This is a genomic window from Streptomyces sp. NPDC097129 (genome assembly GCF_055668065.1).
The window spans coordinates 1-229888 of sequence record NZ_JBVOQE010000005.1 but is presented as its reverse complement, the minus strand read 5'-3'; the positions used below and the strand labels follow the sequence as shown (position 1 = coordinate 229888).

The following is a 229888-nucleotide window of genomic DNA, read 5'->3' as shown; positions in this document are numbered from 1 at the left end:
CCTCGTTCAACGCTCGGCGCATCCACAGAGTCGGCGTGAGGTGCGGCTGCGGCTCACAGGTCAGGGCAGTCGCGTCCTGGACGACGTGGCCGCCCGCCGCGCGCAGGCCCTCGCGGCCGTGCTCGCTTCCATGGCGCCCGAGGAACGCGCGGCGTTGCGGCGCGGCATGCGGGCGTTCCTGGCGGCGCAGGAGGAAGCCGACGCCCGGTGAGGCCCGCGCGCACCCTCCGGGAAGCCGCGCTCATGGTGCTCACCCGGTCGAACGGGCGCCCGTGGACGCAAGGGCCCGTCCGGTCCAGTCGACGCACACCACCGCGGCGTCCGCCATGAGCTGGCTGCCGCCGTAGTGCTCCATCAATCCGGAGACGACGGCGCGGGCAGCCTCGTGAGCGGGTGTCGGCCGGGTCGCGCTGAGGACCTGGCGCAGTGCGTGCTCGCCGAAGAGATCACCGACCGCGGAGCGGGTGCTGTGCACCCCGGTGCTGACGACGACGAGCCGGTCGCCGCGCTCGATCCGGAAGGTCTGTTCGTGGTATTCGGTCTCCTCGAACATGCCGAGCGGCAGCTGCGCCTCCAGTTCGATCTGCTCGGTCGTCCCACCGCGCAGCAGGTAGAGGCTGGGGGACCCGGCGTCGACGGCGCGGACGAGCCCGGTGGCCAGGTCGAAGTCGAGCAGGAGCGTGGAGGCGTACCCCTTGCCGCCGTACTGTCCGTAGACGGCCTGGTCCGCCAGGCATGCCTGGTCGGCCAGGCCGACACCGGCGCGGCGGGCGTTGCGCAGGGCTCCCACGGTGAGGCTGGTGAGCAGGGCCGCCTCGATGCCGTGGCCCATGCCGTCGGTGACGGTCACGGTGAGGTTGTCGGCACCGGTGGACCAGTCGAAGTTGTCACCGCCGATGGAGTAGGCGGGCTCCAGGTGGGCGCCGATGACGTACTCCTCGCGGGCGCATCCGCGGCCCGGCAGCAGCTGCCACTGCATTTCCGCGGCCAGGGTCAGACGGCGGGTTCGCCGGGCCAGGAGATAGAGGTCGGTGTCCCGGCCCGCCGTCGTCACCTCGTGCCCCAGCGCGGTGGCGAAGTCGGCGAGGCGGAGCACGGTGACGGGGTCCACGGTCTGCGCGGGCAGCCGTACGGAGAGGACTCCCAGCCGGTCACCACGCACGGTGATCGGCAGGTGCACCATGTGTGTCGCAGGGTCGCTGATCACTTCCACGACCGGGCTCTGGGCCACGAAGGCGCTGCCGGCCGGTCCGTCGTAGGCGGAGACGGGCTCTCCCGTCTGCGGCAGGTTCGTGACCGGCTGCAGGGAGCGCAGGCTGTAGTCCGCGAGGAGGAGGGTGGTCTCCAGGGCCCCGACCTGCTCCTCGAGGAGCCGCTGCGCGGTGGCGACGAGGGCGTGGGGCGGTACGGAACGCAGCCGGCTCTCCACCGACTTCGCTGGTCCAGCAGCATGCACGCCGTCCACCTTCTCCCCTTGCCTCGCGCGCATCGTCGTGCGAGCGGTTCCCTTTGCGACTGCCTGTCCGACAAGGATCGCGTCGTCCTGCCGGTGATGCAGTACGGCGGCCGGGGCACTTCCGGCGCGGCCCGCGCCGTACGGCAGCGGCGGTGCGGCCCGGGACGACGCTGCCGCATCCACCTCGTGCCCCCGTTCGGCCGCACTAAGCCGTACTGAACAGACCGGGACGTTCCGCAGACGGGCCCGAGAGAGGGCTGCGTGCGTCGCACCTCCTAGCGCGAAGCTGGAGGGAAGCGCCGGTCACTGCCCCCGCCAGTCGAGGCAGAGCACGAGTGCGTCGTCCTCCGGGACGGACCGGCCACGATGGCCCGTCAGCTCGCGCAGGATGGCCCGGGGGACCTCGGCGGCGGGCAGCAGGCGGGTGGCCTGGATCGCGCGGACGAGCGCCGCGTCGCCGTAGGCCTCCCCCTTGGGTGAGGCGGCCGCGTAGACGCCGTCGCTGACGAAGATCAGGCGATCGCCGGGCTCGACCTGGAACGGCTGGGCGACGTAGTCGGTCTCTTCGAACATGCCGAGCGGCAGCTGGTCCTCGAAGTGGACGCGTTCCACGACGCCGCCGCGCAGCCGCAGCATCTGCGGAGAGCCGGCGTCCACCACCCAGGCGCGCCCCGTGGCCAGCTCGAAGTCGAACATCAGGACCGACAGGAAGCAGCTGCCCCGGTAGTGGGCGTAGACGGCCTGGTCGGCCAGGGCGGCCTGGTCGGCGATGGGGATGCCGGCCCGCCGGGCGTTGCGCAACGCGTTGATGGCCAGATTCGTCAGCAGCGAGGCCTCTATGCCCTCCCCCATGCCGTTGGTGACGTAGAGCATGAGCCGGTCCGCGGTCGTGGACCAGTCGAAGTTGTCACCGAAGATGGCGTAGGCGGGCTCCAGCTGGGCGCCCAGCTCGTACTCGGGACCTGCGCACGAACGGCCGGGAAGCAGCTGCCACTGCATCTCGGCGGCCAGGGTGAGCCGGTCCTTGCGGCGCGCCTGGAGGTACAGGTCCGTGTCCCGCTCGGCCACGATCACCTCGTGTCCGAGCACCTCGGCGATCTCGGCCAGTTCGGCGAGGCACTCCGCGGCGTGCCCGCCTCCCGGCAGCGTCACCGACAGCACGCCGAGCCGGTCGCCGCGCACGGTCACGGGCAGGTGCGCGACCTGCGACGAGCCGTCGCGGAGGGTTTCCACGAACGGCTGCTGCGCACCGAAGGCCCGGCCGGCAGGGCTGTTGTGCACCGACACCGGCTCCAGGGTGTGCGGCAGGACCGACACCGGCTGCAGCACGGTCAGACCGTAGTCGGCCATGAAGAGCTCGACGGACCGCGCCGCGTACTGCTCCACCAGTACCCGCCGGACGGCGTCGAGCAGCTCATGGGGAGCCGCCGTGCGTACAGCACGTTCAGCGACCGAAAATCTGTTCACGACGAGAAAAACACCCATCCTTCACCGGCCCAGTTGCCGGACGTCATTCGGAGAAGTCGTTCGATGCGCACGGCCGGTTGTCCCGGTCGTCTGTGAGGGGCCCGCGCCCCCTAGTACGCTGACAACCGTCCCAGTGCCTGCGAGAGTGTGACCGTGACTGCCTTCCGTGCCCGCCCACCGTCCGACGAGGCCGCGCGTGTGACCTCCACGGCCGCGGAGCTGCTGGAGGTGATCTGGGGCCGGGCGTCGACCGCACCGGTCTCCGCGTCACAACTGCGCGTTCTGCTCATCCTCGAACACCACGAGGGCATCAACCTGCGCACCCTCGCGGGCTCCCTGGCCTCCACGCCCCCCTCGACGAGCCGGCTCTGCGACCGCCTCCAGGCCGCCGGGTTCGTCGACCGTGAGATCAGCCCCGTCAACCGGCGCGAAGTGCGTCTCCATCTCAGCCGCCGCGGCCGCGCCTTTCTCGCCGGCCTGCGCGAGCGGAGGCAGGAGGAGCTGCAGGCGGTGCTGGACCTGATGCCCGCAGCGAAGCGCGCGGCGCTTCTGGAAGGCCTGGAGGCCTTCTGCAAGGCCGCCTCAGCGCAGATACACAACCCCTCCCACACGGCTGGCGCGGACGCCGACAGCCGGTCCGCCTGAGACGGGCAGCGCGACAGCGGGTTCGCCGGCGCCCCGCGATGCCGGCGATCGGCGCGCGACGAGGCGCCCGCCCAGCGGAACATCCCAGATCCTTCCCCACACACGTGCCACACGGTTACTTTGTTGCCTCACAACTACAATTGTCAAACGGCAACAGTCACGGAGACCCTCCCCGACGACTGCTTGCGGTGCGGATACCCGGTTCGTGACCGAACAGCGCAAGCGTGGTGCACATCTCTGCACATGCCGAGCCTTCGACGGCGATCCTTCGACGGCGATCACGGAAGCCGGTGCGGGTGTCGTGGTACGCACCCCTGGGATGTCCCATGAACGCGCTGACAGCGGGTAAGCGGATCTGGCACAGGACGACGAAAAGTAGTCACCAGCGATCACACCGCACAGGAAAACATCATGGTCATCCCGCTTAGGAAGCAGGCGACGGATGAACACCACCCCGCGCCCCACCTGCGCTACGGCGTCATGTGGGGGCCGGAGGGGATGTCCATCGCCGACGCACGCCACGCCGTGCGCACCCTGCTCGCCCGGACCGGACACCCGCCGCATCAGCAACCGAGCCAGGACGCGCAGGTCGTGGTCAGCGAACTCGTCACCAATGCCCTGCGCCACGCGCCCGGGCCAGGCAGTCTGCTGGTCGAAGTCATCGGCGATCCCGCCCGGCTGCGCATCACCGTGCGCGACACCTCAGCCCGAAGTCCTCAACCGTGCGCCCCGGACGCACACCGGGTCGGCGGACACGGCCTGCACCTCGTCAGCCTGCTGTGCGACCGGCTGGACACTGTTGCCCTGGACCGCGGCAAGCAGGTCGTCGCACACCTCACCCTGCGCCGGACGGCCCCCTCGGGAGGGTGACTGCGCAGGTCAGGGGGGCGTCTGTTTCGGCGAACCCGTCGCCCTTCGCGAGGGCGGGACGTCTCCCCGCGGTCCGGCGGCACGGTGAGACGGTCGTGCGGCGGAATCGTCATGCGTGTCCGGGTCGGGGGCAGGGCGGCCGGGACGCTCACGCGGCACGGGCGGGGCGCTCACGCAGCACAGCGGTGCCCTGCCGGATCAGCTGGAGCGTACGGGGGAAGTCGCGCAGCCGGCCGGCCAGGGCGTCCAGGCCGCTCACCAGGGAGCGGGAGGGCACCGCGCGCACCTCGAGCATGTCCGCCGTCCAGGTGAGGAACCCGGTGAAGGCCTCGGGATCGTCGAGGAAGAGGGCGGTAGCCAGGAAGTCGACGATCTGGGCGACGTCCTCGGCGGTGCGTTCGCGCTGGGCGCCGCTGTAGTCGCGCATCGCGGGGAAACGGTCCTCCAGGTCGGCCAGCGACTGCTTGACGAGCCGGGCGCGGGACTGCACGACCAACGTGTACTCCTGGTCGTCCAGGTGCGGCAGGTCTTCCACCGCCTGCCGGATCACCGCCGCCCGGGGACGGCCGAAGCCGGCTTCGAGCACGGCCGCCGCGCCACGGGCGTCCGCCGCCCACCCATCGGCCCCCAGCGCCTGCGCGTAGCGGCCGTCCACGCCGAACGCGCGGCCGCCGGCCAGCACGGGAACGCCGACGGCCTGACAGGCGGTGATCGCGGCGTGCGCGTCCGGCAGGCGGGTGGAGATCGCCCCGGACAGCAGGACCGCTTCGCAGTGGGTCTGGTGCAGGTGGGCCAGCAGGTGCTGGGTCGGCGTGGGGGCGCCCAGGTAGTCGACCCGCCAGCCCCGGAGCCGGAGCACCTCGGCGACGAGGCGGGCGGGGAAGGAGTGCCACTCCCCGTCGACGCAGCTCACCGTCACCCGTCCCCGATGGGGTGCGCCGTGTTCCCCGGGCGTGCCGGAGTGCGCCAGCCAGGTGACGATCCGCTCGTCGATGGCGGTGGCGGAGTGCTCCTGCGCCACGGTCATCCGGTCGGCGGCCCACTCGACGCCGACTTTCTCCTGTAGGGGGGCGATCACGTCCAGCAGCAGCGTCTCCACGCCCGTCCCGCCGGTCAGCGCCCCTTGCACAAGGGCGATCGCCCCGTGCTCGTCGCCGTCGGTCACGGCCCGCCACAGCAGCTGCGTCAGCCCGGCGGTCGTGGTGGCGCGTCTCACGTGTTCCTTCCGTATTCCGAGCCGCCGTTGGGCGCGGGGACGACCGTCGGCGGGCCGTTCCTGGGGGCGCTGATGGCGACGGCGGCCATGTCGTCGTGGCGGCCGTGGCCCAGCCACTGGTCGGCCAGCATCCGCACGCGCTCCACGACCGCCTCCGCCGGCATGCCCGCGCATTCGGCGAGTGCGCTCTTGAGGCGGTGTTCACCGAAGAAGGCGTCGCCCAGCGGGCCGCCGCGGGCCTCGATGATGCCGTCGGTGTAGAGCAGGCAGGTCTCGCCCGGTGCGAGCACCGTCCGAGCGGTGTGTGCGCGCACGGTCGGCAGGGCGCCGACCAGGGTGCCGTGGGTGGGTACCTCCTCGACCGTGCCGTTCGCGCGGACGATGAGCGGCGTCGGATGACCCGCGCTGGTCAGCCGCAGCTCGGCCCGGCCGCCGCGGCACCGCACGGAGGCCAGCACGAGTGTGGCGAAGCGGGCGTGATGGGAGCTCAGCAGGGCGCCGTTGAGGAGTTGCAGGATGCGTTCGTGGTCGCCGGCCAGGGGCAGCAGGGCGTGGAGCGTGTTGCGGATCTTGCCGGTCAGGACCGCAGCCTCCAGTCCCTTGCCCGCGACGTCGCCGAGGACGACGAGGGTTTCCTCGGCGGGTCCGGCGCCGGGGTGTACGTCGTAGAAGTCGCCGCCGACGCGTTCGTGGTCCTTGGCCGCGCGGTAGCCGCCCGCGTAGTCGACTCCGTGCACGTGTTGCAGCACCGGCGGCAGCAGTTCCCGCATCAGGGTCGCCGTGACCGCGGCCTGCTCGGCGTAGAGGCGGGCGGCGGACAGAGCGGCACCCGCCCGAGCGGCGAACAGACGGGCGAACGCCTCCTCGTCCTCGGTGAATGCCTGCACCGTGCTGGAGCGCAACAGCACGAGGGCCCCGGCGGACACGCCGTGCCCGGGAAGCGGGGCGACCATCACGGAGCCGACCGGGCCGGCGAACCCGTCCGGGATCACCCAGTCGGGAAGGGCGGCGGGGTCTATCCAGCGGGCGGGCACCGGCGGAAACCCCTGCAGCGCCTCGCGCAGTCCCGGGACGGCCTCGATGTCGAGCCAGCTGGTGGTCTGGGTGACGGGGCCGCCCTGACGCGCGTGTGTCAACGGGTAACGCCGCCCCTGGGGCGGGCCGACGAGGACGGCGGCTTCCGCGAGGTGTTCCGCGGCCATGGCTGCGGCCACCTCCATGCAGCGCGGCAGGTTCAGCGTGGACAGCAGCTCGCTGGAGGCCCCGGAGAGGATCTCCGAACGCGACCGCGCGTCGTGCAGCGCCGTCTCGGCCAGGCGCCGGTCCGTGCCGTCGACGAGCCACCACACCACATCGGCGTCGACGCCGGGAGTGGGATGCGCCTCGAAGAACCGGTCACCGATGCTTCCCGTGACGGGACCGCACGCGTCGCTGCGCAGTCCGTCGACGACGCTCCGGTGGGCGTCCGACAGCCAGGCGGGCACTCTCTCGTACAGACAGTCGCCGCTGTCGGCATCGGGCATGAGCGCACGGGCAGCGGCGTTGAGCTGCACCATGCCGCCGTGCCGGTCGACGACCAGCACCGGATGGGGGGCGTCAGTCCACGTCGCGCCGACCGTACGGGCGGCGTCGGGCAGACGTGCGGGGGAACCGCTGGAAGCAGACACAATCGGAGGCACGCATCGTGCGCACCTCACCACCTTCCTGCTGTCGGAAAAAGATGTCGCACGGCAACAGTCCCGCATGGACGTCCACGGTGGCAAGCCGTCCCGGAAAAGGCCACACGATTCGCCCCCGCCGCGCGCCGGCCCATCTCCCCGCCATCCGGCGAAAACCGCGTGGCCCGGCCCGGACGTCAGTAACCTGGTCCCCCGACCCAGCGAGTTCTCGCTGAGACGTTCGCCCACACCGGGCCCGCCGGCCGGTGCCACGGAGGTACGGGAGTGCTGCACGTCACCGAACGTTCCGGGGACCGGGTCACCGCGGTCCTGCCCGAGGCGGTGGATCTGTTCTCCGCGCCGGGACTGCGGGCGGTGGCAGGGCGCATCATCGACGAAGGCTGCCGCCATCTCACCCTGGACGCCTCCCGGACGAGGTCCATGGACTCGACCGGCGTCACGGCGCTCATCACGTGGTACAGGCGGCTCGACTCCGTAGGTGGCTCGCTGGCACTGACGCACCTCACCGATCACCTCCACGCACTGCTGACGCGCCTCGGCCTCCACACCGTCATCTCGATCGCCCCCGCCCGCGCCACCGACCCCCTCTGAGCACGGCGGTTCCCGCGGTGTCGACTTGGCCGAAACGGAAGGCGGTCCACCCGCGGGGTGCGGCGTGTCGGCGGTCCTCGGTCCGCGTGAGGGGCGCGTTCCCGGAAGGGGAGGGGCTCACGGAACGTTCGGGCCGGCCGGTGCGCCTCATGAGCGCCGCGACCGCGACGGCGGCCAGCACCGCTGCCACAGCGGCGCCGAGCAGGGCGAGGTGCATGCCGTCGATGAATGCGCCGCGGGCCCGCTCGGCGACGGGCCCCCCGATGGCGTGGGCGGCGGCCAGCGAGGAGCGGGCGGCCTCGGCCACGGGTTCCAGGGTGCCGGTGAGGTGGAGGTGGCTGCGGTAGGAGGCACTCAGCAGGCTGCCGAGGACGGCGATGCCCAGGGCGCCGCCGAGTTCGCGGGAGAGATCGTTCATCGCCGATCCCACGCTCTGCAAGGACCGCGGCAGCGCGTCGGTGATGGCGGTCGTCGCCGGGGTCATGGCCAGGCCCATTCCGGCGCCGAGGGACACCAGAGCGGCGGCGATCAGCCAGTAGGAGCTGTCCGCGCCGACCTCGCACAGCAGGCCCATGCCCACGGCGACGGCCAGCAGACCCACGGTCCAGGGTGCGCGGAAGCCGAACCGGGTCACCAGACGCGGCGTGAGGCGCGAGACCGGCACCATGGCCAGCGCCATCGGGATCATCGACGTCGCCGCCACGAGGGCGCTGTCGCCCCGCACCAGTTGCAGGTACTGCATCATCACGAAGATGAAGCCGAAGAACACGAAGAACTGGAGCGTGATCGACAGCGAGCCCGCGGCGAAGTGCCGGTTGCGGAACAGACGCGGGTCGAGCAAGGGGTGCTTGCGGCGCAGTTCGTAGAGCACGAAGCCGCTCAGTATCAGCAGGCCCAGACCGATGCCGCCGACGGTCGCCGGGTCGCCCCAGCCCCGTGTGGGGGCCTCGATGACCGAATAGACGAGCGCGACCAGGGCGACGACCGTCAGCACGGCGCCGACGACATCCAGCTTGGGCCGGTCGGCCTCGGCCGACTCCGGGACGAACAGCAGCGTGCCCACGAGTGCCGTGACGGCCAGGGACACGTTCAGCCAGAACACCGAGCGCCACGACCACTGTTCGAGCAGTGCCCCGGTGGCGAAGACGCCGAGCAGCGCGGACGCGCCGGCGACGGCGGCCCACACGCTCACCGCGCGTGCCCGCTGGGCGCGCGGGAAGGTGCTGGTGATGGTGGACAGGGTGGCCGGCATGACCAGCGCGGCGCCCAGACCGAGTACGCCGCGCAGCCCGATCAGTGCCGTGGGGCTGGTGGTCAGGACGGCCGCCGCTGATCCCGCGCCGAAGACGGCGAGCCCGGCCAGCAGCGCGTTGCGCCTGCCGAACCGGTCACCGAGCGCACCGGCGGGCAACAGCAGTGAGGCGAAGACGAGACTGTAGGCGTCGATGATCCAGGACAGCTGTGTCTGCGAGGCGTGGGTCTGCCGTGCGAGGTCGGGCAACGCCACGTTCAGGGACGCCATGGCCGCGACCACGGTCCCCAGAGCCAGGCAGGTGACGACGAGCACCGGGCGGTGACGAACCGGTGGGGGAGCAGCGGAGGCGGTGGGCGAGGACATGCCGTTCCTTCTTTCATCGGGGGCCGGGCCCTTCGGTCCGGGGCGCCACCACCAGGTTCACCGCGAGGCACCGGAACCGGCCACGCTGATGAAATCGCCTCTCCCGCTGTCGGCCTCCCGGACGTGTGCCGCACCGGCGGCGAGAACGCCTGTGACCTGCCGGAAACCGAAGATGATCCGGTTCCGCTCGCTCCTCTCCCCCGCCGCCCAGCCGTGAAGTGACCCCAGCGCCTCCTTGCTGATGAATTCCTGCCGCCCCCGGGTGTCCCACGATTCCCCCGTCAGTCCCGGATTAGCATCTCGGCCATGACCGACGAGGGGCCCAGGCGCGGGCGGAGGCCAGGACGACCGGAGACTCGCCAGAAGATCGTGGCCGTCGCCCGTCGGCGCTTCCTCGAGCACGGATACCGCTCGGTGACCATGCGGTCGATCGCCGCCGAGGCGGACGTCGATCTGGCCCTGCTCAGCTATTACTTCGGGTCCAAGAAGGGCCTGTTCGGAGCCTCCCTCGCGCTGTCGGCCAACCCGGCGGAGCTGGTGGCCCGCCTGGTGCGGGAGGGCGACCGGGACTCCTTCCCCGAACGGGTTCTGCGGCAGGTCACCGCGGTGTGGGAAGCGCCGCAGTCCGGGCCGGCCCTGATCACCATGTTCCGCAGCGCCGTCCAGGACGACGCCGTCGCGGCGCTGGTCAAAGAAGCGCTGGAGGGCGAGGTCGTGGAGCGGCTCGCCGAGCTGGCGGGCGGACCGCACGCGCGCAGGCGGGCGGCCGCGTTCTCCAGCGTGCTGGCGGGCCTGATCACCACCCGCTATCTGCTGCGGCTCGAACCGGTCGGTTCGATGAGCCGCGACGAGGTGGTCCGCCTGTTCGAGCCGCAGCTGCGTCTGGCCCTGGAGATGCCGCTGCGCCGCCCGCCGCGCCGGCGCTGACCGCGTCAGGCGGGCAGGACACCGGCCGACGAGCCGAAGGGCGCTTCCAGGGCAGTGTGGGACCGGTCCGGCAGGGGCACCGGAATGCTGCGGGCGTCCGCCGAGGCGGCGGATTCGCCCCTGAGGTTGTGGGAGCGCACATGGACGTGCTGACCCGGCTGGACCGATATCAGCGACGGCACCGGCGGGCGGGCATACCGCTCGCGGTGGCGTACAAGTTCTTCGATGACCAGGCCACGTATCTCGCCGCCCTGCTGGCGTACTACGGGTTCGTCTCCCTGTTCCCGCTGCTGCTTTTCCTGGTGGCCGTCCTCAGTGCCGCCCTGCACGGCAATCCGCAGGTGCAGCAGTCGGTGCTGCATTCGGCACTCGGCGAGTTCCCGGTGATCGGCGACCAGCTCGGCCAGAACATCCACTCCTTCCACGGCAGTGGCGCCGCCGTCGCGGTGGGCGTCGCGGGCAGCATCTACGGCGCTCTCGGGGTGGCCCAGGCGGTCCAGCACGCCCTGGACAAGATCTTCGCCGTACCGCGCCATGCCCGGCCCGACCCGTTGCGCTCACGGATGAAGAGTCTGTCCTTCCTGCTCCTGCTCGCCGTCGGCCTCGTGCTGACGACGGCACTGTCCACCGCGGAGTCCGCCACCGGCATCTTCGGAACCCGCCTGGCGCTGGGCCTGCGGTTCGCCGTCGGTGCGGTCGGCGTGGTCATCAACGCCGCGCTGCTCCTGGTCAGTTACCGCCTCATGACCCATCGCCACCTGCCCCGGCGGACGATGTACGGGCCGGCTCTGGGGGCCGCGTGCGCCTGGCAGGCGTTGCAGTGGGGCGGCTCGTACTACGTCGGGCACGTGCTGCGGGGCACCACGGCGACGTACGGCATGTTCGGCATCGTGCTCGGGCTGCTCGCCTGGATCTACCTCGCCGCCGTCGTGTACCTCACCGCGGCCGAGGTCATCGCCGTGCGCTGTCTGCGGCTGTGGCCGCGCAGCCTGCTCACACCGTTCACCGACCGCGTCCACCTCGCCGCCGGGGATCTGCGTGCCTACCGCTCCTACGCGACGACGGAGTCCTTCAAGGGGTTCGAGAAGATCTCCGTCCGGTTCGGCACTCCCCCGCCGCCGACCATGGGTGACGAGGGACCTCCGTGACGTCGTGGCCGGCGGCGGGCGGCCGGGGCGGGTGATGCCGGCGGGGCGGTGCAGTGGGTGTGCATCGCGCGGCCGGCAGTGTGCATACCGTGATGCGGCGGGGGCACACGAGTCACCGGATCAAGCGTGTTCTCCCCGGTGCCGTACTCCCGGCGGGGTGCGCTCACATGTCGCGAGGCCCGGTAACGGCCCGCCTGCGCAGAGAGGTTGTCGCTGTGTTGCTGCCTGCGGAGAAGGAACTGCGTGCGGTGCTGGCCCGTTTCGCCGATGCCCGCTTCCGTCATGACCTGCAGCCCACCGGCCGCTCCAGCCGGGAACTCGAGGACGCCGGCTACACGCTGTGCGTCATGACCGGCACCCGGTCGGTGGACCAGGCTCTCGCCGCCGCCGACGCCCTGCTGCAGCGGCTGCGGGCGAGCCGTGCCGGGGCCACCGGCACCACTCAGGTCCTGGCCGCCTGACCTCACCGCGACCCCCGCGAACGTCGCGGACCCCGCGAGCCCCGCAAACCCTGTCCGGCCCGTCGCCCTCTCGTCGGCGACGGGCCGGACGCTGGTTGTGCGGCCCGGCGATCAGCCGTGCTCGTGGCCGCGGAGGACCACCATGGAGCGGGCCTCGACCTCGACGTCGCTGCCGCCCTTGATGAGCGGCCGGTACTCGACGTAGGGAATGGCGGTGTCCACCTCCACCGCCCACCAGGGACCGAGGTCTTCCGGCAGGGTGAAGGTGAGGACCTGGCTGTGCGCGTTGAACAGCAGGAGGAAGCAGTCGTCCTCCACCCGCAGGCCGCGCAGATCCGGTTCGGTGATGGCCTTGCCGTTGAGGTGGACCATCAAGGACCTGGCGAAACCGGTGTCCCAGTCGCCGTCGGTCATCTCCTGCCCGCCGGGGGTGAACCAGGCGATGTCCTTGTCCTCCGTGCGCGTTCCCTGCGGGACCCGTCCCTTGAAGAACCGCCGCCGGCGGAAGACGGGGTGTTCCCGGCGCAGGGTGATCAGTTTGCGGGTGAAGTCGAGGAGTTCGCCTCCCTCGGTGGCCTTCTCCCAGTCGACCCAGGTCAGTTCGTTGTCCTGGCAGTAGGCGTTGTTGTTGCCCTGCTGGGTGCGGCCGAGTTCGTCGCCGTGCAGCAGCATGGGCACGCCCTGGGACAGCAGCAGGGTGGCGAGGAGGTTGCGCTGCTGGCGGGCGCGCAGCGCGAGGACGTCGCGGTCGCGGGTGGGGCCCTCGGCGCCGCAGTTCCAGGAGCGGTTGTGGCTCTCCCCGTCGCGGTTGCCCTCACCGTTGGCCTCGTTGTGTTTGCCGTTGTACGAGACCAGGTCGCGCAGGGTGAAGCCGTCGTGGGCGGTGACGAAGTTGACCGACGCGTAGGGGCGGCGGCCGTCGCTCTGGTACAGGTCGGAGGAGCCCGTCAGACGGGAGGCGAACTCCCCCAGGGTGCCGCCCTCGCCGCGCCAGAAGTCACGCACCGTGTCGCGGTACTTGCCGTTCCATTCGGTCCACAGCGGGGGGAAGTTGCCGACCTGGTAGCCGCCGTCTCCCACGTCCCACGGCTCGGCGATGAGTTTCACCTGGGAGATGACCGGGTCCTGCTGGACGAGGTCGAAGAACGACGACAGCCGGTCGACCTCGTGGAACTGGCGGGCGAGGGTGGCCGCGAGATCGAAGCGGAAGCCGTCGACATGCATCTCGGTGACCCAGTACCGCAGCGAGTCCATGATCAGCTGCAGGGTGTGCGGGTGGTTCATCCGCAGGCTGTTGCCGGTGCCCGTGGTGTCCCAGTAGAAGCGCGGGTCCTGTTCGGAGAGGCGGTAGTACGCCGCGTTGTCCAGGCCCCGCAGCGACAGCACCGGTCCGAGGTGGTTTCCCTCGGCGGTGTGGTTGTAGACGACGTCGAGGATGACTTCGATGCCGGCCTCGTGCAGCGTCTTGACCATCGCGCGGAACTCCTGCACCTGCTCGCCCCGCTGTCCGGACGAACAGTAGGCGTTGTGGGGGGCGAAGAAGCCGAGGGTGTTGTACCCCCAGTAGTTCGACAGGCCCTTCTCGACCAGTGCGTGGTCCTGCACGTACTGGTGGACCGGCATCAGTTCCACCGCGGTGACGCCCAGCTTGACGAAGTAGTCGATCATGGCCGGGTGCGCCAGCGCGGCGTACGTGCCGCGCATCGCGTCCGGTATCGCCGGGTGGGTCCGGGTCATGCCCTTGACGTGGGCTTCGTAGACGACCGTCTCGTGGTACGGCGTCCGCGGCGGGTGGTCGCTGCCCCAGTCGAAGTAGGGATTCACCACCACCGACTTCGGGACGTACGGCGCGGAGTCCAGGTCGTTGCGCCGGTCCGGGTCGCCGAAGTGGTACGGGAACAGTGCCTCGTGCCACTCGACCTCGCCCTCGATCGCCTTGGCGTACGGGTCGAGCAGCAGCTTGGCCGGGTTGCAGCGCTCACCGCGCTCCGGCCGGTACGGCCCGTGCGCCCGGAACCCGTAGCGCCGGCCCGGGGCGATGTCCGGCAGGTAGATGTGGTGGACGAAGCCGTCCACCTCCTTCAGCGCGACACGCTCCTCGGTGCCGTCCTCGTCGAAGAGGCACAGCTCCACCCGCTCGGCCACTTCCGAGAACACGGCGAAGTTCGTGCCCGCCCCGTCGAAGGTCGCGCCCAGCGGTGACATGTGACCCGGTCGCGGGCCCACCTCGGTGCTCTCCTGCCATATACGCACGACTCGCCCCTCCCCGACGCGGCCGGTCGGCAGCCGCGCACCCGTTCGTTCCCGTTTGCCCCTGACGTCGGTGAACATTCGCGTCGAGGTGCATCGGAGCAGGCTGGGGGTCCGCAGACGTTACGGGCCCTGCGGCAAGGGCCTCATACCGCGGACAGGCCTCCGGCTCCCTCGGCGTCGCCGAACGGTTCCGGGGCGAGACCGAGGGCGTCGGCGGCGGCGGTGAGGGCTGTGAGCGCCGGGACGAGGAGGGCGCGTTCTCGTCCCGGGAGTCGCTCGACCAGCGCCCGGATCGCGGTGCGCCGGTGGTGCAGGACCCGGTCGGTCAGCTCCTGCGCCTTCGGTGTCAGCCGGAGCAGGGTCTCGCGGCGGTTGCCCGGATTGGCTCGCCGGTCGATGAGGTCCTGGGCCTCGAGACGCTCGACCATCCGCAGGGCCGTGGAGGGATTCACTCCCAGGTCGGCGGCCATCGTCGTCAGCTTGACCGGGCCACGCGTGCGCAGCGTCACCAGGGAGCGCAGCTGGGGCAGGGTGAGCGGCACGTCCACCGAGGCGAGGGCTCGGGCCGACAGCGCGACGATGAGCCGCGACGCGGCCATCAGCGCCTGCGTGACGTCCTCCGCCTCCCGGTCCGGGCCGCCTCCGCCTGCCTCGGACGTCGAGCAGACCTCCGCGTCCGCCGGAGGCCGGTCCTCGGGCATCGCCTCTCACACCTCCTTCGGCACGGGCCGGCACAGCCGTGGTGCTCCGCCGGCCCCGTCCCCCGTGACCGCGCCGGTCGTCACCGGCCGCGGCGGCTCAGCACGGCCTTCGCGGTGACCGCGGCACCGACGGCGAGCGCGGAGGCGAGCGCGGCGGGGTGGCGGGCCAGCGCGGATTCGAAGGAGCGGCCGTGCGACTCGTCGTCGAACATGCCGTGCGCACCGTGGTCGGTACCGGCGGCGTCGTCGGCCGGTTCGAAGAGATTGCTGACGCCGGTCGGCGGGCGCGCGTCCGTCTGCTGGGAGTCGAAGCCGGTACGGGCCAGGTAGCGGTCCAGCAGGGCCGGGACGAAGCGGTTGGCCCAGATGGTGGCCACGGTGGTGGCGCCGACGTAGTACTGCTTGCGGCGCGGATGGTCGGCGGCGTACGCGACACCGCGCGCGGCGACCTCGGGCTGGTAGATCGGCGGGACGGGCTGGGGGTGCTTGGAGAGCCGGCTGGTCACCCAGGAGAACTGCGGGGTGTTGACGGCCGGCATCTGCGCGATGGTGACGTGCACATGGCTACCACGGTGCAGCAGTTCGGTGCGCAGCGAGGACGTGAAGCCGTTGATGGCGTGCTTGGCCCCGCAGTACACCGACTGCAGGGGAACCGACCGCTCCCCCAGCGCGGAGCCGACCTGCACGATCGTGCCGCGGTCCCGGGGCAGCATCCGCTTCAGCGCGGACCGGGTGCCGTTGACGAAGCCGAAGTAGGTCACCTCGGTGGCCCGTCGGTACTCCTCGGCGGTGATCTCGTCGAAGGGCGCGAAGACGGTGCTGAAGGCGCAGTTGATCCACACGTCGATGGGGCCGAACCGTTCTTCCGCGGCCGTGGCGGCGGACTCCACCTGGTCCGGGTCGGCCACGTCGGTCTCCTGCACCAGTGCGCGGCCGCCCAGGTCCTCGACTTCCTTGGCGGCCGCGTCCAGTCCGGCGCGGCCGCGGGCCACGAGGACGACGTCGGCGCCACGGCCGGCGTAGAGGCGTGCGGTGGCCCGGCCGATGCCGGCGCTGGCGCCGGTGATGACGACGGTCTGTGTCATGGGTCAGTTCCCTCCTCGCAGGGATGCGGGGTCGTGGGCGAGACGGGCGGCGGTCTCCAGCAGCAGGGCGTGGACGAACGCCTGTGGGATGTTGCCGCGCAACTGGCGCTGGGCGATGTCGAACTCCTCCGCGTAGAGCCCGGACGCTCCGCAGGCGCCACGGTTGCGTTCGAACCAGCGGTGCGCCTCGACGTCGTTGCCCTGCTCGTGCTCGGCCAGCGCCATGAGGAAGCCGCACAGCACGAAGGCGCCCTCGGCTTCCTGCAGCGGTCTGTCGTCGTGACGGAACCGGTAGATGAAATGGTCCTGGGTGAGCTGTTCGCGGCAGGCGGCCAGGGTGGCGCGGGTGCGCGGGTCGTCGGCGGGGAGGGCGCCGCGCAGGGCGGGCAGCAGCAGGGCCGCGTCGACGGCGGGGTCGTCGGGGGTGCGCTGCCAGTGCCCGTCGGGGTGCACGCTGCTCGCCGCGGTGCCGGCGAACAGCGTGTCGGCGAGGTCGGTGCAGGTGCGGGCGAGGGACTGGTGGGGCGCCGCTTCGGCCAGGGCGCGCAGCCCGGCGACGCAGGTGAGGCGGGAGTGCGTCCACGGCCGGTCGTCCAGTTCCCAGATGCCCGCGTCGGGTTCGCGCCATCTCTCGGCGATGGCCCGTACCGCGGTCTCGGCGGCCTTCCAGCCGTCGCCGTCGAGCCGGTCGTGCCGTTCGGCGGCGGCGAACAGCAGGAGCGCCTCACCGAAGCAGTCGAGCTGGAACTGCTTCTCGACGCGGTTGCCGATCCGGCTGGAGCCGCCCGGATAGCCCGGCAGGTCGAGTTCGCACTGATCGGGTACGGGCCCGCCGTGCACGGTGTAGGCGGGCGTCAGGCGCGGGCCGTCGGCGAGCAGGCGGGCGCCCACGAACCGGACGGCGGGGTCGAGGAGGTCGGTGGCGCCGACGGCCGCCGCCGCCTGCCCGGCGTAGCTCTGGTCGCGGATCCACACGTACCGGTAGTCGTAGTTGCGGCCGGCCTCGGCGCGTTCGGGCAGGCTGGTGGTGGCGGCGGCGACCATGCCGCCGCCGCGTGCGGTCAGGCCGCGCAGGACGGCGTAGGAGCGGCGTGCGTCGCCGGGAGCGGCGGTGTCTTCGAGCGCGGGCACGCTCCGCCGCCAGGCCCGTTCCGTGTCGGCCCAGGCCTGGCCGGCCACGGGCGGGTCGTGCGGCAGCGGCGCGTCGGAACACTCCAGGACCAGGTCGTGGGTCTGGCCGGGCTCCAGCACCAGGTCGGCGGTCAGGCCATCGGGGCCGACGACCGCCGAGCCGGCGCCCTGCCAGCGCAGCCGGTGACGGCCGGTGGACAGATGCCACAGCCCGTCGGCGGAGCGGTGCCTCGAGGTCACCGGGGCGCGGCCGTAGTCGGCGCGTGGATCCAGTACGACGCCGACGCGGGCGGTGCCGTGCACGGCACGCAGTTGTCGCAGCAGGACCAGCCGGTGGGGGTCCCCGGGGAAGACGAGGGCCTCGCGGCACTCGACGACCCCGTCGGTGGTGACCCAGCGGCTGCGCCAGATCAGCGTGCCTTCCTCGTAGTAGCCGCCGGGCACCCAGCGGCTGCGCGGGGTCACGGCGTAGACTCCCGCGCCGCCGATGAGGGAGGCGAAGACCGCGTCGTCGTGCCAGGTCGGCGCGCACAGCCAGTTCACGGCGCCGTCGGGTCCGATCAGCGCGCCGCGCTCCCCGTCGGCCAGCAGCGCGTAGTCGTGCAGCGCGTGTGGCGGGAAGGGTGTGATGCTCATCGCTTGCCGTCTCCTGCTGTCACGCGGTCCGGTGCGCGGGTGACGCCGAGGCTGTGTGCGCCGCCGGACACGACGGTGCCAAGGCGCGACACGGCATCGGCGTCGCTCACTTGTTTCCTTCCGTGCCGGGCCGGTCCTCGCGGTGCCGGCCGCCGGGCAGGAACTCCTGGACCTTGGCCTTGAAGCCCTGGCGGACCATGCCCGCACGGTCGCTGTCGCCCTTGAGGATCGACGTCGCGGCCGCCTCGATCTGGTCGAGGGTGGCGTGCGGCGGGATCGGCGGGACGGCCGGGTCGGTGACGAAGTCCAGGACGCACGGCTTGTCGGCGGCCAGCGCGGTCTCCCAGGCGCCCCGGACGTCCTCGGGCTTGTCGACGCGGATGCCGTGCAGGCCGATCATGCGGGCGAAGTCGGCGTAGGGGATGTCGGGGATCGACTGGGAGGGCAGGAACTGGGGGGCGCCGGCCATGGCGCGCATCTCCCAGGTGACCTGGTTGAGGTCCTGGTTGTTGAGGACGGCCACGATCAGGCGCGGGTCGTCCCATTCGCGCCAGTACTTGGCGACGGTGATCAGTTCGGCCATGCCGTTCATCTGCATCGCGCCGTCCCCCACCAGCGCGATCGCCGGGCGGTCGCCGTGCGCGAACTTGGCGCCGATGACGTACGGCACGCCCGGTCCCATGGTGGCGAGGGTGCCGGACAGCGAGCCGCGCATGGCGCCGCGCAGCCTGAGGTGGCGGGCGTACCAGTTGGCGGCGGAGCCGGAGTCGGAGGCGAGGATGACGTTGTCGGGCAGCAGGTCGTTGAGGGCGTGCGCCACGTACTCGGGGTTGACCGGGTCGGCGTCGACCTCGGCCCGTCGCTGCATGACCTCCCACCAGCGGGCGGTGTCCTTCTCGATCTTCTTGCGCCAGCTCTTGTTCTTGCCGGCCTTGAGCAGGGGCAGCAGCCGGGTCAGGGCGGCCTGGGCGTCGCCGACGAGGTTCACCTCGAAGGGGTAGCGCATGCCGACCATGTGCGGGTCGATGTCGATCTGCACGGCCCGCGCCTGCCCGAACTCCGGCAGGAACTGCGTGTAGGGGAAGGAGGAGCCGATGACGAGCAGCGTGTCGCACTCCGTCATCAGCTCATACGACGGCCGGGTGCCGAGCAGTCCGATGGAGCCGGTGACATAGGGCAGGTCGTCGTCCAGGGCGTCCTTGCCGAGCAGCGCCTTGGCGACACCGGCGCCCAGACGCTCGGCGACCGCCATCACCTCCTGACGGGCGCCGCGGGCGCCCTGGCCCACCAGGATGGCGACCTTCTCGCCGGCGTTGAGCACCTCGGCCGCACGCGTGACGTCCTCGTCGCTGGGGACCGGCGCGTAGTGGGGCATGCCGAGGCTGGACGGGACCATCTTGAAGGCGTGCTCGGGCGGCGAGTAGTCCAGTTCCTGCACGTCGGCGGGGATGATGACGGCTGTGACGGACCGCCGTGCCATGGCGGTGCGCATCGCGCGGTCGAGCACGTTGGGCAGCTGCTCGGGGACGGTGACCATCTCGCAGAAGTCGGAGGCGACGTCCTTGTACAGGCTCACCAGGTCGATCTCCTGCTGGTAGGAGCCGCCCATGGCGCTGCGGTTGGTCTGGCCGACGATCGCGACGACCGGGACGTGGTCGAGCTTGGCGTCGTACAGGCCGTTGAGCAGGTGGACCGCGCCGGGCCCGGACGTGGCCGCGCAGACGCCGACCTTGCCGGAGAACTTGGCGTAGCCGACGGCCTCGAAGGCAGCCATCTCCTCATGGCGGGCCTGGATGAAACGGGGGTTGTCGTCGGCGCGGCCCCAGGCCGCCAGCAGGCCGTTGATGCCGTCGCCGGGGTAGGCGAAGACGTGCTCCACTCCCCAGTCGCGCAGACGCTCGAGGACGTGGTCGGAGACCTTCATCGACATGTTCGAGGACCTTTCCGAAGATGGTTGGCGCAGCGTGCGGGCCGTACGGGCCCTTGCCGGGGCGGCCCGGTCAGCGGCTGCGCAGATGCTTGTAGGCGGTGCGGGCGGCCACCGTGGCGGCCGACGCGACGAGGGCCGAGGCGCCCGCGGTGGCCGCCCAGCGGGCGGCGCGTGAGGGCGGCGCGGGCCGCGCCGCCAGCCGTTCGGGCTGCCGGCTCGGCAGGTTCCCGTCGAGGCCGAGGGCGAGCGCCTCGGCCAGGTGCAGGGCCCGGCGGCCGGTGCCGCCCTCCTCGATCTGGGTACGGCAGCTGAACCCGTCGGCGAGCACCAGGCTGCCGGGGGCCGCGGCCCGCACACCCGGCAGGACACCCTGCTCGGCGATGGCCATGGAGACCTCGTGGTGGCCGCGTTCGAAGCCGAAGTTGCCGGCCAGTCCGCAGCAGCCCTCGTCCAGGACGTCGGCGTCGAGACCCGCGCGGCGCATCAGTTCCCGGTCGGCGTCGAACTTCATGACGGCGTGCTGGTGGCAGTGCGTCTGCACGGTCGCCTGCCGGGTCAGCCGGGGCGGCCGCCATCCGTCCGGTGCGTGGTGCACCAGCTGCTCGGCGAAGGTGCGGACCTGCCCGGCGAGCCGTTTGACGTCCTGGTCGGCCGGCATCAGCTCGACCGCGTCGGCCCGGAACACAGCCGTGCAGGAGGGTTCGAGGCCGATGACCGGGGTGCCGGCCTCGAGGTAGGGCCGCAGCACGGCCAGGGTGCGGCGCAGCGTCTTCTGGGCGACGTCGAGCTGCCCGGTGGAGATCCAGGTCAGGCCGCAGCAGACGGGCTCGGTGGGCACGGCGACCCGGAAACCGGCGTCCTCCAGGACCCGCACGGCCGAGATGGCGATGGAGGGGTGGAAGTAGGTGCTGAAGGTGTCGGGCCACAGCACCACCGTGCGCGGGTCGGCCGGGTCTGGCTCGTCCGTCCCGCGCTCCTGCCACCACTGCAGGAAGGACTGGCGCGCGAACATCGGCGGGGTGCGCTCCTCGGCCACGCCGGCGAGCCGCTTGCCCAGCGTGGACAGCACGGGCGCCTGCAGCAGGGTGTTGAGCAGGCGGGGGGCCAGCCGCGACAGCCGGGCCCACACGGGCAGCCAGCCCAGGGAGTAGTGCGCGGCGGGCCGCAGGCGCCCCTCGTAGTGGTGGGAGAGGAACTCGGCCTTGTAGGTGGCCATGTCGACGTTCACCGGGCAGTCCGACTTGCAGCCCTTGCAGGCCAGGCACAGGTCGAGGGCGTCCTTCACCTCGGTGGAGCGCCAGCCCTCGGTGATCAGCGAGTCGTCGTGACCGCCGAGCATCTCGAACAGCAGCCGGGCACGCCCCCGGGTGGAGTGTTCCTCCTCCCGCGTGGCCCGGTAGGACGGGCACATCACGCCACCGGACTGGCTGCGGCAGTTGCCGATGCCGACGCAGCGCATCACCGCGCGGGTGAAGGAGTGCTCGTCCTCGGGATACTGGAAGTGCGTCTCGGGGTTGGCCGGCCGCCAGGTGGGGCCGAGGCGCAGCTGCCCGTCGACCGGGTTGGGGTCGACGACCTTGCCGGGGTTCATCCGGTTGCCCGGGTCGAACACCCTCTTGACCTCGCCGAAGGCGGTCACCAGCCGTTCGCCGAACATACGGGTCAGCAGTTCGCCGCGGGACTGGCCGTCGCCGTGCTCGCCCGACAGGGACCCCCCGTAGGAGGCGACGAGGTCGGCGGCCCGCTCGACGAAACGGCGGTAGCGGGCGACGCCGTCGGCGGTCTTCAGCCCGAAGGGGATACGGGTGTGCACGCACCCCTGCCCGAAGTGGCCGTACAGGGACGGGTGGTCGTAGTCGAACTCGTCGAACAGCGCCTTCAGGTCCCGCAGATAGTCCCCCAGCCGCTCCGGCGGTACGGCGGAGTCCTCCCAGCCCTCCCACGTCTCCCGTCCGTCCGGCGGCCGTGCGGTGACACCGAGCCCGGCCTCGCGGGCTTTGAGCATCTTCTCCTCGCGCCCCGGGTCGTCGGAGAGCGCCACCCGCGGGTCCTTCTCGTCGCGGCCGACGGCGCCCAGCAGCGCGTGCGCCTGCCCGTCGACGTCCTCCTGGCTGTCCCCGCTGAACTGCACCATCAGCCAGCTGTCGCCGTCGGGAAGGATGTTGAGGGAGTCGAGGTAGGCGCCCTCCTCCCGCATCAGCTGCGCCATCCGGCCGTCCAGCGCCTCCAGTTGGCTGGGCGAGCAGTGTTCCAGCAGATGGGACACGTCATCGGCGGCCGCGCAGATGTCGTCGTAGCCGAGGACCAGCAGCGACTTGTACGGCGGCACGGGCACGAGGTCGAGTTCCGCGCGCAGGACGGTGACCAGGGTGCCCTCGCTGCCGACGAGCGCCTTGGCGAGGTCGAAGCCGTTCTCGGGCAGCAGGGAGTCGAGGTTGTAGCCGGACACGCGGCGCGGGATCTTCGGGAAGCCGCGCCGGATGTCGGCCAGGTACTCGGTGGCGACACGGTCCAGGCCGGCGTAGATCTCGGCCTTGCGACCGCCCTCGGCGGCGATCCTCGCCCGCTCGGCCTCGGATGTGGGCCCCACCCACATGCGCAGTCCGTCGTAGGTGAGGATCTCCAGCCGGCGGACGTTGTCCACCGTCTTGCCGTAGGCCTGCGCGGACGCGCCGCACGAGTTGTTGCCGATCATGCCGCCCAGCGCGCAGTGGCTGTGCGTGGAGGGCTTGGGACCGAACTGGAGGCGGTGATCCGCGAGCAGCCGGTTGAGTTCGTCCAGGACGATGCCCGGTTCGACGACACAGGTGCGGGCGTCTGGGTCCACGGAGATCAGGCCGTGGCAGTACTTCGTCCAGTCGATGACCACCGCCGTGTTGGTGGACTGCCCGGCCAGGCTGGTGCCGCCGCCCCGGGAGAGCACCGGCGCGCCGAAACGCGCGCACACCTCGACCGCCTGCGCGCCCGCCTCCACGGTGCGGGGGACGACGACGCCGATCGGCACCTGGCGGTAGTTGGAACCGTCGGTGACATAGGCGCCTCTGCTCCCGGCGTCGAACCGCACCTCGGCGTCCACGGCCTCCCGCAGCGCCGCCTCGAGTCCGGTCACGTCCAGGGCGGAGGCATCGAGGGGAGTGGTGTCGGTCATCGGGAGTGTCCGCCTTCCTGCAACGTCTGACACGGGACAGAGGGCCTCGCGGACCGCCGTCCGCTGCCGCTGCCTGCGCGGGTACCCGCTCTTGCAGTCTGCAAAGGTCCCGGCCGAAGCGCGCGCCGGGGCGGGCCGCCCGTGTGCGCGCCGGGAACGGCTCTCGGGGCCCGGGCCGCGGCTCACCGTCAGTCGGCGAGGTGGCGCTGCAGCCAGTCGGCGGCGGCGCGGCGGAACAGGCGGCGGCTGTCGGCGCGCAGGAAGTCGTGGCCCTCGTTGCGCAAGGTGAGCAGCTCGGCCGTCCGGCCGCGTTCCCGTGCCGCCCTCACGAACTGCTCCGATTCACGCGGCGGGACGTTGGTGTCGTGCTCCCCGTGGACGGCGAGCACGGGCACGCGCAGTGCGTCGATCCGGGTCATGGGAGACAGGGCCCGCAGCAGCTCCCTGTCGCGTTCCGGATGCCCGTACTTGTGCGCCGCGGACTGCGCGATCCACGGTTCGGTGCCCTCGAAGAACGTCGCGAAGTCGGACATGCCGCAGACCGCGACCCCGGTGCGGAACAGGTCGGGGTGCCAAACGAGGGAGGCGAACGTGAGGTAGCCGCCGTACGAGCGGCCCATCACCGCGAGCCGTGCCGGGTCGGCGGGGCCCGCCAGTACGGCGTGGGCGGCGCAGTCGGCCACGTCGTCCAGGGCGGCGAACCGGCCCCGGCCGAGGTCGGCGTCCACGAACGACCGGCCGTGCCCGGAGGAGCCGCGCACGTCGGGTGCGAAGACGTCGAGCCCCCGCCCGAGGATCTCGTGGTAGAGCGGGTTGAAGACGGGGCGTTCCTGTTCCTCGGGGCCGCCGTGCAGGTGGATCACGCAGGGAGCGGGCTCGCCGGGGCCGCGCCCCGGTGCGCGGTAGTACCAGCCGTGCAGGGCCAGCCCGTCCCGCGCGGTCACCGCCACCGGCACCGGCCGCACGGGCGGGCGGCCCGGAGGCACCGCGTCCTCGTCCTTGGACGACCAGGGCGTGCGCACCAGCTCCACGCCGGCGGACAGCCACCACACGCCGGGGCGGCGCTGTGAGCCGGACAGCGCCAGCACCAGCCGTCCCCGGCCCGCGCCCACGATGCGGGTGACCACTTCGTGCGGCAGCGGCAGCGGCACGGGCCGGGGCACGCCGGTGGCGCCCGGGGCCGTACCGGTGGCGGGCAGGTCGACGATCTCGGTCTCGCTCGCGCCCCGGACGTTCCAGGCCAGTGCCGCGGTGTGACCGTCGGCGGCGAAGGCCAGCAGCTCCAGTTCGCTGCCCGCGCGCTCCGCCGCGACGGACCAGTGGCGGGGGCGGCCCTCCGCGTCGAGTCGGGCGGCGATCAGGGCCGCGAACTCACGCTCGGCGTCGCTGCGCAGCCAGAGGGTGTCCGCCTGGGGCGAGAAGCGGCCGATCCACGGATCGCCGTCGGCCACGGGTACGACACACGTCGTGGCGAGATCGCTGGTGCGGACCACGACCGCCTCGCGCCGTCCGCGCGGGCCGCGCCGCAGCAGCGCGAGGGCACCGTCGGGGCTGAGGTCGCACACGCGCAGCGTCGCCGCGTCCTGCTCGGTGGCCAGCAGGACGGGGGCGGCCACGCCGTCGGGGTCGATCAGGTAGGCCGACAGCCCGTCGCCGAATCCGGCCGTCGCAGGGAACCGGCCGTGCCGTGGATCGTCGTGGGCCGGCGTCACCCGGCCGTGCGGCGCGGAGGTGAACAGGGCGGCGAAGCGACTGGCCCGCGGCCCAGGGGGCGCCGGGGCCCCGCCCTGCGCCGTCGGCCTCGGCTCGGTCGCCGTGAGCGGCGCGGGTCCGAGGAGTACGGCGTCGCCGCCGCGGCCGGACCAGCCGGCGGGCCGGCCGCTGCCGCCGTGTTCGGCCTGAGGGGCCGTGTCCGGCGGCAGGCCGGTGGGGACGGCCACGGTGACCGCGACGGCCGATCCGTCGTGCGCCCAGCAGCCCAGGTAGGCCGTGGTACCGGGTTCCGCTCCGGCCAGGATGCGGCGGTCGGTGCCGTCGGGGCGTACGCACAGCACCCGCAGGTGCTCCCCGCCGCCGGGGGCGGTGGTGTAGGCGATCCAGCGGCCGTCGGGTGACCAGGACACCTCGCGGACGGGGTGGGGTCCGGCGTCCAGGAGCCGCACCTCACCGCCGTCGACGGGGCCCGCCCACAACTGGGGTACGCCTCCGCGGTCGCAGATGAAGGCCACCTGCGCTCCGGCGGGGTCGGCCGACGGGTACCAGCAGCCGTGTGCCGTGAGCCGGGTGGCGCCTTCGCGGGGGCCCGAGGCGTCGGTGAGGGGGATGTGCGCCGGGGCGGCGTGGGTGAGGCCGTGCCCGTCCGGGTCCGGGGCGGCCTGCGGGAGGATGCGCCCGTCGGGGCCGGGGGCGGCGCGCGGGAGAACCAGCCCGTGCGGGTCGTGGGCGGCCTGCGGGAAGCCGTGCACGTCCGCGTCCGGGGCGGCCTGCCCGAAGCCGCGCGCGTCCGGGCCTTGGGCGGCCTGCCCGAAGCCGCGCCCGTCCGGGTCCGCCGCAGCTCCCCTCGCACCGCGCGCCGGATGGAGGTCCGCGGACCGCCCGGCCGCCGCACTCGTGGGCCGCCTGGCCGCCGCGTTCATGGGCGACCCGGCCGCCGCGTCGGGGCCGTCCGCGCCGGAGGTGATGCGTTCGCCGGTCATATTCCGTGCGTCTGAAGCCATGTCTCCAGCAGAGCCACCTGCCACAGGGCGTTCGCCCCGCGCTTGGTCCGGTGTTCTTCGGGCGCCGCCAGCAGTTCGGCGACGTAGGCGTCCTGGAAGAGCCCGCGCTGCCGTGCCTGCGGAGCGCTCAGTGTCTCGCGGACCCGCTCCAGGACGGGCCCGGCCATGTGGGTGATCGCCGGGACGGGGAAGTAGCCCTTGGGCCGGTCGATGACCTCGTGGGGCAGCAGTTTGCGGCCCGCTTCCTTCAGCACGCCCTTGCCGCCGTCGGCCAGCTTCAGCTCCGGCGGGCAGGCGGCCGCCAGTTCCACGAGTTCATGGTCCAGGAACGGCACGCGGGCCTCCAGGCCCCAGTCCATGGTCATGTTGTCGACCCGTTTCACCGGGTCGTCGACGAGCATGACGTGCGTGTCCAGCCGCAGGGAGGCGTCGAGCGCCGTCTCGGCCCCCGGCGCCGCCATGTGCTCCCTGACGAAACGGCCGGAGACGTCGTCCGGCGGGAGCATGTCCGGCTGCAGGATCCGGGAGAGGTCGGCGTGGGGCCGGTCGAAGTAGGTGTCCGCGTACCTGTCGGCCGCCCCGGCCCGGTCGGCCGCGGCCAGCTGCGGATACCAGTGGTAGCCGGCGAAGACCTCGTCCGCTCCCTGCCCGCTCTGGACGACCTTCACCTCCTTGGCCACCTGCTCGGACAGCAGATGGAACGCGACCACGTCGTGGCTGATCATCGGCTCGCTCATCGCCGCGATCGCTGCGTCGAGGGCCGTCGACACACGCTCGGAGGGCACGCGCAGCCGGTGGTGGTCGGTGGCGAACTCCCGGGCGATGAGATCCGAGTAGGGGAACTCGTCCCCGTCGGTGCCGCCCTCCGACTCGAAGCCCACGCTGAACGTCGCCAGGTCCCGCTGTCCCTCGTCGGCGAGCAGCGCGACGATCAGGCTGGAGTCCAAGCCGCCGGAGAGCAGGACGCCGACCGGCACGTCGGCGACCATCCGCCGGCGCACCGCGGTGCGCAGTGCGTCGAGCACCGCGTCCCGCCACTCGTCCGGGCCCATGTCCGCGTGCTCGGGCCGGCGGGTGTACGACGGCTGCCAGTAGCGGTGGTCCCGGTGGGTGCCGTCCGGCTCGACCACCCGCACGGTGGCCGGCGGCAGCTTGCGCACGCCGTTCAGCACGGTGTGGGGTGCCGCCACGGTCGCGTGCCAGCTGAGGTACTGGTGCACGGCCACGGGGTCCAGGGAGGTGTCGACGTCGCCGGCCGCCAGGAGGGCCGGGAGCGACGAGGCGAACCGCAGCCGCCCGGGCGTCTGGGCCAGATAGAGCGGCTTGATGCCCAGCCGGTCCCGTCCGAGGATCAGCCGGCCCGTCCGGTGCTCGGCGAGCACGAAGGCGAACATGCCGTGGAAGTGGTCGACGCAGTCGGTCCCCCACTGCCGGTACGCCTTCAGGATGACCTCGGTGTCGGAGGTCGACTCGAATCGGTGCCCGAGGCCGAGCAGCTCTTCGCGCAGCGCACGGTAGTTGTAGATGCATCCGTTGAAGACGGCGGTGACCTGCTGCTCCGTGTCGGTCATCGGCTGCGCGCCGAGGTCCGACAGGTCGATGATCTTCAGTCGCCGATGGGCGAGCGCCACGGGGCCCCTGGACCACACCCCCTCGCCGTCGGGGCCGCGGGCGGCGAGCCGGTCACTCATGCGCCGGACGGCCGCGACATCCGGCCGTCCGCCGTCGAAGCGTATTTCGCCGCTCAGGCCGCACATCACGCACCACCTCCCCGGCGCGCGATACGTACCTGGGCCTGGGTGGTCGACATGTACTGCTTCACCTCACGAAACGCAACGCTACGAACCACCCAACCCAGGGTTCCCAGGTGACCGGCGAATACGCATCCGCCGCTCTCGCGCCATCGACGACCCGGCAGTGAGCGGGCGGACCGGGGGCGTCTCCTCTGGGCCGCCGCCGGCGCGGTGACCCACGCTGCGGAGTCGGCGAACGCCCGTCGCGGCATGTCCGCTCCGTCACCCCCGGTCACCGCTGACCACCCGATGTGCAGGCCGGCCGTAGGCCGACCACTCGGGCTGGACCTCCACGAGGGGGGTCCAGCCGGTCGTGCGGGCGCTTCACGCGTCCGCGGGCGGCTCCTGACCGAACGACGCATGCATCCGCCGGGTGTGGTCCACGTGCCGTTCCGGGCCGGTCAAGCGCACCGTCGCCGTCAACCGGGTGTCGGCGCTGGAGGCCGCCAGCCGGAGCTCCAGCTCACCGGGTTCCACGACGCGCCGTCCGTCGCGGCCGGTGAAGGAGGCGAGGTCGGCCGGGACGGTGACGCGCAGGCGGCGGGACTCGGCCGGGGGGAGCGGGACGCGGGCGTAGCCGATGAGCCGCTGCACCGGCTGGACGACGGAGGCGACCGGGTCGTGCAGATACACCTGGACGACCTCGGTGCCGTGCCGCTGCCCGGTGTTGCGCACGGTGAAGGCGAGGGAGAACTCCCCTCCGGTGTCCGCCTCGGTCTGATCCACCGTCAGATCGCCCCAAGCGAAGGACGTGTACGACAGGCCGTGCCCGAAGGCGAAGGCCGCGGTGGGGTCGACGTCGGACACGTCGCTGGCGTGGGCGAGCCGGGCGCCGAGATAGGTGGCGGGCTGAGTGCCGGTGCCGCGCGGCACGCTCACGGGCAGCCGCCCGGAGGGATCGGTCCGGCCGCTCAGCACCCCGGCGAGGGCGGTGGTTCCCTCCGCGCCGGGGAAGAACGACTGCACGATCGCGGCGGCCTCACCGGCCGCGCGGCCCAGGGCGTAGGGCCGGCCGGCGAGCAGGACCGCCACCACCGGGGTGCCGGTGTCGAGCAGCGCGTCGAGCAGGCGCTGCTGCGCTCCGGGCAGGGCCAGCGACTCGGCGTCGCAGCCTTCGCCGCTGGTACCGCGGCCGAAGAGTCCGGCACGGTCGCCGAGCGCCGCGATCACGACGTCGGCCTCCCCCGCGGCGCGCACGGCCTCGGCGATGCCGCAGACGTCGCCGTCGTCGACGCCGGTGCCGCGTACGAGGGTGATGCCGGCCTCGGGGAACTCACGGCGCACGGCGTCGTGCAGGGTGGGCAGGTCGATGCCGGGCGGCGTGTCCGGGTGGTGGACGCCGACGTGCTGGGGGAAGGAGTAGCAGCCCAGCACGGCCGAGGGTGCGTCGGCGTTGGGGCCGATGAGGGCGATGCGGCGCGGTGTCGCCAGGGGCAGAGTGCCGTCGTTGGTGAGCAGGACGACCGCTTCCTCGGCCACCGTGCGGGCCAGTGCGCGGTTCGCGGGTGAGTCCAGGTCGACGGTGCCGCGCAGTGCGTCGGGGTCGTCGAGGTCCACTCCGTCGAGGGCGGCCGGGACCGGGCTCCAGCCGGCGTCGAGCAGTCCGAGCCGTGCCTTCTGCAGCAGCACCCGGCGCAGCGCGCGGTCGATGAGCGGCTCCGGTACCCGGCCCGCCGTGACGGCCTCAATGAGCGGTGCGCCGAAGGTCTTCACGGTGGGCAGTTCGACGTCGACGCCGGCGCACAGGGCCGCGCCGGCCGCCTCGGACCAGTCGTCCGCGACGCCGTGCAGGGTCTTGAGGAAGGCGATGCCGAAGTAGTCGGCGACGACCGTGCCGTCGAAGCCCCAGGCCTCGCGCAGCAGCCCGGTCAGGAGGTCCTCGTCGGCGGCCGACGGCAGCCCGTCGGTGTCGGTGTAGGCGTGCATGACGGAGCCTGCCGCGCCCTCGACCAGGGCCATCTCGAAGGGGGGCAGGACGACGTCGGCGCGTTCGCGCGGGCCCATGCCCACCGGTGCGAGGTTGCGTCCGGCGCGCGAGGCCGAGTATCCGGCGAAGTGCTTGAGGGTGGCGACGATCCCGGCGGACTGCAGGCCCTGGACGTAGGCCGTGCCGATGCTGCCGACCAGGTAGGGGTCCTCGCCGATGGTCTCCTCGACGCGGCCCCAGCGGGCGTCGCGCACCACGTCCAGCACGGGTGCGAGGCCCTGGTGGACGCCGACGGACCGCATGTCCCGGCCGATCGCGGCGGCCATGCGGCGGATCAGGGCGGGGTCGAAGGTGGCGCCCCAGGACAGCGGGACGGGATAGGCGGTGGCGCCCCAGGTGGCGAAGCCGGCCAGGCACTCCTCGTGGGCCAGGGCGGGGATCTTGAAGCGGTTGCCCGCCGTGATCCGGGCCTGGGTGCGCAGCAGGGACAGCGCGCCGAGGGCGGGGTCGACGGGGGCGGTGCCGAAGGGGCGGGTGAGCTGTCCCAGGCCGGCCGGCAGGAGGGCGTCGAGGTCGACGGCTTCCTCCATGTCGTGCTGGTGGGGCGCCACTTCGCCGCCCTCGTCGGAGGCGCCGACCCAGACGCCGTACAGCTGGGCGATCTTCTCCTTCAGGGTCATGGCCTCGATCAGGGCGGACACGCGGGTGCCGAGGTCCTGGGCCGGGTCGTTCCAGAGGGGGACTTCGGGGGTGGTCTCTACGGCCACGTTGGCGGTCACTTTCCTCCCACGCCCATCAGGCCCTGCACGAGGGCCCGGCGGGCGAACAGGTAGACGAGCAGGACGGGCACCATGGACAGCGTCACCGCGCCGAGCAGGCCGGGGATGTCGACGCCGTGTTCGGTCTGGAAGTTGTACAGACCCAGGGTGATCACCTTGGTGGAGTCGGACTGGGTCAGGACGAGCGGGAACAGGAAGCCGTTCCACGCCTGGAGCGCGGAGAACACGACGATGGTGGACAGGCCGCCCCGGCAGAGCGGGACGACGAGCTGGAAGAACATCCGGCGCGGGCTCGCACCGTCCACCGTCATGGCCTCGAACAGCTCCGGGGAGATGTCGCGCATGGCTCCGCTGAGGATGAGCGCCGACATCGGCAGGCAGAACGCAGCGGTGGGCAGGATGACCCCGAGCAGGTTGTCGTACAGGCCGGCCTCGCTGATCAGGTAGAACATCGGGACGATGACGGCCTGGGCGGGGATGGCGAGGCCCAGCAGGAAGAGCCGGAAGATGTGCGAGGTGACGCGGCTGCGGCTGCGCACGATCGCGTAGGCCAGCGGCGGGACGAGCAGCAGGACGACGGCGACCACGCAGACGGTCACGACGAGGGTGTTGAGGAAGTAGCGGCCGAAGCCCGAGTCGAACGCCCCGGTGTAGTTGTCCAGGGTGAAGTCGCCGGGGAAGGAGACCGGTCCGTTCGTCGCGTAGTCCTGCCGGGTGCGCAGCGTGGCCGACAGCATCACGTACAGCGGCAGGCCGACCAGGACCAGCCAGAGGACCGAGCCCGCGCCGGCGAGGTAGTGGGGGCGCCGCCTCATGACACCCCCTCCATGGTGCTGCGCATCTTGTCGTAGCCGGAGACGCGGACGACGATCAGCGAGACGATCGTGGCCGCGACGACCAGGCACAGGGCGACGGCCGAGCCGGCGCCGAAGTCGAAGCCCTTGAAGGCCTTTTGGTACATGTAGTAGGCGCTGATCGTGGTGTCGGTGCCCGGTCCGCCCTGGGTGAGGATGAGGACCGTCTCGAAGGTGGTGAGACCTCCGACGATCATCAGGATCATCGAGGTGATGACCGAGGTGCGCAGTTGCGGCAGGGTGATGTGGAAGAACTGGCGGTAGCGTCCCGCACCGTCGATCGCCGCCGCCTGGTACAGCACCTGCGGGACGGCACGGGCGGCGCCCTGGTAGATCAGGGTGTGGAACGGGGTGAACTGCCAGGTGGAGACGAACGCCAGCACCCCGATGGCCGAGGCCTGCTCGCCGAACAGGTTGCCGTCGCCGAAGAGCCAGGTCATGTGTGCGGGGATGCCGAAGTTGGGGTCGAGCAGCGCCCGCCAGAGCACGGAGACGGCGGTCGAGGACAGCAGCAGCGGGACGAAGTAGATCGCCGACAGCACGGCGCGGTTGCGCTGGTGTCCGGCGGCCCACACGCCGAGCACGATGCTCAGCGGTGTCTGGAGGGCCACGCCCAGGGCGGTGAGCAGCAGGGTGAGCCAGATGCTCTTCATCATCACCGGGTCGTCGAGGATGCGGGACCAGTTGTCCGTGCCGACGAACCGCGGTGAGCCGAGGCCGTTCCAGCTCATGAAGGACAGCACCGCGACCATGATCAGCGGCGCGATGGCGAACAGGGCGAAGAACACGGTGGCGGGCAGGGCCCACAGGAAGCCCGGGCGTGTGCCGTGGGCGGCGTACGAGGCCTGCGGCCTCCGCCGGGCCCTGGCCGGTGCGTCGGCGACGGAGGGAGCGCTCGTGGTCTGTGTGGTCATGAGCGCGGTCACTCGGTGGGGAGGGCCTGCATGGCCTTGATGAATCCGTCGGTGCCGAGCTGCCCGTCGAAGAACTGCTGGACCGCCTGGTGGATGGGCGTCATCGCGGACGGCGGGTAGGCCTGGTCCCAGGACAGCTGGAAGGACGTGGCCTTGGCGACGAGGCCGTACTGGAAGCGGGAGTACGCGGGGCTGGCCGAAGTGCCGAGGAACTGCGGGGTGTTGGTGGTGGTGGGCAGGTTGCCGATGGCGAGCTGTGCCTTGACGAACTCGTCGGAGTACATGAGTTTCAGGAAGGCGGCGACGGCCTCGGGGTGCTTGGTCTTCTTCAGCACCGAGTAGAAGTTGTTGGTGTTGCCGACGACGTTGCCCGCATCGCCCTTGCCGCCGGGGACGGCCGGGAACGCGGTGTAGCTCAGGCCCTTGGCGGCGAAGTCCTTGGCGTCCTGCTGCTGTTGGGCGTAGTACCAGGAGCCCATCAGCTCGAAGCCGGCCTTCCCGGACGCCACGAGCGCCGGGGAGGCGCCGTTGGTGTACTTCACCGAGTCGTAGTTGGTGCCGAAGGCGCCGGCGTCCACGAGCTGGCGGAGCATGCCGAGCGCCTTCTTGCTGTCCGGGCTCGCCCAGGCTTCCTTGTCTCCGTCGAGGGCCTTGCGGAACAGCCCCGGGCCGGCGACACGGTCGTAGACGTACTCGAACCACATCAGGGTCGGCCACTGGTCCCCGCCGCCGAGCGCGATCGGCGTGACGCCCTCGCTCTTGAGCTTGCCTACGGCGTCGAGGAGTTCGTCCCAGGTCTTGGGCGGCTGCACGCCCGCCTTGTCGAGCACCTCCTTGTTGTTGAACAGCAGCACCGGCTGGGTGCCGCGCATCGGTATGCCGTAGGCCTTGCCGTCGACGACGGCGCTGTTGAACACCGAGGGCAGGAACTTGCTCTTCAGGCCGGGGTCCTGCTTGATGAAGTCGTCCAGCGGCATCAGCAGGCCGGCCTTGACGAACGGCTGGATGGAACCGCCGCCCCAGTTGAAGAAGACGTCCGGCGCCTGCGGGGTGTTGATGATCGTCTGGAGCTTCTGCTGGTAGTCGGCGCCGGGGATGGTGTCGAGGACGGCTTTGACGTCCGACGTCTTGTTGAAGGTGTCGACGATCTGCCTCTCGACCTTGTTGCTGGCGTCCCCGTAGACCAGCACGTGGATCCTGCCGTCGTTCGCCGAGCCCCCGCCGCTGCCGTTTCCGCAGGCCGCGACGGTCCCCACCAGGGCGAGCGACGCGGCGCAGGCGAGCGTCCGGGCCATCCGTGTACGCATGATCCTCTGCCTTCCGAATGTTTCGACCACAGTGCCGAAAGTCATGCGGCTGGACAGTAGAGGCAGAAGGAAGACGCGGTCAACGGTCGTGCACGCGCGCGGCCGAACCGTTACCGCCGACGATGACTTACGCTGCCGGACGTGGGCGAAGACGGCGAGGTGAGGGATAGGGTCACCCTGGCGACCGTGGCGAGCGAGGCGGGCGTCCCCGTTCCGACAGTTTCGAAAGTGCTCGACGGTCGTTCGGATGCTGTCGCGGCCGCCGGACCCCCGCGAGGGCGCCCTGCGCCTCGCACTCGCCACGCATCTGGTGCAACGACAGAGCACCGCCCCCCGCGAGGAACTGAGGGACGAAGGCGTGCCGCCTGCTCGGCCCCCTCACCCAGCCGGGGCCCGGTCACGCCGGGCGTAGAGACGGGCGATCGGCTCGGCGCTCAGCCCGTGGAGGACGATGCTGCCGAGGACGGTCATCACCATCCCCCGGGCGATGAAGTCCGCCTGCCGCGCGGGGAGTTCGACGACCGCGAGCGCCCCGAACACGATCGAGGTCACCCCTCGCGGCCCCATCCACCCCAGGAACAGCCTGTCGGCAGGCCTGATCTCCGTCCTCGTGAGGCAGAGCAGCACAGGGACCAGGCGCACCAGCACCACGGCCACGAGTCCGTAGAGCACCACGGCGATGGGAACGTCGCCGCCGAACACCTCGTTGACGATCTGTCCGAAGATGAACCACAGCGCGAGAGCCAGCAGGGTGACCAGGTCGTCGGTCATCTCGACCGCGGTCTCGGGCAGGTGCCGTATCGCCGGGGCGAAGCAGACGCCGGCCACGAACGAGGCCACGAACCCGTTGCCGCCCAGAGCACCGGACAGGGTGTACGCGGCGACGGGCACGGCGAACACGCCCAGCCGTACCGCCGTCGGCCGGGTCCATCCGTGCGCCCACGACCTGCCCAGCAGCCATCCGCTCGTCCAGCCCACCACAACACCGGTGGCGACCGCCCACGCGGACGCGACGACCGCCGTCAGCAGCGCGTCGACGTAATCGGAGTGCGCCCCGTGCGACTCGACGCCGAGGGTGACGCACAGCAGGAAGATCGGGGAGACGATGCCGTCGTTGAGCCCTCCCTCCACGTTCAGCAGCTCCCGCAGCCGGCCGGGAATCCGGCGATCACGGACGACGGACGCGGTGGGCGCGAGGTCCAGGGGGACGACGACGGTCGCGAGGACGGCGAGCAGCCACAGGGGCTGACCGGGGAAGAAGAGGTAGCCGACCGAGAAGGCCGCGCCGAGGGTGAGCGGGAGGGCGATGCCCAGCAGCCGCACGAACAGGGCTTTCTCCCGTGTGATGACCGACAGGGGAACCTCGACGGCGTCGACGAAGAGCAGCAGCGCGAGAACGACCTCGACGGCGTGTTCGAAGGCCTTCGTGTCGAAGTCGAAGTGCAGTGGCGGATCCGACCCCGCGGTCAGCGCCACACCGGTCCCGATCATGGCGATGGGCGCGGTGATGCTCCACCGGGACAGTCGGTGCGCCAGCAGCGACCAGACGAACAGGATTCCCGCGATGACCGCTACGGCGAGCACGGCGCCCCGCCTTCCCAGACTGCACGCTCTTCCCAGACTGCACGCTCCGACACCGCGCAGAGCCTAGGTCACCTGATCCACGCCATGGCTCCGCCACTTCCCGGCGCGCAGCGAAATCCGCCCGGGCAGTCGCTCAGCGGCGCCGTGAACGGCACAAGCGGCTCATGTGGTCGTGCCAGGGCCCGGGTGGGCGACCGAGTCGAGCCGCTGGACCAGGTCGCGCAGAACCGGCCCGTACTCGGGGTGGGCCAGGGCGTGGGCCATTTGCGCGACGAGGTAGTCGGCGGGATTGCCGGTGTCGTACCAGGTGCCCTGGATGACCTGCCCGTAGACCGCGCGGCCGGCGGCGTACGCGTTGACCGCGTCCGTCAGGTAGACCTCGCCGACCGGCCGGCCGTTGTCGCGGTCCTCGTACCAGCGTCTGGTCTGCTCGCGCAGCTCGCTCACGATGCCCTGGGTGATGACATAGCCGCCGATGGCCGCGAACGCCGAGGGGGCGTCGGCCGGCTGGGGCTTCTCCACCAGGCCGGTGATGCGCAGCCGGCCCTCGCCCAGGTCCTCCTTGACGATGGGCACGCCGTAGCGCTGGGAGTCGGCGGGCTGCATGGGCATGAGCGCCAGAACGGGGCAGCCGGTCTGCTCGTAGGCGCGGATCAGCTGCTGGGCGCGCGGCACCTCCGCGACGAACACGTCGTCCGGCCACAGGACGAGCACCGGCTCGTCACCGAAGGCACGGGCGGCGTTCAGGACAGGGGTCCCGTTGCCGTACGGCCCGTGCTGGTCGAGGTAGGTGATGTGGCCCGTGCGGGCCAGCTCGGCGACCTCTTCGACCGCGTCCGCGTACGCCGTCTTGCCGTCGGCGCGCAGCTGTCGCACCAGGGCGGGGTTGGGCCGGAAGTGGTCCTGGATCAGGGACTTCCCGCCGGAGACGACGATGGTGATGTCGGTGATACCGGAGTCCACCAGCTCCCGCACCGTGTGCTCGATGACCGGTTTGTCGCCGACCGGGAGCATCTCCTTGGGGATGGCCTTGGTCAGCGGCAGAAGGCGGGAGCCGAGTCCGGCGGCGGGGATCACGGCCCTGCGGATCGTCGGGGACATCAGGTCTCTCTCGGTCGACCGGCGCGCCGTGCCGGCCGGCACGGTACGCCCCGACGCTACGCCGGTACCGCCCCCGTTTCACGGACTCGGCCCCGTGGCTCCACGCTCACGTCGCCTTCTCCGTCAGTGACCACTCCCCTGCAACGGGAATGCCACAAGATCCCGCGATCCCTTGTTCCCGCCCCGGGAGGAAGGGCGACAGTGTCTTCGCGGACCATGTGTGCGGGCGGTGCGCGCTCACCGACCGGCAGGACGGACAGGGGGAGTTCGGGTGACGGCGACCTGCGTCATTCTCGACATCGGCGGCGTACTGGAGATCACGCCGGACACGGGGTGGGTGCAGCGGTGGGAAGAGCGGCTGGCACTGCCGCGCGGCACCGTGGGTGAGCGGATGCACGACGTGTGGCGGGCCCGCAGTGCGGGGAGCGTTCCGCGCGGCAGAGCACGGCAGAGGGCGTCGACGAGGGCGGCCGCGTCGGGGCGGTGGGGCCGGATGCGGCCGGCGCGCACGAGTGTGCTCGGGGTGGTGCCGCCCAGGTGGACCGACCCCAAGTCGTTCATGTCCAGGGAGAGCGGGGCCTCGGTCCGTCGGGACGCAATCGGCCTTGCCGTCCGGATGGTCAGCAGACTCTCGACGCGGCGCCGATCCTCATCCCCGGCCGGTCCCCGCTCAGTGCGCCCACTCGCGCAGCAGCCGCTCGCGTTCCGCGCGTCCGGGCGAGCCGCCTTCCCATGCGCGTCCCCACTGCGACATCGCCGCCAGCGTCGTGGCCATCGTGGCGGCGCCCTGCGTGAGGCGGGACAGCAGGGCACGGGAGAGGTCGGCCTCTGCCGGGGTGTAGCCGACGGCTGCGGCCGTGTAGGCCGCCAGCTCGTGGTCGCCGTCGTGCGATCCCACGTGCAGGGTCATCATCGGCGGCGTCTCGTCCATCAGCGTCGGGCCGATGGGCAGGGCCAGGTTCGCCACCGTGTCCACGGCGAACTTCCGGACCGCGCCGATCTGCCGCTTCAAGGTCTTCACCGGTACGTCCGCCACCGTCAGGGTCCGCACGTCCTCCCACAGGAAGACGCCGGACTGCCTCTCGCCGAGGGCGACCACACCTTCCGGCGTCAGGCGGACCCCGGGGGCCAGGCCGGACGGCTTGGCGCCCACGTACACGTCGCCCTCGGCGATCCAGAACAGGCCCACCATGGCCATGGATTGCTCACTTCCCCCCGCCGACGCCGTCGTCCTCGTCGTATCGCGCATCAAATGATCAGGTCGTCCACCGCAACGCCCGAAGGAGCCGGGAAGTTCCCCCGTTCACAAGCCGCGCGGGAAGTGGAGCCCCGGAGGGCGCCGGTCGGCTCACACCGGTTCGGGTTGCGGTTCCCTTTGCTGCGGCGCGGGCAAAAGCGCCGGTTCCCAGAGCCGGGTGGTGCGGACGTAGCCGTAGACGACCGAGGCCATCGCCAGGAGGAGAAGCGGCCCGAACAGCCCCGGATGCCCGGCCATCTCCAGCGGCAGAAAGCGGTACGCCAGCAGCAGCGCCGTGAATACCGCGGTGCCGTGCACCACCAGCCCGATCGCTGACCGGTCCCAGCCGCGGTCGAAAGCGCGCAGCCCTGCCTCGATGGTGAGCGCGAACACCACACCGGCGACGAGGTCCACGCCGTAGTGATAGCCGAAGCCGAGCGTGGCGCTGAGCGTGGCGATCAGCCAGAACGCGCCCGCGTAGCGCAGGAGCCGCGGGCCTTTGCGGGAATGGATGAAGATGGCGGTCGCCCACGCCGTGTGCAGACTGGGCATGCAGTTGCGGGGGGTGAGGTCGTCGTACGTCACCGGGTGCAATGCGGTGACGGGTGGCGGTGTGTTCGGCCAGAGGTTGGCCACCGCCCAGTGCACGCCGCCGGTGCCGGAGGCGCCCGGGCCGTAGGCGAAGACCGGTCCGACCACCGGGAAGACCATGTAGATGGCGGGGCCGAGCAGGCCGATCACCAGGAAAGTGCGCACCAGGTGGTGGCGCGGGAAGCGCCGCTCGGCCGCCACGTTCCGCAGCTGGTAGAGCGCTACGACGATCGCGGCCACCGCCAGCTGCGCGTAGACCACGGCGAGAAGATGGGTGCCGATCGGGTCGGTGGCCTGCAGGATCCGGCCTGCCAGCCACGACGGGTTGCCCAGCGCGTGATCGGCGGCCGCCACGTACGGGTCGAGCACCGTCGGGTGGGCCTTGGCGGTGATCACCAGCCAGGTGTCGCCCGTCTTGCGGCCGGCCACCAGGAGCAGGCCCAGTCCGACGCCCTTCAGCAGCAGCACGCGTTCCGGGCCCGTGCGGCGCGTGACGGCGATGACCGCGCAGCCCAGCATCACCCACAGTGCACCGTTGCCGAAGGTGTGCCCGTCCGTCATCTTGACGCCGGCCGCCCACCGTACGAGGACGAAGACGACGTCTATGCCGATAGCGACGCCGGCCGCCACGAAACGCTGCCGCCAGGTGAGCACCACCATCATCAGCGCCAGACCGCCGTACAGCGGCCCCGGTTTCGGGGCGAATATCACGCCGTTCAGCTGGTCGGTGATCGGCCCGGGTTCGCCGTAGTGGCGCGCGGCGATCTCCAGCGCGACAAGGAGCGCGAGAGCCGCCGCACCCGCCGCGCCCCACAGCATCACTCGTCGTTGACGCCACGCGATCGACGGACTGCTGTCCTTTATGCCTGGAGATTTCCGCAACGCTCTGGATATCAATCTATTCGGCCAATTTGTTCGTTATGGGTTCACTGAATGGAAGCGATGAGATCATTCACCGCAAGTCCGAACATGCTAGGGGAGCGGTGCGGGCGGCTTTTCGCCGGGCGATGAGAAAGGCGGGAAATTGTCCGGTTCCGGCTGCGGAATTCGGCCTCGGGGAGATCATCGGCGACATGTCGGCCGCCGCTCCCGGGTCGCTCCCCCGGGCCGGACGTCATGGCACAGTGGCCGTATGTGCGGCCGATTCGTCTCCACCCGCAGTCCGCAGGACCTCAGCCATCTCTTCGACGTCGCCGAATGGCGCCCCGACGAGACCCTGGCGCCCAGCTGGAACGTCGCCCCCACCGACGACGTCTACGGCGTCCTGGAGCGCGCCCCGCGCACGGAAGGCTCCGGCGCACCCCCGCGCAGGGAGCTGCGGCCGCTGCGCTGGGGGCTGGTGCCGTCCTGGGCCAAGGACCCGTCCGTCGGCTCCCGCATGATCAACGCGCGCGTGGAGACGGTGCACGAGAAGCCCGCCTACCGCCGCGCCTTCGCCCGGCACCGCTGTCTGCTCCCGGCCGACGGCTTCTACGAGTGGACCGAGGTCGAGGACGCCGCCGGCGGCAAGAAGCGCAAGCAGCCGTACTTCATCCAACCCGCCGACGGACAGATCATGGCGCTCGCCGGCCTGTACGCGTACTGGCGCAACCCCGGGGTCGACAACGACGACGACCCCGCCGCCTGGCTGACGACCTGCACCATCATCACCACCGAGGCCACCGACGCGGCCGGCCGGGTGCACCCCCGCATGCCGCTCGCCCTCACCCCGGACCACTACGCCGCCTGGCTCGACCCCCGTCACGACGACGCCGACGAGCTGCGCGCCCTGCTCGAACAGCCCGCCGGCGGCCGCCTCGACGCCCGCCCGGTCTCCCCTGCCGTGAACAACACCCGCAACAACGGTCCGCAACTCCTGGACGAGGCCACGCCGTAGCCCGCGAGGACCGACAACCCGGCGTGCACCGGGCCGCGGGGACCGCCCGTCCCGGGTGCTGCATCGAATCTGCGCCGCGGTCGTGCACGCTCCGGGACTGGACGCGGCGGCCTTCTGGCGACTCGACGTGCCGCCCGTTGACCGTCACCGAGCTCAGCGGCCGGTCGGGGCGCCGGCATCTACGGCCCGGGATTCGGAAGGCGCTCGGCCAACACACCGAAAAGCACGCCGAATCCGGCCCACTGAGCAGGAACTGGTGGGCCGGACGATCACGACGGCGAACGCGGTCATCGCGACCACGGTCGCCCACCAGGTAGGTGCCCATCGGGACAGCGGCAGCGCGGCGATGCCGCCGAAAGCGACCGCTTGGACCAGGACGCCGGCGGCGAGACCGGCGAGCCTGCCCCGCACGAGGAGGTTTCCCACCGTTGCGGAGCTCATGGGTGCGCGGCGTCAGTGGCAGGGGAAGCCGAGCAGGTGGCGGGCGTCGTGCACGTGCTCGTGGACGCCCGTGCCGTTGCACACCTGGGCGGCATGTTGCGCCATGGCAGGTGCTCCTCGGGGAGGGAGGGGACGGTGCGGGCTAGGGTGGGGATGACGGCTAGCGAAGCGGGTGGGTGGATGGACTGGCGGGAGTACGCCGAGCGGATGGCTCAGCTGGCCAGGGACCTGCTGGCCCAGGATTCGGTGCAGGCGACGCTGGACCTGATCGCGACATCGGCGGTACGACTCGTGGAGGGCTGCGACGCGGCCGGCGTCCTGGCGATGCGCAAGGGCCGGGCGGTGACACTGGCCGCGTGCGGCGACATGGTCGAGCAGTCCGACCGGTTGCAGGCCGACCTGGGTGAGGGGCCCTGCTTCGACCTCGCCCGCCAGGGCGAACGTGACCGGGTTTTCCGGATCGCGGACATGCACAGTCCGTCGCCGTCGTGGCCGCGTTTCTCCGAGGCGGCCCAGAAGCTCGGCATCGGCAGCATGACCGGCGTCCTCCTGTACGCCGACCGCGAGGACTTCGGCGCGCTGAACTTGTACTCCCGCACCCCCGGCACCTTCACCGAGGAGTTCGAGACGGCCGGCTGGCTGCTGGCCTCCCACGCGGCCGTGGCCCTGTCCAGCACCCGCACCATCGACCAGCTGGAGCGGGCGGTGGAGACCCGGCACGCCATCGGCGAGGCCATGGGCATCCTCATGGAACGCCACGGCCTCAGCGAGGAGGACGCCTTCGGCGTGCTGCGCCGCCTGTCGCAGCACCACAACGTCAAGCTGCGCGACATCGCCCAGCAGGTCCGCTCCGCCGCCCCCCGATCGGACTGAGCCCGTCGCCCCGATCGGACCGAGCCCACCGCCCCGGGCCGGGCGGCGGGGCGTCAGCCGGGCAGTTCGGTGTGGAGGCGGATCGTGGTGCCCGCGTCCGGGGTGGAGCGGATCTCGACCAGGTCGCACAGTTGGTGCACGAGCCACAGGCCCCGGCCGCCGGCCTGCAGATGGTCGGGGCGGGAGCGTCCCACCAGCGGGTCCGCGATGTAGCCGGCGTCGCGGAACTCGCACACCAGCCGGTGGTCCTCGCTCCAGGTGCGCAGCCGGCCCTGGCCTCCGCCGTGCCGGATGCTGTTCGCGGCCACCTCGGTGGCGGCCAGATGCAGCTCGCGCAGCTTCCGGCCGCCGAGCCCGTGCTGTTCGGCGCAGGCCGCGATCTTCTCGCGCAGCGCCGGCAGGTCACCGCGGGCGTAGACGAACTCGTCGTACGGGTCGCAGGGACCGGTCAGCGCGGCGAAGTCGAACGGGGCGTCGGGGTCGTAGTCCGTGGACGGTGTGCTGCTGCCCTCCGCGCGGATCTCGGGGTGGCAGCGGGCCATCTGCGCCAGCGCCGCGCGCTCGCCCGCGGTGTCGTAGGGGCACAGCAGCCACCAGGCCGGGCTGTCGGCGAAGGCCTTGTTGAGCAGCCACTCGTGATAGCGCAGCTCCTCGGCCTCGGCCCGGCTGCCGACCTCCCCCCACGGGGATTCGCCGATCCCGCGCACGGGACGGCCCTCGGAGACGTACTCCCGGATCCACTCCTGCCAGGCTGCGATGAGCCGGCCGGGACGGTGTGCCACGGCGGTGGTGTCGACGTAGCGCACCGACGGATCGTCGGGGAGTGCGGACCGCAGCAGCACCACCTTGTCGTGCGGGACGGCCACCACGACGGCCTCGTCGCCGTCGAGGGCCTCCCGGATGAAGCCGAGGGCGCCCGCGACGAACTCCTCCCGGCCGCGATAGGGGTACAGCTCGTGCCGGTACCCGGGCGCGGCGGGGGTGACGAGGCGGGAAGGGGAATCGCTCACGGCTCGATCACCACCGCAATCGCCGGGGCGCCGAAGCCGGACAGCTCCCAGGCCAGCCGTACCGTCTCGTTCGTCCCCTCCAGCACGACCTTGCGGTCCGGCAGCCGCCGGGAAGCGTCGGCCAGCGCGCTCATCCCGGCGGCGTCGACGAAGTCCAGGTCGTGGCAGATCAGGCGCACTGTCGCCGTCTGCGCCAGCAGGCCCCGCAGGATGGCGCCGAAAGCGGGGGCGCCCTCCGCGTCGATGACCCCGTTCACCGTCCAGCCGTCCTTTCCCGCCCGGTACACCTGGAAAGCGGGTGATGCCGGGCGGCTGCCCAGGTGGTGAGGGTGTACGCACCTGACGTGTTCCAGTGTAGAAGCGTCCCAGTCGCCGCTGCTGTACGCGCAGACCACCAGGGCGCCGCTGTCGGCGGCGAACTCCTCCAGGTCCAGTTCGCTGCGCAGCAGCTCCTCCGGGCCCTGGGGGCGGTCGGCGGGCGTCACGTGGTGGAGGACGCGCAGTGAGCGGAACCCCTCACGCCCGGCGCTCACCGCCTCACGGCGCACCGCGGCGAGGAGGGAGCCGTCCAGCCGGGACGGGTCGAGCACCAGCGGGTCGAACTCGCCGGCCGACCGCGGGGCCGGGCCGACGATCACGACCTTGTCGCCGTAGAGGGCACCGTCGGCGACGAAGGCGCGGCTGCGGTCCATGACGTCGTCCGACGGCCCCAGCAGCTGGCAGACGTGGTCACCGGTGGTGACCTCGTCAAGTGTCACCAGTGTGCGCGCCGCTCTCACCGGTCCTCCCCTCCATCGGGTGCCACCCTACTGAACGCCGGCGGCCGCGGGCCAAGCACACCCGAGGGGATCCGTCCGCCGAACTGCCCGGCGGGACAGGGCTACGACGTCTGCGCAGTGCCCTGACTCCGCGGCCGGCGGCGTTCGGGACCGGTCAGGCGGCCTTCTGGGAGGCTGCCGCGTCGGGGCGCAGGTCGTCGAGGGTGAGCAGGTGGGCGGGAGGGTCCGGCAGGGCGACGGTGTGGGTGGTGTGCAGGTCGGGACCGACGTGCAGCAGTTCGCCGGGTTCCATGAGGCGCCAGTGGGGGTTGTCGTCCATGCGCTCGCTGGCGACGACGACGGCGGGGTGGTCGGCGAGGGGCGCCGACTGGACGCGCATGCGGCCGTCGCTGCCGCTGTGGTCGAGGTGCCTGCTGCCGTGCTGGCCGCCCGCGGGGCGCTGCAGAACGTACAGGTCGTGGGTGTCGGGGTAGCGCAGCGCCCACAGTTCCCGCGGGGTGATCAGGACCAGGTTGATGGCGTAGACGGGCAGATGCGCGGCGACCCAGCGGGCGGCCTGCCGGATGCCCGTGGTGACGTCGCCGTCGTGTCGCCGGGTCTCCCGGGTGATCAGGGCGAAGAACCGCTCGGAGTCGGTGTCGCCGCGGACCAGTGAGCGGTCCTGGCCCAGGTGCTCGTCGAGGGTGTCGAGGCCTTCGATGACCCCGTTGTGAGCGAACAGCCGCCCCTCCTGCTCGAAGGGGTGGGTGTTACGGAAGTCCAGGCTGCCGGTGGAGGCGAAGCGCACATGGGCGACGAAGGTCGCCGACTCCTCCTGCCGGGCCTCTCGTGCGAAGGCGCGGTCGCGGTAGGCCGCGATGGGCGCTTTGTCGACGCGGGGGGTGCCGTCGGCGGCGAAGTGGCCGAGGCCGGTGCCGTCGGGGTCGTGGTGACTCTGCCGGCTGAGGCTGTCGGGGGCGTCCAGGAGCCAGAAGGTGGCGTGCGTACGCCGGGGGGCGCTGCTGAGGCCGAACAGGCGGCACACGGGGAACCTCCTCCATCGGGGCCTTCGCGGCTGGTGCGGACGGGTGGGGGCCCTGCGCCGAGTGCCCCCACCCGTCCTCGGTACGCGTCAGGCCCAGGGAGTGGTCACGGCCCAGCTGGTGTCGTCGGCCCAGAGTGCGGCGTCGTCCCAGGCGTGGGACCCTCCGTGACCGGCGATGTAGACGGCGTGGTCGTAGTGGCGCACGAAGTCGCCGGGATAGTTGGCGGACCGGAGCGAGACGCCCTGACCGTTGTGGCCGGCCTGCGGGCAGAACGTGGCGTCCAGCCGGGACAGCGCGCCGCTGTCGATGGTGTCGAGGCGCAGCCGGAAGTCGTAGTGGCGCAGGTACTGGCCGGGTTTGTCGGCGGACTCGAAGGAGACGCAGGAGGCGTCGCCGAGGCCCGCGCGCACGATCCAGGTGGCGGCGGCCTTGTCGGCGGAGGAACTGGAGGAGGACACCGCCGAGATGGCCGCGTCGCTGTCCGCGCTGTCGTGCCGCAGGTACTCGCCGGTGCAGCAGGACGTGGTGGCCCGCAGCGAGACCCTGGAGCCCGCGGTGAGGCCGCCGGCCGGGGCGGGCGCCGTGTAGCCGACGGAGTTGATGTTGGCCTGTACGGCGTTCTCGGTCGCGTCCGACGGGTAGCCGGAGGTCATCACCCCCTCGTAGAAGGTGCCGGCGGAGCCGTTGCTGTTGTCACCGCCGATGCCGAGGATGATGGCGCCCTCCTTCTTCATCGGGTTGTAGCCCGAGGCGTTGGGGCGCGGTCCGCTGTAGTAGGTGGACAGGCCGCCGGACTGGGCGTTGCCGGCGCGGATGGCCCACTTGTTCGCGCCGCCCTTGACGATCGCGGTCAGGAACCGGTGGCTGACGCTGGGGTCGTTCGCGTTGTAGCCCGGGTTGACGCCGGAGAACAGGCCGTTCTCCAGGTCGGCCATCACCCAGGGGCCGTTGCCCGTTCCGTAGCCCCACACCTTGATGTTGCCGAAGTAGATGGCCTCCATCGTGCCGTTGCCGTTGTCCCGGCTGTTGGTCTCGGCGTTGCCGTAGTCGAAGCAGCAACCGCCGTTGTAGTGGCTGCCGTCGAGGATCGCGTACATGCCTTCCGGCTGGTCTCCGGTCGCGATGCCGTTGGTGTGGTTGTTGCGGTATCCGGTGCCGGGGGCGATGAAGACGCCGTAGGCCTTGTGGCCGCCGACGGTGACCGGTACCGCGGACGCCTCGGCGAGGTTGTCGTATCCGCCGGCCGCGGGGCCGGAGAACCCTCCGGGCGGTGCCTGGGTGAGGTGGTTGCCGCGGCCGGACTGGTCGTAGATGACGGTGATGAGGCAGCTCGTCCCCGCGCAGAAGGAGTCCTGTGCGGCGGCGTCGGCGTAGCCGCCCGCGCCGAGCGCGCCGATGTCCCGGGTGGCGCCGTCCGAGGCGCGCCGGACCTGGTAGAGGCGGCCGTTGTACGCGGAGTACAGCGCGCGGGTCGTGCTGTGCGCGGCCGCGCAGGGGGTGCCGCCCGCGGCGTACAGGTCGCAGGGGAGCGAGCCTGCGGCCGCGGCCCGGGGATCGGCGGAGGCCGCCCGGCCGCCGAGCAGGGCGGTGACCATGGCCAGGGCGATGGCGAGCAGAGCGAGCGGGGCGTGCCTCGAGCGGGTGGGGGAGAAAGACATGCACGGTCTCCTGGGGTGAGTGGGGGGCGGGGTCGACCGCCGGGGCGTGCGAAAGCCAGTCATGCACCTGTCAGAGAAATGGCCGAGATTTCGAACACTGGTCGTGTTTGCGGACAAGGTGATGATAGGAAGCCACCGAGGGCTGTCAACATGCTGCGCACAGGACGTCGGTGCCGGGTCGGGCCGGCCTGGCGTCCTGCGGGAGGCGAGCGACCCCGATCGGCGCTCTTGCGGCGCTCGGTGGCGCCTCGTCAGCGCTTCGTCGGGCAAGGGATCGATCGCCGGTTCGCCCGCGCCTTGCCGCATCGGCGGTCTACTGTACGGACACGGCGCGGTTGCCCCCGAGGTCACACGAGGAGGAGGTCCTGTGGCGTCACCCTGTGACCCCATGCACGCTCCCGCAGGCGATGTGAGTGCGGCGCTCATGATGGTCGACTCCCGGCTCAAGGCCGTCCACGACCGCAGGACCAGGACGGACCCCGAACAGCAGGCACTCGTCGACCAGTTCGCCGCCTCCCTGGGACCCGACGGCGTCGACGACCTGCTGGACGGGGCGTGCACCCTCATCTACATGTTCGTTCAGTGGCTGCGGATGGCGTACGAGGACCACGACAAGGACGTCATCGAGTGCGTGGTGCCCAACCTCGTCGCCTCGATGCGCATGATGCCCAAGAGCGTCCACCCCGAGGCCATCCCCACCATGGCCGGCCTGGTCGTCGCCGCGGGCACCGGTCTGAGCCCCAGCCTGTGGCGCAAGCAGTACGGCTACTGGACCGAGACGGAACTGACGCCTCTGGAGGCCACCGCCTTCCTGCTCGCGGAGCACATCAACCGCATCACCGACGACCCGGACTTCGCCACCCGCATGATCACGGAAGCGCTGTCCCAGGCGGACGAGGACTGAGACACCGGCCGCCGGCGGCAGGGGCAGGCGACACGGAGGGCGAGGCGGCTCGGCGCGCCGGGCGCCGAGCCGGCCGGCGTCACCCGGCGGTGTGCGCGAGGACGGCGGTGGCCAGTTCCTCGTGCGTCTCCGGCGGCAGCGTGTGTCCCATGCCCGCCACGATCAGCAGCCGCGCCCCGGGGATCTGCTCGGCGATGAGCGCGCCGTGGCCCGGCTTGGCCGGCTCGTGGCTGCCCTCGACCACCAGGGTGGGCGCCTTCACCTGGTCCAGGACGCCCACCGGTTCGAAGTCCGGCTTCGCCATCGCGGCCAGCCGGTGATGGGCCGCCGCCGCCAGGTCACGGGCCCGGTCGTACACCCGTTCCTGCAGCCGGCGCGCCGCGTCCTCGTCGAACGGCAGCCCGGCGCCGTGCAGCACGCGCTGCTCGGCGATCATGCCGTCGATGCGGGCGCGGCGGCCCTGTGCCGGTGGCGCGGCGATCAGCGCGCGGTAGAAGTCCACGAACTCCGGCGTCGGTTCGGGCAGGCTCCCCTCCGGCTGCGGCTGCCCCGTCAGAGCCCGCATGATCACCTGGCCCTCGCCGCCGCCGAGCGGCGAGGAGCCGATGACGGTCAGCGAGCGCACCCGCTCCGGCCGCTCCACGGCCACGAACTGACCGAGCAGCCCACCCGCCGAGTGGCAGACCAGGTGCGCGCTGTCCAGACCGTGGGCGTCCAGGACGCGGTACACGTCGTTCTTGATGTCGTCCCATGTGTACGGCTGTGCCGCGAAGTCGACCGTGTCCGACCTGCCGGTGTCCCGGTGGTCGTAGCGGATCACCCGTCGGCCTCCGGCGACGAGGCGGCCGACGAACTCGTCGGGCCACAGGACGCCCTGTGACATCGACCCCATGATCAACAGGATCGGCGCGTCGGTGGCGGCGCCGAACTCTTCACTCCAGATGGTCACTTCATGCATGCCTCAGATCATGTCGGCTTCCGCCACGGGCGCCTTCAGTAGAACTACCAGTCGCGCCAGTTCCGTACGGGAGCCGATGCCGAGTTTCGGGTAGATCTTGTACAGGTGGTACTCGACGGTGCGCGGGCTCAGGAAGAGCCGCGCGGCGATCTGCTTGCTCGACAGGCCGTCGCCGACCAGGCCCGCGATGCGCAGTTCCTGCGGGGTCAGCGCGTCGAGCGCGGACGGGGGCGCGGCCTGCCCGCTCTCCCCCGCCGCCCGCAGCTCACCCCGGGCTCGTCCGGCCCAGGGCCGCGCGCCCGCCCGTTCGAACGTCTCCCAGGCCCGGCGCAGATGCGCCCGCGCCTCGCCCGGGCGCTGCGCCCGGCGCAGCCGCTCACCCAGCAGCAGCGCCGTGCGGGCCGCCTCGAACGGATTGGTGTGCAGGCGCAGCGCCTCCGTGAAACCGTCCTCGGACGACTCGGCCAGGCCCCGGCAGCGGGCCAGCAGGGCGCGCGACTCGGGCGTCGCGGCGTGCGCCGACCACCGTTCGTACGCCGCCAGCACCGCCCGTGCGCCCGCCTCGTCGCCCGCGCCCACGGCAGCCTCCACGCGGTCCGGCGCCGTCCGCCACGCCACGACGGGGTGCCCGGCGCCCGGGCCCGCCGCGGCGAGGGCCGTGAACCGGTCGTGCGCCGCCGAGTGACGCCCGAGGCCGAGGTCGAGCAGTGCGGTCGCGTACGCGGCGACGCCTGCCCGCAGACCCACCCGGTGGGGTACGGCGATGGCCAGGGCGTCACGGGCCAGCCGAGCACAGGTCTCCTCCTCGCCGCGCAGCGCCGCCACCACCGCCAGGTTGGCCAGGTGCGCGGCCACGGTGTTGGTGTAGCCGGCCTCGCGGGCCAGTTCCAGGCCCTCCTCGGACACGGCCCGGCTGCGGTCGAGCCGCCCGGCGATACGCTCGGCCGTCGCCACGAACTCCAGTACGACCGGCAGCTGTCCGGCCATCCCCGACACCCTGGCCACCCGTCCGGCCCGCTCGACCATCTCGTTCGCCAGGTCCGACTCGCCCAGTTGGCCGGCCGCTGCCGCCGCCCACAGGTGCTCCGCCGCGTCCCGCAGCCCGCCGGCCCGCTCCAGCGCCCTCCGCAGCAGTCCCGGCCCGGCGGCGTCGCCGTCCAGGGTCAGGGCGATCCCGGCGACCGTGTCCCGCAGGAACCCCTCGGGGTGCGCCGCCGCTCTGCGTCCCAGCTCGACCACGGCCGCGGTGTCACCGACGTACGAGGCGGCCTCCACGGCGTCGGCCAGCATCTCCAGGCTGTCGCCCGCCGCCAGGATCCGTACGGCTTCGGCCGCGTTGCCCGCGTTCAGCTCGAACCGGCCCCGCAGCCGGGCGATCTCCAGGGCGAGGCCCGTGTCCGCACCGGCCCGCTCGCGCGCCTCGGCCAGCAGCGACTCCGCCTGTCCCGGGCGGCCGCCGAGCCAGGCCGCGACGGCGGCGTCCTTCAGGCGCACGGCACGGGCGTGCGGCTCGGGGGTCAGTTCGGCGGCCCGGGCCAGGGCGTCGGCGGCGCCGGCATACCCTCCCCGGTCACGCGCCCGCTCCGCGGCGGCCGCCAGCTCGGCGGCGATCCGCTCGTCCGGGCCCACGGCGGCTGCGGCGAGGTGCCAGGCGCGGCGCTCGCCCTCGGTCAGTTCGGCCAGGACCGCGTGCACCCGGCGGACGTCGGCGGGGGCGGCCGCCTCGTGCACCGCCGACCGGACGAGCGGATGACGGAAGTGCACCCGCGGGCCCGCCAGTTCGGCCAGCCCGGACTCCTCCAGCTCCGCCAGCGCTCTCCGCCCGTACTCACCGGGCAGTGCCATCTGCTCGGTGCACAGGTGGTCGGTGGCGCGCAGGACCACGTCGAGGCCGGCTTCCACGGCGGCGACCAGCGCGAGCTGCCGGGCAGCGGGCGACAATGCCGCCACCCGGTCGCCGAAGAGCCGGGCGCCCCCGGGAAGCGGGTCGGGCAGCGGGTCGCGTCCGGCGAGCTGCGCGGGGGTGAGGCGGGCGGCGATCTCGCTCAGGGCGAGCGGGTTCGCGCGGGTCAGCGTCACGAGGCCCCGTGCCACGGCGGGGGCCACGTGATGGCGGGACCGGAGCAGCTCGGCCGCCGCGTCGGCGGGCAGACCGGGTACGTCCACCGTCGTCGGCACGCCCCGGACCGGGGCGTCCCCGCGCACCGCGAACACCATCGCGATCCGCTCGGTCCCGAGCCGCCTGGCGGCGAACAGCAGCGCGTCGGCGGAGGCCCGGTCCAGCCACTGGACATCGTCGACGACGCAGAGCAGCCCGTGCGGCGCGGCGGTTTCGGCGAGCAGCGAGAGGACGCCCGCGCCGAGCAGATACCGGTCGCCGGCGCTGCCCGCGGCGAGCCCCAGGGCCGCGCGCACGGCGTCGCGCTGCGGCTCGGGCAGCGCGTCGAGCGAGCCGGTCACGGGCCACAGCATCTGGTGCAGCGCGGCGAACGCGAGGTCGGCCTCGGCCTCTACCCCGGTGGCCCGCAGCACGCGCATCGCACCGCCCCGCGCGGCCGCCGCGTCGAGCAGGGCGGTCTTGCCCGCGCCCGCCTCGCCGCGCAGCACCACGGCGCGGCCGGCGCCGTCGCGGGCCTGCGCGATCACTTCGTCGAGTGCGCCGAGTTGCGCGGATCTGCCGTAGAGCACGAGCACCCACTGTAGGAGACGGCCCTGTCGCACCGTCAGGTGCGCTCGCCGTGCCAGGCACTGGACGCGCGGCTGACGCCCGTACCCGCCGGTCAACCGCACAAGCACCCCGAAACCGGATTGTCATGCTCAGGGGGACCCCGCGTCCGTGGCCGCGGGGTCATGGTGCAGGATCACCGACGTGAAGAACACCAGCAGACGCACCGTCCTCGCTTCCGTCGCCGCCGTCGCCGCCGCCGTGCCCACGCTCAACGCCGTGGTGGGCAACGGCGCCACGCCGGCCGCGGCCGCCGATCAGTACGCCTCCAACACGGAGCTGTACACCCTCACCGCGGACAAGGAGGGCACCGACTGGATGCGCCGGTTCCGCATCGGCGCACCGGCTCAGATCAGCGACAACGCCCGCACCACGAGCAACCCCGTCAACAGCACCGCGGTGATCGCGCCGCACGGCGGCGGGATCGAGTCGGGCACCAGCGAACTGTGCATGGCCATCGCGGGGTACACGCCCTTCGACTACAACACCGACCCGGCGACCGCGGCGGTGCCGGGTGAGACGCAGCGCGACTTCTGGATGTTCGAGGCCCTGGCCAACTCCTCCTCGCAGCACGTGACGTCCACCCACTGCGACGACCCGGCCGCTCTCGCCGTCACCACCGGCAACCTGTACGCCGTGTCCCTGCACGGCTTCGACGACACCACCGTGAAGAAGATCAACATCGGTGGCCGGGACGAGCGGCTCAAGCGGAACCTCAAGGCGGCCTTCACGAAGTACGGCCTGACCACCAACACGGGCAACGCCGACTGGGACGTGACCGTCGTCTTCGCCGGCTCCACCGACCCGATCAACGGCGACGACCCGACCAACATCGTCAACCGCACCCGCACCGGCGCCGGCGCCCAGATGGAGATGTCCACCGCCCTGCGCAAGGCGATGTTCGGCGACTTCTCCGGCGCGGCCAAGCGCAGAACGACGGCCGGCGTGCCGAGCACGGACAGCCCCTACGCCGACCGCTTCTGGAACGGTTTCGTGGGCGCCGTCCGTGAGGCGATCAAGAACCACGAGCTCGGTCTCGACTCGCCCCAGGCGTGACCACCCGCTCCGGCGCCTTGAACGAGGCGCCGGGCGAGCGCGGCCCCGGGCCGGATCAGATGCCGAACGGGGCCGCGTGGTGGACGGTTCCGCCGGGCAGCGGATGCCCGGCGTCCAGGGCGAGCGCCATGAAGGCCTCGTCCGGGACCTCGATCCAGGACGAGCCGGCGCGCAGGGCGTCGACGAGATCGGCCTCCAGCCCGGTCTCTAAGGCGGCCAAGTCGATGTCCCGGATGGCGGAGACGTCGGCGCTCGTCTCGGCGCGCGTGGTCCAGTTGCCGGGCATGGTGAAGGAAATCCCGTTCCCTGTGGTGTTCGAATGGGCGCCTCGCGGGCTCACGCTCCCGGCGAGGGCGGACAGAGCGAGGGCGGACAGAGCGAGGGCGGACAGGGCGAGGTCAGGCCCCGTCGGCGGCGCTGTCACGCAGCGCGATGCGGGCGGCGACCCGTTTGCCGGCCGGGTACCGTTGCACTTCGAACGCCTGGGCGACGGCCATCACGATCTCCAGGCCGTGCTGCCCCACCCTGTCCGCGTCCGAGGTGCGGGCCTCGGGCAGCGCCGGGTCGGAGTCGCGGACGGCGACCTCGACCAGGTCGTCGACGATCCTCAGGTCCATCGTGACGGGGCCCGGCGCGTACTTGTGCGCGTTGGTGACCAGCTCGCTCACCACCAACTGGGTCACGTCCAGCGCCCGCTGCGAGACCGGCACGCCGTGGTCCGTCCGCATGCGCGCGAGAAAGGCCGCAGCCCGGTGCCGGGCCTCGGCGATACGCCCGCTGCTCCCGCCGAGAGCCACCGTGGTCCGCATGGTCTGCCCACCCACTATCACGCCGCCGTCACCCCACGCGACCGAATCCACCCTGACCGCCTTCGCTCCGTGCTTCACATCCCCCGCGTACCCACGCACGCCCGAACGGCGCCTCACACCCCTCTCTCGGCCCATACGCCCGTGCACCACGGCCCCGGCGCCGGACCAGGCGTTTCCGCCGGGGGGCAGGTATGCCAGTATCGCCCGCATGGCAGAGGAAAGACGTGCGTACCCCGGAGACGACGGCGAACTCAGCGCGCCCGCCGCACAGCGTCGCAGCGGCCTGTCGATCGAGTCGTCGACCGCTGCGGACATCCATGTGCTGACCGTGGCGGGCGAGATCGACCACGACACGGGAAGGCAGCTGAGGGACGCGCTGGACGCGGCTCGCGCCGTTCAGTCCAGGGTCGTCGTGGATCTGGCGCAGGTGACCTTCATGGACTCCACGGGCATCAACATCCTTCTCACCGCCCACAACGCGCTCACGGACGCCGGAGGCTGGCTGCGCCTGGCAGCGCCGACGGGGCCCGTCCTGCGCACCCTGCAACTCGTCGCCATCGACACGGTCATCGACTGCCGCCCCACGGTGAGCGAGGCACTCGGCTGACAGGACGGAGCGGAGGGGCGCAACCGGGGGCTCGTCGCTCCCGGGACGACGCCCGCAGATCCTCGCAGTGCCGGTACCGGTGCCTGCGGCGGGGCCCGGCGGCGTACGGACGCCGGGCCCCGGCCGCGTCAGATGCGGCCGCCCGTCAGGCGGGTGAGCGGGCCCTGCGGGCGTCGTGACGAGCGGCGGCCCAGGGCGTAGGACGCCGCGCTCAGCGCCGTGGCTCCGGCGCCGACACCCATCGCGACGAGCTTGCGGCGGGCGACGACCGTCCACGCGGTCCGGGCCGCCGCGCCGACGTGCCCGGAGGCGCTGATCACCGCCTGCCGGCCCGCGTCGAGGCCCTTCGTCGCCGCGGTCACGGCACCGGTTGCCTCGTCCGCGGCCCGTCCCGCTCCGGTCCTGACGGTCGACACCCCGTCACCGGCCTTCTCCTGCGCCTTCCTGACGCTGCGGGAGGCCGCCGGCACGGCCCCCTCGCCGGTGGTGCCGCGCGCCCGCGCGCCGGTCGCCGGCTCCGTGGTGCCGGACTTCTGATCCGTTCCCTTGTTCGGTTGACTCATGCAATCCCGGCTTGCCCGGGACCACGCCCACAAACCCGCTCAGCGCTACGGACCCGGGCCCGGCCTTCCCCCGGCGCCGTCCCGGCCTCCACGGGCGGCCCTTGGGCGCCCCACCGAGCGGGTGCCCCTCACGGCGTTGCAGTCCGCTCCCCGCCCCGATCGTGCATACGGTGCTGTGCAGGTGACGGTCTCGCGGTGGACGAAAGAGGCGTGCGGGGTGGTGGCGGAATCGGGCCGCGGGGCGGCCAGAGAGGGGCGCGGGAGCCGCGTGGGCGGCCGTGCGGGCGGCCGCGCGACGCTGGGCAGCCGTCCGGCGCACTCCGTACGGCTCCCTGTGCGCCGCCCGGGCGGTGCGACGGCGCCGGCCGATCACACCGGTCCCTGGCTGCGTGCCGCCGCCGCGCACGCCTGGCGGCTGATCCTCGTCGGCATCGTCGTCTACGGCGTCTTCACGCTTCTGGGCCAGTTCCAGGTGATCGCCGTGGCGCTGTTCCTGGCCCTGGTCATCACGTCGGTCCTGCGCCCGGCCACGGACCTGCTCGCCCGCTTGCTGCCGCGCCCACTCGCCGTCGCCCTCGCGCTCGTCGGCAGCATTGTGCTGCTGCTCGGACTGTTCGCCCTGGTGGGCAACGCGGTCGCGAACGAGACGTCGACACTGGCCGACGAGTTCCGCAACGGCGTGCACCGCATCGAAGTGTGGCTGCACCGCCCCCCGTTCCGGCTGAGCCAGAGCAATCTGTCCGACCTGCAGGACCAGGTCGTCCACTATCTCTCCGCGCACCGGGCGGGGCTCCTCAGCAGCGCGCTCAGCGGCATCAGCCGCGCCGTGGAAGTCGTCACCGGGGGCGCGCTCGCGCTCTTCGCCTCGGTGTTCTTCCTCCATTCCGGTGAACGGATGTGGACCTGGTCGCGCGACGAGGTGGTGCCCGGGCGCGCACGGTCGGCGTGGGACCGGGCGGGCCGGGCTGCGTGGAGTGCGTTCGCCGGGTACACGCGGGGCATCATCATCGTGGCCGCCACCAACGCCGTACTCGTCGGGATCGCCCTGCTGGCCCTGGAAGTGCCCTTGGCGTTGCCGCTCGCGCTGCTGGAGTTCTTCGCCGCCTTCGTGCCGCTGGTCGGTTCGCCGTTCGCGCTCGGTGTGGCCACGGTGGTGGCGCTGGCCGGGCGGGGCCCGGTCATCGCGCTCGTCGTACTGGCGCTCATCGTGATCGTCGGCCAGTTGGAGGGCCACGTCCTGCATCCCCTGGTGATGAGCTGGGCGGTCCGCCTCCACCCGCTCGTGGTGGCCGTGTCCGTCCTCGCGGGCGGCACCGTGGCGGGCGTGATCGGCGCCGTCGTGGCCGTCCCGTTCATCTCGGTCGCCTGGGCGGTGTTCCGGGCGCTGCGGCCGCGGCCTCCGGCACGCTGACAGGGGCCCGGCCGCTCCCTCGCCCGTGCTGCTCGCCGGCCTCGCTGAGGGCGTCCGCCCTCGCCCCGGTGGCGACGGCCTGATCGGCCGGAAGGACCGAAGGCGGCCGGTTTCCGTACCCTGGCGGCATGCGCATGCGCCCGACACTGAGCTGGACCCCGCCCCAGGACCTCCCCCCAGGCACCACCGACCTCCAGCCGGTCGCCGACGCGCTGGGCGCCGGCGGCGTGCTGGTGCTCAGCGGGGCGGGCATCTCCACCGAGTCGGGCATCCCCGACTACCGGGGCGAAGGCGGGAGCCTGAGCCGGCACACGCCGATGACCTACCAGGACTTCACCGCCAGTGCCCAGGCCCGGCGCCGCTACTGGGCGCGCAGCCATCTCGGCCGGCGCACCTTCCGCCGGGCCCGCCCGAACGCCGGGCACCGGGCCGTCGCCGCGTTCGGACGGCACGGCCTGCTCTCCGGCGTGATCACCCAGAACGTCGACGGGCTGCACCAGGCCGCGGGCAGCGAGGACGCCGTGGAACTCCACGGCAGCCTCGACCGGGTCGTCTGCCTGTCCTGCGGCGCCTTCAGCCCCCGCCGTGAACTGGCCCGGCGCCTGGAGGAGGCCAATCCCGGCTTCGATCCGGTGGCCGCCGCCATCAACCCCGACGGCGACGCCGACCTCACCGACGCACAGGTCGGCGACTTCCAGGTGGTGCCCTGCACGGTCTGCGGCGGCATCCTCAAGCCCGACGTGGTCTTCTTCGGCGAGAACGTCCCGCCCCGGCGGGTCGAGCACTGCCGCACGCTGGTGCACGAGGCGGCGTCGCTGCTGGTGCTGGGCTCGTCGCTCACCGTGATGTCCGGACTGCGCTTCGTCCGCCAGGCCGCCCAGGCGGGGAAGCCGGTGCTGATCATCAACCGGGACGCCACCCGCGGCGACCCGCACGCCCTCACCCGCGTCGCACTCCCCCTGGGAGCAGCCCTGACCGCGGTCGCGGACCGCCTGGGCGTCCCTGTCGCCCCCGAAGCCGAAGCCGGGGTGGCGTCACCTCTCCCGTGACGCGCCGGGCCGCTCGGGACGCGGCACGACGTTTGGGACGGGGAGGGCAAGGCACTCTTCAGCCACGGCCCCACGCAGTCGGTACGCACCAGGCACGATCAGCCGGGGCCCGGGACATCGCACCGCTGCGAGGCGGTGCCTGGCGGTTGGGGTACGACTGATGACAACCGTCGGTGTGGAAGAGGAGTACTTCCTGGTCGACGCGGCCACGGGACGGCTGAGCGCGTACGGCGAGAAAGTGCGGGCCGCGGCCGGTCTCGGGCAGTTCGTGGCCGCCGGGGAGATCCAGCTCGAACTTCTGCAGGCGCAGGTGGAGGTCGCCACCCCCGTCTGCACCACCCTGGAGGAGGTCGGCGGACACCTGCTGCGACTGCGGCACGCCGTGGTGGAGGCGGCCGAGCGGTTCGGCTGCCGGATCATCGCCAGCGGCACCGCTCCGATGGTGCCCGACGCTCCCGTGCAGGTGACGGACCAGGCCCGCTACAAGGCCATGCTGCGGCAGGCGCCGCAACTGGTGGCCGAGCAGATGGTCAACGGCATGCACGTGCATGTGGCCGTGCCGAGCCGGCGCATGGGCGTGGAGGTGCTGAACCGTATGCGGCCGTGGCTGCCGACACTGACCGCCATGGGCGCGAACTCGCCGTTGTGGGACGGTGACGACACCGGGTTCGCCAGTTGGCGCACCATCGTCTTCGACCGGTGGCCGGTGAGCGGCATCCCACCGCACTTCGCCGACGACGAGGACTACGACCAGCGGATAGAGCGCCTGCTCGCCACCGGCGTGATCGCGGACCGCGGCCAGCTGTACTGGCAGGTCCGGCTGTGCGAGCGCTACCCCACGGTCGAGATCCGCTGCGTGGACGTCCAGCCCCGCACGGACGACGCCGTGCTCTTCGCCGGTCTGGTGCGCGGACTCGCCCGGACGGCCATGCGCGAGGCCGCGGACGGCCGTACGACGCCGGACGCCGAGCTGCTGAAGGCGGCCATGTGGCAGGCCGCGCGGCACGGTCTGAGCCAGGAGCTGATCGATCCCCAGGGCAGGCGCTGTCGGGCCGGCGACGTGGTGTACCAGCTCCTGGAGCACGTCGAGCCGGCCCTGGCGGAAGCCGGTGACGCCCGCCAGGTCACCGCACTGGTCCACCGTCTGCTGCAGCAGGGGACGGGAGCGGACCGGCAGCGCATGGCCTGGGGGCGCGGCGGACTGCCCGCGGTGATGGACATGCTCGCCGAGGCGACCGTACTGCCGTGACGTCGCCGCGGACGGGCGCCGGTGATCGGACACAGGATCGGAGCGGATCATGGACCAGGTCGGCGACAAGCCCGAGGACATGCGCAAGCACCTCGAACAGGAGCAGGAGCAGGAACAGGCCGAAGCCGGGGCCGAGAAGAAGCAACCCGTCGAGGACGCCGAGCGCAAGAAGACGGACGCGAAGGACTCGACGGACGAGCGCGGGCAGTGAGCCGCCGGTGAAGGGACTGTCCGGCGCCGCGCCCTGTACGGTTCAACGGTCGTCGTTTCAACCGTACGGTGCGACACAGGAGGTCCGTCGCGGTGGTCGAACTGTCTCTGGGACCGGTGCTGCGGTATGCCGACAGCTCGTGCGCGACGGTGTGGGTGGAGACGAGCCGCCCGTGCGTCGCGGAGGTGCGCTGCTCGAACGGCGCGGGCGGCACGGCGCCGACCTTCCAGGTATGCGGGCATCACTACGCGCTCGTCACGGTGACCGGTCTCCAGCCGGGCACCGCACCGTCGTACGAGGTGTTCCTGGACGGCACCGCGGTGTGGCCCCTGCCCGACTCCCGTTTCCCGCCCTCCGTCATCTCCGTACGTGCCCCGGATGACGCCGTCCGGATCACCTTCGGGTCCTGCCGCTGGGCCGCTCCCCCGGCGGACGGCAAGGACCCCGTGGGCGCCGACGCCCTGGACTCCCTGGCCGAGCGGCTGTTGGCCGACCCCGACGCCCAACGCCCCGACGTCCTGCTGCTGCTCGGGGACCAGGTGTACGCCGACGAGACCAGCGAGGCGACGCGGAACTGGCTGGCCACCCGCCGGGATCTCCAGCAAGCGCCGGGCAGTCAGGTCACGGACTACGAGGAGTACTGCCGCCTCTACCACGAATCCTGGCTCGACCCCGAGGTGCGCTGGCTGCTGTCCACCGTACCCAGCTTCATGATCTTCGACGACCACGACGTCGTCGACGACTGGAACACCTCCGCCGCCTGGCTCGCCGACATGCGCACGACGCACTGGTGGCAGAAGCGGCTGCTGAGCGGCCTGATGTCCTACTGGGTGCACCAGCACCTGGGCAACCTCTCCCCCGCCGAACTGGCCGAGGACCCCACCTATGCCGCCGTGCGCGCCACGCCGGACGGCACGGACGCGGTGCGCGCCCTCGCCGAACAGGCCGACACCGAACCGGCCTCGGTGCGCTTCAGCTACCGGCGCGACGTCGGCCGGGTCCGGGTGGCGATGGTGGACTCCCGGGCGGCGCGGGTGCTCCAGGAGGACCGCCGCGCCATGCTCGACCCCGGTACGGCCGACTGGCTGCGCGAGCAGGTGCTGGCCGACGTGGGAGCGTACGACCACCTTCTGATCGGCACCTCACTGCCCTGGCTGCTGCCGCATCTCGTGCACGACATCGAGGCCTGGGACGCGGCGCTGTGCGCCGGGGAGCGGGGGCGGCGCTGGGCCCGGTTCGGTGAATGGCTGCGCAGGGCCGCCGACTTGGAGCACTGGGCCGCCTTTCCGCGTTCGTTCGCCGACCTCGCCGGCCTGATCGCCGAGGTCGGCTCACAGCCCGGCGCGCCCGCCACGGTCTGCGTGCTGTCGGGGGACGTGCACCACGGTTACCTCGCGCAGGCCTCCTGGCCCGGCGGCGGGCCCGGCCTTCCCGTCGTCCAGCTCACCTGCTCCCCGGTGCACAACTCCGTACCCCTGTCGATGCGGGTCGGCTTCCGCTTCGGCTGGAGCGCGCCGGCGCGTCTGCTGGGCCGCGTCCTCGCGCGCCACGGCCGGTGCGCCCGGCCGCCGGTGAGGTGGCGCAAGAAGGGCGGGCCGTGGTTCGGCAACCAGCTCATGACCCTGACGATGCGCGGGCGTTCGGCCCGGCTGCGGCTGGAGCGCACCGGGGCCGACACGTCGCTGCACACGGTGCACGAGCGCTCCCTCGCCTCCGGCTGAGGCCCCGGCGGCCTTCGGCAAGCAGGCTGCTTACCCTGCGCGGCATCGGGATACCCGCTGTTCATGAACGCGCTACGAACCGTGCAGCGAGTCGATGGGGAGTTGACGCGGCGGGCGGCCCGGCGCGTTCCGCCACCGCTGGGCAAGGTGCTGTCCGGGGTGGAGGAGATCGCGGAGAGCTCCAAGTTGTGGTGCGGTGCCGGCGTGGTGATGGCCTCGGTCGGCGGGTGGCGTGGCCGGAAGGCGGCCATTGCCGGGCTCGGGGCTGTCGCGGTGGCGCAACTCGTGTCGAACGGACTGTGCAAGCAACTGGCCGATCGCCGTCGGCCGCCGCGGGACTGGTTTCCTCATGACGAGGTCGACGACCGCCCCGACTCCTCGTCCTTCCCTTCCGGGCACACCGCGGCCGCGGTCGCCTTCTGCGCCGCCGTGGCTCCCGTCTGGCCCCTCGCGGGCCTGGTGTGCGCGGTACCGGCCGCAGCGGTGTCGCTCGAACGCGTGCAGTCCGGTGCGCACTATCCCGGCGACGTCGCGGCCGGCTCGCTGATCGGCGTGGCCGGCGCGTGGCTCGCCCGGCGCGCTCCCCGTCTGCTCGCGCAACGGCTGCTGTGAGGACGACGGCCCCGCGGTGACCGGCGGGAGGGCCGGCTGCACGTGCAGCCGGCCCTTCGGCGCGTGAGTCAGCCCGGTGTGCGGGCGTTCACAGGCGCGACGACCGCTCTCATCCCTTGCGGCGGCACAGCAGCCAGATCCCGGTCGCCGCGGCGGCCGCGAGCAGCAGGCCGCGGTTGTCCCGCACGAGCTGCCCGCCCCGGGCCGTCCCGGTGCGCACCGGCTCGGGCGCCCTGTCCTGCCACAGCCGACCGGCCCGGGCCGCGGTGCCGCGAGCCTGGCCGGCGGCCTGGGCCGCCTTGTCCTTGAGCGGGTCGGGCAGCTTGTCCTGCATGCGGGCGGCTGCGTCAGCGGCCTTGGCCTTCACCTCGCCGGCCTTGAGCGCCGCCTGCTGCTTCAGCTCGCCGGCCTTCGCCGTCGTCTGCTCCATCACCTCGGCGGCCTTCGCCGCGGTCTGCTCCCTGACCTCGGCGGCCTTCTCCTGGGCGCGGGCCTTGACGTCCGTCTTCGCCGCCAGCGCCTGCACGGTCTCCCCCAGCTCGTGGCGGGTCTGCTCGACCTGTTCGCGCAGCTCCTCGGGGCTGGCGGCGGTCGGCTCGTCGTGAGGGGGCTGAGTCATCGGTGGGCACTCTCCTTGATCTCGGCCACGTCGGCCTTGACGTTCTCGATGGTCTGCTGCGGCGCCGGGGGTGCGGCCCGGTCGACCTGCTTCTTCCCGGTGAGCGCCATCACCGCGGCGATCACCCCGAGGCACGCGGTGACGATGAGGGCGGCGGCCCACACCGGGAGCGGCACCGCGAGGGCGGCGATCGCGGTGGCCACCAGGGCCTGGAGCATCAGGAAGCCGACGAGCCCCGCGCCGCCGAACAGGCCCCCGCCCTTGCCGTACCGCTTTCCCTTCTCCTTCATCTCCGCCTGCGCCAGGCGCAGCTCGCCGCGTACCAGCTCGGTCAGCTGCTGCGAGGCCCGCTGCACCAGCTCGGCCACGGGCTCACCACCTGATGTGTGCTGCCCCGGTCCGGTGGGGGATTGCGTACTCGCCACGACCATCACCTCCCGTCTCTCGCTTCGTATGCCACCGGACGGTGCCGTGGCACTGTCCGGTGCGCGCGCGAGTACCCGCAACGGGCCGGTTCAGGGCAGGCCGGTGGAGCCTTCGGGAAAACGCCCACCCATCCGGGTGATCACCGGTCCGGTCCATGCGCCGACGCCGAGGCGGGCGGCGGCCTCGAAAACCGTGTCGGGGGCCGCCAACCGGCTCATTCGCCGAGGACGGCCATCGCGGCGTTGTGGCCGGGGATGCCGCTCACGCCGCCGCCGCGCACGGCTCCGGCGCCGCACAGCAGCACGTTGGCGTGAGGGGTCTCCACGCCCCACCGTCCCGTCTCCTCGGTCGCGTACGGGAAGGCCAGCGAGCGGTGGAAGATGTTGCCGCCGGGCAGCCGCAGCTCACGCTCCAGGTCGAGCGGGGTCTTGGCCTCGACGCAGGGGCGGCCGTCCGCGTCGAGTGCGAGGCAGTCGGCGATGGGCTCGTCGAGCACCGAGTCCAGCTCGGCCAGGGCCGCCTTGGTCAGAGCCTCGCGGGCGCCCTCGTTGTCCTCGGCGAACAGCCGGGCCGGGGCGTGCAGTCCGAACAGGGTCAGGGTGTGGTGCCCCTGCGCGGCCGGCTCGGGTCCGAGGATGGTCGGGTCGGTCAGCGAGTGGCAGTAGATCTCCGACGGCGGGGCGGAGGGGAGCCGGCCGGCGTCGGCCTCGCGGTAGGCGCGCGCCAGTTGGTCGTAGCTCTCGGAGATGTGGAAGGTGCCGGCGAACGCCTCCTTCGGGTCCACGGCGGTGTCCCGCAGCCTCGGCAGGCGGCGCAGCAGCATGTTGACCTTGAGCTGGGCGCCCTCGGCGGGCTCGGCGACGGTCTCGCCGAGCATCCCGGCAAGCGCCTCGGGCGAGGCGTTGACCAGGACTTTGCGGGCGCCGACGGTGGCCTCGCCGGACCCGTCGTCGTACGTGACCGAGGCCAGGCGCTCGTCGGGCTCGATACGGACGACCTCGTGGCCGGTGACGAGTTCGGCGCCGGCTTCCCGGGCCACGCGGGCCAGCTCGCCGGTGAAGGCGCCCATGCCGCCGACCGGCACGTCCCAGTCGCCCGTCCCGCCGCCGATGACGTGGTAGAGGAAGCAGACGTTCTGGGCCAGCCCGGGGTCGTGCGCGTCGGCGAAGGTGCCGATGAGCCCGTCGGTGAGGACGACACCGCGCACCACGTCGTCCCGGAAGCGGTCCTCGATGGCCGCACCGAGAGGCTCCTCGAACAGCGCCCGCCAGGCCGCGTCGTCGCCGATACGGACCCGCAGTTCCTCCCGGGTGGGCAGCGGCTCGGTGAGCGTGGGGAACACACGCTGTGCCACCCGCGCGGTCATGCCGTAGAAGTCCCGCCAGGCGGTGTACTCGGCATCGGAGCCGGTGAAGTCCCGGAAGGCCGCCCGGGTCCGCTCCTCGCCGCCGCCGACCAGCAGGCCCGTGGCCCGCCCGTCCCGGACGGCCGGGGTGTACGACGAGATGGAGCGCTTGCGCAGCTGGAAGCGCAGCCCGAGGTCGCTGACGATCTTCGCGGGGAGCAGGGACACCAGGTAGGAGTAGCGCGACAGCCGCGCGTCCACCCCGGCGAAGGCCCGGGTCGACACCGCCGCGCCGCCCGTGGTGCCGAGCCGCTCCAGCAGGAGCACGGAGCGCCCGGCCCGGGCCAGATAGGAGGCGGCGACCAGGCCGTTGTGGCCACCGCCGACGATGACGACGTCGTAGACGTCCTGGGAGATCCGGGGGTTGCGAGGCATGTCTCTTGCTAACACGCGGGGGGTGTGGCCACAAGGGTGGGGGCGAGATCGATCGGCTTATGTTGATTGGCCAGTCAAGAGTTTGCGGACGGCCTATCGACCGCGAGAGACCACAACTCCGCAGTTCAGAGCGCAATGAGTGGTGAACGGCGCATCCCGTCGACTTGCCCACCGGCAGCATCTTTCCGCCTTCTGGCTGACTGGTCCGTCAATCAGCGGCAGGCGGCGCATCCCGCAGCCGGGGTGAGCGATAGGGTGACCGGCGTGGTGCGGAAGAACGTGGTGCTCAGGCGCGAGGAGATCCTCGACGCGACGGTGGAGCAGATCAAGCAGCGCGGCATCGCGGCGACCCGGGTCACCGACGTCGCCGCCGCCCTCGGCGTGAGCAGCGGCTTGGTCTACTACCACTTCGAGACCAAGGAGCAGCTGATCGAGGCGACGTTCGCGCATGCCGCGCGCAACGAGCTCGACGCCGCCCGGGCCGTGCTCGGCCGCCCCGCGCCGGTCGTCACGCGTCTCAAGGCGCTGCTGCGGCTGTACAGTCCGACGGCCAAGGCGGTGCCGTCCTGGCGGCTGTGGATCGACGGCTACTCCGCGGGCCTGCGCGACGGGGGGCTGAGCGATGTCATGCGGGAGATGGACCAGGAGTGGAAGAAGGTCTTCACCTCGCTGATCGAGGAGGGCATGGCGACCAGCGACTTCCACTGCTCCGACGCTCGGGCCGCGGCGTGGCGCATCACGCTGTTCCTGGACGGGCTGGCCGTCCAGCTGGTCGCCCGGCGCGGTGCGCTGAAGCGGGACGAGGCCATGGCGTGGATGCGTGAGCGCACCGCCATGGAACTCGGCATCGACCCGGGCCTGCTCGGCTCGGGCCGCTGACGCGACCCGCGCAGTGTGCTCACCATGGCCGCGCGGAAGGGTGCGTAGTCCTCGGCGTGCAGCGTGATCCGCATGAGGGTCGCCTTCACGATCCGGCGGTCGGCGAACGCGGCGTCGAGGTCCTCGGGCACGAACTCCCGCAGGCGGTTCCACAGCGCCAGGTACGGCGACGCCGGTGCCTGCGCCTGCAGCGCGCAGATGCGGCGGACCGCCTCGACGACGTCGAGGTGGCGGCGTTCGAGCAGGAACTGGCGGTCCAGGGTCGCCAGGACGAGTTGCCGCGAGGTGAGTCTCACCCTCGGATTGTGCCCCGTCGGCCGGGTGACCGCTGCCCTGACCGCCGTGGCGGCGTGGGCTTCGGACCGGGCGTTGTCAGTGGCGGCGTATAGCGTGCGCGACCAACTGGTGTCGGGTGATGGGGAGTACGGCAGATGCGGTTCCGGATCGAACGCGACGCTCTCATGGAGGCCGTGACCTGGGCGGCCAAGTCGCTGCCGGCCCGGTCGCCGGTGCCGGTGCTGGGCGGGTTGATGCTGGAGGCGGGGCAGGGGCGGCTGTGCCTCTCGGGGTTCGACTTCGAGGCGTCCGCGAAGATCGAGGTGGCGGCGCAGACGGCGTCCGCCGGTCAGGTGCTGGTGCTGGGGCGCAGACTGTTGGACATCTGCCGGGTGCTGCCGGACGCGGTGGTGGCGTGCGCGCTGGAGGGCACGCGTTTCACCGTCGAGGCCGGCGGTACGCGCTTCGGTCTGTCGACCCTGCCCGGGGAGGAGTATCCGGCTCTTCCCGGGCTTCCCCCGTCGCGCGGAACGGTGGATGCGGCGCGGTTCGCCGCGGCGGTCGCGCAGGTGGGGATCGCCGCGGGGCGTGACGAGTCGCTCCCGGTGCTCACCGGCGTCCAGCTGCGGCTGGACGGCGAGTCCATGACGCTGGCCGCGACGGACCGCTACCGGTACGCGGTGCGTACGCTGCCGTGGAAGCCGGAGGCGGCGGACCCGGCCGTGGTGGAGATGGTGGTGCCCGGGCGCAGGCTGGCCGAGATCTCCCGCTCGCTGGCCAAGGCGGGGCTGATCCGTATCGGGCTGAACGGCCCCGGCGGCTCGGGGACCGCTCTGATCGCCTTCGAGGGCGACGGCATGCACACGACGGTGCGGCTGCTCGACGGACGGCTGCCGCGCTACGACAAGCTGTTCGCCCTGGACGCTCCGGCGGTCGCCGTCACCGAGCGCGCCGCGCTCGCCGAAGCCGTCCGCCGGGTGTCGGTCGTGGCGGAGCCGAACAGCCCCGTCCGGCTGGACTTCTCCGCCCAGGGGAGCGTCCTGCTGCAGGCCGGCTACGCGGACGATGTGGCCTCACAGCGGGTCACCGCCACGCTCAGCGGTGCCGATGACCTGAGTGTGGCCTTCAACCCCGCGTACCTGCTGGAGGCTCTGCAGTCCTTCGACGCCCCCCACGTGCGGTTCGAACTCCTCGGGCCCGGCCAGCGAGCGCTGCTCAGTGCCGTACCGCAGCAGGGCGGGTCCGCCGGCGAGGACCACCGTCACCTGCTGATGTCGGTGCGGCAGCTGAGCTGAGCGACGCGCACAGCCGCTCCTCGGCGGTGGTCACCGCGCACCGCCTGCGGCCGTGGGCGCGGTGGCGTGGGCCAGGGCGAGCAGGACGAAGACGTCCGCCAGCACGGGGACGTCGAACAGCAGGGGCCGGGGGCCCGCCTGGTCGGGGCGGCTGCGGTAGCCGCCGTCGGGCTGTTGCCGGGCGACGAGGTGGGCGAGCGCCCGGTCCCGTGCGCTGCGGTGACCGGGCAGGCTGCTGAGGGCGATGACGGCGTACGCGGTGGTGATCGGGTCGCTGCTGTCGGCGCGGGTGTGGCCCCAGCCGCCGTCGGGATGCTGTGTGGCGGCCAGGTGGCGCAGGGCCCGCTCGGCCGCCTCCGTGTAGGCCGGCGCCCCGGGGTCGTCGGGGTCCGTGCAGCGCAGGGCGAGCACCGCGCGGAAGATGGCGTTCGTGGCGCTGCGGCTCCAGCTGCGTTCGAACGTGCCGTCGGGCTGCTGGTGCCGTGCGACGTGCCGGACGGCCGCGCGGACGGCGTTCCGGTGGCGGGGGTCGGGGGCCAGCGCGGTCGCCGCGGCCGCCGTCATGGCGATCTCGGAACTCGTGCCGCGGGCGAAGGTGGGGAAGCCGCCGTCGGGGTTGCGGACGCCGAGCAGGTAGGTCTCCGCCCCGCCGATGGTCTCCCGGTGCCGCTCGGGCGCGGCCCGGCGCAGGAACTCCAGTGCGTAGCAGGTGTCGTCGACGTCGCTCTGCCGTACGCCGGGGTGGAAGCCGAACCCGCCGTCCTCGTTGCGGCGCACGGCCAGGGCGTCGGCCATCGCCGGCACTTCGGCGGCGGCCGGATCGAGGAGGCACAGGGCGAGGCCGGCGATCGCGGTGGCGAAGAGGTCCAGTCCGTCGACGAAGGGCACACCGCCGTCGGGACGCAGCCGGCCGGCGACGTGCTTGAGTGCGTCGGCGAGGGCGGGACGGTGACGCGGGAAGTGACGCAGCGCCAGCAGGGCGAGCAGTTGTGCGAAGTTGTTCCGTTCCCAGGCGGGACCGGGTTCGAGGGCCGGCAGGAGTGCGTGCCGGTCCGCGTCGTCCAGCATGGCGGTGCGGTGGGTGCCGTGGGCGGTGAGCACCTTCAGCGCCGCCATCTCCATGCGCAGCCAGCTCTGCTGGCCCGTGGCGTCGTACGCCTCCCAGGGGGCGGCGGGGTACTCGGTGGCGCCGAGCGCGGCCAGGAGCGTCTGGAACATCAGCCGTTTGCGGCCGGCGGTGAAGTGGTCGAAGGCGCCGAGTCCGTCGCGCAGCGCTGCGTGCGCGTCGCAGTCCAGGCCGAGGGCCGCGTGTGCGACAGCGCGCTGCAGGACGTCCGGCGGGTCACGGTGCAGGGCCGTACGCAGGAAGGCGGTGAGGCGGCGGGCCGCTTCCGGTTCGGCCTGTTCGGCGTTCAGCAGGGCGAGCGCGAGCGCGGATTCCAGGACCCTGCTCGCACAGGGCGCGGCCAGCAGGCCGTCCGGGCCTACGGCGGCGACGACCCGCTGGGCCAGCCGGTTGCGGCAGCGGGCGACGGCGGCGTGGAGGTGCGGGGGCGTCGCGCCCATGGGCGTCGGAGATGCAGTCACGATGTCTTTCTCGCGTCGGGCGGGTGGGGGGCCGGGCAGGGGTGGGGGCCGGTGCGTGCGCCGTCGCTCGGGGTCAGGCGAACAGGCGGGTCAGGACGCGGTGCCCTTCGGGGACGAAGGGGCTCGGCATCCGTGCCAGCAGCCGGTGCGGCGGGACGAAGAAGTGCTCGGCGATCTCCCGCGGGTCCACGCGCAGCCGGGTCGGGATCTCGGCCAGGTGCACGGCGAGCCAGCAGTCGCCGACCGGAGAGGCGCACCGGGTGTGCAGCACCTGGCGCGGTGCGGCTCGGACGCCCAACTCCTCGTGCAGTTCCCGCACGGCCGCCTCCCGGTAGCTCTCACCGGCGTGAAGGCAGCCGCCGACCAGGATGTCGTGGTGGGCCGGGTAGACCGCGGCTCTGGCGGATCTGCGGTAGACCAGGACGCGTCCCGCGCGGTCCACGCACACGGTCGCGGCGACGCGGTAGGCGAGGCCGTGCGCTGCGGCGCCACCACGGGGGCCGCACGCCACGGGGTGGTCGTCCGCGTCGACGTAGTCCACGGTTTCCAGTGCGGTCACCCTGTCGTCCTCAGCTGCTGTCGGCGGTCCTGCCTGCGGATACTACTGCAGGTGATCATCCGTATCCGCAGGGTAGGATCCCGGCCTGTCGCCGCGGTGCCGTGTTCGGGCGCCGCCGGGCCGTCCCGCTTCAGGAGCACCATGCCCCTCCACGAACCCGAGAGCACGCCCGTCCAGCCGCCGGACGGCATCATCGATCTGCTGCGCAAGGCCGCCGAGGACGGCCCGCTCACCGGTGTCCGCGTCGGTGACCAGCCCTGCCTGCTGGTCACGGGCCCCGACCAGACGCAGGAGGTCCTGGCCAGGCGTCCGGACGTCTACGTCAAGCGCGGGCACCGCGCCCGGCGGCTGCTCGGCGACGGTCTGATCTCCGCCTCGGGTGAAGCGTGGAAGCGGCAACGCAGGCTGCTGCAGGCACAGTTCACCGTCGCCGGGACGAAGCGCTGGGAGCAGCACATCGCCGCGGCCGCCGAGCGCGTCGCCGACCGCTGGGAGGCCGCCGTCTGCGCCGACGCACCCGTCGACGTCGGGCGGGACATGCGGCTCTTCGCCCTCGACACCATCTGGCGCTCCCTGACCGGCGCCGCCCTGGACGAGGTGACACGGCGTGAACTCGCCGCCGTCGACACGGTGGTCGCCTCACTGCCCACCACCGCGGGCGGCGCTCCCGGCCTCCCGCCGGCCGTCGAGGCCGCGCTCCGGCAGATCGACGCCACCGCGCACCGGGTCGTGGCCGAGGCCCGGGCCCGCCGCACGCGGGCGGTGCCGGGCCCCTCCCCCACGCTGCTCGGCCTGCTCCTCGACGCGTCCGAGACCGACCCGCGCTACACGGACCGGCTCATCCGCGACGAACTCGTGACGCTGCTCGTCGCCGGGCACGAGACGACGGCCCAGACGCTGTGCTGGCTCTTCGTCCTGCTCGACCGGCACCCCGACGTCCATGAGCAGTTCCTCGCCGCCTGCGCCACCGCCGCCGGCACCGCACGGCGCGATGCCCTGCTGACCGCCCTGGTGCAGGAGACGCTCCGGCTGTATCCGGCGGTCTGGCTCATTCCGCGGCACGCCGCGCGGGAGGACGTACTGGACGGGCATCGGGTCCGCGCGGGGACGTCCGTCCTGGTGTGCCCGTATCTCACCCACCGTGTCCCGGGCCTGTGGGCGGACCCCGAGCGTTTCGACCCGTCCCGTTTCCTGCCGGGGGGCGAGCGGCCGAGCCATCCGGCGGCCTTCCAGCCGTTCGGCGTCGGGGCCCGCGCCTGCCTCGGACAGCACTTCGCGCTCCAGGAGATGGTCACGCTGCTGCGGCTGCTGCTCCCCGCGTACCGGCCGAGCCTCGCGGCCGCGCCCCGCACGGCCGTCTTCGGTGCGAACCTGCGCCCGCGGGGCTCTCTGCGGGCGACCCTCACCAGGGTGTCCTGCTGACGAGGGCCCCCCGCGCCCGGCTGGGGCCTAGGAGAGCGCGTGGAACTGGGGGCCGTAGGTGCCCCGGGTGCCGGGGATCTCGGTCTCCATCAGCCTGACGGCGGACTCCTCCAGGCCGCGCATGGCGTGGATGGCCGCTCCCAGGGCGCGGGGCCCGCCGTCGGACCATGCCGCGTCGAGGGCGTCCAGCACGGTGGTGTAGAGGGCGTCGAACCTGTGCAGGAGCTGCTGTACGGGCGCCGACGGCCGGGGCCAGCCGCCGGCCGGGACCCGGGCCATGGGACGCGCGTCGGGGAAGGGGACGGGCGGGCCGGTGAACGTCCAGCCCTTGTCGGTCTCCCGCAGCTGACGGCCGTGGTAGATCTCGCTGAAGGCGTAGTAGTGGGCCGGGTGGTCGTCGGCGAAGGAGTCGGCCGGGGACCGGCTCGTGCCCTCGCCCTGCTCCCTGATGATGTCGAGGGAGCGCTCGACGTCGAGGAGGGTTTCGACCGGCCTCAGTTCGTCGGAGCCGATGCGCGCGTTCAGCTGCCCACGCGCCGACAGCTGCGGGGCCACGGTCCAAAAGCCCTTCAGCATGTCGCCGTAGAAGGTGCCGACGGTGGGCGAGGTGCTGCCGCTGCGGGCGAGGGATTCCTCGGGGGCCTCGATGGCCATCATCACGTCGTGCACGAAGGACCTGGTCAGGCCCGACAGGTACAGGGTCACGCCGGTGCGTACGCCGCCGGGCAGCGGGCCGGGATAGGTGGGCGCCGCCGCCTTGATCCGGGGCTGTCCGCCCACGGCCACGAGCAGGTTGCACACCACGCCCAGGTGGTACATCTCGTCGTCGATGATGCGCCGGATCAGGCGCGCGGCCTGCGAGCCGCGGTCCCTGACGGACCACCAGCCGCAGAGGTACGGCGGGATCGCGGACAGCTCCAGCTCCACGGCGACCTGGAGGGCCGATCTGAGCCAGTCGATGCCGCGTCCGGCTTCGGGCACCGCCAGCAGGCGCGCCACGGAACCGAGGGACGGCTCGGGTGGTTCGGTGTGGGGTCCTGCGGCGGCCGACGCCGGATCGGCTGCCGCGGTGGCCGACGCACCGGCCGCCACGGCGGCGGTGGCCAGGAAACTCCTGCGCTTGAACGGAGCCGCAGCGGGCCTCTCCGCGTCTTGACTCACACCAGTCACCCTCGCCTCGCAGTGGTGGCCCCGCCTCGGCTGGAGGCATCCGGGGCCCTCGGAACAGCTCGCGAAGCTAGCAGGCATCACCGCAGATGAGAGGCTTGACGGGCCTGAGCGGCGCCTCCACCACCCTGTCGGTCCAACCGGGAGGTGGCCCGCTCCCCCGTCAGTCGCCCTGGCGGGACGACGGCGAGAAGCAGGCGACGACGCTCTTGCCGTGCGGGCAGGGCTTGGCCGCCCAGTGGTCCGCGAGCGCGTCCATGAGGAGCATGCCCCGGCCGCCGGGCTGGAGCGTGTCGGGCCGGCGGGGGGTCGGCAGGACGGGTGAGGAGTCGTGCACGGCGACGTGCAGGCACTGGCCGTCCCAGGACATCACCAGCTGGGCGGAGCTGTGCCCGTGCACGTGCGCGTTGGTCACGAGTTCCGACACGACCAGCAGGACGTCGTCCGCCGTGTCGGGGGCGTTGCTGGTCCAGCCGAGTTCGTCCAGATGGGCCCGGGCCCAGTCGCGTGCCGTCTTGACCTGACTGCTGAGTGGCAATGAGCGTGCCCAGCCCACCGCTCGAAGCGAACGTCCGTCCACGTCATCCCTGCCTGTGCCGATTTCACGGGGTCGACAGTGCGGCTACCCGCACGAGGCGCGGGTAGCCATTCCACTTCGAGCGGTCAGGGGATCGCTTGTTCGGGCGAGGGTTCCGCGCGGCGGGCCACCACCACGCCGATGACGCCGACGACGAGCAGGACGACGACGGTGCCGAGGGTGAACGTCTCGAAGGCAGTGCGGGAGACGCCCCAGGCGTCGCGGAAGACGTAGTCGATGCCGAAGAGCTGTTCCAGGACGCCGGGGAAGAGCGCCGACCACGACCCGATCAGGATCCACGCGTAGACGAGCGCCGCGCAGAACAGGAAGCCGCGGGTGCCGAAGGGGACGCGGTAGGGCCGTGGGACGTCCGGCCGGCGGAGGCGGAGCAGCACCAGCGCGGGGATGACGACGAGGTAGGACAGCAGCAGGGTGGTGACCGCGACGGTGAGGACCACGGCGAACATGTCGGCGGCGTCGCCGTTCGCGAACCGCATCGCGGCGAGCATGAACAGCGTGGCCACGGCCCCGGACAGCAGGTTGGTGCGCACCGGCGTGCCGAGCCGCGGGTGGAAGGCGCCGAGGGCGCGGGTGAAGAAGCCCCCGTCGGCCGCGGCCATGGCCTGCATACGGTCGCTGACGATCATCCAGGCGCTGCCCTGGGTGAGCAGCGCGAAGACGAACATCACGGCGGTGGTCTTCAGCAGGGGGCCGGCCGCGCCGCCGTACACGGTGAAGACGAGGCGGGCGCCTTCCATGAAGCCGCCGATGCCGGTGACCTGGTGGGCGGGTACGACGGCCAGCAGGGCGAGGACGGGCAGCAGGTAGCAGCAGGCGGCGACGGCGGCGGAGCGGCCGAGTGCGGCGGGCACGTCGTGCTGGGGGTCGTGCATCTCCTCACCGGCGGCGTTCGGCGCCTCGAAGCCGACGTAGGCGAACAGCAGGATCGGCACGAGGGCGAGGAAGCCGGCGGTGCTCGGCGCGAAGCTGGTGCCGGTCAGGCCGTGGAAGCCGTGCCGCACGCCGTAGAGCAGGGCGGTGAGGGTGAACAGGGCGAGGGCGAGGACCTTGATCGCCGCGCCGGCCGTGGTGATCCATTTGCCGCGGCGCAGGGAGACGACGGCCGTGAGGATGGCGGCCCACACGAACAGCAGCTTGAAGGTGTAGTCGGCCACCGTGCCCGAGCCCAGGTGGAAGACGAAGCCGTTCCAGGTCTGGGCGGCGAGGAACACCAGGGAGCCGCCCAGCCAGATGGGGTTGGTGACCCAGTACATCAGGGTGGTGAGCGCGGCCGCCGGTCGGCCGAGGGCGAGCTTGACCCAGACGTAGGGGCCGCCTTCCTGGGGGAACGCGGCGCCGGTCTCGGCGAACAGCAGGGCGTAGGGGACGAGGAAGAGCAGGGCGATCGCCGCGGTCCAGGTGGCGGCCTCGCCGCCGCCGGTGGCGATCTGTCCGACGGTGTCGAAGGAGATGACCGCGGCGACGGCCATCGCGGTGATGTCGAAGCGCTTGAGGCTGCGTTGCAGGGTGCCGTCCGCGGGCCGGGACGCGCTGGGCACGGACGGGGAGAGCTTGGAGGACACGGGCAGTTCCTAGGAGGGGAGGGAAGAGACTGCGGGGGGCGCGTGCGGAGCGCCGCTACGGTGTGGGGTCCGTGTCGGGTGGTGCGGGGAGGGGCGGCCCGGCCGTCGCGGCCGGGCCGTCGGGCGCGGCGGGTGTCAGGCGGCGCGGATCTCGCCGGTCGGGTCGGTGCGCTCCAGGACGCTGCGCAGCGCCGCGGCCGCTTCCTTCGCCTCGGCCTCGGTCATGATCAGCGGCGGGGACAGCACCAGGCTGTGCGCGGAGTCGCGGACGATCACGCCGGTCTCGCGGCGGATGACGTCGTGCGGCATCCGGTCGGGGCGCAGGGGCAGGGGTGCGCGGGTGGCGCGGTCGGCGACCAGTTCGACGGCGAGCATCATGCCGACCGAGCGGATCTCACCGACGATCGGCAACTCGCCCAGCTGAGCCTGGAGTTCGCCGTGCAGGACGGCGCCGAGGCTTCTCGCGCGGGCGAGGAGGCCCTCCTTCTCGATGAGGTCCAGGTTGGCGGTGGCCACCGCGGTGGCGACGGGGTGGCCGTTGTAGGTGTAGCCCATGGGGAAGCCGTGGTCGCGCAGCAGGACCTCGGCGACGTGGTCGCCGACCAGCAGCGCGCCGAGCGGGACGTAACCGGAGGTGATGCCCTTGGCGGTGACGATGATGTCCGGGGTGACGCCGAAGTGCTGGGCGGCGAACCACTCGCCGACGCGGCCGTACGCGGTGACGACCTCGTCGAAGATCAGCAGGATGCCGTGCCGGTCGAGGACCTCGCGCACCCGGGGCCAGTAGTCGGCCGGCGGGACCAGCATGCCGCCGACGCCCATGATGGGCTCGCCGATCATCGCGGCGATGTTGTGCGGGCCGATCTCCGCGATGCGCTCCTCCAGTTCACGGACGAGGAAGTCGGTGACCTGCTCGGGGCTCAGCGGCCGGCCGCCGTACAGCTCCGAGCGGTACGGCCACGGGGGCGTGAGGTGGGAGACGTGCGGCATCATCGGGGCGAAGCCCTCGTGGTAGAGCGGGAAGCCGGTGGCCGAGCCGCCGCCGTAGCCGATGCCGTGGTAGGCCTTGCTGCGCGCGAGGATCCACGTCCGGCTGCTCTCGCCGCGCCGGTGGTGGTAGTAGCGGGCCATCTTGATGGCCGCCTCGTTGCCCTCGGAGCCGCCGGAGGTGAAGTACACGTGGTTCAGCGGGTCGGGGGCGATGGCGGCGAGGCGCGTGGCGAGTTCGATCGCCCGCTCGTTGGAGAACTCCCAGAAGCTGGTGAAGTACTCCAGCCTCTTCATCTGCTGGTGGGCCACGTCGGCGAGTTCGGTGCGGCCGTGGCCGACCTGGGCGAGCCAGAGGCCTCCGGTGGCGTCGAGGTAGCTGCGGCCCTCGGTGTCGGTGAGGCGGCAGCCGGAGCCGGAGGTCATGACGACGCGTTCGGTGGCACTGCCCGGCAGGTAGGGGTGGATGATGTGCGCGCGGTCCAGCCGGACGAGGTCTGCGGCGTCGAGCGTCATGGGTGGGTACGTCCTTTGCTGCGGTGGTGGGTGGTGGACGGCCGGTGGGGGGAAGGCCGTGGGATCGGCGGGGTCAGCTGTACGCGATCCAGGTCGTCTTGCGGCCCGTGTACTTGTCGAAGGAGTGCAGGGAGAGGTCGCGGCCGTGGCCGGACTGCTTGAAGCCGCCGAAGGGAGTGGACGGGCTGAGCGCGTCGACGGTGTTGACGGACACGGTGCCCGCCTGGAGGGCGTCGGCGACGCGGTGGGCGCGGCCGAGGTCCCCCGTCCACACGGACGCGGCCAGTCCGTAGGCGGAGTCGTTGGCGAGGCGGACCGCCTCGGCCTCGTCGTGGAAGGGCAGCACGGTCAGCACCGGGGCGAACAGTTCGTCCCGCCAGAGCGGGGCGGCCGGACCCAGGCCGGTGACGACGGTGGGGTCGAGGTAGGCGCCGTCGCGGTCGGGGCGGGTGCCGCCGCACACGAGCGTGCCGTCCGATGACGCGAGGGCGGCCAGGACGCGTTCCACCTGGGCCTCGTCGACGAGCGGTCCGAGTCGGGTGGCCGGGTCGAGCGGGTCGCCCGGCTGCCACGAGCGGGCGTGTGCGGCGACCCGTGCGGTGAACTCCTCGGCCACGGACGCCTCGACGAGCAGGCGGGTGTTGGCGGAGCACACCTGACCGGCGTTGTAGACGAAGCCCCAGGCGGCGCGTTCCGCGGCGGTTTCGAGGTCGGCGTCGGCGAAGACCAGGTTGGGGCTCTTGCCGCCGGCCTCGGGCCAGACCTGCTTCATGTTCGACTCGGCGGCGTAGGCGAGGAAGCGCTTGGCCACGGCGGTGGAGCCGGTGAAGACCAGGGTGTCGACGTCCGGGTGGAGGCCGAGCGCCCGCCCGGTCGTCTCCCCCGGGCCGGGCACGACGTTGAGCACGCCGTCCGGCAGGCCGGCCCGTGCGGCGAGTTCGGCCAGCAGCAGCGCCGACAGCGGGGACTGCTCGGCCGGCTTCAGTACGACGCTGTTGCCGGCGGCCAGGGCGGGCGCCAGCTTCCAGCTCGCGATGTCCAGCGGGAAGTTCCACGGCACCACCGCGCCGACGACGCCCAGCGGGGCACGGCGTACGAGGGCCAGGTTGCCGGGCGGGGCCGGGGCGATCTCGTCGTACAGCTTGTCGACGGCCTCCGCGTACCAGGCGAAGACGCCGGCCGCGCCGGGCACGTCGGTGCCGTGGGACTCCGTGATGGGCTTGCCCATGTCGAGGGTGTCGCACAGGGCGAGTTCCTCGCTGTGCTCCTCGATGAGGCGGGCGAGGGCGAGCAGGACCCGCTTGCGCTCCGCCGGTGCGGTGCGTGACCAGCGGCCGTCCTCGAAGGAGGTGCGGGCGGCGGCCACGGCCCGGTCGACGTCGGCGGCGGAGCCGGCCGCCACCTGGGCGGTGACCTTGCCGGTAGCCGGGTTGACGGTCGGGATCCAGTGGTCGTCGGCGGGGTCGGCCCACGCTCCGTCGATGAACAGGCGCGTGCGGGGCGCGAGGTCGGCGGCGCGCTGCCGCCAGTGGGCGTACGTCTGCATGCTGTGGCCTTCGATTGCGTCGTCGGGCGTGGCGTCTCGGGGGCCGCCTCGAAACGGCGGGCGCGGTAAAGACGGGGGCCGTGATCGGCACTCACACCGTTCTTTGAGTTGAGATTCAAACAATAGGGGAACCACTCGTCAATGGCGTGTGCAGAAACTTCTCGCCGGACTTGATACGCGCGACAAAGAACCGGCCCACCCTGCGGAAGGCAGGGCGGGCCGGCTGGCCGGACGGCGGTGATCTCCGGCGATCAGGCCTCGGTGGGCCGGGCGGCGGCGATCCCTCGCGCTCAGGCCTCGGTGGGCCGGGCGGCGGCGATCCCTCGCAGCAGGTCCATCACCGCTCGGGCGCGGGCGGTCTGGGTCATGCCGTCCACCGAGGCGATCTTGACCTCGAGCGGCGGGCCTCCGTCGCGCAGCGGTAGCTCGGCGACCTTGCCGCCGCCGTAGGTCTCACTGGTCGCGGGCCGCTGGTTGAGCACGCTGTAGCCGAGTCCCTGGGCCACCAGGGAGCGCACCGTTTCGTAGCTGCGGGTGCGGTAGCGGACGTCCGGTGCGGTGCCGGTGGCGGCCACCAGCGAGCGGAAGTAGTCACGGCTGTGGGCGAGGTCCAGCAGGACGAGCGGTTCCGCGGACAGTTCGGCCAGCTCCACGCTGCCCCGACCGGCCAGCGGGTGATCGGCCGCGACGATGACGTACGCCGGGGCGCGGGCGATGGTCTCGCTGCGCAGGTCGGGGTGGGCGGACAGGCCGAGGTCGTAGGCGAGGGCGAAGTCGATGCGTCCCGCCGCCAGGGCGTCGACGAGCTGGTCCGTCTCCCCCTCCACCACGTCGATCTCGATGCCCGGGTAGCGCCGGGTGCACGCGCTGAACAGGGGTGGCAGATAGTAGGGGGCCAGGGTCACGAAGCATCCGACGGTCACCGGCCCGGAGATGGTCTCGCCGTCTCCCCGTGCCTCCCGTGAGACCTCGCGGGCGCGGGCCAGCAGGTCCCGCGCCTGCTGCCGGAGCCGCTCGCCGGCGGGGGTGAGGGTCAGGCCCCGGCCCCGCCGGCGGATGAACAGCTGCACCCGCAGGTCCCGCTCCAGGTTGTAGATGGCCGCGGACACGGCGGACTGCGCGATGTGCAGCTCCGCGGAAGCCTCCGTCATCGAACCCCGCTCGGCCGCGACGAGGAAGTAGCGCAGCTGAACGAGCGTGAAACCCACTGGTGACGTCATACGTGACCCTCGTACCCGGTGACCGTGTCCGGGACGACCTTATGCGGCGCCCGCACCGGCCGGCGGGGCTCCGGGGGCGGCCGGTGTCCCGGAGACGCCTTCGGAAGCCTGCGCCGGGGGCGCCTTGCCGTCGGGGGCCGCCGCGGCGCCCACGTCCTCGGGGCGCAGCAGGGCCGTGCCCGCGGTCTCCCGCAGGGACAGCGCCGCGACGAGCCCGCCGACGGCGAACACCATCAGGTACGGGCCGGGCACCAGGGTGCTGCCGGTCGCGTCGATGAGCACGGTCATCAGGTACGGCACGGTGCCGGCGAACAGGGCGGCGGTGAGGTTGTACGCGACGGACAGACCGCTCTGCCGGGTACGGGTGGGGAAGGTCTCCGCCGACCACACCGCGTACGTGCCGAGGATCGCCGCCAGGATCACCCCGAGCAGCAGCCCGGCGGCCCAGGTCCCGGCGAGTCCGGTGCGCATCAGGAGGAAGGCAGGCGTGGAGAGGACCAGCAGGGCCGCCGTCGCGCCGACGAACACCGGCTTGCGCCCCACCCGGTCGGACAGCAGACCGAACACCGGCACCAGGACCAGCCCGAGCAGCGAGATCACCGTGGACAGCAGGGCGGCGCTGTCGGCGGAGTGGCCGAGGTGGTCCGTCTCGTAGGTGACGAGGTAGGTGAGCACCGCGTAGAACGGCACGTGCATGGCCGCCATCAGGCCCGCCGCCTGGAGCAGTTGCCGCTTGTGCGAGCGCAGCAGCTCACGCGCGGGGCTGCGCGGGATCGAGCCGCCGGCTTCGAGCATCCGGTACTCGGGCGTGTCCTCGATCTTGTTGCGGATGATGTAGCCGATGACGCCGAGGGGCGCGGAGACGAGGAACGGGATGCGCCAGCCCCAGGACGTCAGCTGGTCGTCGTCGAGCCCGGTGGACAGCAGCAGGAAGACGAACGAGCCGGCGAGGAAGCCCAGCAGGGAGCCGACCTCCAGCCAGCTGACGCCGAACCCGCGACGGCGCCGGGGCGCGCTCTCGGCGAGGAAGCTCGCCGCACTGCCGAACTCACCGCCCGCTGCGAAGCCCTGGATCAGGCGCAGGACCACCAGGAGCACCGGCGCGGCGGTCCCGATCGTGGCGTAGCCGGGCAGCAGTCCGATCGTCAGGGTGGCGCCGGACATCATGAAGATGACCAGCGACAGAGTGCGCTTGCGGCCGATCCGGTCGCCGAGCGGGCCGAACACCAGGGCGCCGATCGGCCGGATGCCGAACGACACGGCGAACACGCCGAACACGGCGAGCAGACCGGTGGTGCCGTTCTCGGCCGGGAAGAACACGGTGGCGACCGTGCCGGCGAGATAGGCGTAGGCGGCCCAGTCGAACCAGTGCACGAACACGCCGACGGCTCCCGCGGCGACGTTCCTGCGCAGGGCGACCGCGTCGGTGGCCGTGGTGGCCTCGGTCGGCGTGGCGCCGGTGTTGCTGGTGCGCATGCGCACCTCCTTGAGGATGGGGTGGGGAAGCCCGGGCTGAGCGGGGGTCGCCGGCGCGGTGCCCTCAGTGCGCGGGCAGGCCGGTCAGGGAGGCGGGGCTGGTGAGGTCGCGCAGTTGCGCCTCGGTGAGCAGCGCGCGTTCGCGGACGAGGTCGAGCGCGGGCCGGCCGGTGTGGTGCGCCTCCAGCGCGAGCGCGCAGGCCGTCTCGTAGCCGAGGGCGGGGCTGAGCGCGGTGACCACGCCGGTGGAGGCGGCGACGGTCCGGGCGAGCCGGTCCCGGTTGGCGGTGATACCGCGGACGCACCTCTCGGTGAGGACGCCGATCCCCGCGGTGAGGTGGTCGAGGCCGGCGCTCAACGACCGGTAGATGACCGGCTCGAAGGCGTTGAGCTGGAGCTGGCCGCCCTCGGCGGCGAGGGTGACCGTCACGTCGTTGCCGATGACCTCGAACGCGATCTGGTTGACTGCCTCGGGGATCACCGGGTTGACCTTGCCCGGCATGATGGACGATCCGGCCTGGCGTGCGGGCAGGTTGATCTCGCCGAGACCGGCCTGCGGCCCCGAGGACAGCAGGCGCAGGTCGTTGCAGATCTTGGACAGCTTCACGGCGATCCGCTTGAGCACGCCGGAGAGCTGGACGAAGACGCCGACGTCCTGCGTGGCCTCGATGAGGTCGGGCGAGGACACGAGGGTCGGTATGCCCGTCAGCCGGCGCAGGTGCTCCAGCGCGCGTTCGCGGTATCCGGGGCGGGCGTTGAGTCCGGTGCCGATCGCCGTGCCGCCGAGGTTCAGCTCGTGCAGCAGCAGCCGGGCCTCCGACAGCCGCTGCTCGTCCTCGGCGAGGGTCGCGGCGAACGCCCCGAACTCCTGGCCCAGCGTCATGGGCACGGCGTCCTGCAGCTGGGTGCGGCCCATCTTCAGCACGTCCGCGAACTCGGCGCCCTTGGCGGCGAACGCCTCGCGCAGGCCGGCCAGGGCGACCAGCAGTTCGGCGATGTGCGCGTCCAGCGCCAGTTTCACCGCGGTCGGATAGACGTCGTTGGTGCTCTGGCCGAGGTTGACGTGGTCGAGGGGATGCAGGACCGCGTACTCCCCGCGGCGGCGCCCCAGCAGCTCCAGGGCACGGTTGGCGACGACCTCGTTGGCGTTCATGTTGGTCGACGTGCCCGCGCCGCCCTGGATCAGGTCGACGACGAACTGCTCCCGCAGCGCGCCCCCGCGGATCTCGGCGCAGGCGTCCTCGATCGCCGTGGCCAGTGTGCCGTCCAGTGCGCCGACGTCCGCGTTGGCGCGGGCCGCGGCGTCCTTCACTGCCGCCAGGGCGCCGATCAGGTGCGGCCGGGCGGCGAGCGTCTCCCCGGTGAGGGGGAAGTTGGCCACCGCCCGGGCGGTGTGCGCGCCGTAGTAGGCGTCCGCCGGCACGTCCACGTCGCCGAGCATGTCGTGCTCGGTACGGCGGTCGTGGCCGGCCGCACAGATGTGCTGCGGGCCGGTGTGCTGGGGGCCGGACGTCAGGGACATCGGTGTCCTCCCGGTCGTGGCGGGTCGGCAGTCACGGCAGCGGTTACGAGACGGCCGGTCGACGCGGCGGCCACGGAGGCTGCTGTGCCCGTCACGCCGCCCCTCCCCCGCCCACCGTGCCGCGGTCCACGCCGGTCCAGGCCAGCGCGATCGCCCCGTCGAGCAGCGCGCGCTGGGCCGTGCCGCCGACGCAGTACGCGGCGAACTCGTGCTGGTGGTTGGTGGCGGGCAGGGAACCGATGCCGATGTAGGGATGGATGGCCGGCACCACCTGGGAGACGTTGCCCATGTCGGTGGAGGCGCGGTTCATCCGGGCGGCCTGGCCGGGCGGCGCGAACTGGCGACCCAGCGCGAGGGCGTTGGCGCGGTAGTGCCCGAGGGCGCCTTCGTCCGTGCGGAACTCCGCGTACGGCTTGCTCTCCGGTTCGATCTCCAGCGCGCAGCCGGTGGCGAGGGCGCCGGCCTCGAAGGCCCGCATGACCCGGGGCTCCAGCTCGGCGAGTTCGGCGAGCGTCCGGGCTCGCACGTACCAGCGGCCCGTGGACCGCTCGGGGATGGCGTTCGGGGCGTCCCCGGCGTGGGTCACCACACCGTGCACCCGGGCCGAGCCCGGCAGTTGCTGGCGCAGCAGGCCGATCGCGACCTGGGCCACGGTGAAGGCGTCCGCGGCGTTGACCCCGGCCTCCGGATAGGCCGCGGCGTGCGCGGACTTGCCGGTGTAGGAGATTCTGGAGTGGCTGACCGCGAACGGGCGGGCCTCGGCGACGTCGACCGGTGCCGGATGCACCATCATCGCGAGGTCCGCTCCGGTGAACGCGCCCCGGTCCAGCATCTCGATCTTGCCGCCGCCACCCTCCTCGGCGGGGGTGCCGTAGACCTCGACGGTGAGACCGGCGTCGTCGGCGACGGCGGCCAGGCCGAGGGCGGCCCCGACCGAGGACGCCGCGATGAGGTTGTGCCCGCACGCGTGGCCGAGGCCCGGCAGCGCGTCGTACTCCGCGCACAGCGCGATCCGCACGGGCCCGCTGCCGAACCGGGCGTGGAACGCGGTGTCCAGGCCCAGGTAGGAGGAGGTGACGTCGAAGCCGGCGCGGTCGAGCAGCTCCGGTACGGCGGCGGCGGCCCGGTGTTCCTCCCAGGCGGTCTCCGGGTCGGCGTGCAGCCTCTCGGACAGGCCGATCAGCTCCTCGGCGTGACGGTCGACCGCCTGCCGGGCCGCCCGCTTCAGCGCGGCGCCCCTCACAGGTCGCCCGGGACGCCGTACGAGGGAGCGGTGGCCGGGTCGAGGCCGCGCCGCACGTAGTCGTCGCGCTGCGGGAGCCAGACGTCGACGAGTTCGCCGAGCCGGGCCACGGGGTCGTCGGCCCAGTCCACCCGCAGATCGGTGACCCGCCAGTCCACGTCCGCGACGACCGCCAGGCCGGCCGAATGCAGCGGGCCCTCCTCGCCTCCGGCCGCCACGGCGGCCCTCAGCGCGGTGAGCAGCCGCTCCTCCAGCTCACCGGTGGCCGCGGTGTAGGCGTCGAGGAGTACGCCGGGGATGTGCGCGCCGGACAGCATGTTGCCGGCCGCCACCGCGCCGTCCGCGGTGACCGAGGCGTGCGTGCCGAGTGTCCGGGCGCCGCTGTGGGCGAACCCGGGGCCGGTGCGGCCCAGCACGGTGAGCTGCCGGTACTCGATGGTCTTCGCGGTGTCCGCCGCGCCGGTGACGTCGGCCAGGGCGCGCGCGGGGTCGCCGTGGTCGGCCAGCCCGTCGAGCAGGCGCGTGCCGAGCGTGGGGTCGGTGACGTTCTGCGAGGCGGCCGCCCCGACCCCGGGCCGCAGATGGGCGACCCGGGCGGCGACCGCCGGGCTGGACGAGCTGACCACGATGCCGAACCGGGCACCGTCGCGTACCACCAGGGAGAGGGTCATGCCCGGTCCTCCTTGGGGATCACGGCGACGGCGTCGATCTCGCACAGCCACTCCGGGCGGGCGAGGGCGGAGACGACCAGGCCGGTGGAGATGGGGTGCACGCCCTTGGTCCAGCGGCCCACGGTGCGGTACACCGCCTCGCGGTAGCGCGGGTCGATCAGGTAGATCGTCAGCTTGACCAGGTGTTCCATCCGGCTGCCCGCTTCTTCGAGCAGCATCTGGATGTTGGCCATGGCCCGCTCGGCCTGCGCCTCGGCGTCGCCGATGCCCACGGACTCGCTGGTGTCGAGGTCCTGGCCGATCTGCCCGCGGACGTACACCGTGTCGCCGGCCACGACGGCCTGGCAGAGGTCGTTGTCGAGGTGCTGCTCGGGATAGGTGTCGCGGGTGTTGAACGGACGGATACGTGTGTGCCCGCCGGTGACGATCGGGGCCTTCACCTGGTGGCCCTCGCTCGTGGACGTCATCGTCTGCTCCTCAGCTGTTCGCGGTCGCCGGCGTGGCGCCGGACCGTTCGGTGGTGCCGTACGCGAGGTAGCCCCGCTGGATGGTGATGTGGTCGGCGATGTAGCGGGCGTCGTGCCACACGCCCCAGAGGAAGCTCGAACCGCGGCGGGACAGCCAGGGCAGGCCCAGGAAGTAGACGCCCGGCTCGCGGGACACGCCCCGGCGGTGGTCCGGCCGGCCCCGGTCGTCGAACGCGTCGACCTGCAGCCAGCCGTAGTCGGTGGCGAAACCCGTCGCCCAGACGATCGAGGTGACGCCGGCCTCGGCCAGGTCGAGCTCCAGCCGGGGACCGGTCACGCAGTCCGGGTCGGGGCCGAGCACGTGGGCCTCGGGCTCCTCGGGGAAGTCGAGCCCGTTGCGCTCGATGTACGCGTCGGCCGCCTTCAGGAACGCGAGGTACTTGGCGTCGCCGTCCGCGATGTTCGTGGCGAGATCCGGCGCGAAACGCAGGACGCCGTCGTCGTACGACGCGGTCAGGCCGACGAGTTCGACACCGGCGGCGGCCAGGGCGCGGAAGTCCACGGTGTGGCCGCCGCGGGCGCCGCTGACCGCGATGGTGACGTGCTCGGCCCCCTGGGGAGGCGTCTGCGCGTCCCAGATCCCGAGCACGCCGAGCCACCAGCAGAAGTCCCGTCCGCGGTAGCGGCGCGGAGGACGGTCGTGGGGTCCCACGGAGAGCAGGACCCGGCGCCCGGAGCGGCGCAGTTCGTCGGCGATCTGCACCCCCGACGATCCGGCGCCGACGACGAGGACCGTGCCGTCGGGCAGCTGCCCGGGGTTGCGGTACCCGCTGGAGTGCAGCTGCACGGGGACGGCGCCGTCGGGGACGATGGGCGGGATGACGGGGCGCTGGAACGGTCCGGTCGCTGCCACGACGAACCGCGCGTCGATGGAGCCCTCGGAGGTCTCGACGCGGAAGCCGGGCCGGCCGGTGTGCCGGCGCACCGAGGTCACCTCGACGCCGCAGCGGACCGGGGCGCCGACCTTCTCGGCGTAGGCGGCGAGGTAGTCCGCGACCTGCTCCTTGGAGGCGAACCCGTCGGGGCCGACGTCGGAGAACTCCAGGCCCGGGAAGCGGTCGTGCCACGCCGGCCCGTTGGCGACCAGGGAGTCCCACCGCTCCGAACGCCACCGCTCGGCGATGCGGTGCCGTTCCAGGACCAGGTGCGGTATGCCCTGGGCTCCCAGGTGCTCGCTCATCGCCACGCCGGCCTGGCCCGCTCCGACGACGACTACTTCGGTTGCTTCACTCGGCATTCCAGCCTCCACTCAGGCGGTAGTCCATCCCGGCGTCGCGTCGACCGTGCTACCGCACCGAACATCCTGTGGGGAGCCGGGAAAGCTGTCCAACAGATGTTTCCGAGGAAGGTGATCTGATTTGGCGATGCGGAATCCGGTGAGGAAATCACTGGGAAAAATCCCGGCGGGGATGTCGAGAACCCGCGTCCGGCCCCGTCCCCGGGGTGAACGCGACCACAATGGGCCGCACCTGGACGAGGAGACAGACCATGGCCAAGTACCTGCTGCTCAAGCACTACCGCGGCGCCCCGGAGCCGGTGAACTGCGCACCGATGGACCAGTGGGCCCCGGAGGAGGTCACGGCGCACATCCAGTACATGCACGACTTCGCGGCCCGGCTGGAGAAGACGGGCGAGTTCGTCGACGCTCAGGCGCTCGCACCCGAGGGGATGTGGGTCCGCTACGACGGTGAGGGGCGCCCGCCGGTCACCGACGGCCCGTTCGCCGAGACCAAGGACCTGATCGCCGGCTGGATGGTGATCGACGTCGACAGCGAAGAGCGCGCCCTCGAACTGGCCGGGGAGCTGTCCGCCGCGCCCGGCGCCGGGGGCAAGCCCATCCACGAGTGGCTCGAGGTGCGCCCTTTCCTGGCCGCGCCGCCCACCATCACGGAGTGACCGCACCCATGGACGAGGCACTGCTGCGCAGCCTCACCCCGAGCGTGCTCGCCGTCCTCGTCCGCCGCGGAGCCGATTTCGCGGCGGCCGAGGACGCCGTCCAGGACGCGCTCGTCGAGGCGGTCCGCGTCTGGCCGGCCGGCCCTCCGCGGGACGCGAAGGGGTGGCTGGTCACCGTGGCCTGGCGCAAGTTCCTGGACGCGGCCCGCTCGGACGCCGCCCGCCGCCGGCGTGAGGACGTCGTCGACGGCGAGCCGGCGCCCGGGGCCGCGCCGGCGGTGGACGACACGCTCCAGCTCTACTTCCTGTGCGCCCACCCGTCGCTGACTCCCGCGTCCGCCGTCGCGCTGACGCTGCGCGCCGTGGGCGGGCTGACCACCCGTCAGATCGCGCAGGCCTATCTGGTTCCGGAGGCGACCATGGCGCAGCGGATCAGCCGCGCCAAGCGGACCGTGTCCGGGGTGCGGTTCGACCAGCCCGGCGACGTGGCCACCGTGCTGCGCGTCCTCTATCTGGTGTTCAACGAGGGCTACTCCGGTGATGTCGACCTGGCCGCCGAGGCGATCCGGCTCACCCGGCAGCTCGCGGCGCACGTCGGCCATCCCGAGGTGGCGGGCCTGCTCGCCCTCATGCTGCTGCACCACGCCCGGCGCGCCGCGCGGATCGCGCCCGACGGCAGCCTGGTGCCGCTCGCCGAGCAGGACCGGGCCCGCTGGGACACCGCGTCGATCGCCGAGGGCGTGGCGATCCTGCAGGCGGCGCTCGCGCGCGACCGGCTGGGCGAGTTCCAGGCCCAGGCCGCCATCGCCGCCCTGCACGCCGACGCCCCCACCGCCGAGGAGACCGACTGGGTGCAGATCGTCGAGTGGTACGACGAACTCGCGCGGCTGGCGGACAGCCCACTGGTCCGCCTCAACCGCGCCGTCGCCGTCGGCGAGGCCGACGGACCGCGCGCCGGCCTGGCGGCGCTCGCGGAACTCGACCCCGCGCTGCCCCGCCATGCCGCGGTGGCGGCCCACCTGCACGAACGTGACGGCGACCTCGCGACAGCGGCGCGCCTGTACGCCGAGGCGGCCCGCAAGGCACCCAACCTCGCCGAACGCGACCACCTCACCCGCCAGGCCGCCCGGCTCAACTCCGGCCTGCGCGGCTGACGGCGGTCACTTCCCCTTCGCCGGCTTCAGCGCAGGGACGCTCCGCCCTGCCTCCGATCACGCATCACATCATGCATCACACGAGCTCCTTGTGCGAGGTGACGACGACCCCGTAGAGGTCGGCGATCGTGGCGAGGGCGGCGCGGTGCACCTGGTCGGCGTCCAGGTCGGCGCCGGCGACCGGCAGTGAGCGGGTCGCGGTGGCGTCGGCGACGACCGTCGGGCGATTGCCGCGCAGGAACGCTCCCTGGGCGGTGAACGCCACGCACATGTGGGTCATCCAGCCCGCCAGCACGACGTCCTGCCCGTCCGGGACGTGCGCGCCGAGATCGGTGCCGTGGAACGCGTCCGGGACCTGCTTGACGACGACGCTCTCACCCTCGACGGGCGCCACGCGGGGGTGGATCTCCCCGACCCGGGCCCGGATGTCGTACGGCGTGCCCTCGCCGCCGTCGTTGATGACGTGCACGACCTTCGTGCCGGCGGCGCGGGCGCGGGCCAGGAGCTGCCCGGCGGCGTCGAGGGACGCCTCCCAGCCGTCCAGCTCCATCACGCCCTCGGTGTAGGTGTTCTGGAAGTCGATCAGGATGAGCGTGGAGTCGGCGAGCTTCGCGGGCGTCTCGTCGAAGCCGTTGAGCTGACGCAGCGTCGTCCTGGACATGGTGTGCCCCCTGTGGTGTCGGTGGGATGCGCGGCCCGAGCGGTGCGCCGGGCTGCGTCCACCACGCTAGGCAGCCGTATCCATGTCGGCAATGACGTCTAACATGCAGATACGGACATGCCGTTCACGTGGGGGATCAGTGCCGGGAAGCATCGGACGCCTTGTCGTCATCGTCGTCTTCGAAGGCGTCGACCTGCTCGACGTCACCGGCCCGCCGGAGGTGTTCTCGCTGGCCCGGCGCGAGACGCAGGAGGCGGCCGGCTACGAAGTGGTCCTGGCGGCCGAGACGCTGGACCCCGTCGTCACGGGCGCGGGCGTGCGGGTGCTCCCGGACGCCACGTTCGAACAGGTCGCGGCGCGCCGCATCGACACCCTCGTCGTGCCCGGGTCGGTCGAGGTGGACGACGAGCGCCACGTGCACCCGCTGGTCGACGCGGGCCTGGTCCGCTGGGTGAGGCGGCTCGCCGCCTCCACCCGGCGGGTGACGTCGGTGTGCGTGGGCGCGCACATCCTCGCCGCCGCGGGCCTGCTGGACGGCAGGCGAGCCACCACGCACTGGTCCACCGCGCGGCGCCTCGCCGCCGACCATCCGCAGGTGCAGGTCGACGCCGACCCCATCTTCATCCGGGACGGCGACGTCTGGACCGGGGCGGGGATCAGCGCCTGCCTCGACCTGTCGCTCGCCCTCATCGCCGAGGACCTCGGCGAGGCCGTCGCGTTGCGGGTGGCCCGGCAACTGGTGATGTACCTCAAACGGCCGGGCGGGCAGAGCCAGTTCAGCGTTCCGCTGGAGCAGGTCTCCACCACTCGCCGCATCGAGGACCTGCGGCACCACATCCTGAGCAACATCGGCCGTCCGCTGACCATCGCGGACATCGCCGCCTACGCGCATGTCAGCGAGCGGCATCTGACCAGGCTCTTCAAGACCGAGCTGGGCATGACGCCGCACGCCTACGTCGAGTCCGTCCGCGTCGAGAAGGCGCGCGGCGAACTGGAGTCCACCGACGCCACATTGGACCGTATCGCGTCGCTCACCGGGTTCGGCACGACGGACACCCTGGTCCGGGCGTTCCGCCGCCGTCTGAACACCACGCCGACGGAGTACCGGCGCAGGTTCAGGACGCCGCGGACGGTGTGAGGCCCCCCGGGGGGCGGCCGGGGGCACGACCGGGGTGGGGCCGCCGAGGGGTGCCCAGGGGCCCCGTCGCGCGGATCAGGCGACCGTCAGGACGATCTTGCCGGTGGTGCGGCCCTGCTCGCCGATCTCGTGTGCCTTCGCGGCCAGCTCGAGCGGCAGGACCGTCTCGACCACCGGCTTCAGCGCGCCCCGCTCGACGAGGGCGGCGATCTCGCGCAGCCCCAGGTGGTCGGGCTCGACCAGCATCCAGGCCGCACGCACCCCGTCGTGGGCGGCCGGGACGTCGTCCGGGCCGGGCAGGGTGATCAGCCGGCCGCCGTCCCGGAGCACCGCCAGGGAGCGCTCGGCCGTCTCCCCGCCCAGCCCGTCCAGGACGACGTCGACGTCGCTGACGACGTCCTCGAAGCGCACCGCGCGGTAGTCGACCATCTCGTCCGCGCCCAGCCGCCGCACCAGGTCGTGCTTGGCGGCGCCGGCGGTGCCGATGACGTGGGCGCCGCGCGCCTTGGCGATCTGCACCGCGAAGTGGCCCACCCCGCCGCCGGCCGCGTGCACCAGCACCCGCTCGCCGGGACGCACGTCGGCCGTGTCCACCAGGGCCTGCCAGGCGGTCAGCGCGGCCAGCGGCAGCGCCGCCGCCTCGACATGGGTCAGGTTCGCGGGCTTCGGGGCGAGGTGCCGGGCCGGCGCCACCACGTACTCGGCGTAGGCGCCGGCCTGGCGGGGGAACAGCGGCATGCCGAAGACCTCGTCGCCGGGGCGGAAGATCCCCACGCCGGGCCCGGCCGCCTCGACGGTGCCGGACACGTCCCAGCCGACCGCCGGCACGGCGCCCCACTCGATGAGGCCGCCACTGGCCCGGGTCTTCCAGTCCACCGGGTTCACTCCGGCCGCGTGCACCCGCACCAGGACCTCGCCCAGTCCCGGCTCCGGGCGCTCCACCTCACGCTCGACGAGGGCCTCGGGACCGCCCCACTGCTCCACGACCACTGCACGCATGCTGTCCGTCTCTCTTTCCGTACTCGTTCCCGGCTCCGGGAGGTCCCCGGTGCGACGAGGACAACGATGCGGCACGGGGACCGGCCACGGGATTGGCCGTCCGGCCACTATGTGACAGGATCTGGCCATGAGCGCATCGCAGGGGACGACGACCGAGACCGAGCCGGGCCGGTCGCGGAGGGCGTCACGGCCGCACCGGATCGCCGTGCTGGCCCTGCCCGGGGTACCGCCCTTCGAGCTCGGCATCCCCTCCCGGGTCTTCGGCAGCGCGGCGGACGCCGGCGGCCGCCCGCTCTACGACGTCACCGTCTGCACCGCCGACGGCGCCCCCGTGCCCAGCGACGCCGGTTTCACCGTGCAGCCCGCGGCCGGACCGGAGGCCCTGGCCGCCGCGGACACCGTGATCGTCCCGCCCACTCACGCCATGCCGGAACTGGGCCGCGGCGGCCCGCTGCCCGCGGAGGTCACCGCGGCCATCGCCGGCATCCGGCCCGGCACCCGGCTCGTGTCCATCTGCACCGGCTCCTACGTCCTCGCGGCGGCCGGTCTGCTCGACGGCCGCCCGGCCACCACTCACTGGAACCTGGCGCCGGAGTTCCGCCGGGCCTACCCCAAGGTCAAGGTGGACGAGGACGTCCTGTTCGTCGACGACGGCGACGTGCTGACCTCCGCGGGCGTGGCGGCGGGCGTCGACCTGTGCCTGCACCTGATCCGCCGGGACCACGGCGCGGCCGCCGCCAACCGGGCCGCGCGCCTCTGCGTCGTACCGCCGTGGCGCGACGGCGGGCAGGCCCAGTACATCGACCGCCCGGTCCCCGAACCCACTCTCGCCAGCACCACGGCGACGCGCGCCTGGGCGCTGGAGCACCTCGGCGAGCCGCTCTCCCTCGCCCAGCTCGCCGAGCACGCCCGTATGAGCCTGCGGTCCTTCACCCGGCGCTTTCGCGACGAGGTCGGCATGACCCCGGTGCAGTGGCTGACCGCCCAGCGCCTGGAACTGGCCAAGCAACTGCTGGAGACGACGGACCTGACGATCGGCCTCGTCGCACACCGGGCCGGTTTCGGCTCGGCGAACTCCCTGCGCGCGCACATGCGGGCGGCCTTCGGCATCTCACCCGCCTCCTACCGGCGGGCGTTCAGCCCCCACGACGGGAGCGCGCCGCGCGACTGACCGGCGGCGGGGAGCCGAGGACGAAAAGGTGGGGTGGGCCGGCCCCCCTCGGGCCGGCCCACCCCACCGGCGCCGCCACCAGGGTGGCGCCGTCTGCGTACCGCTCGGTCAGCGCTACCGGTCACCACCGGTACCAGCGGCCCCGGCGGCCGCCACCGGCCGCCGGACGGACCACGAAACCGAGCAGCCACACCGCGAGCACGATCACCGCGACCCACCACAGGGCCTTGAGCGCGAAGCCCGCACCGAACAGGACCAGAGCCAGCAGAAGAACCAGAAGCAGGGGAACCATCGTCATCAACCTCCTGGCCGTCGTGTGCTCTCATCGCGCCCCGGCAAACACCCGATCGCCGCGTTACTTTCACGCGAGCCAGGGAAGACGGGGCCCCATCCGTGTGGCATCAACTGCCTTGTGCGATCCATCGGTTCACCTCACCGAGCGCCCCCCGGACGGGCGGATGGCCGGGTGGAGCGCCGCGTGCAGCGAGGGGGCGAGGGCCTGGCGGATCTCGGCGGGCGTGAGCGCGGCGGTCGTGGGGAGGGGGTTGAGGTAGCGGGTGTAGATCAGTCCGCCCAGGACGGTGACGGCGGCCGTGGCCCGTGCGGTGGCGGCCCGGCCCCCGAGAAATTCAACGAGCCGGGCCAGGAGTTCGGTTTCCAGATAGTCACGGACCGCTGCGGCGACCTCCTCCCCCTGACTGGTGAGCCGGCGGAAGCCGGGGTCCTCCCACAGCCCGGTCACCGCGTCGATGAGGCGGTCCGGCAGGGTGGCCGGGTCACCGGCCAGGACGCGGTCGACGGTGAGCGCGTTGGCGCAGTGGACCTGCATGACGTCGGCGAACAGGGCTTTCTTCGAACCGAAGTGGTACGCGATCGCGGCGGGGTCCACTCCGGCCGCCAGGGCCACCGCGCGCAGTGTGGTGGCCCGGTAGCCGTGCTCGACGAAGAGGGGACGGGCGGCGGAGACGATCGACGCGCGGGTGGGCGGGTTGCCGCGGGGGCGCCCTCGCCCGCGGGCGGGGGCAGGCGCGGCAGCTGACGGAATATTCATCGGCGTTGAGCCTGCGCGGCGGGAGCGGCAGGGTCAAGGGCGTTGTGCCGCCTCCATACCTCGGGAAGGACCCGCCCTCATGCGTATCACCGTCTTCGGAGCCAGTGGACCCACCGGTCGCCGACTGCTCGACCAGGCGCTCGCCGGGGGTCACGAGGTCGTCGCCGTGACGCGGCGGCCCGGGTCGATCGCCGAGCGTCCGGGGCTTGCGACGGCGATCGCCGACGCCACCGATCCGGCAGGCGCCGACGCCGCGATCGGCGGTACGGACGCCGTGCTGTCGGTGCTGGGCACGCCGTTCAGCAAGGAGGAGATCACCACGTACTCCAAGAGCGCCCGGGCGATCACCGACGCGATGGGCCGGCACGGGGTCAAGCGTCTGCTCGTGGTCAGTTCGAGCATCGTGGACCCGCGGTGGCGCCCCACCGGCGCGCACTTCTTCAACCATGTGTTCGACCCGCTGGTGAACCGGCGTTTCGGCCGCACCCTGCACGAGGACATGCGCCGCATGGAGGCCGTGATCCACCGGACGGACCTCGACTGGACTCTCGTACGGCCCTCGGGCCTCTTCGACCACCCCGTGGTGACGGACTATCACACGGCCGAGTCCAGCGCGGACGGGGTGTTCACCTCCCGCACCGATCTGGCCGCCGCCATGCTCCGCGAGGTCGACGAACGCCGGTTCGTACGGTCGGCGATGGGAGTGATCACCACGGCTGTGAAGCCGAGCATCGCCAAGCTGATCTGGAAGGGCGTGAAGAAGGAGTGAGTCCGCCGGCCCAGGTTCGGGAAAGAGCTCAACAAGCCAAAGTCGTGGTCAGCGGGCCCGGTTGGAGGGGAAGATGGTCGCCATGACGCATGAAGGCTCCTCCATCGACTCCACCAAGCCCAGCATCGCCCGTGTGTACGACTACCTGCTCGGCGGCAAGGACAACTACGCCGTGGACCGGGAGATCGGTGACGTCTTCAAACGTGACCTTCCCGGTTCCGTGGCGATCGCGTTCGCCAACCGCTCCGCCCTGACCCGGGCAGTGCGGGAGATCGCGACGACCACCGACGTACGGCAGTTCATCGACCTGGGCAGTGGTCTGCCGACCGCCGACAACGTGCACCAGGTGGCGCAGCGGCACGCGCCCGAGTCGCGGGTCGTGTATGTCGACATCGACCCGCAGGTGCTGGTCCACGGGCGGGCGCTGCTGGAGGAGAACGAGCACACCCGGGTCGTCCCGGCCGATGTGCGCGACCCCGAGGCGATCCGCAACCACCCGGACACCGTGGAGCTGATCGACTTCACCCGCCCGGTCGCCGTCATATTCAGTGCCATCCTCCACCACGTCAACGACGAGGAGGACCCCGCCGCGATCGTCCGCTACTGGCGTGAACAGGTGCCCGCCGGGAGCTACTTCTTCGTCAGCCACTTCCGTTCGGGCAACAACGCCGAGACGGAGGAGGCGGAGAAGGTCCTCCAGCAGACGTTCGGGCGCGGCCGGTGGCGCAGCGACGAGGAGATCGAGGCGCTGCTGGGCGACCTGGACATCCTCGAGCCCGGGATCGTCCCCGCCGGACTGTGGCGTCCCGACGTGGTCGACAGCCGCTGGAACCAGGGCGGCGGGCGGGAACTCACCGTCTGGGAGCACCTCATCTCCGCCGGGCTGGCCAGGAAGTCCTAGCCGGCCGGCCGTTCCCGCGGGGTGAAGGCAGGACCGAGGTGTCGGCGCCGGGTCGGACAGGCCCGCGCCGAGCTTCGGCGGTGACGCGTCGGTTCAGGGGTCGGGCCGGTCGCCGCCCGGCTCGCTCGCCGCGGTGAGCAGATCGTCCCGGCCGGCCAGCGCTTCGAGGGAGAGCGTGCGGTAGCCGACTTCTTCGAAGAGGACGGTGATGCGGTCCCCGTCCTCGCTCAGCACGGTGCCCGGGCCCCACTGTCCGTGCCGCACGGCCGTACCGACCGGATAGGCCCCGGCGTCCGGGTGCGCCGCCCGCGGATCGCCGGGCGGGCCGTCGCCGCCCTCGGCGTCCACGGCGTCGCACACGTCGCAGTTCCCGCACGGCGCCTCGTACTCCTCGCCGAAGTACCCCAGCAGGAAGCGCCGCCGGCAACCGGTCGTCTCGGCGTAGGCCCGGGCCATGTCGACCCGGGAGCGGTCCATGCGCCGGTGGGCCTCGGCGCTCTCCTCCGCCCGCCGCACGGCCCGGGACGGGGCCGTGTCCGGGTCCGGCCGGACGGCGCCCGAGGCGTCCGTGGCCACGGCCCCGGCCTCCTCCAGCAGGTTCACCGCGGTGGTGACCCGGCTGCGGGACAGACCGGTGTCGTGGCGCAGTTCGTCGAGCGCCACCGGCTCGTCCGCGTGGTCGTGGACGGCCCGCACGACCGCGCCCACGGTGTCCGCGCCGGGTGCGCGGCCGCTGAAGTAGACCTGCATCCCGGTGTCCTCGGGACGGAAGTGCAGTACGGCGAGGGCGGGCCGGCCGTCCCGGCCGCAGCGGCCGATCTCCTGGTAGTAGGCGTCCAGGGAGCCCGGCAGCGCGGCGTGCAGCACGAACCGCACGTCCTCCTTGTCGATGCCCATCCCGAAAGCCGTGGTCGCCACCACCACGTCCGCCTCGCCCGCCAGGAACGCCTCGTGGATCCGCCGTCGTTCGGCGGCGCGCAGGCCCGCGTGATAGGCCTCGGCGGCAAGGCCGAGGGAGGCCAGCTCCGCCGCGTAGTACTCGGTGTCCTTGCGGGTCGCGGCGTAGACGATGCCGGGCTTGGCCTCGGCCGCCGCCCGCTCGACGACCAGGCGCCGCCGTTCGTCGTCGTCCAGGTGCCGGTGGACCTCGAGCCGGATCTCGGGGCGGTCGAACCCGGTGACCAGGTGGCGGGGCCGGTCCATGCCGAGCCGCTCGACGATGTCCTGGCGGACCGGCGGCGCGGCGGTCGCGGTGAGCGCGAGGACGGGGGGCCGGCCCAGGCGCCGTACGGCCTGGGCGAGGCGGAGGTAGTCGGGCCGGAAGTCATGGCCCCAGGAGGACACGCACTGGGCCTCGTCGACGACGAACAGCGCCGGTCGCGCCTCGGCCAGCCGCTGGACCACCTCGTCCTTGGCCAGTTGCTCCGGGGACAGATAGACGTAGCTGACCCCGCCGTCGCGCACCGCCTCCCAGGCCGCCTCCGCCTCGGCCGCGGAGAGGTCGGAGTTCACGGCGACGGCTCCCGGTCCGCTCTCGCCGCCGGGCAGCCCGGCGATCTGGTCCCGCTGCAGGGCCAGCAGCGGCGAGACGACCACCACAGGACCCGGCAGCAGCAGGGCCGGGACCTGGTACACGGCGGACTTGCCCGCTCCGGTCGGCATGACGACGAGGGTGTCCCGTCCCTGCAGCACCCACTCCATCGCGGTGAGCTGCTCGGGCCGCAGCTCGTCCCAGCCGAACACCTCGGCGGCGGTCTCCCGCAGACGCCGGGCCCGCCCCGCGCCGCCACGGGGTGTGTCGCCGGTCATGACCACTCCTTCGCTCCGGCCGCCGGGAGCGGCGTGGTTCCCGGTCCCGCACGGCTGTGCTGGGTACCCCGGGGTGACGCCGCCACGCACCGGGCCGGTGACCTGCCCGGGCGCTGCCGGCCGTTTCCGTGCGGCGCGCCGGGGAACCCGCGGCGGATCGCAAGAGAGACGAGCTGACGCGGTGGCGGCGTGCGGGAGGGCGCTTCCGCGGTCCCGGCGAAGGGCGGGCGAGCATGCCCCGGATCACGGACGACGCCCCCGACGACGCGCTCGACGTCCACTTCATCGGCAACGCCACGGTCCTGCTGCGGTACGGGCCGCTCACGCTCCTGACCGACCCGAACTTCCTGCACCGCGGGGAGTACGCCTACCTCGGCTACGGGCTGCTGAGCCGGCGCCTGACCGAGCCGGCCCTCGACGTGCACGAACTGCCCCGCCTCGACGGGATCGTGCTCTCCCATCTGCACGGGGACCACTGGGACCGGCGGGCGCGCCGCGGCCTGGACCGCTCCGTTCCGGTGCTGACCACCCCGCACGCGGCACGCCGCCTGAGGGTCGTGCACGGCTTTCCCCGTACGGCGGGGCTGCGCGCCTGGCGGCACTTCACCCTGCGGCGCGGTGACGCGCAGGTCAGGGTGACGGCGCTGCCGGGCCGGCACGCCGGTCACCCGGTGCTGCGCGGGCTGCTGCCGCCGGTGATGGGGAGCATGCTGGAGTTCGGCCCGCCGGGGCGGCCCGCGCGACTGCGCCTGTACGTCTCGGGCGACACCCTGCCGTTCGAGGGCCTGGCCGAGATCGCCACTCGTTTCCCGGCCGCCGATCTGGCCGTCCTGCACCTGGGCGGCACGCGCCTTCCGGGCGGGTTCGTGGTGACGATGGACGGTGCGCAGGGCGCCGAGCTCGCCGGGCAGCTCGCTCCGCGGCGCATCCTGCCGGTCCATTACGGCGACTACACGGTGATGCGCTCACCGCTGTCCGCGTTCCTCGCCGAGGCCGGCCGGGCGGGGCTCGGCGACCGCGTCGTCGCCTGCGGGCACGGCGGACGGGTGCGGATCGCTCCCGGGACGGCTCCGGCCCTGCTGTGAGCGGCCCCCCTGGCGGCCTCTCCGCTGTCGAGGGGCCCAGCCGGACAGCAGCCGGCCCCGCACACGGGTCCCCGAGAGGCCCCGGACCACGCCCGGCGAGTGTGACACTGGGAGACAGAAGCCGCCTGTTCAGGACGCGCGGGAGGAGTTCGAAATGAGCCAGGTCGGAAGCCGTCCGTCGGGTCTTCTCCAGCCGCTGGGGGCCGTCGCCTCGGGGCTCCGGCGCCTGCCGGGGGCCGAGCAGGTGGGCCGGTTCGCCGACGGTGCGCTGGACCGGATCGGAGCGATCTCCCCGCGCGGCCGCCGGCTGGCCGTCTACACCGGAGCCGGAGTGCTGGGCGTCGCCGGAATCGTGGAGTGGCCGGTGGCGGCCGCGGGCGCCGCCGTCGCCTGGCTGACCCAGCCGCGTCCCGTACGCGGTACGCAGGAAGGCGCGGGTCACGCAGTAGCGGGCGCCGAGGGTGACGGGACACAGGCCGCCGGGGCCGAGGGTCCGGGGCCGGTGCGCGTGGACAGCGGTGACACCTTCACCGAGGAGCGGGGGGCGGGTGACCGGCTGGCCCCGTCCCACTTCCGCCACGACGAGCCCGAAGAGCATGTGCACGAGCAACCCGCCAAGGTCGGCGACCCGCTCACGGCGTCGGCGCTCAAGAAGGTCGCGGAGGCCTCGTCGCACCACCACACCCCGGACCACAGGCCCCACTGACGGCCGCACCGGTCCGCAGCCGCCGGTCGGGCACGGCGTTTTGCCCGTCTGTGGAAGGGAACGCAGGGTTGGTGGTCGCGTATGGAGCGGAGCAGCGGGTGCGGCTCCCCGCGCTGCGGACGGGCTGGCTGCGGCAGACGTTCGTCCACTGGCCGTTTCCCCGGCGGGCGGTGCAGGCGCTGCTGCCCCCGGAACTCGTCGTCGACGTGTACGAGGACACGGCGTGGGTGAGTCTGACCCCGTTCGTCATGGCCCGCGTCCGCCCGCCCGGCGTGCCCTCCGCGCTGCCGGGGCTGCCGACGTTCGCGGAGACCAATCTGCGGACCTACGTCCGGCACCGGGGCTCGCGGCGGGACGGGCTGTGGTTCCTGGCCATCGAGGTGGCGTTCCCGCTGATGCTCGCGGCGCGGGCCGTGGGCGTGCCGTACCACCAGGGCACCCTGCGCGTCTCCACGGACGGGGACCTCGTGTCGTACACAGGGTCCCGGTGGGGCGGTGACGTCGCCTACCGGATCGTCGTCCGCCCGGGCGATCCGATCAGGCCGGCGGAACGGGACGTGTGGCTGACCTCGCGGTGGCGGGCGTATTCACGCCGGTACGGGATGCTGTGGCAGACGCCGGTCGAGCACGAGCCGTGGCCGCTGCGGGCCGCCGTGGTCGAGACGGCCGAGGAGACCCTGACCCGCGCGGCCGGTCTCCCGGCGCCCGCCGGTGAGCCCGTGGTGCACTTCTCGGAAGGGGTCAGGCATGTGCGGCTCGGGCCGTCCCGTCCGTGTCGCTGAGGGGGCCCCGTCCCCTCACGGCGGCCATGGGGCGGGCGGATGAGCCGTGGGGACGGCTGCTGTGCGGACCGGCGGGCGCGGTTGCGTTTCGACGGCTGGATCGCGGGCGTGGGGACGGCTTCGGGGACCCGGGTGGTCGTGGGCCACTGGCACCGCTCGCCGTTCGGCCCGTTCAGCGACGTGATGATCGAGCGGGAACGGGGCGAACGGCTGCTGCTGGCGCCGACGCGGCGCGTCGCCGATTTCCTCAGCGGCACGTACCTCTTCGACACGGTGCGCGTCGTACCCGTCGACGTGACGGCGTCGGGCGGCAGTTGTGCGGTGCGCGCGGGGCCGCTGGAGCTGCGCTTCACGGTCGGCCGGCCGGGACCGCTGGGGCTCCTGCTCGCGGCGGTGCCCCGCCCGCTCGCCCGCAGTGCGTCGTGGACGGTGGTGACGGACCCCGTCGCCCGGCTGCTGCTGCGCGGCGTGCGGACCCGCGGCAGCGCGGTGCCCGGACGCCGAGAGTGGTACGGCGCCGGCGGGCTGTGGCCCGTCACCGGTCTGTCGGCTGTCTTCGCGGGTGAGGATCTCGGCGTACTGGCGCCCATCGAGCCACCGGTGCGCTTCGGGTTCGCTTCCGTGCCGCGCCGGCCGGCCCTGACGCGCGTCACCACGACCGTCGCGCCGTAGCGGTGATCCGGTGCTCTGCCGGGCCGGAGGTCAGACGAGGGGGCGCGTGGCGGCGCGGGCGGCGCGGCGCGCGGTGCCGACGGCTCCCTCCCGGGTGGCTCCGCGCAGTCCTAGCACCACCCGGGTGCTGAGTCCGTCGAGGAGGGCGAGGAGTGCGTCGGCGGCCGCCGGGACCTCGTCCTGCGGCAGGCCGAAGCGTCCCTGGCGCACTCCCCGCAGCAGCAGCCGTTCCAGGTCCTCCTGCCAGGCCTGGTCGAACTCCTCCTGGGCGGTGGTCAGTTCGCGGTTGCCGGCGGCGCGCGCCCACAGTTCGATCCACAGCATCCAGCGGGAGTCGCGCGGCCCCTCGGGCAGATAGAGCTCGACGAAGGCGTCCAGGCGGCGGGCGATGGTGGTGCGCCGCGACAGCAGGGCCCGCCGCTCCTCGGTGAGCCGGTCCTCGCTCCAGCGCAGCGCTTCCAGGAGCAGCCGGTCCTTGCTGCCGAAGTAGTACAGGATGTGGCCGCCGGACGTGCCGAGGCGTTCGGCGAGTCCGGACATGGTGAGTTCGGCCAGACCGTGCTCCGCGATGGCCCGCATCGCCTCTTCGAGCATGCGCTCGCGCGCGATCACCCCGCCTCGTCTGCGTCGTGCCACTGGTGCCGTCACGGCGGACAGTCTAGCGGCGCCCCCATCGGAGCTTGAACGCCGTTCAATCTTTGGGACGCCCAGCCGGACCTATTGACAGAGCGGAGCCTTCTTCAACATCTTGTATGACGTTCAAACTTCCTTGAACCGCATTCAAGGAAGTTCCGCTCTCCGCGCTCGCCCTTCGCTCCTCCGCCCCTCCGCCCCTTCGCCCCTCCGCCCGCGGCCAGCCGCCCGAACCCGGGGACACCTCCATGACGCACACGCCCGCCGACACACCGCCCGGCGACTCGCCGCCGACGCGGACGCCGTCGCCGATGTCCACGCCCGAGCCCACCCCGGCCGCCGCCGGCGGCGCGGCGCCCGTCGCCCTCGCGCGGGTCCTCGGTCCCGTGGGCGCCGTCCTGCTCACGCTGTCCTGCATCACGCCCGCCTCGTCGCTGTTCATCCTGGTCCCCGAGCTGTTCGCCGGTCAGGGCACGGGCGCTCCGCTGACCATCGCGGTGGGCATCGTCATCTCGATCGCGGTGGGCGCCTGTTACGCCGAACTGGGCACGCTGACCCCGAGTTCCGGCGGCGAGTACGCCATGGTCGACGCGCTGCTCGGGCGGTTCCTGGGCTGGGTGACCTTCGCGATGACCATCGCGATGCTCGTGGTCATCCCGCCGGTGATCGCTCTGGGCACGGCCGACTACCTCGCCGACCTGGTGCGGGTGGACCCGCAGGTCGCCGGCTGCGCCGTCATGCTGGTGGCGATCGCGACGGCCGTCCTCGACGTCAAGTCGAACGCCCTGGTGACCGGCGCCTTCCTGGTCCTGGAGGTGGTGGCCGCCGGAGTGGTGGCCGTCCTGGGCCTCGCCCACACCCAGCGCTCCCCGTCGGTGCTCGTCCACCCGGAGGTGTCCCAGGCGGCCGCCGGACAACCGGCGTTCACCCTGGGGCTCCTCGTCTCCGGGCTGGCCGCCGCGATGTTCGTGGTCAACGGGTTCGGCACCGCCTCCTATCTCGCGGAGGAGATCCACCGGCCCCGCCGCAACGTGGCGCGTGCCGTCTTCTGGTCGCTGTTCATCGGCGCCGCCGTCATCCTCGTACCCGCCGTCGCGGCGGTGCTCGGCACCGCGTCCACCGACACGCTGTCCACGGCCACCTTCTCCGACCTGGTGCGCGGCTGGGCGGGCGACACCACGGCCACGGTCATCGACCTGTGCGTCGCGCTGGCCATCCTCAACGCGGTCCTGGTGATGGTGCTGCAGAACGCCCGGGTCGTCTACGCCTCGGGACGCGACCGGGCCTGGCCCGAACCCGTCAACCGCGCGCTGACCCGGCTGCACCCCCGTTTCGGCTCGCCGTGGGTCGCCACCCTCGTCATCAGTCTGCCCGGGGCGGCGCTGGCCTGCTTCGCCGACCTGACGACGCTGTACGAGGCGACCGGCGCCATCCTCGCCGTCGTCTACGTCCTGCTCGCCCTGGCCGCGCTCGCCGCGCGCCGCGCACCGCTGCGCGGCCGTCCCGCCTGGCGGATGCCGCTGTGGCCGCTGGCACCGGTCGTCGTGCTCGCCTCGGTCGGCTACGTGCTGTACCAGCAGGCCGGACGGGACCTCGCCATCACCGGCGGCGTCGTCGCGGCGGCCGCTCTCTACTACGTCCTGTACCTGCGCCGGCATCCGCACGACCGCTGGCAGGTCGCCGCTCCCGACGCCGACGACTGACACCGGCCCCACGGCCGTCGCCCCACCACCGCACGCACACTGGAGAACAGATCGTGACCCTCCCCTCCCCCGCCCACCTGGTCCTGCGCAACGCCCGCATCCACACCGTCGACCCGGGCCTGCCCTCGGCCGAGGCGCTCGCGGTGCGCGACGGCCGCATCGTGTGGCTGGGCTCCGACGCGGACGCCTCGGCGTGGACGGGCCCGGCCACCGAAGTCGTCGACGCGGGCGGGCGGCGGGTCCTGCCGGGCTTCGTGGACGCGCACAACCACGTCCGGCTGGGCTCGGACGAGGAGTGCGTGCAACTGGCCGGGGCCCGCTCGCCGAGCGAGGTCGCCGCGCGGATCGCCGACTGGCGCGAGCGGCATCCGGACGCCGGGTGGATCGAGGCGGAGGGCTTTGACTACTCGGTCCTGCCCGGCGGCCGGATGCCCCGCGCCCGGGATCTCGACGAGCTGACCGGAGACACCCCCGCCTTCGTGCTCAGCTACGACGTCCACACCATGTGGCTCAACAGCGCCGCGATGGCCCGGCTCGGTGTGACACGCGGCTGCGGCGAACTGCCGTTCGGTGTACCCGAGACGGACGCCGTCACCGGTGAACCCACCGGGTTCGTGAAGGACTTCGCCGTGCGCGGTCTGTCCCGCGAGGGACATCGGGCGCTGCGCGAGCTCGGCGTGCCGTGGGCCTCCCCCGAGCGCCAGTACGGGCGGCTGCTGCGCAGCCTGGACGACGCCGTCCGCTTCGGCATCACGACCATCGTGGAGCCGCAGAACTCGCTGGACGATCTGGAGCTGTTCGTCCGCGCCCGCAAGGAAGGGCGCCTGCGTTCCCGGCTGGTGGCCGCGCTGTTCCACCCGCGCGGCACCACCGAGTCCGATCTGGACGAATTCGCCGGGGCCGCGCGGCGGTTCGACGACGAGTGGATGCGGGTGGGACCGCTCAAGCTCTACATCGACGACGTCGTCGAGCCGCGCACGGCTGCCCTGCTGGAGCCGTACACGGGCTGCCGGCACCGCGGTGACACCTTCTACCCGCCGGAGGAGTTCACCGAGTTGCTGACCCGGCTGGACGCGCGCGGCTTCCAGTGTTTCGTGCACGCGACCGGGGACCGGGGTATCCGCACCGTGCTGGACGCGGTCGCCCGTGCCCGTTCGCAGAACGGTCCCCGGGACGCCCGCCACCAGGTCGTCCACGTCGAGTGCTGCGACCCGGCGGACGTGCCGCGCTTCGCGGACCTGGGGGTCGTGGCCTGTATGCAGCCGCGTCACTGCGCCCCCGAGATCGCGGGGCCTGGTCAGGACTGGGCGCGCAATGTCGGCCCGGAGCGCTGGCACAAGGCGTGGCCCATGCGCAGTCTGCACCGGGCCGGGGCGACGCTGGCGTTCTCCAGTGACTGGAACGTCGCCGAGATGGACCCCATGGTGGGCCTGTACACGGCGGTGACGCGCCGGCCGCTGGGCGGGGGTGAGGCGTGGATGCCACAGGAGACGGTGGACATCGAGACCGCGGTGCACGGCTACACGATGGGGTCGGCGTACGCCAACTTCCTGGAGGACGAGCGTGGTTCGCTGTCCGTCGGCAAGGTCGCCGACCTGGTCGTCCTCTCCCGCGACGTCCTCGCCATCGAGCCCGAGGCCATCCCGGGGACCGTGTGCGACCTGGTCATGGTCGGCGGGGAGGTCGTTCACCGCGGGTGAGGGAGCGGGCGTCTCCTATGCTTGCGCCGTCCGCGTACCTCGGTGAAAGGGCCCCGCATCGTGACCACCGTGCAGGATCTCTCATGAGCGTGAGTGCGTCCGCGTCAGGGCGGCGCGTGCTGGTCAGTGGTGCGTCACGGGGGCTCGGGCGTGCCGTGGCGCAGGCGTTCGCCGAGGGCGGGGACCGGGTCGCCGTGCACTTCGGGTCGCGTGAGGACGAAGCCCGGGTGACGCTCGACTCGTTGGCCGGTTCCGGGCACACCCTGGTCGGGGGCGACCTGTCCGACCCGGCGGGCGCGACGGCCGTCGTGGACGCGGCCGCCGAAGCGCTCGGCGGGGTCGACGTGCTGGTGAACAACGCGGCGGTGAACATCCGCCATCCCCTGCCGGAGACGCCGTACGAGGAGTGGGTGGCGGTGTGGCAGCGGCATGTCGCCGTGAACCTGCTCGCCACCGCGAACCTCAGCCATCTCGTGGCCCGGCGCATGATCGACCAGGGTACGGGGGGACGCATCGTCAACGTCGGTTCCCGCGGCGCTTTCCGCGGCGAACCGGACCACCCGGCGTACGGGGCCACGAAGGCCGCGGTGCACGCCCTGGGCCAGTCGCTCGCGGTGTCGCTGGCCCCGTACGGCATCGCCGTGGCCTCGGTGGCCCCCGGTTTCTTCGACACGGAGCGAGTCGCGGCACGGCTGGAGGGCGCGGAGGGCGCCGCCATCCGCGCGCAGAGTCCTTTCGGCCGGGTGGCCTGCGCGCAGGAGATCGCGGCGGCGGTCCTCTGGCTCGCCTCCCCGGCCGCCGAATGGGCCTCGGGCACGATCCTCGACCTCAACGGGGCCTCGCATCTGCGGACCTGACCGTCGCGGCCGCGGGTTCCTCGGTCTCGTGGGGGTGGGCGTCACGGCGAACGTGGCGCCCCCTCACACGTGAGCGGCGCCCCGGGGCTCACCCCTGGCGCCGCTCAGGCAGTGTGCCTCAGACCAGCTCCGGCTGGGGCCGGGGCTGGTGCACCGGCGCGACCTTCGTCTCCCGCAACCCCGTGGTCCGCGCATAGCCGTAGACGACGGAGGCCATCGCCAGAAGGAGCAGCGGACCGCTCACCCAGGGGTGCCGGGCCATCTCCATCGGCAGATAGCGGTACGACACCAGCAGCGCCGCGAAGACCGTCGTCCCGTAGGCGACCAGATGGATTCCCGCCCGGTCCCAGCCCCGGTCGAACGAACGCAGCGCCGCCTCGATGGTGAATGCGAACACCACACCGGCCACGAGGTCCACGCCGTAGTGGTAGCCGAATCCCAGCGTCGCGGTGAGGGTGGCGATCAGCCAGAACGCGCCCGCGTACCGGAGCATTCTCGGGCCCGTGCGGGAATGGAGGAATATCGCCGTGGCCCACGCCGTGTGCAGGCTGGGCATGCAGTTGCGCGGGGTGATCTCGTCGTAGGGCATCCAGTGCGGGACACTGAGCGCCGGCACCGTGTGCGGCCACAGGTCGGCCACCGCCCAGTGCGGTCCGCCGGTGCCGAACGCGCCGGTGCCGTAGGCGAAGACGGGCCCTACCGTCGGGAAGATCATGTAGATGCCCGGCCCGACCAGACCGATCACCAGGAAGGTGCGCACGAGGTGGTGCGCCGGGAAGCGGCGGTCGCGGGCCACGTGGCGCAGCTGGTACAGCGCGACGAAGACCGCCGCCACCGCGAGCTGGACGTAGACGTAGTCGAGGACGTGCGCGCCGATCGGGCCGGTGGCCCGGACCATGCGGCCCACCAGCCACGACGGGCTGCCCAGCGCGCGGTCGGCCACGGCCACGTACTGGTCGAGCACCGTGGGGCGGGTCTTGGACGTGATCAGCAGCCAGGCGTCGCCCGTCTTGCGGCCGGCCACCAGCAGCAGGCCCAGCCCGACGCCTTTCAGCAGCAGCACCCGCTCCGGGCCGGTGCGACGCGTGAGGGCGATGACGCCGCAGCCCAGCACCACCCACAGCGCGCCGTTGCCGAAGGGGTGGCCGTCGGTCAGCTCGGCCCCGGACGCCCAACGCGCCAGGAAGAAGAGGATGTCGAGACCGATCGCCACGCAGGCCGCGACGAACCGTTGCCGCCAGGTCAGCACCACCATCGTCAGCGCCATACCGGCGTACAGCAACGGCCCCGATTTGGGCGCGCATATCAGTTCGCGCGCCTGGTCGGTGATCGGCCCTGTTTCCCCGTAGTGACGTGCGGCGATCTCCAGGGTGACGAGGAATGCGAGGGTCACCACGGCCATCGCGGTCCACAGCGTCGCCCGTGACGGACGCCACGCGCCGGACATCATTCCGTTGGGTATTCGCGAAGGCATCCGCGATGGTCTGGTTGTCAATTTTTCAGCCGATTTGTCGAATATAAAAGCGATCGTTTTTTAGTTCGATCATGTTAGCCGAATGGGCGCCTTTCGCGGCACGCCACAGGGACCTCGGACGCCGACCGCGGCCAAGCGGCATTGGCCTCATCTATAGGTCGCATCGAAGCTGCGTCTTGGCTCCTATAGACCGACGTCACGCATGGTGGAAACACGTCGGCCCGACGGGTCGGCGTTACCCCTGAAGGGAGTGATCCCATGCGTGACCTCACGGCGGCCGTCCGGCGTTTCCAGCGTGACGTCCACCCCGGCAAGGCGGAGCTCTTCGCCCGGCTGGCGGTGAACCACACGCCGCACACGCTGTTCATCGGCTGCTCCGACGCCCGTGTCGTCCCCGAACTCATCACCGGCAGCGAGCCCGGCGAGCTGTTCGTGATCCGTACCGCGGGCAACCTCGTGCCGGCCCACGGCCCGGGGGCCGACGGCGTGGGCGCGAGCATCGAGTACGCGGTCGCGGTCCTGGGCGTGTCGGACATCGTGGTGTGCGGTCATTCGGCCTGCGGCGCGATGACGGCGCTGGCCGAACAGCACGACCTGAGCGCGGTTCCCGCGGTCGGCGCATGGCTGCGCCACGCCGACGCGTCCCGTGCCCGTGTCACCGGGAGCGAGGACGTCCCCGGCCTGGTGCGCGCGAACGTGCTGGCTCAGCTGACGAATCTGACGACGCACCCCTCGGTCGCCCGTGCCCTGGCCGGGAAGACCGTCGCCGTGCACGGCTGGGTCTTCGACATCGCCACCGGATGCGTCGACGTGCTCGACGCGACGAACCTCCCGGGCGCGTACGCGGCCTGACCGCCCTGCCCTCCCCGAACGTCGCCCACCCTCCTCCCCTCCCCTCCCCTCCCCTCCCCTCCCCTCCCCTCCCCTCCTCCGCCGTCCCGTCCCGTCGCGGTGGCGGGGGCCCCTTCCCTCCCCGATCCTGAAGGAGAACTCTCATGACGCACGCCCAGTTCGACCCCGCCGCCCGCCAGGCCGTCGCCGCCGCCGCGGTGGACGCCAAGACGCGCAAGAACCTCAGCTGGCAGCAGATCGCCGACGCCTCCGGCCTGTCCGCGGCGTTCACCACCGCGGCCGTCCTCGGTCAGCACGCCCTGCCGCAGGCGGCCGCTCGAGCGGTCGGTGACCTGCTGGGACTGGACGACGACGCGGTCCTGCTGCTGCAGACGATCCCGACGCGCGGCTCCCTCCCCGGTGGCGTCCCGACCGACCCGACCATCTACCGCTTCCACGAGATGCTCCAGGTCTACGGCACCACGCTGAAGGCCCTGGTGCACGAGCAGTTCGGCGACGGCATCATCTCCGCGATCAACTTCAAGCTCGACGTGCGCAAGGTCGCCGACCCCGAGGGCGGGGAACGGGCCGTCATCACGCTCGACGGCAAGTACCTGCCCACCAAGCCCTTCTGACCGGCCTCACACTCCGAGGAGAGCCCCATGGACTTCGTCCAACGCACCATCGACCTCGCGCACCGCAATGTCACCGAGGGCGGTCGCCCCTTCGCGACCGTCATCGTCAAGGACGGCGAGATCCTCGCCGAGAGCGCGAACAAGGTGGCGCAGACCAACGACCCGACCGCGCACGCCGAGATCCTCGCCATCCGCGAGGCCTGCACGAAGCTCGGAACCGAGCACCTGGTCGGCGCCACGGTGTACGTCCTGGCCCAGCCCTGCCCCATGTGCCTGGGTTCCCTGTACTACTGCTCGCCCGACGAGGTGGTCTTCCTCACCACACGCGAGGCCTACGAGCCGCACTACGTGGACGACCGTAAGTACTTCGAGCTCGACACGTTCTACGCCGAGTTCGCCAAGAACTGGGACGAACGGCGGCTGCCGATGCGCCACGAGCCCCGGGACTCGGCCGTCGAGGTCTACCGGCTCTGGCAGGAACGCAACGGCGGTGAGCGTCGCGTCGCGGGTGCCCCGACCACCGGGTGAGCCACAGGCACCGATGACGCCGGGAAGGGCGGCGCGAACCCTGCTCCGTATGAGGCCCCTGGGAGGCCTCCCGGAGGGGCCCGCGCCCGCCCGCCGCCGTGCCGCCCGGCGCCGGCGGGCCGGACCTATAGTGTCGAGGTGTCCGTGGAACTGCGTCATCTGCGCTATCTCCTCGCCGTCGCCGACCAGGGCAGCTTCACTCGGGCCGCGGAGGAGTTGTACATCTCTCAGCCGACCCTGTCGCAGCAGGTCAGACAGTTGGAGCGGGCCCTGGGGGTGCAGTTGCTGGACCGTACGGGGCGCAGCGTGCGGCTCACCGACGCCGGAGAGGCCTACGCCCGGCACGCCCGGCGGGCGCTGCGCGACCTGGCCGCCGCAGAACGCGCGCTGCAGGACGTCCAGGACCTCTCGCGCGGCCACCTGCGGCTGGCGGTCACCCCCTCCTTCACCGCCTACCTCGTCGGACCTCTCGCGGCCGAGCTCCACCAACGGCATCCGGGGATCACCCTCACTATCCGGGAGACCACCCAGGACGGCATCGAGGCCGCGCTGCTCGCCGACGACGTCGACCTCGGGATCGCCTTCGCCGCCACGCACCAGCAGGGCGTCGAAGCCACCGACCTGTACACGGAGACGCTGAGCCTCGTCGTGCGCGGCGACGGGCATGCGTCCGTGCGCGACGAGTCCGTGTCGCTCGAGGAGCTGACGGGCACCGAACTGGTCCTGCTGAGCGGTGACTTCGCGACGCGGGCGCACATCGACGGGTATTTCGCCGAGCACCGGGTCACCCCGCGCATCACGATGGAGGCCAATTCCATCCAGGCTCTGATCGAGATCGTCCAGCGCACGCCGCTCGCCACGGTCCTCCCCGACGCCGTCACCCACGACCACCCGCGTCTGCGTCCGGTGTCGCTGCGCCCCGCTCTGCCCTCCCGGCGAGTCGCCCTCCTCAGACGTTCCCAGGCCTACCGGAGCGCGGCCGTACGCGCGTTCACCGGGCTCGTCGACGACGTGGTGGGTGCCCGCGGGTATCGCACGCCGCTCGGCGACGCGACGTGAGAGAGGCGGCCGGGCGACCCCGGCGGGCCGCCTGAAAGGTCACAGCGCGGCTGCCCGGTAGCGCACGAAGAGGATGCCGTGCACGTCCCCGTGCGGGGCGCTGTACACGTGCGGCATGTCGGCCGGCCAGGACACCGACATGCCCGGTCCTGCCGTGCTCGGCGCGTCCAGGGCTCCGACGACGGCCGTGCCGCTGAGGATCATCAGGGTCTCGCTCGTGCCCGCGACATGCGCGGCCGACTCCTGCGTGGCGCCGGCGGCGATGGTGACGCGGAAGATGTCGGTGACCGCGTCGGCGTCCTCGTGCCGCTCGATCAGGGCCGCGGTGACCGCGCTGCCGGAGACGGCGCCCTCGTGCTCCTCGGCTCGCACGGGCGGGGCGTCGCTGAGGACCGCGCTGAGCGGCCGGTTCAATGCCGTGGTCAGGGCGTAGAGGGTCTCCAGGGTGGGGTTGCGGGTGCCGCCCTCCAGCTCCGAGAGGGTGCCCTTGCCCACGCCGGAACGCCGCGCCAGCTCCGAGAGCGACAGGCCGCGCTGTGCGCGCAGTTCCCGGAGCCTGCGCCCCACCTCGTCGTTCAGCCCCATCTCCGGATCGTGCTCCCGCTCTCGTTCGCCGTGGTTGACGGCCGTCGGCCCTCCTCCCTAGTGTTCCACATACAGAACGTTCCGTTTACAGAACGCACCTTACGGGACGTTCGGCTTACCCCAACGCTCCCTCCTCCTCGAGAAGTCGCCCATGTCCTCCTTCACCACCCGCCTCCGCGCGGCCGCGCCGCCGTCGGCCGTGGCCGCGGGGCTGATCGCCGTCACCGTGGGCGTCACCAGTTCCGCCGCGCTCGTGTTCACCGCGGCCCGGGCAGCGAGCGCGGGCCCCCGGGAGATCGGCTCCTGGATGCTCGCGCTCGGCGTCGGGCTCGCCGTCACCTGCGTCGGTCTCTCCCTGCGGTACCGCGCCCCCGTCGTCACCGCCTGGTCGACACCCGGCGCGGCCCTGCTCTCGACCAGTCTCGCCGGGGTGCCGATGGGGCAGGCCGTCGGCGCGTTCGTGTTCTCGGCCCTGCTCGTCCTCGTCACCGGCGTGACCGGCTGGTTCGCCCGTGCCATGGAGCGCATCCCGGTGCCGCTCGCCGCGGCCCTCCTCGCGGGAGTGCTGCTGCGGTTCGGCACCGGCCTGTTCAGCACCATGCACCGCCATGTCGCGGTCGCCCTCCCGGTGTTCGTCCTCTACCTCCTGGCGCGCCGCTTCGCAGCCCGCTACGCCGTACTCCTCGCCCTCGCCGGCGGCGTTCTCGCCTCGGTCGTCGCCGGCGGCTGGCACGTGGACAAGCTACGGGTCTCGCTCGCCGCGCCGGTCCTGGTCGCACCCGACTTCGACTGGAAGGTCCTGGTCAGCGTCGGGGTACCGCTGTTCGTCGTCACGATGGCCTCGCAGAACCTGCCCGGAGTCGCCGTGCTGCGCGGCTCGGGTTACGACGTTCCGGTGTCGCCCCTGATGAGCTGGACCGGAGCGGTCAACGTCCTGCTGGCCCCGTTCGGCGCGTTCGGGCTGAACCTCGCCGCCATCACCGCCGCGATCTGCACCGGACCGCAGGCGCACCCGGACCGCGCCAAGCGGTACGTCGCGGGCGTGTGGGCCGGGATCTTCTACCTCTGTGTCGGCGTCTTCGGCGCCACGGTCGCCTCGCTGCTCACCGCGATGCCGCAGGAGCTCGTGCTCGCCACGGCGGGCGTCGGCCTGCTGGCCACGATCGAGAACTCGCTGGCCACGGCCCTGTCCGACAAGGCGTCACGGGAGGCCGCGGTCGTCACCTTCCTCGCCACCGCGTCCGGCGTCAGCCTCCTCGGCATCGGCTCCGCCTTCTGGGGCCTGCTCGCCGGCGCCCTCACCACCGTCATCGCCCGCGCCGGGCGACGCGGCAGCCCCAGGCAGGAGGGAACCGCGCACGACCGCACGGCGGACGCCGCGGGGCCGCGGCGGTGCGAGGATGTCGAAGCTTGATCACTTCGACCACTCCACGGAAGGAAACCCCGGCATGGCCGTCATCCACCGCACCGTCGTGAAGCCGACCAAACTGGAACTGCTCACCTCCTGGCTGCCCTCCCGTCCCTGGTACCGCGGCGGCGCGGCCGAGCCGGAGCCGGTCAAGGCCGGCGGCTTCCGGCTGGACGACCCGGACGGCGCGGTCGGGATCGAGTTCATGGTGGTCACCGACGTCTCCGGCTCCGCACCGGCCACCTATCTGGTGCCGCTCACCTACCGCGGCGCGCCGCTCGACGGGGCCGAGCACGCCCTCGTCGGCACCATGGAGCACGGTGTGCTCGGCCGGCGCTGGGCCTACGACGGCTGTCACGACCCGGTGCTCGTCGCGCAGTTGCTGGCCCTGGTCCAGGGCACGGCGCAGGCCCAGGACCAGAACGCCAGCGACACTCCCGACCCGGAGGTCACCTCCTCCTACAGCGGCGGGGGCCCGCTCACCACGGACCTCACCCAGGCGCCCGCGGACGGCCAGGACGGCACCGAAATCCCCCTGGCGCGGGCTGCGACGCTCCGCCTGCACCGCGTCCTGGAGCCCGCTCCGGACGGTGCGCCCCAGCCCCCGCACGGAGCGATCGGCCACGTCGCCGCGCCCTGGAACCTGCCGGACGGCACCCGCACCCGGGGGCTGTTCGCCGTCCTTCACACCGGTCTTCGGGCCCAGGGGTGACACCTCACGGGTCGTACGCGCTGTAACTCATGGGGGACGCCGGTCCCTTGAGGGGTCTGAGCGGTGACGCGACGAACGAGATGGTTTTTGGCAATCGTTACGTTTGTCAGTCTTTAAAGTCGCTGTAAACCTCTGTGATCGGTACCTGGCACGGGAGTACGGTTCCGGCGCTCGGCAGTAAGAGATTTCGCGGCCGTAGGGGCGGCCGCCCCTTGCTCCGAAGAAGCCGGAGACAAATCCATGGGTGTGTTTTCCGCACGGCGCAGACCGCGCCGCGCCGCGGAGGGCGGCGGCAGAGCGGCGATCGCCGTCGCCGCCGCCGCACTTCTGATGGCGGGCGCGATACCCGTCACCGCATACGGGGCGGACGCGGACGCGGGATCCGGCCGCCACGACGTGGCGGGCGAGGAGTCCCACGAACTGATGGAGTCCCTCGACGCGTTCAACGAGCCGAGGCTCTCCCCGGACGGACGCATCGCACCGGGCGCGTATGCCGACGCGTGGGCGCACATCAGGAACATGCCGGTCCGGGCGGGCAGCTGGAGCGAGGTCACCACCTCGCCGTACAACGAGGACGCGCTGCACTACCGCGACCGGTCCGCCTCCAACTCCGGTGGTGGCGCGGGGCATTCGGCGGGCCGGATCGCCGCCCTGGCCACCGACCCGACGCACCGGGGCGTGGTCTACGCGGGCGCCGCGGGCGGCGGTGTGTTCCGCTCCACCGACGACGGGCGGACCTGGACGCCGATCGCCGACCGGCTGCCCGCCCTGTCCGTGGGCGCCCTCGCCGTCGCGCCCGACGGCTCGCTGTGGCTGGCCACGGGCGAGGCCACCACCGCCTCCGACAACTACCTGGGCAGCGGCGTCTACCGGCTCGCGGACCCGGTCACCGGCGTCTTCGGCGAGAGCGACAAGGTGGGCGGCACCGAGCTGGACAGCAGCTCCCTGCACACCCTCGCCTTCGACAAGGCCGCCGGCTACGTCTTCGCCGCCTCCTCGCACGGCGTCTTCCGGCGCCCGTTGTCGGCGGGACAGTCCACCGCGTGGACGAAGGTCCTGGCCCCGTGCGCGGGCGTCGGCGCCGGCGGCGTGAGCTGCGGGGTGGACAGCCACTACGCGGACATCGCCAACGACATCGCCGTGCGGCCCGGAAGTGACGGCACCAGGCTGCTGGCCAACGTGGCGTGGCGCGGCGGCGCCGGCTACAACGGCTTCTACTACTCCGACGACGCCGGCACCACCTGGAAGCGTGCCAACCCGACCGGCGCGATCAACCCCGCCGAGATCGGCAACGCCGCCTTCGCGTACTCGGCCGACGGCAGCAGGCTGTATGTGTCAATGGAGTCCCCGAAGCTCCTGAACAAGGCCAGTGGATCCGGCGTGTACTCGGTGCTGGCCGGTGTGTACGTCAGCGCGAGCGGTGACGCGGGCGGCCCGTTCAAGCAGCTCGCGACCTCCTCGTCGTTGTCGGCGACCGGTTCCGCGATGAAGGTCCACGAGATCGGCAGCGGCTACCAGCCCGGCTCCCAGGCCTGGTACGACCAGGTCATCGCCGTCGATCCGAGCGATCCGAACCACGTCTACCTGGGCCTCGAGGAGATGTTCGAGTCCCGGGACGGCGGCGCGACGTGGAAGGCGGTCGGCCGCTACTGGGACTTCGGCATGCCGTGCTTCTCGTACGACCCGGCCGAGAACTCCTGCGACGGCGACGTGATGCACTCCGACCAGCACGCCCTCGCCTTCTCGCAGTGGCAGGGCGGCACACCGGAGGTGTTCGTCGGCAACGACGGCGGCGCCTACGCCCGTCCGGCCACGCAGACGACGGCCGGCTGGCGCAACCTCAACGAGTCCGGCACCCTGCGCACCCTCCAGTACTACTCGGTGCGCGCGGGCCGGATGACCGACGGCAGCGGAGACGCCGTCTGGGGTGGCCTGCAGGACAACGGCGTCTCCCTGCTCGCCCCCAGGGGCGCCACCTACCAGGGGCAGCCGCTGAACCCGGACGGCGAGATGGTCTCGCCGTACGGCGGTGACGGCGGCGACCAGCTGGTCAACCCCGCCAACGGCTGCCAGACGGTCGGGGAGTACGTCGACCTCGCGCTGCAGATCACGGACAACTGCGGCTACACCGCGAGCGACGACGGCTCCGAGGACGTCATCACCGACATCGCGCCCGGCGACCCGGGGGCCCGCTTCACGGCCCCGTTCGGCGCGGACGAGACCGACCCGAACGGCCTGTGGGTCGCGGGCGGCCAGTACGTCTGGGGCAACACCAAGACCTGGCAGAGCACCTCGGGCGCCGACTGGACCCGGCTGTTCGACCTGGGCGCCGGGCACTCCGCCTCGGCGGTCACGAGCCGGGGCCACGTCACGTGGGCGGCCTGGTGCGGCGCCTGCTCCGCGGTCGACGGCACCTTCGGACGGGGCGTCGCGACCAACTACGGCGGCACCTGGCACCAGGTGAACCTGCCCGCCGCCTTCCCCAACCGCTACATCTCCAACCTGACCGTCGACCCCTCCGACGCCTCCGGCAAGACGGTCTACGCGGTCGTCAACGGCTTCTCACGGCACTGGAACGAGGGCCCCGGCGCCGGCTACGGCCACGTCTGGAAGACCTCCGACGGCGGCACGACCTGGACGGACGTCAGCGGCGACCCGGCGGCCACCGACTCCTTCCCGGACGCCCCGGCCAACGCGGCGCTCGTCACCCGGGACGGCACCCTCGTGGTGGCCACCGACCTGGGCGTGTTCACCAGCACCTCGGCGGGCCACTGGACGCGCCTGGGCACGAACCTGCCCACCGCCCCGGCGGTGTACCTCTCCCCGAGCCCCGACGGCAGCCAGGTGTACGTGGCCACGCACGGCCGTGGCATCTGGAAGACGCCGACACCGTGACGGCCCGGCCGGGTGGGCGGGACCGCGATCCGGCGTGATCGTGGCCGTCCGTTCACCCGGCCCCCTTCACCCGGCCCCCGGTCGCCCCGTGACGCCGCGCCCAGCGCGTCGCGGGCGTCGGGGGCCGCCCTCGTCGACATGGTGGCCCGCCTACGCCCTCCCCGCCGCCCCCACCGGCACACACCGCCACGCGAGCACCGCGGCGGTCAGGTAGGCGAGCGCTCCGAGGGCCATGCTGTGCCGAATCCCGCTCGCGTAGCCGGCGGTGGCGAGCAGGCTGCCGCCGAGCGCGACGCCGGTGGCGCTGCCGACCTGCCGGGTGGTGTTGAACAGGGCGGAGGCGGCGCCCGCGTAGTCCGGGGGTGCGGCGGCCATCACGGTGGTGGTCGAGCCGGTGAGGGCGAAGGACGTACCGAATCCGGCGGCCATCATGGGAACGACCAGCAGCGCGTAGGCGGGATCGTCACCCGCCGACGCCCAGCCCGCCAGTCCCAGGGCGGCCAGCAGCATGCCGCTGACCACCAGCGGACGGTCGCCGGTACGGCGGGTCAGCCGCCCGGACAGGACGGAGGCGAACATGGTCATCGCCACCGCCGGGAACAGCGCCAGCCCGGTGCCGAGGGCGCTGTAGCCGCGGCGGTGCTGGAAGTCCAGGCTGGCGGTGAACACCATGCCGTAGAAGCCGAAGTTGAAGAGCAGGCCGATGACGGCGGCGCCGCTCATCGGACGGGAGCGCAGCAGGCTCAGCGGCAGGGCGGGCGAGCGGGCCAGCCGCTCACGCACCACGAACGCCACGGCTGCCGCCACGGCCAGGACGAGCCCGGCGAGAACGGCCGGGTCGGACCAGCCCCGCCGGCCGGCCTCGTTGAGGGCCGCGGTCAGCAGGGCCACCGTCGACACGACCGCGCACTGCGCGGGCCAGTCCAGGGAGCGGGTGGCGCGCCGGGGCGAGGGCGCGACGTACCGCAGCGTCAGCAGGAGGCAGACCGCTCCCACGGGCAGGTTGATGAGGAAGACCCAGCGCCAGCCGGCCGTGGAGACGAGCAGCCCGCCCAGCAGGGGCCCGGCGGAGGCGGCGACGCCCGCCATCGAGCCCCACAGGCCGAAGGCGCGCGAGCGGGCGGCCGGCGAGGGGTAGGCCTGCTGCAGCAGGGCCAGGGAGCCCGGCACGATCAGCGCCGACCCGAGTCCCTCCACCAGCCGGGCGGTCACCAGGGCCGGGGTGCCGGGCGCGAGCGCGCACGCGGCCGAGGACGCGGTGAACACCGCCACGCCCGCGCAGAAGACGCGGCGGTTGCCGAGCCGGTCGCCGAGCGCGCCGGCGGTGAGCAGGAACCCGGCGAAGACCAGGGTGTATCCGTCGGTGACCCACTGGATGCCGGTGAGGGAGGCCGACAGGTCCCGGCCGATCACCGGCACGGCGACGTTGATGATCGTCACGTCGAGGATGACCATGAAGTACCCGGCGCACACCGCGAGCAGCGGTGCCCAGGACCGGCGCCCGGGCTCGCGGGACGGCTTGCTGCCACCGCCGTCGGCCTCCGCGAACGCCACCGCCTTCACCTCTTCCGTTCACGGACGTACGGCATCGAAGGTCACGGTAAGGGACGTAGGTGCAGGTACTGGGCATCGGCGCCGCAGCGGTGCGCTCATCCCTGCCGCGGCTCACCGGACCCTCGCTCACCGAGGGTGTCCCGCAGCAGTCGCAGACGGTCGGCGGGCCGTCCCAGGCCGTTGAGCTCCAGCCGGGCGGCCTCGGTGCGGGCGTCGGGGTGGATGGTGAACGCCACGTTGAGGGCTTGGTGCACCATCCACTGGTGGTAGGCCAGCAGCCGGCCGGCGTCGTCCCGCGCGTCCACCAGGTCGGGCTCGCTGATCGGCAGTTCCTCCAGGCGCGCGCGCAGCCGGTGGAAGCCGCGGGCGGCCCTGCCGCAGCCCTGGGCGGCCTGCCACGTCGCACCGTCCGGCGCCCCGCACGCGGCGACCGCGAGATCGGCGGACGCCAGCGCGGCGACGGCGTCGTCCAGCACGGCGGTCAGCATGCGGATCTGGGACGCGCGGGGCACCCGGCGGGGTGGCACCGGCCGACGGCCCCGCAGGCGGCGGAGGGCGCGACGCCAGGGGCGGGCGGACTCGGGCGGGGTGGGCGAGCCGGGGTCGGGCATGGCACCTCCGCGGTCGGTCCGGGCCACCGCCTCCCGCACGGGACCGGCACACCTCTGCGAAACGTACGGGCGGATGTACTCCAGTGTGCGCGCCGGGCACACGGTCCGGCCGCGTCCGCCACAGACCCTAGGAAGCCGCGGGCTGCTTCCACACGGTCAGCAGACCCGTGTACCCGGGCGGGTCGAAGGAGGTCTGGCCCGTGAGGGCGACGCCGGTGAGCCGCAGCATCGCGAGGTTCCCCTCGGAGGTGACGGTGCACAGCACGTCGCCCTTCTTGAGGGCCCGGCCCTGGTTCAGGGCGTCGTTGGACAGCTCGGAGGGCAGCGGCGCGCTGTCGACGGACTGCCGGCAGGTCTCGGGCGTGGTTCCGGGGCTCTTGGCCGTGGCGGTGCGGAAGGTCAGGTACTGGTAGATGTACTGAAGTTCCGCGGCGTGGTCGCCGATCTCACCGCTGGGATTCACCTTGGGTGTGTCGAAGTCGGCGGTGATCAGCACACCGGTGCCGGGCGGGCTGATCGTCAACGGGCGGTCCTTGAAGAGCAGTTCGTACGTCTTGCCGGGGTGCTTCTTCGAGGCCGACGGCGAGGGCTTCTGGCTTTTGGACGGGTGGTGCGCGTCGGGGCCTGCGGTCGGTGTGGTCCGGTCGCCGGCCGCGCCGTCCTCGCCGTAGCCGGTGTCGCCGTACAGCGACCAGGCCGTGCCGACCGCGACGGCGAGGGCGGCGGCGGCGAGGGCCAGGTACAGGCGGCGGGGGCTGCGGGGGCCACCGGCCCGGACATGGCCGGTCCGCGACGGGGCGGCCGGCCGGGGCGGTGCGGTCCGGGTGGGCGCCTGGTGCAGCGAGTCGCCGGTCTGCGTGGGCACGTATGTGGCGGCGGGGCGCTGCGGGGCGGAGGCGGGGGCGGTGCGGTCGAGGAGGCGGCGTACGGCGCGGCGCCGCTCGTCGACGGCGGCCGCCGTCGGCGCGGGCAGCCAGCCGTTCCAGTCGCGGGAGGAGCGGCCGGAGGCTCGTTCGCACAGGCCGGCGAGTTCCGCGGGCGTGGGACGGGCGTCGGGCGCCGCCGCGAGACAGCGCTCCAGGAGGGGGCGCAGGAGGTCGGGGTAGCCGGAGAGGTCCGGGGGGCGGTGGGCCGTGTTGGCGATCCGGGTGGCGACGGTGAGCGCGGCTCCGGAGCCGTAGGGATGACGGCCGGTGGCGGCGACCGCGGCGATGAGTCCGAGGGAGAACACGTCGCTCGCCGGCGTCACTTCGCCGCCCGTGCCCTGCTCGGGAGACATGAACTGCGGGGTGCCGACGAAGCCGCCGCTGCGAGTGAGGCGGGTGGACTCGGCGGCCCGCGCGATACCGAAGTCGATGACCCACGGGCCGTCGGCCCCGAGGAGGATGTTGCCCGGTTTGAGGTCGCGGTGCACCACGCCCGCCGCGTGCACCGCGTCGAGACCGCGGGCGACACAGGCCACGAGCTGGAGGGCGGCGGCCAGGGGCAGCGGGCCGTGCGCGTCGATGGCGTCGTCCAGGGGCAGCCCGGGCACGTAGGCGCAGGCCAGCCACGGCTGGTCGCCGTCCGTGTCGTGGTCGAGCACCGGCACCAGGTGGTAGCCGCGGACCTGCTGTGCGGCCCGGACCTCCTGCTGGAACCGGCGCCGGAACTCGGCGTCGCCCGCGTACTCACGGCGGATCACCTTCAGCGCGACCGGCTGGTTGCCCCGGGTGCGGGACAGGTAGACGGACCCCATGCCGCCCTCGCCGATCCGGGCGAGGAGCTGGTATCCGGCCAGCTCCCGTGGTTCCTGTGCGGTCAGTGGACGGAAGACACCTTCGGTTCCCTGGATGGGACCCACCCCCGTATGCAGCGCGCGTCGTGCCGCACCTTTCTCTTGATGCGGCCATGCTCAAGATCGACATGGTAGCGGCGATCACCGGGCGAGCGTTCGGAGTCCGAGGCGCACCTCCTCGCTAGAGGTGTCCGGCCAGCCCCTCCGCCAGCAGGGTGAAGGCTTGCTCGGCGTCGGCCACCGCCTGCGGGTAGCGCTCGTCGGCGGACTGGCCGCCGTCAAGGGCGCGGAAGTTGTCCATCGACAGCAGCCACTGGGTGCTCACCACGTGCGTGGCGGTCAGCCGCGCGGTCAGGGCCGGAACGCCGGCGGTGTCCTGGAGCGCCTCCGTCAGCGCTCGTTCGGACCCCTCCTGGAAGCCGATGGCTCGCGTCCGCAGCGCCGGCGTCTCGCGCACCATGCGGGTGAACGCGAGGATCTGCGGGATGTCGTTGAGGCCGGTGACCGGGTCGCGGTCGCGCAGCGCCGTCAGGAAGTGGTCGCGCAGGGCTGCCAGCGGACCGACGCCGGCCGGGCGGGCGCGCACCACCCGGCCGGCCTCGTCCTCGTGGTCGGCGAAGCGGTGGACGACGAGGTCCTCCTTGGCCGGGAAGTAGGCGAACACGGTCCGCTTCGACACCTCGGCTGCCTCCGCCACCTGCGCCACCGACACCTGGTCGAACCCGTGCTCCAGGAAAAGCGCGATGGCCGCCTCCGAGATTGCGGCGTGAGTCCGTGCTCTCTTGCGTTCCCGAAGCCCAGTCATGGCGCCCATCGTAGCCGAAAGCTGCACTTGGATGCTTTCTGCACTCGGTATACTTTTGCTCCCAGTGAAGCGACTGGAGGAGCAATGACCGATGTGATCGTGGTGGGCGCCGGGCCCACCGGACTGATGCTGGCCTGCGAGCTGGCCCTCGCCGGAGCGGACACCGTGCTGGTGGAACGCCTGCCGCACCGGGTCCGGCAGACGAAGGGCGGTGTGATCCAGCCGCGCACGCAGGAGTTGCTGGAACTGCGCGGCCTGCATGAGCCGATGAGGGCCAGGGCGATGTCACGGGAGCCGGTGGGCGGGCACTTCGCGATGCTGCCGGTGCCCCTGGACTGCACGGTGTGGGACACTGCCCATCCCTACGTGCTCCCGGTCCCGCAGTGGGAGATCGAGGAGGTGCTGGAGGAACACGCCAGGACGCTGGGGGTGAAAGTGCTGCGCGACACCCCGGTCACGGCGGTGGAGCAGTCCGACGACGGCGTGACGGTGACGGCCGGCGGCCGACGCATCGCGGCCCGCTGCCTCGTGGCCTGCGACGGCGCGCACAGCACCGTCCGCAAGCTGCTCGGCGTGCCGTTCCCCGGCCGGCCGGGCACGTTCACGGCCGTCCTGGCCGATGTGCGGCTGGCGTCGGTGTCCGAACTCGTGCCCACGGCACAGGGGCACATCAGCACCCTCACCCGTGAGACCGAGGACGGCTGGGGGATGCTCGTCCCGCTGGGCGGCGACCGCTACCGGTTCACCGGCGGAGTGCTGGACGGGGACGAGCCGGCCAAGGACAGGCCGGTGACGCCGGCGGAGATCGCCGGGCTGCTGCGCCGCGTGTACGGCGAGCAGACGGTGCCGGCCGAGGTGGAGAACGCCTCGCGGTTCGGCGACGCCACCCGGCAGATCGACAGTTACCGCACGGGCCGTGTCTTCTTCGCCGGCGACGCCGCGCACATCCACCCGCCGTTCGGCGGGCAGGGTCTGAACCTGGGTATGCAGGACGCCTTCAACCTGGGCTGGAAGATGGCGGCCGTACTGCGCGGGAGCGCCTCGGCGGACCTCCTCGACAGCTATCACACCGAGCGCCACCCCGCCGGAGCCTGGGTCCTGCACATCACCCAGGCACAGCGCGTCTTCGCCGCCCCGAGGCCGAGCGCGGACGTCGTCGCGCTGCGCGAGGTCTTCACCGGCCTGATGCGCCTGCCCGAGACCAACCGTCACCTGGCGGGGCTCATGTCGGGCCTGGGCCACGCGTACGACGTGCCGGGCGGCCACCCGCTGACCGGTCACCGGGTCCCGGGCGTCGACCCGGCGCTGTTCCGGTCGGGCAGGCCCGTCCTGCTCGACCTCGCCGGGATCCTGCCGCCCGGCCTCGGGGCCGTCCGGGCGAAGCCGGTGCACGGGCTGCCCGGCGCCGTCCTGGTCCGCCCCGACGGCTACGCGGCCTGGGCGGCGGACTCGGACCCCGACCTGCACGCCCTCGCCGGCGACCCGTGCCGGCCCCTCCTGCGGACGGCGGACTGAAGGGGCCCGCGCCTTTCAGCCCGCCGTGCACGGTGCCCCTCGCCCCCGCCGGAGGCCCCGGCCTCAGGACGCCCATGCCCTCAAAGGACCGTGGTCAGCCCGGCGGTGGGTGGGAGTGTGGACGGATGCCCGAGGGCCGCGTGCAGGAGCCGGGCGGCGCCGCGGACGGCCGCGGTGTGCGGGGCCGGGACCACGCGCAGCGGTGCGTGCAGCCGGGCGGTGAGGTGGTAGGTGACGTCGGGACGCAGGGCGCCGCCGCCGGCGAGGAGGGTGCCGCGGCGCAGGGCGTCGAGGGTGAGGGAGGTGCGGTCCTGGCGCAGCATCGCGGTCACCGTCCGGGCGGCCGCCTCGGCGAGTTGCTCGGCCGATGTCTCCTCGTCCAGGTCGCCGGTGCCGAGGGCGGTGCGGCGGGCGTCGGTGACGGCGCCGTCGCACAGCAGTACCGCCTCGGTGAGATGGGCGCCGATGTCCAGCACCAGCAGCGGGCCGGGCAGATCCGTTCCCGCGGCCAGCGCGATGCCGCGCGCGGCCGGCACGGTCAGCACGGTGTGCGGGTGGAGTGCCTCGACCGCGGTACGGGCCTCGGCGCGGTAGGCGATGCCGTCCAGGACGGGAGTGGTGACGAGGACCGTCGGCCGGACGGAGCGGGGCAGGTGGTCGCCCAGCAGGCGCTGCAGCATCCGCGCGCAGCCCGGGGTGTCGATGATGGCGCCGCGCTGGATGGGGTGGACTGCTCCGGCTCCTGGATGGGTGACGGTCGGCACGTCGACGACGACACCGCGTCCGGCGAGCCACGCACGGGTGCGGGCGCTCCCCATGTCGAGCGCGATGCCGTGACGCCGCCGGCGCATCGGCCAGGGCAGCTGACGGGCCGCACCGGGCCGCGCGGCCGGGTGGTGGGCGCCGGTCATCGTGCCGCCTCCTTCACCTGCTGGCACCGGGCGCAGTAGCGGGCCTGCGGCACGATCGTCAGCCGTTCCCGGTCGATGGGCCGCCGGCACAGGTGGCAGGTGCCGTAGGTGCCCGCGTCCATGCGCTCCAGGGCGGCTTCGACGTCGGCGAGGACCATGTGGGCGGACGCGGCGAGCTGCACGCAGACCTCCAGCCGCGCGGCGGTCCCGTCCCGCAGCCGGTCCTCGGCACGGGAGCCGTCGGGGCCGGCGAGGCGGCGCAGCTGCTCCCTGCGGAACAGGCGCTGCTCGTGCAGGTTCTCGCGCAGCGCGGCGAGGTCCACGGCCGACAGGTGCGTCGCACTGTCGCCGAGGGTCTGGTGGTTCACCACGTCACCTCTTTCCGAGGGCAGGGCGCGTCTTCCGGTCGTTCCGAGGGCAGGGCGCGTCTTCCGGGCAGGGCGCATCTTTCGCGGGGCGGGGCGCAGGCGGTGGTCAGGCGGTGCGGCGCCGGCAGGCGACACAGTGGCGGGTGTAGGGGAGGATCTCCAGCCGCTCCGCGGGAATGGGCTTGGCGCACCCCAGACAGGTTCCGTAGGTGCCGTGCTGGAGGCGGGCGAAGGCCTCCTCGATCTCCTTCAGGACGCCCTCCATCGCCGTGCGCTGCGCGGACAGCAGGGGGTCGTCCCGGCTCTGCCCGGTCTCGTCGAGGGCGTGCAGCTGGGCCAGTCGGGAGGCACGGGCGCGTGCCAGGCGCTGACGGGCCTCGTGCAGGTGGGGTTCGGCCCGGGTGGCGTCGAGCGTCATGGTCCATCCCTTCCCATCCAACGGCGTACGACCTCGGCGGGCGTACGCCGTGCTTTGTGCGGAGCGTCGCCTCCCACCTTCGCCGGGCCGGCGGCCGGTGCCTATCGGGCCTGGACCCCATATGGGCCGGGGCACGGGGTGTAACCGGCGCCCCCGTGAGCAGTGCGTGCCCGGGAAATGGGGGTCGGGCCCCATCGACGGGTGCGTGGGCAGGCGGCAGGCTGACCGCGGGCTCGTGCGAGCACCCACCGGCCGTCGGCGTCCGCTACGCGGCGGCCGCGGCGCAACCCATCGCGCTCGAGCCGTGGATATCACCGGACGTCACAGAGGAGAGGCGCGGTCCCGTGTCCTTGTTCTGGCGGATCTTCGCCCTCAACGCCGTGGTGCTCGGTACGGCCACCGCCCTGCTGCTGTGGGCTCCGGTGACCGTGTCGGTGCCGGTCGTCCTCACCGAGGCGATCATCCTGGTCGGAGGCCTGGCCGTCATGCTGGTCGCGAACGCCGCACTGCTGCGGCTGGGCCTGGCGCCGCTGGAACGGCTCACGAAGCTGATGACCACCGTGGATCTGCTACGCCCCGGCCAGCGCCTGCCTGCCCGGGGCGGCGGCGAGGTCGCCGAGCTGATCCGCACGTTCAACGCCATGCTGGAGCGGCTGGAACAGGAACGGGCCGCCAGCAGCGCCCGGGTGCTGCTGGCGCAGGAGGCCGAACGCCGCCGTATCGCTCAGGAGTTGCACGACGAGGTCGGCCAGAGCATGACCGCGATCCTGCTGGGACTCAAGCGCGCCGCGGACGACGCGCCGCCACCGCTGCGGGCCGACCTGCACGAGGTGCAGGAGATCACCCGGGACAGCCTGGACGAGGTACGCCGTCTGGTGCGGCGGCTGCGGCCCGGAGTGCTGGACGACCTCGGTCTGGTCAGCGCGCTGACCTCGCTCACCGAGGAGATCGCCACCCACACCGGGCTGAGGATCACCCGCCGTTTCGACGCCGAGCTGCCCGCGCTGGGGCCGGAGACGGAACTGGTGCTCTACCGCGTCGTCCAGGAGTCACTGACCAACGCCGCCCGCCACGCGGACGCGGAACGGGTCACGGTCACCCTGCGGCACACCGGCGGCCGGATCGTGCTGGCGGTCACCGACGACGGCTGCGGCATCAGCGCTCCCTGCGAGGGCGCGGGCATCCGCGGCATGCGCGAGCGGGCCCTGCTCATCGGCGCCGGCCTCGTGATCTCCCCGGCGGGTGATACGGGCGTGGGCTCCGGTACCGGCGGCGTGGCCACCACCTCGTCCCGCACCGGCACCCAGGTCCAGCTCACCGCCCCCCTGAACGGAAAGCAGGCGTGAGCCATGACCGACACCAGCGCCTCCCCCATGATCCAGTCGCGCACGAGCGTCTCCCCCATGACGCAATCACGCACGAGCGTCTCCCCCTTGACGCAGTCGCACACGAGTGTCTCCTCCATGACACTGTCGCGCACGATCCGCATCCTGCTCGCCGACGACCACGCGCTGGTGCGCCGCGGTGTGCGCCTCATCCTCGACCAGGAGCCGGACCTGGAGGTGGTCGCCGAGGCCGGGGACGGCGCAGAGGCCATCGATCTGGCCCGCAGCCATGACATCGACCTGGCCGTCCTCGACATCGCCATGCCCCGCCTGACCGGGCTGCAGTCCGCCCGTGAACTGGCCGCCCTGCGGCCGGACCTGCGGATCCTGATGCTGACCATGCACGACAACGAGCAGTACTTCTTCCAGGCCCTCAAAGCCGGGGCCAGCGGGTACGTGCTGAAGTCCGTGGCCGACCAGGACCTCGTCGCCGCCTGCCGCGCCGCGATGCGCAACGAGCCGTTTCTGTACCCGGGCGCGATCACCGCGCTGATCCGCAACTATCTCGAGCGGGTCGGGCACGGCGAGGAGGCCCCGGAGCAGATCCTCACGCCGCGCGAGGAAGAGGTCCTCAAGCTGGTCGCGGAGGGACACTCGTCCAAGCAGATCGCCGTCCTGCTGTTCATCAGCGTCAAGACCGTGCAGCGGCACCGCGCCAACCTGCTGCACAAGCTGGGCCTGCGCGACCGTCTGGAACTCACCCGGTACGCCATCCGCGCCGGCCTGATCGAACCCTGAGCGAAGGGTCGGCCGCCATGGGCAGCACACCACCCTGATCGCGGCGGCCCTGCTGTTCCTCCTCGCCTCAGGGCCCGGGGGGTCCCCGCCTCACCGGCATCGCGACCACGGGCGCGCCGGCCGCGACCGCCTCGGGCGCGGCGGGACAGGGGTCACTGTTTCCGGGACCCGTAGACGCGGTAGTGCTCGGCGTCGGGCCACTTGACGTCCAGGCCGAGGCCGGGGCGGGAGAGGTCGGGGCGCAGGGCGCCGCCGTCGGGTGACAACGTGCCGTCGAACAGCAGGCGTTCGACGCGGACGTGGTCGTGGAAGTACTCCAGGTGCCGCAGCCGGCGTACGGCGCAGAACGCGTGCGCCGAGAGCGCCGGCGCGCAGTGCGCCGACAGGTCGAGGTGGTGGGCGGCCGCCAGTCCGGCCGTTTCGAGCACGCCGGTGATGCCACCGCAGCGGGTGACGTCGGCCTGGAGGCAGTCCACGGCGGGGCCCTCGACGAGGTTGGTGAAGTCCTGGGTGGTGTAGGCGTACTCGCCGGCCGCGATCTCCAGCCGTCCGGGGCCCTGCTCGCGCAGCATGCGCAGGCCGTCCAGGTCGGCGGAGGACACGGGCTCCTCGAACCACCGCACGTCCCACTCGTCGTGGAAGCGGCGGGCCCAGTACAGGGCGTCCTTGCGGCTCAGCGCCCCGTTGGCGTCGGTGAAGATCTCCGATGTGTCGCCGACCGCTCTGCGTACGGCCGTCAGCCGCTGCGGGTCGCGCTCCGGCTCCCGCGAGGTCTTGAGCTTGACCCGGGGGATGCCCTGGCCGGTCCACGCCCCGAGCTGTTCGGCGAGCCGGTCCAGGGGGTAGTTGGTGAAGCCGCCGCTGCCGTACACCGGGACGCGGTCGTGGAAGGCGGGGAGGACGTGGACGAGCGGCAGGCCCAGCAACCGTGCCTTGAGGTCCCACAGGGCGACGTCGACGGCGGAGACGGCCATGGCGCCGACGCCGGGGCGGCCGGCGTTGCGGATCTGCCGCTGCATGCGGTGCCACAGCGCCGGTGGCGAGGTGACCTGCTGTTCCTTCAGGAGGGGCACGAGCTTGGACTCGGCGAACGCGGCGACCGACACGTCTCCGTAGGTGTAGCCGAGGCCGCACGTGCCGCCGGCGTGCACCCGGACCAGCACCATCGTCGTGGAGTCCCACTCCAGGGTGCCGTCCTGCTCCTTGCCGTCGGGGCCGTCGGTGGGCACCTCGAAGGCGTGTACGTCTACGGCGTCGACGCGGCACTCGTCGAGCCCTGCCGGTTCCACCCCTGCGGCCGTGCTGCCCTCCACGACGGACTCCCTCCACACGTCTGTGTTCTGAAGGGGTGACCCGTCGCAGCGGCGGGTAAACGGCCGCGGCGGCGCATCACCCCGGCCGAACCGCCACCACCGCGGAAACCGCGGCCGGATCGTGGCCGCCCTCTGCACTGGCGTGCGGAGGGCGGGCAGCCGGTCATGCGGTGTGCCTCAGGCACTCCTCCGCGAACGCCAAGGCCCTGAGGTGGTACGTCCGCGCCGCCCAGCCGAGGCTGATGTTGTGCCCCGCGCCGGGCATCCGGTCCACGCTCACCCGGGGCGCGGCGGTCAGCCGGCCGACCATGTCGGCGACGTCCTCCTCGCCGTGCCGCCACCACGCCTCGTGCTCGGCGAAGGTCAGCCGGACGGGCACCCGGACCCGCGGCAGCACCTTCGCGGACAGCCGCTCCCAGTCGCCGGCCGACTCCGCCTCGCGCGGCGGCATCGGGGCGACGACCGTGGCGGCGGCCTGGAAGGTGGCGGGCGGATACAGGCTCAGCGGTCCCCAGTTGAGCCGTCGTACGTTCCGGTCCTGCCGCACCTGGTCGTAGGGGACGGCGAGTCGGGTGCCGCAGCCCGAGACGTCCACGCCCAGCAGCCCGTCCGGGGCGTGCTCCGCGGCGAGCAGGAAGGCGACCTTGCCGGCGAAGGAGTGCGCGAGCAGCAGCACACCGCCGCCGACGGTGTCGTCACAGGCCAGGTGTTGTACCGCGGCCGCGATGTCGGCCGCCTGCTCCACGAGCGTCCGCCCGTCGGGCAGGTCGGCCGCGGACGCGCCGTAGCCGGGGCGGTCGAGGGCGACCACCCGGTAGCCGAGGTGCGCGCCGAGGGTCAGCAGGGACAGGTCGGGGTGCGCCTGCCCGTCGAAGTACCCCGCGCTCATGCCGCCGCCGTGCAGGGCGACGACGAGGGCGCGGGGCGGCCGGTGCGACGGCTCGCTCCGCAGCCCGGAGAGGGCGACGGGCCCGGCCGGCACGGTGATGCGGTGCACGCCCCGGGAGACGGGAGCCGCCGGTGCCGCACCGAGGGTGGTGCCGGAGGGCACGGTGGCCTCCGAGAGGTCTGCCATGGGTCGGTCCTTTTGCTGTCGCGGATGCGGCGCCGGGGGCGGGCTTCTCCAGAATCGGCCGGGGTTCTCCAGAATCGGCGGGGAGGGGTGGCCGTTCAAGCACCGCGGGGGCCGCGTTCACGGGGAGAAGCCGATGGTCAGGTGAACGGCCGGGTCCCGCCGATCCGGGGTGTCCCGCGCTCGGCCGGAACGGCGATTGCTTCCGGCACCTGCCGCGCGGCCCGGCCGCGCCGCCGTCGTCGGCGACCGCCGTCGTCGGCGACCGCCGGGCCATGATCGCCATCACCCGGGCGGCCGGTGCTCCCGCAGTGCCTGGGTGTACACCCGTGCCGTCGCCGCCGCGGCCGTGTCCCAGCCGAAGGCGCGGGCGTGACGGGCCGCGGCCGTGCCCATGCGCGGGGAGAGGGACGGGTCGTCGGCGAAGCGGCTCAGGGCGCGGGCGTAGTCCGCGGGGTCGTGTCCCGGTATCAGGACGCCGCTCACGCCGTCGCGCACGGCCACCGGCAGGCCGCCGACGTGGGCGGCGATCACCGGGGTGCCGCAGGCCTGCGCTTCGAGGGCCACCAGGCCGAAGGACTCGCTGTGGGAGGGCATGACCAGGACGGACGCCGCCCGGTACCAGTCGGCGAGGCGGTCCTGGCCGACCGGTGGCCGGAACAGCACGATGTCACCAATGCCGAGCGAGGCCGCCAGTTTGTGCAGGCCCTCCGGCCGGGCCAGGCCGGTGCCGCTCGGCCCGCCCACGACCGGGACCACGATCCGCTCGCGCAGCCGCGGCCGCTCCCGCAGCAGCCGGGCCACCGCGCGCAGCAGGACGTCCGGTGCCTTCAACGGCTGGACGCGCCCCGCGAACAGCGGGATCAGCGCGTCCTGCGGCAGCCCCAGGCGCGCCCGGGCCTCGGCCCGGCCGGCGGTCGCACCCGACGCGCCGGGCCGGAAGCGGTCCAGGTCGACGCCGGGGTGGACGACGGCGACCCGGCCGGTGTCGGCGCCGTAGTGGCGCACCAGTTCGTCCGCCTCCTGCTCGGTGTTGGCCGTCAGCCGGTCGGCGGCCCGTACGATCTGGCTCTCGCCGTCCACGCGGATCGCGGGCTCGGGGGTGTCGCCGTCGGCGAGGCCGGCGTTCTTGACCTTGGCCATGGTGTGCATGGAGTGCACCAGCGGCACGCCCCAGCGCGCGGCGGCGAGGCGGCCGACGTGGCCGGAGAGCCAGTAGTGGGAGTGGAGCAGGTCGTAGTGGCCGGGGCGGTGGTCCGCCCACGCCCGGGTCACTCCGTGGGCGAAGGCGCACAGCTGGGCCGGCAGGTCCTCCTTGGCGAGGCCCTCGTACGGGCCGGCCGTCACGTGCCGTACCAGGACGCCCGGCGCGAGCGCGACGACGTCCGGGAGGCCTGCGGCGGTGGCCCGGGTGAAGATCTCCACCTCGACGCCCCGGCCGGCGAGGCGCTTGGCGAGCTCGACGATGTAGACGTTCATGCCGCCGGCGTCCCCGGTGCCCGGCTGGTGCAGCGGCGAGGTGTGCACGCTGAGCATCGCGACGCGGCGGGGGCGGTGGCGGCGGCGGCGGCGCCCGGGAGAACCTCTCACGCCTGTGCCTCGGTTCCTCAGCACTCGATGACGTTGACGGCGAGGCCGCCGCGGGCGGTCTCCTTGTACTTGACCTTCATGTCGGCGCCGGTCTCCTTCATCGTCTTGATGACCTTGTCGAGGGAGACGTGGTGGCGGCCGTCGCCGCGCAGGGCCATGCGGGCGGCGGTGACCGCCTTGACCGCGGCCATGCCGTTGCGTTCGATGCACGGGATCTGCACCAGGCCGCCGACCGGATCGCAGGTCAGTCCGAGGTTGTGCTCCATGCCGATCTCGGCGGCGTTCTCCACCTGCGCGGGCGTGCCGCCGAGCACTTCGGCGAGACCGCCGGCGGCCATGGAGCAGGCGGAGCCGACCTCGCCCTGGCAGCCGACCTCGGCGCCGGAGATGGAGGCGTTCTCCTTGAAGAGCAGGCCGATGGCGCCGGCCGCGAGCAGGAAGCGGACGATGCCGTCCTCGTCGGCGCCAGGCACGAAGGTCAGGTAGTAGTGCAGGACCGCCGGGATGATGCCGGCCGCGCCGTTGGTCGGGGCGGTGACGACCCGGCCGCCGGCGGCGTTCTCCTCGTTCACCGCCATCGCGTACAGGGTCACCCACTCCATGGCGCGGGCCGCCGGGTCGCCTTCGCTGCGCAGCGCCCGGGCCGCCGCCGCGGCCCGCCGGCGCACCTTCAGCCCGCCGGGCAGGATGCCCTCGCGGGACAGGCCGCGGGCGACACAGCCCTCCATCACCCGCCAGATCTCCAGCAGCCCGGCCCGGATCTCCGCCTCGGTGCGCCAGGCCCTCTCGTTGTCCAGCATCAGCGCGGAGATCGACAGCCCGGTCTCCTTCGTCAGGCTCAGCAGTTCGTCGCCGGTGTGGAAGGGGTGGGCGAGCCGTGTGCCGTCGGGTTTGATGCGGTCGGCGCCCACGGCGTCCTCGTCGACGACGAAGCCGCCGCCGACGGAGTAGTACGTCTTCTCCAGCAGCGGCACGCCGTCGGCGTCGTACGCGAAGAGCGTCATGCCGTTGGCGTGGTACGGCAGGGAGCGGCGGCGGTGCAGGACGAGCTGGGTCGCGGGGTCGAAGGCGATCTCGTGGGCGGGGCCGATCTCCGCGCCGAGGAGGCGGATGCGGCCGGTGGCGCGGATGCGCTCGACGTCCAGGTCGGCCCGGGCGACGTCGACGGTGTCCGGCCGGTTGCCCTCCAGGCCGAGCAGGACGGCCTTGGGGGTGCCGTGGCCGTGGCCGGTCGCGCCGAGGGAGCCGAACAACTCCGCGCGTACGGCGGCGGTCTGGGCGAGCAGACCGTCGGTCTTCAGCCGCTCGGCGAACGTCGCGGCGGCGCGCATCGGGCCGACGGTGTGCGAGCTGGACGGGCCGATGCCGATGGAGAACAGGTCGAAGACGCTGATTGCCACGCCATACTCCGGGGGACGGGCGGGGCGTGTCACGGGGCACGCCCCTGCGGGGAGGGTTGTCGCTCGCGGATCCGGTGGGGCCCACCCGGGAGGTTCGGGGCGGGCCCCGGTCTCGCACGGGGCGGGCCCGGGCCGGCCGTTGGCTCACACGGTGGCGGGTGCGGCGGCGGGGACGAGGGTGCGGCGCAGGCGGTTGAACAGCTTCGTCTGGTTCAGGGAGAGCACCGCGACCGGGGTGTCCTCGCGCCGGTAGACGGCGGTGAAGCAGCGGCTGTCGGTGTCGCCGTCGACGATCTCGGGTTCGGCACCGGGCGCGACGTGGCCCGCGAGTTGGATGCGCACCCGGTACTGGTCGGACCAGAAGTAGGGAGCGGGGCGCGGGGCAGGTGTCGGCACCCCGGTCAGGAGGGTGCGGGCGGCGGTCGTCGCCTGCTCGGTGGCGTTGCTCCAGTGCTCGATGCGGGCGTGCCGGCCGGTGAACGGGTGCGGGCAGCGGGCGACGTCACCGACGGCGACGACACCAGGGACGCCGGTCGCGCAGCCGGCGTCGCAGACCACGCCGTCGTCCACCAGGACGCCGGAGCCGGCGAGCCAGTCGGTGGCGGGCCGCACGCCCACGCCGACCACGACGATGTCCGCGGGCAGTTCACGCCCGTCCGTCAGGCGCACTCCGGTGACCCGGCCGTCGCCGGTGAGTCCGGCCACGCCGGTCCCGGCGAGCAGGCGGACCCCGTGGTCGGTGTGCAGCGAGGAGCACACCCGGCCCATGGCGCGGCCCAGCTGGCGTTCCAGCGGCACGTCGAGCGCCTCGACGACGGTCACTTGGAGGCCGAGCCCGCGGGCGGTGGAGGCCACCTCGGCGCCGACGAAACCGGCGCCGATCACCACCAGCCGTCCGCCGAGGGCCAGTTCGTCCCGCAGGGCGCGGGCGTCGTCCAGGGTGCGCAGCGTGTGCACGCCGGCCAGGCCGCCCGTGCCGGGCAGCGTGCGGGGGCTCGCGCCGGTCGCGACGACGACGCCGTCGGTGCGCAGCCTGCGCCCGGAGGCGAGGGTCACCGAACGGTCCGCGGGATCGAGGCGCACCGCGCGCTCGCCGAGCAGCCACCGCACGTCCAGGTCGTCGTACTCGGCGGGATCGGCGAGCGCGAGCGCGTCCGCGTCGAGGGCGCCCTTGAGGAAGTCCTTGGACAACGGCGGCCGGTCGTACGGGAGGTGGCGCTCCTCCCCCACGACGTCGATCCCTCCGTCGTACCCCTGCGCGCGCAGGGCGCGGACGGTGCTCAGCCCGGCCAGGGAAGCTCCGACGACGGTGATGCTCATGAGGACCTCCGGGGCGCCGGTCAGGCAGACGGTTTTGGACAGCTGTTTCGGATAGCACAACGACAATCGTGATGCGCAACATGCTTTCGGCGTGCGGCGGGGTTGTCAAGAGACGGAGCCAGATCAGTTCCGCATCACGCAGGGTGTTGCGCGTGACGCATCGCGCGCGGTCACAGTTCCGCGTCGTCCCACTGCTCCAGCAGGGCGTCGGCCAGGACACCGTCCGCTCCGGCCTCGGGGGCGTCCACGGCCTGTTCGCTCCAGATGACCTTGCCGCGGGCGGTGTAGCGCACACCCCAGCGCCGGGCGAGGTGGGCGACGAGGAACAGTCCGCGCCCGCCCTCGTCGGTCACGGCCGCACGCCGCAGGTGCGGAGAGGTGCTGCTGCCGTCGGCGACCTCGCAGATCAGGCTGTCGCGGTCGTACAGCAGACGCAGCCGCACGGGCGGAGCGCCGTAACGGATGGCGTTGGTGACCAGCTCGCTGAGGATCAGCTCGGTGGTGAAGGCGATCGCGTCCAGGCCCCAGGACTCCAGCCGGCGCATGCAGGCGGCGCGCAGCGGGCCGAGGGCGGCGGGGTCGTCCTGCACGTCCCAGTCGGCCACCCGGCCGGGGTCCAGCAGCCGTGTGCGGGCCACCAGAAGGGCGATGTCGTCGCGGGGACGGTCGGGCGGCAGGGCGTCGAGCACCGCACGGCATGCCTGCTCCGGATCCCGGCCCGGGTGCGCCAGGGCGCCCGCGAGGACGGCGAGGCCGGTGTCGAAGTCCCGGTCACGGTCCTCGACCAGCCCGTCGGTGTACAGGGCGAGCATCGAACCCTCGGCGAGCCGCAGTTCGGCCGTCTCGACCGGCAGGCCGGCGCCGAGGCCGAGCGGCGGCGAGACCGGCACGTCGGGGAAGGTGACGGTGCCGTCGGGGTGGACCAGGGCGGGCCCCGGGTGGCCGGCGCGGGCCACGCAGCACTGCCCGGAGACCGGGTCGTAGATCGCGAACAGGCAGGTGGCGCCCGTGATGCCGACGCCGTCGCCGTCACCGTGGACCTGCGTGTGCTCGGTCTCGTCGATGTGGGCGACGAGCTCGTCCAGGTGGCTCAGCAGCTCGTCCGGGGACAGGTCGAGCGCGCAGAAGTTGTGCACCACCGTGCGCAGCCGGCCCATGGTCGCGGCGGCGTGCAGGCCGTGCCCGACGACGTCCCCGACCACGAGGGCGACCCGGGCGCCGGGCAGTGCGATGACGTCGAACCAGTCGCCGCTCACCCCGCCGCCCTGCGCGGGCAGATAGCGGTGGGCCACGTCCAGGGCCGACTGCTCGGGCAGCGAGCGCGGCAGCAGGCTGCGCTGCAGGGTGACCGCCATGGTGTGCTCGCGCGTGTAGCGGCGGGCGTTGTCGATCGCGACGGCCGCACGGGCCGCCAGTTCCTCGGAGAAGGCCAGGTCATCCTCCGTGAACGCGTCCTTGTCCGAGCGCCAGAACTCGACCGTGCCCAAGGCCGTGCCGCGGGCCCGCAACGGCGCGGTGAGCAGCGAGTGGATGCCGAAGTCCAGCACTCGCCGTGCCCGTTCGGGATTCCGCTCCCGCCAGCCGGTGGCGGTCCGCAGATCGCGCTCCAGCACGGCGTGACCGCGCTCCAGCCCCTGTGCCTGCGGCATGTCGGGCGTGAGGGCGATCTCGGTGTGCACCGGGTCCAGTGGGTGGCCCTCGCGCACGCCGCAGACGGCGGTGCGGTGCATCACCGGGTTGCCGCCGTCCGGTTCCTCGCCGCGGCGCACCGCGTCGAGCAGCTCCACCGTGGCGAAGTCTGCGAACCGGGGCACCGCGATCTCGGCCAGCTCCTGCGACGTGCGCACCACGTCGAGGGTGGTGCCGATGCGCAGGCCCGCGTCGTACAGCAGCTGGAGGCGTTCGCGTGCGCGCCGTGCCCGGCCCGCCAGGGCACGCAGTTCGGTGGTGTCCCGCAGCGTCGCCACGCTGCCGGCCGGGCCGCCGTGCGCGCCGGTGGGCCGCACATTGACCGAGAGCAGCCGCTCGCCCTCCAGGAGCACCTCGTCGGTGGCCGCCTCACCCGATGCCAGCAGCGCGGCGGTGCGCGGGGCGAGCCCGATCTCGCCGACCGGCCGGCCGTCGGCGTCCGCGGGCAGGTTCAGCAGCCGGCGCGCCTCGTCGTTGGCGAGCAGCAGCCGGCCCTCGCCGCTGACGACGAGCACGCCCTCGCGCACCGAGTGCAGCACCGCGTCGTGATGCTCGTACATCCGGGTCATCTCGGCCGGCTCCAGGCCGTGCGTCTGGCGCCGCAGCCGCCGGCTCACGAGCACCGAACCGGCCGTCACGAGGGCCAGTCCGGCGGCCGCGGAGCCGAACAGCAGGGGCAGCTGGTCCGTCACCTTGCGCTCGACGCGTTTGACGGTGATGCCGACGGACACCAGCCCGACGACCTTCCCGTCGGCGTCCGTGACGGGGACCATCGTGTCCACGGCGCGGCCGACGCCGGGCGTGTCGTACGTCGACTGGTGCACGTGACCGGCGAGCGCGTCGGCGTAGGAGCCCACGACGTGCTTGCCGATCAGACGGGGGTCGGGGTGGGTCCAGCGGACGCCCGACGGGCTGAAGGCGATGATGTAGTTGACCCGCGCCAGCCTGCGGGCCTCCTCCGCGCGCGGCTGCAGCAGCGCGCTGGGATCGGGCGACTGCATGGCCTGCAGCGTGCCGGGGGCGTGGGCGAAGGTCTCGGCGCCGACGAGCGAGCGCTCCTTGGCCTCCTGCAGACTGGCACCGCGGGCCTGCAGTACCAGGGCGGCCACGGCGGCGACGACGAGCAACAGGACGACCCCCACCTGCAGGACGAGGACCTGACCGGCGACGCTGTGGACGTTCAGCACGGACGGCAGCCGGGCCGGCGGTCGCTGTGAGGCGTCGGGGCCGTCCTCGGGCCCGTCCTCGGACCCGACGCGCCCGGAGCGGCCGGACGGACGGGGCAAACCCCGTTGCATGGCCATGCCTCCAGTATGGGCGGCAGGGCACGGCAGGGATCCGCGGCGCGCAGCCCGAGGGCCCGTCCACCTGCCGGAGGGGCCGGTACGGCAGGCGGACGGGCGGTACAGGGGGCCGGGCCCGCCGGGATGGGCAGGCGAGCGGGGACGGGCGGGGCTCAGTGGACGGGGTGGACGTCGAGCCGTTCCCGCAGCCAGGTGTGGAAGGCACCGATGTGGTGCTCGCTCGGCACCAGGACGCCGCCCTTGGCGTAGGCACGCGAGCCCATCCCCGGCTGGGTGCGCTCACAGGCGTCGAAGTCCTGCTGGTTCACCCGGTGGAACAGCTCCACCGAGCGGTCCACGTCCTTGCCGCCGTCCACGACGTGCGGCAGGTACAGCCAGTCGCACTCGACCACCGTGCGGTCGTGCGCCAGCGGGTACATCCGGTGGAAGACCACGTGGTCGGGCACCAGGTTGATGAACACCTGGGGCTTGACCGTGATCGCGTAGTAGCGGCGGTCCTGATCGTCGGCGACCCCGGGGATGCGGTCCAGGCCCTCGGAGCCGTCGACGGTGAAGCCCTTGACCTCGTCTCCGAACTCGGCGCCGTGTCCGACGTAGTACTGCGCGGCGTAGCCGTCGGCGAACTCCGGCAGGACCTCGGTCAGTTCGGGGTGGATGGTGGCGCAGTGGTAGCACTCCATGAAGTTCTCGATGATGAGCTTCCAGTTGGCCTTCACGTCGTACGTGATCCGCCGGCCGACCGACAGGTCCTCGATCCCGTAGTTGTCGATCGACTCGGTGTCGCCCAGCCGCTCGATCACCGCGCCGACGACGTCCTGCTCGAAGGAGGGCGGGGTGTCGGCGAGGCACACCCACACATAGCCGAGCCATTCGCGCACATGGACGTCGATGAGGCCGTACGCGGTGCGGTCGAGGTCCGGCATCGACGTCAGGTTCGGTGCGGCGACCAGCTTGCCGTCCAGGCCGTAGGTCCAGGCGTGGTAGGGGCACTGGAAGGCGCGCTTGACCTCGCCGGACTCCTCGGTGCACAGCTGGGCGCCGCGATGCCGGCACACGTTCAGGAACGCCTTGACCGAGCCGTCCCGGGAGCGGGAGACGAGGACGCTCTCGCGGCCCACCTGGACGGTGCGGAACCGGCCGGGTCTGTCCAGCTCACTGGCGCGGGCCACGCAGAACCACATGGTCTCGAGGACGCGTTCCTGCTCCAGGGCGAAGACCTCGGGATCGGTGTAGTACTCCCCCGGCAGGGTGGCGATCAGGCTGGACGGAAGGCCGGTGGTCGTCATGTGGTCACCTCGGAGGGTCAGACCCGCACACGGCGCGGGTCGAAGAGGGCGATGGGGTGTTCGGTGGTGCCGGTGGTGGCCAGGTCCGCGATGATCTCGCCGATCACGGGGACGAATTTGAACCCGTGCCCGGAGAAGCCGCAGGCCACGGTCACCTGAGGGTGGTCCGGGTGCTGGGCGAGGACGAAGTTCTCGTCCGGGGTGGTGCTGTACATGCAGGCCGCGCCCTTGAGGAAGCGGCCGGGCAGGGAGGGGATGCGCGGGCGCAGATGGGCGGCCATGGCCGCGATCTCCTCCGCGTGGATCTCCCGGTCGAGGGTGTCGGGGTCGGCGGTGGTGCCCTTGCGGAAGAAGGCGACCTTGGCGCCCCCGTCGGGGCCGTCGAGCGCGGGGAAGCCGTAGATCTGGGTGCCGTCGGGGTCCTCCCAGATGTAGACCGGGTGCCGGTCGGCGGTGAACGGGCCGGGTCCGCCCTCGGGCTGGAACCAGTACATGACCTGACGCTCCACCCTCACCGGCACGCCCAGGCCGGCCAGCAGCTTGGGCGCCCAGGCGCCGGGCGCGAACACGAGCCGGTCGGCGGTGTAGGCGCCGCGGTCGGTGACCACCCAGGCCTTGCCGCCCGGGCCGTCGGCCTCCCAGCCGAGGACGAGTTCGACGAAGTGCAGATCGGCGCCGTGGGCGCGCGCCAGATCCAGGTGGGCGGTGACGGTGGCCTCCGGGCGGGCCACGCCGGCGCCGCGTTCGAAGAAGGCGACGTCCTCGGGCGCCGGGGTGAACGTCGGGAAGCGGCGCCGGATGCCGGCGGCGTCGAGGACCTCGTGGTCCAGGCCCCACTCCTGCGCGCTGCGCAGGGTGCCGGCGAAGGCGGCGCTGTCCTCCCGGCCGATCATCAGGCCGCCGGTCTCGGTGAAGACCTCGCGGCCGGAGTCGGCGGCCAGCTTCTCCCACAGGTCACGGGCGCGCAGCAGCAGCGGCACGTACGCCGGGTCCTCGAAGTAGGCCTGCCGGTAGATCCGGGAGCCGCCGTGGCTGGAGCCGAGGTTGTGGGCCGGGCCGAAGCGTTCCAGGCCGAGCACCCGCTGCCCGCGGGCGGCGAGGTGGCAGGCGGCCGCGCTGCCCATCCCGCCCAGACCAACGACGATCACATCGTAGGAAGTGGCCATCCGTCCCTCTCCTCACGTCGTGCCGATCTCTTCACCGGCGTCCCCACTGTTGCGTACTGCGAAATGCGCTTCGCCATAAGAGACAGCCACACTGTCTGCCCTGCGGACGAGCACTGTCAAGAGATGCGGGGCTCCTGGAACGCATACGGCCGGCCACCCCGGCAGGAGGGTGGCCGGCCGTGGACCGGGCGGGGTCAGGAGCGCTCGAAATCGTGCCGCCGGTCGGACGTCGCGGCACGCCGGGCACGGCCGGGCAGCGCGCTGGTCTCGGCCAGGGTGCGGCCGCGCGTCTCCTCGGCCCACGCCAGGGACACCAGCCAGCCCACGGCGGTGATGCCGGCACCGATCAGCATGGTCGTGCCGATGCCCAGCCGGTCCAGGGAGAGCGGCAGCAGATAGGTGCCGGCCGCGGCGCCGATACGGCTGATCGAGGTGGCCACGCCTCCCGCGGTGGCCCGGATCGCCGTCGGGAACAGCTCGTTGGGATACGTCCACTCCAGCACCGTCGGGCCGCCCGAGAAGAGGGCGTAGGCGCAGAAGCAGACGACGACCACGCCGATGGGCAGGGCCGAGCCGCCGCCGAGCACCGCGAGCGGGACCACCATCAGCGCGAACGACCACACGATGACGGGGCGGCGCCCGACCCGGTCCACCAGACGCAGCGCCGGGACGCAGCCCAGTACGAAGACGACGCTGATCAGTGCCGAGCCCAGATTGCCGCTGTTGCCGTGCCCGAGCCCGAAGGAGGCCAGGATGGCGGGCCCGAAGGTGTACAGGGCGAACATGGGCGTGATCTGGCACATGTAGAACAGACCGCAGAACAGCGTCCGCCGCAGACGGACACCCTGGAACAGATCCCGGAAGCGGCCGTGCGGCGCCGACTGTTCGGCGGCCGCGGCCTCGACCAGTTGCGCGACCGGCACGGTGCGGCCGAGGGCCTTGTGGATCGCGCGCTGCGCGTCGGCGGTGCGGCCCTTGTTCACCAGCCACAGCGGCGATTCCGGTGTCCCGATCCGCAGCAGCAGGATGACGGCGCTCAGTACGGCCCCCGAGGCGAGCATCCAGCGCCAGGCGCCCGCACCGCCGATCTCGGCGATCGCGTAGCCGACCACATAGGCGGCCGCGGCACCGAGGTACCAGGCGAGGATGAGGACGCCGAGGAGCCGGCCCCGGTGCCGGTTCGGCACCCACTCGGCGAGCAGGGAGGTCGCGATCGGGTAGTCGGCGCCGATGGCCATGCCGAGGACGAAACGCACCACCACGAACTGCCAGGTCTCGGTGGCGAACACCGACAGCACCGATCCGCCGACGAGCACCGCCAGGTCGAGGGTGTACATCGCCTCGCGGCCGAGCTTGTCGGTGACGGCACCGAAGAACAGGCCGCCGATGAAGATGCCGACCAGGGCGGCGGCACCGATGAGGCTCTCGTCCCCCGTGGTCAGGCCGAGTTCGCCGCTCATGCCGACGAGGGCGACGCCGATGATGCTGAGCAGATAGCCGTCGAGGAAGGGACCGCCCGCGCAGGCCCAGGTGAGTTTGCGATGGAACCTGCTCAGCGGCGCCTCGTCGATGGCACGGATCGACATCGAACCTCCTGTGTGCGGGAAACCGGGAAACGGGGACAGAGTTGCGCTGCACAAAACACGTCTCTCGTCACGCAACCGAACCCGGACAGCGTTTCGGCGTCAAGACACCGAGCGCAAGCTCCTGCAACTTCCGCGGCGGGCCGCGATTGTTGCGCATTACGCATCGCAGGACACTCAGCGGAACATACCCCTTGACCGCCCCCGGTCACCACGGGACGATGTTGCGTATCACTCTCATCGTTGCGTATTGCGCACCAACGGAGGATGCCATGTCCCCTCGCCCGCAGCCCGGCCGCGAGTTCGTCCTCACCCTGTCGTGCCCCGACCGGGCCGGTCTCGTCCATGCCGTCACCAGCTTCCTGGTACGACACTCCGGCAACATCCTGGAGAGCCAGCAGTTCGACGACCGCCTGCAGGACCGCTTCTTCATGCGGGTGCACTTCGACATCTCGCATCCGGCCGTCTCCCTGGAACAGCTGCGCACCGGCTTCGGCCCGGTCGCCGAGGCATACCGGATCACCTGGCAGCTGCACGACGCCGCGACCCCGACGCGGACGCTGATCATGGTGTCGAGGTTCGGCCACTGCCTGAACGACCTGCTCTTCCGCCAGTCCACGGGCGCGCTCAACATCGAGATCCCGGCGATCGTCTCCAACCACCGCGACTTCGAGCCGCTGGCCCGCAACTACGGCATCCCCTTCCACCACATCCCGGTCACCAAGGACACCAAGGCGGAGGCGGAGGCCGCACTGCTGCGGCTGGTCGACGAACTCGGCATCGACCTGGTGGTGCTCGCCCGCTACATGCAGATCCTCTCCGACGACCTGTGCAAGCAGCTCGACGGGCGGGCCATCAACATCCACCACTCCTTCCTGCCCAGCTTCAAGGGCGCCCGGCCCTACGTCCAGGCGCACCACCGGGGCGTCAAGCTCGTGGGTGCGACGGCGCACTACGTCACCCCGGACCTCGACGAGGGCCCGATCATCGAGCAGGACGTGGTCCGCGTCGACCACTCCCAGGCCCCGGACGACCTGGTCACCATGGGCCGCGACGTCGAGGCCCGCGTCCTCGCGCGCGCGGTGCAGTGGCACAGCGAAAGCCGCGTCCTGGTGAACGGCCGCACCACCGTCGTCTTCCGCTGAAGCCGGCTGTGACGGACGGTCCCCACAGGGCCGGGGACCGTCGTATTCTCCCTGTGCGAACCGGCTTCACCGCGCCCCGCCCTGCGTATAGTTGCGCCATGAGCAACTACACCGCAGACGGCGAAACAGCGGCTCCCGCGGTGAACGGGGTGCAGTCCGTCGACCGTGCCGTCAGCGTCCTGGAGATCCTCGCCCGGCGCGGGGAGGCCGGCGTCAGCGAGGTGGCCGCCGAGATAGACGTCCACAAGTCGACCGCGTTCCGCCTGCTCGGCGCCCTGGAGGGGCGCGGCCTCGTCGAGCAGTCGGGCGAGCGCGGCAAGTACCGGCTCGGCTTCGGCATCGTCCGCCTGGCCGGCGCGGTCACCGGCCGCCTCGACATCACCCAGCAGGGCCGGGAGGTGTGCGAACGGCTCAGCGAGGAGATCGGCGAGACCGTCAACATAGCCGTCCTGCAGGAGCACTACGCCGTCAACCTGTACCAGGTACGCGGACCGGGAGCCGTCGGCACCCACAACTGGGTCGGGCAACTCACCCCGGTGCACGCGACGTCCAGCGGCAAGATCCTGCTCGCCCACCTTCCGGCGGCGCGGCGCGACGAGGTGCTCGAGGCGTCCGGGCTGCCGGAGCACACCCCGCGTACGCTGACCGCCCGGGCGGACCTGGAGAAGGATCTCGCCGAGGCGCGCGAGCGCGGATACGCGGTCACGCTGGAGGAGCTGGAGATCGGCCTGCACGCCATGGCGGCCCCGATCCGCGCCCACCACGGCGAGGTCATCGCCGCGCTCAGCGCCTCCGGCCCCGCCTACCGCTTCACCGAGGACCGGATGCGCGAACTGGCACCCCTGCTGGCCCAGGGCGCGCAGGAGATCAGCCACCGGATGGGATACGTCGGCTGAGTCCCGCCCATCCTCGCGGCGCGGGTGGCCGTGGCACGGCGCCGGAGATCGCCCCGTGCGGTGACCGCCTCGGGTCGGGAGACCCACGGGCGTCTCAGGCCGTGGCGGTGACCGCTGTGAGCAGCCGGCGGATCGCCTCGTCGACCGTGGCGCGGGGGCAGCCCAGGTTCACCCGCATGTAGCCGTGGCCCTCGATGCCGAACTTCTGCCCCTTGTCCAGCCACAGCCGGGCCCGGGTGAGCATGAACCGGTCCAGGGACGCGGCGTCCATCCCCAGACCCCGGCAGTCCATCCACGCCAGGTACAGCGAGTCGGCCGGCAGGACCCTGACCTTCGAGGTGGCGCCGTTCACCGCCTGCGCGAAGTGGGCGTGGTTGGCGCGCAGATAGGTCAGCAGCTCCTCCAGCCATGGTTCACCGTGCGCGTAGGCCGCCTCGGCGGCGACCATGCCGAGCACGTTGACCAGCGGGAACAGGTTGCGTTCGTACTGGCGGGCCAGTTCCTCGCGCAGTCTCGCGTCGGGCACGAAGACGTTGGCGCACTGCAGGCCCGGGAGGTTGAACGTCTTGCTGGGGGCGGTGCAGGTGATGCTGTTGCGTGCGAACCGGGGGCCGAGCGAGGCGAACGGGACGTGCTTCTTGTCCGGGTTGATGACGAGGTCCTGGTGGACCTCGTCGGAGACGACGAGGACGCCGTGCCGGGCACAGATCTCGCCCATGGCCGTCAGTTCGTCCTCGGTCCAGACGTTGCCGGTGGGGTTGTGCGGGTGGCTCAGGACGAACAGTTTGGTGTCGGGCCGCATCGCGGCCTCGAAGGTCCGGGCGTCGAACCGGTAGCCGTCGTCGGTCCGCTCCAGCGGGGCGTACGCCAGATGCCGGCCGTTGAGGCGTACGTCGTCGTGGAAGTGCGCGTACACCGGCGGCTGGATCAGAATCGAGTCGCCCGGCGCGGAGAACGCCTGCACGGCCGTCTTGAGCGTGGTGATGATGCCCGCGGTCTGCAGGACCCACTCGCGCGGCACCTCCCAGCCGAACCGTCGGGCCTGCCAGCCGGTCACGGCGTCGAGGTAGCTGTCGCTCGCGCCGCCGGGATACCCGAACACGCCGTGGTCCACGGCGTCGTGGAGCGCGTCGAGCACGGCCTGGGGAGCTTTGAAGTCCATGTCGGCGACCCACATCGGAAGCGGGTCCGCCGCGGCCTCGCCGGCGTCGAGGAACTGGCCGGCGCGGGCCCACTTCATGGAGTTGGAGTTCCTGCGGTCCACGACCGTGTCGAAGACCGACCCCGCCGGGCCTTCGGAGAGGTCCGGCCGGTTCGGGTCGGAGGGGCTCGGGCTCGGTTCCGTTGCCATGAGTGGATGCTAGTGCGGCACCCGGCCCACCCACCGGCAACGGGCGGGCACGCCGTCGGCACACCTCACGGGGTGCGGAAGCCTCGGAAGGTCACCCGCCTGCGGGTGGTGAAGCCGAGCCGCTCGTCCAGGGCGATCGCGCCGGTGTCGGCCTCGGCGACGTGCAGGAAGGACGCTCGTCGCGCGCGACGACACGGGCTGCCGGCGCGCCCACCGGACGGGCGGCGTGGCCCCGCCCCCGCGCCTCCGGATCAGTGCAGACCGCGCTGATCTCCGTCCACCCCGAAGGGCGCAGCCGCTCCCCCGCCATCGCCACCAGCCTGCCGTTCTCGCGGATGCCGGGGTAGGTGCCCCGGTTCGAAGACCGGCTCCCGGTCCGGCGGCGGGGCCGCCTCGCCGCTGACCATTCGGCGAGCTGCCCCCGGCCGGGCAGCCGGGCGAGGTCGGCCCACTCCGCCTCGTGCGGGTCGGCGGACAGCGCGGAGAAGGTCGCGACGTCCGGCAGGCAGCTGACCGCCGCGCCGACCCTGCGGGCCTGAGGCGCGTGGTGACCGCGGAGCGACGCGCCCACCGGATCGTCGAGTACGAGGGCGTCGCGGCCCACCTTCGTGCTGGTCCCTCTCCTGCCGTCGTGCTGTCGGCCGGCCGGCGTCTCTCAGGTGATCGTGCGGGTCACGTCCGACGCCCTGCCTGCTCCGGCAGTGGAAAGGGGCCGTTGGTGGGCCACCCCTGCGGTGCGGGCTCCGGCCGGCCCTCGGCGCCCCATCGGGCCGTCACGCGTACCGCGTCGAGCGTGGACGCCACGTCGTGCACGCGCAGGCACCAGACGCCCTGCGCGGCGGCGAGGACGGACACCGCGGCGGTCGCCGCGTCCCGCAACGGCGCCGGGCGCGGACGCCCCGTCGCCGGATCGGCCAGCACCTGGCCCAGGAAGGACTTGCGGGACGCGCCCACGAGGACGGGCAGGCCCAGCGCCCGGATCTCGTCGAGACGGCCCAGCAGCTCCCAGTTGTGCCCGGCGCTCTTGGCGAAGCCCAGCCCGGGGTCGACGACCAGCCGGTCGGCCCGGACCCCGGCGTCCAGCGCGGCGCCGACCCGCAGGCGCAGTTCGTCGGCGACCTCGGTCACGGCGTCGCCGTACCGGGCGCCCGCCTGCATGCCGGCGGAGTGCCCGCGCCAGTGCATGACGACGTACGGCACATCGGCCCGGGCCATCAGCGCCGGCATCGCCGGATCGGCGAGGCCGCCCGAGACGTCGTTGACGAGGCGCGCACCCGCGTCGAGGGCGCGGGCGGCGACCTCGGCCCGCATGGTGTCGACGCTGACGGTCGCCCCGGCAGCGGCCAGCTCCCGCACGACCGGCAGGACCCGCCGCAGCTCCTCCTCCACCGGCGGGCGGCCCGCGCCGGGCCGGGTGGACTCCCCGCCGACGTCGACGATGTCCGCGCCCTGCTCCAGCAGGGCGAGCCCGTGTGCGACGGCCGCATGCGGGGCGTAGGAGAGTCCGCCGTCGGAGAACGAGTCCGGGGTGACGTTGACGATGCCCATCACCAGCGTCCGCCCGGGCCGCGGCAGCCCGGACGGGTACAGCTGCGGCGTGCCCGGGCTGGACGCGGTGACGGCGGGGGCCGTGGCGGTCACGGGCACCCGGCCGGGGCCGCCACGGTCACCTCGGCGTTCACCGGTACTCCACGGCGGCGTCGAGCAGCCAGTCCGTCAGATAGCCGGCGAAGGAGGACCGCACCAGGACCCAGAATCCGGCCCTGGGCTCGTCACGGGCCACCAGGACGACCTGGGTGCGGGCCAGGGTCGTCTGGGCGCAGCGCCCGGGGCCGAAGGCACGCGGGTGCAGGTCCAGCGAGCAGCCGTGGGCCAGCAGGTCGCGGGCGCGCGGTCCGCCGACCAGGAGCGTGGTGCGCTGGGCGGAGACGTCGGTGACGGAGACGTGCTCCTCGCCGGCCGCCGCCCGGATCCGGCTCTCCAGCTCCCGCTGGGTGCCGGGCCGGCCCACCACGAGCCATTCGTCGGGGCCGAGCCACACCACGGTGACCTCCCCGGCGTGCACCACGGTGTTGGGTTCCAGGGGCAGTTGGAGGCCCAGGGCGAGCCCGACGGCGTCCGCGGCCGGGCCCTTGGCGTCGAGGCGGACGTTCACCTGGGCCAGCAGGGGCAGTTCGGCCAGGCGGATCGCGCCCCGGGAGGCGCGGGTCGCGGCGGCCAGGCGGGCGTCGGCGTGCGCCAGGGGGCTGCGCTGCCGTGCGGTCAGGGCGGTGTCAGCCATCGCGGCGGGCTCCCTCGGGGTCGTAGAGGACGGGACTGGCGACGGTCACCGGGACCAGGCGGTCGCCGACGGGGGCGTAGAGGCGCTCACCGATGCGCTCCCGGCCGCCCTTGATCAGGGCGAGCGCGAAGGTCCGGCCGAGCGCGGCGCTGCGGTAGCTGGAGGTGACGTGGCCGAGCATCGGCACCGGCGGGGCGGGCAGTTCGCTGCCGGCGACCAGGTGGGTGCCCTCGGGGAGGAAGTCGGCCGGGTTCTCGGGCAGCAGGCCGACGAGGTGCTTGCGGTCGGGGCGGGCGGCGTCGGCGCGGGCGTGGGAACGCTTGCCGATGAAGTCGGGCTTCTTCTTCGACACCGCCCAGCTCATGCCGAGGTCCTGCGGGGTGACCGTGCCGTCGGTGTCCTGGCCGATGATCGGGTAGCCCTTCTCGGCGCGCAGGACGTGCATGGTCTCGGTGCCGTACGGGGTGATGCCGTAGGGGGCGCCGGCCTCGTGCAGGGCCTCCCACAGGGCGAGGGCGTCCCACGGCGAGACGTTGATCTCGTAGGCGAGTTCACCGGAGAAGGAGATCCGGCAGACCCGTGCCTCGATGCCCGCCACGGTCGTCTCCCGCCACGCCATGAACGGGAAGTCGTCGTTGGAGACGGCCAGTCGGGGCGCGAGCGAGCCGAGGACCTCGCGGGACGTCGGGCCGACGAGCGCGACGGTGGCCCACTGCTCGGTGACGGAGGTGCAGTGCACCTTCAGATCGGGCCACTCGGTCTGCAGCCACTCCTCCATCCAGTCCAGTACGGCGGCCGCGTTGCCGGTCGTGGTGGTGACCAGGAAGCGGTCCCTCTCCAGCCGGATGACCGTGCCGTCGTCGAAGACCATGCCGTCCGGGCGGCACATCACGCCGTAGCGGATCATGCCGGTCTTCAGGGTGCTCATCATGTTGGTGTAGAGCCGGTCGAGGAGGACCGCGGCGTCCGGGCCCTGGACGTCGATCTTGCCGAGGGTGGAGGCGTCCATGAAGGCGACACCCTCGCGGGCCGCGCGGCACTCGCGCTCCACCGCGGCCTCCATGTCCTCGCCGGGCCGCGGGTAGTACCAGGGCCGCTTCCACTGGCCGACGTTCTCGAACCGGGCGCCGTGCTCGACATGCCAGGCGTGCAGCGCGGTGGTGCGGACCGGGTCGCTCAGCGCGCCGCGGTCGCGGCCGGCGAGGGCGGCGAACGACACCGGGGTGTACGGCGGCCGGAAGGTGGGCAGGCCGAGCGCCGAGACGTCCACGCCGAGGAGTTCGGCGACGACCCCGCTCGCCAGCACGCCGGCCGTGCGGCCCTGGTCGCCGCCGGTGCCGGCGGTGGTGTAGCGCTTGGTGTGCTCCACCGAGCGCAGCCCCGCCCCGGTGGCCCGTGCCAGGTCGTCCACGGTGACGTCGCGCTGGAGGTCGACGAACCGGGGCGCGCCGGTGGGGGTGGGGATGGTGAAGACCTGCCGGGGCGGGGTGTACGGCTGCGCCGCCACGGCCGGCAGGCCGGGCGTGGTGGCGGTGTAGCCCTCCGCCTCGATGGCGCGGGCGCCGGCCGCCGCGCCCTCGGCGAGGGCCGTGGCGAGGTCGAAGGCCCCGTTGGCGCTGCCCGCGGCCTCGACCGCCTGGCGGCCGCTGTCGGGCACGAACGTGCCGAGCTCGTCGTCGTGACGGAGCTTGCCGCCGGACTGGCTGAACAGGTGCGCGACCGGGTTCCAGCCGCCGGAGACCAGCAGCAGGTCGACGGCGAACTCCCGCTGCCCGGCGCTCTGCCCGTCCGGGGCGACGGTCACGGCGGTGAGCCGGGCGGCGCCCTCCGTGCCGGTCACCGCGTGACCGGCGAGCACCTCGATCCCGGCGTTCCGGGCACGCTGCGCCCACGCTCCCGGCTCGGGCCGGGCGTCGACGATCGCCGCGATGTGCACGCCGGCCGCGGCCAGGTCGAGCGCGGCGGCGTAGGCGCTGTCGTTGGTGGTGAACACGACGGCGTGCCGGCCGGGGACGACACCGTAGCGGTGCAGATACGTCCGGGCGGAGGCCGCCAGCATCACGCCGGGGCGGTCGTTGTCGCCGAACGCCAGCGACCGCTCGTGGGCGCCGGTCGCCAGGACCACGCGGCGGGCGCGGATGCGCCAGACCCGCTCGCGGGAGACGTCCTGGGGGGCGTCGGCGCCCAGGTGGTTGGTGCGGCGCTCGACGGCGAGGAGGTGGTTGTCGTCGTAGTACCCGAAGACGGTGGTGCGGCGCAGCACGCGCACCTCGGGCGCGAGGTCGAGCCGGGCCCGGGTCTCGGCGACCCAGTCGAGGTGCTCGCCGGTGCCGAGCAGGCTGCCGCCGAGCTCGGGCTGGTCGTCGGCGAGGATGACCCGGGCGCCGCTGTCGGCTGCCGCCGCGGCGGCCGCGAGGCCGGCCGGGCCGGCGCCGACGACGAGCAGGTCGCAGTGGGCGTGCAGGGCGTCGTAGCGGGCGGGGTCGGGGTCCGCGGCGAGTCGGCCCCGGCCCGGCAGGCTGCTCGCGACGAGGCCGTCGTACAGCTCGACGGCGGGGGCGGGCAGCATCGGCTCGGGGAAGGGGGCCTCGATCTGGACGACCGCGTTGGGTTCCTCGACGCCGGCGGAGAAGATGCCGCGGGGGCGGCCGAGTCGGATGCTGGTGCCGGCCTGGAGGACGCCGTTGGCGAGGAGGGCGGAGGCGAGGGTGTCGCCTCGGTAGCCCCGGTACCGCGTGCCGTCGAAGGTGAAGGTGAGGGGTTCTTCGCGCCTGATGCGGCCGCCGGCGGGGGTGCGGAACGGCTGAGTCTCGCCCCCGCCGCCCCCGCTCGTCTCATCCCTCAGGGGCTGCGCCCCCTGGACCCCCGCCGGCCCTGAACGGGCGGCGTGCTCTCCCAGAGGGGGGACCCCCGGACGGGCTGGTGGTGCCGGAGCCGGCTGAGAAGTGGCCGCGCTCGGCTGCGACGTGACCGGGCGCGACTCCAGCCTCTGCGGGCGCGGCTCGTCCGGCTTGTAGATCGCGAGGATCTCGTTCGTCGCCGTGTTCCGCACCGCGTTGAACCACTTGCGGCAGCCCGCCGCGTGGCTCCAGCGTTCGGCGAAGGGTCCCTTGGGGTTGGCGCGGAAGAACAGGTACCGCGCCCACTCCTCGTCGGTGAGGGCGGCGGGGTCCTGCGGGTAGGGCACGTGGGCCTGGCCGCCGTAGTGGAACTCGGCCTCGTCGCGGGGCCCGCACCACGGGCAGGAGATCAGCAGCATGGGTCGGCTCCTAGTGGGCCACCGCGGCCGCGCCGTGCTCGTCGACGAGCGCGCCGGTGGTGAAACGGTCGAGCGAGAACGGGGCGTTCAGGGCGTGGGGCGTGTCGTGGGCGATGGTGTGGGCGTAGACCCAGCCGACGCCCGGGGTGGCCTTGAAACCGCCGGTGCCCCAGCCGCAGTTGAGGTAGAGGTTGCCGACCGGGGAGAGGCCGACGATGGGCGAGGCGTCGGGGCTGACGTCGACGATGCCGCCCCAGGTGCGCAGCACGTGGGCGCGGGCGAACACCGGGAAGAGTTCCAGGGCGGCCGCCATCTGCTCCTCGATGATGTGGAACGCCCCGCGCTGGGTGTAGGAGTTGTACGCGTCGATGCCGGCGCCCATCACCAGCTCGCCCTTGTGGGCCTGGCTGACGTACACATGGACGGCGTTGGACATGACGACCGTCGGGTGCACCGGTTCCAGCAGTTCGGAGACGAGAGCCTGCAACGGGTGGCTCTGGAGCGGGAGTTCGACGCCGGCCATGGCGGCGAGGACCGAGGTGTGGCCGGCCGAGCACAGGGCGACCTTGCCGGCCGCGATGGGGCCGCGGGTGGTTTGTACGCCGACGACCCGGCCGCCGGCCACGTCGAGGCCGGTGACTTCGCAGTTCTGGATGATGTCGATGCCGGCGGCGTCCGCGGAGCGGGCGAAGCCCCAGGCGACGTAGTCGTGCTTGGCGATGCCGGCGCGCGGCTGGTAGGTGCCGCCGAGGACCGGGTAGCGCACGTCGGGTGAGGTGTTGACGATCGGGCAGACCTCTTTGACCTGGTCCGCGTCGAGCCATTCGGCGTCGACGCCGTTGAGGCGGTTGGCCTCGACCCGGCGGACGCTGTCGCGGACGTCCTGGAGGCTGTGGGCGAGGTTCAGCACGCCGCGCTGGGAGAAGAGGATCGGGTAGTCCAGCTCCTCCTCCAGCCCCTCCCACAGTTTCAGGGCGTGCTCGTAGATGCCGGCGCTCTCGTCCCACAGATAGTTGGAGCGGATGATCGTGGTGTTGCGGGCCATGTTGCCGCCCGCGAGCCAGCCCTTCTCCAGCACGGCGACGTTGGTGATGCCGTGGTTCTTCGCCAGGTAGTGGGCGGTGGCCAGGCCGTGTCCGCCGCCGCCCACGACGATCACGTCGTAGGAGGGCTTGGGGTCGGGGTTGCGCCACAGGAAGTCGGGGTGGTCGGGCAGGTCGGCGCCGGGGGTGCGGGGGCTCATCGGGCGTCTCCGTCGTGCGAGAGGTGCGGGTAGAGCGGGTGCTTGGCCGCGAGGGCCTCCGTGCGGGCGCGCAGGGCGGTGATGTCCGGTTCGGGCTGGAGGGCGAGCGCGATGACGTCGGCGACCTCGGCGAAGTCGGTCTCGCTGAAACCGCGGGTGGCCAGGGCCGGGGTGCCGATGCGCAGCCCGGAGGTGACCATGGGCGGGCGCGGGTCGAAGGGGACGGCGTTGCGGTTGACGGTGATGCCGATGCGGTGCAGGAGGTCTTCGGCCTGTTTGCCGTCCAGCGGCGAGTCGCGCAGGTCGACGAGGACGAGGTGGACGTCCGTGCCGCCGGTGAGGACCTTCACTCCGGCCGCGGCGGCGTCGGGCCGGCCGAGCCGTTCGGCGAGGAGGTGTGCGCCGGCCAGGGTGCGCGCCTGGCGTTCGGCGAACTCGGGTGTGGCCGCGACCTTGAAGGCGACCGCCTTGGCGGCGATGACGTGTTCCAGTGGTCCGCCCTGCATGCCGGGGAACACCGCGGAGTTGATCTTCTTGGCGAGGTCGGCGTCGTCGGTGAGGATGACGCCGCCGCGCGGGCCGCCGAGTGTCTTGTGCGTGGTGGTGGTGACCACGTGCGCGTGCGGGACGGGGCTCGGGTGCAGTCCGGCGGCGACCAGGCCGGCGAAGTGGGCCATGTCGACCATGAGGAGGGCGCCGACCTCGTCGGCGATGCGGCGGAAGGCGGCGAAGTCCAGCTGCCGGGGGTACGCCGACCAGCCCGCGATGATCATCTTGGGGCGGTGTTCCTTGGCGAGCCGCTCCACCTCGTCCATGTCGACGAGGTGGTCCCCCTCGGAGACGTGGTAGGGCACGACGTTGAGCATCTTGCCGCTGTAGTTGAGGCGCATGCCGTGCGTGAGGTGGCCGCCGTGCGCGAGGTCGAGGCCGAGGACGGTGTCGCCGGGCTGGAGCAGGGCGAAGAAGACGGCGGTGTTGGCCTGGGCGCCGGAGTGCGGCTGGACGTTGGCGTAGGCGGCGCCGAAGAGGGACTTGACGCGTTCGACGGCGAGCCGCTCGGTGACGTCGACGTGTTCGCAGCCGCCGTAGTAGCGGCGGCCGGGGTAGCCCTCGGCGTACTTGTTGGTCGCGACCGAGCCCTGGGCCTCCATCACCGCGCTGGGCGCGAAGTTCTCGGAGGCGATCATCTCCAGGGTGGACTGCTGGCGGTGCAGCTCGGCGCGGAGGGCTTCGTGGACCTCGGGGTCCAGCTCCGCCAGGGGCGTGTTCAGCGCGTTCATACGGTGTTCGCGTTCCTCTCGGCGGCCTCGACGACGTTGGCGAGCAGCATCGCCCGGGTCATGGGTCCCACTCCCCCGGGCATCGGGGCGAGCCATCCGGCGACCTCGGCGGCGTCCGGGTGGATGTCACCGACGAGACCCTGCTCGGTGCGGGTGATGCCGACGTCCAGGACGGCGGCGCCGGGGCGCAGCATGTCCTTGGTGATCAGTGCGGGTGAGCCGGCCGCGGCGACGACGATGTCCGCCTCGCGGGTGTGCCGGGCCAGGTCCTTGGTTCCCGTGTGGCACAGGGTGACGGTGGCGTTCTCGGAGCGGCGGGTCAGCAGCAGTCCGATGGGCCGGCCGACGGTGATGCCGCGGCCGATGACGCACACCCGCGCTCCGGCGAGCGGGACGTCGTACCGGCGCAGCAGTTCGACGATGCCGCGCGGGGTGCACGGCAGCGGGGCGTCGGTACCGAGGACGAGCCGGCCGAGGTTGACGGGGTGCAGTCCGTCGGCGTCCTTGGCCGGGTCCATGCGTTCCAGTACGGCGTTCGCGTCGAGGTGGCGCGGGAGCGGCAGCTGGACGATGTAGCCGGTGCAGGCGGGGTCGGCGTTGAGTTCGTCGATGACGTCCTCGACCTGCTGCTGGGTGGCGTCGGCGGGCAGTTCGCGGCGCAGGGAGGCGATGCCGGCCTGGGCGCAATCGCGGTGCTTGCCGGCGACGTAGGCGTGGCTGCCGGGGTCGTCGCCGACGAGGACGGTGCCCAGTCCGGGCGGACGCCCTTGGATGGTTGTCACCTTGGCCACTCTGTCGGCAAGTTCGCGGCGGACGGCGGCCGCGGTCGCCTTGCCGTCGAGAAGTTGTGCGGTCACCGGCGGTGCTCCTTCCGGCTGGACGGATGTCGTAGATCTGCGGGTGCGTCGTGGCTGGTCGCGCCCACGCGGCGGAAGCCGCATGTCAGACACAGCCCCGGGCCCCTTCGGGGCGCGGCCCTCACCCCCGCAGGCGGGACATGGCCGGGTCGAACAGCGGCTCCTCGGCGACGACCGCCTCGATCCGCCGGCCGAAGTAGCCGATGTGCACGGTGGTGCCGGGGGTGGTGAGCTCGGCCGGGAGCCAGGCGTAGGCGATGCCCTTGCCGATGGTGTAGCCGTAGGCGGCGCTGGTGACGTAACCGACGGCGCGCTCACCGGCGTACACCGGCTCCTTGCCGAGGACCACGGCCTGCGGGTCGTCGACGGTGAGGCAGGTGAGCCTGCGCCGCACGTCGGCCTTGCGCGGTTCCAGCGCGGCCTTGCCGATGAAGTCGCCCTTGTCGGGCTTGACGGCGAAGCCGACGCCGGCCTCGTAGGGGTCGTGTTCGTAGGTCATGTCGGTGCCGAAGGAGCGGTAGCCCTTCTCCAGGCGCAGGCTGTTGAAGGCGCCCCGGCCGGCGATGACGCCGCCGAGCGGCTCGGCCGCGGCCCACAGGGTGTCCCACAGCTTCAGGCCCTGGTCGGCGGTGGTGTACAGCTCCCAGCCGAGTTCGCCGACGTACGACAGTCGCATGGCCGTCACCGGGACGGAGCCGATGTAGGCGTGCTTGGCGCGGAAGTACTTCAGGCCCTCGTTCGAGAAGTCCTCCTCTGTGAGGGGCTGCAGGACTGTGCGGGCGAGCGGTCCCCACAGGCCGACGCAGCAGGTGCCGGCGGTGATGTCGCGGACCTGGACGGTGCCGTCGGCGGGCAGGTGCCGGGTGAACCAGTCGAGGTCGAGGTTGCCGTTGGCGCCGACCTGGAAGCGGTCGCGGGCGAGGCGGGCGACGGTGACGTCGCTGCGGATGCCGCCGTCGTGGTCGAGGAGCAGGGTGTACGTCACCGAGCCCACCGACTTGTCGATCTTGCCGGTGCACAGCCGCTCCAGGAAGGCCGCGGCACCCGGGCCGGTGACCTCCAGGCGCTTGAGGGCCGTCATGTCGTACAGGGCGACGGTCTCGCGGGTGGCCTGGGCCTCGGCGCCGACGATCGGGGACCAGTAGCGCGCCGCCCAGTCGTTGGGGGTGGGGATCTCGCGGCCCTCGACGAGGCGGGCGTTGGCCTCGTACCACTGGGGGCGCTCCCAGCCGTTCGCCTCGAGGAAGAAGGCTCCGTGCTCCTGCTGGCGGGCGTAGAAGGGGCTGGTGCGGATCGGGCGGGGCTCGCCGGAGGGCTGCAGGGGGTGGAGGATGTCGTAGACCTCCTCGAAGTTCCGGCAGTCTCGGGCCAGGACGTACTCCGGGGAGAGCTGGTGGGGTTCAAAGCGGTTGACGTCGCACTCGTGCAGGTCGAAGGAGGAGCAGTAGCCGTCGACCAGCCATTCGGCGACGGCCCGGCCGACGCCCGCGGAGTGGGTGACCCACACGGCCTCCGCGACCCAGAAGCCCTTGACGTCCGGGGACTCGCCGAGCAGGGGGTAGCCGTCGGTGGTGAAGGAGAACAGGCCGTTGATGCCCTCCTCGACCTTCGCCTCCTGTGTCGCCGGGAGCAGGGACTGCGTCTCGGTCCAGGCCGGCTCGAAGTCCTCCTCGGTGAACTTCAGCACCGAGGGCATCTCCTCGGCCTCGTCCACGGAGAGGATGTCGTCAGCGGAGACCGGCATGGGGCGGTGGCCGTAGTAGCCGATGCCGAGGCCGTCGTAGCGGTCGCGGTAGTAGAGGTCGGCGTCCTGGTGGCGCAGGATCGGGCGGACGGCCTCCTCGGTCTGGCCGGCGAGGGCGGGGACCGGGCCGGTCCAGGCGAGCTGGTGGGCGAGCGGGGTCAGCGGCAGGTTCATGCCGACCATGCGGGCGATCCTCGGGCCCCAGATGCCTGCGCAGCACACGACGATGTCGGCGTCGATCTCGCCGTGGTCGGTGACGACGCCGGTGACGCGGCCCTCGCTCTGCTTGATGTCGAGGACTTCGTGGCGGGCGAGGAAGCGCACACCGCGCTCGCCGGCCCGGCGGATCTGCGCCTCGACGGCGAGGACGGCCTTGGCGAGGCCGTCGGTGGGGATCAGCAGGCCGCCGAGGATCCTGTCCCGGTCGAGGAGCGGGTGCTGCTGCACGCACTCGTCGGGGGTGAGCAGGCGCCCCTCGATGCCCCAGGAGGTGATCCAGCCGTGCCGGCGGCGCAGCTCGGCGAGGCGCTCGGGGCTGGTCGCCACTTCGAGGCCGCCGACCTGGAGGAAGCAGGGCTTGCCGTCGACGTCGAGGGAGCTGAGCTTGTCGACGGTGTAGCGGGCCAGCTCCGTCATGGTCTTCGAGGCGTTCGTCTGGAAGACCAGGCCGGGGGCGTGCGAGGAGGAGCCCCCGGTGGCCGGGAGGGGGCCCTGGTCGACCACGGTCACTTCGGTCCAGCCGCGTGCGGAGATCTCATCCGCGAGGGCCGCTCCCACGACGCCCGCTCCGATGATGACCACTCGGGGTCCCGCCATCGCCCAACCTCCGAACTCGAAACCGCTCAGTTGCCTTCTGCGCAACTCGATTCAGGTTGCGCAACTCAATCTGCCTGTCGCCGTGATGGGTGTCAAGGGGTGCGTGACGTCGGGGAACAGCGCGGAAACCGGCCCGGACGCGGCGATGCCCGGCGGGCGGCACGCAGGTGCGCGTGCCGCCCGCCGGGCGTCCTCAACAGCTGTGCGGTTAGGGCCCGTTACTTCAACCAGGCCTCCACCTTGTCCCGGTTCGCCTCCACCCACTTCCTGGCCGCCGCGTCGTCGGACATCTTGTCCACCGCGATGTACTTGGCGACGACGTTCTGGTCCTCGTTGGTCCAGTGGAAGTTCTTCACCAGCTTGTACGCCGGGCTGCCCGACGCGGCGAACCGCGTACTGACGATCTTGTCCAGGCCGTACACGGGATAGTCACAGGCGATCTTGGCCGCGTCGGCGTCACAGCCGGTTCTGTACGCCGGCAGGCCGACCTTGACCAGCGGCACCTCGGTCATGAACCACTGCGGTTCGTAGAAGTAGCCGATCAGCCACTGCTTGTTCTTCTCCGCGTTGCGGTACGCCTGGATGAGCGCGGTCTCGCTGCCCGCGTACACCACCTTGAAGTTCAGCTTCAGATTGGTCACCAGCGCCGCGTCGTTGGTGACGTAGGACGGGTCGCCGTCGAGGAGCTGGCCCTTGCCGCCGGACTCGGAGGTCCGGAACTGCGCCGCGTACTTGTTGAGGTTGCGCCAGTCCTTGATGTCCGGGTGGGCCTTGGCCAGCCACGGCGGCACCCACCAGCCGATGACGCCCTTGTTGCCGGTCTGCCCGGCGGAGACGGCGGTCTTCTGCCCGCTGATGTACTTCTTCTTCAGGTCGTCGTGGCCCCAGTTCTCCAGGACGGCGTCGACCTCGCCGGTCCCGAATCCCTGCCAGGCGATCTCCTCCTTCAGGTCCTTCTTGTTGACCTTGCAGCCGAGATCGTGCTGGGCCACGTACGCGACGACCGCCGCGTCCGCCTGATAGCCCACCCACGGGTTGACGGCCAGGTTGAAGGTGCCGCAGGTGCCGTCCGCGTTCTTCGCGGCGGACGTGTCCTCGCCGACCTTCGCTCCCACGCACCCGGTGAGCGTCAGGCCGAGGACGGTCAGGCCGGCCGCGCCGGTTCTCCAGTGTCGTGCCATGGTGTGGTGCTCCTTATGCCCGGGTGCGTCGCGCCGCGGCCTGAGTGATCCGGTCGAACATGACTCCCAGCAGGACGATGGCGAGCCCCGCCGCCAGGCCCTTGCCGTACAGCTGTCCCTGCGAGAATCCGGCCACGACGTCGTAGCCGAGGGCGCCGGCCCCCACCAGGCCGCCCACCACGACCATCGACAGCACGTAGATCAGCCCCTGGTTGGTGGCGAGCGTCAGGGCGCTGCGGGCCACGGGCAGCTGGACCTTGGTGATGATCTGCCAGGTGTTGCAGCCGGCCGCGGTGGCCGCCTCCACGGTGGCCTCGGGCACGCCGCGCACCCCGTCCGCGATGATCTTGATCGCGACCGGCGCCGCGTAGACGACGGCCGCGACGATCGCGGTGAACCGGGTCGCCCCGAACAGGGCGAGGAACGGCACGAGATAGACGAACGGCGGCATGACCTGGGCCGCGTCCAGGGTGGGCCGCACCAGCCGGTCCACCAGCGCGCTGCGCCCCATCCACACGCCGAAGACGGCGCCGAACAGCATCACCAGCACCGTGGCCACCGCCGTGGACGCCAGCGTCGTCATGCCGTCCGACCACAGGCCCGTGCCGACGAGCAGCCCGACGCACGCGGCGGCCGTGGCCGCCGCGCGCCAGCCGCCGAGGACCGCGCCGAGCGCGACCAGGGTGAGGCCGACGAGCCACCACGGGGAGTCGGTGAGCAGCGTCTGGAAGGGGTTGAGCAGGCCGTTGGTGATGATGTCGCGCAGGGCGTTGGTCAGTCCCGACAGGTGGTCCTGCAGCCAGGTGGTCGTGGCGTCGGCGGCGCGGGCGATGTGCGTGCCGACGGTGCCGTCACCGGGGAACGCGGCCGCGTAGACGTAGGTGTGGGAGACGTAGAGCAGGAAGGCGGTGCCGACGCCGCCCGCCGCGAGCAGCGGCCGGCGCCACCACGCCGCTCGTCCGCTCGTGCGCCGGGCGGTCTCGGCGCGGCCGGCGGCCGCCGTGGTGACGCGGTCGAGCACGATGGCCATGACGACGATGGCGAGACCGGCGTTGAACGCGGTGCCCACGTCGAGCGACTGCAGGGCCTGGACGACGGTCTTGCCGAGGCCGGGCGCGTCGATCAGGGCGGCGATCGTCACCATGGCGAGCGCGGCCATGATGGTCTGGTTGACGCCCATGACGACCGTGCGCTTCGACATCGGCAGCAGCACCTTCAGCAGCAGCTGCCGGCGGGTCGTGCCGAGGGAGTCCGCGGCCTCGACGGTGGTCTCGGGCACGGAGCGGATGGCGTGCGCGGTGATGCGGATGGCGGGCGGCGCGGCGTAGATCACCGTGGTGATCACGGCGGAGGCGCCGCCGATGAGGAACACCAGGGTCAGCGGGGCCAGGTAGACGAAGGTCGGCATCGTCTGCATGAAGTCCAGGAACGGCGTCATGACCTTGTTGAACCGGTCGGACAGACCGGCCCAGACGCCGAGCGGGATGCCGATGACCAGTGCCACGACGACCGCCGCGAGGGTCAGCGCCAGCGTGTCCATGCTCTCCTGCCACAGGCCCTGCAGCCCGAAGAAGGTGAAGCCGGCCACGGCCAGCAGCGCTACCCGCCAGTTGCCCACGGCCCAGGAGAGGTAGCCGGCGAGGCCGACGACTCCGAGCCAGCCGATCTGCGGGACCGGGCGTCCGGCGGTGGGCTGGGAGATCAGGGACTGGACGAAGGTGACCAGGTTGTCGATGCCCAGCCGGATCTCGTTGAAGAAGTACAGGAAGAGCGGGTTGGAGTTGCGGTTGGCGCCGATGGTGTCGTTGACGTCGTTCAGCCAGCGGTGCAGTGCGGTGAGGTCGGCCGCGGCGAGGGTGAGGGTCTGCCGGCCGCGCAGCACGGCGAAGAGCACCAGCCAGGCCACGAAGATCGCCGCCACCACCATGGGGCGGCTGATCTTCTCGCGCAGCGGCGCGAGGGGCGCGGTCGCGTCGGCGACGGCGGCCATCAGGCACCGCCCTCCTGCCCGGCGACGACGGCGAGGATCTCCTCGTCGCCGACGATGCCGAGCAGCTTGCCGTTCTCGACGACCTTGACCGGCTTCTCCGCCGCGAGCACGGCGCGGGTGGCCTCGCGCACCACGACGTCCGGGCCCAGTTCGGGGCCGTCGAGGGCGTCGTCGGGCTGGGCGGGGCGCATGATCCAGCGCAGGGTGAGGACGTCGCCGCGCGCCACGTCCTGGACGAAGTCGCGTACGTAGTCGTCGGCGGGGGCGCCGACCAGTTCGTCACCGGTGCCGCACTGGACCATCTTGCCGTCGCGCATGATGAGGATGCGGTCGCCGAGCTTGAGGGCCTCGGAGAGGTCGTGGGTGATGAACACCATCGTCTTGCCGACCTCGTGGTGCAGGCGGATGACCTCGTTCTGCATGTCGCGGCGGATCAGCGGGTCGAGCGCGGAGAACGGCTCGTCGAAGAGGAGGACCTCGGGGTCGCCGGCCAGGGCGCGGGCGAGGCCGACGCGCTGCTGCATGCCGCCGGAGAGCTGGTCGGGGTAGGAGTTCTCGTATCCGGCGAGGCCGACGAGGTCGACCACCTCGCGGGCGCGGCGGACGCGTTCGGAGCGGCCCATGCCGCGGATCTCCAGGCCGAAGGCCACGTTCTCGACGACCTTGCGGTGCGGCAGCAGGCCGAAGTGCTGGAAGACCATGGAGAACTTGCGGCGGCGCAGTTCGCGCAGCCGCTTGGCGTCGGCGTCGCGGATGTCCTCGCCCTCGAAGACGACCTCGCCGGAGGTGGGTTCGATCAGCCGGGTCAGACATCGCACCAGGGTGGACTTGCCGGAGCCGGACAGGCCCATGACGACGAAGACCTCGCCGGGCGAGACGTCGAAGCTGACGTCACGCACGGCGGCGGTGCATCCGGTGCGGTCCATGAGTGCGCGGCGGGTGAGCCCGCACAGCTCCTCGGACTGCGGCACCTGGTCGGCCTTGGGCCCGAACACCTTCCACAGCCGGCGCACGGAGATGACCGGGGTGCGGTCCTCGGGGTTCTGGGACGTGCGGCGCCGCTGCGGCACCTCGGTCTGTGCTGTGGTCACGTTCGACCTCTTTTCGGCGTTCAGCCGCTGAACCAGTGCTGCGGCCGGGGTTGGATGTTCTGCCAGACGTGCTTGGGCTCTCGGTACTCGGCGAGGCCGGTCGGCCCCAGTTCGCGGCCCACGCCGGAGTGTCCGAAGCCGCCCCATTCGGCTTGCGGTACGTAGGGGTGGTAGTCGTTGATCCAGACGGTGCCGTGGCGCAGCCGGCGCGCGACCCGCTGGGCCTTGCCGGCGTCCTGCGTCCAGACGGCCCCGGCGAGTCCGTACTCGGTGTCATTGGCGATGCGGACGGCGTCGTCCTCGTCGTGAAAGCGCTCGACGGTGAGGACGGGGCCGAAGGACTCCTCGTGCACCACGCGCATGTCCTGGCGGCATGCGTCGAGGACCGTGGGCAGGTAGTAGAAGCCCCCCGAGAGCGCGGGGTCGTCGGGGCGCGCCCCGCCGCAGCGCAGTACGGCGCCCTCGGCGAGGCCTGCGGCGACGTACGCCTCGACCTTGTCCCGGTGCTGTGCGGAGATCAGCGCACCGGTCTCGGCCTCCGGGTCGAAGGGCCCGCCGAGGCGGATCCTGCGGGCCCGGCGGACGACCTCGTCGACGAAGGCGTCGTGGATCGTGTCCTCGACGACGAGACGGGCGCCGGCCGAGCAGACCTGCCCGGAGTGCAGGAAGACGGCGGTGAGCGCGAAGTCCACGGCCGCCTCGAAGTCGGCGTCGGCGAAGACCACGTTGGGGTTCTTGCCGCCGAGCTCGAGAGCGACCTTCTTCACCGTCGCCGCTGCGGTGGCCATGATGTGCCGGCCCGTGTCCAGGCCGCCGGTGAAGGAGACCATGTCGACGGCGGCGTGCTCGGCCAGCGGGGCGCCCGCCTCGGCGCCGGCGCCCAGGATGAGGTTGCCCGCACCGGCCGGCAGCCCCGCCTCTTCGAGCGCCTTCATCAGCAGGACGGAGGTGGAGGGGGTGAGCTCGCTGGGCTTCAGCACGATCGTGTTGCCGGCAAGCAGGGCCGGGGCGACCTTCCACGAGGCCTGGAGCAGCGGGTAGTTCCAGGGGGTGATCAGTGCGCAGACGCCGACCGGTTCGTAGGTGACGCGGCTGACGGCGTCGTCGCGGCCGGTGTCGACCACCCGGCCGGCGTCGCTGCCGGCGATGCCGCCGTAGTAGCGGAAGCAGGAGACGACGTCGGCGATGTCGTACTCGCTCTCCACCAGGCGCTTGCCGGTGTCGAGGGACTCGGCGCGGGCGAACTCCTTCGCGTCGCGCTCCAGGATGCCGGCGGTGCGCAACAGCAGGGCGCCGCGCTCGCGTTCGGGGGTGTGGGGCCAGGGGCCGGTGTCGAAGGCGCGCCGTGCCGCGGCGATCGCCGCCTCGGTGTCGGGGCGTGTCGCCTCCGAGACCGTCGCGACGAGGGTGCCGTCCGCCGGGCAGCGGATCTCCCGGCTGCCACCGGCGACGGGGGCGCGCCATTCGCCGTCCACATACAGATCTGCCATGCGCCGACCCTTCAGGTTTCGTTGCGCATTGTGCATCGCATTGCTTGTGGTGGAACACCCTGACCGACTCGGCGACCACCGTCAAGAGGTCTGCGGACCCCTGTTCACACCAGTGCCGGAAGGCCGACGGGCGGCGGGACCGGCTCAGCCGAGGCGTTCGAGCAGCGCACGGCGCCAGCGTTCGGTCTCCGCGATCTGGTTGAACGTGAACAGGTGCAGGCCCCGCACCCCGGCCGACGGCGCGGTGAGCGCCTCGGCGCCGCGCCGCAGGAGCCTGTCCGGCGCGTATCCCCCGGGCGTGGCGAACCGCGCGAACCACGAGGCGTGCCTGGTCAGGAAGCGCGTCGACTCCCCCACGCCGATCTTCGTCGCCATGGCCAGCAGCTTGGTCCGCTGCACGGGCCCGGCGACACCGACGTACACGGGCAGCGTCACGCCCCGGTGCCGGACGCGGTTGATCCAGTGGCCGAGCACACGCGGGTCGAAGCAGAGGTTGCTGACGATGTACGTGGCGTGCGCCCGCTTGTCCCACATGGCCTGGACGGTGATGTCGTCGCTGAGCAGCGGATGACTCTCCGGATAGCCGGTGATGCCCCGGTGCGCGAAGGGCCCGCCCAGCTCGTCCAGCCCGCGCAGCACGGGCAGGGCTCCCTCGTAGGGTCCGGCCGGCGGGTCGGCGTCGCCCGCCGGCACGAAGACGTCGTCGACGCCCGCCGCGCGCAGCCGCTCGGCCACGTCCTTGAGGTGCGTGTCGTCGCGCAGCAGCCGCGCGGGCACATGCGGGACGACCCGGTACCCGTGCGCCGCGAGCCGCTCGGTGAGGGCGAGCGTCGGCTCCAGTCCCTTGACCGGCGACGCCGTGACCGTGACCACGACGTCGCGCGGGACATGGGCGAGGACCTTGTCCTCGGTGGCCTTCGCGGGCAGCACCTCGTAGCGGACGCGGCCGAGCAGAAAGCGCAGGGTCTCGGCGGCGGACATCCGCTACCAGACCTGCTGCTGGGCGTCGCGGTGCCGGTAGTACGCGGCCTTGGACGGCGCCGCCGGCTGCTTGCCGAGGATGAGGTCGGCCGCCTTCTCGGCGACCATCATCACGGGCGCGTAGATGTTGCCGTTGGTGACGTACGGCATCACCGACGCGTCCACCACGCGCAGTCCCTCCATGCCGTGCACCTTCATGCTGAGCGGGTCGACGACCGACATGTCGTCGGTGCCCATCTTGCACGTGCACGAGGGGTGCAGTGCGGTCTCGCCCTCCTTCGCCACCCAGGCGAGGATCTCCTCGTCGGTCTCGACGGAGGGTCCGGGCGAGATCTCACCGCCGTTGTAAGGGGAGAGCGCCGGTTGACCGAGGATCCGGCGGGCGACCCGGATGGCCTCGACCCACTCCCGGCGGTCCTGCTCGGTGGAGAGGTAGTTGAAGCGCAGCGCCGGGTGCACCCGCGGGTCCCGGCTCTTGATCTTCACCGATCCGATGGCGTCGGAGTACATGGGACCCACGTGCACCTGGTAGCCGTGGCCGCCGGCCGGCGAGGAGCCGTCGTAGCGGACCGCGACCGGCAGGAAGTGGAACATCAGGTTGGGATACTCGACGTCCTCGTTGCTGCGCGCGAAGCCGCCGGCCTCGAAGTGGTTGGTGGCGGCCGGCCCCTTGCGCATCAGCCACTGCAGCCCGATGAAGGGGGCGCGCCACTTCGCCATGTACGGCTGCATGGAGACGGGCTGCTTGCACGCGTACTGGACGTAGACCTCCAGGTGGTCCTGGAGGTTCTCGCCGACGCCCGGCAGGTCGTGGACGACGTCGACGCCGAGGGCCGACAGCTCGGCGGCGTTGCCGACGCCGGACAACTGGAGCAGCTGGGGGGAGTTGATCGCGCCACCGCACAGGATGACCTCGCCGGCCCTGACCTGCTGCGGGGCGCCGCGCCCGCGCCGGTACTCGACACCGACGGCGCGCTTGCCCTCGAACAGGACGCGGGTGACGAGGGCGCGGGTGGTCACGGTGAGGTTCGGCCGCTTCCGCACGGGCTTGAGGTACGCCTTGGACGCCGACAGCCGGCGCCCGCGGTGGACGTTGCGGTCGAACTTGGCGAAGCCCTCCTGCCGGTAGCCGTTGACGTCGTCCGTGGGGGCGTAGCCGGCTTCGCGGGTGGCCTCGAGGAACGCGCCGAACAGCGGGTTGCTCGCCGGGCCGCGCTCCAGGACCAGGGGCCCGTCATGGCCGCGGAACTCGTCGTCCGGGTCGGCGGCGAGACAGTTCTCCATGCGCTTGAAGTACGGCAGGCAGTGGGCGTAGTCCCAGGTCTCCATGCCGGGGTCGGCGGCCCAGCGCTCGTAGTCCATGGGGTTGCCGCGCTGGAAGATCATGCCGTTGATGCTGCTGGAGCCGCCGAGCACCTTGCCGCGGGCGTGGTAGATGCGCCGGCCGCCCATGTGGGGTTCGGGCTCGGACTCGTACTTCCAGTCGTAGAAGCGGCTGCCGATGGGGTAGGTCAGGGCCGCGGGCATCTGGATGAAGACGTCCCAGGGGTAGTCGGAGCGGCCCGCCTCCAGGACGAGCACCCGGTTGCCGGGGTCGGCCGAGAGCCGGTTCGCCAGTGCGCTGCCGGCCGATCCACCGCCGACGATGACGAAGTCGTAGTGCAGGACAGCCATGGTGCCTCGTCTCACTCGGTCGCGCCGTCGAATACGCGACGGATGCTAGTACGGGTAGCGCTATACGCACCAGGTTGCGGACGGCGCAACTTACGAGATTCTCCGTTCACGCTGCGTCACTTGCCATCGCGTTGTTTACCGCGCGTATAGTTCCGCTATGAGCAACTACAGTCCGGATACCGAAACGCACGGCTCGCCGTCCGGTGGCGTGCAGTCCGTCGACCGCGCCATCAGCGTGCTCGAGATCCTGGCCCAGCGCGGCGAGGCGGGCGTCAGCGAGGTGGCCGCCGAACTGGACGTGCACAAGTCCACCGCGTTCCGCCTGCTGGGCGCCTTGGAGGCGCGGGGCCTGGTGGAGCAGTCGGGCGAGCGCGGCAAGTACGGGCTCGGCTTCGGCATCGTGCGCCTGGCCGGCGCCGTCACGGGGCGTATCGACATCACCCAGCAGGGCCGGCCGGTGTGCGAGCGCCTCGCCGAGGAGATCGGCGAGACGGTCAACATCGCCGTGATGCAGGAGCAGTACGCGATCAACCTCTACCAGGTGCGCGGCACGGCCGCAGTGACCGCCCACAACTGGGTCGGCCAGCTCACTCCGCTGCACGCCACCTCCAGCGGCAAGATCATGCTGGCGCATCTGCCGGCCAAGGAGCGCGCCGCGCTGGTGACCGAGTCGGGTCTGAAGAAGGTCACGCCCCGCACGATCTCCTCCAAGGCCAGGCTGGAGAAGGATCTCGCCCAGGCCCGGGAGCGCGGGTACGCCTGGACGCTGGAGGAGCTGGAGATCGGGCTGCACGCGATGGCGGCGCCGATCCGGGACCGGGAGGGCCAGGTGATCGCGTCGATCAGCGCCTCCGGCCCCGCCTACCGGTTCACCGAGGAGCGCATGCACGAGCTGGCCCCGGTGCTGGTCAAGGGTGCCGACGAGATCAGCCACCGCATGGGATACCTGGGCTGAGCGTCCGGCGCTACCTGGGCTGAACGTCCGCAGCGACCGCCGCACACGCTCCCGGACCACTGCGGGAGCACTACCGCCGCACACGGTTCCCGGAGCACCACCGTCGCACGGCCCGCGTACGCCCCCCGCGCGGGCCCCGGGCGTCCTGCCCCGCCTCATTCCGGCTGCCGCGTGCCCAGCCGCTCGTTCACCCAGTCGTGGAAGGCGCCGATGTGGTGCTCGCTGGGCACCAGCACCCCGCCCTTGGCGTACAGCCGCGAGCTCATGCCGGGCTGGGTGCGCTCGCAGGCGTCGAAGTCCTGGCGGTTGACCCGGTCGAACAGCTCCACGGACCGGCTGACGTCCTTGCCGCTCTCCACGACACCGGGCAGATAGAGCCAGTCGCACTCGACGACCGTGCGGTCGACGGCGACCGGGTACATGCGGTGGAAGATCACATGGTCGGGCACGAGGTTGATGAAGACCTGCGGCTTGACGGTGATCGCGTAGTAGCGCCGGTCCTGTTCCTCGGCCACGCCCGGGATGCGGTCCAGGCCCTCGGAGCCGTCGACGGTGAAGCCCTTGACCTCCTCGCCGAACTCCGCGCCGTGTCCGACGTAGTACTGCGCGGCGTAGCCGTCGGCGAACTCCGGGAGCACCTCGGTGAGTTCGGGGTGGATCGTGGCGCAGTGGTAGCACTCCATGAAGTTCTCGATGATGAGCTTCCAGTTCGCCTGCACGTCGTAGACGATCCGCTTGCCCACCGCGAGGTTCTCGATGCCGTAGCGTTCGATCGCCGCCACGTCGCCGAGGCGCTCGACGACCGCGCCGATCACGTCGTCCTCGAAGGAGGGCGGGTTCTCCGCCAGGCACACCCAGACATAGCCGAGCCATTCCCGCACGGCCACGCTCACCAGGCCGTACTCGGTGCGGCCGACGTCGGGCATCTTGGTGAGGTTGGGCGCCGCGACGAGCTTGCCGTTCAGGTCGTAGGTCCAGGCGTGGTACGGGCACTGGAAGGCGCGCTTGACCTCGCCGGTCTCCTCCGTGCAGAGCTTGGCCCCGCGGTGCCGGCACACGTTGAAGTACGCGCGGATCGAGGAGTCACGGGCGCGGGTGACGAGGAGGGACTCGCGGCCCACGTCGACGGTGCGGAAGGCGCCGGGCTTCGGCAGGTCACCGGCGCGCGCGACGCAGAACCACATCGCCTCGAAGATGCGCTCCTGTTCCTGGGCGAAGACGCCCGGGTCGGTGTAGGAGGAGCCGGGGAGGGTGGCGATCAGGCTGTCGGGCAGGCTGGTCGAGGTCACGGATGCACTCCTCGGGAGAACGTCGTGGGTCGGTGGGTCACGCGCCGGGAAGAGCGGCTTCGGACGGCGTTGTGAGAAGCGTGATGCGATCGCTTTGTTGCTCATGACGCAACGTCGCGTGCGATGTGCAACGCAGCATCGGCGGCCGCGAGAGAGGTGTCAAGAGGTCGCGGCGAGCTGCTTGCGCCAGCGGGTGAACAGTCGCGGCTGGTTCATCCCGAGCGCGGCGACAGGCGTGCCGGCCCGCCGGTACACGGCGAGGAAACTGCGCTCGTCGGTGCGGCCCGCCTCGACCGTCACGCTGTCGGCGCCGGCGGCGTGCCCGGTGAACTGGATTTTCACGCCGTACTGGTCGGACCAGAAGTACGGCGGCCGGGGCGTCCCCGGTTCGCGCGCTCCGTGTGCGAGCAGGGTGGCCACGGCGGCGTCGGGCCGTTCGAGCGCGCCCGTCCAGTGCTCGACACGGCGATGCGTGCCGGTGTGCGGGTCGTACCAGTTGGCGCAGTCGCCGACGGCGACCACGCCGGCGAGGCTGGTGCGGCCGTCGGAGCCGCAGGTGACGCCGTTGTCGAGGGCGATACCGCAGCCGTGCAGCCAGTCGACGCAGGGGCGCGCCCCGACGCCGACGACCACGATGTCCGCGGGGACGGTGCGTCCGTCCTCCAGCAGGACGGCGTCGACGCGCCGCTCGCCGCTCAGCCCCTTCACGCCGGCCCCGCACAGCAGCCGTACGCCGTGGTCGGCGTGGAGGGCGGAGACGACCGCGCCCATGTCCGGGCCGAGCGGTCCGGCCAGCGGAGTCGGGGCCGCCTCGATCACGGTGACGTCGAGGCCGAGGGTGTACGCCGTGGAGGCGACCTCGGCGCCGACGAAGCCGCCGCCGATCACCACCAGCCGTCCGCCGAGGGCCAGTTCGTCGCGCAGGGCGCGGGCGTCGTCCAGGGTGCGCAGGGTGTGGACGCCGGCCAGGCCGTCCGTGCCGGGCAGGGTGCGGGCGGCGGCGCCGGTGGCGAGGACCACGCCGTCGGCGCGGATCTCCCGTCCGTCGGCGAGCCCGATCGCCCGCCGGGTGCGGTCCAGCGCGGTGGCGCGGGTGCCGAGCACCCACTCGGCCCCGAGTTCCTCGCCGTCGCGCTCCAGGGCGAGGTCCGCCTCGCCGAGCGTTCCGGCCAGGAACTCCTTGGACAACGGCGGCCGGTCGTAGGGGCGGTGGGGCTCGTCGCCGATGACGACCAGCCGGCCGTCGTAGCCCCGTTGCCGCAGCGAGCGCGCGGCCGACAGGCCGGCCAGTGAGGCGCCCACGACGGCGACGGTCCTCACGCGGGGCCTCCGGCCAGGCGGGCGGCGATGCACGGGGGCAGGTTGGGCGCCTCGGTGGACAGCCGGACGTGGATCATGCCGTCCTCGACGACGACCTCGTGGGTGCGGACCGGGAGCTTGGCCGGCGGGGCGTCCACCGCCCCGGTCCTGAGGTCGAACTTCGAGGCGTGCAGCGGGCATTCGACCTCGCAGCCCTCCAGCCACCCGTCGGCGAGCGAGGCGTCCTGGTGGGTGCAGGTGTCGTCGATGGCGTAGAGCTCGCCGTCGTCGGTGTGGAACACCGAGACCGGCGGGTCGATGTCGAGCCGGTGGGCCTCGCCTCGCGGCAGATCCGCGAGACGGCACGCGGGAATCATCATGACACCTCGGTGCGTATAGCGAAACGGATTGCGGTTAGCGCAACGCCAGTCTGCGGGCCGCCGAGAAGCGTTGTCAAGGCGTTCACCGGGCTGGTTGCGCGGGGTCGTGCGACGTTCTCCGGGCAGGCCGGAGAGCCTGCGAAAGCGCAGGTGAGGCAGGGGTTCGGCGCGCCGCCGGGGCCGGGTGAGGCAGGAGTTCGGTGCGCCGCCGGGGCCGGGTGAGGCAGGGGCGGGCGCGCCGCCGGGAGCACAGGCGAGAGAGGTGGGCGCGCCATCGGGAGCACAGGTGAGCCAGAGCGGGCGCGCCCTGGGGGACGGCTCGCAGGGTGCGGCGACGGCCCTGCCGCCGGTGCCGGGGCAGGGCCGCCATCACGCCGGGCGGCGGGTCAGAAACCGCGGTCGATCCATTCCTGGAGGTGCGGCGCCTCGCCGCCGACGGTGGTGGTGTCGCCGTGCCCGGTGTGCACGACGGTGTCGTGCGGCAGACAGAGCAGACGCTCCCTGATGGAGTCGATGATGGTCGGGAAGTCGCTGTACGAGCGTCCCGTGGCTCCCGGCCCGCCGGCGAACAGCGTGTCGCCGCTGAACAGCGCGGACAGCGCGGGCGCGTGCAGACAGACGGCTCCGGGCGCGTGGCCCGGGGTTTGCAGCACGGTCAGCTCCGTGCCCGCGACCGTGAGGCGCTGTCCGTCGGCCAGCTCGCCGTCGGGTTTGCGGTCCGGGTGGGTCTGCTGCCACAGCGGCAGATCCTCGGGGTGCAGCAGGATCGGGGCGCCGGTGCGGTCGGCGAGGGCGGGCGCGGCGTCGATGTGGTCGTTGTGCGCGTGGGTGCACACGATGGCGCGCAGCGCGCGTCCACCCAGGGCCCGTTCGATGGAGTCGGCGTCGTGCGCGGCGTCGATCACCACGGCCTCGTCGTCGTCCCCGACGATCCACACGTTGTTGTCGACGTCCCAGGTGCCGCCGTCCAGGGAGAACGTCCCCGAGGTGACGAGGCGTTCGATGCGCGCGCCGGCCGTCACAGGACCACCACCGAGCGCAGGACGTCGCCGTGGTGCATCCGCTCGAAGGCCTTCTCGACGTCGTCGAGCGCGATGGTCTCGGTGACGAAGGCGTCCAGGTCGAGACGGCCCTGGAGGTAGAGGTCGACGAGCATCGGGAAGTCGCGGGAGGGCAGGCAGTCGCCGTACCAGGACGACTTCAGCGCCCCGCCCCGCCCGAAGACGTCCAGCAGCGGCAGCTCCAGCTTCATCTCCGGTGTGGGCACCCCGACCAGCACGACGGTGCCGGCGAGGTCACGGGCGTAGAAGGCCTGGGTGTACGTCTCCGGGCGGCCGACGGCCTCGATGACGACGTCGGCGCCGAACCCGCCGGTCAGCTCGCGCACCGCCTCCACCGCGTCGGTCTCCTTGGAGTTGACCGTGTGGGTGGCGCCCAGCTTCTCTGCGGTGGCGAGTTTGCGGTCGTCGAGGTCGACGGCGATGACCTTCGCGGCGCCGGCCAGCCTGGACCCGACGATGGCCGCGTCGCCGACGCCGCCGCAGCCGATCACGGCGACGGTGTCGCCGCGGCCGACGTTGCCGGTGTTGATCGCCGCGCCGATGCCCGCCATGACGCCGCAGCCGAGCAGGCCGACCGCGGCCGCGGAGGCGGCCGGGTTCACCTTGGTGCACTGCCCGGCGGCGACCAGGGTCTTCTCGGCGAACGCGCCGATGCCGAGGGCCGGCGAGAGTTCCGTGCCGTCGGTCAGGGTCATCTTCTGCTTGGCGTTGTGCGTGCTGAAGCAGTACCAGGGCCTGCCGCGCAGACACGCGCGGCACTGTCCGCACACCGCGCGCCAGTTCAGGACGACGAAGTCACCGGGCGCCACGTCGGTGACGCCCTCGCCCACCGCCTCCACGACACCGGCGGCCTCGTGCCCCAGCAGGAAGGGGAAGTCGTCGCTGATGCCGCCCTCGCGGTAGTGCAGATCGGTGTGGCAGACCCCGCAGGACTCGATCTTGACGAGCGCCTCGCCCGGACCGGGATCGGGCACGATGATCGTTTCCAGACTGACGGGTGCACCCTTGCTGCGTGCGACGACAGCGCGGACCTGCTGAGCCATGGCCACTCCTCGGCTGACAGGGGATCGAGATGTTGCCTATTGCGATACGCATCTCGCATTTCGCAACACAGCATCGCGGAGAGGGGAGCGGCGGTCAAGGAATCCGGCACAACAGCGGTGACCCGGAATTCCCCCGGGACTCGCCGCGCCCGGCACCGCGGCCTCCAGGTCGCCGGCGCCGCCCGACATGATGGTGCACGCATGCCGGGTTTGGCGTCCCGGACGCCGGTGACCTGCGCCGACAACACCGCGCGCGCCTTGCGGATTCACGTCATCCGGCCGTCTACTGTCCTTCACGTCCTCGTTGCTCGTACAACGGGACCTCTGACGCATCCTGTCTCTCCCCCCTTCCCCCCGGGCCACCGGTGGCCGGGAGGGCCCCCACACCAGAAAGACCGAAGGTCCGTGCCCGTTGCCGTCGTTCTCAGCGGTCGCCTGACGCGGCTGGAGCCCCTCGCGACGCACCATGTCGAGGGTCTGGCTCAAGCCGCGGCCGAGGACCGCAGCTCCTATGCGTTCACCCCCGTCCCGTACGGCACCGACGGGGCCGCCCACTATGTCGACCGCGCGCTCGCCGAACAGGCGGCGGGACGGGCGCTTCCCTTCGCCGTGGTCCGCGCCGGCGACGGACGTGTCGTCGGATCGACCCGCTTCCTCGAACTCGACTACTGGCAGGGCCCCCTGGTGTGGCCCGCCGTGCCCGGCCATCCGCACGGCGACCCGGCCACCGCCGTCCCGGACGCCGCCGAGATCGGCAACACCTGGCTGTCCGCGCGGGCCCAGGGCACCGGTGTCAACGCCGAGGCCAAACTGCTCATGCTGCGCCACGCCTTCGAGACGTGGCGGCTGCGCCGGGTGTGCTTCCGCGCCGACGCCCGCAACCTGCGCTCGCGCGCCGCGATCGAGCGCATCGGCGCCACCTGCGAGGGCGTCCGCCGGGCCCACTCGCGCGGGCTGGACGGAGTGGTGCGCGACACCGCGTTCTACTCGATCCTGGACGAGGAGTGGCCCGCCGTCCGCGCCCTCATCGAGCTGCGGCTGACGGCGGCGCGCACCCGGCCCGCCCTCGCCGCCGCACACGGCACCGGGCCCCGGCCGGGCGGCCTCGACGACCGGCTCGTGCCCGCCTGAGCGCCTCCCCGGTGGCACCTCGCGGCACCCGACGGCATGTGGTGGCGCGGCGGCGTAGGTGAGATCATGGCGTGTGCCCCTGCAGGAGTTGCGGCGGACGCGATCCGGGCGGGCGTTGGTCCTCATCCCGATCGGGCTGGTCGTCGCGGTGTACCTGGTGGACGTCCTGGCACCCGAGGACGTCCACCTGGGTCCGCTGCTGGTGGCGGCGCCCGCGCTCACCGCCGCGTTCGCCGGCCCCCGGCTCACCGCGCTGATCGGCCTGCTGGCCGTCGCCGCGCAGGTCCTGATCGGAGTGTCGCGGGGTGTCCTCGGCACCGAGAACCTCGCCGCGCAGGTGGGGGCCCTGGTCCTGGTGTCCGGCCTCATCGTGGTGTTCTGCCTGGTCCGGGAGAGACGTGAGCGGCAGCTCACCCAGAGCCGCACGGTCGCCCAGGCCGTCCAGGAGGTGCTCTTCCCCGCGCTGCCCCGGCGCAGCGGCCCCCTGGACCTGGCCTGTCTCTATCTCGCCGCGCAGGACGAGGCGACCATGGGCGGGGACCTGTACGCCGCCGTCCGCACCCTGGACGGCACCCGGCTGCTGGTGGCGGACGTGCGGGGCAAGGGCCTGCCGGCGATCACCCATGCCGCGCTGCTGCTCGGCGCCTTCCGCGCGGCGGCGCACCGCCGGCCCACCCTGCCCCGGCTCGCCACACATCTCGACGGCAGCATGCGCTGGGAATCCCACCAGTGGAATCCGCCGGGAACCCCCGACACCGAGGAGGCGTTCGCCACCGCCCTGGTGCTGGACCTCCCCGACGGGGAGCCCGTCGTGCACCTGGTGGCGTGCGGGCACCCCGCTCCCCTGCTGCTGAGGGGCGGGCACGCCGAGCCGCTGCCCGTCCAGCGGATCGCGCCCCCGCTCGGTCTCGGCGGGCTGTCCGGCGACAACGTCTACACCGTGGAGTCGTTCCCGTTCCGCCCCGGTGACGTGCTGCTGCTGTACACCGACGGCATCCTGGAGGCCCGCGACGAGCGGGGCGTCTTCTTCCCGCTGTCCGACCGCGTCGAGGTCTGGGCCGCCGAACGTCCCGACGACCTGCTGCGCCGCCTGCGCGACGAGCTCATGGCCCACGCCCACGGCCGCCTCGGCGACGACGCCGCGGCCGTGACGATCACCCGCCGGGAGGGGTGAGAAGGCACCCGGCCCGTCTCCGGGACGGCGGAGTCCGTCACTGGGATGCCGGGGCCCATCACGGGGAGGCCGGGGCCCGCCACGGGGGCGCCGGAGCCCGCCACGGGGACGCGGAAGCCCGTCATTGCCCGTCCTTGGGAGGCTGGCCCCGGCCCGGCCGGCGGAATCGATCATTTCGTTTTCTGGACCGGCACCGCGGCAGGTCTTCGTTTACGGCGTTCCAGGAGGCGCACAGCGCGGGCAGGAGCACGGTGACCAGCAGACAGTCGCCTCAGGAAGCAGCACCGCCATGTCCCAGCACGAGGACCAGAACCGCACGATCCTCGCCCTCCAGGAGGAGATCGAGCAGCTGAAGCAGGCGGTCGTCTCCCACGCGGTCGTCGATCAGGCCATCGGGGTCCTGATCGCCCGGGGCAGACTGCCGCCGGAGTCGGCCTGGAGCGTCCTGAAGGAGGTCTCCCAGCACACGAACACCAAACTGCGGGAGGTGGCGGCACACCTCGTGCAGTGGCCGCACTGCGGATGGCTGCCGCCGGAGACCGGCCGGGCCCTGCGCACCGCGCTGGAGCGGCGGACGCACCCCTCCGGGCCCGGGGACGGCCAGTGAGGGCCGCCGGGCCGGCGCGTCTGAAGGCTCAGCCGCGCAGGGTGCTGGACGGGCTGGTGCCGAAGGCCTCGCGGTAGAGGGCGGCGAACCGGCCGGGGTGGGCGAACCCCCAGCGTGCGGCGATGTCCCCGACGGTCGTGGCACCGGGGTCGGCGGCCCGCAGCTCCTGGTGGACATGGGCCAGACGCACGCGGCGCAGGTAGCCGAGCGGGGTGGTGTCCAGGTGCCGGCGGAAGGCGTACTGCAGGGCCCGGACGGTGACATGGGCGGCGGCGGCTATGTCGGCGACGGTGAGGGGCTGGTGGGCGTGGTCCTCTATATGGGCGACGGCCCGCCGCAGGGTGGTGGAGTGGGCGTCGGTCCGGTCCTGCGCGGTGGGATCGGTGTGCGCGGTGTTCGGGAAGGCGGCGAGGACGCTCGCCGCGAGCAGCTGGCCGCTGGTGGAGGCGATCAGCGGCTGCGCGGCGACGGCCGGGTCGGCGAGGACGTGGTCGCGCAGATAGACGATCGTGCTCTTGAGCTGGCGGGCCGCGGCCGGGGAGTGCGGCCGGTGACCGGTCAGCCGGACGGGCTCCGTGAGCGGGGCGGGGCCGGTCGCGGCGACCTGGTCCAGCAGGGCGCTCTCCAGCATCGTGATGTTGTAGCGGGCGGTGCAGATCCGTCCGGCGTAGGGCAGGTCCGGGGGTGCGAAGAGCACCATGTCGCCGGGGCCGAAGTCGTCCCGTACGCCCTGGAAGACGTGGTCGCGGATGGTGCCCTCGTGCACCATGCACAGGCAGATCTTCCCGAGCGGGGTCACCGCGTAGCTCATCTCGAAGCCGAGGTCGAGCTCGTCGACGCTGACCGAGGGCATGGTGTCGCGGCGGATGTGCGCCGTGCTGTCCTTCGGTGTGCTGCTGCCGATCGTCATGCGGGCATAGGCCCGGCACAGGAAGTCCTCCGTCTCGGCCAGGTCCTGACTGTCGAACACCAGCGAGTCCACCGCGTCACCGCCCCGGCTAGATGAGAAGTTCCTGGTCACCCCGGCTGCGGGACGCGCGTCGGCAGCCAGTGCATGCCCTGTGACGCTACCCCGTCGGCGGGCGACGATGCGGCCTGGGAAGTGCGGAGTGGTTCGTTTTCCGGACAGCCCGGCACCCGGCGGTTCGCTCCCCGGGTCTTGCGTCCGGCCCGCGCAGGGAACATCTACGCGGCAGCGTTGCTGCTCCGGGACCGCGTCGCGCCACGGGCAACCGGGGTGGGAGACGACAGAAGGAGCCACCGTGAACACCGAGGTGCGCATCCAGGTGACGGAAGAGCCCGGCCCGGCGAGCCGGTCCAGCAGCGCCGGCGGGGAGATGAGGACCAGGCGCACCACCAGCGCGCTCTCGCGCAGCGTGAGCGGCGTACGCCGGCGCCGAAGAGGCGCGCACGACGGATCTCGCCGCCTGATCACTCGGTCACGCCACCTCGATGACTGCGGACGGGGCACGGCTGCCTCGACGGCTGCGGAGACCGGGGCACGGCCGGCACGCAAGAGGCGCTGCGGGCGCTGCGCGCCCATGCCGAGCGCATCGAGCAGGCCCCGTCCGTGATCAGGGGCGGCGCCGTACGGCAGGGCTTCGTCACCGACGCCTCCGTCTGGCTGGACGCCACACAGCTGTGGGGCCAGCCCCTGGTGGACATGCTCGACGCGCCGCCCGTGGGCGCCATGATGCGGTACGCCGCCCCCGCCGCCGTACGCCTGAGCGGGCGGCCCAAGCCACCGCTCCGCCCCGGCGGCGTGCCATACGGGGGAGGAATCGGGGTCGGCGCGCAGGGTGGTGGACGAGGTGGTTATGCATCACTCGTCCACGCCCCCGTCGGAGGTCGCAGTGAACCGCAGCAAGGCCCTGGCCTTCCTGGTCGCAGCCGTGTGCGTCGCGGTGCCAGGCACCGCCGGATGCGAGCGCCCGGCCGGGCGGGCGTCCGCGCACGCCGCGTCGCCGGCCGGCGGGCCGACGGCCCGGTCCGCTCCCCCGCGCACGGTCTTCCGGCCCCTGCCCGGCGTCGGACCGGCCATGCGGGCCCGTGTCCCGGCGGCCTCGCGGCAGGTGCTGGTGGTCAGCGGCGCGACCGCCGACACGAACGAGGCCAGTGTGGTGCTCTACGAGCAGACGCCCGGCCTGGGCTGGCACGCCGTCGCCGGTCCCTGGCCCGCCCGCAACGGACTGCGCGGCTGGACCGACGACCACGACCTGAACGACCTGCGCACCCCGATCGGCGTCTTCCGTCTCAGCAACGCCGGCGGGCTGCTGCCCGACCCGGGGGCCCGGCTGCCGTACGACCAGGACGAGGGCTTCACCGCCTCCGGCACCGGCCACCTCGGGGAACCGCTGGACGGCGCCTTCGACTATGTGATCGCCATCGACTACAACCGGCTCCCGGGCAGCAGCCCGCTGGACGAGACGCGGCCCCTGGGCGAGGACAAGGGCGGCGGGGTGTGGCTCCACGTGGACCACGGCGGCCCCACCAACGCGTGCGTGGCGATGGACAGGTCCTACATGCTCGCGCTGCTGCGCGTCCTGGACGCGGCCAAGCAGCCGGTGGTGGTGATGGGGCCGCGGGCCGCGTTGATGAGCTAGAGGGTGGTGGCGAAGTCCTGGGTCCACCAGGGGCCGCCGTCGCCGTCGTGGACGCCGACGCCCAGGTTGCGGAAGGAGCAGTTGAGGATGTTGGCCCGGTGGCCGGGGCTGTTCATCCAGGACGTCATCACCGCGTCGGGCGTCTGCTGCCCCTTGGCTATGTTCTCCCCGTACGTCGACCAGCGGTACCCGGCGGCCGTGATCCGCTGACCGGGGTCGGTCCCGTCGGGCGAGTCGTGCTCGAAGTAGTTCCGGGCGGCCATGTCGTCGGAGTGGGCCTGGGCGGCGTCGGTCAGCCGGCTGTCCTGGGTGACGGGGGCGCAGCCCGCCGCCCGGCGTTCCCTGTTGACCAGAGCGATCACCTGCGAGGCCGGGTCGGAGCCCGCGGGCCGGGCGGCCGCGCCGCGGGCCGGGGCGGGGTTCGACGGCGTCGGCCGCGCCGCGCGGCGCGTCGGCGCCGCCGTGCTGGGGCCGCGCGTGGGGCTCGCGCTCGGCGAATCCGACGCGGACGGGGCCGGGGCAGGGCCGGCGCTGAGGCCGGGGCTCGCGGAAGGGGGCGGTGAGGTGCGTGCGTCAGGGGCGGCCGTGGCCAGCTCCGGCAGGATCGCCGGTTCCACGCTGCGGGCGGCGACGGCCCCCTCGTCCCTGCCGCTGCCGCTGCCGCTGCCGGGCAGGACGGTCAGGTGGATCAGGCCGCCGCCGGCCAGACAGGCCGCGACGACCGCACCGCCGGCCGCCCGCCGACGCAGCCGCCGCCTGCGACGCGCCGCACCTCGGGACAGCGGCCGGGTCCCGCCGTGCCTGCCCGGTCGTACGGACACCGCGTCGGCAGCCCCGGTCAGGGCGAGAGTGCCGCCGGCGGAGCGGATCCGGTCCAGGAGCCAGGGGGCGGCCGGGACCAGCGCCAGGCCCGCCAGCAGGCCCTCGGCGGGCATCAGGCCGCTCCACAGACCCGAGCAGCGGGCACAGCCGCGGGCGTGCCGGGCGACGCGCTTGCGCCACAGCGCCGAGGGCCGGCCGTCCCAGCCGGTGAGGCCGGCGTGCAGCTGTGGACAGCGCGGCCGCGCGTCCAGTGCCCGCACCACCACCCGTGCCGCCTCCAGCTGGGCCTTCATCCGCTGCACCCGCACCGCCGCGTGCTGCGGCGTCAGCTCGAGCGCCGCGGCGACCTCGGCCCGGGTCAGTTCGCCGGCGTTCTCCAGCCACCACAGCGACAGCAGTCCCCGGTCGTCGGGCTCCAGCCAGCGGGTGGCGCGCGCGGTCTCCTGCCGCTGGCCGGACAGCTGGAGCTTCACGATCGTCAGGTCGACGAAGTCGGCGCCCGGGTCGGCGACGTCCCACGCCTCCTCCACCGGCCCCTGGGCGGGCTGCTGCTTGTGCCAGTGGGCCCGCACCTGGTTCATGGCGATGGCGACCAGCCAGGAGCGGAAGCTCGCGGGGTCGCGCAGAGCGTCCAGGGAGCCGAGCGCCCGGAGCATGGTGTCCTGCACGACGTCGTCCACGTCCACCGAACCGTTCAGCGCCCGGCCCACGATGTTGTAGACCAGCGGCAGGAACGCGCCGACCAGCGCGTCCTGGGCCGCCTGGTCGCCGTCCCGGGCGGCGGTCACCAGTGCCGCCGGATCCATCGTGTGCCCCGTGTTCATGCGCAGCTCCCCTGTCGTCGACGTCGAACGTCGTGGTCCGTCAGATGGGAGATCCCGGAGGGAACGCCGGATAACGGTTTTTCGCCCAGACGTGCGAGGAGAGGTCACCGCATCGGACGTCGGGCGCGCAAGGAAGCAGGTCACACAGGGCTGCGCCGCCCGGTGGAGGGCGGGCCCGTCCGGCGCGTCCGTTCGAGTGGAGGCCGCCGCCGCGGCGATGCGGGACGGCCGCGACCGGCGTTGAGCAGGTCCGTCACCTCCCTCAGCCCGCACAGGAAATGCCCCTCACTAGGAACACCCCTCACACGGAAGGAAACCCGTCCATGCGACGTACCGCACTGCTCGCCGTCTGCGCCCTGATCTCCGCCGCGGCCACCGGCTTCTTCACCACCGCCGCCATCCACAGCCGGTGATCACGAAGCCGGCGTCTCGGGTTGCGGGCACCCGTGTGTGCCCGTACTCCGGTGGGGGAACCTGATTCGTCTCCACAGGTGCCTCGGGTGGAAGGAGCCCTTGTGACAGCGCAGGTGTCAGCGGTGAACGACCGGGACCCGTACGCCGGGTACCGGCCGGATCCGCACCGCTGGCGGGCCCTGTGGGTCACTCTGGTGGCCGGATTCATGAGTCTGCTGGACGTGACGATCGTGGCGGTCGCGCTGCCCACGATCCAGCGCGACCTGCACGCCTCTCCGGCGCAGGTGCAATGGGTGGTGTCGGGGTACGCGCTCACCTTCGCCCTCGCCCTCGTGACCGCCGGCCGGCTCGGCGACGCCCTGGACCGGCGGCGGATCTTCCTGCTGGCCCTGAGCGGCTTCGTCCTGTTCAGCGCGGCCTGCGGGGCCGCCCCCGACATCACGCTGCTGGTGGCGGCCCGCCTCGCCCAGGGCCTGGCGGCCGGCTTCATGGCGCCGCAGAACTCCGCGCTGATCCAGCAGATGTTCCGCGGCGCGGAACGCGGCCGCGCCTTCGGCTTCTTCGGCGCGACCGTCGGTGTCTCCGCCGCCGCCGGCCCGATCACCGGCGGCGCGATCCTGGCCCTGGCGTCCGGCGCGCAGGGCTGGCGGTGGATCTTCTACGTCAACGTGCCCATCGGCATCCTCGCGGTGCTGCTCGGCCGCCGTCTGCTGCCGCGCACCCGCCGCTCGGGCCGGGGGCAGGTGGACTGGCCCGGCGTGGTGCTGCTCGGGCTCGGCGTACTGGCGCTGATGTATCCGCTGGTGCAGGCGGACTCCGGGGGCATCGGCCGGGTGTGGTGGCTGTTCCCGGCCGGAGCCGCGGTCCTCGCCGCCTTCACCTGGTGGCAGCACCGGCTCGTCGCGCGGGGCGCCCAGCCGCTGCTCGATCCCCGGCTGTTCACCACCGTGCGCGGGTATGCCGCCGGGGCCGCGGTGGGCACGCTGTACTTCGTCGGCTTCAGCGGTGTCTTCCTGGTCTTCGCCCTCTTCTACCAGCGCGGACTGGGCTTCACGCCACTGCACTCCGGGCTGGCCGTGACCCCGTTCGCCTTCGGCTCGGCGTGCGCGGCGGTGGGCTCGGGCCGGCTGGTGGACCGCTTCGGCCGGCTGCTGACCGTGTGCGGCCTCGCCGGCGTGACCGTCGGCCTGGGCGGCACCGCGCTGCTGCTGCTCTTCGCGCCCCTGGACGTCGCTCCCTGGCTGGCCGCCCCGCTGCTGCTCGTCGGCGGTGTCGGCAGCGGCCTGGTCGTCTCCCCGAACATCACCCTGACGCTGCGCGACGTGCCGGTGCGGATGGCCGGCGCGGCGGGCGGCGCCCTGCAGACGGGGCAGCGGCTCGGCGCGGCCGTGGGCACCGCCGCCCTGCCGGGTCTGTTCTATCTGGTGCTGGGCCGGAGCGACGACTACCGCCGTGCCGTCGTCACCGCGCTGGCCGCGGCCCTGGCGGGCATGCTGGCGTCGCTGGCGCTGGCCACGTTCGACTGGCGGCGCGACCGGAGCACGCGTGAGGCGCACGGGCAGTGCCCGGACGAGGTCGCCCACGACCCGGTGCACGCCCGGCACCCCTGACCGGACCACCCTCCTACGGACGGGGCCCCCGGCCGGCGTGCTGCCGGCCGGGGGCCTGTCGTCCAGCGCGGGCCGTGGGCCGCGTCAGCCGTCGGACTCCGCCGACGGGATGGCGGCGCCGGGCACGTCCTGCGGGGCGTAGATCTTGCTCTCGCCCGGGTAGGGCTTCTTCCACTCGTGCGTCTGGTACCACGTGAAGTGGTTCAGCTGCGCGGGGTTGGCGAAGTCCGGCACCGCGTGCGGCCCGGTGAGGCGCTGCTTGGCCTTCCAGGCGTCCCACTGGGCGGCGAGCTGCCGCTTGTCCGCCGGGACCTTCGCCGACGGCACGGCCGCCGCCTGCGGGTTCTGCGGTGCCGGGGTGTCCGTGCCGCAGGCCGGAGGGGTCTTCAGACCGTCGGTCAGCGACGCCCGGTTGGGCAGCGCCTTGAACGGCGTGAGGTTCGCGCGCGGGGTGAAGGCGCCGCGCATCGGGGTGGCCGCGCTGTCCTTCTGGTTCATCGGGTGGATCCCGAGGATCTGCTCGATGGTCCGGATCATGGTGATCTGCGTGTAGTAGTGGCTGTCGACGACACCGTGCCGGGCCCAGGGGCTGATGATCTGGATCGGGGCGCGGTGACCGTCGACGTGGTCGAGACCGGCCTGGGAGTCGTCCTCGACGACGAAGATCGCCGAGTCCTTCCAGTACTTGCTGTGGGAGATCTCGTCGACCACCCGGCCGACCGCGAGGTCGTTGTCGGCCACCTGCGCGCTCGCGCTCGCCGGGCCGCCGGTGTGGTCGTTGGAGAACCAGAACATGTTCAGGTTCGCCGGACCGTTCTTCTCGAAGTCCTGCTTCCAGATCTCGTACTTGTAGACGTCGGGGACGTCGAGGTCGAACATCGGGAAGCCGGGCGCCGACACGGCGTTCAGCGAGGGGATCGTCGAGCCGGTCTGGATGGGGTACGCGGTCGGCTTGCCGGTCGCGGCCATGTCCTTGGCGTCGCAGTACAGGTTCTGCCAGGTCGCGCCGGCCGGCTTGCTCTCGACCGACTGGAACTCGCCGAAGTCCCGCACGGACTTCCCGGCCGCCTGCGCGCCCGTCCAGAGGAAGCCGGACTTCTGGTGGCCGAGGGCGTCGTTCTCGGTGTCGTAGCTGCGCTGGTACTCACCGGCCGAGGACTCGGTGTACTCCGGGTCGTCGGCCTGCATCAGCCAGTTGTGACCCTCGGCGGAGTTCGTGCCGATGTCGTAGGTGTTGTCGTACAGGCCGAACTGCCGGGCCAGGGCGTGCTGGTTCGGCGTCACGTTCTCGCCGAACTGCGTCACCGACGGGTCGCCGTTGCCCTGCGGCATGTCGCCGAAGAGCTGGTCGTAGGTCCGGTTCTCCTTGACGATGAGGAAGACGTGCTTGATCGTCGAGGGGTCGCCGAGGCGGTTGGGCACCGCGACCGGCCGGGCCTTGCCGCGGGCCTGGCTGAACGCGACCCGGCCGCCGTTCCAGCCGTTCTGCTGGAAGACCTTGGCCGTCTGCGCGCGGGTGACGCTGTCGTCGGGCAGCGTGAACCGCTGCACGCTCGACGTCGTGTCGTGGGTGGCGTGGCCGCCCTTGGTGGTGGGGCGGCGGGCGTCGATGCCGCGGGTGTTGGAGACGTACACCTGGTTGCCGGCGGTGGCGATCTCGGAGGGGAAGTAGTCCGTCGGAAGCAGACCGACGTAACTGACCGGCTCCTGCGGGCTGGTGTAGCGGTAGACGGCGACCGCGTTGGCGCGGCCGAGCGCCACCAGCAGGTGACCGTCGTCGGTGAGGGTGACGGCGTCCGGCTCGTAGCCCACGGACGCCTCGGGCCACGGCTGGGTGGCGATCGTCTGGACGACCTTGTCACGGGCGGTGTCGATGACCGACACGTCGTTGGTGGCCGTGTTGGTGACGAACAGCGCGCCCTTCTTGGCGTACAGGGCGGTCGGGTGCAGGCCGACGTCGATGCTGCCGGGCGCGGCGGCGGGGTGGGCCAGGTCGATGACGCTGACCGTGCCGGTGGTGGTGGCCCCCGTCCTGGGGTTGGCGGGCACCTGGGTGCCGTAGGAGTTCATGGTGGTCTCGCCGGGCTTCGCCGGGCGTCCGCCCTCGTTGCTGACGTAGAGCTTGCCGCCGGCCAGGACCATGTCGCGCGGCGCGTTGCCCACGGCCCAGCTCTGCCGGACGGCACCGGTCGCCGCGTCCAGGGCGACCACCCGGTTCTGGCCGTTGACCGCGGCGTACACCGTGGAGCCGTCGGGCGAGAAGACCGGCTCGCCGACGAGCGCGTGCTGGGCGCCGTCCGCCGGGATGGTGATGGACGTCGGCGCTGTGACGGTGCCGTCCGGGTTCACCGTGAAGCGGGTGTAGCCGTCGGTCTGGCCCAGCCACAGCTGCTTGCCGTCGGGCGAGTAGGTGGGGCCTTCCTGGCCCACGCTGTTGCTCTTCAGGCGGGGGTTCGAGGCGGCGGCGGTGCCAACGACCTGCTGCACCTTGTAGGTCTTCAGGTCGACGAGGGCCAGCGCGCTGCCGCCGTCGGTGACGGCCGCGGCGAGGTGGGTGCCGTCCGGGCTGAGGGACGACGACATGATCTTGCCGTCGTTGATGACGAGGCGGTCGCCGTAGGGGGCGATGTACTGGTCGCTGGAGATGACCTGGCCCTGATCGGTGTTCTGGCCGACCTGGTCGGTGCCGAACTGGTGGGTCTGGGCGTAGGCGACGCCCGCGGCCACGACGGCGAGAGCGGTGGTGCCTGCCGTGACCAGGGGTATCCGGCGGCCGAGGCGTCTGACGAGAAGGCCGGGGGCGTCCTTCTCGACACGCCGGCGACGGCGTGTTACCTGCATGGAGTCATCCCTTCGAGGTGGCGGGGAGAAGCTCGACGTTGCCGTCGAACTGCCAGAGGGGGTTCGGCGCGTCACCGGTCTCGGTGCTCACCAGGAAGTAGCCGTTGACTTCCTTCGGTCCGTCGCCGTCGGCCATGAAGCGGCCGTCCGCGGTGACGTCCAGCTGATAGACCGCCGTGCCCGCGGCCTGGATGCCGGGCAGGTGCCAGGTGACGACGCAGCGCCAGTCGTTGCCGGGCCCTTCGGCGGCCACCTTGAGGCTGCCCTTGGTGCAGGCCGCCGTGGCCTTCAACGCGGCCTCGGTGACGTCGGGCCGGTTGAGCTGCTCGGTCTGCATCCGGTACAGATGGGCGAACTCGGTGGCCAGGGAGCGCTGCAGCTTGTCCTGGTCGATCCCGGAGCCGGCGGCGCCGGTGGCCGCGGCGACGACGGCCGCGCCCGCGGCGACCAGCGCGACGAGCGGCAGGACGCCGGCGGTGACGGCGCGGCGGGCCGATCCGTCGTAGGCCGGGTTGGTGAAGTCCCGCCGCACGAACAGGACATACGCCAGCGCGGTCGCGGTCGCCGCCCACACCAGGCTGACGGCGACGCCGATGAGCAGCGGCGCCGGCTGGGTGGGGCTCGTGAACAGGCCGCTGAAGGAGATGAACGCGTAGCCGGGCAGGGCGAGGCGTACCGCCACGGGCAGCGGGAGCATCTGGGCGAGCTGCATCGCGAGGGCGACCAGCGCGGGCAGCAGCAGTCCCATCGGGGACCGGCCGAGCAGGACGGAACCGAGCAGGCCGATCGCCGCGAGGGCCAGGGTCGGGGCGAGGGCGCAGGCCCAGGCGAGCAGGACCTTGACGGCGGCGTCGCCCGGGGTCAGCAGATGGCCGTCGAGGCCGACCAGCGGCTGGTTGCCGACCGCCAGCAGTCCGCCGACGACGCTGGAGGCGACCAGTCCGGCCACCGTCAGCAGGATGACGGTGAGCCCGGCCAGTGCCTTGGCGGCGAAGATCCGCCGGGGCGAGCGCACTGCCACCAGCAGATGGCGCCAGGTGCCGAGCCGGTCCTCGACGGCGAACACGTCACCGGCGACGACCGAGGTCAGCAGCGGAAGCGCCCAGGTGCCGGCGAAGCCGAGCAGCACCAGGGGCCCGGCCCAGCCGGTGGCGTGCATCCAGCGGCCGAAGAGGGTGTCGACGGGGAGGGTGCTCTGCCCGCTCACCGCGGCGACGAACAGCCCCGGCGCCAGCCAGCAGGCGAGGACGAGCAGCCGGATCCGCCACTGCGAGAGGAGTTTGACCAGTTCGAAGCGGTAGCCGCGCGGCACGGACACACGGGGGGTGATGGCAACGCTGTCACGGGCGACGGTCGCGGTCATCGGCCGGCCTCCTGCTGCTGCTCGGTCAGGGCGAGGAAGGCGGCTTCCAACGGTGAGACGACGGGCGCGAGTTCGCGCACCGCGACACCGGCGTGCACGAGCGCCGACACCAGCGCGTCCAAGGCGGCCACGGCGGCGCGCACGACGATCGCCTCGCCGTCGGGCCGTATCACGGGGTCGTCGGCGATGTGCACCCCGTCGGTGCCGGCGGCCAGCCGGCGAGCGGTGCGCGGGTCGGAGGTGAGCAGCCGGTAGTCGAGGGCGCGGTTGTCGGCGGCGAGTTTGCCGAGCGGGCCGGAGAAGACGACGCGGCCGGTGGCGAGGATGGTGACCTCGGAGCACAGGGCTTCCAGGTCGTCCATGCGGTGGCTGGAGAGGACGACGGCGGTCCCCTCGGCCGCGAGAGCGGTGAGCACGCCGTGCACCTGACGGGCGCCCGCCGGATCGAGGCCGTTGGCGGGTTCGTCGAGCACGAGGAGGCGGGGCCGGGTGAGCAGGGCGGCGGCGAGGCCGAGCCGTTGCCGCATGCCGAGGGAGAAGCCGCGGACCCGGTCGTCGGCGACGTCGGTCAGCCCGACCCGGTCCAGTACGTCGGCGATGCCGGCCGTGCGGGCGTCGCGGCCGCGCAGGGCGGCCAGCGCGGCGAGGTTCTGCCGGGCGGTGAGCGACGGGTAGAGCCCGGGTCCGTCGACGAAGCCGGCGACGCCGTCGGGTGCGGCGAGCGCCCGGCCGACGGGTGTGCCGAGGACGGTCAGGCTGCCGCTGTCGGCGGCGGCCAGGCCCAGCAGCAGGCCGAGCAGGGTCGTCTTGCCGGCGCCGTTCGGTCCCACCAGGCCGTGGATCTGACCTCGTGTCACATCGAGGTCGACGCCGTCGAGGGCGACGACTTCGCCGAAGCATTTGGTGATCCCGCGAGCCCGGACCACGAGGTGTGTGCCCATGAGTCCCTTCTTCCGCAACGCTCAGGGACGTTAGGGAGGGCACACAGCTCGGGCGACGACAGCCGGTTGAACCCCGGTCGAACAGATCGTCAAGGCCTCGCAAGGACTCGGGCGCGAAGAGGCCGATATCCGGCCTTAATTGGCCAATAGGTCACGATGTCGGCACGCCTGCAAGGCGCCCGAGTTGCTGGGCAGCTCGCCCCGCCCCGTTCAGCGTGCCTTGCCGCGGGCCGTCTCGAACGCGGCGACGGGGTCGCCGTCGACGCGCCAGGGCCAGCTGGTCACCCTCCCTCCGATGGCGTCGAACACCGGCGCGCTCCGGCGCGGTCCGCCGGCCGCCGTCAGGGCGTAGGCGAGCAGGTTGAGGTCGGCGACGGCCGCCGCGTGGGAGAAGAACGCCGGGCTGGGCCAGGTCACCAGCGCGCGGTCCAGGAACTGCGCCGCCCGCTCGCTGTTCCAGTGGTTGCGCGCCAGCAGTGCCTCCGTTCCGCCGCGCGCCAGAGCGGAGTGGTACTGCATGAGGTGCGCCGCGAGTTCGACGGACGCGCACGGGGCGTTCGCCGGCATCCGGGTGCGCAGCGAACCGACGAATTCGAGGACCTGGCCGAGGGAGCCGGCCTCCTGCGGGCTGAGATAGCCCAGCATGCTCAGATACGCCTCGCGGTTCCAGCGGTCCCGGGCCACGATCTCGTTCCAGACGGCGAAGACCTCGCGCTCGGCATAGCGCTCCAGACGGGCGATGCCGAGCATCACCACCCAGGGCGAGGGATCCTCCGGTTCGAGTTCGGCGGCCAGCAGGCACGCCTTCCAGCTCGCCGCGGCATCGGTCATGCGGCCGGCGCCGCGGCCCTGTACGAGTTCCCTCCAGGCTTTGAGCAGCAGTGCGCGGGCGTTGCGCGGCTCCCGTTTCGCCCAGGCGCCGGGGAGATGGGACTCCGAGAGGAACTCGGCGAGGACGGACAGACGGTGCGCCCTGCGGTCGGTGTTCTGGGAGTCCTGCTCCAGAACCTGGGCCAGCTGGGCCACGCAGATCTCCGTCCCCCCGGCCATGTTCAGCCTGGAAGCCGAGAGCAGACGCTTCAGCAGCTTGCCGAGGTCGGCGTCGTCGAGTTCCGGGGCGAGACGCGGGGTGCGGCCGCGAGGCGAGAAGAAGAGCATGATCGGATGCTAGAAGCGGTGCAACCTGGCACAAGGTGCGCACAGGGATCGTTACCGGATGCTTGTCTCAGGTGCCCAACACCGTCTCGGCCGCGGGGCGGCCGGTGTCCGCGGTGTCGTCCGTGCTCAGTTCGGGCGTGGGACGGCTGAACCCCCGGGTCAGCCACAGGAGATAGGCACATCCGGCGGCCAGCCAGCACCCGCCGATGGTGAGCGCGGCCGGGCTGAGCCGCGTGATGAGCCAGACGGTGACACAGGCGCCGAGGGCGGGCAGGACGGCGTAACCGAGCAAGGTGACGCCGCGGGTGCCGCGGTGGCGGGCCCAGTAGGTGATGACGCACACGTTGACCACGGTGAAGCCCAGGAACGCGCCGAAGTTGATGAACGACGTGGCGGTGGCGAGGGTGATGTGGAGGCCGAGCACACACATCGCTCCGGTGAGCAGGATGCAGTACACCGGCGTCATGGTCCGTGGGTTCAGCGCGCCGAAGACCCGCTTGGGCAGCACTCCGTCGCGGCCCATGATGTACATCAGGCGGCTGGAGCTGAGCTGCACGGCGAGACCGGAGGCGAATCCGCCGACGATGCCGGCCAGGTTGGTCCAGTCGGCGAAGGTCTGGCCGCCGACCTCGACGGACATCGTGTAGGCGACGATCTCCGGGTTGCCGAACACGCCGCCCGGGTGGACCAGTTGCATGAGGTAGGCCACCACGGCGAACAGCAGGCCGCCGATCGCGATGACGAGGACGACGGCACGCGGGATGGTGCGTTCGGCGTCCCGGGTCTCCTCCGACAGCGTGGTCACCGCGTCGAAGCCGAGGTAGGAGTAGGCGGCGACGGCAGCCGCCGCCGACAGGCCGCCGAGGCTGGTCGCGGGGTTCCACACGGGCGCCGTGTACGACGAGGGCGCGTGGTGGGCGAGGTGGACCAGGCAGTAGGCGACGAACAGCAGCACCAGCAGGACGGAGAGGGCGGTCAGCAGCTTGTTGACGCGGTCGGTCAGGGTGAGGCCGATGATGTTGACGAGCGTCGTGAGACCGGCGTTGATCAGCATCCACGCCCACACCGGGACTGCCGGGAACTGCGCGTTCAGGTACAGCGACTGGACGAGCCAGGCCACCATGGGCAGGAAGAGATAGTCGAGCAGGACGGCCCAGCCGACGAGGAAGCCGACCGGGGCGCCGATGAGCTTGCGGGCGTAGAAGTACGCGGAACCGGAGACGGGGTAGTGCCGGGCCATCTTGGCGTAGCTGAGAGCGGTGAGGAACATCGCGCCGGTGGCCACGAGGAACGCGGTCGGCGCGGTGCCGGCGCTGGCGCTCGAGATCACCCCGAAGATCACCATGACCAGGCTGGGCGCCATGTAGGCCAGGCCGAACGTGACGACCGACGCCAGCGACAGCCGGCCGGACAGCTTCACCTGTTCGCTCATCGGGCCTCGCTCCCCTCGGCGGGGCGCAGCGCGGCGGGGGTCTCGCGGGAGATCGCCGGGCGCCAGGTCGCGGGGTCGATGCGGCCCCCGTACAGCGGCAGCTCCAGAGGGCTGTCACCGGGCCGGAAGTGGTCCCAGGGCCAGGAGTCGCCGCTCGTGCCGTACTTGCGGGCGGCGGGAACGCGGTCGAAGTCGACGACGCTGAGCAGTGTGATGTCCTCCGCGCCGGTGGAGGAGACCTGGATGTGGCCCTCGGGGTCGATGAGGAGACTGCGGCCGTGGGCGGTGGGCGCGGCCCCGTTCACGCTCGCCACCCACACCTGGTTGACGATGGCGTTGGCCTGGTTGACGGGGATCTCCTGGGCGCGTCCCGCGGTCGGTGTCTGGACGACGTTGACGACCAGTTCGGCGCCCATCCAGGCCAGGTGCCGGGTCAGCTCGGGATACCAGCTGTCGTAACAGACGGACAGGCCGACCCGGCCGTGGCCGGGCATGTCGAAGACGACGAACTCGCGCCCGGGGCACACCGGTTCGTACGGCCGCCAGGTGAAGATCTTCCGGTAGTGCGCGACCAGGTCGCCGTCGGGGCCGTAGACGACGGCGGTGTTGTACACCCGGCCGTCCCGCGCCCGCTCCAGCACCGTGCCCGGGATCAGCCAGACGCCCAGCTCACGGGCCAGGTCGCCGAGGGCCTTGCCCCGGGGGCCGCCCAGCGGCTCCGCGTGCGCCGCGTACATCTCCTCCTCGGTCAGTGTCTCCGTGCCCTGTGAGTACAGATGGGCCTCGGGATAGACGACGAGGTCGGCGCGGTTGGGCGACGTCATGCGCCGCCGCAGACCCTCGGCGAACTGCTCGAAGGACTCGGCGGGGGCCTGGACGAGGGCCAGGCGCAGGTGTCGGCTCATCGGGTTCCTGACTGGGGAGCGGCGGGACGGTACCGCGGGGCGGCCGGTGCGGATCGGCCGGTGGCCGGGGTGCGGCGTCCGGTGGCCGATGCGCGTTCGGCGGGCAGCCGGGGCTCGGCGCCCGGTGGCCGTTGCGGTGCGACCAAGGAACCCGACTCCAACGCTGTTGTCAACGGTGTTGGCAGTTTCCGTGCGTACCCATTGGTAAGGTCGCTTCGCGGCAGGCCGGCGTTCCGGGCGCCCGGTGGCCCGGTCCGCCGTCGCAGCCATGAGCGAGGAGATCCATGCCGAAGAAGACGGCGAGCGCCGCACACCCGAAGCAGCCCGACGGCACGGGGCGCACGGGGCGGCGCGAACACAGGAGCGTGCGGCAGGAGGCCGTCGTGAACGCCGCCTTCGCGCTCGCCGAGCGCGAGGGCGTCGGCGGCCTGACGATGCGCCGGCTCAGTCAGGAGCTGGAGGTCGACGTCACCATCCTGTACCGGCTGTTCCGCGACAAGGACGAGCTGCTGCTCGCCCTGAGCGAGCGCACCATGGAGATGATCCTCGACGCGATCGGCGAGACGCCCGCCGGCGAGTCCTGGCAGGACACCCTGCGCCGGATCGCGGAGGCCACCTGGCAGGTCCAGACCCGGCTCCCGGCGATCACCACGCTGACGTTCGCCCGCACCACCGGCGGCCCGGCCGAGCGCCGGCTGGTGGAACTGCAGCTCGCCACCCTGGCACGGGCCGGGCTGCCGCCCGCCCGGACCGTGCTCTTCTACCGGACCTTCGTCGACACCTCGCTGGGCCTGTGCGCCCACTCGGCCGCGCTCAGCTCGCTCGACCCGGAGGTCCGGGAGAAGGACAGCACGACCTGGACCCGCGTCTACGCCCGGCTCCCCGAGGGCGACTACCCCGTCACCCGGGCCCACATCGACGAGTTGAGCGCCGTGGACCCGAAGGCGCTGTACGACACGGCCGTGGAGGCCGTCCTGGCGGCGGTGGAACGGGCCGCGGCGTAAGGGCCCTCCCCTGGCCGTGACGGCGCCGGGACGCGTGCGCTCACCTCGTCGTCTACACCGGCGCGCTGCCGCGCCCGTGCCGCCCGCCACCGAGCTCGGCGTCGCAGGTCTCCTGCGCCACGCGCGGGGACGGTCCTACAAGGGCGGGATGCCTCCGGCCTACTTCTCGGCGGCGCCCCGGGGCGTGACCACGTAGCAGGAGGCGTGGCCCCGGTCGTGGTTCCACTCGTCCTCGGTGGACCACATGAACCAGAAGCGGCCGGGCTCGTCCGACTCGGAGGTCCAGGTGCCAAAGGAGTGGCTGTAGGCGTTGCTGCAGGCCTCACCGGACTCCCGCCGAGCCGCCTCGGCGCCCGGGTAGGGTCGCGCGCCGAACTTCTCCTGGGCGAAGACCCGGCCGTCGTGCGGACCCGTGCACGGCACGACCACGACGGTGGCCATGTAGCGCTGGCCCGTGCTGAAGTCGATGCAGCCGCCGCGCTCGACCGCCTCGACGCCGCGCACCGCCTCCCCTGCCGGGCGCACGGGCCTGTCGGCCTTCATGCCGGGCTGCGAGGTGCCGTGTCCGGCGAGACGGAGATCGATCGTCAGGGAGGTCATGTCCTTGAAGGCGCTGCCCTTCTTCCCCAGCGTCGCCGAGAAGTCGGTCCGCACGTGCGTGACGCGTCCCTGGCCGTCGACGGAGACGGTCGCCGGGAGCGGGTCGCTGGTCCGGTAGGACATGACGCGATCGAACCCGGCGGACAGGTGGCGCCTGAGGTCGTCGGGGAACACGTCCCACACCGTGGAACCGGGCATCTCCGCCTGGTAGACCCGCCCGGGGCCGTCGGTGCGCTGCGACGTCGCCACCGTCGCTCCGAGCCCTTCGAGGAGCGTTCCGCCGATCGGCGCCTCCGCTCCGCGCAGGGCGTCGATGGTGTCGTCCGCGTACGGTTCGGCGTCACCGGTGCGGTACTCCAGCCAGTACGCCGCCGACCCGGCCCGGTAGCGAATGGTCCGCCGGTCGACGAGCAGGCTCCCGGAGGCGTCGGCGTTGCCCTTGCCCGGGGTCAGGCCGAGGACGGTGTCCCGTACGTCCTTCGAGAGCCCTTTGGACAGCTCCCACCTCGTCGTCGCCGCGCCCGCTCCCTTGGCGAAGTCCATCCGTCCGCTGATCGCTGCACCGCGCGGCCCTTCTTCGACGTGAAGGTGATCGTCTGGGTGAAGGCGGCGTTGCCCGCCTGCTGCGTCCGGCGCAGGGCCAGGAAGATCTGCCGGTCCAGTTTCTGGCCGAAGACGGGGTGCGCGGCGGGAGCGGCGGCCGGGGCGTTCTCCGTGCCGGAGCAGGCGGTCAGCGGCAGGGACACGGCAGCGAGCAGCGCAGCGGTACGGGCAAGGCGTCGGATCATGACCAGGTGACCTCGACGGACCCCGGGAGGTTGCCCCCCGCGCAGGTCACGTCTTGATCACCCTCGCCGGAACCCGGACGGGCCCGGGCCTCGCGTGAGACACGGGCCCGGCACCGCCTGCCGCGCGCGTGCTAGCGCTCCTCGCGGAACAGGACGTGCTGCCCGGCCACCGGGTCGTACTTGCGCAAGGCCAGCCGGTCGGGGTCGTTCTGCCGGTTCTTGCGGGTCACGTAGGTGACACCGGTCCCGGCCGTCGACTTCAGCCGGACGACGGGACGCACGGTGCTGCGTGCCATGGGGCTCTCCTTTCCCGGACCGACACCACCATGATCTTGGTCGGTGCATGCCAGCCACGAGAGCTGTAACGGGGGTGGCCGGCCTGGCATTCCCTGCGGGACGGCGGACACCGGCTTTCAGAACGACCACCGCGTGTGGGAGTACACCCCGCCGTCGCGCCCGAAGCCGTACGCCGTGGCCGGGGCGACCGCGAACGCCGTCACGTCGCCCTTGCGCAAGGCGTCGCCCAGGCCGTGGAAGGTGCCCTCGGGCGAGGTGATGTGCGAGCCGTACTTCTCCTCGTACGCCGCGATCACCTCCTCCAGCAGCGCGGGGTCGGTGACCGGCTCCGCGCTTCCCTCGACGACGAGGTCGAGGCCCGACGTGAGGGAGTTGCCGCCGGTGGTGAGCGCGCAGTGCGCGTGATGGGCGAGGTTGCGGGCCTTCTGCTCCGCCGGGCCGGTGGCGAAGTACAGCGCTCCGTCGTGCCAGGCGGCGATCACGGGCGTGACGTGCGGCCGGCCGTCGGGGCGCACCGTGGTCAGCCAGAAGATCTCCGCGGCCTCCAGGTGCCACTCGGCTTCCGCCCACTCGGTGGCGGTGACGTCCCCGGCGCCCGGGCGGGGGTTGAGCGCGGAGCTGTAGCGGGCATCGAGTTCGGTGACGGGCTGCTGGGCGGTCCTGTGTTCCGGCATGACGGATCTCCTTCTCTTCTTCCAGACGAAGGGATGACCGGCCGGCCGCCGCGAAATCATCGCCGTGAGGCCGTACGGGTCGGGCGGACGCCCGTGGGCGGCGGCTCGGCGCGCACCTCGAGCCGGGCTCATGACGCCTCCCGCAGGATGACGGGCGTGATCGCTCCGCTGTCGTACCGCTTCCGCGCCCTGCGCACCCGCAACTTCCGTCTCTTCGCGGCCGGGCAGATCGTGTCCGCGGCCGGCACCTGGATGATGGTCGTCGCGCAGGACTGGCTCGTGCTCGGTCTGACCGGTGACTCCGCCGTGGCACTGGGGACGGTGACGGCCCTGCAGTTCACACCCATGCTGTTCACGCTGTACGGCGGCCGGCTGGCCGACAGCCGCGACAAGCGGACGCTGCTGACCGTGGCCAACCTGGCGTCGGCGGTGCTCGCGCTGCTGCTGTCGCTCATGGTGTTCGCGGACGCGGTGGCCCTGTGGCACATCCACCTGTTCGCGCTCGGCCTCGGCCTGGTGAACGCCGTGGAGGTGCCGGCCCGCCTCGCGTTCATCAGCGAACTCGTCGCCCCGAGCGTGGTGCCGAACGCCTCCGCGATGAGCGCCGCGTACTTCAACGTCGCCCGGGTGCTCGGGCCGGCGCTCGCCGGGCTGCTCCTCACCGCGTTCGGCACGGGCTGGGTGATGCTGGTCAACGCCCTCAGCTATCTGGCGACCGTGGCCGGGCTGCGGCTGATGCGGCCGGCCGAACTGCTCCGGGCGCCCCGCGGGGGAAGCCGCGCCCGGGTGGTCGACGGGCTGCGCCACACGCTGGGGCGGCCCGACCTGGCCGTCCCGATGGCGCTCGTCGCCGTGATCGGCCTGGTCGGACTGAACTTCCAGCTCACCCTGCCGCTGCTGGCGAAGACGGTGTTCCACACCGGCGCCTCCTCCTTCGGCCTGCTCACCACGGTCTTCGCGGCCGGCTCGCTGCTGGGCGCGTTCGCCGGCAGCGGGCGCAGCAGTCGGCCGTCGGCGCGGCTCGTGACGGGCGCCGCGATCGGGTTCGGGCTGCTGGAGGCGGGGGTCGGCTGGGCTCCCGGCCCTGCCGCCGCCGTGGTGCTGCTCTTCCTCACGGGCTTCGCCACGATCTACTTCGCGCAGGCCGCCAATCACCGTATCCAGCTGGGCAGCGACCCGCGCTACCGCGGCCGGGTGCTGGCGCTGTACACCCTGGTGATGCAGGGCTCGACCCCGCTCGGCGCCCTGTGCGTCGGCTGGCTGAGCGAGCGCTGGGGCGCGCGCACCGGGTTCGTCGTCGGCGGTGTGCTGTCGCTGGCCGCGGGCCTGGCCGCCCTCGCCGCGGACCGGGAGGTCCGCCGTCCGGTACGTCCTCCCGGTCCGGCGGACGCCACGCCGGACCGGGAGGACGTACGGCCGTGACGGGCCGCCCGCCTCGACGGTGACCGTTCCGCCGCCGTGAGCGCGGCGGGGCGACCGGCTCACCCGTACGGACGGGCGGGACGCGCGCATGGCCCGCGGCCGCTTCCAGACCGTCACCGGCATCCGGCCGCACGACTCCGGCGGCCCAGGAGCGGAACGTGTGCGCGTCCGCCCGCGCAACTGCTCCCCCACCGGTTCGCCGCGCTCTATTGACTCGCCCCGCAGCCCCTTCCATACTGGCGGCCAAATCGATTTGGCCAAATCGATTTGGCCGCCGTCCGGGCCCATCGTGAAGGCCGAACCACCGAGCGAGTTGACCCCGAAACGGAGTCCCCCGTGTCGCTACGCACCGCTCCACGCCCCGCCCCGGACCCCGACACCGACGCGCACGCCGACGACCGGCGCCGCCATCCCGTCGACGACTACCGCCCCGTGCACCGGATGCTGCTGTTCGGCATCCAGCACGTGCTGGTCATGGCCGCCACGCCCATCTCCAGCGTCTTCCTGGTCAGCGCGACGCTGCACCTCTCCCCCGCCCTGACCGCCAACCTGCTGGCCGCCGCCTTCGTGCTCTCCGGCATCGGCTCCCTGCTCCAGTCCCTCGGACCGTGGGGCATCGGGGCGCGGCTGCCGTTCGTCATGCTGCCGGGCGGCGCCCCGCTCGTGCTGTTCCTCTCCATCGCCGACCAGCACGGGCTGCGGACGGCGACCGGAGCGGTCATCATCACGGCCGTCTTCTACTTCGTCGTGCTGCCGGTTTTCTCACGGCTGCTGAAGTTCTTCCCCACCCTGGTCATCGGCACGATGATCACCATCGTCGGCGTGAACCTGGTCAAGGTCGGCGCACTGCTGGTCACCGGACGCCCCGGCACCAGCGGCTTCGGCGAGCCGCGCGCCCTGCTGCTGGGCCTGGCCACCGTGGGCTTCACCGTCGTCGCCTACGCACTGCTGCGCGGCACCCTGCGCCAACTCTCCGTCATGCTGGGCCTGCTGGCCGGCACCGCGCTCGCCGCCCTGCTCGGCCGGGTGCACCTGGCGGGCGGCGGCGGACTGCTGCACGCGCCCGAGCTGATGCCGTTCGGCACCCCGCAGTTCAACCTCGTCGCCGCACTCCCCCTCCTCGTGTACAGCCTGGCCTCGATGGCCGAGGCGACGGGGCAGACCGTGGTCAACAGTGAGGCCGTCGGCCTGGTACCCGACGCCCGCCGGGACGCGCCCCGCACCATCCGCGGCGACGCGCTCGTCTCGCTGGCGGGCGGCTTCTTCGGCCTGCCGCTGATGGTCACCAGCGGCGAGAACATCGGCATCGTCAAACTCACCGGCGTACGCAGTCGCTTCGTCACGGTGGCCGCCGGAATCGTACTGATCGTCATCGGCTTCCTCGCCCCCGTGGCCCGGCTCGTCAACGCGATCCCCGCCCCCGTGGTGGGCGGCACCGCCCTGGTCGTCTTCGGAGTCATCACCGTCCTCGGCATCCAACTCCTCGGCCGCGCCGGCCTGGACGACCACACCGACTCCTTCATCGTCGCCGTGGCCCTGGCCGCCGGCTTCCTGCCGATCCTCGTGCCCGGCGTGTACGACCAGCTCCCGCCCACCCCGCGCATCCTCCTGGAGAGCGGCGTCGCCGTCGGGGCGTTCACCGCGGCCCTGCTGCACGCGCTCTTCCACCGGGCGCCGTGGATCTCCCGCTCCCTCAAGGCGGCCCCCGCCGAGCCCGTCCCCGTGGCAGGCCCGGCCGTTGACGCCCCCTCGGACCAGCACCGCCCCTGAGCCCCCCATGAACATCGACGACAAGGACACCATGCACCCCCTGCCCAGCCCCGGCCCCGGGCCACTGCTGCGCGACGACGCGCCGCTGCTGCTGGTCCCCGACACCGTTCTGCTGCCCGACGGACCCGCCGAGGACCACGCCGTCGTGGTGACCGGCACCGCCTTCACCGACGTCGGCCCCGTCGCCCGCGTGACTCGCGACCATCCCACGCTCAGCCCCGTGCGGCTGCCCGGCCGCGCCCTGCTGCCCGGCTTCGTCGACGCCCACCACCACCTCACCCAGAGCTTCGGCGCGGCGCTGGCCTTCGGTGAACCCTCGGAGATCTTCCGCCGGGTGTGGGTGCCGCTGGAAGGCGCGCTCGACGAGGAGTCGGCGTACGTGGCTGCCAAGCTCGCCGCGTGGGAGGCGCTGCGCGGCGGTTTCACGACCGTCGCCGACGCCGGCACCCGCGCGCCGGTCGACGTGGAGGCCGTGGCGAGCGCCGCACGGGACGCGGGCCTGCGCTGCGTGCTGGGCGCGATCTGCAACGACGCCGACGAGACCGGCGCGGACGACGTCCTCGCCCGCGCCGGCAAGCACCTCTCCCGCTACGCGGGCGACCCGCTGGTGCACCCCTCCCTCGCCGTCTCCATCCCGGAGGCCGCCACGGAGGCCACCCTCGTGAGCCTGGCCCGCCTCGCCGCCGAGGCGGGCGCGGTCCTGCAGATCCACGTCAACGAACATCTGGCCGCCGTCGAGCGCTCTCTCGTACGGCACGGACTGCGCCCGCTGGAGCATCTGCACCGCCTGGGCGTGCTCGGGCCGCACCTGCTCGCCGCCCACGCCACCTTGCTGACGCCCCGTGAGATCGCCCTGCTGCGCGACACCGGCACCGCCGTGAGCTACAACCCCGTGGCCAGTGCCTGGAAGGGCAACGCCGTGGCGCCCGCGCTGCTCATGGCCGAGGAGGGCATCCGCTTCGGCCTCGGCACCGACGGCACACGCGGCGACGCCTTCCGGCTGCTCGACGCCGCCGAGACCGCCCAGCGCCTCACCCACGGGCTGGCCACCGGCGACTCCTCGTGCGGCGGCGGCTGGACCTGGATCGACCACGGCACCCGGCTGGGCGCCGACGCGGTCGGCCTGGGGTCGAAGGCCGGGGTCGCGGGCGTGAGCGCCGGTGTGGTGGCCGCGGGAGCGGCCGCCGACTTCCTGCTCGTCGACCTCACCGTCCCGGAACTGGCCGCCTCGCACGATCTGCCCTGGGAGTTGCTGCGCCGCGGCAACCGCGACCAGATCACGGCGGTGTTCACCGGCGGACGGCTGCGGCTGTGGCACGGCTCGCCCGTGGCCTGGGACGGCCCGTCCCTCGTGGCACGGGCCCGGGAACTCGCCGCGGAGGTGGTGCGGCGCGCCCCGATCGTCCGGGTGCACCGCCCGTCCACGGAGGCCGTCCGCGCCGGCATCACCCCGGAGGTGCGCGCATGAGCGGCGACGCCCTGGCCATCCTCGCCGTGACCGTGGCCGTCGCCGCCTTCGTGCAGGGCGCCAGCGGCCTCGGCTACGCCCTCATCGTCGCGCCGGTGGCCGGCCTCGCGGACCCGGCACTGCTGCCCGTCTTCCTGCTCGCGTCGATGATCCCGCTGAACCTGTACGTGGCCTGGCGGGAGCGGTCCAGCATCGATCTGCGGGGCGCCGGCTGGATCACCGGCGCCCGCCTCGCGGCCACCCCGGCCGGACTGGTGCTGCTCGCCGCCGTGCCCGAGCACGATCTCGGTCTCCTGGTGGGAGTCGCCACCGTGCTCGCGGCGCTGGTGAGCCTCGCCGCGCCGGCGTTCGCGCCGGGCCGTGTCGCGTATGTCGGCGCCGGTCTGGTCACCGGGATCACCGAGACGGCCACCGGCGTGGGCGGGCCGCCGCTCGCGCTGGTCTACCAGCACCGGCCGCCGCCGGAACTGCGCGCCACGGTCGCCGTATGCTTCCTGCTCGGCGAGGCCGCTTCCCTGGTCCTGCTGTTCTGCACGGGACGCGCGCACCTGGACCACCTGAGCACCGCGCTGTGGATGCTGCCCGCGCTGGCCGTCGGCGCGGCCCTGAGCCGGCTGGTGCACCACCGGCTCAACGCGCGGCGCCTGCGGCTGGGCGTGCTGGTGTTCGCCCTGGTGTCGGGGCTGGTGCTGATGCTGGGGATCTGAACCCCGGGTGCCCGGCGTCTCGTGCGCCGGGCACGGCGTGCCAGGTGGCCACGGCGTCCAGACCCCGGGACGCCGGGGTGATCCAAACGACAGACCCTAGGAGGTGCCGTCCGTTACCCGCACGGAGGACGCGCGGGGCACCAGGCGCGGGCTCGGTGCGGACGGGGCGGGAACCGTGTCGTCCGCACCGCCGCGCAGCCGCCGCAGCAGGAGGTCGAGCGCCTGCGCGGCGGCCTGTTCCAGGTGCAGGTCCACCGCCGTCAGGGGGGGCATGCAGGTCCGCGCGCGGACACCGTCGTAGCGGGTGACGACCAGGACGTCGTCCGGCACCGCGCGCCCGCTGTCGTGCAGTGCGCGCACCGCGCCCACCGCGAATGCGTCGACCATGACGCACAGCGCGTCGATGCCGGGGTGTTCGCGCAGCAGGGCGGCGCACGCCTCGTATCCCGCCTGCTCGCCGCCGGACTCCTCGGCGACCGCCGTCACCGGCGGCCAGCCGTGCCGTTCGGCGGCGCGGGCGTAGGCGGTGCGGGCGTCGACGGCCGAGGACCGGGTGCCCGGCGCGGTGAGCAGCGCGGGACGACGGGCGCCCTCGCGGGCCAGGTGGTCCAGCAGCAGTTCGGTGACCGCCTCGCCGTTGAGGTCGACGTACGGCGCCTGCGCGGCGTCCGGCACCGGCCTGCCGATCGCCACCCAGGGCAGGCCGCGTTCGCGCAGCCCGGCGACGACGGGATCGTCCTCCCGGGGCTCCACGACGATGGCTCCGTCGACGTCGACCGTGCGCAGTCCCGCGCCCGACTCGCCCGGCGGCAGCAGCACCAGCGCGAACCCGTGCGCGAGAGCGTGTTCGGCGGCGGCGGCCGCGACCTCCATGTAGAAGCCCAGCCGGGAGGGTCCCCCGGCCACGGCGAGCGGCATCGACGACAGCAGGGCGATCGCCCTGGCCTCGCCGCGCCGCAGCCGCTGGGCGCGCAGGTTGGGGCGGTAGCCCAGTTCCCCGGCGACCTTTTTGACGCGTTCACGGGTGCGCGGGTCGACCTTGCCCAGCCCGTTGAGCGCGTGCGAGACGGTCGTCCGCGACACACCGGCGGCGCGTGCCACGTCGGCGATCGTCGGCTGACGGGACGCGGAGGCCGGGCGGGGTTCGGTCATCGGCGGCTGTTCTCCTCCTGCGCGGTGTGCCGCCCAGTCTTCCCGATGCCCCGGCGGTCCGGTACGCCGCCTCCCCGAAGCCGCGGCAGGGGGTGGGGCCGGCGGTGCGCCCGCCGGCCCCTGGGGTCACTGCTCCTGGGGGCCGGGTGCGGTGAGCCGGAAACGGGCCACGCCGTCCTCGGTGGCGTACCGGCGAAAGCCCGCCTTCTCCAGGACGCGCAGGGAGACGTGGTTGGAGAGCTCCGCGCCCGCCGTCACGGCGTGCACCCCGGGTGCGGTGAGGGCCGAGGCGGCCGGCGCCCGGGTGGCCTCGGTGGCGTAGCCCCGGCCCCGGCGGGAGGCCATGACGCCGTAGCCGGTCTCGACGGTGGCGTCGGTGGGCGGCCGGAACAGGCCGTTGGAGCCGACCGCCTGGCCGTTGTCGCGTTCGACGATCAGCCGGTGGCCGTGGACGCCGAGCCGGGCCGGGTTCTGCTCGAGGAGGCCGGCGATGACGTGGTCGCCCTCGGCGGGGAAGTCCCGCGCCCGGTGGGACGGGTGGGCGCCCGCGAGGACCGCGGTCACCTCGGCCGTCGTCCAGGGCCGCAGGAGGAGACGGCCGGTGACGGCCATGTTCAGCGGCCTCCCTCATCCCGTGGACGCGCGTGTCCCGCGCCGGCGCCACCCTGGCAAGTGGGGGCCGGGGGAACGGAGTTGCCCGCGTGTCCGCGACATCGCCCATGACCTCGATCTGCGGCCGGGATGCGGAAGAACGGAGGAGTCGGCTCACGCCGGCGCGGTGCCCGTACGGCCGGCCACGCGGTCCAGGAAGAGCTGCCGCCCGGCCGGGTCCGTGGCCAGGTCGACGGCGACGTGGGCGAGGGCGATCGCGCCGTCCAGGACGGCCCGGTCGGCGCCGGGGCTCGTGCCGTAGCGGGCGAACGGCTCGGTGTGCTGGAGCGCGCCCTGCGTGTCGTAGCCGATCGTGGGGTGCAGCGACGGCACGGCGTGTGACACGTTGCCCATGTCGGTGGACGCCATCCGCTCCCCGTGCCGGTCCACGGGCTCGCGGCCCAGGGCCCGTGCGGCGCGCACATAGGCGGCGGTGAGGTAGGCGTCCTGGCGCAGGTCGGCGAAATCGTGACCGTGGGCGGCGAGGTCGAGCACGGCTCCCGTGGCCAGGGCGCCCGCCTCCAGACAGGCCCGCACCCGCTGCCGGGCGTGCGCGAGGCCGTCGCTGGTGTGCGCCCGCAACTCGTAGCGCCCGCGCGCCAGTTCGGGAATGACGTTCACGGCCTGGCCGGCTTCCAGGACGATGTCGTGGACGAGTGTCCCCGGCGGCAGTTGCTGGCGCAACAGGCCCACGGCCGTGTGCGCGAGCGTCATCGCGTCGAGTGCGTTGACGCCTTCCCAGGGGGCCAGCGCGGCGTGCGCGGGGCGTCCCCGGTAGGTGACGTCCCACGCTCCCACGGCGAGGGAGGAGGCGCCGACCGAGTCCTCGGGCGCGGCGTGCACCATCATCGCCGCGGCGACGTCGTCGAAGACGCCCGCCCGCAGCAGCAGCACCTTGCCGCCGATGTCCTCCTCGGCGGGGGTGCCCACGAGCTTGACGGTGATGCCGAGTTCGTCCGCCACGGCGGCGAGGCCGAGCGCTGCGCCGACGGCGGCGGCCCCGTTGACGTTGTGGCCGCAGGCGTGGCCGATGCCGGGCAGCGCGTCGTACTCGGCGCACAGGGCCACCACCAGATCGCCGGTGCCGTATGTGGCCACCAGAGCGGTCGGTACGCCGCCCGCCCGCTCGGTCACCTCGAAGCCGGCGCCGTCGAGCACGGCGGCGATCTTCGCGGCGGACCTGAACTCCTGCAGGGCGGTCTCGGGTTCCGCGTGCAGGCTGTGGCTGAGCCCGACGAGGAGGTCGCGCCGGGAGCGGACGGCGTCCGCGGACGCGGTCATGGCCCGGTCGGTGGAGGAGGCGAGTTCCTGAGAGGTCATGCGGGTTCCCCACTGGTCGTCATGAGGGTGGGCGTCGAAGCGGTGGCGGGTGATCCGCTGCCCTTGAAGAGCAGGCCCACGGCCGCTCCGGCGAGGGCGACGGCCGCGCAGACGGCCCACGCCCACAGGTAGCCCGCCGGGGCGATGCCGCCGCCCGGCGCCGGGTGGGCCGCGAACAGCGCGCCGATCACGGCGGCGCCGATGGCCGCGCCCAGGGACAGGGCGAGTTCGTTGATGCCGACGGACAGCGCGGTCTCGGCGTCCTCGACGACCTCCACCGACAGGGTGCGGGTGACGGCTTCGAACATGCCGGTCGCGACGCCGACGACGAGAGCGCCGGCCAGGTACTGCGGCAGGGAGGCGTGGAAGAGCGCCAGCGACGCGAAGCCCGCGGCGCCCACGCCGCCGCCCGCGGTGAGGGTCGCCCGGTCCCCGATCAGCCGGGCCACCCGGGGCGTGGCGGTGGATCCGGCGCAGCCCGCGACGACCATCGCGAGCGAGATCAGCGCGATGTCCTGCGAGCCGAGTCCCGCGCCGTAGCCGTCCCCGTCGGGCCGGGCCCCGAGGAAGATCGCGTTCGCCCCGAGGAAGCCGATGGTGCCGAAGGCGGCGCAGAAGGTGTGCGCGCTGACCACGGCGAGCCTGGCGTTGCGCAGCAGCCGCACGTCCACCAGGGGGTGGGTGGCGCGCTGCTCGACGCGCACCCACAGCGCGAGGGCCACGACGGCGACGGCGGCGGTCGCCAGGGACGGCGCCGAGGCCCAGCCCCAGGTGCCGCCCTGGGCGAGGACCAGGACGAGCGCGCCGAGTCCGAGGGTGAGCAGCGTCGCCGCGGGCGCGTTGAAGCGGCCGGCGCGCTGTGTGGTGCTGTCGGGCAGCGCCAGTGCCGCGGCCAGGGCGAGCAGGGCGAACGGGACGGCCGTCCACAGTCCGGCCGACGCGTGCTCGTCGCTGAGGGACCCTGCGACCAGGCCGCCGACGCCGATGGACAGCAGCAGCGCGCCGACGAGGACGGACATGCCGGTGCGGCCGCGTTCCGGCGCCCGGGAGCGCAGGATGCCGGCCAGCAGCGGGAAGAAGCCGACGACGGCGCCCTGCAGGACCATGCCCACGGCGAGGGTCGCGGTGGTCGGGCGCACGGCGATCAGCAGCGAGCCGGCCGCCACCAGGCCGACGGCGATGCGCAGCAGCCTGCGGTGGCCGTGGATGTCGCCCCAGCGTGACAGCAGCGGCGTGAGCACCGCGAACGCGAGCTGGGAGAGCAGATAGAGGTTGTTCTGGCCGACGCCCGAGAGGCCGATGTGCTGCCCCACGACGGGCAGCAGCGGGGTCAGGTAGCCCTGGACGACGCCGCTGCACACCACGATCAGGGTCATGGTCGCGAGCAGTCCGCGGCCGCGGCTGATGGAACGGGTCACTGTCTCACCGTCTTCCCTTGGCTGGAATCCGAGGTGATGGCTAGAGTGCGACCCTCGGCCGAAGGGGCCGGGAACATCGTGGAAATCATGCACGGAGGCCGCGGCGGGTGAAGGAATCGGACGCCGTGAGCGAGCTGGATCTCGCTCTCGTGCACGCGCTGCAGGTCCGCCCGCGTGCGGCGTGGTCCGATCTCGCCCCGCTGCTCGGGGTCACGGCGGTGACGCTGGCCCGGCGCTGGGAGCGGCTGACGCGGGAGGGGCTGGCCTGGCTGTCCGTGGTGCCGGGGCCGGCCTTCACGCAGACCCGCTGCACGGCGTTCGTGCTGGTCGGCTGCGCGCCGGCGGAGCGCGAGCGGCTGGCGGCGCGGGTCGCTGAGCTGACCGAGGCGGTGACCGTCGAACTGACGGCTCCGGGCTCCGCCGATCTCCTGCTGGACGTGCTGGCGCCGACGCCCGCCGCGCTGCACCGGTTCGTCACCGAGGATCTCGCACCGCTGCCCGGGGTGAGGGACGTGGAGTGCCTGTTCGCCACCTCGCTCTATGCCGACGGCACCCGCTGGCGGCTGGGTTCCCTGGACGCCGCCCAGCTCAGCGCCCTGGACCCGGCCGGGGCACGGGAACGGGACGGCGGGGCCGTACCCGCGCTCGATCCGCTCGACCGGGCCCTGCTCGACCTGCTCGCCCACGACGGCCGGCTGGGCCTGGCGGAGCTGGCCCAGCACACCGGGACCAGCGCCGCCACCGTGCGGCGCCGGCTGCACCGGCTCACCGCCTCCGACATGATCCGCTTCCGCTGCGACATCTCCCCCGCGCTGAGCGCGCTGCCGGTCGCGGTGACGTTCCGGGGCCGGGCCCCGGCCCGGGACGTGAACGGCCTGCACCGCACACTGGGCACGCTGCCGGAGTGCCGGCTGGTGGCCGCCGTCACCGGGACCGCGAACGTCCTCGCCACCTACTGGATGCGTGACCTCGGCGCGGTGCAGCACCGGGAGACCACGATCGGCGCCCGGCTGCCGTCGCTGGAGATCACCGACCGCATCGTCGGAATGCGCACCGTCAAGCGGATGGGTCACCTGCTGGATGCCGGCGGACGCCGGACCGGGACGCGCCCGATCCGGCCGTGGTGACACCTCTTCCGCGTCCCAAGTGACCCGGGGCGTCTCAGGGTGGCCTGCGGCGTCTCACGCTGAAACCGCGGCGTCCCTAGGTCAGGCGGGCGCGCAGCGCGCGGGCGGCCTTGCCGGTGACGCTGAAGGCGTAGGCGGTGACCGCCGACGGGGCGGGCCGCAGCTGCAGGACGAGCTGATCGTCGTCGGGCCGGACCCGGGCGGTGTGGACGCGTTTGCCCTGCCCGGGAAGGGTCAGCGCGTGCGGGCCGCGGCGGCCCACGCCGTTGCCGAGGGCCCCGCCGAGAGGGCCGCGCGCGCTCACGCCGTGCGCGGTGCACCGCAGGGACAGCTGCCAGTCACCGGAAGGCAGGGCACGCCCGTCGTCGACGCTCGCGAGGTCGACCCGGACCCGGAAACAGGCCCGCCCGTAGTCGTACGTCTCCTTGCCGCGGGCGACGGTCAGGTGCGGCGAGGGCACCTGCTCGCACGGGACGGCGATCTCCTTGCCGCTGCGGGTGTGGCGCAGGACGAGTGCGGTGACCAGGTCGTCGGTGTCGACCTGGTCGAGGTAGCCGTAGCCGCCCAGTTCGAGGACGCTGCCCTGCCAGACCAGGTGGTCGAGCCGGCGCCGCGGGCTCACCTTGAGCATGTCGGAGGTGATCTCGCAGAGATCCTCGTACGCGGGGGAACCGGCGGCGGGGCACGGGGGCGCGGCGTACAGTCTGCCGTTCCGCACGAGGGCCTTGCCGGGGCGGCCGGCCAGTTCCCACTCGAGGACCGCGGCGAGTTCGTCCGCGAGCCCCTCGCGCAGGCAGTGAGCGATGAGCCGCTCGTGGAGGCCGAACTCGGCGAGGACCGGCGGTGTGATCCATTTCCGCGCGTACGGGCGGGCCAGCCCGACGAGTTCCCTGCGGGTGGCGGCGTCGGCGTCGAGATAGGCGGGGTCGAAGCGGCGCACCAGCTCCACCCTGGCGTGCCGGGTGATCAGGTGGTCGCGCAGCCGGCCCGGTGCGGTCATGCCGGTCACCAACTGCACCATCTCGTCGGCCTGTTGCAGGACGGTGCGCAGTTCCAGGCCGTTCGCGGTGATGTTGCCCTCGTCGCCCCGCTTGACGACGTAGTAGCAGTCGTAGTCGCCGACGATCGAGATGACCTTGCTGTGCAGATAGGCGCGGGCGACGAAGTGCTGGTCCTCGCTGATGCGCATGTGCTCCGGGAAGCGGATGCCGTGCGCGTCGAGCATGCTGCGCCGGAACAGCTTGAACGGCATCAGCGTGTAGTAGACGTCGCCCTTCGACAGGTCGGCCTTGTCGACGTTCATGGCGAACACCCGCCGCGGCACGCGCCGGCCGACGCCGACGAGTTTGGCGAGGACCACGTCGGAGGTGTTCTTCTCCGCCATGGCGACCAGCCGCTGAAGCGCCTCGGGGCCGAGGCAGTCGTCGCCGTCGAGGAAGAACACATAGGTGCCGGTGGCGTGGTCGAGTCCGACGTTGCGCGGCCGGCTCGGGCCGCCCGACGCCTTTTGGTGGATCACCTTCATCCGCCAGGACTTGTCCTTCGCCCAGGCGTCCAGCCGCTCGCCGCTGCCGTCGGTGCTGCCGTCGTCCACGGCGATGACTTCCAGCGCGTCCATGCCAATCGATTGCTGAGCGACGGAGGCGAGCGCCTGCTCCAGATAGGGCAGCGCGTTGTAGACCGGCATCACGACGGACACCACTGGCACATACGACCCGTTCACGGGACACCCCCGCCATGCAGCTCATCCGAAAACCGCTGAGGCCCGCCGTGGCTGCGGTCGATGTCTGCCCTGGTCAGACCCCGACAGGCTGATTCACCGGCCGAGCATAAGGGGCGGATACCGCGGATAAACGCCAAGACCACCCATATGCGGGCGGCGCGTGGGAGTGCCAAGGGGGCGCGTGGGCGTGGGCCGCGCCCCCATGAGACAAAGAGGGGGTGCCATCGGCACAAAAAAGAAAAGGAAAGGAGACCACTCGCTCCTTTCCACTCTCAACCTATAGCGCACCGGGGGGCTTGCCGCAAGGCCCCCGTCATGGCGCAGAATCGACGGCCGAAGCCAGAACCGGCCGAAACAGGGGGATTCACGCAGTGCGTGTGGTGTTGTCCATGTATGGGTCCCGAAGGGACATCGAACGGCCGGCGCGGCTCGCGGTCGGGCCGCGGGAGCACAGCGCACAGGTGCGGGTGTGCGCCCGGCCGGACGAGGACTTCGCGCGGCGGCCGGCGGAGCCCGGCGAGCCACCGGTCCCGGCCGGCCCGTCGGCGCGCGCGCTAGCGAAGCCGGCGCCACCGGTGTCCTCCCTGTCCCCGCGCGCCGCATGTGAACGGAGCTGTCCATGAATCCCCTGACCGTCCGCGCCTTCGACCTTCCCGAGCGGCTGGCCGCGAAGGCCGATCCGGTGCTGATCGCCGACGACGAGCGGCACTTCGCAGCCCTGGCCGCGTGCCTGGAGCAGTCGATCGCCGAGTTGTCCGAGCGGCTCGCGGTCACGCGCAGGGCGCCCGGCGGCATGGGCCGGGAGGCGATGGACCGGGACGCCGAGATCCACCGGCTGACCGCCCGGCTGCGCACCCTGCGCCGCTTCGGCCTGGACCTGTGCCTGGGCCGCATGGTCGGCGCGGACGGCGGCGAGCCGGTGTACGTCGGACGGCTGGGGCTGACCGACAGCACCGGCCGCCGGCTGCTGCTCGACTGGCGCTCCCCGGCGGCCGAGCCGTTCTTCGGCGCCACCCACGCCGATCCGATGGGGCTGGCCGCCCGGCGCCGCTACCGCTGGACCGGCGGCCGGATCAGCGACTACTGGGACGAGGTGTTCACCGCCGACGGACTGGAAGGGCACGCGGCGCTGGACGACCAGTCCGCCTTCGTCGCCGCTCTCGGCGTCAGCCGGTCGTCGCGGATGCGGGACGTGCTCGCCACCCTCCAGGCCGACCAGGACGCCATCATCCGCGCCGGATCCCGCGGCGCCCTCGTCGTCGACGGCGGGCCGGGCACCGGCAAGACCGTCGTCGCCCTGCACCGCTCCGCCTACCTCCTCCACTCCGATCCGCGGCTCGGTCACCGCCGGGGCGGCGTGCTGTTCGTCGGCCCGCACCGGCCCTATCTGGCGTACGTCTCCGACGTCCTGCCCAGTCTCGGCGAGGAGGGCGTGCAGACCTGCGTCCTGCGGGACCTCGTCGCCGAGGGGGCGGCAGCGGGCGTCGAGGCCGATCCGGAGGTGGCCCGGCTGAAGTCGTCCGCGGCCATGGTGGGCGCGATCGAGAAGGCCGTACGGTTCTACGAGGAGCCGCCGGCCGAGGCCATGACCATCACCACGCCCTGGTCCGACGTCCGGATCACCGCCGCCGACTGGGCGGCCGCGTTCGACGCGGCGGAACCGGGCACGCCGCACAACGAGGCGCGCGCGCAGGTGCATCAGGAGCTGCTCACCCTCCTGGTGGACCAGCACGACGGCGACGCCTCCCCCGACGAGCTGCGCACATGGCTGCGCCGCAACCGCGAGCTGCTGGCTGCCTTCCACCGCGCGTGGCCGCTGCTGGAGGCCGCCGACCTGGTCGGCGACCTGTGGTCGGTGCCCGCCTACCTGCGGATGTGCGCGCCGTGGCTCAGCCGCGACGAGGTGCGCGCGCTGCAGCGCGCCGATCCGCAGGCCTGGACGGTGTCCGACCTGCCGCTGCTGGACGCGGCCCGGCAGCGCCTGGGCGACCCGGAGGTGGCGCGGCGCGGGCAGCGGCGCGAGGCCGTCCTCGCCGCGCAGCGCGAGCGCATGGGGCTGGTCGTGGACAGCCTGATCGCGGCCGTGGCCGACTCGGGCGCCGACGGTGACGACGGCGAGGGGCTGGTGATGATGCTGCACGGGCAGGACGCCCGGGTCAGCCTGGTCGACGAGTCCGAGGTGGCGACGCCCGACCCGGATCTGCTCGCCGGTCCGTTCGCGCACGTCGTCGTGGACGAGGCGCAGGAACTGACCGACGCGGAGTGGCAGATGCTGCTTCTGCGGTGCCCGTCGCGCAGCTTCACCGTCGTCGGGGACCGCGCCCAGGCCCGGCACGGCTTCACCGAGTCGTGGCGGGAGCGGCTGGAGCGGGTCGGGCTCGGCCGGATCACGCTGGCCTCCCTCACCATCAACTACCGTACGCCGCAGGAGATCATGGCGGAGGCGGAGCCGGTCATCCGGGCCGCGCTGCCGGACGCCAATGTGCCGGTCTCGGTGCGCAGCAACGGCCTGCCGGTCGTGCACGGCCCCGCGTCGGAGCTGGAGGCGATCCTGGACGACTGGCTCGCCGCCCATGCCGAGGGGGTCGCCTGTGTGATCGGCGCGCCCTCGTTCCGGGAGCGGCCGCGGGTGCGGTCGCTGACGCCGGAGCTGGCGAAGGGGCTCGAGTTCGACCTGGTCGTCCTCGTCGATCCCGACGCGTTCGGCACGGGCGTCGAAGGGGCTGTCGACCGCTATGTGGCGATGACCCGGGCCACCGGGCAGCTCGTCGTGCTCACCGGTGCCCGGCCGGTCACCAGCGCACGGCCGTGAAGTCGACGGGCCGGGGCCGCAGCGGGCGGGTGCGCCGGGCCAGCGCGTGCAGCCGGCGGGACATCTCGTCGGCTGCCAGGCGCTGCCGGCTCCCGTGGCCGGGCAGCAGCCACTCGAAGCGCAGCCGGCCGGCCGCCCCGGCCAGCGAGTCGGCCAGCTCCTCGATGGAGTACCAGGTGACGCTGTGCGCGACCTCCAGGTCACCGGTGGTGCGCGACCAGTAGAAGCTGTCACCGCTGAAGCAGTACCGGTCGTCCGCCAGGTAGAGCACGCTGCCCCGGGTGTGCCCGGGCAGGGGATGGACGGTGACCCCCGGTGCGATCGGCCGCGGGTCGCGTCCGCGGATCACCTGGTCGGCGTCGGGTGCGGCGTCCAGGTCTCCCTCGTGGATCCACAGCCGGGCGCCGAAGTGGTCGGCGTAGCGGCGGCCGTGCGCGGCGTGGTCGCGATGGGTGAGGAGTACGTCGGTGACGGCACCGAAGTCCGCGTAGCGGCGCGCGAGTTCACGGCTCCAGCGCGGAGTGTCGACCATCATGACCGTGCCGGAGGGGCGCAGGAGCAGGTAGGAGTTGGCTCCCGCGGTGCGGGGCGAGTTGTGGCCGCAGATCAGTACGCCGTCGTCGAGGCGCATCGGGAACGGGTCGAGCGCCGGGTCCACGCGCCCGGACGGTGTGCGGACCGAGCGGGTGGGGCAGGCGAAGGCGGCGGCGTGCAAGCGCCGCGTCTCCGTCTCGTCGCCCGGCGGGCGCAGGATCCGGGACTTCCCCTCGACCTCGCCGATCAGGCCGGGCGCGAACTGCCGGGCCGCATCGCAGTTGGTGCAGCGGTCGTCCACGTACCAGCCGTCCATGGCGGGACTCCTCTCCTGGGCAACGGCGCCCGGGTGGGGCGCCGTTACAGGGATATCCCGCGCGCGGACGGAAACGGTAGGCCGGTCCGGTCTTGTGTTCCGGCCCGCGTGGCGCTCTGCCACCAGAACCGGGAACTGACCGGCCGATCAGTCGGTGGGCTCGCCGAACCACGTCCGCAGCGGGCCGAGGAGGGCCTGTCGGTCGTCACCCGCCCACGCGACGTGGCCGTCCGGCCGCAGCAGGACCGCGGGCACGTCCAGCTCCTCGCCGACGTCGACGACGTGGTCGACGCGGTCCGCCCAGCCGGCCACCGACAGGGTGCCCGTCGCGTCGAGCAGCAGCCCGCGGCCGCGGTGCATCAGCTCGTACAGGCGGCCCCCCTTCAACCGCACGTCCGGCAGCCGCCGGCCGACCAGTTCGTGATCCTGGCCGAGGTCGTAGCGGACGCCGACCGCGAACGCCGTCTCGGTCATGTACCGGTTCACGTCGTTGAAGTCCATCAGCTTCGACAGCAGTTCGCGCAGTGCCACGGCCCCGGGTTCGGTTCCCAGCAGCGTCATCTGGGCGCGGGTGTTGGCCAGTACGGCGGCGCCCACCGGGTGCCGCTCGGCGTGGTAGCTGTCCAGCAGTCCCCGCGGCGCCCAGCCGCGCACCGCGGCGGCCAGCTTCCAGCCGAGGTTGAACGCGTCCTGGATGCCGACGTTGAGGCCCTGGCCGCCGGTCGGCGGGTGGATGTGGGCGGCGTCGCCGGCCAGCAGCACCCGGCCGACCCGGTAGCGCTCGGCCTGCCGGGTGGCGTCGCCGAACCGGGACAGCCAGCGCGGCGAGTGCACGCCGAAGTCGGTGCCCGCGACGGCCTGCAGCCGCGCCCTGAACTCCTGCAGAGTCGGTGTGCCCGCATCCTCCTCGGACACCTTCCCCGCGGGCACGCCGAGGCGGAAGGTCCCGTCCCCGTTGGGGATGACACCGAACCGCAGCACGGTCTTGCGGACTTCGGTGACGACGGCGGTCACCGTGTCCGGGTCCGCGGTCATCTCCATGTCGCCCAGCAGCGTCTCGACCTTCGCGGGCTCGCCGGGGAACCCGACGCCGAGCCGCCTGCGTACGGTGCTGCGGCCGCCGTCGCAGCCGACCAGATAGCGCGAGCGCAGCCGGGTGCCGTCCGCCAGTTCGGCGGTCACCCCGTCCGCGTCCTGGCTCACCCCGACCACCTCGCAGCCGAACCGCAGCTCGGCGCCGAGTTCGAGCGCCCGCTCCCGCAGCAGCCGCTCGGTGACCGGCTGCAGGGTGGAGAGGCCGTACGGGTGGGCCGTGTCCATGCCCTGCGGCCACGGCTTGTGGATGCCCCCGAAGAAGCCGCCGACCTGGAACTTCTCACCGACCGCGAGGAACCGGTCGAGCAGGCCGCGCTGGTCCATCATCTCCACGCTGCGCACGTGCAGGCCACGCCCGCGGGACTCCATGGTCGGCTCGGTCAGCTTCTCCAGCACGACCACGTGCACCTCGTGCAGCCGCAGCTCGGCGGCGAGCATCAGGCCGGTCGGGCCGCCGCCGGCAATGAGCACATCGATCATCAAAAGTCCCCGTTTCCGCTGGTTGTGGCTTCGCCGGGCGATTCTGCGGCATGAGGGGGGCCTTGCCGCAAGCCCCCCTGTGCGCTATACGTTGAGAGTGGCAAGGAGTGGTTGTTCCCTCCTTGCCTTTGTCTTTTCGGTGTTCCGGGGCGCCACCGCGCCCGCCGGACCCGGGCCCACCGCGGGAAAAGTCGAACTGACGGGTGGGGCGGGGCGGTTCGGACGTAGGTTGTGCGGTGAATGATCCACGCCACGGCTGAAAGACGGTTAGGACTCATGACCGACCCCACGACGACGCACCAGAAGATCGACACGTCGGTGCCGCACTCCGCCCGCATCTGGAACTACTGGCTCGGCGGCAAGGACAACTACCCCGTCGACGAGGAGGCCGGCGACGCCTACACCGCCGTCTTCCCCGGCATCGTCACCATCGCCCGCAGCAGCCGAGCGTTCCTGCGCCGCACCATCACGTATCTGGTCACCGAGGTGGGCATCCGGCAGTTCCTGGACGTCGGCACGGGTCTGCCCACCGCCGAGAACACGCATGAGGTGGCCCAGCGGCTCGCCCCCGAGGCGCGCATCGTCTACGTCGACAACGACCCGATGGTCCTGGCCCACGCCCGCGCCCTGCTGTACTCCTCCCGCGAGGGCGCGACCTCCTACATCGACGCGGACGTCACCGACCCCGAGCGCATTCTCGCGACCGCCGAGAAGACGCTGGACCTCGGCCGGCCCACCGCGCTGATCCTCAGCAACATCCTGGGTCACGTGGGCGACCACGACCAGGCCCGCTCCATCGTCACACGGCTGATGTCCGCCCTGCCGCCGGGCAGCTACCTCGCCGTCAACGACGGTTCGCGCGGCATCGACCCCGTCTTCGAGACGGCCCAGGACGCGTACAACTCCAGCGGCGCCGTGCCGTACAACCTGCGTACGGTCGACGAGATCGCCGCGTACTTCGACGGTCTTGAGCTGGTCGAGCCCGGCGTGGTGCCGGTCACGCAGTGGCGCCCGGAGCCGGGTACGGCCGCGGAGATCGTCGCCGAGCACGGCGGACTCGCCCGCAAGCCGTAGCCGCGCCGGCCGTGGGAATCGCCGGCCGCGCGAGCCGTCCCCTCCGCGCACCCTGACGGAGGGGACCTCGGCCCCGCGTCGATGTCCTCCCGGATCAGCGCGGCCGCCGGTATGCTATGCGCATGCATCGTTTCGCGTGTCTGAGCTGGTGGCGCTCCTCCTAGGAGCGGCCCCCTCACACGCATGACCCGGGCCGTTCGGACGAACGGCCCCTTTTCGTGTCCCCTGGAACAGGGCTGGTGTCGTCCGGCGGCGTCATCCCTCACCAGGAGATCCCATGGACACCGCCCTTTCCTCCACGGCCGCCGACGCCACCGCCGCGGCTCCCTCCCCCGACGCCCTCGGGCTGTCCGCCGCCCGGGCGCGCAGCGCGGTGCTGGAGGAACTGATCCGCAAGGAGCCCGGACAGTTCCGGGTCCTGACCGGCGACCGCCCCACCGGCCGGCTGCACCTGGGGCACTACTTCGGCACGCTGCACAACCGGGTCCGCCTCCAGGACCTCGGCGTGGAACTGTTCGTGCTGGTCGCGGACTACCAGGTGCTGACCGACCGCGACGTCGCCGACAACCTGACCGGGCACGTCGAGGACCTGGTCCTGGACCACCTCGCCATCGGCGTCGACCCGGCCCGCAGCACGATCTTCACGCACAGCGCGGTGCCCGCCCTCAACCAGCTGATGCTGCCCTTTCTCAGCCTGGTCTCCGTCGCCGAACTGGGCCGCAACCCCACCGTCAAGGACGAGATCGCGCACTCGCGCCAGTCCGCGGTCAGCGGCCTGATGTTCACCTATCCCGTCCACCAGGCGGCCGACATCCTCTTCTGCAAGGCCAACCTGGTCCCCGTCGGCCAGGACCAGCTCCCCCACCTGGAGATCACCCGTACGATCGCCCGTCGTTTCAACGACCGCTACGGCGACGGCACCGCCGTGTTCCCGCAGCCGGAGGCGCTGCTGTCGAGCGCGCCGCTGCTGCTCGGCACGGACGGCACCAAGATGAGCAAGAGCCGCCGCAACGCCATCGCCCTGGCCGCCGACGCCGACGAGACCGCCCGACTGATCAAGGGCGCCAAGACGGACTCCGAGCGCCACATCACCTACGACCCGCTCACGCGCCCCGAGGTGTCCTCGCTGCTGCTGCTGGCGGCGCTCTGCCAGCAGCGCACCCCCGAGGAGGTCGCCGACGACATCGGTGCGGCGGGCGCCGCCGCGCTGAAGAAGACGGTGACCGAGGCGGTCAACGAGTACCTCGCCCCGATCAGGGCGCGGCGAGCCGCCTACGCCCAGGACCGCGCCCACGTCCGCGAGATCCTGCGCGAGGGCAACGAACGCGCCCGGGCCGTGGCCGACGCCACGCTCACCGAGGTACGCGCGGCCATGAACAGCCGGTACTGAGCGGCCGACCGGGGGCGGTGCGGGGAGGGGCCGGGTGCCGGGTCGGGCGGGGCGGCGCAGGGCGCACGGGGGCCGGGTCGGGCGGGGCCACTCGGGGCGCAGGGGTGCCGGGTCCGGCGGTGTGGCTCGGGGCGGGTGCCGGGTCCGGCGGTGTGGGTGATGCTGAAGGGGTGCGGGGTGTCGTAGCCCGGTGGTGGAGCCCGGCGGCCTACGCCGCCTCGGGCCGCCGAGCCGTGCGGGTGTCGCTGGTCGCGGCGACCGGCTTCTACGTCTTCCGCTACGGCCTGGACCGCCCCGTGGCGGCCACCTACGCGCTGTTCGCCGCCATCGCGCTGGGCGGGCTGTCGCGGATCCCCGGCACCGGGCGGCAGCGCGCGGCCGTGCTGCTGCGCGTGCTCCCGCTGTGCTGGCTGCTGGTGGTGGTCGGCACCTACCTGTCGGTGCGCACGTGGAGCGCCGCCGTCGGCATGCTGCTGGTCGGCTTCGCGCTGGCCTTCTCCGCCGTGGGCGGGCCGCGTGCGGCGGGGACGGCGCCGGGCCTGCACCTGCTGTACATCCTGCCGTCGTTCCCGCCCTACGACCCCGCCTCGCTCGGCGACCGCCTGATCGGGACGAGCGCGGGCGTGGCCCTGCTCGTCACCGCGGAGGCGCTGCTCCTGACCGAGCCCGCGCCGCCCGCGTACGAGGAACGGGCCGCCGTGGCCGCCCGGACCGCCGCCCGGTGCGCGCGGCGCCTCGCCACCCCGCCGTACGCCCTGACCGGCGAGGACCGGGCGGCGGCGCAGGAGGCCGGGCAGACGCTGCGGCCCCTGCACGTGCCGGAGGCGGAACGCCCGGCGGGGCCGGGCCGGCGAGAGCGTGCCCTCGCGCACACCGGCCTCGCCACCCGCACCCTGCTGAGCCGTCTGGCGGGACTCGGCACCGGCCGCGGCGAGTCGGACCCCGAGGTCACGTCCGTGCTGAGCGCGGTGGCGGATCTGGCCTCGGCGACCGCGGGCTGTCTGCGGTCCGGGCCGTCGCCGGTGGTGCCGTACGAGGCGCTGGCCGCGGCGCGTGCCCGCCTGTCGGCCGTGTCCGCGGGACCGTGCGGCGGCGCCGGTGTCCCCGGCTTCGCGCCGGCCGTGCTGCGCGGGCACGCGGCCGTGCTGGAGGTCGCCGACGCGGGGCTGGCCGTGGGCGTCGCCGCGGACCTGGCCGCGCGGGGCCGGCGTGCCGCGGTGCCGGTGCCGCCGGGACGTTTCTGGTACGCCACGATGTGGGCGCCGCTGCTGTGGTGGCACCGGCTGCGCGGGCACGCCGGGCGCCGGTCGGTGTTCTTCCAGAACGCGGTGCGCATCGCCCTGGCGCTGACGGCCGCGCGGCTCGTGGCCGGCGTGGACACGCTGCCGCACGGCTTCTGGGCCATGCTGGCCACGCTCACGCTCACCCGGACGACCATGGACGAGACCTGGCACACCATCCGCCTGGCGCTGGTGGGCACCCTGGCCGGCGCGCTGGTGACCGCCGGGGTGCTGACCCTGGCCGGTACGGACACCCGGTTCTACGCGGTGCTGCTGCCGGTGTGGATGCTGATCGTCTTCACGCTGGGGCCGGTCCGCGGCGTCGGCTGGGCGCAGGGCCTGTTCACCGTGCTTGTGGCGCTGGTCTTCGCGCAGCTCGCGCCGCCGACGTGGCACCTGGCGGAGGTGCGGCTGCTGGACGTGCTGGTGGGCAGTGTGATCGGCGCGGTCTTCGGGGTGCTGGCGTGGCCGCGCGGCGCCCATGACGAGCTGCGCCTCGTGTCCGCGGACCTGCTGCGCAGGGCGGCGGAGATCGTCGTGGCGACCAGCGCCTCGGCCGCGCAGGGCACGGCGGTGGCCCCGCCGTCGGGCGTGCCGCCCGGACACCGGTCGCTGCATCGCTCGGTCATCCTCGCGGAGTCCGCGTACGCGCAGTACCAGAGCGAGCCGGGCCGCTTCGGCGGCCGGGGCCGCCCGGCGGCGCCGCTCGCGGTGGACTGGCAGGCGACGCTGATGGCCGGCCACCACACCCTGTGGGGAGCCCAGCGGCTGCTGCAGCCGCCGCGCGCCACGCTGGGCCCGGTCGCGGCCGAGGCGCTCGCCGGGGTCGGGGAGCGCGTGGCCGGGCGGATGCTGCTGGTGTCGGCGGCGCTGGACCCCGGCGGGGACACGCCGAACGCGGCAGTGCCGTCGATCGATGTGACCTTCGCGGAGTTCGCCGCCGAACCGCCGGACGCGCCGCGCCTGTACTACGCGGCGGTGTCGTGGCTGGAGTCTCTGACGACGGACCTGGCCCGGATCGCCTCCGGGCCCCGGGCGGGGTGACGGTGTGCCAGGGTGTACCAGGACGGTGCCGCGGGGCTGTTGGGTCAGGACCGGCTTCCGGCCGGGGTGTGTCCGGACTGTGCCAGGACGCGGCGCAGCCAGCGCGTGCGGGTGTCGCGGGCGTCCTGGCTGAGCGCGGCGTGCGGTGCGAGGGTGTCGAAGCCGTGGCAGGCTCCGGGCCAGACGTGCAGTTCCGCCTGGCCGCCGGCCCGCCAGAGGGCGTCGGCGTACGCGACGTCCTCGTCACGGAAGGTCTCCGCGGAGCCGACCTCGATGTAGGCAGGGGGCAGTCCCGACAGATCGGCGGCGCGGGCCGGCGCGGCGTAGGGCGGCAGGTCGGCGGCGCCCTGCCGGTCGCCCAACGCCGCTTGCCACGCGGTGGTGTTGGAGGTCCGGTCCCAGGTGTCGACGCCGGCCATCTGGTGGCTGGAGAAGGTGACGCCTCGGTCGTCGAGCATCGGGCACAGCAGCAGTTGCCCGATCGGCGAGGGGCCGCCGCGGTCCCGGGCGAGCAGGGCGAGGGCCGCGGCGAGTCCGCCGCCGGCGCTCTTGCCGCCGACGACGACCCGCCCCGGGTCGATGCCCAAATCGGCGGCTTGCCTGGTCACTTGGACCAGTCCGGCGTAGCACTGCTCCACGGGTACGGGGTAGCGGACCGCCGGTGCCAGGCCGTACTCGACGGAGACGACGGCCAGTTCGAGCGGCCCGGCCCATGCGCGCAGCAGCTGGGGCAGGACGGACCACGCGTTGCCCATGATCATGCCGCCGCCGTGCAGGTAGTACAGCAGCGGCAGGGGCCTGGTGATCCCGGCGGGCCGCGCGCTGACGAGCGTCACGTCGGGTCCGCCGCAGGGGCCCGGCACCCGTAACTCCCGTACCGCGAACCGTCCGTCGGCCTCGAGGTCCCGCGCGGAGGGCCGGGGGCGGCCCGTCGCGTCACGGCGCTGCCGTTCGGCGAGGTTCTCCGGGGTGACCGGATCCCTGGCCGCGTCCCCCCACTTCGCCAGTGCCGCCCGCACCTCGGGGTCGAGCGGGGGCACCGGCTGTGCCGCCGGGGCGGGACCGTGCTCCGGTGTCTGCGCGACGTCCATGCCGGGTAGTCAATCACCGGCCGGCGCCCCGCCGCTGAGGCCGGGCGCGGTGGTGCATACGGAAGCGGGCGGTACGCCCGTCATGCGAGGCTGTGACCACTGCGACCGCGCCCGCCACGACCCCAGGAGTGACCATGACCGGCTCTTCCGCCCCGGCCGTCGCCCCCGCGCCGCGCTCCCTCGCCGAGCGGCGGCGCGACACCGAGCACCGGCTGGCGCACGACGTCGACCTGTGGGTGGCCTCGGCCTCGGCGGACGGCCTGCCGTACCTGGTGCCGCTCTCCTTCGACTGGGACGGTGGGACGGTGCTGGTGGCGACGCCCGCGGACAGCCCGACCGGCCGGAACCTGGCCGGTGGCCGGACCGTTCGGCTGGGACTCGGCCCCACCCGCGACGTCGTCATGATCGACGGCGAGGTGGAGGTGCTGGAGATCGACGAGCTGCCGCGTGAGCAGGGGGACCGGTTCGCCGGGCGCACCGGCTTCGATCCGCGCGAACCGGCCACGCCGTACCGCTGGTTCCGCATCACCCCGCGCCGCGTCCAGGCATGGCGGGAGGCGGACGAACTGTCCGGCCGCACACTGATGCGCGACGGCCGCTGGCTGGTGTGACCCTGGGGCGGACGGCCCGGGTGAAGCGCCCCGGTGAGCGGTCCGGGCGGTCGGTCCGGGTGAGCGGCCCGGGCAGGCGGCCCGGGTGAGCGGTCAGGACGCGCGCCCCGGGCGAGCGGCCCGGGCGGACACCCCGGGTGAGCGGCCCAGGCGGGCGGCCCGGGCGGGCGGCCCGGGTGAGCGGCCCAGGCGGGCTCCCCGGGCGGACGGTCAGGACGTGCGGCCCGGGCAGACGCCCCAGGCGGCCGGCTCGGGTGAATGGTCAGGACGCGTTGCGGAAGATCGCCGCGGGTCCGATGACGCCGGGGCCGAAGCGGTCGCGGATGCGGTCGATCGCGTCCTCGGCCACCAGCCGTGCCTCACGGCCTGTCTCCATGCTGAGCTGCCGCGCGACCCGGTCGGCGTCGACGAGGTCGTCGCCCCTGAGCGTGATCCGCGTGAGCCGGCCGCGTTGCAGGCCGGCGGCGTCCATCAGCTGGTAGGCGAGGACGCGCAGGTCGTCGTCGTGCGCGGAGGGTTCGACCAGCCGGCGGGTCTTCTCCCAGCCGCCGCCTGCGGCGAAGGTCAGCTGGAGGGTCAGGGCGCGGGCGGCCTGGCCCCGGTGCCGCAGCAGCATGCCGAGCCGTACGACCAGTTCCAGGAGGGCGGAGCGGACGTCCGCGCCGTCCAGCGCCTCGCGCGGGAAGGTGTGCCGCACGGTCGCCGAGGCGGGCAGGGCGCGCGGGACGACGGGGCGGGGGTCGACACCGCGGGCGCGGTCCGCCGCCAGCCGGCCGGCGCGGCCGCCGAGCAGTCGCTGCACGGTGGCGGGCGGTGCGGCGGCGAGCAGGCCGACGCAGTGGATGCCGTAGTCGCGCAACACCTGCGCCTGGCGGGGGCCGATGCCGTGCAGGGCCTCGACGGGGAGCGGGCCGAGCCAGCCGGTGACCTGGTCCGGGCCGACGGCGAGGACACCGCCGGGTGGGGCGATCTGTCCGGAGGCGGTGGCGGCGACGGTGATGGACGGTCCGATGCCGACGCGGACGTCGACGCCGAGGCGGGAGATGGTCCGTACGCGCAGCATCTCGCCGAGCCGGCGCGCGTCGGCGCCGTGGTAGCGCAGCGCGCCCCTGAGTTCGACCAGGGCTGCGGACGGCGGCAGGGCCTGCACGACCGGCGACAGCTCCGTGAGCTGCTCCAGGATCTGCCGGTAGGTCTCCTCCGAAGGCCGGTCAGGGCCGCGCACATGCATGACCGTCGCCGCCTGGCGTGCGGGAACGTCCGAGTTCATGGTTCTCACCTCCCACCCTCACGATATCGAACGAAAAATCGAACACGCGAGTGCGTCAGGGGTGGATCTTGGGCCTAGAATCAAAACTGTGTTCGATGACCTGCCGCCCGACCTCGACCGCCTGCACACCCTGCGGGTGTGGCACGCCATGTGGCTCGAGCGCATCGACCGCAAGATCGCGGCGATCCAGCGGCGCCAGGCCGAGCAGGAACGCGGCCGGCGCAACCGGCCCGTCCGGCCGGAGTGGGTCGTCCAGCTCGGCATCGGCGCCGGGCGTCCGCCCCTCCAGGTGCACACCGGCGACTGCCGCATGGCCGGCTCGCGCCGGCGTCCGGTCGGCCGCGACGAGGCCCGCCGCCTGCTCTCCGGCGGGCTGGCCGCCTGCGTCCACTGCCGTCCCGACGCGCAGTTGCAGATCATCGACTTAGACACGGCCGCCGCGGCGTGACGCGCGCACGCGCCGCGCTCGGCGCGCGCCGCGGACCCGGCGGTGTCAGCACGGACGTGAGCAGTTCGCAGGTCTTCGACCGCGTCGGCCCTGTGACCGCCCGGTATGCCCTGGCCGCCTGAAGACTCGCGCATCGCATCGCATCGCATCACAGAGCGGCGAGTGGCTGGGAGACCTTCACGTGCTGCCGGGCGAACGCTCATGGCCGGTGTGTGGCGCGTTGGTCGTTGGTGGGTTCGTTGTCCGGTTGGTGGTTCTCGTCGAGTGTGGCGGCCCAGCTGGATAGCAATTTGAGGCCGTCAGCCGATGGGGTGCCGGGTTCGGCGCTCATGGCGGTGAGTGTCAGACCGGGGTCGGTCGGTACGGGCAGGGCTTCGAAGGCGAGGGTGAGGTCACCGACGGCGGGGTGGCGGAAGCGTTTGAGGCCGGTGTGGTGGAGGCGCACGTTGTGTGCGGCCCACAACGAACGGAAGTCCTCGCTGAGGGTGGAGAGTTCGCCGATCAGGTCGCTGAGGTCGCGGTTGTACGGGTCTTGTCCGGCCTCGGTGCGCAGGAGGGCTGCGGCTGCGGCCCTTTGGTGGTCCAGTTCGGTCATGTACTGCTCGGCGCCGGGGTTGAGGAACTGGTAGCGGGCCATGTTGACCGGCCGGGCGGGGTCCTGGAACAGCGGCCAGTACAGGGCCTTGCCGAGGCGGTTGGTGGCGAGGATGTCGAGGCGGCCGTTGCGGATGAAGGCGGGCGCGTCGGTCATCGCGTCGAGGAGCTGTTGCAGGGCGGGCCGGATGTGCTGTGCCGCGCGGCGGCGTGCGGGCCGGCGGGTGGTGCTGGCGGTCCGGGCCAGGTCCATGAGGTGGGCACGCTCGGATTCGTCGAGCTGCAGCGCACGGGCCAGGGAGTCCAGGACGGCTTCGGAGGTGCCCGAGAGGTTTCCGCGTTCCATACGGGCGTAGTACTCGGCGCTGACCCCGGCGAGCATCGCGACCTCTTCGCGGCGCAGCCCCTTGACCCGCCGGTGTCCGGCGGCGGGCAGGCCCGCCTGCTGCGGGGTGATGTTCGCGCGGCGGCTGGTGAGGAACTCGCGGACCTCGCTTCGGTTGTCCATGTCCTCGAGGCTACGGCGATCGCGGCAGGTGAGGGGTGCCCTGCCAGTACATGTAACAGCGGGTCCTTCCGTACGCGCGTGACCTGCCGTTTCATCGATGTCAGGCCAGCAGACGGCCGCCCCCGCCAGGTGGCGCACACCGCACGGGGAGGGCGGAATGAAAGGCGATGCCCTTCCCCGCGAGTACGGGAACGCGCTGGGCCTCCGCACGGAAAGGAGTCAGTGATGGCGGAAGACAAGCAGTCCGAAGGGGCGCGCCAGCAGTTCGGGGATCTTGCCCCGGCCCCTGGCCTTGCCCGATTCGCCCTACCTCCCTCTACCCCTCACGCGTGCGCCGCCGAGCCGCGACAGAACGTATGCAAGGAGAACGATCAAATCATCGAGGCCCGCCCCGGAGATGTGATGTTCACGCCGGCCGGCGAGGAGCACTGGCACGGCGCTGCCCCGGACCGGTTCATGGCGCACATCGCGCTGTGGGAGGGCGACGAGGTCGACTGGCTGGAGCACGTCACGGACGACGAGTACTCGGGCCCCCGCCGCCCCGCCCGCACCTCCTGACCTTCTCCGGACGCCCGGAACCATCCAGCGCCCCGCACTCCTCATTTCACGATTACGGAAAGAATCATGCGCGCAACTGTGCTTCACGCCCCCCGCGACGTACGGGTCGAAGACCGGCCCAAGGCCGCCCTCCAGCAGCCCACCGACGCGGTGATCCGCACCGTCGCCACCTGTGTGTGCGGCTCGGACCTGTGGGACTACCGCGGCGTCAACGAGGTCGCCGAGCCCACGCCCGGCGGCCACGAATACGTCGGCATCGTCGAAGAGGTCGGCAGCGAGGTGACGAGCATCAAGCCCGGCCAACTCGTGGTCGGCTCGTTCTTCGCCTCGGACAACACCTGCCCCAACTGCGAGAACGGCTACCAGACCAACTGCCTGCACCGCGAGTTCGTCGGCGGCTGCCAGGCCGAGTACGTCCGCGTCCCGCTCGCCGACGGCACCCTCGTCCACGTCCCCGGCGATGTGGCCGAGGAGCACATCCCCAGCCTGCTGGCCTGCTCCGACGTGATGGGCACCGGCTGGTACGCGGCCGTCGCCGCCCAGGTCAAGCCCGGTGACACCGTCGCGGTGGTCGGGGACGGCGCGGTCGGCCTGTGCGCGGTCATCGCCGCCAAGGAACTCGGGGCGACGCGGATCATCGCCATGTCCCGCCACGCGCCGCGCCAGCAGCTGGCCCGCGAGTTCGGCGCCACCGACGTCGTCGCCGAGCGCGGCGACGAGGGCGCTGCCCGGGTCAAGGAGCTGACCGGCGGCATCGGCGCGGACGCCGTCCTGGAGTGCGTAGGCAACCCCGAGTCCATGCAGCAGGCCCTGCGCTCCACCCGCCCCGGCGGCAATGTCGGCTTCGTCGGCGTCCCGCACGGCGTGCAGATCGACGGCGAGGAGCTGTTCTTCTCCCACGTGGCCCTGCGCGGCGGCCCCGCCCCGGTCCGCGCCTTCCTGCCCGACCTCATCGAGCGCGTCCTCACCGGCCGGATCAACCCGGGCAAGGTCTTCGACCTCGAACTTCCCCTGGACCAGGCCGCCGAGGGCTATCGGGCCATGGACGAGCGCCGCGCCATCAAGACCCTCCTGCGCCCCTGACCCACTATCGGGCGCATCCGCCGCGGCGAGAACGCGGCTGACACGAACCCCCTGCACGAGGCGGCGCCCCGAACGCCGGGCCCGCCCCACAGATTGGACCCCTGAGCATGAACCCGCAGTACAACTTCGAAGGCCAGGTTGCCCTGGTCACCGGCGCGGCCTCCGGCATGGGACTGGCCGCCGCCCGCGCCTTCGCCCAGGCCGGTGCGGCCGTCGTGCTGGCCGACGTGAACAAGGCCGCCGTCGAGAACGCGGCGAAGGAACTCACCGACGCCGGGCACCAGGCCATCGGTGTGGTGTGCGACGTCACCGACGAGGACCAGGCCGCCGCCATGGTCCAGAGCGCGGTGGACACCTACGGCCGCCTGGACATGGCCTTCAACAACGCCGGTATCCAGGTGCCGCCCTCGGACGCCGCCGACGAGACGGCCGAGAACTTCGACCGCGTCAACGCCGTCAACCTGCGCGGCGTGTGGGCGGCCCAGAAGCACGAGCTGCGCCAGATGCGCACTCAGGGCTCCGGCGCGATCGTCAACTGCTCTTCCCTCGGTGGGCTGGTCGGCCTGCCCGAGCGCGCCGCCTACCACGCCTCCAAGCACGGTGTGATCGGCCTGACCAAGAGCGCCGCGGTCGAGTACGCGCCCAAGGGCATCCGCATCAACGCCGTCTGCCCCGGCGTGATCGAGACCCCGATGGTCGCCGACATGCTCGAGGGGCAGGCCGAGGCCATGGCCGCGATCATGAGTGAGCAGCCCATCGGGCGCCTCGGTCAGGCCGAGGAAGTCGCCGCCGCCGCCCTGTGGCTGTGCAGCCCCGGCGCCAGCTTCGTGATCGGCGTCGCCCTGCCCGTCGACGGCGGATACACCACTCACTGAACGCGCCCCGAACCGGGGCACCCGGCCGGGGTGCGGCACGCGCCCACCACCGCACCCCGGCGCCGTCTTGCGCGCGGTTTCGTGATCGCCTGTCGCGCCGCCGGCCCACAGGTGTCAGCCGCCTGAAACGGCCGCCCGGCTCACCCCGTCCGCAGCTCGCCCAGCAGTGACCGTCCCGCCGCTCGGTGTTCCGCGGCCGCTGCCGGGTCGCTCCCGTCGAGCAGGGCGGCGATGCCGTCGTGGGCCAGCGCCTCCTCGTAGCGGCTGCCGAGTCCGGGGGCCAGCTCCAGTGCCTGCCGGTGCAGCCGCAGGGCCTCCTCGGGCAGGCCCGCGAGCCGGCAGGTCTCGGCGTAGCCGTTGAGGAAGTGGATCTTCCAGTGTTCCTCGAACAACTCGTCGAGCAGCGCGAACGCCTCCCGGTGGCTCGTCAGCGCCTCCTCGTAGCGGCCCATGCGCCGCAGCGCGACACCCCGGCAGTTCAGACACCAGGCCTGGTTGTGCAGATGCCCGTCGGCGCGGGCCACCGCGAGGGCCTGCTCCAGGTGTGCGGCCGCCTCGTCGGGTGCGTCCTGGGCGATGGCCACGCCGAGGGTGATGCGGGCGGTCAGGGCGGGCGGCCAGGCCGGGTCGGTGTGCGGGACGGCGAGCACGTCGCGGGCGCGCTGCGCGGCCTCCTCGTGGTGTCCCAGCTGGAGCATCGCCCAGGCCTCCGCCGCGGCGGCGTCGGCGGCGCCGGTCGGGAAACCGGCCTGCTCGTACAACGTCCCTGCCAGCCGGAAGAGTTGGAGCGGCTGGTCCAGCCCTCCCGCCTCCCAGCTCAAGTAGCCTCGCCGCAGGGCCAGTTCGGCCTCGGTGCGGGGATCGCCGGCCCGGGACACCAGGGCGCGGGCGGTTTCGTAGGCGTCGGCGGCCTCCGGCAGACGGCCGGCGTTGTAGCGCGCGAAGCCCAGGTCGCTGTGCGCCTCGGCGAGTCGCAGCGGGTCGCCGAGGCGCTCGGCGGCGGCCAGTGACCGCTCGAAGAGGAAGTTGAGGTGCATGGTGCCGCAGCGGCGCGCGAAGTAGGCGCGCAGGAAGCGCGGCAGCTCGCACACGTGGACGTCGGCGCCGACGGCGGCGGCCGTTTCGAAGGCGGCGATCAGGTTGGCGTACTCCGTCACCAGCCAGGCGAAGGCGGCGTTCTTGTCCGCGAACCGGGGCAGTACGGCCGGGGGCGGGCCCGCGGTGGCCGCCCGGCCGGGCGACAGGAACGGCATCGCGGCGTCGGCGGCGGCCGCCGCGTGCACGTAGTAGCCGAGGACGCGGCCGAGGGCCCGTTCCCGTTCGGCCGCCGGGTCCTGTTCGGCGGCGGCGCGGCGCGCGTGCTGGTGCACCAGGTCGTGCAGCCGGTAACGGCCGGCCGTCGGCTGCTGGACCAGGTGGGCGTCGAGCAGGTCCTCCAGCATCGCCTGGGCGGTGCGCAGCGGCACGTCGGCGAGCGCGGCCGCCACATACTCGTCGAAGGACTCGCCGGGCAGCAGGCCCAGCATGCGGAACAGGCGGGCCTGCGCGCGGTCGAGCTGCCGTACGGACATGGCGAACGCGGTGTCGAACTCGCTCGCTCCCTCGGCCATCCGCTCGACGAGGATGCCCACGGTCCAGCCGGGCCGGTGCCGCAGCCGTGCTCCGGCGAGCCGCAGGGCGAGCGGCAGATGGCCGCACAGCCGCAGCACCTCGGCGGCCGACTCGGGGTCACGGGCGAGGCGGCCGTCGGGGCCGCCGCCGTCGCCGCTGGCGCGGGCCAGGAGTTCGGCGCTCTCCTCGGGGCTGAGCACGTCGAGCGAGAGCGGGGGCACCTCGTCCAGGCCGAGCAGCCGGTTGCGGCTGGTGATCAGGGCGACGGAGTCACCGGCGCCGGGCAGCAGCGGGCGGACCTGTTCGGCGTCGGCGGCGTTGTCGAGGACCACGACGACCCGGCGGTGGGCGAGTTCGGACCGCCAGCAGGCCGCGAGTTGTTCCAGGCCGTCCTGCGGGACGCGTTCGGAGGGGACGTCGAGGGCGCCGAGCAGCATGCGCAGCGCGGAGTCGGGGTCGAGCGGGGGCCGGCCCTCGGTGAAGCCGTGCAGGTCGACATAGAGCTGGGCGTCGGGGAAGTCGGCGGCGAGCCGGTGCGCGGCGTGCACCGCGAGGCAGGTCTTGCCGACGCCCGCCATGCCGTCCACACAGACCGCGCGGTGGCTGGCGACCGCGTCCAGCAGGGCGGTGAGTTCGGTCTCGCGTCCGGTGAAGTCGGGGACGTCGCGCGGCAGGTCGTTGCGGGGCCGCGGCCGGCCCTGACGGCTGCTCTTCGGGGGCGCCGGCAGCGGGTTGGAGGTGCGCTCCCACAGCGGGCGCAGGGGGCGCGGGTCGCGCTTGACGAGCCGGCACAGCGCGACCACGGCGGGCCAGGGCGGCACGGTCTGTCCGTTGAGGTAGCGCGAGAGGGAGGAGGAGCTGAGGCCGGTGTCCCGGGCGAGGGCCCGCACGCCGAGTCCGGACAGTTCCTGCAGCAGCCGCAGCCGTGCCGCCAGATCCTCCTGTGGTCCGGCCCGGCCTGCCGGTTCGCGTACGTCCACCGTGTTCCCCCCGCCTTCGCGTCCCGTGGCCGCAGAAGTCTCCCCGGCCAAGTAGTCGCTGGTCAAGGCTGTTTCAGCTGTCCCACGGTGTCCCACCGCCATGGCCGGGGCGCACCGGCCGGGCTGTCATGGAGTCACGCCCCGACGCCAGCGGGGCACCGAACCGGCGAAGGAGCCCGAGATGCAGTCCCGTATGCAGAACCCCGCCGTCGTCCTGTCCGACGCCATGCAGCCCGTCCAGCAGCTGCTCAAGGCCGTGCACTCCGGTGGTGTGGACGGGCAGATCCTGGAGCTGGTGCACCTGCGGGTCAGCCAGATCAACGGTTGCAGCGCCTGTGTCGACGGCGGCGCCAGGACGGCCCGCAAGGCGGGCCTGAGCGACGAGCGGCTGGCCACGGTCGTGGCCTGGCGGGAGGCGCCGTACTTCTCCGACGAGGAGCGGGCGGCCCTCGCGCTGGCCGAGGCGGCGACCCGGCTGGCCGACCGTCCCGACGCGGTGAGCGACGACGTCTGGGACACGGCCGCCACCTACTTCGACGAGAAGCAGCTGGCCGCGATCGTGCTGATGATCGGCGTCACGAACCTGTTCAACCGGCTCAACGCCACGACCCGGCAGATCGCCGGCGCCTGGGGGTGACATCGCTCGCCGGCCGGGACGGGCCGGCCAACTCCCCCCATACTGAAGCCAGTCAAGATCCATGTCCCAGGAGGGAACCCGCAGTGAAGGACGCCCAGAGGTCCGCGAAGAGCACCCCGGCCGCCGACGAGCCGGCGCAGGGGTTCACGGCCGAGGAGCGGGCCGCGATGAAGGAGCGCGCCAAGGAGGTCAAGAGCTCGACGCGCCGTGCCTCCAAGGCCGCGAAGGCCGCCGAGGACGAGGCCGCGGTGGTGGCGAAGATCGCCGAGATGCAGGAGCCGGACCGGGTGATGGCCGAGCGGGTCCACGCCGTCGTCAAGGAGAGCGCGCCGCAGCTCGCGCCGAAGCTCTGGTACGGGATGCCCGCGTACGCCCTGGACGGCAAGGTGGTCTGCTTCTTCCAGAGCGCGGAGAAGTTCACGTCGCGATACGCGACGTTCGGGTTCAGCGACCAGGCGCACCTCGACGACGGCAGCATGTGGCCGGCGTCGTACGCCCTGACGGGGCTGACCGACTCCGACGAGGCGCGCCTGGCCGAGCTGGTGAAGCGCGCGGTGCACTGACGGACGACGCCCCGGCGGGGTGGCGCGGGCCGCGCCACCCCCGGAGCGGGGCCGGCCGGGTGCGGCTACGACCCGTCGGCGTGGACGGCGTAGACGTACCGCTTTCCGGCGTACTCGCTGAGGTTCCAGATCACGGACTCGCTGTAGGCCCAGCCGGTGGTGGCGCTGCTGTGGAAGCTGAGGTCCTCGCAGCCGACGGCCAGGTTGCACACGGCGCTCGCGGTGGAGGCGCCGGAGGTGAAGGTGCGCAGCGATCCGGCGGAGGAGCCGTTGCTGGCCGCGAGGTAGTGCTTGCTGTTCTGGGAGACGACGCCCTGGATCTTCTGCTGGGCGACGGTGACGGCCTCGGACGCGGTCGGCGAGGAGATCTGCCGGTTGGTGTAGTCGAGGTTCCAGCGGACCACCTTGGGCGTGGTCGTGGCGACGCCGGTGCCGCTGAAGGTGCCGTCGGTGTAGTCGACGCTGCCGGACACGGAGTACTCGCTGACCACCAGGGAGTCGGGGCTGCTGGCGCGGTCGAGTCCGATGGCGCTGTAGCGCACGTACTTGCCGGTGTTGTCGTAGGCGGCGGCCTGCGGCAGGACGTACTGGTACGAGTAGCCGTAGTACTTGCCGTCGGTGTGCAGGCCGCACACGTCCTTCTCGGCGGTGTCGACCGTGAACATCTTGGTCAGGTCGAAGACCCGCAGCCCCTTGTAGGTGTCGACCATGTACAGCAGGTCGCCGTACCACATGATGCCGCCGGCGTGCCGGCGCACGGGGTTGAAGGAGTACTCCCCGGACGACGTCTTGACCGGCTCGACCAGCAGGACGTGACGGTAGGTCGGGGCGGCGGCGTTCGTGGTGTCGACGAACGACAGCCGTACACCCTTGTCGATCGGGTACTCGTCGACGCCGTCGCCGTCCGGGTCGGTCTCGAAGTACCAGGAGACCGCGACCACGCGGTTCGAGCCGTTCGACGGGTAGAGGCCGTCGGCGTAGGCGTCGGCGCTGGTGGTGACGCCCTGGGGGATCCAGTAGTCGACGCTCTGGTCGCCGCTCTCCCAGGTGAAGCCGGCCGCGAACGCCTGCACGGTGCCGGGCGCGCTGGTGAGGCGGGTGGCGCTGCGGTTGGTGTCGGCGATGACGGCCGTCGCGTTCACCGTGGGGAGCTTGGTGGCCAGGCCGGCCACGAGGTCGGCGTATGCGCCGTAGCTGTTGCCGGTCCGGTAGGTGAGGCCGAACTGGCTCGCGTCGATGGTGGCCGCCTCTGCGACGGCGGGGAACAGCGCGCTGCCCGCGGCGGCGGCGAACGGCGCCGCCGCCATGCCCTTGAGGATCGTCCTCCGTGTCATGTCCATGGGGCGGAAACCTATGCGCACATGATCACATGGCACAACTCCGCCCCCGGGTCGCCGGTCGGCCCGACCGGCCGGCCCGTCAGCGCACGACGTCGAAGATCTGCTTCTGCAGCCCGTTGGCGTACGCCTCGTGCTCGACCAGCTTCAGCTTCTGGGCGTCCTTGTCGGTGGCGCTGAACAGGCGCTTGCCCGCCCCGAGCAGCAGGGGGAAGACCAGCAGGTGGTAGCGGTCGATGAGGCCGGCGTCCGACAGGCCGTGGTTCAGGGCGGCGCTGCCGTGCACGATGACCGGGCCGCCCTCGGTCTCCTTCAGCGCGGCGACCTCGTCGAGGGAGCGCAGGATCGTGGTCTCGCCCCAGTTGGTCACGAGGTCGTCCTCGGTGAGGGTGGTGGAGACGACGTACTTGGGCATCACCTTGTAGTCGGCGAAGTCCGCCATGTCCGGCCAGACCGGGCTGAACGCCTGGTAGCTGACCCGGCCCAGCAGCATCGCGGTGGCCTCCTTCTGCTCCTGGCCCTTGAGGGCGAACGCCTCGGGAAGGAACTCGACGTCCTTGAAGGTCCAGCCGGCGTTGCGGTAGCCGGACTCGCCGCCGGGGGCCTCCACGACGCCGTCGAGCGAGACGAAGGCGGTGCTGATCAGGGTGCGCATGGGCCGTTCCTCCGGGGCGTGTTTCTCAACCGATGTGTGCGGTGCGTGCGCCGCGTCCGCGGAGGGGGCGTACGCACAACTGTCTTCTTGGACTGCCGACCGCGGGAAAACTCATCGGCGGTCGCGGGGGCCTGGGCGAGATCAGGAGTCCTGGATCGTCAGGCGTCCTGCATCGTCAGGCGTCCCGGATCGTCACGCGTCCTGCATCGTCACGCGTCCTGGATCGTCGCGCTGACGGGTGTGCCGGCCTCGACCGTGCGGCTGACGGTGCAGAGCCGGTCGTGGGAGGCCTTGACCGCGCGCGGCAGGATCGCCCGGGAGCGCTCGGCCTCCTCGCCCTCGGGGAAGGCGACGGAGAACGTGACGGCGAGGTCGGTCAGCCGGTTGCCCTGATCGTCGCTGACCTTGTGACCCGTCACGGTGACGACGAACCGGTCCGGTTCGGCGTGGCGGGTGGTGGCGACGTCGACGTCGACCGCCGTGCAGCCGCCGATCGCGGCGAGCAGCAGCTCGACCGGGGTGAAGGCGGCGCCCTCGGTGGCGAAGCTGATCGTCCCGCCGCGCGCGTTCGTCGCGGTGAAGTGCCCGGTGCCGGTTCGCTCGACGGTGACGGAGCGCAGGGAGTCTTCGGTCATGACAGGGACACTAGTGCCCCGGAGCGCGGGACGGGGCCCGGGACATGGGTGCTTCACCAGGTAGGACGCCGGGTGCCGACGATCGCCCGGGACTGCGCGATGGATCCGAAAAGCTCCGGACTGCGCCGGGGACGACACACAGATTTCATGCGGGACGGGGAATCCCTTGCGGGGCAGCGCAGTTGACGTCGCCATGACTGTAGGAGTGACCATCGACACGCCCGGTGCCGCGCTGACCGTCGACGAGGTGGTGGGGCAGGCTCGCGAGGCGCGGGCGTCCGGCGTCCGCAGCGTCTGGTTCGGCCAGACCTTCGGCTACGACTCCCCCACCATCGCGGCGGTCGTGGGACGCGAGGTGCCCGACATCCACCTCGGCAGTTCCGCGCTCCCGGTGTTCGGCCGGCATCCGCTGCTCGTCTCCAGCCAGGCGCAGACCGCGCAGGCCGCCACCGGCGGGCGCTATCACCTCGGTCTGGCCCTCGGTACGAAGCTGTTCACGGAGGGCGCCTTCGGGCTGCCCTTCGAACGGCCCGTCGGCCGGCTGCGCGAATTCCTGCTGGCGCTGCGGCAGTTGACCCAGACGGGGCGGGCGGACTTCGAGGGCGAACTGATCACGGCACGCACGCCGCTGCCCGCGTCGGTGCCGGGCGCCGAGCCCGCCGTACCGCTGCTCGTGGCGGCGATGGGGCCGCAGGCGCTGCGCGTCACCGGCCGGCTCGCCGACGGAATCCTGCCCTACCTGGCGGGGCCGCGGGCTCTGGAGCAGCACATCGTGCCGGTGCTCACCCGCGCCGCCGAGGAGGCGGGGCGGCCCCGCCCGCGGGTCGTCGCATTCGTGCCGGGTGTCGTCACCGGCGACGCCGAGCGGGTCCGCGCCACGGCGCACGAGGCCCTCGGCTTCTACCAGCAGATCCCGTCCTACGCCCGGGTCATCGAGCAGTCCGGCGCCGCGCACCCCGTGGAGCTGGCGGCGATCGGCGACGAGAAGCACCTCGCCGAGACGGTCCGCCGCTACCGCGACGCCGGGGCCACCGAGGTCGTCATCGCCGCAAGCGAACTCGGCGGCCCGAAGGACCGGCTGCGCACGTGGGAGGCCCTGGGCGGGCTGGCCTGACGAACGCTCATGCGCGGGCCGGAGCCGGGGCCGGCTCGCGCACCATCCACACGTCCACGGCGTCCTCGCTCTGCGTGGTGAACCCGTGCCGCTCGTACAGCCGCCGGGCCGCGCTGCCCTGCAGCACGTTCAGCCGGACCGGGACGCCCGCGCGGTCGGACCGCTCCAGCAGCCCTCGCAGCACGGCGGAGCCCATGCCGTGGCCGTGCAGTTCCGGGGCGAGGAAGAAGTGCTCCAGCCAGTGGGCGTCCTCGGCCGGCCGCAGCGCGACGCAGCCGGCGACGGCGCCGCCCACCTCGATGATCCAGCTGTGCTCCGGCTCGAACCGGTCGCGCAGCCGTTGCCGCACCCGGTGCTCGTCGTACCGCCCGAGACGCTCAAGATCGGGCCTCATCGCCGCGGCACGCAGTTCGACCACGGCGTCAATGTCCGCCACGGACGCCGGCCGCAGCTCCCACTCCACCATGATCACAACGCTACCGCGCCGGAGCGCGCCGCAGCGGGAGGCCTAAGATCGGCCGGCATGACCGACCCCATGCCGGAGATCACGGCGGACCTCGTGCGGGAGTTGCTGTTCGAGCAGCACCCCGACCTCGCCGGGCAGCCCGTGCGGTTCGGTGCGCGCGGGTGGGACAACCAGTTGTGGCGGCTCGGCGGTGACCTCGCCGTGCGGTTGCCCTGGGCGACGCGGACCGCGGACGCGCTGTTGCGCAAGGAGCACGCCTGGCTGCCCGCCCTGGCGCCGCGTCTTCCTCTGCCGGTCCCGGTCCCGCAGCGGCTCGGCGAGCCCTCCGAGCGGTTCCCCCGGCCCTGGATCGTCACCACCTGGGTGCCGGGCACGCCCGCCGACCGTGCCCCCGCCACCCGTGCCGCCCAGGCGGCCCGTACCCTGGCCGGTTTCCTGACGGCACTTCACCGGCCGGCTCCCGACGGGGCACCGGCCGGCCGTGACCGTGGGGGACCGCTGGCCAACCTGGCCGAGCAGTTCGCCGCCGGTCTGGCCTCGGCCGCCGAACTGGGTGGTCTGCTGCCCGACCCGGACGCCGTCCGCGCCGTCTGGGAGGACGCCCTGGACGCGCCCGCGTGGACGGGCCCGGCAGTGTGGCTCCACGGCGACCTGCACCCGGCCAACGTCCTCACCGCGGACGGCACCTTCTGCGGTGTCATCGACTTCGGCGACCTCTGCGCGGGCGATCCGGCCTGCGATCTCGCCGCGGCATGGACCCTGCTGCCGGACGGCGCCGCGGACCATTGCTACGACGCCTACCGCCCGGCCCCGGACCCGGCGACCCTGCGCCGCGCCCGCGGCTGGGCCGTACTGCGCGCCGTGGGCTGCGCCCTCATCGGCGAGGCGGGGGTGCGCGGCCGGCCCGGCGGCAAGCCCACGTGGGGGCCGCCGGCCCATGCCGCGCTCCGCCGCCTCACCGCGACGGCCCACCGCTGAGCCAGGTCCGGCTTCGGCGGGGCGACCGCGTCCGGCAGGCGAACTCCTCGTCGAGGAAGGGACGTTCGTTCCCCGGCAGGCGAACTGATCGTCCAGGAGGGGCCGTTCGTACGGCCAGGGCGGCGTACAGCGGAAGTGGCTGGGGGTGGGTGAGTCGCACATGGCCCGGGTTGGCCTGGGGCGCTTGCGGCCACGCTGCGGGCACTCTTTGCTGCTCATCCGGGGGGACACTCATGTCGGATCTTGTGTCGGTTTCCAGGCGCTGGACGCGCTTGTCCGAGGGGCCGGACATCTATGTGGCCACGCCACTGGAGCGGAAGCCTCGGGCGACCGTGGTGGTCGGCATGGAACTGTTCGGTGTCACGCCCTGGGTGGAGAGGGTGTGCGAGCGGCCGGCAGCAGCCGGATACGCGGCGATCGCCCCGGACTTCTACTGGCGTCAGTCACGTCGTGCTGAGCTCGGCTATGACGATGCCGGGCGCGCGGAGGGCTTCCGGCTGCTCGGTCATCTGACGCGCGAGGGTGTCGTGGACGACACCGAAGCGTCCCTGGCTGCCGGTGCGGAACTGGGTGCCGGGGCGGGTCGCAAGCTCATCCTCGAGGCCTTGGCCCACATACCCCACGAGGGCTGATCACAGCCACTCGTTGATGGCCGCTACGAGGACGGTGACCTCGGGGCGTTGTCCCGTTCGGCGAAGGGGGTGAAGCGGGCGGGCGGGTGGTCGATGGGCAGGTCGGGGCGCCATGCGGTGAGGATCTGGGCGCTGCACTCGAACAGGCCCGACGGCAGCGCGTCCAGCGGCCACCAGCGCCAGTCGCCGACCCGTTCGCCCGGCTGGTCGGCGGGCTCGCCGCGCCACCGCGTGACGAGCGCGCCGACCGTGATCCGGACGACGCCGCCGACCTGGTCCAGGAGCATGCCCAGCAGGCGGACGTCGGCCGGGTCCGCGTGCAGCCCCGTCTCCTCGGCCAGTTCACGCACGACCGTCCCGCGCAGCGACTCCCCCGGTTCCACCGTGCCGCCGGGCAGCTCGAGGGTTCCCCGCCGGTGGCGGCCCAGCAGCAGACCGCGCGGCCCCAGCAGCACGGCGCCGACTCCGGCAGCCGCGTGCGCGACGGGCGGCTGGGCCGTACGGGGACGGGAGGTGATCCGGGCCGGCCTGCGCACCTGGAAGAGCCGGTAGGAGGCCTGGTTGTCCTCCTCGGGCGTGTCCAGCACGGTGACCTCCTCGACGCGCAGCCCGTGCCGCACGAGCAGGTCTGTCCACAGCTTCGTGGTGAGCACCCACATGTGCCCGGTGAGTTCGCCGCCGCCGGCCAGGCGCAGGGTCTCCGGGCGGGGCGTCACCTCCGAAGAGGGGCCGTGACCCGAGGAGTTGGTGTGCAGCACGGTGAAGCACAGCCGTCCGCCGGGCCTGAGGGCCGCGGCCAGGGCGGGCAGCAGCCGGTTCGGGTCGATGAAGTGGACGGCGGACAGGGAGTAGATCACGTCGTACGGCGCCGAGGCGCGCAGATGCTCGACGGCGTCGGCCTGGATCAGCCGCAGGCCCGTCAGGCCGCCGTAGCGGGCCCGGGCGCGGTCGATCTGGGTCGGTGAGACGTCGACGGCGTCCACGGCGGCGCGCCGGCTACGCGCGAGGTGGGCGGCGTGCCGGCCCGGGCCGCAGCCGAGATCGAGCACGCGCAGGCCCGTCAGGTCGCCGAGGACGGCGTCCCCCAGTCCGGTTCCCGCCGGGCCCCAGGCGATCTCGTCCACCTCGGGCAGGGGCGTGGCCCGGTCGAGGTGGTGCGCCCCGTAGGCGTGCCACATCGCGGCGTTGACCTGCTCGGCATCGGCCGTACCGGCCGCCTCGGGCACCGTCATCGCGTCGCCTCCTCCGGCTCGCCACCGAGCCTCGTGACGTCGTCCCGCTCGTCGCCGGGTACCGTCCGCACTCGGCGCTCGCCGCCGGGCATCGCGCCCATTCTCCGGCTGACAGCGGTCCCTGACCAGTCGTCAGGTCAGGTTCAGGCCGCCGTCGAGCATGATGACCTCACCGGTGAGATAGCGGTGGGCGATCACCGACGCCACCAGGTCGGCCACGTCGGCGGGCCGGGCCGGCCGGCCCATGGGTGCGCGCTCCCGCCACAGTGCGTGGGCGTCGGCCCAGTCCCTCGTCATGGGCGTGTCCACCAGGCCCGGCGCCACCGCGTTGACCCGCACGCCGGGCGCGAGCGCGGCCGCGAGCAGCCGCGTCACGTGGTTCAGCGCCGCCTTGCTCGCCGCGTACGGCACCGACGAGCCCTTGGGGCGCACCCCGGCGTGGCTGGTGATGTTCACGATGCTGCCGCCGGCCGGCGACGCGCGCAGCGCCGGGAGTGCCGCCGTGCACAGCACCCAGGGTGCGATCAGGTTGACCTCGAGCACCTGCCGCCATTCCTCCGGCGCCGCCGCGGCCAGGTCGTCGTGCGGGATGGGCCGGCTGATGCCGGCGTTGTTCACCAGGACGTCCAGCCGCCCGTACCGGTCGAGGGCCGACTCCACCAGTCCCCGGGCCTCCTCCTCCACGGCCAGGTCCGCGCGCAGATACGTCCCGCCGAGCTCGGCCGCCAGTTCCTCCCCCGCCCGTGTGCTGCGCCGCGAGTGCACCACGACCCGCGTGCCGTCCGCCGCCAGTCTCCGCGCGACGGCCTCCCCGATCCCCGACGCGGACCCGGTGACCAGGGCCACGGGCCGTTCCGCTCCGTCCATGCACATCCGGTCGATCCTGCCATCCCCGCCGCCCGCGCCGCGCATCGCGTACTCGTGCCGCGAGCGGGCCGCTGCCCCCGGCCCGGCGGCCGGGGTCGTCGTCTGCGGGCAGCGACGTGGCGCGGGTGCCTACACTGCGAGCGTCCACGTCAGCGGTCCCGGCAGGGGCCAGGAAGGCGGGCGGTATGGCCGGCGGGCAGGCGGCGAGGGTGCCGCGCAAGGTCTACGAACAGGAACTGCTGCGACTCCAGACGGAGTTGGTGCGGCTGCAGGAATGGGTGCGGGCCGCGGGCGCCCGGGTGGTGATCGTCTTCGAGGGCCGGGACGCGGCCGGGAAGGGCGGCACCATCAAGCGGGTCACCGAGCATCTCAACCCGCGCGTCGCGCGCATCGCGGCCCTGCCGACGCCGACCGAGCGCGAGCGCGGCCAGTGGTACTTCCAGCGGTACGTGGCGCACCTGCCCGCCGCCGGGGAGATCGTCCTGTTCGACCGTTCCTGGTACAACCGCGCCGGTGTGGAGCATGTGATGGGCTTCTGCACCAAGGAGGAGCACCAGCGCTTCCTGCACCAGTGCCCCATCTTCGAGCGGATGCTGGTGGAGGACGGCATCCTGCTGCGCAAGTACTGGTTCTCGGTGAGCGACACCGAACAGCAGGAGCGGTTCCGCAAGCGGCTGGAGGACCCGCTGCGCCGGTGGAAGCTCTCGCCGATGGACCTGGAGTCGATCACGCACTGGGAGGCGTACTCGCGGGCGAAGGACGCGATGATGGTGCACACCGACATTCCGGAGGCGCCCTGGTACGTCGTCGAGAGCGACGACAAGCGGCGGGCCCGGCTGAACATGATCGCCCACCTGCTCGACTCGGTCCCCTACCACGACGTGCCGGAGCCTTCGCTCGAACTGCCGGAGCGGCCGCCGTCCACCGGGTACGAGCGCCCGCCGCGCGACCTGCGGACGTATGTCCCGGATCACGCGGCGGGCCTGTGACGCCCGTCCCGAATTACGTGCTGCCTGTGTGACGTCCGGGCCAGCGCCGGCGGCCGCGCCGCGGGCCCGGGGAGCCGTCCGCCGCCCCATGGGCGCACGCCGCGGCGGCGCTCACGCGTGCGGGACCAGCGCGACCGGGCACCGCACGTGGTGGATCAGCGCGTGTGCGACCGGCCCGGTGGGCGGGCGGCCGGGCGTGGGGCGTCTGCGGATGCCCGCCACGACCAGGCCCGCCCCGCCCGCCGCCCGCACCAGGACATGGGCCGGCCGGCCTTCGTGCAGGTTCTCCCGGACGGCCACCGCCGGGTACTTCTTCCGCCAGGGCGCGAGCAGGCGCGCCAGTTCGTGTTCCGCGACCGCCCTGAGACGGGCGCGCTGCTCGGCGCCCGTGAGGCCCGCGGAGTACGGCACGTGCCAGGCGTGCACCGCCCGCAGCGGCGCCCGGCGCAGCTCGGCGGCGTGGAAGGCGAAGTCCAGCACTTCCTCGTAACCGCCGTCGACGTCGACGGCGACAGTGACGTCGCGGAACGGGGTGTGGACCGACGGGTGCCCGTCGGCGTCGCGCAGATGTTCCCTCTCCGCGGTCTCCTCGGCCCGGACCAGCACGATCGGCCGTTCCATGCGGGCGGCGGCGGCCAGGGCGGCCGCCCCGGACACGAAGCCGCTCAGCCCGCTGCTGCCCTGGCTGCCGATCACGAGGAGGGCGGCGCTGCGGGCCTCGTCGAGCAGCGCGGGAACGGGCGGCCCGGCGACCTGCTCGGCGGAGACGGCCAGCCCCGGATACCGCCGGCCCAACTGCCCCAGGGCGTGGTGCAGCACCTGGCGGGCGTGCTGCTGCGGAGCCCGCAGTCCGGGTACGGCGGTCTCGGTGCCGCCCTCCGGCAGGCCCCCTTCCCAGGCGTGGACGAGGCGGAGCGGCACGCCCCGGCGCAGGGCCTCCCGGGCTGCCCAGTCCGCGGCCGCGCTGCCCTCGCGTGAATCGTCCACGCCGGCCACGACCGATCTGTTCACGGCCCTCACCTCCCTGGCCACCGGCTGCGTGCGAAGGACGGGCCGGCCCCGGCCCGCCTCGGCGGTCGGTCCGGGCGGGAGGCGCACCTCCCACCCGTCACCAGGGTCCCTCCGTGGACGGCTGCGGGAAAGACCGGCTGGTCCCGCGGGGTCGCTGCCCGAGCGGCGGTCGCGGACCGGTGGCCTACGGGCGGGCGTCGGCGTAGGGGCGGTCGTGGACGGTGGGTTCCGTGGCCGCCGGGGCGCCGGGCCGCGCGTCCTCGGCGGGGGTTCCGTGGCGCCGGCGCAGGACTTGCAGCAGCGGACCCAGGGGCACCTCGGGGAACGGGGTGCCCGACGTGGTGGACGTGCCGTACCGGTCGTGCAGCCAGAAGGACCACTGGGCGGTGGTCGGCGCGACCCGGAACTGCTCGACGAAGGCCAGGTAGGCGGCCGCGAAGCGGTCCGCGGCCGCCTCCACCGTCTCCCCCGGACGCAGCGGCGACTCGGGCTCCGCGGGCTCGTCGACCGGTTCCGGAGCGGCCGGCGGAGCGGGCAGGGCGAGCCGGAGTCCGCCCGCGCCCCGGCGGACGCGGTGTGCCGTCCCGGCCAGGGGGGCGGCGGTCGCCGGGGTCTCGGCTCCGGCCCGAGCGGCCCGAGCCGCCCGGTCGGACCCGCCGGGCCGGTCGGCCCGGTCGGACCCGTCGGTCCGGTCGGCCCAGTCGGTCTCCGTGCCGATGCCCGCTGCCGCGAGGCCGGCCGGGGCGGTCTCCGAGAGGGGGACGCCGTAGCGGGCGAGGCGCAGCGGCATCAGGGATTCCACCGGGGCCTTGCGGCGCCAGGCGCGGCCGAAGCGGGAGCGCAGTCGGGCCTGGTAGACGAGGCGTTCCTGCTCCAGCTTGATGACCTGCTCGTAGGAGCGCAGTTCCCACAGTTTCATGCGCCGCCACAGCAGGAAGGTGGGCAGCGGGGAGAGCAGCCAGCGCATCAGCCGGACGCCCTCCATGTGGCGGTCCGCGGTGATGTCGGCGATGCGGCCGATGGCGTGCCGGGCCGCTTCGACGGAGACGACGAACAGGACCGGGAT

Annotated in this window: 194 protein-coding genes and 3 pseudogenes (1 of these 197 cut by a window edge); 74 read left to right on the top strand and 123 right to left on the bottom strand. The window is 72.8% G+C overall.

From position 1 onward, the window contains the following. Positions 1–211, top strand: partial view of a MarR family winged helix-turn-helix transcriptional regulator gene (locus tag AC0B9F_RS17135; RefSeq protein ID WP_472003784.1) — the final stretch only. It extends 275 nt beyond the left edge of the window; the window shows 211 of its 486 coding nt (coding positions 276–486); the start codon falls outside the window, past its left edge; it ends in the stop codon at positions 209–211. Positions 212–250: 39 nt separating this feature from the next. Here the strand turns inward: AC0B9F_RS17135 and AC0B9F_RS17130 are convergent, their stop codons facing one another. After that, positions 251–1465, bottom strand: a complete 1215-nt coding sequence (locus AC0B9F_RS17130) for a PP2C family protein-serine/threonine phosphatase (RefSeq protein ID WP_472003783.1) — start codon at positions 1463–1465, stop codon at positions 251–253. Positions 1466–1759: 294 nt separating this feature from the next. Beyond that, positions 1760–2923: a PP2C family protein-serine/threonine phosphatase gene (locus tag AC0B9F_RS17125; RefSeq protein ID WP_472003366.1), complete on the bottom strand. Its 1164-nt coding sequence runs from the start codon at positions 2921–2923 to the stop codon at positions 1760–1762. A 147-nt stretch (positions 2924–3070) separates the two neighbouring features. On the opposite strand from AC0B9F_RS17125, the gene AC0B9F_RS17120 reads away from it, so the two are divergent. Together AC0B9F_RS17120 and AC0B9F_RS17115 are read left to right on the top strand one after the other, a co-directional pair. Further along, a complete protein-coding gene (locus AC0B9F_RS17120; RefSeq protein ID WP_472003364.1) occupies positions 3071–3568 on the top strand; it encodes a MarR family transcriptional regulator in 498 nt (165 codons plus the stop codon). Positions 3569–3979: 411 nt separating this feature from the next. Beyond that, positions 3980–4438 carry an ATP-binding protein gene (locus AC0B9F_RS17115; RefSeq protein ID WP_472003362.1) on the top strand — a complete coding sequence of 153 codons (459 nt, stop codon included), beginning with the start codon at positions 3980–3982 and terminating at the stop codon, positions 4436–4438. 148 nt (positions 4439–4586) lie between these two features. On the opposite strand, the gene AC0B9F_RS17110 is transcribed toward AC0B9F_RS17115, so the two are convergent. Together AC0B9F_RS17110 and AC0B9F_RS17105 are read right to left on the bottom strand one after the other, a co-directional pair. Further along, a complete protein-coding gene (locus AC0B9F_RS17110) occupies positions 4587–5654 on the bottom strand; it encodes a cobalamin B12-binding domain-containing protein (RefSeq protein ID WP_472003360.1) in 1068 nt (355 codons plus the stop codon). Beyond that, the gene (locus tag AC0B9F_RS17105; RefSeq protein WP_472003781.1) at positions 5651–7321 is read right to left on the bottom strand and encodes a PP2C family protein-serine/threonine phosphatase; all 1671 of its coding nucleotides are present in this window, start codon (positions 7319–7321) and stop codon (positions 5651–5653) included. Before AC0B9F_RS17105 ends, AC0B9F_RS17110 begins: the two co-directional genes overlap by 4 nt. A 276-nt stretch (positions 7322–7597) precedes the next feature. On the opposite strand from AC0B9F_RS17105, the gene AC0B9F_RS17100 reads away from it, so the two are divergent. Next, positions 7598–7924 carry an STAS domain-containing protein gene (locus AC0B9F_RS17100; RefSeq protein ID WP_472003358.1) on the top strand — a complete coding sequence of 109 codons (327 nt, stop codon included), beginning with the start codon at positions 7598–7600 and terminating at the stop codon, positions 7922–7924. Here AC0B9F_RS17100 and AC0B9F_RS17095 read toward each other — a convergent pair. Beyond that, positions 7884–9542 (bottom strand): MFS transporter, encoded by a 1659-nt coding sequence (locus tag AC0B9F_RS17095; protein ID WP_472003356.1) that lies wholly within the window; start codon positions 9540–9542, stop codon positions 7884–7886. The genes AC0B9F_RS17100 and AC0B9F_RS17095 overlap by 41 nt on opposite strands. Before the next feature lie 306 nt (positions 9543–9848). On the opposite strand from AC0B9F_RS17095, the gene AC0B9F_RS17090 reads away from it, so the two are divergent. The 3 genes from AC0B9F_RS17090 to AC0B9F_RS17080 all read left to right on the top strand — a co-directional run bounded on the left by AC0B9F_RS17090 (position 9849) and on the right by AC0B9F_RS17080 (position 12078). After that, on the top strand, positions 9849–10469 hold the full coding sequence (locus AC0B9F_RS17090) for a TetR/AcrR family transcriptional regulator (protein WP_472003354.1): 621 nt from the start codon (positions 9849–9851) through the stop codon (positions 10467–10469). A gap of 140 nt (positions 10470–10609) precedes the next feature. Further along, positions 10610–11617, top strand: a complete 1008-nt coding sequence (locus AC0B9F_RS17085) for a YihY/virulence factor BrkB family protein (protein ID WP_472003352.1) — start codon at positions 10610–10612, stop codon at positions 11615–11617. 215 nt (positions 11618–11832) lie between these two features. Next, complete coding sequence (locus tag AC0B9F_RS17080) at positions 11833–12078, top strand: DUF5133 domain-containing protein (RefSeq protein WP_472003350.1); 246 nt, start codon at positions 11833–11835, stop codon at positions 12076–12078. Between the two features lie 111 nt (positions 12079–12189). Here AC0B9F_RS17080 and glgX read toward each other — a convergent pair whose 3' ends face one another. The 17 genes and pseudogenes from glgX to AC0B9F_RS16995 all read right to left on the bottom strand — a co-directional run bounded on the left by glgX (position 12190) and on the right by AC0B9F_RS16995 (position 38585). Then, complete coding sequence (gene glgX, locus AC0B9F_RS17075) at positions 12190–14283, bottom strand: glycogen debranching protein GlgX (protein WP_472003780.1); 2094 nt, start codon at positions 14281–14283, stop codon at positions 12190–12192. A 191-nt stretch (positions 14284–14474) separates the two neighbouring features. Beyond that, positions 14475–15032: a MarR family winged helix-turn-helix transcriptional regulator gene (locus AC0B9F_RS17070; RefSeq protein ID WP_472003349.1), complete on the bottom strand. Its 558-nt coding sequence runs from the start codon at positions 15030–15032 to the stop codon at positions 14475–14477. 80 nt (positions 15033–15112) lie between these two features. Continuing rightward, positions 15113–16117 carry an SDR family oxidoreductase gene (locus AC0B9F_RS17065; protein WP_472003347.1) on the bottom strand — a complete coding sequence of 335 codons (1005 nt, stop codon included), beginning with the start codon at positions 16115–16117 and terminating at the stop codon, positions 15113–15115. Positions 16118–16120: 3 nt separating this feature from the next. Continuing rightward, a complete protein-coding gene (locus AC0B9F_RS17060; RefSeq protein ID WP_472003345.1) occupies positions 16121–17884 on the bottom strand; it encodes a glycoside hydrolase family 15 protein in 1764 nt (587 codons plus the stop codon). A gap of 106 nt (positions 17885–17990) precedes the next feature. Beyond that, entirely contained in the window at positions 17991–19814 is a 1824-nt protein-coding gene (locus tag AC0B9F_RS17055) for a thiamine pyrophosphate-requiring protein (protein WP_472003343.1), read from the bottom strand. A 70-nt stretch (positions 19815–19884) separates the two neighbouring features. Continuing rightward, positions 19885–22962 carry an FAD-binding and (Fe-S)-binding domain-containing protein gene (locus tag AC0B9F_RS17050; protein ID WP_472003341.1) on the bottom strand — a complete coding sequence of 1026 codons (3078 nt, stop codon included), beginning with the start codon at positions 22960–22962 and terminating at the stop codon, positions 19885–19887. Between the two features lie 188 nt (positions 22963–23150). Then, positions 23151–25658 (bottom strand): prolyl oligopeptidase family serine peptidase, encoded by a 2508-nt coding sequence (locus AC0B9F_RS17045; RefSeq protein ID WP_472003339.1) that lies wholly within the window; start codon positions 25656–25658, stop codon positions 23151–23153. After that, positions 25655–27436 (bottom strand): N-acetylglutaminylglutamine amidotransferase, encoded by a 1782-nt coding sequence (locus tag AC0B9F_RS17040; RefSeq protein WP_472003338.1) that lies wholly within the window; start codon positions 27434–27436, stop codon positions 25655–25657. Before AC0B9F_RS17040 ends, AC0B9F_RS17045 begins: the two co-directional genes overlap by 4 nt. Before the next feature lie 360 nt (positions 27437–27796). Beyond that, positions 27797–30178, bottom strand: a complete 2382-nt coding sequence (locus AC0B9F_RS17035; protein ID WP_472003336.1) for a beta-xylosidase/alpha-l-arabinosidase — start codon at positions 30176–30178, stop codon at positions 27797–27799. Continuing rightward, on the bottom strand, positions 30175–30993 hold the full coding sequence (locus AC0B9F_RS17030) for a carbohydrate ABC transporter permease (RefSeq protein WP_472003334.1): 819 nt from the start codon (positions 30991–30993) through the stop codon (positions 30175–30177). The genes AC0B9F_RS17035 and AC0B9F_RS17030 overlap by 4 nt, the downstream gene beginning before the upstream one ends. After that, entirely contained in the window at positions 30990–31946 is a 957-nt protein-coding gene (locus AC0B9F_RS17025) for a carbohydrate ABC transporter permease (RefSeq protein WP_472003333.1), read from the bottom strand. Before AC0B9F_RS17025 ends, AC0B9F_RS17030 begins: the two co-directional genes overlap by 4 nt. 8 nt (positions 31947–31954) lie before the next feature. Beyond that, on the bottom strand, positions 31955–33241 hold the full coding sequence (locus AC0B9F_RS17020; RefSeq protein ID WP_472003778.1) for an ABC transporter substrate-binding protein: 1287 nt from the start codon (positions 33239–33241) through the stop codon (positions 31955–31957). 390 nt (positions 33242–33631) lie between these two features. After that, on the bottom strand, positions 33632–34837 hold the full coding sequence (locus AC0B9F_RS17015) for a cation:proton antiporter domain-containing protein (RefSeq protein WP_472003331.1): 1206 nt from the start codon (positions 34835–34837) through the stop codon (positions 33632–33634). Between the two features lie 162 nt (positions 34838–34999). Further along, entirely contained in the window at positions 35000–35938 is a 939-nt protein-coding gene (locus tag AC0B9F_RS17010) for a UTP--glucose-1-phosphate uridylyltransferase (RefSeq protein WP_472003329.1), read from the bottom strand. Between the two features lie 444 nt (positions 35939–36382). Continuing rightward, positions 36383–36565: pseudogene (locus AC0B9F_RS17005) on the bottom strand (sterol carrier protein domain-containing protein); the annotation flags it as partial. A 43-nt stretch (positions 36566–36608) separates the two neighbouring features. Beyond that, a complete protein-coding gene (locus tag AC0B9F_RS17000) occupies positions 36609–37136 on the bottom strand; it encodes a hypothetical protein (RefSeq protein ID WP_472003327.1) in 528 nt (175 codons plus the stop codon). A gap of 150 nt (positions 37137–37286) precedes the next feature. Continuing rightward, the gene (locus AC0B9F_RS16995) at positions 37287–38585 is read right to left on the bottom strand and encodes a phosphatase PAP2 family protein (RefSeq protein WP_472003326.1); all 1299 of its coding nucleotides are present in this window, start codon (positions 38583–38585) and stop codon (positions 37287–37289) included. 313 nt (positions 38586–38898) lie between these two features. Between AC0B9F_RS16995 and AC0B9F_RS16990 the strand changes: the two genes are divergently transcribed. Next, complete coding sequence (locus AC0B9F_RS16990; protein WP_472003325.1) at positions 38899–39642, top strand: SOS response-associated peptidase; 744 nt, start codon at positions 38899–38901, stop codon at positions 39640–39642. Between the two features lie 621 nt (positions 39643–40263). Next, a complete protein-coding gene (locus tag AC0B9F_RS16985) occupies positions 40264–40956 on the top strand; it encodes a GAF and ANTAR domain-containing protein (protein WP_472003324.1) in 693 nt (230 codons plus the stop codon). 53 nt (positions 40957–41009) lie between these two features. Here AC0B9F_RS16985 and AC0B9F_RS16980 read toward each other — a convergent pair whose 3' ends face one another. The 4 genes from AC0B9F_RS16980 to AC0B9F_RS16965 all read right to left on the bottom strand — a co-directional run bounded on the left by AC0B9F_RS16980 (position 41010) and on the right by AC0B9F_RS16965 (position 45428). After that, entirely contained in the window at positions 41010–41966 is a 957-nt protein-coding gene (locus AC0B9F_RS16980) for an anti-sigma factor RsbA family regulatory protein (protein ID WP_472003323.1), read from the bottom strand. Continuing rightward, on the bottom strand, positions 41963–42745 hold the full coding sequence (locus AC0B9F_RS16975) for an MEDS domain-containing protein (RefSeq protein WP_472003322.1): 783 nt from the start codon (positions 42743–42745) through the stop codon (positions 41963–41965). The genes AC0B9F_RS16980 and AC0B9F_RS16975 overlap by 4 nt, the downstream gene beginning before the upstream one ends. 154 nt (positions 42746–42899) lie before the next feature. Further along, on the bottom strand, positions 42900–43769 hold the full coding sequence (locus AC0B9F_RS16970) for a class II glutamine amidotransferase (RefSeq protein ID WP_472003321.1): 870 nt from the start codon (positions 43767–43769) through the stop codon (positions 42900–42902). 87 nt (positions 43770–43856) lie between these two features. After that, positions 43857–45428, bottom strand: coding sequence for an alpha-L-arabinofuranosidase B (locus tag AC0B9F_RS16965; protein WP_472003320.1), 1572 nt, complete (start codon positions 45426–45428; stop codon positions 43857–43859). A 367-nt stretch (positions 45429–45795) separates the two neighbouring features. Here AC0B9F_RS16965 and AC0B9F_RS16960 point away from each other — a divergent pair, with 367 nt between their 5' ends. Then, entirely contained in the window at positions 45796–46332 is a 537-nt protein-coding gene (locus tag AC0B9F_RS16960; protein ID WP_472003319.1) for a hypothetical protein, read from the top strand. 79 nt (positions 46333–46411) lie between these two features. Here AC0B9F_RS16960 and AC0B9F_RS16955 read toward each other — a convergent pair whose 3' ends face one another. Continuing rightward, a complete protein-coding gene (locus AC0B9F_RS16955) occupies positions 46412–47290 on the bottom strand; it encodes an alpha/beta fold hydrolase (protein ID WP_472003318.1) in 879 nt (292 codons plus the stop codon). Positions 47291–47293: 3 nt separating this feature from the next. Continuing rightward, entirely contained in the window at positions 47294–49978 is a 2685-nt protein-coding gene (locus AC0B9F_RS16950; protein ID WP_472003316.1) for an ATP-binding protein, read from the bottom strand. A gap of 181 nt (positions 49979–50159) precedes the next feature. Between AC0B9F_RS16950 and AC0B9F_RS16945 the strand changes: the two genes are divergently transcribed. Further along, positions 50160–51071 (top strand): poly-gamma-glutamate hydrolase family protein, encoded by a 912-nt coding sequence (locus tag AC0B9F_RS16945; RefSeq protein ID WP_472003314.1) that lies wholly within the window; start codon positions 50160–50162, stop codon positions 51069–51071. 55 nt (positions 51072–51126) lie between these two features. On the opposite strand, the gene AC0B9F_RS16940 is transcribed toward AC0B9F_RS16945, so the two are convergent. Together AC0B9F_RS16940 and AC0B9F_RS16935 are read right to left on the bottom strand one after the other, a co-directional pair. Further along, complete coding sequence (locus AC0B9F_RS16940) at positions 51127–51357, bottom strand: hypothetical protein (protein ID WP_472003312.1); 231 nt, start codon at positions 51355–51357, stop codon at positions 51127–51129. Between the two features lie 112 nt (positions 51358–51469). After that, positions 51470–51880 (bottom strand): ATP-binding protein, encoded by a 411-nt coding sequence (locus tag AC0B9F_RS16935; protein ID WP_472003310.1) that lies wholly within the window; start codon positions 51878–51880, stop codon positions 51470–51472. A 208-nt stretch (positions 51881–52088) separates the two neighbouring features. Here AC0B9F_RS16935 and AC0B9F_RS16930 point away from each other — a divergent pair, with 208 nt between their 5' ends. Then, positions 52089–52487, top strand: a complete 399-nt coding sequence (locus tag AC0B9F_RS16930) for an STAS domain-containing protein (RefSeq protein ID WP_472003308.1) — start codon at positions 52089–52091, stop codon at positions 52485–52487. 128 nt (positions 52488–52615) lie between these two features. Here AC0B9F_RS16930 and AC0B9F_RS16925 read toward each other — a convergent pair whose 3' ends face one another. Next, positions 52616–53050 (bottom strand): hypothetical protein, encoded by a 435-nt coding sequence (locus AC0B9F_RS16925; protein WP_472003306.1) that lies wholly within the window; start codon positions 53048–53050, stop codon positions 52616–52618. A 268-nt stretch (positions 53051–53318) separates the two neighbouring features. On the opposite strand from AC0B9F_RS16925, the gene AC0B9F_RS16920 reads away from it, so the two are divergent. The 6 genes from AC0B9F_RS16920 to AC0B9F_RS16895 all read left to right on the top strand — a co-directional run bounded on the left by AC0B9F_RS16920 (position 53319) and on the right by AC0B9F_RS16895 (position 59303). Next, on the top strand, positions 53319–54461 hold the full coding sequence (locus AC0B9F_RS16920; RefSeq protein WP_472003304.1) for an AI-2E family transporter: 1143 nt from the start codon (positions 53319–53321) through the stop codon (positions 54459–54461). 128 nt (positions 54462–54589) lie between these two features. Beyond that, on the top strand, positions 54590–55510 hold the full coding sequence (locus tag AC0B9F_RS16915; RefSeq protein WP_472003302.1) for an NAD-dependent protein deacetylase: 921 nt from the start codon (positions 54590–54592) through the stop codon (positions 55508–55510). A 160-nt stretch (positions 55511–55670) separates the two neighbouring features. After that, positions 55671–56759: a carboxylate-amine ligase gene (locus AC0B9F_RS16910; RefSeq protein WP_472003301.1), complete on the top strand. Its 1089-nt coding sequence runs from the start codon at positions 55671–55673 to the stop codon at positions 56757–56759. Positions 56760–56808: 49 nt separating this feature from the next. Then, on the top strand, positions 56809–56970 hold the full coding sequence (locus tag AC0B9F_RS16905) for a hypothetical protein (protein WP_472003300.1): 162 nt from the start codon (positions 56809–56811) through the stop codon (positions 56968–56970). Between the two features lie 92 nt (positions 56971–57062). Next, complete coding sequence (locus AC0B9F_RS16900; protein WP_472003298.1) at positions 57063–58691, top strand: alkaline phosphatase D family protein; 1629 nt, start codon at positions 57063–57065, stop codon at positions 58689–58691. Positions 58692–58754: 63 nt separating this feature from the next. Further along, positions 58755–59303 (top strand): phosphatase PAP2 family protein, encoded by a 549-nt coding sequence (locus tag AC0B9F_RS16895; RefSeq protein WP_472003296.1) that lies wholly within the window; start codon positions 58755–58757, stop codon positions 59301–59303. Positions 59304–59412: 109 nt separating this feature from the next. On the opposite strand, the gene AC0B9F_RS16890 is transcribed toward AC0B9F_RS16895, so the two are convergent. The 3 genes from AC0B9F_RS16890 to AC0B9F_RS16880 all read right to left on the bottom strand — a co-directional run bounded on the left by AC0B9F_RS16890 (position 59413) and on the right by AC0B9F_RS16880 (position 62128). Beyond that, a complete protein-coding gene (locus AC0B9F_RS16890) occupies positions 59413–59922 on the bottom strand; it encodes a DUF3618 domain-containing protein (RefSeq protein ID WP_472003294.1) in 510 nt (169 codons plus the stop codon). After that, a complete protein-coding gene (locus AC0B9F_RS16885) occupies positions 59919–60290 on the bottom strand; it encodes a phage holin family protein (RefSeq protein ID WP_471181539.1) in 372 nt (123 codons plus the stop codon). The genes AC0B9F_RS16890 and AC0B9F_RS16885 overlap by 4 nt, the downstream gene beginning before the upstream one ends. A gap of 272 nt (positions 60291–60562) precedes the next feature. After that, positions 60563–62128 carry a phytoene desaturase family protein gene (locus AC0B9F_RS16880; RefSeq protein WP_472003292.1) on the bottom strand — a complete coding sequence of 522 codons (1566 nt, stop codon included), beginning with the start codon at positions 62126–62128 and terminating at the stop codon, positions 60563–60565. A gap of 264 nt (positions 62129–62392) precedes the next feature. Here AC0B9F_RS16880 and AC0B9F_RS16875 point away from each other — a divergent pair, with 264 nt between their 5' ends. After that, positions 62393–63007, top strand: coding sequence for a TetR/AcrR family transcriptional regulator (locus AC0B9F_RS16875; protein WP_472003290.1), 615 nt, complete (start codon positions 62393–62395; stop codon positions 63005–63007). Here AC0B9F_RS16875 and AC0B9F_RS16870 read toward each other — a convergent pair. After that, positions 62959–63303: pseudogene (locus AC0B9F_RS16870) on the bottom strand (DNA glycosylase AlkZ-like family protein); the annotation flags it as partial. The gene AC0B9F_RS16875 and the pseudogene AC0B9F_RS16870 sit on opposite strands and share 49 nt — an antisense overlap. A 135-nt stretch (positions 63304–63438) precedes the next feature. On the opposite strand from AC0B9F_RS16870, the gene dnaN reads away from it, so the two are divergent. Then, complete coding sequence (gene dnaN / locus AC0B9F_RS16865; RefSeq protein WP_472003288.1) at positions 63439–64578, top strand: DNA polymerase III subunit beta; 1140 nt, start codon at positions 63439–63441, stop codon at positions 64576–64578. Positions 64579–64608: 30 nt separating this feature from the next. On the opposite strand, the gene AC0B9F_RS16860 is transcribed toward dnaN, so the two are convergent. Next, positions 64609–66165 carry a prenyltransferase/squalene oxidase repeat-containing protein gene (locus AC0B9F_RS16860; protein ID WP_472003286.1) on the bottom strand — a complete coding sequence of 519 codons (1557 nt, stop codon included), beginning with the start codon at positions 66163–66165 and terminating at the stop codon, positions 64609–64611. A gap of 73 nt (positions 66166–66238) precedes the next feature. Continuing rightward, positions 66239–66724 carry an NUDIX domain-containing protein gene (locus tag AC0B9F_RS16855; protein ID WP_472003284.1) on the bottom strand — a complete coding sequence of 162 codons (486 nt, stop codon included), beginning with the start codon at positions 66722–66724 and terminating at the stop codon, positions 66239–66241. A gap of 141 nt (positions 66725–66865) precedes the next feature. Here AC0B9F_RS16855 and AC0B9F_RS16850 point away from each other — a divergent pair, with 141 nt between their 5' ends. After that, positions 66866–68146, top strand: a complete 1281-nt coding sequence (locus AC0B9F_RS16850) for a cytochrome P450 (RefSeq protein ID WP_472003281.1) — start codon at positions 66866–66868, stop codon at positions 68144–68146. A gap of 27 nt (positions 68147–68173) precedes the next feature. On the opposite strand, the gene AC0B9F_RS16845 is transcribed toward AC0B9F_RS16850, so the two are convergent. From AC0B9F_RS16845 to AC0B9F_RS16790, 12 genes are all read right to left on the bottom strand, one after another. Then, positions 68174–69307, bottom strand: coding sequence for a ferritin-like domain-containing protein (locus tag AC0B9F_RS16845; protein WP_472003278.1), 1134 nt, complete (start codon positions 69305–69307; stop codon positions 68174–68176). Between the two features lie 169 nt (positions 69308–69476). Further along, positions 69477–69893, bottom strand: a complete 417-nt coding sequence (locus AC0B9F_RS16840) for an ATP-binding protein (protein ID WP_472003275.1) — start codon at positions 69891–69893, stop codon at positions 69477–69479. Positions 69894–69976: 83 nt separating this feature from the next. Continuing rightward, the gene (locus AC0B9F_RS16835; protein ID WP_472003273.1) at positions 69977–71473 is read right to left on the bottom strand and encodes an APC family permease; all 1497 of its coding nucleotides are present in this window, start codon (positions 71471–71473) and stop codon (positions 69977–69979) included. A 135-nt stretch (positions 71474–71608) separates the two neighbouring features. After that, complete coding sequence (locus AC0B9F_RS16830; protein ID WP_472003271.1) at positions 71609–72976, bottom strand: aminotransferase family protein; 1368 nt, start codon at positions 72974–72976, stop codon at positions 71609–71611. Between the two features lie 73 nt (positions 72977–73049). Further along, positions 73050–74522: an aldehyde dehydrogenase family protein gene (locus tag AC0B9F_RS16825; RefSeq protein WP_472003269.1), complete on the bottom strand. Its 1473-nt coding sequence runs from the start codon at positions 74520–74522 to the stop codon at positions 73050–73052. Positions 74523–74812: 290 nt separating this feature from the next. Then, complete coding sequence (locus tag AC0B9F_RS16820; RefSeq protein ID WP_472003268.1) at positions 74813–75742, bottom strand: LysR substrate-binding domain-containing protein; 930 nt, start codon at positions 75740–75742, stop codon at positions 74813–74815. A gap of 39 nt (positions 75743–75781) precedes the next feature. After that, positions 75782–77218: an MFS transporter gene (locus AC0B9F_RS16815; RefSeq protein WP_472003266.1), complete on the bottom strand. Its 1437-nt coding sequence runs from the start codon at positions 77216–77218 to the stop codon at positions 75782–75784. 64 nt (positions 77219–77282) lie between these two features. Next, on the bottom strand, positions 77283–78740 hold the full coding sequence (locus AC0B9F_RS16810) for an aspartate ammonia-lyase (protein ID WP_472003264.1): 1458 nt from the start codon (positions 78738–78740) through the stop codon (positions 77283–77285). 91 nt (positions 78741–78831) lie between these two features. Then, positions 78832–79983 carry a M20 family metallopeptidase gene (locus tag AC0B9F_RS16805; protein WP_472003263.1) on the bottom strand — a complete coding sequence of 384 codons (1152 nt, stop codon included), beginning with the start codon at positions 79981–79983 and terminating at the stop codon, positions 78832–78834. After that, a complete protein-coding gene (locus AC0B9F_RS16800; protein WP_472003261.1) occupies positions 79980–80654 on the bottom strand; it encodes a DUF1028 domain-containing protein in 675 nt (224 codons plus the stop codon). The genes AC0B9F_RS16805 and AC0B9F_RS16800 overlap by 4 nt, the downstream gene beginning before the upstream one ends. After that, positions 80651–81121, bottom strand: a complete 471-nt coding sequence (locus AC0B9F_RS16795; protein ID WP_472003259.1) for a RidA family protein — start codon at positions 81119–81121, stop codon at positions 80651–80653. The genes AC0B9F_RS16800 and AC0B9F_RS16795 overlap by 4 nt, the downstream gene beginning before the upstream one ends. A gap of 10 nt (positions 81122–81131) precedes the next feature. Beyond that, on the bottom strand, positions 81132–82418 hold the full coding sequence (locus tag AC0B9F_RS16790; protein ID WP_472003257.1) for a flavin-containing monooxygenase: 1287 nt from the start codon (positions 82416–82418) through the stop codon (positions 81132–81134). Positions 82419–82669: 251 nt separating this feature from the next. Between AC0B9F_RS16790 and AC0B9F_RS16785 the strand changes: the two genes are divergently transcribed. Together AC0B9F_RS16785 and AC0B9F_RS16780 are read left to right on the top strand one after the other, a co-directional pair. Further along, positions 82670–83077, top strand: coding sequence for a YciI family protein (locus tag AC0B9F_RS16785; protein WP_472003255.1), 408 nt, complete (start codon positions 82670–82672; stop codon positions 83075–83077). A gap of 8 nt (positions 83078–83085) precedes the next feature. Then, positions 83086–84231 (top strand): RNA polymerase sigma factor, encoded by a 1146-nt coding sequence (locus AC0B9F_RS16780; RefSeq protein ID WP_472003776.1) that lies wholly within the window; start codon positions 83086–83088, stop codon positions 84229–84231. 76 nt (positions 84232–84307) lie between these two features. Here the strand turns inward: AC0B9F_RS16780 and AC0B9F_RS16775 are convergent, their stop codons facing one another. Next, on the bottom strand, positions 84308–84892 hold the full coding sequence (locus tag AC0B9F_RS16775) for a cysteine hydrolase family protein (protein ID WP_472003253.1): 585 nt from the start codon (positions 84890–84892) through the stop codon (positions 84308–84310). A gap of 103 nt (positions 84893–84995) precedes the next feature. Here AC0B9F_RS16775 and AC0B9F_RS16770 point away from each other — a divergent pair, with 103 nt between their 5' ends. Then, a complete protein-coding gene (locus AC0B9F_RS16770) occupies positions 84996–86030 on the top strand; it encodes a GlxA family transcriptional regulator (protein WP_472003251.1) in 1035 nt (344 codons plus the stop codon). 75 nt (positions 86031–86105) lie between these two features. On the opposite strand, the gene AC0B9F_RS16765 is transcribed toward AC0B9F_RS16770, so the two are convergent. Next, the gene (locus AC0B9F_RS16765) at positions 86106–87029 is read right to left on the bottom strand and encodes an NADP-dependent oxidoreductase (protein ID WP_472003249.1); all 924 of its coding nucleotides are present in this window, start codon (positions 87027–87029) and stop codon (positions 86106–86108) included. A 127-nt stretch (positions 87030–87156) separates the two neighbouring features. On the opposite strand from AC0B9F_RS16765, the gene AC0B9F_RS16760 reads away from it, so the two are divergent. Further along, positions 87157–88200, top strand: coding sequence for a GlxA family transcriptional regulator (locus AC0B9F_RS16760; protein WP_472003247.1), 1044 nt, complete (start codon positions 87157–87159; stop codon positions 88198–88200). Positions 88201–88321: 121 nt separating this feature from the next. Here AC0B9F_RS16760 and AC0B9F_RS16755 read toward each other — a convergent pair whose 3' ends face one another. Both AC0B9F_RS16755 and AC0B9F_RS16750 read right to left on the bottom strand, forming a co-directional pair. Further along, positions 88322–88492 carry a hydrophobic protein gene (locus AC0B9F_RS16755; RefSeq protein ID WP_361637512.1) on the bottom strand — a complete coding sequence of 57 codons (171 nt, stop codon included), beginning with the start codon at positions 88490–88492 and terminating at the stop codon, positions 88322–88324. A 135-nt stretch (positions 88493–88627) separates the two neighbouring features. Continuing rightward, entirely contained in the window at positions 88628–89251 is a 624-nt protein-coding gene (locus AC0B9F_RS16750; RefSeq protein ID WP_472003245.1) for a TetR/AcrR family transcriptional regulator, read from the bottom strand. A 79-nt stretch (positions 89252–89330) separates the two neighbouring features. On the opposite strand from AC0B9F_RS16750, the gene AC0B9F_RS16745 reads away from it, so the two are divergent. Then, a complete protein-coding gene (locus AC0B9F_RS16745) occupies positions 89331–90020 on the top strand; it encodes an NAD(P)-dependent oxidoreductase (protein WP_472003243.1) in 690 nt (229 codons plus the stop codon). 82 nt (positions 90021–90102) lie between these two features. Next, positions 90103–90921 carry an SAM-dependent methyltransferase gene (locus AC0B9F_RS16740; protein WP_472003229.1) on the top strand — a complete coding sequence of 273 codons (819 nt, stop codon included), beginning with the start codon at positions 90103–90105 and terminating at the stop codon, positions 90919–90921. A 93-nt stretch (positions 90922–91014) separates the two neighbouring features. Here the strand turns inward: AC0B9F_RS16740 and AC0B9F_RS16735 are convergent, their stop codons facing one another. After that, the gene (locus AC0B9F_RS16735) at positions 91015–92730 is read right to left on the bottom strand and encodes a RecQ family ATP-dependent DNA helicase (protein WP_472003224.1); all 1716 of its coding nucleotides are present in this window, start codon (positions 92728–92730) and stop codon (positions 91015–91017) included. Between the two features lie 233 nt (positions 92731–92963). On the opposite strand from AC0B9F_RS16735, the gene AC0B9F_RS16730 reads away from it, so the two are divergent. The 4 genes from AC0B9F_RS16730 to AC0B9F_RS16715 all read left to right on the top strand — a co-directional run bounded on the left by AC0B9F_RS16730 (position 92964) and on the right by AC0B9F_RS16715 (position 95975). Beyond that, positions 92964–93815 carry an MBL fold metallo-hydrolase gene (locus tag AC0B9F_RS16730; RefSeq protein WP_472003222.1) on the top strand — a complete coding sequence of 284 codons (852 nt, stop codon included), beginning with the start codon at positions 92964–92966 and terminating at the stop codon, positions 93813–93815. Positions 93816–93969: 154 nt separating this feature from the next. Continuing rightward, a complete protein-coding gene (locus tag AC0B9F_RS16725; RefSeq protein ID WP_472003220.1) occupies positions 93970–94521 on the top strand; it encodes a hypothetical protein in 552 nt (183 codons plus the stop codon). A 71-nt stretch (positions 94522–94592) separates the two neighbouring features. Then, positions 94593–95303: a YqjF family protein gene (locus tag AC0B9F_RS16720; RefSeq protein ID WP_472003218.1), complete on the top strand. Its 711-nt coding sequence runs from the start codon at positions 94593–94595 to the stop codon at positions 95301–95303. A gap of 39 nt (positions 95304–95342) precedes the next feature. After that, positions 95343–95975 (top strand): hypothetical protein, encoded by a 633-nt coding sequence (locus tag AC0B9F_RS16715; protein WP_472003216.1) that lies wholly within the window; start codon positions 95343–95345, stop codon positions 95973–95975. A gap of 30 nt (positions 95976–96005) precedes the next feature. Here AC0B9F_RS16715 and AC0B9F_RS16710 read toward each other — a convergent pair whose 3' ends face one another. Then, a complete protein-coding gene (locus AC0B9F_RS16710; RefSeq protein WP_472003774.1) occupies positions 96006–96569 on the bottom strand; it encodes a TetR/AcrR family transcriptional regulator in 564 nt (187 codons plus the stop codon). A 287-nt stretch (positions 96570–96856) separates the two neighbouring features. Here AC0B9F_RS16710 and AC0B9F_RS16705 point away from each other — a divergent pair, with 287 nt between their 5' ends. The 3 genes from AC0B9F_RS16705 to AC0B9F_RS16695 all read left to right on the top strand — a co-directional run bounded on the left by AC0B9F_RS16705 (position 96857) and on the right by AC0B9F_RS16695 (position 100868). After that, entirely contained in the window at positions 96857–98311 is a 1455-nt protein-coding gene (locus AC0B9F_RS16705; protein WP_472003214.1) for an APC family permease, read from the top strand. 53 nt (positions 98312–98364) lie between these two features. Next, positions 98365–100011 (top strand): amidohydrolase, encoded by a 1647-nt coding sequence (locus tag AC0B9F_RS16700; protein WP_472003212.1) that lies wholly within the window; start codon positions 98365–98367, stop codon positions 100009–100011. An 83-nt stretch (positions 100012–100094) separates the two neighbouring features. Beyond that, complete coding sequence (locus tag AC0B9F_RS16695; RefSeq protein WP_472003210.1) at positions 100095–100868, top strand: SDR family NAD(P)-dependent oxidoreductase; 774 nt, start codon at positions 100095–100097, stop codon at positions 100866–100868. 118 nt (positions 100869–100986) lie between these two features. On the opposite strand, the gene AC0B9F_RS16690 is transcribed toward AC0B9F_RS16695, so the two are convergent. After that, positions 100987–102342, bottom strand: coding sequence for a phosphatase PAP2 family protein (locus AC0B9F_RS16690; RefSeq protein WP_472003208.1), 1356 nt, complete (start codon positions 102340–102342; stop codon positions 100987–100989). Positions 102343–102600: 258 nt separating this feature from the next. Here AC0B9F_RS16690 and AC0B9F_RS16685 point away from each other — a divergent pair, with 258 nt between their 5' ends. The 4 genes from AC0B9F_RS16685 (at position 102601) to cynR (ending at position 105395) form a co-directional block, all read left to right on the top strand. Beyond that, positions 102601–103194, top strand: a complete 594-nt coding sequence (locus AC0B9F_RS16685; RefSeq protein ID WP_472003206.1) for a carbonic anhydrase — start codon at positions 102601–102603, stop codon at positions 103192–103194. Between the two features lie 143 nt (positions 103195–103337). After that, positions 103338–103808, top strand: a complete 471-nt coding sequence (gene cynS, locus AC0B9F_RS16680; protein ID WP_472003204.1) for a cyanase — start codon at positions 103338–103340, stop codon at positions 103806–103808. Between the two features lie 27 nt (positions 103809–103835). Beyond that, positions 103836–104336 carry a nucleoside deaminase gene (locus AC0B9F_RS16675; RefSeq protein ID WP_472003202.1) on the top strand — a complete coding sequence of 167 codons (501 nt, stop codon included), beginning with the start codon at positions 103836–103838 and terminating at the stop codon, positions 104334–104336. Between the two features lie 138 nt (positions 104337–104474). Next, positions 104475–105395: a transcriptional regulator CynR gene (gene cynR / locus AC0B9F_RS16670; protein WP_472003200.1), complete on the top strand. Its 921-nt coding sequence runs from the start codon at positions 104475–104477 to the stop codon at positions 105393–105395. Positions 105396–105434: 39 nt separating this feature from the next. On the opposite strand, the gene AC0B9F_RS16665 is transcribed toward cynR, so the two are convergent. Next, complete coding sequence (locus tag AC0B9F_RS16665) at positions 105435–105980, bottom strand: helix-turn-helix domain-containing protein (protein ID WP_472003198.1); 546 nt, start codon at positions 105978–105980, stop codon at positions 105435–105437. Positions 105981–106131: 151 nt separating this feature from the next. Between AC0B9F_RS16665 and AC0B9F_RS16660 the strand changes: the two genes are divergently transcribed. The 3 genes from AC0B9F_RS16660 to AC0B9F_RS16650 all read left to right on the top strand — a co-directional run bounded on the left by AC0B9F_RS16660 (position 106132) and on the right by AC0B9F_RS16650 (position 110995). Continuing rightward, positions 106132–107394 (top strand): benzoate/H(+) symporter BenE family transporter, encoded by a 1263-nt coding sequence (locus tag AC0B9F_RS16660; protein ID WP_472003196.1) that lies wholly within the window; start codon positions 106132–106134, stop codon positions 107392–107394. 34 nt (positions 107395–107428) lie between these two features. Further along, positions 107429–108100, top strand: a complete 672-nt coding sequence (locus AC0B9F_RS16655; protein ID WP_472003773.1) for a maltokinase N-terminal cap-like domain-containing protein — start codon at positions 107429–107431, stop codon at positions 108098–108100. A 240-nt stretch (positions 108101–108340) separates the two neighbouring features. Then, a complete protein-coding gene (locus AC0B9F_RS16650) occupies positions 108341–110995 on the top strand; it encodes a glycosyl hydrolase (protein WP_472003194.1) in 2655 nt (884 codons plus the stop codon). Positions 110996–111145: 150 nt separating this feature from the next. Here AC0B9F_RS16650 and AC0B9F_RS16645 read toward each other — a convergent pair whose 3' ends face one another. The 4 genes from AC0B9F_RS16645 to AC0B9F_RS16630 all read right to left on the bottom strand — a co-directional run bounded on the left by AC0B9F_RS16645 (position 111146) and on the right by AC0B9F_RS16630 (position 115751). Beyond that, entirely contained in the window at positions 111146–112549 is a 1404-nt protein-coding gene (locus tag AC0B9F_RS16645) for an MFS transporter (protein ID WP_472003192.1), read from the bottom strand. 95 nt (positions 112550–112644) lie between these two features. Further along, complete coding sequence (locus AC0B9F_RS16640) at positions 112645–113160, bottom strand: hypothetical protein (RefSeq protein WP_472003190.1); 516 nt, start codon at positions 113158–113160, stop codon at positions 112645–112647. A gap of 127 nt (positions 113161–113287) precedes the next feature. Further along, positions 113288–115003 (bottom strand): serine/threonine-protein kinase, encoded by a 1716-nt coding sequence (locus AC0B9F_RS16635; RefSeq protein ID WP_472003188.1) that lies wholly within the window; start codon positions 115001–115003, stop codon positions 113288–113290. Positions 115004–115118: 115 nt separating this feature from the next. Further along, positions 115119–115751, bottom strand: a complete 633-nt coding sequence (locus AC0B9F_RS16630; RefSeq protein ID WP_472003186.1) for a TetR family transcriptional regulator — start codon at positions 115749–115751, stop codon at positions 115119–115121. Between the two features lie 75 nt (positions 115752–115826). On the opposite strand from AC0B9F_RS16630, the gene AC0B9F_RS16625 reads away from it, so the two are divergent. Beyond that, positions 115827–117257 carry an FAD-dependent oxidoreductase gene (locus AC0B9F_RS16625; protein ID WP_472003184.1) on the top strand — a complete coding sequence of 477 codons (1431 nt, stop codon included), beginning with the start codon at positions 115827–115829 and terminating at the stop codon, positions 117255–117257. 80 nt (positions 117258–117337) lie between these two features. On the opposite strand, the gene AC0B9F_RS16620 is transcribed toward AC0B9F_RS16625, so the two are convergent. The 3 genes from AC0B9F_RS16620 to AC0B9F_RS16610 all read right to left on the bottom strand — a co-directional run bounded on the left by AC0B9F_RS16620 (position 117338) and on the right by AC0B9F_RS16610 (position 118954). Further along, positions 117338–118168: a hypothetical protein gene (locus AC0B9F_RS16620; RefSeq protein ID WP_472003182.1), complete on the bottom strand. Its 831-nt coding sequence runs from the start codon at positions 118166–118168 to the stop codon at positions 117338–117340. Then, positions 118165–118539, bottom strand: coding sequence for a TraR/DksA family transcriptional regulator (locus AC0B9F_RS16615; protein ID WP_472003180.1), 375 nt, complete (start codon positions 118537–118539; stop codon positions 118165–118167). Before AC0B9F_RS16615 ends, AC0B9F_RS16620 begins: the two co-directional genes overlap by 4 nt. A gap of 103 nt (positions 118540–118642) precedes the next feature. Then, a complete protein-coding gene (locus AC0B9F_RS16610) occupies positions 118643–118954 on the bottom strand; it encodes a TraR/DksA C4-type zinc finger protein (protein WP_472003178.1) in 312 nt (103 codons plus the stop codon). Positions 118955–119298: 344 nt separating this feature from the next. Here AC0B9F_RS16610 and AC0B9F_RS16605 point away from each other — a divergent pair, with 344 nt between their 5' ends. Further along, on the top strand, positions 119299–120300 hold the full coding sequence (locus tag AC0B9F_RS16605) for a HAMP domain-containing sensor histidine kinase (protein WP_472003176.1): 1002 nt from the start codon (positions 119299–119301) through the stop codon (positions 120298–120300). A 117-nt stretch (positions 120301–120417) separates the two neighbouring features. Further along, positions 120418–121077, top strand: coding sequence for a response regulator (locus tag AC0B9F_RS16600; RefSeq protein WP_472003174.1), 660 nt, complete (start codon positions 120418–120420; stop codon positions 121075–121077). Between the two features lie 152 nt (positions 121078–121229). Here the strand turns inward: AC0B9F_RS16600 and AC0B9F_RS16595 are convergent, their stop codons facing one another. The 9 genes from AC0B9F_RS16595 to AC0B9F_RS16555 all read right to left on the bottom strand — a co-directional run bounded on the left by AC0B9F_RS16595 (position 121230) and on the right by AC0B9F_RS16555 (position 134803). Next, complete coding sequence (locus AC0B9F_RS16595; protein WP_472003172.1) at positions 121230–122390, bottom strand: enolase C-terminal domain-like protein; 1161 nt, start codon at positions 122388–122390, stop codon at positions 121230–121232. 163 nt (positions 122391–122553) lie between these two features. Continuing rightward, on the bottom strand, positions 122554–123387 hold the full coding sequence (locus tag AC0B9F_RS16590) for an alpha/beta fold hydrolase (RefSeq protein WP_472003771.1): 834 nt from the start codon (positions 123385–123387) through the stop codon (positions 122554–122556). A gap of 360 nt (positions 123388–123747) precedes the next feature. After that, on the bottom strand, positions 123748–124998 hold the full coding sequence (gene mshA / locus AC0B9F_RS16585) for a D-inositol-3-phosphate glycosyltransferase (RefSeq protein WP_472003769.1): 1251 nt from the start codon (positions 124996–124998) through the stop codon (positions 123748–123750). A gap of 71 nt (positions 124999–125069) precedes the next feature. Continuing rightward, the gene (locus tag AC0B9F_RS16580) at positions 125070–126452 is read right to left on the bottom strand and encodes an L-serine ammonia-lyase (protein ID WP_472003170.1); all 1383 of its coding nucleotides are present in this window, start codon (positions 126450–126452) and stop codon (positions 125070–125072) included. A 144-nt stretch (positions 126453–126596) separates the two neighbouring features. Next, the gene (locus AC0B9F_RS16575; protein ID WP_472003168.1) at positions 126597–127772 is read right to left on the bottom strand and encodes an NAD(P)/FAD-dependent oxidoreductase; all 1176 of its coding nucleotides are present in this window, start codon (positions 127770–127772) and stop codon (positions 126597–126599) included. A 170-nt stretch (positions 127773–127942) separates the two neighbouring features. Continuing rightward, the gene (locus AC0B9F_RS16570; RefSeq protein ID WP_472003767.1) at positions 127943–130759 is read right to left on the bottom strand and encodes a SpoIIE family protein phosphatase; all 2817 of its coding nucleotides are present in this window, start codon (positions 130757–130759) and stop codon (positions 127943–127945) included. Between the two features lie 158 nt (positions 130760–130917). After that, positions 130918–132051, bottom strand: coding sequence for an aromatic ring-hydroxylating oxygenase subunit alpha (locus AC0B9F_RS16565; protein ID WP_472003166.1), 1134 nt, complete (start codon positions 132049–132051; stop codon positions 130918–130920). A gap of 17 nt (positions 132052–132068) precedes the next feature. Continuing rightward, positions 132069–133217: an N-methyl-L-tryptophan oxidase gene (solA, locus tag AC0B9F_RS16560; protein ID WP_472003164.1), complete on the bottom strand. Its 1149-nt coding sequence runs from the start codon at positions 133215–133217 to the stop codon at positions 132069–132071. 194 nt (positions 133218–133411) lie between these two features. Beyond that, complete coding sequence (locus AC0B9F_RS16555) at positions 133412–134803, bottom strand: MFS transporter (RefSeq protein ID WP_472003162.1); 1392 nt, start codon at positions 134801–134803, stop codon at positions 133412–133414. Between the two features lie 269 nt (positions 134804–135072). Here AC0B9F_RS16555 and purU point away from each other — a divergent pair, with 269 nt between their 5' ends. Together purU and AC0B9F_RS16545 are read left to right on the top strand one after the other, a co-directional pair. After that, entirely contained in the window at positions 135073–135945 is an 873-nt protein-coding gene (gene purU / locus AC0B9F_RS16550) for a formyltetrahydrofolate deformylase (protein WP_472003160.1), read from the top strand. Positions 135946–136043: 98 nt separating this feature from the next. Beyond that, entirely contained in the window at positions 136044–136841 is a 798-nt protein-coding gene (locus AC0B9F_RS16545; protein ID WP_472003158.1) for an IclR family transcriptional regulator, read from the top strand. A gap of 94 nt (positions 136842–136935) precedes the next feature. Here AC0B9F_RS16545 and AC0B9F_RS16540 read toward each other — a convergent pair whose 3' ends face one another. The 15 genes and pseudogenes from AC0B9F_RS16540 to betA form a co-directional block, all read right to left on the bottom strand. After that, positions 136936–138192 (bottom strand): MalY/PatB family protein, encoded by a 1257-nt coding sequence (locus tag AC0B9F_RS16540; protein ID WP_472003156.1) that lies wholly within the window; start codon positions 138190–138192, stop codon positions 136936–136938. A 65-nt stretch (positions 138193–138257) separates the two neighbouring features. After that, positions 138258–138796: pseudogene (locus AC0B9F_RS16535) on the bottom strand (GNAT family N-acetyltransferase). A gap of 68 nt (positions 138797–138864) precedes the next feature. Beyond that, positions 138865–139833 (bottom strand): dihydropteroate synthase, encoded by a 969-nt coding sequence (gene folP / locus AC0B9F_RS16530; RefSeq protein ID WP_472003154.1) that lies wholly within the window; start codon positions 139831–139833, stop codon positions 138865–138867. Between the two features lie 37 nt (positions 139834–139870). After that, entirely contained in the window at positions 139871–140473 is a 603-nt protein-coding gene (locus AC0B9F_RS16525) for a sarcosine oxidase subunit gamma (RefSeq protein ID WP_472003152.1), read from the bottom strand. Continuing rightward, positions 140466–143732, bottom strand: coding sequence for a sarcosine oxidase subunit delta family protein (locus AC0B9F_RS16520; protein WP_472003150.1), 3267 nt, complete (start codon positions 143730–143732; stop codon positions 140466–140468). Before AC0B9F_RS16520 ends, AC0B9F_RS16525 begins: the two co-directional genes overlap by 8 nt. A gap of 10 nt (positions 143733–143742) precedes the next feature. Beyond that, complete coding sequence (locus AC0B9F_RS16515; RefSeq protein ID WP_472003148.1) at positions 143743–144975, bottom strand: sarcosine oxidase subunit beta family protein; 1233 nt, start codon at positions 144973–144975, stop codon at positions 143743–143745. Continuing rightward, positions 144972–146255 carry a serine hydroxymethyltransferase gene (gene glyA, locus AC0B9F_RS16510; protein ID WP_472003146.1) on the bottom strand — a complete coding sequence of 428 codons (1284 nt, stop codon included), beginning with the start codon at positions 146253–146255 and terminating at the stop codon, positions 144972–144974. The genes AC0B9F_RS16515 and glyA overlap by 4 nt, the downstream gene beginning before the upstream one ends. Continuing rightward, positions 146252–147112 (bottom strand): bifunctional methylenetetrahydrofolate dehydrogenase/methenyltetrahydrofolate cyclohydrolase, encoded by an 861-nt coding sequence (locus AC0B9F_RS16505; protein ID WP_472003144.1) that lies wholly within the window; start codon positions 147110–147112, stop codon positions 146252–146254. Before AC0B9F_RS16505 ends, glyA begins: the two co-directional genes overlap by 4 nt. Positions 147113–147233: 121 nt before the next feature. Next, on the bottom strand, positions 147234–149672 hold the full coding sequence (locus tag AC0B9F_RS16500; protein ID WP_472003141.1) for a GcvT family protein: 2439 nt from the start codon (positions 149670–149672) through the stop codon (positions 147234–147236). A 218-nt stretch (positions 149673–149890) separates the two neighbouring features. Further along, positions 149891–150853, bottom strand: coding sequence for an ABC transporter substrate-binding protein (locus AC0B9F_RS16495; protein ID WP_472003139.1), 963 nt, complete (start codon positions 150851–150853; stop codon positions 149891–149893). Positions 150854–150866: 13 nt separating this feature from the next. Beyond that, entirely contained in the window at positions 150867–152843 is a 1977-nt protein-coding gene (locus AC0B9F_RS16490; RefSeq protein WP_472003137.1) for an ABC transporter permease, read from the bottom strand. Further along, the gene (locus tag AC0B9F_RS16485) at positions 152843–153934 is read right to left on the bottom strand and encodes a quaternary amine ABC transporter ATP-binding protein (protein ID WP_472003135.1); all 1092 of its coding nucleotides are present in this window, start codon (positions 153932–153934) and stop codon (positions 152843–152845) included. Before AC0B9F_RS16485 ends, AC0B9F_RS16490 begins: the two co-directional genes overlap by 1 nt. Before the next feature lie 20 nt (positions 153935–153954). Beyond that, complete coding sequence (locus AC0B9F_RS16480; protein ID WP_472003133.1) at positions 153955–155424, bottom strand: aldehyde dehydrogenase family protein; 1470 nt, start codon at positions 155422–155424, stop codon at positions 153955–153957. Positions 155425–155568: 144 nt separating this feature from the next. Continuing rightward, positions 155569–156405: a methylenetetrahydrofolate reductase gene (locus AC0B9F_RS16475; RefSeq protein ID WP_472003131.1), complete on the bottom strand. Its 837-nt coding sequence runs from the start codon at positions 156403–156405 to the stop codon at positions 155569–155571. A gap of 3 nt (positions 156406–156408) precedes the next feature. Next, positions 156409–158079: a choline dehydrogenase gene (gene betA / locus AC0B9F_RS16470; RefSeq protein ID WP_472003129.1), complete on the bottom strand. Its 1671-nt coding sequence runs from the start codon at positions 158077–158079 to the stop codon at positions 156409–156411. 157 nt (positions 158080–158236) lie between these two features. On the opposite strand from betA, the gene AC0B9F_RS16465 reads away from it, so the two are divergent. Further along, complete coding sequence (locus AC0B9F_RS16465) at positions 158237–159034, top strand: IclR family transcriptional regulator (protein ID WP_472003127.1); 798 nt, start codon at positions 158237–158239, stop codon at positions 159032–159034. Positions 159035–159189: 155 nt separating this feature from the next. Here AC0B9F_RS16465 and AC0B9F_RS16460 read toward each other — a convergent pair whose 3' ends face one another. The 5 genes from AC0B9F_RS16460 to AC0B9F_RS16440 all read right to left on the bottom strand — a co-directional run bounded on the left by AC0B9F_RS16460 (position 159190) and on the right by AC0B9F_RS16440 (position 164106). Continuing rightward, entirely contained in the window at positions 159190–160323 is a 1134-nt protein-coding gene (locus tag AC0B9F_RS16460) for an aromatic ring-hydroxylating oxygenase subunit alpha (RefSeq protein WP_472003125.1), read from the bottom strand. Between the two features lie 159 nt (positions 160324–160482). Beyond that, positions 160483–161643, bottom strand: coding sequence for an NAD(P)/FAD-dependent oxidoreductase (locus AC0B9F_RS16455; protein WP_472003123.1), 1161 nt, complete (start codon positions 161641–161643; stop codon positions 160483–160485). Then, positions 161640–162002, bottom strand: a complete 363-nt coding sequence (locus AC0B9F_RS16450) for a bifunctional 3-phenylpropionate/cinnamic acid dioxygenase ferredoxin subunit (RefSeq protein WP_472003121.1) — start codon at positions 162000–162002, stop codon at positions 161640–161642. The genes AC0B9F_RS16455 and AC0B9F_RS16450 overlap by 4 nt, the downstream gene beginning before the upstream one ends. 386 nt (positions 162003–162388) lie before the next feature. Next, a complete protein-coding gene (locus tag AC0B9F_RS16445; protein ID WP_472003119.1) occupies positions 162389–163024 on the bottom strand; it encodes an MBL fold metallo-hydrolase in 636 nt (211 codons plus the stop codon). After that, on the bottom strand, positions 163021–164106 hold the full coding sequence (locus AC0B9F_RS16440; protein ID WP_472003117.1) for an S-(hydroxymethyl)mycothiol dehydrogenase: 1086 nt from the start codon (positions 164104–164106) through the stop codon (positions 163021–163023). Before AC0B9F_RS16440 ends, AC0B9F_RS16445 begins: the two co-directional genes overlap by 4 nt. Before the next feature lie 405 nt (positions 164107–164511). On the opposite strand from AC0B9F_RS16440, the gene AC0B9F_RS16435 reads away from it, so the two are divergent. The 3 genes from AC0B9F_RS16435 to AC0B9F_RS16425 all read left to right on the top strand — a co-directional run bounded on the left by AC0B9F_RS16435 (position 164512) and on the right by AC0B9F_RS16425 (position 167018). Further along, complete coding sequence (locus AC0B9F_RS16435; protein WP_472003115.1) at positions 164512–165237, top strand: GNAT family N-acetyltransferase; 726 nt, start codon at positions 164512–164514, stop codon at positions 165235–165237. A gap of 79 nt (positions 165238–165316) precedes the next feature. Then, positions 165317–166411, top strand: a complete 1095-nt coding sequence (locus AC0B9F_RS16430; RefSeq protein ID WP_472003766.1) for a PP2C family protein-serine/threonine phosphatase — start codon at positions 165317–165319, stop codon at positions 166409–166411. Positions 166412–166700: 289 nt separating this feature from the next. Further along, the gene (locus tag AC0B9F_RS16425; RefSeq protein ID WP_472003113.1) at positions 166701–167018 is read left to right on the top strand and encodes an ANTAR domain-containing protein; all 318 of its coding nucleotides are present in this window, start codon (positions 166701–166703) and stop codon (positions 167016–167018) included. Positions 167019–167046: 28 nt separating this feature from the next. On the opposite strand, the gene AC0B9F_RS16420 is transcribed toward AC0B9F_RS16425, so the two are convergent. Then, on the bottom strand, positions 167047–168039 hold the full coding sequence (locus AC0B9F_RS16420; RefSeq protein WP_472003111.1) for a helix-turn-helix transcriptional regulator: 993 nt from the start codon (positions 168037–168039) through the stop codon (positions 167047–167049). An 832-nt stretch (positions 168040–168871) separates the two neighbouring features. On the opposite strand from AC0B9F_RS16420, the gene AC0B9F_RS16415 reads away from it, so the two are divergent. Then, positions 168872–169621: a hypothetical protein gene (locus AC0B9F_RS16415; protein WP_472003109.1), complete on the top strand. Its 750-nt coding sequence runs from the start codon at positions 168872–168874 to the stop codon at positions 169619–169621. Here AC0B9F_RS16415 and AC0B9F_RS16410 read toward each other — a convergent pair. Next, positions 169618–171267, bottom strand: coding sequence for a sigma-70 family RNA polymerase sigma factor (locus AC0B9F_RS16410; protein WP_472003107.1), 1650 nt, complete (start codon positions 171265–171267; stop codon positions 169618–169620). The genes AC0B9F_RS16415 and AC0B9F_RS16410 overlap by 4 nt on opposite strands. A gap of 515 nt (positions 171268–171782) precedes the next feature. Here AC0B9F_RS16410 and AC0B9F_RS16405 point away from each other — a divergent pair. Beyond that, positions 171783–173291: an MFS transporter gene (locus AC0B9F_RS16405; protein WP_472003106.1), complete on the top strand. Its 1509-nt coding sequence runs from the start codon at positions 171783–171785 to the stop codon at positions 173289–173291. 84 nt (positions 173292–173375) lie between these two features. Here AC0B9F_RS16405 and AC0B9F_RS16400 read toward each other — a convergent pair whose 3' ends face one another. From AC0B9F_RS16400 to AC0B9F_RS16375, 6 genes are all read right to left on the bottom strand, one after another. Beyond that, complete coding sequence (locus AC0B9F_RS16400) at positions 173376–176132, bottom strand: alkaline phosphatase family protein (RefSeq protein ID WP_472003104.1); 2757 nt, start codon at positions 176130–176132, stop codon at positions 173376–173378. A 4-nt stretch (positions 176133–176136) separates the two neighbouring features. After that, on the bottom strand, positions 176137–177495 hold the full coding sequence (locus tag AC0B9F_RS16395; RefSeq protein WP_472003102.1) for an ABC transporter permease: 1359 nt from the start codon (positions 177493–177495) through the stop codon (positions 176137–176139). After that, the gene (locus AC0B9F_RS16390; RefSeq protein ID WP_472003100.1) at positions 177492–178436 is read right to left on the bottom strand and encodes an ABC transporter ATP-binding protein; all 945 of its coding nucleotides are present in this window, start codon (positions 178434–178436) and stop codon (positions 177492–177494) included. Before AC0B9F_RS16390 ends, AC0B9F_RS16395 begins: the two co-directional genes overlap by 4 nt. A 210-nt stretch (positions 178437–178646) precedes the next feature. Next, a complete protein-coding gene (locus AC0B9F_RS16385; protein ID WP_472003098.1) occupies positions 178647–179594 on the bottom strand; it encodes a hypothetical protein in 948 nt (315 codons plus the stop codon). Positions 179595–179661: 67 nt separating this feature from the next. Next, positions 179662–181026 carry an APC family permease gene (locus AC0B9F_RS16380; protein ID WP_472003096.1) on the bottom strand — a complete coding sequence of 455 codons (1365 nt, stop codon included), beginning with the start codon at positions 181024–181026 and terminating at the stop codon, positions 179662–179664. Further along, positions 181023–181931 carry a carbon-nitrogen hydrolase family protein gene (locus AC0B9F_RS16375; RefSeq protein ID WP_472003094.1) on the bottom strand — a complete coding sequence of 303 codons (909 nt, stop codon included), beginning with the start codon at positions 181929–181931 and terminating at the stop codon, positions 181023–181025. The genes AC0B9F_RS16380 and AC0B9F_RS16375 overlap by 4 nt, the downstream gene beginning before the upstream one ends. Positions 181932–182215: 284 nt before the next feature. Here AC0B9F_RS16375 and AC0B9F_RS16370 point away from each other — a divergent pair, with 284 nt between their 5' ends. Then, complete coding sequence (locus tag AC0B9F_RS16370) at positions 182216–182935, top strand: TetR/AcrR family transcriptional regulator (RefSeq protein ID WP_472003092.1); 720 nt, start codon at positions 182216–182218, stop codon at positions 182933–182935. A 159-nt stretch (positions 182936–183094) separates the two neighbouring features. On the opposite strand, the gene AC0B9F_RS16365 is transcribed toward AC0B9F_RS16370, so the two are convergent. From AC0B9F_RS16365 to AC0B9F_RS16355, 3 genes are all read right to left on the bottom strand, one after another. Beyond that, positions 183095–184078, bottom strand: coding sequence for a hypothetical protein (locus tag AC0B9F_RS16365; protein WP_472003090.1), 984 nt, complete (start codon positions 184076–184078; stop codon positions 183095–183097). A 376-nt stretch (positions 184079–184454) separates the two neighbouring features. Then, a complete protein-coding gene (gene rpmG / locus AC0B9F_RS16360) occupies positions 184455–184619 on the bottom strand; it encodes a 50S ribosomal protein L33 (protein WP_472003088.1) in 165 nt (54 codons plus the stop codon). Between the two features lie 117 nt (positions 184620–184736). After that, positions 184737–185294, bottom strand: a complete 558-nt coding sequence (locus AC0B9F_RS16355) for a pyridoxamine 5'-phosphate oxidase family protein (protein WP_472003086.1) — start codon at positions 185292–185294, stop codon at positions 184737–184739. A gap of 147 nt (positions 185295–185441) precedes the next feature. Between AC0B9F_RS16355 and AC0B9F_RS16350 the strand changes: the two genes are divergently transcribed. The 4 genes from AC0B9F_RS16350 to AC0B9F_RS16335 all read left to right on the top strand — a co-directional run bounded on the left by AC0B9F_RS16350 (position 185442) and on the right by AC0B9F_RS16335 (position 190661). Then, entirely contained in the window at positions 185442–186716 is a 1275-nt protein-coding gene (locus tag AC0B9F_RS16350) for an MFS transporter (protein ID WP_472003084.1), read from the top strand. A 441-nt stretch (positions 186717–187157) separates the two neighbouring features. After that, positions 187158–188486 (top strand): uracil-xanthine permease family protein, encoded by a 1329-nt coding sequence (locus AC0B9F_RS16345; protein WP_472003764.1) that lies wholly within the window; start codon positions 187158–187160, stop codon positions 188484–188486. A gap of 7 nt (positions 188487–188493) precedes the next feature. Next, positions 188494–189954: an amidohydrolase family protein gene (locus tag AC0B9F_RS16340; protein WP_472003082.1), complete on the top strand. Its 1461-nt coding sequence runs from the start codon at positions 188494–188496 to the stop codon at positions 189952–189954. Next, on the top strand, positions 189951–190661 hold the full coding sequence (locus AC0B9F_RS16335) for a TSUP family transporter (RefSeq protein WP_472003080.1): 711 nt from the start codon (positions 189951–189953) through the stop codon (positions 190659–190661). Before AC0B9F_RS16340 ends, AC0B9F_RS16335 begins: the two co-directional genes overlap by 4 nt. Positions 190662–190757: 96 nt before the next feature. On the opposite strand, the gene AC0B9F_RS16330 is transcribed toward AC0B9F_RS16335, so the two are convergent. The 4 genes from AC0B9F_RS16330 to AC0B9F_RS16315 form a co-directional block, all read right to left on the bottom strand. Continuing rightward, the gene (locus AC0B9F_RS16330; protein WP_472003078.1) at positions 190758–191813 is read right to left on the bottom strand and encodes a LacI family DNA-binding transcriptional regulator; all 1056 of its coding nucleotides are present in this window, start codon (positions 191811–191813) and stop codon (positions 190758–190760) included. 126 nt (positions 191814–191939) lie between these two features. Next, positions 191940–192425 carry a GNAT family N-acetyltransferase gene (locus tag AC0B9F_RS16325; RefSeq protein ID WP_472003076.1) on the bottom strand — a complete coding sequence of 162 codons (486 nt, stop codon included), beginning with the start codon at positions 192423–192425 and terminating at the stop codon, positions 191940–191942. Positions 192426–192578: 153 nt separating this feature from the next. Continuing rightward, positions 192579–193784 (bottom strand): amidohydrolase, encoded by a 1206-nt coding sequence (locus AC0B9F_RS16320; protein WP_472003074.1) that lies wholly within the window; start codon positions 193782–193784, stop codon positions 192579–192581. Further along, positions 193781–195202, bottom strand: a complete 1422-nt coding sequence (locus tag AC0B9F_RS16315; RefSeq protein WP_472003072.1) for an MFS transporter — start codon at positions 195200–195202, stop codon at positions 193781–193783. Before AC0B9F_RS16315 ends, AC0B9F_RS16320 begins: the two co-directional genes overlap by 4 nt. Positions 195203–195327: 125 nt before the next feature. On the opposite strand from AC0B9F_RS16315, the gene AC0B9F_RS16310 reads away from it, so the two are divergent. Continuing rightward, positions 195328–196329 carry an Lrp/AsnC family transcriptional regulator gene (locus tag AC0B9F_RS16310; RefSeq protein WP_472003070.1) on the top strand — a complete coding sequence of 334 codons (1002 nt, stop codon included), beginning with the start codon at positions 195328–195330 and terminating at the stop codon, positions 196327–196329. Positions 196330–196405: 76 nt separating this feature from the next. Here AC0B9F_RS16310 and AC0B9F_RS16305 read toward each other — a convergent pair whose 3' ends face one another. Further along, entirely contained in the window at positions 196406–198052 is a 1647-nt protein-coding gene (locus AC0B9F_RS16305) for a glycosyltransferase family 2 protein (RefSeq protein ID WP_472003068.1), read from the bottom strand. A gap of 619 nt (positions 198053–198671) precedes the next feature. Here AC0B9F_RS16305 and helR point away from each other — a divergent pair. After that, a complete protein-coding gene (gene helR, locus AC0B9F_RS16300) occupies positions 198672–200864 on the top strand; it encodes an RNA polymerase recycling motor ATPase HelR (RefSeq protein WP_472003066.1) in 2193 nt (730 codons plus the stop codon). Here the strand turns inward: helR and AC0B9F_RS16295 are convergent. After that, the gene (locus AC0B9F_RS16295) at positions 200845–201714 is read right to left on the bottom strand and encodes a 4Fe-4S domain-containing protein (protein ID WP_472003064.1); all 870 of its coding nucleotides are present in this window, start codon (positions 201712–201714) and stop codon (positions 200845–200847) included. The two genes, helR and AC0B9F_RS16295, sit on opposite strands and share 20 nt — an antisense overlap. Positions 201715–201861: 147 nt before the next feature. Then, positions 201862–203289, bottom strand: a complete 1428-nt coding sequence (rox, locus tag AC0B9F_RS16290) for a rifampin monooxygenase (RefSeq protein WP_472003062.1) — start codon at positions 203287–203289, stop codon at positions 201862–201864. A 276-nt stretch (positions 203290–203565) separates the two neighbouring features. Here rox and AC0B9F_RS16285 point away from each other — a divergent pair, with 276 nt between their 5' ends. From AC0B9F_RS16285 to AC0B9F_RS16275, 3 genes are all read left to right on the top strand, one after another. Then, on the top strand, positions 203566–204363 hold the full coding sequence (locus tag AC0B9F_RS16285) for an SAM-dependent methyltransferase (RefSeq protein WP_472003060.1): 798 nt from the start codon (positions 203566–203568) through the stop codon (positions 204361–204363). Positions 204364–204640: 277 nt separating this feature from the next. Continuing rightward, positions 204641–205753 carry a tryptophan--tRNA ligase gene (trpS, locus tag AC0B9F_RS16280; protein WP_472003058.1) on the top strand — a complete coding sequence of 371 codons (1113 nt, stop codon included), beginning with the start codon at positions 204641–204643 and terminating at the stop codon, positions 205751–205753. A gap of 170 nt (positions 205754–205923) precedes the next feature. Continuing rightward, positions 205924–208077 (top strand): FUSC family protein, encoded by a 2154-nt coding sequence (locus AC0B9F_RS16275; RefSeq protein WP_472003056.1) that lies wholly within the window; start codon positions 205924–205926, stop codon positions 208075–208077. Positions 208078–208121: 44 nt separating this feature from the next. On the opposite strand, the gene AC0B9F_RS16270 is transcribed toward AC0B9F_RS16275, so the two are convergent. Further along, a complete protein-coding gene (locus AC0B9F_RS16270; RefSeq protein WP_472003054.1) occupies positions 208122–209168 on the bottom strand; it encodes an alpha/beta hydrolase in 1047 nt (348 codons plus the stop codon). Between the two features lie 134 nt (positions 209169–209302). On the opposite strand from AC0B9F_RS16270, the gene AC0B9F_RS16265 reads away from it, so the two are divergent. After that, positions 209303–209779, top strand: a complete 477-nt coding sequence (locus AC0B9F_RS16265) for a pyridoxamine 5'-phosphate oxidase family protein (RefSeq protein WP_472003052.1) — start codon at positions 209303–209305, stop codon at positions 209777–209779. A 262-nt stretch (positions 209780–210041) separates the two neighbouring features. Here AC0B9F_RS16265 and AC0B9F_RS16260 read toward each other — a convergent pair whose 3' ends face one another. Beyond that, a complete protein-coding gene (locus AC0B9F_RS16260; protein ID WP_472003050.1) occupies positions 210042–211049 on the bottom strand; it encodes a DNA polymerase Y family protein in 1008 nt (335 codons plus the stop codon). 88 nt (positions 211050–211137) lie between these two features. Between AC0B9F_RS16260 and AC0B9F_RS16255 the strand changes: the two genes are divergently transcribed. Continuing rightward, positions 211138–211497, top strand: a complete 360-nt coding sequence (locus AC0B9F_RS16255) for a DUF6233 domain-containing protein (RefSeq protein WP_472003048.1) — start codon at positions 211138–211140, stop codon at positions 211495–211497. Then, the gene (locus AC0B9F_RS16250) at positions 211494–211619 is read left to right on the top strand and encodes a hypothetical protein (protein ID WP_472003046.1); all 126 of its coding nucleotides are present in this window, start codon (positions 211494–211496) and stop codon (positions 211617–211619) included. The genes AC0B9F_RS16255 and AC0B9F_RS16250 overlap by 4 nt, the downstream gene beginning before the upstream one ends. A gap of 77 nt (positions 211620–211696) precedes the next feature. On the opposite strand, the gene AC0B9F_RS16245 is transcribed toward AC0B9F_RS16250, so the two are convergent. Further along, positions 211697–212599 carry a helix-turn-helix transcriptional regulator gene (locus AC0B9F_RS16245; protein WP_472003044.1) on the bottom strand — a complete coding sequence of 301 codons (903 nt, stop codon included), beginning with the start codon at positions 212597–212599 and terminating at the stop codon, positions 211697–211699. Between the two features lie 402 nt (positions 212600–213001). Between AC0B9F_RS16245 and AC0B9F_RS16240 the strand changes: the two genes are divergently transcribed. The 3 genes from AC0B9F_RS16240 to AC0B9F_RS16230 all read left to right on the top strand — a co-directional run bounded on the left by AC0B9F_RS16240 (position 213002) and on the right by AC0B9F_RS16230 (position 215115). Further along, positions 213002–213157 carry a hypothetical protein gene (locus AC0B9F_RS16240; RefSeq protein ID WP_472003042.1) on the top strand — a complete coding sequence of 52 codons (156 nt, stop codon included), beginning with the start codon at positions 213002–213004 and terminating at the stop codon, positions 213155–213157. A gap of 66 nt (positions 213158–213223) precedes the next feature. After that, entirely contained in the window at positions 213224–214240 is a 1017-nt protein-coding gene (locus AC0B9F_RS16235; protein WP_472003040.1) for a zinc-dependent alcohol dehydrogenase family protein, read from the top strand. 107 nt (positions 214241–214347) lie between these two features. Further along, complete coding sequence (locus tag AC0B9F_RS16230; protein WP_472003038.1) at positions 214348–215115, top strand: glucose 1-dehydrogenase; 768 nt, start codon at positions 214348–214350, stop codon at positions 215113–215115. Positions 215116–215255: 140 nt separating this feature from the next. Here the strand turns inward: AC0B9F_RS16230 and AC0B9F_RS16225 are convergent, their stop codons facing one another. After that, a complete protein-coding gene (locus AC0B9F_RS16225) occupies positions 215256–217706 on the bottom strand; it encodes an ATP-binding protein (RefSeq protein WP_472003036.1) in 2451 nt (816 codons plus the stop codon). 181 nt (positions 217707–217887) lie between these two features. On the opposite strand from AC0B9F_RS16225, the gene AC0B9F_RS16220 reads away from it, so the two are divergent. Continuing rightward, complete coding sequence (locus AC0B9F_RS16220) at positions 217888–218343, top strand: carboxymuconolactone decarboxylase family protein (protein ID WP_472003034.1); 456 nt, start codon at positions 217888–217890, stop codon at positions 218341–218343. 167 nt (positions 218344–218510) lie between these two features. Continuing rightward, complete coding sequence (locus AC0B9F_RS16215) at positions 218511–218906, top strand: iron chaperone (protein ID WP_472003762.1); 396 nt, start codon at positions 218511–218513, stop codon at positions 218904–218906. Between the two features lie 65 nt (positions 218907–218971). Here the strand turns inward: AC0B9F_RS16215 and AC0B9F_RS16210 are convergent, their stop codons facing one another. The 3 genes from AC0B9F_RS16210 to AC0B9F_RS16200 all read right to left on the bottom strand — a co-directional run bounded on the left by AC0B9F_RS16210 (position 218972) and on the right by AC0B9F_RS16200 (position 221533). Next, on the bottom strand, positions 218972–220246 hold the full coding sequence (locus AC0B9F_RS16210) for a hypothetical protein (RefSeq protein WP_472003032.1): 1275 nt from the start codon (positions 220244–220246) through the stop codon (positions 218972–218974). A gap of 79 nt (positions 220247–220325) precedes the next feature. Further along, positions 220326–220898, bottom strand: a complete 573-nt coding sequence (locus AC0B9F_RS16205; protein ID WP_472003030.1) for a dihydrofolate reductase family protein — start codon at positions 220896–220898, stop codon at positions 220326–220328. Between the two features lie 209 nt (positions 220899–221107). After that, positions 221108–221533: an OsmC family protein gene (locus AC0B9F_RS16200; RefSeq protein WP_472003028.1), complete on the bottom strand. Its 426-nt coding sequence runs from the start codon at positions 221531–221533 to the stop codon at positions 221108–221110. A gap of 193 nt (positions 221534–221726) precedes the next feature. Here AC0B9F_RS16200 and AC0B9F_RS16195 point away from each other — a divergent pair, with 193 nt between their 5' ends. Then, a complete protein-coding gene (locus AC0B9F_RS16195) occupies positions 221727–222647 on the top strand; it encodes an LLM class F420-dependent oxidoreductase (RefSeq protein ID WP_472003026.1) in 921 nt (306 codons plus the stop codon). 7 nt (positions 222648–222654) lie between these two features. Here AC0B9F_RS16195 and AC0B9F_RS16190 read toward each other — a convergent pair whose 3' ends face one another. Next, positions 222655–223113: a GNAT family N-acetyltransferase gene (locus AC0B9F_RS16190; RefSeq protein ID WP_472003024.1), complete on the bottom strand. Its 459-nt coding sequence runs from the start codon at positions 223111–223113 to the stop codon at positions 222655–222657. A gap of 57 nt (positions 223114–223170) precedes the next feature. Here AC0B9F_RS16190 and AC0B9F_RS16185 point away from each other — a divergent pair, with 57 nt between their 5' ends. Next, complete coding sequence (locus AC0B9F_RS16185; RefSeq protein WP_472003022.1) at positions 223171–224091, top strand: aminoglycoside phosphotransferase family protein; 921 nt, start codon at positions 223171–223173, stop codon at positions 224089–224091. A 233-nt stretch (positions 224092–224324) separates the two neighbouring features. Beyond that, on the top strand, positions 224325–224723 hold the full coding sequence (locus AC0B9F_RS16180) for a dienelactone hydrolase family protein (RefSeq protein ID WP_472003020.1): 399 nt from the start codon (positions 224325–224327) through the stop codon (positions 224721–224723). Between the two features lie 23 nt (positions 224724–224746). On the opposite strand, the gene AC0B9F_RS16175 is transcribed toward AC0B9F_RS16180, so the two are convergent. Beyond that, on the bottom strand, positions 224747–225955 hold the full coding sequence (locus AC0B9F_RS16175) for a bifunctional class I SAM-dependent methyltransferase/NUDIX hydrolase (protein ID WP_472003018.1): 1209 nt from the start codon (positions 225953–225955) through the stop codon (positions 224747–224749). 132 nt (positions 225956–226087) lie between these two features. Beyond that, a complete protein-coding gene (locus tag AC0B9F_RS16170; RefSeq protein ID WP_472003016.1) occupies positions 226088–226828 on the bottom strand; it encodes an SDR family NAD(P)-dependent oxidoreductase in 741 nt (246 codons plus the stop codon). A gap of 179 nt (positions 226829–227007) precedes the next feature. Between AC0B9F_RS16170 and ppk2 the strand changes: the two genes are divergently transcribed. After that, the gene (ppk2, locus tag AC0B9F_RS16165; protein ID WP_472003014.1) at positions 227008–227811 is read left to right on the top strand and encodes a polyphosphate kinase 2; all 804 of its coding nucleotides are present in this window, start codon (positions 227008–227010) and stop codon (positions 227809–227811) included. Between the two features lie 111 nt (positions 227812–227922). Here the strand turns inward: ppk2 and AC0B9F_RS16160 are convergent, their stop codons facing one another. Together AC0B9F_RS16160 and AC0B9F_RS16155 are read right to left on the bottom strand one after the other, a co-directional pair. Next, positions 227923–228822: a universal stress protein gene (locus AC0B9F_RS16160; RefSeq protein WP_472003012.1), complete on the bottom strand. Its 900-nt coding sequence runs from the start codon at positions 228820–228822 to the stop codon at positions 227923–227925. A 184-nt stretch (positions 228823–229006) separates the two neighbouring features. Beyond that, on the bottom strand, positions 229007–229888 hold an 882-nt coding region (locus tag AC0B9F_RS16155), incomplete at its 5' end, for a DUF2637 domain-containing protein (RefSeq protein ID WP_472003010.1).

Coding starts and splice junctions, on each gene's coding strand:
- AC0B9F_RS16190 (WP_472003024.1), bottom strand. CDS start 223,113: ATGGTGGAGTGGGAGCTGCGGCCGGCGTCCGTGGCGGACATTGACGCC.
- AC0B9F_RS16480 (WP_472003133.1), bottom strand. CDS start 155,424: ATGGCAGATCTGTATGTGGACGGCGAATGGCGCGCCCCCGTCGCCGGT.
- AC0B9F_RS16930 (WP_472003308.1), top strand. CDS start 52,089: ATGGCAGAGGAAAGACGTGCGTACCCCGGAGACGACGGCGAACTCAGC.
- AC0B9F_RS16765 (WP_472003249.1), bottom strand. CDS start 87,029: ATGCGTGCAGTGGTCGTGGAGCAGTGGGGCGGTCCCGAGGCCCTCGTC.
- solA (WP_472003164.1), bottom strand. CDS start 133,217: ATGGCCACTTCCTACGATGTGATCGTCGTTGGTCTGGGCGGGATGGGC.
- AC0B9F_RS16995 (WP_472003326.1), bottom strand. CDS start 38,585: ATGCTGTGGGGCGCGGCGGGTGCGGCGGCTCTCGCGCTCCTTGTCGCG.
- AC0B9F_RS16770 (WP_472003251.1), top strand. CDS start 84,996: ATGCAGATACGGACATGCCGTTCACGTGGGGGATCAGTGCCGGGAAGC.
- AC0B9F_RS16200 (WP_472003028.1), bottom strand. CDS start 221,533: ATGACCGAAGACTCCCTGCGCTCCGTCACCGTCGAGCGAACCGGCACC.
- AC0B9F_RS16750 (WP_472003245.1), bottom strand. CDS start 89,251: ATGAATATTCCGTCAGCTGCCGCGCCTGCCCCCGCCCGCGGGCGAGGG.
- AC0B9F_RS16390 (WP_472003100.1), bottom strand. CDS start 178,436: ATGGGCACACACCTCGTGGTCCGGGCTCGCGGGATCACCAAATGCTTC.
- AC0B9F_RS16425 (WP_472003113.1), top strand. CDS start 166,701: ATGTCCCAGCACGAGGACCAGAACCGCACGATCCTCGCCCTCCAGGAG.
- AC0B9F_RS16175 (WP_472003018.1), bottom strand. CDS start 225,955: ATGACGGTGCCCGAGGCGGCCGGTACGGCCGATGCCGAGCAGGTCAAC.
- AC0B9F_RS16285 (WP_472003060.1), top strand. CDS start 203,566: ATGACCGACCCCACGACGACGCACCAGAAGATCGACACGTCGGTGCCG.
- AC0B9F_RS17050 (WP_472003341.1), bottom strand. CDS start 22,962: ATGACCGACACCACTCCCCTCGATGCCTCCGCCCTGGACGTGACCGGA.
- AC0B9F_RS16880 (WP_472003292.1), bottom strand. CDS start 62,128: ATGCCTCGCAACCCCCGGATCTCCCAGGACGTCTACGACGTCGTCATC.
- trpS (WP_472003058.1), top strand. CDS start 204,641: ATGGACACCGCCCTTTCCTCCACGGCCGCCGACGCCACCGCCGCGGCT.
- AC0B9F_RS16410 (WP_472003107.1), bottom strand. CDS start 171,267: ATGAACACGGGGCACACGATGGATCCGGCGGCACTGGTGACCGCCGCC.
- AC0B9F_RS16320 (WP_472003074.1), bottom strand. CDS start 193,784: ATGACCTCTCAGGAACTCGCCTCCTCCACCGACCGGGCCATGACCGCG.
- AC0B9F_RS16365 (WP_472003090.1), bottom strand. CDS start 184,078: ATGGACTTCGCCAAGGGAGCGGGCGCGGCGACGACGAGGTGGGAGCTG.
- AC0B9F_RS16220 (WP_472003034.1), top strand. CDS start 217,888: ATGCAGTCCCGTATGCAGAACCCCGCCGTCGTCCTGTCCGACGCCATG.
- AC0B9F_RS16520 (WP_472003150.1), bottom strand. CDS start 143,732: ATGCTGCTGATCTCCTGCCCGTGGTGCGGGCCCCGCGACGAGGCCGAG.
- AC0B9F_RS16740 (WP_472003229.1), top strand. CDS start 90,103: ATGACGCATGAAGGCTCCTCCATCGACTCCACCAAGCCCAGCATCGCC.
- AC0B9F_RS17020 (WP_472003778.1), bottom strand. CDS start 33,241: ATGGCCCGGACGCTCGCCTGCGCCGCGTCGCTCGCCCTGGTGGGGACC.
- AC0B9F_RS16335 (WP_472003080.1), top strand. CDS start 189,951: ATGAGCGGCGACGCCCTGGCCATCCTCGCCGTGACCGTGGCCGTCGCC.
- AC0B9F_RS17025 (WP_472003333.1), bottom strand. CDS start 31,946: ATGACCACACAGACCACGAGCGCTCCCTCCGTCGCCGACGCACCGGCC.
- AC0B9F_RS16185 (WP_472003022.1), top strand. CDS start 223,171: ATGACCGACCCCATGCCGGAGATCACGGCGGACCTCGTGCGGGAGTTG.
- AC0B9F_RS16630 (WP_472003186.1), bottom strand. CDS start 115,751: ATGGGCGCCATGACTGGGCTTCGGGAACGCAAGAGAGCACGGACTCAC.
- AC0B9F_RS17055 (WP_472003343.1), bottom strand. CDS start 19,814: ATGTCGATGAAGGTCTCCGACCACGTCCTCGAGCGTCTGCGCGACTGG.
- AC0B9F_RS16915 (WP_472003302.1), top strand. CDS start 54,590: ATGCGCATGCGCCCGACACTGAGCTGGACCCCGCCCCAGGACCTCCCC.
- AC0B9F_RS16990 (WP_472003325.1), top strand. CDS start 38,899: ATGTGCGGCCGATTCGTCTCCACCCGCAGTCCGCAGGACCTCAGCCAT.
- AC0B9F_RS17060 (WP_472003345.1), bottom strand. CDS start 17,884: ATGAGCATCACACCCTTCCCGCCACACGCGCTGCACGACTACGCGCTG.
- AC0B9F_RS16295 (WP_472003064.1), bottom strand. CDS start 201,714: ATGGACGGCTGGTACGTGGACGACCGCTGCACCAACTGCGATGCGGCC.
- AC0B9F_RS17070 (WP_472003349.1), bottom strand. CDS start 15,032: ATGCCCGAGGACCGGCCTCCGGCGGACGCGGAGGTCTGCTCGACGTCC.
- cynS (WP_472003204.1), top strand. CDS start 103,338: ATGACGCACGCCCAGTTCGACCCCGCCGCCCGCCAGGCCGTCGCCGCC.
- AC0B9F_RS16650 (WP_472003194.1), top strand. CDS start 108,341: ATGGGTGTGTTTTCCGCACGGCGCAGACCGCGCCGCGCCGCGGAGGGC.
- AC0B9F_RS16195 (WP_472003026.1), top strand. CDS start 221,727: ATGACTGTAGGAGTGACCATCGACACGCCCGGTGCCGCGCTGACCGTC.
- AC0B9F_RS16890 (WP_472003294.1), bottom strand. CDS start 59,922: ATGACTCAGCCCCCTCACGACGAGCCGACCGCCGCCAGCCCCGAGGAG.
- AC0B9F_RS16620 (WP_472003182.1), bottom strand. CDS start 118,168: ATGACCGGCGCCCACCACCCGGCCGCGCGGCCCGGTGCGGCCCGTCAG.
- AC0B9F_RS16725 (WP_472003220.1), top strand. CDS start 93,970: ATGAGCCAGGTCGGAAGCCGTCCGTCGGGTCTTCTCCAGCCGCTGGGG.
- AC0B9F_RS16215 (WP_472003762.1), top strand. CDS start 218,511: ATGAAGGAGCGCGCCAAGGAGGTCAAGAGCTCGACGCGCCGTGCCTCC.
- purU (WP_472003160.1), top strand. CDS start 135,073: ATGTCCCCTCGCCCGCAGCCCGGCCGCGAGTTCGTCCTCACCCTGTCG.
- AC0B9F_RS16775 (WP_472003253.1), bottom strand. CDS start 84,892: ATGTCCAGGACGACGCTGCGTCAGCTCAACGGCTTCGACGAGACGCCC.
- AC0B9F_RS16330 (WP_472003078.1), bottom strand. CDS start 191,813: ATGACCGAACCCCGCCCGGCCTCCGCGTCCCGTCAGCCGACGATCGCC.
- dnaN (WP_472003288.1), top strand. CDS start 63,439: ATGCGGTTCCGGATCGAACGCGACGCTCTCATGGAGGCCGTGACCTGG.
- AC0B9F_RS16210 (WP_472003032.1), bottom strand. CDS start 220,246: ATGGACATGACACGGAGGACGATCCTCAAGGGCATGGCGGCGGCGCCG.
- AC0B9F_RS16325 (WP_472003076.1), bottom strand. CDS start 192,425: ATGGCCGTCACCGGCCGTCTCCTCCTGCGGCCCTGGACGACGGCCGAG.
- AC0B9F_RS16575 (WP_472003168.1), bottom strand. CDS start 127,772: ATGAGCATCACCGTCGTCGGAGCTTCCCTGGCCGGGCTGAGCACCGTC.
- AC0B9F_RS16245 (WP_472003044.1), bottom strand. CDS start 212,599: ATGGACAACCGAAGCGAGGTCCGCGAGTTCCTCACCAGCCGCCGCGCG.
- AC0B9F_RS17000 (WP_472003327.1), bottom strand. CDS start 37,136: ATGGCCATGGTGGGCCTGTTCTGGATCGCCGAGGGCGACGTGTACGTG.
- AC0B9F_RS16895 (WP_472003296.1), top strand. CDS start 58,755: ATGAACGCGCTACGAACCGTGCAGCGAGTCGATGGGGAGTTGACGCGG.
- helR (WP_472003066.1), top strand. CDS start 198,672: ATGAATCCCCTGACCGTCCGCGCCTTCGACCTTCCCGAGCGGCTGGCC.
- AC0B9F_RS16490 (WP_472003137.1), bottom strand. CDS start 152,843: ATGGCCGCCGTCGCCGACGCGACCGCGCCCCTCGCGCCGCTGCGCGAG.
- AC0B9F_RS16800 (WP_472003261.1), bottom strand. CDS start 80,654: ATGACCCTCTCCCTGGTGGTACGCGACGGTGCCCGGTTCGGCATCGTG.
- AC0B9F_RS16785 (WP_472003255.1), top strand. CDS start 82,670: ATGGCCAAGTACCTGCTGCTCAAGCACTACCGCGGCGCCCCGGAGCCG.
- AC0B9F_RS16340 (WP_472003082.1), top strand. CDS start 188,494: ATGAACATCGACGACAAGGACACCATGCACCCCCTGCCCAGCCCCGGC.
- AC0B9F_RS16825 (WP_472003269.1), bottom strand. CDS start 74,522: ATGCAGACGTACGCCCACTGGCGGCAGCGCGCCGCCGACCTCGCGCCC.
- AC0B9F_RS16385 (WP_472003098.1), bottom strand. CDS start 179,594: ATGCTCTTCTTCTCGCCTCGCGGCCGCACCCCGCGTCTCGCCCCGGAA.
- AC0B9F_RS17065 (WP_472003347.1), bottom strand. CDS start 16,117: ATGACACAGACCGTCGTCATCACCGGCGCCAGCGCCGGCATCGGCCGG.
- AC0B9F_RS16780 (WP_472003776.1), top strand. CDS start 83,086: ATGGACGAGGCACTGCTGCGCAGCCTCACCCCGAGCGTGCTCGCCGTC.
- AC0B9F_RS16400 (WP_472003104.1), bottom strand. CDS start 176,132: ATGCAGGTAACACGCCGTCGCCGGCGTGTCGAGAAGGACGCCCCCGGC.
- AC0B9F_RS17090 (WP_472003354.1), top strand. CDS start 9,849: ATGACCGACGAGGGGCCCAGGCGCGGGCGGAGGCCAGGACGACCGGAG.
- AC0B9F_RS17010 (WP_472003329.1), bottom strand. CDS start 35,938: ATGTCCCCGACGATCCGCAGGGCCGTGATCCCCGCCGCCGGACTCGGC.
- AC0B9F_RS16820 (WP_472003268.1), bottom strand. CDS start 75,742: ATGACGTCACCAGTGGGTTTCACGCTCGTTCAGCTGCGCTACTTCCTC.
- AC0B9F_RS16965 (WP_472003320.1), bottom strand. CDS start 45,428: ATGTCTTTCTCCCCCACCCGCTCGAGGCACGCCCCGCTCGCTCTGCTC.
- rpmG (WP_472003088.1), bottom strand. CDS start 184,619: ATGGCACGCAGCACCGTGCGTCCCGTCGTCCGGCTGAAGTCGACGGCC.
- AC0B9F_RS16985 (WP_472003324.1), top strand. CDS start 40,264: ATGGACTGGCGGGAGTACGCCGAGCGGATGGCTCAGCTGGCCAGGGAC.
- mshA (WP_472003769.1), bottom strand. CDS start 124,998: ATGCTCAGCGTGCACACCTCGCCGCTGCACCAGCCGGGCACCGGGGAC.
- AC0B9F_RS16350 (WP_472003084.1), top strand. CDS start 185,442: ATGACGGGCGTGATCGCTCCGCTGTCGTACCGCTTCCGCGCCCTGCGC.
- AC0B9F_RS16345 (WP_472003764.1), top strand. CDS start 187,158: ATGCTGCTGTTCGGCATCCAGCACGTGCTGGTCATGGCCGCCACGCCC.
- rox (WP_472003062.1), bottom strand. CDS start 203,289: ATGATCGATGTGCTCATTGCCGGCGGCGGCCCGACCGGCCTGATGCTC.
- AC0B9F_RS17040 (WP_472003338.1), bottom strand. CDS start 27,436: ATGTGCGGCCTGAGCGGCGAAATACGCTTCGACGGCGGACGGCCGGAT.
- AC0B9F_RS16755 (WP_361637512.1), bottom strand. CDS start 88,492: ATGGTTCCCCTGCTTCTGGTTCTTCTGCTGGCTCTGGTCCTGTTCGGT.
- ppk2 (WP_472003014.1), top strand. CDS start 227,008: ATGGCCGGCGGGCAGGCGGCGAGGGTGCCGCGCAAGGTCTACGAACAG.
- AC0B9F_RS16240 (WP_472003042.1), top strand. CDS start 213,002: ATGTTCACGCCGGCCGGCGAGGAGCACTGGCACGGCGCTGCCCCGGAC.
- AC0B9F_RS16565 (WP_472003166.1), bottom strand. CDS start 132,051: ATGACGACCACCGGCCTTCCGTCCAGCCTGATCGCCACCCTGCCGGGG.
- AC0B9F_RS16695 (WP_472003210.1), top strand. CDS start 100,095: ATGAGCGTGAGTGCGTCCGCGTCAGGGCGGCGCGTGCTGGTCAGTGGT.
- AC0B9F_RS16525 (WP_472003152.1), bottom strand. CDS start 140,473: ATGGCTGACACCGCCCTGACCGCACGGCAGCGCAGCCCCCTGGCGCAC.
- AC0B9F_RS16660 (WP_472003196.1), top strand. CDS start 106,132: ATGTCCTCCTTCACCACCCGCCTCCGCGCGGCCGCGCCGCCGTCGGCC.
- AC0B9F_RS16170 (WP_472003016.1), bottom strand. CDS start 226,828: ATGTGCATGGACGGAGCGGAACGGCCCGTGGCCCTGGTCACCGGGTCC.
- AC0B9F_RS16395 (WP_472003102.1), bottom strand. CDS start 177,495: ATGACCGCGACCGTCGCCCGTGACAGCGTTGCCATCACCCCCCGTGTG.
- AC0B9F_RS16380 (WP_472003096.1), bottom strand. CDS start 181,026: ATGAGCGAACAGGTGAAGCTGTCCGGCCGGCTGTCGCTGGCGTCGGTC.
- AC0B9F_RS16640 (WP_472003190.1), bottom strand. CDS start 113,160: ATGCCCGACCCCGGCTCGCCCACCCCGCCCGAGTCCGCCCGCCCCTGG.
- AC0B9F_RS16475 (WP_472003131.1), bottom strand. CDS start 156,405: ATGTCCGCCGCCGAGACCCTGCGCTTTCTGCTCGGCCGCGTCCGCTAC.
- AC0B9F_RS16465 (WP_472003127.1), top strand. CDS start 158,237: ATGAGCAACTACAGTCCGGATACCGAAACGCACGGCTCGCCGTCCGGT.
- AC0B9F_RS16675 (WP_472003202.1), top strand. CDS start 103,836: ATGGACTTCGTCCAACGCACCATCGACCTCGCGCACCGCAATGTCACC.
- AC0B9F_RS17030 (WP_472003334.1), bottom strand. CDS start 30,993: ATGAGGCGGCGCCCCCACTACCTCGCCGGCGCGGGCTCGGTCCTCTGG.
- AC0B9F_RS16685 (WP_472003206.1), top strand. CDS start 102,601: ATGCGTGACCTCACGGCGGCCGTCCGGCGTTTCCAGCGTGACGTCCAC.
- glyA (WP_472003146.1), bottom strand. CDS start 146,255: ATGAACGCGCTGAACACGCCCCTGGCGGAGCTGGACCCCGAGGTCCAC.
- AC0B9F_RS17085 (WP_472003352.1), top strand. CDS start 10,610: ATGGACGTGCTGACCCGGCTGGACCGATATCAGCGACGGCACCGGCGG.
- AC0B9F_RS16545 (WP_472003158.1), top strand. CDS start 136,044: ATGAGCAACTACACCGCAGACGGCGAAACAGCGGCTCCCGCGGTGAAC.
- AC0B9F_RS16495 (WP_472003139.1), bottom strand. CDS start 150,853: ATGGCACGACACTGGAGAACCGGCGCGGCCGGCCTGACCGTCCTCGGC.
- AC0B9F_RS16810 (WP_472003264.1), bottom strand. CDS start 78,740: ATGTCCCTGACGTCCGGCCCCCAGCACACCGGCCCGCAGCACATCTGT.
- AC0B9F_RS16935 (WP_472003310.1), bottom strand. CDS start 51,880: ATGCGGACCACGGTGGCTCTCGGCGGGAGCAGCGGGCGTATCGCCGAG.
- AC0B9F_RS16235 (WP_472003040.1), top strand. CDS start 213,224: ATGCGCGCAACTGTGCTTCACGCCCCCCGCGACGTACGGGTCGAAGAC.
- AC0B9F_RS16610 (WP_472003178.1), bottom strand. CDS start 118,954: ATGACGCTCGACGCCACCCGGGCCGAACCCCACCTGCACGAGGCCCGT.
- AC0B9F_RS16625 (WP_472003184.1), top strand. CDS start 115,827: ATGACCGATGTGATCGTGGTGGGCGCCGGGCCCACCGGACTGATGCTG.
- AC0B9F_RS16955 (WP_472003318.1), bottom strand. CDS start 47,290: ATGCATGAAGTGACCATCTGGAGTGAAGAGTTCGGCGCCGCCACCGAC.
- AC0B9F_RS16910 (WP_472003301.1), top strand. CDS start 55,671: ATGACAACCGTCGGTGTGGAAGAGGAGTACTTCCTGGTCGACGCGGCC.
- AC0B9F_RS16355 (WP_472003086.1), bottom strand. CDS start 185,294: ATGCCGGAACACAGGACCGCCCAGCAGCCCGTCACCGAACTCGATGCC.
- AC0B9F_RS17115 (WP_472003362.1), top strand. CDS start 3,980: ATGGTCATCCCGCTTAGGAAGCAGGCGACGGATGAACACCACCCCGCG.
- AC0B9F_RS16205 (WP_472003030.1), bottom strand. CDS start 220,898: ATGCGCACCCTGATCAGCACCGCCTTCGTCTCGCTCGACGGCGTCGTG.
- AC0B9F_RS16795 (WP_472003259.1), bottom strand. CDS start 81,121: ATGACGTCCACGAGCGAGGGCCACCAGGTGAAGGCCCCGATCGTCACC.
- AC0B9F_RS16260 (WP_472003050.1), bottom strand. CDS start 211,049: ATGAACTCGGACGTTCCCGCACGCCAGGCGGCGACGGTCATGCATGTG.
- AC0B9F_RS16705 (WP_472003214.1), top strand. CDS start 96,857: ATGACGCACACGCCCGCCGACACACCGCCCGGCGACTCGCCGCCGACG.
- AC0B9F_RS16925 (WP_472003306.1), bottom strand. CDS start 53,050: ATGAGTCAACCGAACAAGGGAACGGATCAGAAGTCCGGCACCACGGAG.
- AC0B9F_RS16370 (WP_472003092.1), top strand. CDS start 182,216: ATGCCGAAGAAGACGGCGAGCGCCGCACACCCGAAGCAGCCCGACGGC.
- AC0B9F_RS16230 (WP_472003038.1), top strand. CDS start 214,348: ATGAACCCGCAGTACAACTTCGAAGGCCAGGTTGCCCTGGTCACCGGC.
- AC0B9F_RS16940 (WP_472003312.1), bottom strand. CDS start 51,357: ATGCCCGGCAACTGGACCACGCGCGCCGAGACGAGCGCCGACGTCTCC.
- AC0B9F_RS16500 (WP_472003141.1), bottom strand. CDS start 149,672: ATGGCGGGACCCCGAGTGGTCATCATCGGAGCGGGCGTCGTGGGAGCG.
- AC0B9F_RS16710 (WP_472003774.1), bottom strand. CDS start 96,569: ATGCTCGAAGAGGCGATGCGGGCCATCGCGGAGCACGGTCTGGCCGAA.
- AC0B9F_RS16790 (WP_472003257.1), bottom strand. CDS start 82,418: ATGCCGAGTGAAGCAACCGAAGTAGTCGTCGTCGGAGCGGGCCAGGCC.
- AC0B9F_RS16570 (WP_472003767.1), bottom strand. CDS start 130,759: ATGCAACGGGGTTTGCCCCGTCCGTCCGGCCGCTCCGGGCGCGTCGGG.
- AC0B9F_RS16905 (WP_472003300.1), top strand. CDS start 56,809: ATGGACCAGGTCGGCGACAAGCCCGAGGACATGCGCAAGCACCTCGAA.
- AC0B9F_RS16715 (WP_472003216.1), top strand. CDS start 95,343: ATGAGCCGTGGGGACGGCTGCTGTGCGGACCGGCGGGCGCGGTTGCGT.
- AC0B9F_RS16815 (WP_472003266.1), bottom strand. CDS start 77,218: ATGCGCACCAGCAACACCGGCGCCACGCCGACCGAGGCCACCACGGCC.
- AC0B9F_RS16555 (WP_472003162.1), bottom strand. CDS start 134,803: ATGTCGATCCGTGCCATCGACGAGGCGCCGCTGAGCAGGTTCCATCGC.
- AC0B9F_RS16440 (WP_472003117.1), bottom strand. CDS start 164,106: ATGGCTCAGCAGGTCCGCGCTGTCGTCGCACGCAGCAAGGGTGCACCC.
- AC0B9F_RS16515 (WP_472003148.1), bottom strand. CDS start 144,975: ATGAGCCCCCGCACCCCCGGCGCCGACCTGCCCGACCACCCCGACTTC.
- AC0B9F_RS17045 (WP_472003339.1), bottom strand. CDS start 25,658: ATGACCGGCGAACGCATCACCTCCGGCGCGGACGGCCCCGACGCGGCG.
- AC0B9F_RS16760 (WP_472003247.1), top strand. CDS start 87,157: ATGAGCGCATCGCAGGGGACGACGACCGAGACCGAGCCGGGCCGGTCG.
- AC0B9F_RS16270 (WP_472003054.1), bottom strand. CDS start 209,168: ATGGACGTCGCGCAGACACCGGAGCACGGTCCCGCCCCGGCGGCACAG.
- AC0B9F_RS16180 (WP_472003020.1), top strand. CDS start 224,325: ATGTCGGATCTTGTGTCGGTTTCCAGGCGCTGGACGCGCTTGTCCGAG.
- AC0B9F_RS17095 (WP_472003356.1), bottom strand. CDS start 9,542: ATGTCCTCGCCCACCGCCTCCGCTGCTCCCCCACCGGTTCGTCACCGC.
- AC0B9F_RS16665 (WP_472003198.1), bottom strand. CDS start 105,980: ATGGGGCTGAACGACGAGGTGGGGCGCAGGCTCCGGGAACTGCGCGCA.
- AC0B9F_RS16450 (WP_472003121.1), bottom strand. CDS start 162,002: ATGATGATTCCCGCGTGCCGTCTCGCGGATCTGCCGCGAGGCGAGGCC.
- betA (WP_472003129.1), bottom strand. CDS start 158,079: ATGGCTGTCCTGCACTACGACTTCGTCATCGTCGGCGGTGGATCGGCC.
- AC0B9F_RS16655 (WP_472003773.1), top strand. CDS start 107,429: ATGGCCGTCATCCACCGCACCGTCGTGAAGCCGACCAAACTGGAACTG.
- AC0B9F_RS16690 (WP_472003208.1), bottom strand. CDS start 102,342: ATGCCTTCGCGAATACCCAACGGAATGATGTCCGGCGCGTGGCGTCCG.
- AC0B9F_RS16850 (WP_472003281.1), top strand. CDS start 66,866: ATGCCCCTCCACGAACCCGAGAGCACGCCCGTCCAGCCGCCGGACGGC.
- AC0B9F_RS16730 (WP_472003222.1), top strand. CDS start 92,964: ATGCCCCGGATCACGGACGACGCCCCCGACGACGCGCTCGACGTCCAC.
- AC0B9F_RS16375 (WP_472003094.1), bottom strand. CDS start 181,931: ATGAGCCGACACCTGCGCCTGGCCCTCGTCCAGGCCCCCGCCGAGTCC.
- AC0B9F_RS16265 (WP_472003052.1), top strand. CDS start 209,303: ATGACCGGCTCTTCCGCCCCGGCCGTCGCCCCCGCGCCGCGCTCCCTC.
- AC0B9F_RS16600 (WP_472003174.1), top strand. CDS start 120,418: ATGACACTGTCGCGCACGATCCGCATCCTGCTCGCCGACGACCACGCG.
- AC0B9F_RS16735 (WP_472003224.1), bottom strand. CDS start 92,730: ATGACCGGCGACACACCCCGTGGCGGCGCGGGGCGGGCCCGGCGTCTG.
- AC0B9F_RS16540 (WP_472003156.1), bottom strand. CDS start 138,192: ATGGCAACGGAACCGAGCCCGAGCCCCTCCGACCCGAACCGGCCGGAC.
- AC0B9F_RS16745 (WP_472003243.1), top strand. CDS start 89,331: ATGCGTATCACCGTCTTCGGAGCCAGTGGACCCACCGGTCGCCGACTG.
- AC0B9F_RS16830 (WP_472003271.1), bottom strand. CDS start 72,976: ATGACGCTCGACGCCGCAGACCTCGTCCGGCTGGACCGCGCGCACATC.
- glgX (WP_472003780.1), bottom strand. CDS start 14,283: ATGTCACCGCTGGGCGCGACCTTCGACGGGGCGGGCACGAACTTCGCC.